Source organism: Synechococcus sp. RS9902 (genome assembly GCF_014279635.1).
In the GTDB taxonomy this organism is placed as follows: Bacteria; Cyanobacteriota; Cyanobacteriia; order PCC-6307; family Cyanobiaceae; genus Parasynechococcus.
Genome location: NZ_CP047949.1, coordinates 1,588,960 through 1,811,211 on the forward strand (window position 1 = coordinate 1,588,960; position 222,252 = coordinate 1,811,211).

Here is a 222,252-nt window from a genome sequence, read left to right on the forward strand (position 1 = left end):
AACCTTCAAAACGGCCTTTTCACGCAACTACGACCTCGCCTCCAGACGTTTCCAAACGGCAATCGATGAAATCGATAAGTCGATCGATCACCTCCAAAAAACCAAGGATGCCCTAATGGGTGCCGATCGAAACCTGCGGCTCGCCAATGACAAGGCACAGGATGTGACCGTTAAAAAGTTGACCCGACGCAATCCAACGATGGCGGCCAAGTTTGCTGACTTGAGTAACGCTCCTGACCAGAAATCGGCCTGAGCGATGCCCTCCAGTCCACGCAACCGCATTGGCGAGGTTTATGGGAAGCTCACCGTGGTGCGCGCATCCGAACGGCGAACCAAAGCAGGAAACGCCTTCTGGTGGTGCCGCTGCAGCTGCGGGGCTGAACGGGAAGTTCCCAGCGACAAGTTGTCTCTGAACACGGCCCGCCGCAAGCCCACCGTGAATGCCTGTGAAACCTGTGCCCGCGAATTACAGGTTGAAGGGGTGTATCGCAAAAACGATCGCGAAGAAAAACAACGTCGCCAGGCAGCGCTTGAAACCAGATCGCAGCTACGGGGTCAGGTGCCGGAACGCTGGCTTTCTCTACCGCTCACTGATGCCCACGCGCGCGAACTGGGACAAAAACTCTTCTTCCGCGGCACAACTTGCCTGCGTGGACACCTCGCGCCCTACCGCATCAACGGCGGTTGTCTGGCTTGCTCCGGTCAGACTCCATCCGCGGCAGATTCGCCATCAACCAAGCCCAGAGGCTCATAACTGCGGCACCAAAGGCCAACATCGCCAGGAGCTTGGCTTCCATTCAAAGGAAATCGAAATCGTCTTCCGAATCACCGGAAAATGCGTTCATCACGAGGGCAGAAAAGGGCACAAATACGGCCGCCATCACAAGTATTTCCACAGGCTTAAAAACGATTCATCAAACCTAATGGATTTGACTTTACAAAAAGTCATCAGCACTACCGTCCCGCTGGAGTGAGTTCAAATACTCATTTCTGATCCAGGCATAGGCATTTCACTCCGTTGTCAGCCCAGACGACCGAATCAGACTGAACTGAGTCGGACAACGACGATGCCAAAGGTGCTGAAGGCGGCCTCACAGACGATTCGCAATCTGCTCAAGCCGGCAACTCAACACAGCTTCTCCGAAGACCGGCTGCGCAACGACCGGCAGAGCTATATCGCGATGACGCGGGCACTGGTCGATGCCCAACTCAAATGGCGTGATGCGGAGCTCAGCTCACGCCTGTGGAAAGACGTGGCTGACCGTGGCATGGATCGCGGCCGCCTGCTTCACCTCATCTACAGGGTTGACGCTCATCACGATGATGTAGCCCTGCAGAACGCCGATACGGCCTATCTGCAGCTGGTTGATCCCAGCGATCCCTGAGGCAGAACTGCTTTAAAGCTCAAACAGAGTGCCCAGCAGCATGGCGGGATGGGTTGACTCCCCTGCCGTGCTGCGTTCGAGCTGAACGGCCATCACGCAGTGGGCCATAAATCGAACGGCCGAAAGAACAGCCAGACCAATGCACAGGGGGCAGTGCGTGAGGGTCAAGACAGGGGCCTGCCGGAGTGATGGACCCATCCCAAAGCAGAAGCCGGGACGCGCCACGATCTCTTCAACAAGCGTCATGCAAGAGACCCATCCCACCCCGGGCAGGTGGTGGGGGATGGGGTAGAGGGCGGCTGGTAATATTGTTGTTTATTGCTCTGTTTCGGGGAACGGATGAGTCAGGTCACAGTCGGCGAAAACGAAGGTATTGAATCCGCCTTGCGTCGCTTCAAGCGCTCCGTCGCCAAAGCCGGCATCTTTTCTGATCTGCGTCGGATCCGTCACCACGAGACCCCCGTTGAGAAATACAAGCGCAAGCTGAAGCAGCGTTCACGCAACCGTCGTCGCTGAGCTCGCACGACACGTCAGCTGCAAACGGGCCCTCGGGCCCGTTTTTTTGTGCCCATCCGTCGCCCTCTTCACGGTTCTCTTTTCACGGTGCGCTCTGGTTTTCGCCAGACTTCATAAATGCTTAAGAAGACCAAGACCAGCCAATGGTGTTGATCAATCCTCTTTGTCCGATCAGTGCGGCAAAAATCGCTGGCTTGAAGACCACCGTGGTCTTGCTGTTGGTGTTGTTGATGAAGTCGAAATTGCTGCGAATCAAGATGTCCCTCCTGGGATCTCTTCTTGGATTCGCCATGTTGGTGAGCTTCTTACTCACCACAGGCCTCCTCACTGTGATCACTGGCGGAGCCGTTGCTTACGCCGCCATGCAAAACCGGAGCAACTGAGCCATGCGCAATCGTCTTCCTTTCTTGAGCGGACTTGCATTGGCAACCCTCGGAGTTTCAGGTCTTGCCGGCGGTGGTTTGCTTTGGAATTTTCAGGGCCGCACCCTGGGGCTTGGCAGCACGGTTACGGCATTGGTTCTGCTGGGAATCAGCTTTGTTTTGCTTCGGCCTGAACCACGACTTTCACCCGTTGAAGTCCCTGAAGCCAGCCAGCCGCTCAAATTCAAGGCACCACAGGCATCCTTCCTCGGCCTGATGCTGGCAATCCTCGGCACCTTCGGCATGGCGGGTTCCGGGTTGATGTGGAACTTTCAGGGTTTGGCCTTTGGACTCACCGGCACCCTCACGGCCACCGTTGCTCTTTTGCTGAGTCTGGTTTTTCTGTGGCCCCTCGGCACCCCAAAGGCCAAAACGTCTCTCAAGACCGAGCCGGTGGAGACAATCGAAGCTGTTTCGGAGAGCGCAGCTCCCGCACAAACCACAGCAGAAGCCATTGCCGAATTGCTGGCAGCCGAGCAACAGCAGCGCCCAGAGCTGACCTTGGTGAATTTCGCTCCGTTGAACCTGCTGCCGGGACAAAGTGTTCCCACAAAGTCTCGTCGCGCAGGCAGTTCTCTTGGTCGTTATCGCTCAATGGCTAACGACCTGTTCAAGAGCTGAAGTCTCTCCAGAGATTGCGAATTTGTCGGTGCCAGGGGGTGATGTTGAGATTAGGGCGCTGAACATTCGACCCGGGTTCATCAACACTGAACCCTGCCTCTTCCATCTCCCGTCGCAGCCGACGGGTGATTGGTATGAGCGCGATTGAAAGCAGCAAGGCTGCGAGAAGCAGAAAGGGGAGCAACGACACCAGCCAAATGGTGGCAATCACGGTGATTGCACCCGCCATGACCATCTTCAGCCATCGCGGCAGGGTTCTGCTCTGTTGACCTGGAAGTTGCTTCATGGCTCAGGACAGTCCGTTCGCTCTCGAGAAAATCCGCTGGAGTTCACGTTGGAATGCTGTGGCACTGAGGGGTTCCCCCAAGCGCCTGCGTTGGTTGCGCCGAAGCACAGCTCCAATCCAACAAACCTGCAGAGCAATCAACAGCGAAGCAATGATCAGAACCGGAGATTCAAGATCATTCCACTGCATCTGAGTTCAGTAACTGGATTGGGGCAGGGTGAAGCCCGACTGCATATGACCAACATCAAGCATCACGTAGGTGAGCCAAACCAGCACTGCTGCAACACCAGCCCCTGCTGCAACCTTTGCCAGAGAACGGCCAATCATCTCGAGCAGGCTGACCTCTTTCATCGCGTTGATCCAACTTCGATGATTCTGACGCGTCTTTCACTTATACCGTCGCCAGCCATCAAAAAAGCCCCGCGATGACGGGGCTTTTGAATCTGATCACGCTGGTGTTCAGCGGCTGGCCACGGCTTCTTCCAGAACAGCGGCTTCGCCAACGGCGAAATCCGTGTTTTCCGCAGCGGAAAACTGCATGTCGGGCTCAAGGCGGCGGGCGATGAGCTCGTCAATCGAAAAGACGCCTGGTCCACAGGCGAGAACGGCCACGGCAGCCGCGAAATAAAGGCCAAGAAGCTCCAGCAGATAGATGTTGAAGCCCGCTGTGACGATGGCGTGATAAATGGCAACGGAGATGGTCCCGGCGACTGCCAAGGCTCCCATCCGCGTCAGCAAGCCAGTGATCAACAGCCAGCTGCCGATCACCTCCGAGAACGCTGCGACGTAGGAGAGAAGGATCGGGAAGGGCAGATGCAGAGGGCGAACAAATGCATCCGCAAAGTTCTCGATATTGGCGAGCTTTTCGTAACCGTGGTGAATCAGCAGCGCGCCGGTGAACACTCGAAGCAGGAGCAGACCGAGATCGCCAGCAATGGGGCGGGTCAGAATGGCGCGAATCACCACAGAACACATCGACTACACACAACTTAAGTAAGTTGCGTGTAGCAACGCGGCTTCGCGACAGGGTGGAGCAAGGAATGGGTACTTCTACTCAGTCGTCGTAGACCAGGCACTCGGGCTCATCGGGGTTCTGCTCGCAGAACAGCTCAAGGGGTGAGGGGTCATGGGGATCATCAGGAAATTCCTTCTTGTGATCCAACAGCCACTGCAGCTCCTCCGTGAGATGACGCACCTTGCCTTCGTTGTGCTCTGACAGGGCCTTAAGGAACTCTTCCTGGTCCTTCTTAATGTGCTCGTCAATCGTTTTCATGACTGAAACTGTCATCTGGCTGACATTCGGTTGTTAGCGAAGACCACCCCGATCGATCAGTCGGTAAATCTACCTTTGTGGCCGAAACCACACAACAGATCTGCTCCGAGCCCCATCACGTCCTGTGACACCACAGTGGCCATTGGACAATGGCCGCAGGAAAGTCGGGTTGGCTGATGTTAAGTGGATGCAATTTTCCGAACGCAGCGTTCTGACGGGGCTGCTTGTCTTCGCCGTAGGCATTGTGGTGGGAATCGGAATTGGCTCAGCCACTGCTGTTGCCGCCCTAACCCAAGGCGCACCTGACGTTCTGCAGAGTTGGTCGGGGGTGGTTGCCCTGCCGTAAAGGTTGACGGGACAGCCTTTCGCGCCTATCAGAAGCGCAGATCGGGTGAGTCGCGCGATGCTGTCAGATGAGCGGCAGATTTTTAGCCGTGACAAAAAGCCCCTGCGGCAATTTCTGAAACGGCTTCAACGCTTTTTGTTCGGATAATCAACGCGTTCCAACACTGATATTCCCTGCGCCAATCAACTGTTCAAGCCGTGCAGTGAGTTTCCGTTCGGTTCGATCAAATTGCTCCTGATGGCCGGCCACATAGGCAAGCTCTTCACTGGTGATCACCTGGTGGGTGACGGCATCAAGGTAGATCTGAACAAGGGACATCCACAGCGGCATCAACCGGCGGCCATCCTGGCAACACTGGAACGCAAACGGTGAATCGGGCCACGCGGAACTGAGCTATGGATCGAGAGACCATTCAGAGCCTGATCAAGCAATGCAGCTTGGGGCTGTTCGATCTGGCCTGTGCCGTCAGCGGACACCCAAGCTGGGATCTCAATCTGCCTGTGGGAGTGATCGATGCACGACGCTCCAAACCAAAGCTGATGGTGAGTGCCATCGGCACGATCAACTCAACCCTGAAGGCCTCATCCACCATTGCCCACCCGTTGATGGTGCGCCTGTTCGAACGGTTCGAAGACGTGGGTCTGGAACAGGCGCTGACGGAAATGAAACGTGGTGAGGATGGGGAGGCGTTCTGCGAGGTCTGGCAGGCCTACAGGGATGAACGCCGTTGTGGTGATGCCCCGATGTGGAGCATCGAAGACGCCACAGCCTTTGTGGTGCAGTCCCGCGAGGCTCACGCTGATCGTGAAGTGGCCTGCGTCGCCATTCTCCCGGGGGATCCCCACCGCATCGTCACCTTTTCAGTTCCCATCGCCTTCCTGACACGAGATTGAGTGTGTCCGAACTGCTGATGCAAATCGCCCTGCTGGGCATCGCCATTGGCGCCAATGCCCTCTCGGCTCTGGCGGGAGGGGGAGCAGGACTGGTGCAACTGCCCGCCCTCATCCTTCTGGGCCTTCCTTTCTCGATGGCATTGGCCACCCACAAGGTGGCCAGTGTTGCGCTGGGGCTGGGAGCGAGTGGGCGTCATTGGCGTGCCAGCAGTCTTGATCTGAAACGCTCGGCGCTGGTGTTGGCGGCCGGTCTTCCAGGTGTGTTTGTGGGAGCCAGCATGGTTCTTGCGCTGCCCGATCAAGTGGCCACAGCGAGCCTTGGGCTGCTGACCCTTGGGCTGGGGGTTTATTCGGCTCGGAAACCGAATCTGGGGACGACAGACCAGCCTTACCCGCTGACAGCCCGCACCGTTGGGCTTGGCAGTTGCGGGCTGTTCATCATTGGCGTTCTCAACGGTTCCCTCACCTCAGGCACGGGGTTGTTCGTCACCCTGTGGCTGGTGCGCTGGTTTGGGCTGAGCTACGCCAGAGCCGTTGCTCACACCCTGGTGCTGGTGGGCCTGGGGTGGAATGGCACCGGGGCGCTGGTGCTGGGTTTGAGCGGTGAAATCCGTTGGGACTGGCTTCCACCGCTGGTGCTGGGTTCGCTGATCGGAGGCTTCCTGGGGGCCCACTATTCCCTGGTGAAAGGAAGCCGCCTGGTCAAACAAGCGTTCGAGATCTTGGCGCTGCTCATGGGCGGATCACTCCTGATCCGCAGCCTCTGAATCGGCGTCTGCAAGGAAACGCCCCGAAAACCGCGTGGCCAACACCACTGTTGCGGCCCCGTAGGCGATGAACGTCACCGCCTGACCAGAGCTGGCCGTCTCGTAAACCTCACCTGTCAGCAGCATCCAGTCCATCAAGGACGCCACCGTTCCCCAGATCACCACCCAGACGGACACGTAGGCAACACCGCGGAAGGTCCGATTCACAAGGCCATGGTCGAGCGAGCCTGACGCTAAGGGAAGTCGCTCGAACGAGGAAGGCCTGCGGCTCCCGTAATGTCGCTGCTTGAACCGGTTGAGGGGATGCCGAAGAAACGCCGCAAGCTCAACAAAGAGATGGAAGCGGAGATGGCCGCCGCCAAGCGGAAGATTGAGCTGGTGGGCGCGCTGATCAACGACATCCGCGATGAAGACATCCAGGGTGAGTACCTCGGCGCCTTCACGCAAATCCGCAGCGCCGTGGTGAATCTGATCGCGAAGTACACAACGGACGGATTCTGCGAAGAAACCGAGGGCCTTCTGGCGCTCTACAAGGGCCTGATTCAGCAGTTTGAAGAGGAGTACGAGCTCTGAACAGGCACGAACGCAGCACAGCGTTTAGGTTCACTTGCCCTCGTGCCTTGCCATGGCTCTTCGAGAGACCAAACCACAGGTGTCGCCGCTGCGCCTCAAGATCACGGTGTTGATTGCCGGCTTCGGGCCCCTAGTCGCTATTGGCCTCTGGCTTCAGTCCAAGGGATTTTTCAACTGACGCCATGCATCGTTTCCTCGCCACGGCTGGACTCCTCAGCCTCGGTTTGGCTCCAGGCGTGAGCTGGGCCGAGACCATCAGCTTGACCCTGCGCAACGGCGACAGCCTGCACGGGGAATTGATCGAGCGAAATCCAGAGAACGGGACCACGGTGCTGAACCACCCCCAGCTGGGACGGCTGGAACTCACCGCAGAACAACTCAAACCAGCAACGAGCAAGCCCCTATGGACCAGCTCGCTCTCCGCCGGAGTGATCGGCAATGAGAAGGATGGCGACAACTCGCTATCGGTCAGCTTCACCGGCAAAACCCGCTACAAAGACGACCAGCAGAAGCTGTCATTGAGCGGCAGCTTCAACACCAGCAAATCGAAGGATTCAGGAGAGTCACTCTCCATCGATACGGAGAAGGGGTCTGCGGAGCTCCGCTACGACAAATCGATCGGTTCCAACCTCGATCTATTTGCTCTGAGCGGTTACCAATACAACGGGACAAACGATTCCGGGGTGAACACCGTTCTGGGGAACATCGGTGTGGCATTCCCGCTGTTGAAGTCAGAAACAACTGAACTCACCATGTCCATCGGTCCGTCGCTCCAGTGGAGCGGGGGTGGCATCAGCTGTACTAGCGACAGGTTTTGCGGCAACAGCTATGGCGGCGCAACGCTGACGGCTGATCTCAAGTGGAAACCCTGGCCCACGCTCCAGTTCGGGCTCCAAAACCAGTTCACATCGGTCTGGGCGAATGGGATTCAACCGGCCAACACCCTGACCGCTGAGGTGCGCTACTACCCCGCAAGAAACAGCAAGTTGTTCACAACATTGCGGGTGCAATCGATTTACCAAAGCATGAACACACCCGAGTTGAACAACACCATCACCGCTCAGGTGGGTGCCGACTTCTGATGACAACACCCATGCTTCACCCTCCACTGGACGCAGAACAGATCCGTGCCCTGTTCACCAAGCCCTACGGCACGCCAGGCCCCACAGCTGCGCAGTGGAAAGCCGTCTATGCCAACGACGTGCATTTCACCGATCCAACCCAGGAACGGCAGGGCATTGACGCCTACATCCTTGCCCAGGACGGTCTGATGCAGCGCTGTGATGACGTGTTCCTGGAAACGGAATCCGTGGTGGTGAACGCTGAAACAGCCTTTATTGAATGGCGCATGGGCCTCAAGATCAAAGGGATTGAGTTCATCTACCCCGGGGCGACCCGGCTCCGCTTCAATCCAGATGGAAAGATCGGGGACCACCGCGATTATTTCGATTTCGTCGGCCCCACGTTTGCTCCAGTGCCCGTGCTTGGTGGCCTGGTGAGGTTGCTTTACAAACGGTTCGTTGCCTGAACAACGGGCCCAGGGCCATTTGTTGATCGGTCCCCCGGGCAGCGGAAAGTCCACCCTCGCCGCGATCCTCGCTCCGTTGCTCCCTGCACGGGTAGTCGCCAATGACGCTCTGAGGGAACAGCTGTGGGGAGACGCGAATGTGCAAGGCCCTTGGTCTGAATTGGAACCCCATCTGCATGGCGCTATCGACCGCGCCATTGCTTATGGCGACAACGTGCTGGTGGATGCAACCCATGCGCAACTCAATTGGCGCCAAGGGTTGATGCAGCGAAACATGGGGGGCCGACACCTTCAATGGACCGGCTGGTGGTTGCAGACACCGTTGGATCAGTGCCTGGTCTGGAACCGCTGCCGCCAACGGTCCGTTCCAGAGGCCGTGATTCGTGCGATGCACATGAGGCTGAACGGTCCCCCCAACAGGCCCGACCTCAGCGAAGGATTCACAAGCTTGATCCGCCTCAATCCCGCCGGCTCACAGCTCAACAATCAGATCAAGCGGGCCCTCCAGACCATCCTGGATCCCTTGCCATGAAGAAAGGTGAGCAGGTCATGCACCCCCTTGGGAGTCCCATCAACGTGATCCCAACGGCACAAGTGTCATGACACTCGGCGAACTCTTTCTCGAAGCCATGTCCACCGGCGTGATCACCAACGGTGAGATGGCGTGGGTGACCGCCCGCCAGGATCAGTTCACACGAACTGAGGAGGCTGTCGCCCAACGGCTGGGCCGTTTGATCGACGAAGGCACGATTCAACTGGGATGTCGCATGCCCATGGCCTGATTGAAGCTCTAGTGATGGTGCTTGCGTCGCCGCGAATGACGACGCATCCGCTTCACCAAACGGCCGCTGACGGAGCGGCTTTCAGCACATTCGAGCTGATTCCAACGCCATCCCAGCCAGGACAGCACCACGACGATGGCAAGGGTGATCAACCAACCCACGGGGACAACGGCTTAAGAGAACAACGCAGGAACAAGGCTGCTGGAGCCCAGTTCTATTCCATCGTTAATGCAACAGGTGGCGATGCAGTTCAGGCAGGCCTGAACCGACTCAATGCGTTGTACAGCGGCCAACGCAGCACTATCGCTGCTTCCCTGCTCAGAAGTGAAGGGAGCAGGTTTCAGCGCTGACCGTCCTGGTCAAGGCTGAACTCAAGCAGCGCTGCCGTAAGCAAGGTCTTCATCGACTGAAGGGCCTCCTGCTCTCTGGGATCTGGCCCCCCGGGCCATTTCTCAAGGTGAAAGCTCACCGAGCGGTGGAGCAGGCGAACAGCTTCAAGGTCCAGATCGAACTGGAGGGTGGGGCGAGGCTCACTCATGACTCCATTCTCCCCAACACCACGTTGACAGCCAACACGAGCGCGAGTAGTACATAGTTACCAATAAGACGCGTATGGGCACCGTCAACGCTCCACCGCCAAGCGCATGGCCACCAATGGGATCAGGGCAACTCCGACCCAGCCGCTCCCTCATGGTGTGCCTCACCTGCCAGCACTTTCAGAACACCCTTGCTGAGGCGGGGGTCACCCAGCCAGCCTGCGCACACCACCAACAGCGCATCCCCCAGGGGGCACACCTCACATACCGCTGCCATCAATGGATGCAACGGCTTGAGAAGCAGATCGGCTGGTGCCCTGAAGGGGCCTGATGCGCCGCCCAGCCTTCACAGCGAAGACAGCAACAAAAAGCCCCCTCCGGGGAGGGGGCTTTCCGATTCAGTTGATCTGAATCGTTTTTGCTGTTCCAGATGGAACAGGTTGATTCCAGGTCAACCGATGGCAGGAGCCTGCAGAGCCACAGGAGTGGACTCAGCAGCAGCCAGGTCGAGGGGGAAGTTGTGAGCGTTGCGCTCGTGCTGCACTTCCATGCCGAGGTTGGCGCGGTTCAGCACATCAGCCCAGGTGTTCAGGACGCGGCCCTGACTATCCAGGATGGACTGGTTGAAGTTGAAGCCGTTCAGGTTGAAAGCCATGGTGCTGATGCCCATGGATGTGAACCAGATACCGACAACAGGCCAGGCGCCCAGGAAGAAGTGAAGGCTACGGCTGTTGTTGAAGGAGGCGTATTGGAAGATCAGGCGACCGAAGTAACCGTGGGCAGCCACGATGTTGTAGGTCTCTTCCTCTTGGCCGAACTTGTAGCCGTAGTTCTGGGACTCGGCCTCGGTGGTTTCACGCACCAGGGAGGAGGTCACCAGGGAGCCGTGCATGGCGGAGAACAAGCTGCCGCCGAAAACACCTGCGACGCCCAGCATGTGGAAGGGGTGCATCAGGATGTTGTGCTCGGCCTGGAACACCAACATGAAGTTGAAGGTGCCGGAAATGCCCAGGGGCATGCCGTCAGAGAAGGAACCCTGACCGAAGGGGTACACCAGGAAAACAGCCATCGCTGCAGACAGCGGAGCGCTGTAAGCGACGCAGATCCAGGGGCGCATGCCCAGGCGGTAGGAAAGTTCCCACTGACGACCCATGTAGGCGGAAATGCCGATCAGGAAGTGGAAGCAGACCAACTGATAGGGGCCGCCGTTGTACAGCCACTCATCGAGGGAAGCAGCTTCCCAGATGGGGTAAAAGTGCAGGCCAATGGCGTTTGAAGACGGAATAACAGCACCAGAGATGATGTTGTTGCCGTAGATCAGGGAGCCAGCGACGGGCTCGCGGATGCCATCGATGTCGACCGGGGGAGCGGCGATAAAGGCAATGGTGAAGCAAATGGTGGCCGCCAGGAGGCAGGGAATCATCAGCACGCCGAACCAACCCACATAGATGCGGTTGTTGGTGTCGGTCACCCACTGACAAAAGGCTTCCCAATTGCTCTGGCGTCCGCTGCGAATTGCGGTGGACATGGAAGAAAAGAAGACGGATGAACCTCTCCCTCAAAAAAAGGGACAGGTGGATCAAGTTTATGGATGGAACGTTCCGTTACATGGCAACTCAACAATCGGAATCAGCTCTCAAAAAAACTTCATTAAGCGCTTTACTAAGCATTCATGAAGTTGCATGAAGCAGCCAGTCGCGGGATTGCTGAACAAAGCCATTCCAGTTCACGCGTTCCTCCTCTGCAGCCCGAGACACCAACAACGGTGCCTGCTGCTTCAACGCCACAAGATCAAGCTCATCCACACCAGCATTGATCGCCAGCCAATCCGCCATCGAGCGCCCCACCACACGGGTGAGGTAAGCCGCACTGAGGGCCTGCATCGAACCGGCGATCAACCAGCTCCCCCCATCCAGCTTGGCCAGCCCAAGCAAGGTCTGTCCGGTCCACTCCACCACGCCCTGGGCGAGGGCCACCCGTGCCAGCTGCGCCGCCGCTTCCCTCAGCACATCCGGCTGCAGCGATGTTCCCCAGATCTCTCCCATCTCTTTGATCATCAAACCGTTCGCCACAGCAACGGCCAGAAGATCAAGGCTGGCGATGGGGGAGGCCATCACAGACCCAGCCACCACCCATTGGGTGCGCTGCTGGATCTGCAGAAAGCGTTCACGCCGAAGCGATTCGAGCTCACGCTGCCAACGGCGATGCAAGTCCGCCAAGAGTCGCGGACGCGTCTCCAGCGCAGCCTGGTTCAGCGAACGGCGCAGCGGTGCAAGGGCAGTGCGCAGCTGCATCGAAGACTCCTGAACCAGGATCCGCTCACGCCAGCGCTCGGGAAGATCGTCCCGAACAGCAGCGACAGCATCAGTGGATGCGTCATGCGCGTCGGTCGACACAAGCAGCCAGGCCGGCTGATCGTCCGGGACCTGCTGAAGCCAGAGCAGATCCGAGGCCAGCAGTGGCGCCTGCAGGCTGAACAGGATCAGATCCTGATTCAGCAGGCCGCTGGGCCAGCAACGGCTGCCGTCGTCGGTGGTCAGGGGATGGCAGAGCGACAGCGTCACCGGCGCAGGGCCAGCAAGAGAGCTGCTGAGGTCTGCTTCATTCGGTCCCTGAGAGCCCCCCAAGGCGACCATCGCCATGCGCACCGGACCACAGCGGTCCAGCACCCGTTTCAGTTCAGTGCGACGGGACAGATCGGCAGAGGGTTGCTGCTCAAAACGTGCGAATTGATCGAGCACCTCCTGGCACCGAGCGATCCAACCATCCAGAGAGACCGGCGCTGCAAACCGCGGCTGACTTGGCTTGCGGCCAAGCCAGATCACAACGCCACCGGCGGCCAGCAGACCCAGTCCCCCGCCGGGAACATGCATCACATCACTGATCAGCCACTGTCCAGCAAGCAGACCAGCTCCAGCCAGAGCCAACGGCCGCAGCAGCGACGACGGTGGCATCACCAGTTCTGGCCATGAAGCCGGGAGTTTCAACAGAACGGCTGTTGTAGCAGTGGCCCTTCTTAGCTCAACCCACCACCTGACACCAGAACTTCAGGCCAGAAACACGAGTTCTCCATAAGTTGGGAACAGGCCGGAGTCAGCCGTGACACACAGTCATCCCAATGCGATGGTCGACAACCGCCGGGGGGTGCGCAGGGTTCTGATGGTGGCCCTGGGCCTGAACATCAGCATGTCGCTGCTGAAGCTTCTGGTGGGGGCCATGAGTGGTTCCCTGGCAGTGATCGCCGATGGCATGCACAGCGCCACCGATGCGTTGTCCAGCCTCACGGGACTGGTCACCAACAAACTGTCCGATCCGCGCCCCGACAGGGATCACCCCTACGGCCACCGCAAATACGAGGCGGTGGGAGCCCTGGGCATCGCTGGTTTCATCCTGTTCACAGCCCTTGAGATCCTGCTGCGTTCAGGGGAGAGGCTGCTCGAGGGCCTGCCACCGATCCGGGTGACCAGCCAGGAGCTGGTGCTGCTCACGCTGGTGCTGGGGTTCAACCTCCTGCTGGCGGGATATGAGCTGCGGGAAGGTCGGCGACTGAATAGCAACCTGCTCAAAGCGGATGCTCAACATGCGGCGAGCGACGTTTGGACCACCGTGGTGGTGCTGGTGGGCATGGCGGGAGCGGTGTGGCTGCAGGTGAGCTGGCTCGACGTCGCACTGGCCATCCCCATGGCACTCCTGCTGATCCGTGTGTGCTGGCAGGTGCTGCGCGGAACCTTGCCATGGCTGGTGGACCACATGGCGGTGGCGCCAGAAGCCATCTATGCCGAAGCGATGGCCACCGCCGGCGTCTTGAACTGCCACGACATCGCCAGCCGGGGCGTTCTGGGCCAACAGGTGTTCATCGAAATGCATATGGTTGTCGACGCAGACGACCTCACCAAGGCACATCGGATCACCGAACAGGTGGAAGAGCGCTTGGACGAAAGTTTCGGGCCGGTGCGGTGCACCATCCATCTGGAACCCAAGGACTACGTGGAGGACGGGATCACCTACACCGGCGCCCATGGCTGAGGTCGACACCACAACCCATGCGCTCGCTGGGCTGACCAAGCGTCAGCAGCGTGGGTTGATTGAGGTGCTCGATGAAGTCCGTCGTGCGGAGGGCTGGTCGTGGCAACTGCCGGTGTTGCTGCGGGAGCGCTGCTGGCTGCGTCTGTCTCGAACTCCCCTGACGGAGCTGCATCGTTGGCTCCCTCCGGATGGGCGCGATGAAGCCCCGGAATTGATGCATTACCGGCGGTTGCTGCAGCAGGGGATGGATCCACTGTTGGCCCAACAGAGCTGCTGGCGGGAGTTCGGCATCGAGGACTGCCAAAGAGCACTGCAGGACTACTGGAACAGTCGTGACACAGCCATCCACGGTTGGACAGCCGAGCGGTACAGACAACTGGTGAGCAGCTATCGCGAACGGATTGAACGGGGGATCACGGTGGTTCCGATGCTGGTGCTGGCTCGGAAGAACAGCGTTGAATGCCACCAGCTGCTCTGGATCACCGAAAACACCCCGGTGATGCGTCACACTTGCGCCTGATTCCAGGCCATGGGCCATGAGTGATTCCTACAGCGATCCCCAACAACAGGCGGGACAGGGAGACGGCGGCCGAGATGGTCAGCGCAGTCGTGGCAACCGTGGTGGCGGCCGTGAAGGCGGAGGCTTCCGGATTCGTCTGAGTGACAACGAAATGCGCTCAGCACGGGCCCTGCAGGAGGCCTTCAATCTCCGCTCGACCGTGGCGGTGCTGGGTTTCGCAGTCCGCAGCCTTGGCCAGATGCTCGAGGACGGCCAACTCGACGCTCTGATCGAACAGCAGAAAAATCAGCCTGCCCGAGGTGGCCGGCGTGATGGTGGTGGTCGTGGCCGCCGCTTTGAGGATGAGCGTGGTGGCCGTGGGTCCCGTCCAAATCCCTTTGCCCGACCAGCCAAACCCCAGCCGGAGGCTGCAGCGGAACCGGTTGCCGAGCCGGAGGCCGAACCAGTGGTGGAGCCGGTGGTGGAATCAGAAGCAACCTCCACCGACGACACCAACACCGCAGCAACCGAGGCCTGATTGATGAGCCGGCCAAGGATTCTTTCCGGGGTGCAACCGACCGGAGCACTGCACCTCGGCAATTGGCTGGGTGCCATCCGCAATTGGGTTGATCTGCAGGAGACCCACGACACCTTTGTATGTGTTGTGGATCTCCATGCCATCACCGTTCCCCATGACCCCAGCCGCCTGGCTGAGGACACCCGTTCCACAGCAGCGCTCTACCTGGCCTGTGGCATGGACCCCAAACGCTGTTCGGTGTTTGTACAGAGCCAGGTGGCAGCCCACAGCGAACTGTGCTGGTTGCTGAATTGCGTCACGCCGCTCAACTGGCTGGAGCGGATGATTCAGTTCAAGGAGAAAGCGGTGAAGCAGGGGGACAACGTCTCCGTGGGCCTGCTGGACTATCCGGTGTTGATGGCCGCCGACATCCTTCTCTACGACGCTGACCTGGTGCCCGTCGGTGAGGACCAGAAGCAGCACCTGGAGCTGGCGCGCGACATCGCCCAGCAGCGCATCAATGCCCGTTTCGGCAGCAAGGACACGCCGGTGCTCAAAGTGCCCAAACCGCTGATCCTCAAGGAGGGGGCACGGGTGATGAGCCTGACGGATGGTCGCAGCAAGATGAGCAAGAGCGATCCCAACGAGGGGAGTCGCATCACGCTTTTGGACCCTCCAGAGCTGATCACCAAAAAGATCAAACGCGCCAAGACCGATCCAGAGCGTGGCCTCGAATTCGGCAACCCCGATCGACCGGAAACCGACAACCTGCTTGGGATCTACGCAATCCTGAGCGGCAAGGGGCGGGAGCAGGCCGCCACTGAATGCGCCGAGATGGGTTGGGGACAGTTCAAGCCGCTGCTGGCCGAAGCCACCGTGAGCGCGCTGGAGCCCATCCAGGCCCGCTACCGGGAGCTGATGCAGGACCCCTCAGAGCTCGATCAGGTGCTGAGAACAGGCCGTGAGAAGGCCGAAACCGTGGCCAACGCCACGCTTGAACGGGTTCGGGATGCCTTGGGTTTCGCCCGGCCAGCCTGATCAGCAACAAAGAGAAGCATTAGCTGATCTGATCAATGCGACGGCCATGGGCTCAAGCCATGGCCCCTGAGGCTTGGGGGAGACAACGTCAGCCGCAGACGCGAGTCTCGCAAGACTCTCAGTCTTCTCTCAGCTGCATATACACAGCGCAGACAACGCGTCAACCCCTCAGGCGCCGATCTCGCGTCCAGACCTCGTGGGCCAGCACTGTGATCGTCCACCCGATTGCTTTGCGTGCATCGCCTTTTTTCTGTGTTCAGCCCAGCCACACGTTGGAGCCGGCCTGTCGTCGGTGCAGCCCTGACCGCAGGATTGGTGCTGTCCGCAGGAGCCAAACAGCCGCTGAAGAACGCAAAGGCGCCCGCAGAACAGGTTGAGCAAAGCGCCACCAGCAGCCGCAACACCAGCAGCCGCGCCACCCTGTCCACCGGCAAGGAGGGTGGTCGTTACGAGCTGACACCTGAGCGTCGCGCCCTGCTCAACACCATTCGCTACGCCGAGGGCACCTGGAAAGACGGTGAAGACAAGGGCTACCGGATCATGTACGGCGGCGGGCAGTTTCAGGACCTCTCACGTCATCCCGAGCGGGTGATCGTGAAGCGCTACACCAGCGCCGCAGCGGGGGCCTATCAATTCCTGCCCAAGACCTGGAAGGGCGTGGCGAAGGAGCTCAAGCTGTCCAGCTTTGAGCCCAGGCACCAGGACCAAGCCGCTTTGCACCTTGTTGAGCGTCGCGGTGCTCTCAAGGAAATCGACCGGAAAGGGCTGACAAGAAACGCCATGGCGAAGCTGGCACCCGAATGGGCATCCTTCCCCACCTGGACCGGCCGCTCCGCCTACGGTCAACCGGTGAAGAGCCCTCAGGACCTGGCGAGCTTCTACAGCAGCAACCTGCGCCAGCTGCGCAATCAGCTCGGGGCCTGAGGCGAACGGTTCTACCCCAACCTCGCGGCCAGGGCCCACACCTCGGTGACCAAGCCATGCCACGGGTTCATCACCTCCATCGAGACCGCCATGGGCTGCGTTGATGCAGCCACAAGAGAGCGTGTTGCAGCAATGGCCTTCTTGCCCTCCTGCAGCCGCTCCTGCATGCGTTGGCGCTCCTGCAACGGCATCACTTCCTCCGGACAGGCCTGCAGAAGCTCCTCACCGCGCTGAAACCAATGCTCGAAGTCATCGAGCAGGGATGCCAGCAACTCATCCAGCAGTGCGCCAGCTTCCTGATTGGTTGACTCACCCACCTGGTGCCCTCGGGTCTCGCCCATAGGATGGCGGGCCCTGAACCTGAACCGGTGAGCAGCGCTGCAGCAACCACCCCAGCCCCTTCAGCACCGGTGGTTCTGCCCAAGACCAGCGAAAGCGATCAACTGCTGAAGATTCGGCACTCCATGAGCCATGTGATGGCCATGGCTGTGCAGCAGTTGTTTCCCAAGGCGCGCGTCACCATCGGCCCCTGGACGGAAACAGGTTTCTATTACGACTTCGAGAATCCCGATCCCTTCACCGAGGCCGACCTGAAGGCCATCAAGAAGGGGATGATCAAGATCATCAACAAGAAGCTGCCTCTCGAACGTGTCGAGGTGAGCCGCAACGAGGCCGAGGAAAAAATCAAAGCCCAGAACGAACCCTACAAGCTCGAGATTCTTGAAGGACTGCAGGAGCCGATCACCCTCTACACCCTTGGTGAGGACTGGTGGGACCTCTGTGCTGGCCCCCACGTGGATCACACTGGCCAACTCAATGCCAAGGCCTTCGAGCTGGAAAGCGTGGCAGGCGCTTACTGGCGAGGTGATGAAACCAAAGCGCAGCTGCAACGCATCTACGGCACGGCCTGGGAAACCCCGGAACAGCTGGCGGAACACAAACGTCGCAAGGAAGAAGCGCTTCGCCGCGACCATCGCCGCATCGGCAAAGACCTCGACCTCTTCTCGATCGAGGATGAGGCCGGGGCTGGTCTGGTGTTCTGGCACCCCCGCGGTGCCCGCATGCGCCTGTTGATCGAGGAGTTCTGGCGCCAGGCCCACTTCGAGGGCGGATACGAGCTCCTTTACACCCCCCATGTGGCGGACATCAGCCTCTGGAAGACCTCAGGCCACCTCGACTTCTACGCCGAGAGCATGTTCGGCCCGATGGAGGTGGACGAACGGGAGTATCAGCTCAAGCCGATGAACTGCCCGTTCCACGTGCTCACCTACGCCTGCAAACTGCGCAGCTACCGGGAACTGCCGATCCGCTGGGCGGAGCTTGGAACGGTGTATCGCTACGAGCGGCCCGGTGTGATGCACGGTCTGATGCGGGTGCGGGGCTTCACCCAGGACGATGCCCACGTGTTCTGCCTGCCGGAGCAGATCAGCGACGAGATCCTGAAGATCCTCGATCTCACCGAACGGATTCTCTCCGCGTTCGATTTCAGCAATTACGAGATCAACCTCTCCACCCGCCCCGAGAAGTCCATCGGCGATGACGCCGTCTGGGACCTGGCCACCAAGGGACTGATTGAAGCCCTGGAGCGCAAGGGTTGGGCCTACAAAATCGATGAGGGAGGCGGTGCGTTCTACGGCCCGAAAATCGACCTCAAGATCGAAGACGCCATCGGCCGGATGTGGCAGTGCTCCACGATCCAACTGGATTTCAATCTGCCGGAGCGGTTCGAGCTCGACTACATCGCCGCCGACGGCAGCAAGCAGCGACCGATCATGATCCACCGCGCCATCTTCGGTTCGCTGGAGCGGTTCTTCGGGATCATGACCGAGAACTACGCCGGCGATTACCCCTTCTGGCTGGCCCCCGAGCAGGTGCGTCTGCTGCCGGTCACCGACGAGGTGCAGCCCTACGCCGAACAGGTGTTGGAGCAACTCACCAAAGCTGGCGTTCGCGCCACAATCGACCGCAGCGGTGAGCGGCTCGGCAAGTTGATCCGCACCGGCGAACAGATGAAGATCCCCGTGCTGGCGGTCATCGGTGCCAAGGAAGCGGAGCAGAACGCCGTGAGCCTTCGCAGCCGACGGGACGGTGACCTCGGGGTCACAGCGGTGGCCGACCTTCTCAGTGCTGCCCAGATGGCCAACAGCGAGCGCGCCGCGGGCCTGGAGCTGAACCGATGACGGCTACCCCTGTGCAGCACCTGGCCGATCTCGCGCGGCTGCGGGGAGCGCCGGAGTTGGCCCCCCAGATCAGAAACGAGCTGCGAGGAGAACTCGATCAGGCGATGGCCCAGGCCAGCTGGTTCACCATCGGCGTCATGGCCCCGTCCAGGGAGCAGGCCCTCACAGCGCTGCGCAGCCTCGAGCAAAGCCAACAATGGGAGCCGCTGGAGCTCGTCGACAGCCCCGAGGAGCAGGGCCCTGTTTTCCTGAAAGCCAATCAGAAGGGGGGCACGATCCGCATTCGGATCGAGCACGGCCTTGGCGAAGGAATTCTGATCAGTGGCCACTGTGACGACGACACAACGCCAAGCACCACCTGGGGACCGCTTCCACTGGACTTCTTCTCCTGAGCTAACCACGCTGGTAGGAGTTGCCGCAGCCCTGGATGGCCACCAGCACACTCCTGGCGGGGGACATGGGAGGCACCAAGACTCTGCTTGCTCTCTACGGGAGTGAGGCGGGCCAGCTGCGCCTGCTGCATCAGGAACGCTTCCGCTCGGGAGAATGGCCATCCCTTGAGCCGATGCTCGAGGCCTTCCTCAACAATCGCCCCGCCGATCTCCCGTCTCCAGCGCATGCCTGCATCGCCGTTGCCGGTCCGGTGCGACACAGGGAGGCCAAGATCACCAACCTGCCCTGGCGGTTGCGGGAGGCCGACCTGGCGCGGGCTGCTGGCATGGAACAGCTCGAGCTGGTGAATGATTTCGGCGTGCTGATTTACGGGCTGCCCCATTTCGACAGCCATCAGCAGGTGATCCTTCAGAAGGGCCACCAAGACAAGGGCCCCCTGGCCATTCTTGGGGCAGGCACCGGTCTCGGCATGGCGCGAGGCCTGCAGAGCGAACAGGGACTGGTGGCCCTGGCGAGCGAAGGAGGGCACCGCGAATTTGCTCCGCGCAACGAAGCGGAATGGGAGCTGGCCTGCTGGCTCAAACAAGACCTCGGCGTCAGCCGCCTTTCGATCGAACGCATCGTGAGTGGCACCGGCCTGGGGCATGTGGCCCACTGGCTGCTTCAGAAACCCGATGCCGCCATGCACCCCCTGCGCAGCGTGGCTGAGGCTTGGCGGCGCAACAGTTCCAACGATCTTCCCGCTCAAGTGAGCGTTGCCGCTGAAGGGGGTGATCCCTTGATGCAACGCGCCCTACAGCTTTGGCTGGAGGCCTATGGCTCAGCGGCAGGCGATCTTGCCCTTCAGGAACTCTGCACAGGAGGCCTCTGGGTTGGCGGGGGCACCGCATCAAAACAATTGAAAGGACTGCAATCCGCCAGCTTTCTCAATGCGATGCGCGACAAGGGACGCTTCCGCGAACTGATCGAAGGGATGCAGGTCACAGCGGTGATCGATCCCGATGCCGGACTGTTCAGTGCAGCCTGTCGCGCCCGGATGCTGGCGGAGTCAGGTGGGACACTGGCCTGAGCAGAGGATCAGCGATGGCGCAGCCGCGCATCGGTCAGAAAGTGGTCGTGGACGTCCCGGCAACCACCGCCAATCTCGGCCCAGGATTTGACTGCCTCGGTGCAGCCCTTGATCTGAACAACCGCTTCGCGATGCGGCGGATCGAAGGGGGCGGTGAACGATTTGAGCTGATTATTGAGGGAACGGAAGGCAGTCACCTCCGGGGTGGGCCGGAGAACCTCGTTTACCGAGCGGCCCAACGGGTGTGGAAAGCGGCTGGGCTGGAACCCGTCGCCCTTGAGGCACGGGTGCGTCTTGCCGTGCCGCCGGCACGGGGGCTGGGCAGCAGTGCCACGGCGATCGTGGCGGGATTGATGGGAGCCAATGCCCTCGTCGGTGAGCCTCTCTCCAAGGAGAAGCTGCTGGAGCTGGCCATCGATATCGAAGGTCACCCGGACAACGTTGTGCCCTCCCTTCTGGGGGGCCTCTGCATGACCGCCAAGGCCGCCTCTCAGCGCTGGCGCGTGGTGCGTTGCGAATGGACGCCGAGCGTGAAAGCCGTCGTGGCGATTCCATCGATTCGCCTGAGCACAAGCGAAGCCCGCCGGGCCATGCCCAAGGCCATCCCCGTTGGCGACGCTGTGGTCAACCTGGGTGCTCTGACACTGCTGCTGCAAGGGCTGCGCACCGGCAATGGTGATCTGATCTCCGACGGCATGCACGATCGCTTGCACGAGCCTTACCGCTGGCGCCTGATCAAAGGCGGCGACCAGGTCAAACAGGCCGCCATGGACGCGGGAGCCTGGGGTTGCGCCATCAGCGGAGCTGGACCAAGCGTTCTGGCTCTGTGCGAGGAAGACAAAGGCCCAGCCGTCAGCCGAGCCATGGTCAAAGCCTGGGAAGCTGCCGGGGTCGCCAGCCGCGCACCGGTGCTGAATTTGCAGACCTCAGGCAGCCACTGGCAACCGGCCGACGATGAGTAGATCCACCTAAACAGGGCATCCAGCCCTGTTAGCTTTGTTAAAGATTGCGGACACGGAATGGATGCTGGGTTAGCAGAGCTTGCTGTCTCGGGCAGTCCCTTCCCTTGGTTGTCGCTGATTGTGCTGTTGCCGGCGGCAGCTGCTCTGGTGCTGCCACTGGTTCCGAGCAGCGAAGAGAAGCCATCCCCTGCGCCCAAGATCATCACCCTGGTCGTCCTTCTGGTCGATCTTCTTTTGATGATGGGGGTGTTTGCCACCCGCTTCGACCCCAGCACTGAAGGGCTGCAGCTGGTGGAGCGGGTGAGCTGGCTCCCAGCACTCGGCCTCGAATGGTCCCTTGGTGTGGATGGTCTTTCAGCACCTCTTGTGGTGCTCAGCGGCCTGGTCACGTTCCTGTCTGTGGCGGCCAGCTGGTCGGTTCAGCGCAAGTCACGGCTGTACTTCGCCCTGATGCTTGTTCAGGCCTCGGCCCAGGGCCTGGTGTTTCTGTCGCAGGACTTCCTGCTCTTCTTCCTGGCCTGGGAGCTGGAACTGGTTCCCGTCTACCTGCTGATTGCCATCTGGGGCGGACAGAACCGCCAGTACGCCGCCACCAAATTCATCCTTTACACGGCCCTGGCCTCTCTGCTGATCCTGATCAGCGGCCTGGCACTGGCCCTCTCCGGCGACACGTTCACCTTCAATATCACGGAACTGGCGGCCCGTTCTCCCGGTGACAGCTTCGGCCTGTTGTGTTACCTGGGTTTCTTGATTGGCTTCGGCGTGAAACTGCCGATGTTTCCTCTCCACACCTGGCTGCCCGATGCCCACGGTGAGGCCAACGCTCCGGTGTCGATGCTGCTGGCAGGGGTGCTCCTCAAGATGGGCGGCTACGCCCTGCTGCGCTTCAACGTGCAGATGCTTCCCGAAGCGCACGCCACCCTGGCGCCAGCCCTGGTGATCCTTGGAATCGTGAACATCGTTTACGGCGCCCTCAACGCCTTCGCCCAGGACAACGTGAAACGCAGGATTGCCTGCAGTTCCGTGAGCCACATGGGCTTTGTGCTGGTGGGGATCGGTGCCGTTGATGCCCTGGGAATCAGCGGAGCCATGCTCCAGATGGTGAGCCATGGCCTGATCGCAGCCGCGATGTTCTTCGTGACGGGCGTCTTCTACGAGCGAACCAAGACCCTCTCGATCCCCAACATGGGCGGACTGGCCAAGGCACTGCCCATCACGTTTGCCTTCTTCCTGGCCAGCTCCCTGGCGTCGCTGGCGCTGCCGGGCATGAGTGGCTTCATCAGTGAAATCACCGTGTTCCTTGGCATCACCAGCCAGGAAGCCTTCACGTCCGTGTTCCGATCGATCACCGTTCTGCTGGCCGCCATCGGACTGGTGCTCACACCGATTTATCTGCTCTCCATGTGCCGACGGGTGTTCTTCGGCCCCAGGATTCCGGCCCTGGCCAGTGTCGCTGACATGCGCCCCAGGGAGCTGGTGATTGGCCTGAGCCTGCTGGTGCCAACCCTGGTGATCGGCATCTGGCCCCGCATTGCCATGGACCTCTACGAAGCTTCCACCAACGCTCTGGCCCTGCAGTTCATTGCCAGCTGAGATGTCGACTGTTTCCCCCCTCCTGCGCGGCCAAGGGCTTCCCGAGTTCCGGGCCATTTCCCCTGAGCTCGTCAGCACAGACATCCCGGTTTTGCTCGCACAGCTAGATCGGGACTTCACTGCGCTCGAGCAGGCTCTTGAGACAGCCCTCGCCGGCCCCTCTAAGCTGTCCTGGGATCGGGTGATGCAACCGCTGCAGGCCATCGGCGAACGGCTGCGTTGGAGCTGGGGTGTGGTGTCACACCTCAATGGCGTCTGCAATTCCCCTGAGCTGCGCGATGCCCATGCCGCCCAGCAACCGGATGTTGTGCGTCTCAGCAACCGGCTTGGCCAAAGCAAGATTCTTCATCGGGCCTTGATGGCCCTCCAAAGCGATCCCTCCGAACCGCTCAACCCAACCCAGGAGCGGATCCTGAAATCCGAGCTGCTCTCGATGCAGCAGCGCGGTGTTGGCCTCAGTGGCGATGAGAAGGCAGCCTTCAACAGCACCAGTGAACGCCTGGCCGCTCTCTCCACCCAGTTCGGCAACCACGTGCTCGATGCCACGCAGCAGTGGACCCTGAAACTCAGCCAGCCCCATGAGGTGGAAGGCCTGCCGCAACGGGCCCTGGAGGCACTGGCCGCCGCAGCGCGTGAAGCAGGGGATGCTGATGCGTCTGCGGAGTCCGGCCCGTGGCTGCTGGGACTGGACATGCCCCGCTATCTGCCCTTCCTCACCCACGCCAACAACCGATCCCTGCGGGAGAAGGCCTATCGGGCCCATGTGGGGCGGGCCAGTGAAGGCGAACTCGACAACCGGGCACTGATCGAGGAGATCCTGACCCTGAGGCGTGAGCAAGCGTCCCGCCTGGGCTATGCCCATTGGGCTGACCTCAGCCTCAGCGCCAAAATGGCTGACGATGTTCCGGCGGTGGAAGCACTGCTGGAAGAACTGCGCGCTGCGGCATACCCAGCAGCTGAGCAAGAACTGCAGGATCTCCAAGCCATCGCCAGGGAGCACAAGGCCCCCGAAGCCGATGAGCTGGCCCCTTGGGACATCGCCTACTGGTCGGAGAAGTTGCGCCAATCCCGGTTCGATCTGGACCAAGAGGCGCTGCGTCCCTGGTTCCCGCTGCCGCAGGTGCTCGAAGGACTGTTCAGCCTTTGTACGCGTCTGTTCGACGTCGAGATCGTTGCCGCCGACGGCGAGGCACCGACCTGGAACGACGATGTGCGCTTCTTCCGGGTGAAGCGCTCCGATGGCACACCGATTGCCGGCTTCTACCTCGACCCTTACAGCAGGCCCGCCAGCAAACGCGGCGGAGCCTGGATGGATGAATGCCTGGGCCTGAGCAAGAAACCTGATGGCTCTGTGGTGCTGCCGGTGGCCTACCTGGTCTGCAACCAGACCCCACCTGTGGGCGACACGCCCAGCCTGATGAGCTTCGAGGAAGTGGAGACCCTCTTCCATGAATTCGGCCATGGGCTCCAGCACATGCTCACCACCGTTGAGGAACCGGAAGCCGCCGGCATCAGCAACGTGGAATGGGATGCCGTGGAACTCCCCAGCCAGTTCATGGAGAACTGGTGCCTTGATCACGCCACCTTGATGGGCATGGCGCGCCACTGGCAATCCGGTGAACCCCTGCCTGAATCGGAATTCAACAAGCTGCGCAGCAGCCGCACCTTCAATGCAGGCCTCGCCACCCTGCGGCAGGTTCACTTTGCCTTGAGTGACCTTCGTCTCCACAGCCAGTGGACCCCGGAACTTGGCGTCAGCCCAGACAGACTGCGCCGTGAGATCGCGGCCACCACCACGGTGATGGATCCCATCCCGGAGGATCAGTTCCTCTGTGCCTTCGGCCACATCTTCGCGGGGGGCTACTCCGCCGGGTACTACTCCTACAAGTGGGCTGAGGTGCTCAGCGCAGATGCCTTCTCCGCTTTTGAGGAGGTGGGTCTGGATCAGGAGGATCAGGTGCGTGCAACGGGAGCCCGCTTCCGCGACACCGTGCTCAGCCTCGGTGGCAGCCGATCTCCAGCAGAGGTGTTTGAAGCCTTCCGAGGCCGTCCTGCCAGCACCGAAGCCCTGATTCGCCATTCCGGCCTGGTGGCCGCGGCCTGAGCTCAGGCGCGCAAGCTGCTGCAGAGCCGTCGAATCGCGGCGGGGTGGCTGATCAGTTGCTGATGGGTCCAGACCGGAATTTCCTCACACCGGCCCAAGGGCAGAACGGCCCTCCAGCCGGGGCAGACCATCAGATCCCAGCGGCAAAAGAAACTGGAGCACTCGACCCCAGCCAGGGCATCGGGTTGGCGATTCAGCTCGCGCAGCAGGCGACTTCCCACTTTCATGTCTGCCGCACCGGCCAGGAGCGGACGGGGAATCATCTGTGCAGCCAGGGTGCCCTGCTGCGGGCTGCCCACACTGAGGAAGCGCCGGGTGCGCTGCACCCCCCCCAGTTCCTGCAGCCAGATCCTGCCGATCACGCCCCCCATCGAAAAACCCAGAAGATCAACCCTGGTGTCAGCACAAAAGCGCTGCTGGATGTGCTGATCCAGGCGAGAGGCCAGCTGCCGGAGGGGAATCCAACCCAGACCATGGGGCAGATGCGGCGCCAGCAGCGGGCGATCGGGCTGGTCCAACCCCTGAATCAATCGGTGAAACAGGCGGGGCGTGTCCCAGAGACCATGGACCAGCACCAACGGGATGCTCACAGGGCTGATCTGCCGCCATGGCGGGAGCGTTCCACGAACACGCGGCCGTTAAATCCTGGAACCGGTGCAGCACATTTGGTGAGCCGCAGCCAGACCGGGATGGGCCCGTACAACGTTTCCAGCCGATCCAGCATCTGCTCGCTGAAGTGCTCGATCGTGAGGCAACGAACCTGCCGGGACAAGCCTTGCAGGGCCTGAATGGCCACGCCGTAGTCCAGGCTCCGGCTCAGGTCGTCGGCTACGGCAGCAGCCTTCAGATCGAGTTGAACACTGAAATCAAGGCTGAACCATTGGCCATCCCGACGTTCGTGTTCCAACACCCCGACGTGGGCCCACAACCGCAGGTCCCTCACACCGATGCAATCCATCAGAGCGGCCGATCGATGTGGGTGAAGACGCGGCTGCCGTTGGCGTAGTCAGCAGCGATGTGGCCCTCGCCGCGCAACCGATAGCGGTAGGTCACCAACCCTTCCAGACCAACGGGTCCACGGGGCGGCAGGGTCTGGGTGCTGATGCCCACCTCAGCGCCGAATCCGTAACGGAACCCATCGGCGAAGCGGCTGGAGCAGTTGTGATAGACGCCTGCGCTATCCACCGCCGCAAGGAAACGATCAGCCGCCTGGGCATCCTCCGTCAGGATCACTTCGGTGTGACGCGAGCCATAGGAGCGGATGTGATCGGTGGCTGCCTCGAGATCGTCCACCAGCTTCACCGCCAGGATCAGATCCAGATACTCCGTGCTCCAGTCCTCCTCCGTGGCCGCTTCCGCCACACCAAGGGCCACACTCTCAGCATCGCCCCGCAGCTGCACCCCGGCAGCAGCGAAGGCCGGCAGCGCAGCGGCGAGGAAAGGCTGCGCAATCGAGCGGTGCACCAGCAAGGTCTCAATGGCGTTGCAGGCGGCGGGGTACTGGCTCTTGCTGTCCACCGCCACCCGAACGGCTTTGTCGACGTCGGCCGCCGCATCCACGTAAAGGTGGCACACCCCATCGGCATGGCCCAGCACCGGAATGCGGGTGTTGTCCTGGATGAAGCGCACCAGTTCGTTGCTTCCCCTGGGAATGATCAGGTCCACGAGGCCATCGAGACGCAACAAGGCCAGGCTTTCTTGACGGGTGGTGAGCAGAGCCAGGGCATCGGCAGACACCGGACTGGCCGCCAGGCCTGCCTGCAGGGCCTCCATCACAGCCTCATTGGTGCAGCGAGCCTCACTGCCCCCTTTCAACAGAGCACCGTTGCCCGAACGGATCGCCAGCGAGGCGATCTGCATCACCGCATCCGGCCTGGCTTCAAAGATCACACCGACCACCCCGAGCGGAACGGAGACCCGTTCCAGCACCAGGCCCTGATCCAGCTCTCGATGCAACTGACGACAACCCAGCGGGTCACTGAGGCTGGCCACCTTGCGGACGCCATCAATGGCCGCCGCCAACTTGGTGTCATCCAGCTTCAGCCGCGCCATCAAAGCCGGCGCCAACCCCTCGGCTGCAGAGCGTTGGAGGTCTTCACGGTTGGCCGCGAGGATGCTTTCCGCACGGTCGGTCAGCGCGTCCGCCATCGCCTGAAGCGCCTGAGCTCTCTGACCGTCATCGGTCTGCCCCAGATCAACAGCAGCACGGCGGACAGCCGCGGCACGCTGCAGCAACGCAGCAGAAGGCTCTGGAACGCTGGACATCAAGGCAATCAATCTGGAGCCATCATCCCGTTCAGCCGCTGCAGAGCGAGCCGCGCAGCCCCCAGGCGTCCAGCGCCGTTCCCCAGACAGGCGGCTTCGATCCGCAACCCCTCCCTTGAGACGGCCTGAACCCGCGACTCCACCTCGCGGCGCACCGCCGGCAGAAAGTGGCGGGCAGCACCGGCCAGGCCGCCACCCAGCAACACCAACTGCGGCGTGAACACGTACACCAGCGAAGCAACGCCACAGCCCAGGCGCTCGCCGTAACGGCTCCAAACCTCCAGGGCCTCCGGATCACCAGCATCGGCCTCTGCACTGAGCTCGCGGGGATCGCGATCACACAAGCGCCGCAGGCCGGTGATGCTGGCGAACTGCTCCAGGGAGCCACGGTTACCGCTGTTGCAGGCCGGACCATCGGGCTGAACCCCGATCAGACCGGGTTCCGCTGCAGCACCGTTGTGGCCCGTGAACAACTCACCCCTGAGAAGCACCCCCCCTCCCACACCGGTTCCGAGGGTCAGCAGCACCACATCATCAACACCACGGGCGGCGCCGAGCCAGGCCTCACCGACCACCGCACAGTTGCCGTCATTGGCGAGGGTGACCCGGCGGTTGAGCCTGGACTCCAGCCAATCCGCCAGCGGCACGTCCTCCCAGCCGGGCAGGTTGATGCAAACCCGGGCCACCCGAGCCGCCGCATCCATGGGACCAGGGAGGCCGATGCCGACCGCCTCAACCGCATGCTCAGGATCAATCTGTTCAATGGCTTCACACAGGGCCATCGTCACGGCGCCAGGTACGGCGGGCTGCGGTGTGGGGCATTGCGCCTCCACCAGCACCGTTCCATCAGCACGAATCCGGGCCAGCTTGATCGCCGTGCCCCCGAGATCCACTCCAATCACCTGCGCGGTAGGCATGGCTCAGAACCGGAAGAACACCTGCAACTGGCTCTGCCAGGTGCCATTGGCATCCATGGCCGCGGAGACTGACGTGGTCGGTGTCAGCCGATAGGAGACCGTTCCTTGTGGAGGAACGTCGGTTGTGTTCGGTGCCATCAGAACGGAAAGGTTGAACCGGTCGGTCAACGCCACACCAAACTCCGTCACCACTGTGAGTGTTGGTGAAACACGGCCGGAGGTGCGCTCCTTCTCTGATTTCACCTCGGGGTTGACGTAGGTGGGGAAGATCGCCACCTGAAGCCGTTGCCCCATGGCATCGGTCAACGTGCCCAGCACCGGTGAGAGCAGCGACTGACTCAGCATCGTGGCCAACGCGGCGCCACCGGTTCCACCCAGGGAAGCCAGAGTGTTGCCACCGATCAAACCCAACAGCTGTTGCTCGCTCATCGGTGGCGAGCTGCGCAGGACCAGGTTGTTGCTTTCACCCAGACGGTTGGCCGGGCCGCTGACCTGGACCATGACCTTCACCAGCCGCAGTTGACCACCGCCGACATAGGCACTGCCCGTTCCATTCGAAGCAAAGAGGTTTGCGCTGGTGATCTGATCGTTGGTGCCCGCACTCACGGTGTCGGCGACCCTGGCTTGCATGGCGATATCCACGTAGGGGACAAGCCCCAGCGAAGGCGTGAACACCGCTGCATTGGCCGCCTGTGGGTCCAAACGCAATGGCGCCAGAGGAGGAACCCAGATCCTGCCGGAATTGAGCTGGATCAAACCTCGTGCCTTGAGCGAGGGATCCAAGGGGCCGTTCAACGTGACGGCACCTCCCCCTTTGAAGCTGATCCAGGGGGGCATCAGCACCTCGATATCAGGGCCGAGGGCCAGCCGAAGGTTCTCAAAGCGGATGGCCGGCAGTTTCGGCATGAACCGTTGCAGCTGATCCGGAGCTTGGATGGATCGGTTGGGACCCATCAGGACCAAAGGTTCCTGGAAGTCCCACTCCTCCTCCAGAAGTGTGTTCAACGCCTGAGGACCGAGCTGCACCGCCGCTGAGGAGCCCTCCACCCCGGTGGGTACCAGGGCTTGAAGCCCGCCCCGCCGCAACCGTCCGAAGAAGCCGGACTGGGGCCGAAGCGTGCCCCGCGACAGGTCCAGATGTCCGGAGAGGACGGGTTGCACCAACGCTCCAGACACCTGCAGTTCGCCATCGGCCTGGAACTGCACGATCGGCTGTCGAATCTGAGCTTGGCTGAGTTGCAGGGTGAGCGGTGAAGACTCGCTCTGGGGGGTGAACAAGCCAAGGCTTCCTGAACCGCGCAACAAGCCGCCGCGGCCCACTTCAGCCTCCAGGCGTTGCACCAAGACGCGATCGAAATCGAACAGGATCGAGGCGTTGATCCGACTCAGCTCCTGTTCACCGATGCTGAGATCTCCATTGCTGACTACGACAAAGCCATTGGCTTGCGGTTGGTTCAACGGCCCGCGCAGCAACAGCCGCAGATTGGTGGTACCCCGCTTCACGGCCAGGGAATCCCCAGCCAGAAGCGTCAACACGCCAAGGGCATCCCCATGGCTTTCCAGCCTCAGGTTCAAATCCGAATCGGGGTTGAAGGGCACCGTGCCGGCCACGGTGACGGCTTCCTTGCTCTCGCCTCCCTTCAGGGCCAGGTTCAGGCGGATCAACTCACGCTCAACGACAACCGATCGCTGCTCCAACTGCAGGGGCTGGCCCGCCAAGCTGGCGGAGTCGACCAGCAGATCGGAAACCAGCAGGGGGGCCGTTCCGCTGAGGTTGTAGCGGCCGCGGATGCCAACACTGCCGCGGAGCTGCGGCGGCACAGGAGCCAACAACGCCAGCAGAGAGAGCGGAACCTGCAGCAGGGAGAGGTCACCGGATCCACCGAGCAACGGGCCGCGAAGCGTGGCGACCATCGGTTCAAGCTGGAGTGCCTTGGCCTGGTCATCCCCTTCAATCCAAAGGTGCGCCTTGGCGATCAGATCGGCCTTCAGGCGCTTTGGATCAGGACCGTCGATCGTTCCCGACAGATTGACCCGCCCCTCCAGACGCTCCAGCTCAGGGCCCTTGCGGGGGTGAGCCAGGGCATAGGCCTCAAGCGCCCGGCGCGATGCCGCCAGAGCTTGCAACTGACCATCAAGCGACCCACCAAAGGTGTTGATGAACAGGGTTCCGAGATCCTCGGCACGGCCGGGGGCCAGGCCCGGTTCGGGATCGCTCCCTCTCAACTGACGGGCAAGAAGCGTCAGCCAGGTGACATCCAGGCCTTCGGCCTCGATGCCGCTGTGCATCCAGCCACCTAGATCGCCACGGGCCTTCAGCCGAATGCTGCCCTGCAAGGGCGTCAGTGCTGCATCGGCCTGAAAACGGCCATCCCCGAGGGAACCCTCCAGCTCGAGGCTCTGCACGGCAACTCCCGCCATCGAGCCGTCCGCAATGACGGCAGACCCACGGATCGCGAGGGGGCCCATGGCAAGGCTCCCTGCACCCGAGAGCTGACCTGCCACCGCTTTGGGCTGGTTGACCGGCGGCACGATGAAACGAAGTCCATCGATGTTGAGGTCCGCTGCACGCCAGCGGTAGCGGCGTTGCTCTCCAGCCGGATCCAGCCCGTGCAAGCGCAACTGCCCCTCACCCCGGCGCAAGAGCACGGTCTTGGGCCAAGCATCGGCATCGAGTTCAGCCACGAGCGAGCCGGGCACGACAGGCTGCTGGGCCGCCATCGCCAGACGAGCACCACGGCCCAGTTCACCGTTGAGGCTGCCTTGCCAGCGTTCGGGAACCTGCAAGGCACCAACGCGGGGTTGATTCAGCGTCAGGCTGATGTCGGGCTGAAGCCCCGACAAAGGACCCTTCACGCGACCCCGCGCCGCCACCTGCCCGCCCAGCGGCGTACCGATCAAGGGGGTGAAACGGCTCAGGCTGAAAGGTTGGAGTTCAAAGCCGCTCTGAAGCTCACCGGTTTGCAACCGCCCCTGCGCCAGTTGCACAGGAAGGCGCGCTTCCGCCCGCAACAGCGGACTGGTGAAGTGATCCAGCACCAGGGCGGAGTCCTGCGAGGACCATCGGGTCTGAAACGACCACTCGTCAAGCAACGGGTTGGACGCCTGGCCAAGCTTCAGGCTCAGCTCCGGTGACGCCAACCCACCACTGAGGTCGACGCTTCCAAGGAGCGGAGCGGTTTGGCCCAGTCCGGCCTGCAGGGTCGGCAGCGCAGACCAGAAGCGGGGATCGATCTGCAGCTCCGTGCTGCGCAGATCCAATTGGGATCCAATCGTCCCGGCCAACCCGAAGCGCAGTCCCGGGGCACTGAGGCGGAGTCTGTCCACGGCAACAGACGGTTGCTGGTCTTTCAACCAGGGGGTGCGCCACAGAGCGTCCAGCGTCAGGGCTGTGTTGAGCCCTGTGACCTCAGGCAGCTGGATCTCACCATGGGCACTCCACCGGGGCTCCCCCCAGGGGCCCTGGATCCTGAGCTTCAAAGGGTCCTGGCTTGCAGAGCTGAGGTCTGTACGGCGAACGTCAGCCTGGAGATCAAAGCTCTGGTTCAAGGCAACGGACCCTGAGGCCCGAACCTCAAAGGCTCCCAAACGCAGTGTTGCGGGCTGCAGCTTGAGTTGATCGCCCTTGCAAGCGACCCTGAGGCGATTGCTCTTCAGCGCAGCGAGTTCGAGACGCTTGAGGCTGAGCCCACCTCGACACTTCAACGCCCCATCGGCCCAGCCGATCTGAACATCTCCCTCCAAGGTTCCAGAGGCATCCAGATCCTGAGCGGGGGCGATGACGGCCCCCAACGGTTTCAGGTTGAGCCGATCCAGCCGCGTACGAAGCCTGAAGCGAGGGCGATCCCAATGCCCTTGTGCATCGAGCCGCAGCACCCCTTCTGAGTCGAGCCAGCGAAGTTCCGATGCGGTACTGAAAAAAGCCTCCCCGAGCCGCACTGCGCCCCGACTACGGAGTTCAAGGGTCTGCTGCTGAGGACCGAAACGGAGCAATGCAGGATCGGCCAACCGGTACTGCACGCCAAGTCGCGGCAGAGTGCCGTCGCCGCTCAGGGGCCCAAAGGTCCAGTACCGACCAGCCTCATTGGCCTGCAACTGACCACGCAGCCTGTGCACCGTGATCTGCAGAACCGGCTGCAGACGCCGAAGACTCGCCAATGGAGCAAGGCCGACCTCCAGCCCCGCCAGGCTCAGCTCAGAACGATCCGCCGCCGACGGCAAGATTCGACTCGGCCCGATGGCGATCCCCAGGCCCAAGGGGCGAAGTCCTTCGTAAGGGCCAAGATCCACATCGTGGCCCAGAGGACCCGACAACGTGCGCTCCAAGCTGGGGCGCGCCCGGCTCAGGATGCCTTCGGCAGCGCGGTCAAGGGCGATCAAGCCTGCTGCTCCAGCCCCGACCAGAACAAAACTTCCCGCAACCAACCAGGTCCTGCGCCGCGTTTTCACCATCAGACGCGGCGGTCTCCCCGGAATCTCGCGCAATATAAGGAGACTGTTTTCAGTCCACCAGACCCCATGGCCTTCGATCAGCTGCTGCTTACTGCCGCTCCCTGGCTGGGTTGGTCTGGGCTTGGGCTTGGAGCACTCACGGCAGTTGCCTTCCTCACCAATTGGGGCATTCGGTTTCGACTGGTCGGCGTGAGCAGCTTCACCCTGCTACTGGCCGTGAGTTGCTGGGCATTCGGCGTGAGCTACACACCGCCAGTGGTGGTGGAAGGTGCGGTGCGGGCACCGATCGTGTTCGATAACGGCAACGACCTGGTGGTCGCCCAGGTTCCTGCCGACCTGGCCCCAACCACAGTTCAAGCCACTCTGGAGCAATTGGAGGGCAACCTGCGCGGCTCAGGTCGCTCCAGCAGCACCGTGCTGGTGCGGTTGCGGGGCATCCAGCCGGAGGGCGATGGGCTGGGACGCCCCGTCATCCTGGGCGAGGTGAGCAAGACCTTGCGTTGATGCCGAACTTCAACGACGCGATCAAGGAGCTCCCCCAGTCGTTTCGCAGGGAACAACAGGAACTGGATCGGGCCGGTATCAAGTGCTGGTCCAGCATTCGTGATCTAACGGATCTGCAACTGAGCCAACTCGCCCGCAGTGGCCAGGCTTCGGCCCGAAACCTCAAGCGGCTGCGGGGCATGGCCGATTTGGTCTGCCGCTTGGATTTGCCGCCCCAGGACGCCGCGCTGCTGATGCATGCGGGCATCGCCACGCCCACCGCTCTGGCGGCATGCACCCCTGAACGTCTCGTGCGCCAGACCGGAAGGCTGGAGCGAAGCCTTGGAACCAAACGGCCTGCCGTGGTGGATCTGCGGGTGGCCGACGATTGGATCCGCCGCGCCAGGCAAATGGCGAACTGACCCCAGCCACCCTGCCTTGGCATCCAAACCTGCGTATGAACCTGTTATGGGCTTGAAACTCCTACGCACAGCTTTGATCGCTCTGGCGCTCCTGGGCTCACCATTGCTCGTGGTTGCCGCTGACTCGGACTTGCTCAACAGCGTCAAACGCAATCCTGAAAAAGCAAAGGCCATGTGCCGTTCGTTCCGGCAAATGAACGCCAACGGCCGATCGCCATTCTCCAAGCCATACATCAACCAGGTCGCCGCCAGCGAGAAGCTGAGTTTTCAGGATGCGGAAATCCTCATGACCTACATCGTGGGGATGCATTGCGCCGATGTCCGCTGAGACCAGCGGAATTGTCTGCCAGTCTGCAGCGCTGAGGACGGCCGATGGCGTGGTGCTGCGTTCACGGTTGTGGCATCCAAGCGGCGAAGGCCCCTGGCCTGCCCTGCTGATGCGGCAGCCCTACGGGAGCCGCATCGCCTCAACCGTCACCTACGCCCACCCCAGTTGGTGGGCGTCCCATGGCTTCCTGGTGGTCGTTCAGGACGTCCGAGGACAAGGCGAGTCGGAGGGACGTTTCCGGGGGTTTGGTCAGGAAGCAGCCGACACCCCCGCCACCCATGCCTGGGTGCGGCAGCTGCCGGAATGCAATGGACGCCTGGGGGTCTACGGGTTTTCGTATCAGGGCCTGACCCAGCTCACCGCAGCGGAATCGGCCCCACCGCCGGAGTGCACAGCTCCGGCGATGACCGGCCTGGACGAACGACGCCATTGGAGTTGTGAAGGCGGTGCCCACTGGTGGCACCTCGGCCTGGGATGGGGGCTGCAGCTGGCGGCCCTCCAGGCCCAGCGACGCGGAGATGCAACGGCCTGGCTGGAGATCCGCCGAAGCCTTGAAGACAACCGCTATTTGCGGGACGGACCAACCCTGCTGGAGCGCCATGACCCCGAAGGCATGGCCTGGAGCTGGTTGAACAACGACCCCAGCAACGATCAGCAGTGGACGGTTCATCACGCCCCGGAGAGCTGGCTCCAGCGGCCGATGCTGTTGATCGGTGGATGGTGGGATCCGCATCTGGTGGGTCTGCTGGACCTCTGGCATCGCAGCCAAGCGGCCGGCGGGCAGCCCTCCCTGCACATCGGGCCGGCCTCCCATCTGCAGTGGTGGCCGGAAACCCAGCAGCTGATGCTTCAGTTCTTCCAACAACATCTGCAGGATCGCCCCCCGCAGGAACCTCAGCCCAGTCACCAGCTCTGGAACATCACCCAGCATCAGTGGAACGCGATCCCCGCACCCGCCACGGGCAGGTCAGCGTCATGGGGACTGCGGAGCCATGGACTGGCCTGCATCGACCCAAGTGAAGGCGCCCTTGTGGCGAATGGAGAAGGAGAAGGAAGCGTGGTCATCGTTCATGACCCCTGGCGACCGGTTCCGGCCATCGGGGGACACCTCGGAACAAACCCTGGCCCCGCTGAGCGCACGGCCGTGGATCAACGCAGCGACGTTGCGACATTCACCACCGCACCCCTGGTCGATGAGCTGCTGCTGTCAGGTCAACCGCACCTCCTATTGGACGCCGAAGCGGACCAGCCCGGGTTTGATCTCTGCATCAGCCTCTCGCGCCTGCCCGCGGAAACCAACAGCGTTGATCAACTGAGCACGGGAGTCGTACGGGTTCGCGGAGAGGAGGCGTTGCAGCCAGCCAGGCGCAGCGTGATCCTCCAGCCGCTGCACGCGAGCCTGGCTTGTGGCGATCGACTGAGGATCTCCGTTGCTGCAGCAGCGTGGCCCGCCATTGGCGTCAACCCTGGCCACGATGCCGTTGCCTGCGGAGCACCAAGCCCAGAGCATCGTGTGGTGACGCTGACACTGAAACTTGCTGGCTCCACCCTGCAGCTGAACCCCTTTGATTCCGGCAGACTGAAGCTCGACTGACGTTTGTGCTTTGAAGCTCTCCGCTGCCCTGCTGGCCATCGCTCTGTCGGCTCCCATGGGGTTGATCAGTCCCGCAGCAGCGGAGCAACTCACCAGAACCGAACTCACCCCAGCCCAGGCAACAACGGCGGCTGAACTCCTGCTGGAGGCGCTCAAAAATCGCCAGGGAGACGTCATGCATGACGCTCTCGCAGCCCCGGTTCAGACCAGCGTTGATATGAACACCGTCCAGGCACGCCTGAACCAACGCGCGGCCATTGATGCAACCCGCGTTGTCAGCGTGACCCCTGGCTACAACACAACAACCATCGATGCGGTGGTGACCACTGCATCCGGTGACGAAGGGGTGCTGATGGTGCTGGATGAGGACGGCAAACTGCTCGCCTGGAAGTGGAGCGACCGGATCCAGCCGATCGAGACAACGGCCCTCGACTTCACCCGCGACCTGGCAGCAGGACGCTGGATTGCCGCGCGATCCAAGATGTCCCTCCAACTCCAGGAGGAGCTGGCCCCGGGAGATCTGGAACGCAAATGGACCAAGCTCAGCCAGGTGTCAGGTGGGTTCCGCAAGGTCAAGGACGCTGTGATCGCCCATCAAGGCGGCGATCAGCAGCTCGTGCTGGTGGCTGTCGCCTTCGGCCAGGCCACCACCAACCTGTTCGTGATCTTTGACGCAAGCGGTCGGATCATCAACGTCGACATTTCCCGAGACTTCGTCTGATCAACAGCGGATCTGTTTCGTAAATCGGGCTTAACATCTCGCCCAATTCACAGATCTCCCATGGGTGTCGCCGCAGTCCTCGACTGGATGGTGCAGGACGGCGAACGGTTGGCGAATTGTCGCCATGACCACCCGTTTGCGGTGCTTGGTCCTCAACCCTCGGATCAGGGTTGGACCGTGCGGATCTGGATGCCGGAAGCCCAAACAATCACCCTGTTGCAGGCTGGCGACGAGATCGCCATGACAACGCCGAACCACCCCTGGGTGTTCGAGGCACAGCTCAACAGAGACCCCGGCTGCACTTACCGGGTCAGGGTTGAGCGGGGCGGGATCGTGCACGAACAACACGACCCCTGGGCCTTCCGCGGCGAATGGATGGGCGAAATGGATCGCCACCTGTTTGCTGAAGGCAACCATCACCACATCTGGCAAAAGATGGGTGCCCACCTCACCGAGCGTGACGGGGTTAGGGGTGTGATGTTCTGCCTGTGGGCGCCCAGCGCTCTCACGGTCTCCGTGATTGGAGATCTGAATTCATGGGATGGACGTCACCACCCCATGCAGCAGCGCGTCGGGGGCATCTGGGAACTGTTCATCCCCGGCCTCGAGGATGGACATCTCTACAAGTACGAAATCCGTACCCAAGAAGGCCACTGCTACCAAAAGGCTGATCCTTACGGCTTCCAGCACGAGGTTCGCCCGGACAACAGCTCCGTTGTGGCTCGCCTGGGCGGATACCAATGGTCCGATCAGGGCTGGATGCAGAAGCGCGACAGCAGCAACGCGCTCGATCAACCGATCTCGGTGTATGAAATGCACCTGGGCAGCTGGATCCACGCCTCAGCGGATGAGCCCTGGATTCAACCCGACGGCACCCCACGGACGCCCGTTCCTGCCGCGGAGATGAAACCCGGCGCTCGCCTGCTCACCTACGCCGAACTCGCCGATCGCCTGATTCCCTACGTCAAGGAGAGGGGCTTCACCCACATCGAGGTGATGCCGATCACCGAGCATCCCTTCGACGGCTCCTGGGGCTATCAGGTGACGGGTTGGTATGCCCCCACTAGCCGTTACGGAACGCCCGATGAATTCCGGGCCTTCGTGGATCGCTGTCACGCCGAAGGCATCGGCGTGATCATCGACTGGGTTCCGGGCCACTTCCCGAAGGATGCCCACGGCCTGGCCTTCTTTGATGGCACCCATCTCTATGAACACAGTGATCCCCGGATCGGAGAACACAAGGAATGGGGAACGCTGATCTTCAACTACAGCCGCAACGAGGTTCGTAATTTCCTCGTCGCCAACCTGGTGTTCTGGTTCGAGCAGTTCCACATCGATGGCATTCGCGTGGATGCCGTGGCCTCGATGCTCTATCGCGACTACCTGCGTCCCGACGGGGAATGGCTGCCCAATGAGAACGGTGGTCGGGAGAACACCGAAGCCGTTCGCTTCCTGCAGCAGGCCAACCATGTGCTGTTCCAGCACTTCCCAGGGGCCCTCTCGATCGCGGAGGAATCAACCACCTGGCCGATGGTGACGCAGCCTACGGACAGCGGCGGCCTCGGATTCAACCTCAAATGGAACATGGGTTGGATGCACGACATGCTCGATTACTTCGAGCTGGACCCGTGGTTCCGCCAGTTCCACCAGAACAACATCACGTTCTCGATCTGGTACACCTACACCGAGAACTTCATGCTGGCCCTGAGCCACGATGAAGTGGTGCACGGGAAGAGCCATCTCCTGCACAAGATGCCGGGAGATGACTGGCAGAAGTACGCCAACACCCGGGCGTTGCTCTCCTACATGTGGACGCACCCCGGCAAGAAGACAATCTTCATGGGGATGGAATTCGGCCAGCGGGCTGAATGGAATGTGTGGGGCGATCTCCAGTGGGATCTGCTCAACTACGAACCCCACAAGGGCATCCAGCGTTTGGTGGATGACCTCAACGTTCTCTACAAAGCAGAACCGGCTCTCTGGCGGGACGACTTCGACCAGTTCGGCTTCCAGTGGATCGATTGCAACGACAACCGCCACTCCGTGATCAGCTTCATGCGTCGGGAGAGTGCCAGCGGCACCTGGCTGGTGGTGGTGGCGAACTTCACGCCCCAAAGTCACTCCCACTACCGTGTGGGCGTTCCTCTCTCTGGGTTCTACGAGGAGATCTTCAACTCCGATGCAGCCAAGTACGGGGGAAGCAACCTCGGCAACATGGGCGGCAAACCAACGGACGAGTGGGGCATTCACGGTTACGAGAATTCCCTTGATCTCTGCCTGCCACCGCTAAGCCTGATGGTTTTCAAGCACGACCCGAAACGCACCCTGAACAGCAGCGAGCCGGACAACATCGTGTGACGAACGTGATGACAAAGAGGGTGTAAAGCTCTAGCCAAGGCCTCGATTCGGGTAGGTTTCCGGCTGACCTGACCGGGCTTGATGAGCGACTCTTTACCCCTGCTCCTGCGTGCTGCGCGCGGTGAATCGGTGGAGCGTCCTCCGGTGTGGATGATGCGCCAGGCCGGTCGCTACATGAAGATCTACCGGGACCTGCGGGACAAGTACCCCAGCTTCCGTGAGCGTTCCGAAAACCCTGATCTCTCCTATGAGATCTCGATGCAGCCGTTTCACGCCTTCAAGCCCGATGGCGTGATCCTGTTCTCCGACATCCTCACGCCCCTGCCGGGGATGGGAATCGATTTCGACATCATCGAGAGCAAAGGCCCCCAGATCGGCGTTCCAATCCGGAGCATGGCCCAAGTGGATGCCCTGCGCCCCCTCAACCCCTCCGAGTCGATGCCCTTTGTGGGTGAAGTGCTGGGTCGTCTGCGCCAAAGCGTCGGCAACGAAGCAGCTGTTCTCGGCTTCGTTGGTGCCCCTTGGACCCTGGCCGCCTACGTGGTGGAGGGCAAGAGCAGCAAGAACTACGCGGTGATCAAGGCCATGGCCTTCCGCGAGCCCAAGATCCTGCACAAGCTGCTCGACCACTTCGCTGAGTCGATCGCCAACTACCTGCGCTATCAGATTGATTCCGGCGCCCAGGTGGTGCAGATGTTTGATTCCTGGGCGGGCCAGTTGAGCCCAGCGGACTACGACACCTTCGCTGCGCCTTATCAGAAGAAGGTGGTGGATCTGGTCAAGCAGACACACCCCGACACCCCCTTCATCCTTTACATCTCCGGCAGCGCCGGCGTGATCGAGCGGATGGCCAACACCGGTGTTGACATCGTTTCGCTCGACTGGACGGTGGACATGGCCGAAGCCCTGGCACGTCTTCCGGAGCACGTTGGTGTTCAGGGCAACGTGGATCCCGGTCTGCTGTTTGGCACCCCAGAGGCGATTGAGGCCCGCATCGATGACTGCGTGCGCAAGGCCCGCGGCCGGAAGCACATCCTCAACCTCGGCCATGGAATTCTGCCGGGCACACCGGAAGAAAACGGTGAAGCCTTCTTCCGGGCCGGCAAGAGCGTGATGGACCGTCTCGGGGCTGTCGTTTGACCCGCATCCTGGTGACCGGCGCCAGCGGATGCGTCGGTCAGTACATCTCCCGCTGGCTTCTGGACCACTCGGATGCCGAGCTGCTGCTTTGGCTGAGGGATCCCGCCAAACTCACCGCTGTTCCAGCAGACCATCCCCGCATCCGCCTCTTGGTCGGGGACCTGCGGGACACCGACCGTTTTGCCCAAGAGCTGGCCTCGGTGAGCCGGGTGATTCACACCGCCACAGCCTGGGGTGACCCCGAGCGGGCCGAACAGGTGAATGTGGTGGCGGTGAAACGGATGCTGGCGCTTCTGGATCCCAGCAAGCTGGAGCAGGTCATTTATTTCTCAACGGCGAGCGTGCTCGATCGGCACCTGCGCCCCCTGCCGGAAGCTCTGGCCTACGGCACGGAATACATCCAAACCAAGGCTCGCTGCCTCAGGGATCTGGAGCAGCATCCCCTTGCCAGCAAAGTCGTCGCGGTGTTTCCCACCCTGGTGTTCGGCGGACGGGTCGATGGCACCAGCCCTTTCCCCACCAGTTATCTCACCGAAGGTTTGGCTGAAGCCAGCAAATGGCTCTGGCTGGCCCGTTGGCTTCGGGTGGATGCCAGCTTCCACTTCATCCATGCGGAAGACATCGCCCGCATCTGTGGCCTCCTGGCCACACGCCCCCACGAGCTGAACCGTGAGCCCGGTCAAGGCGCTCTGCGCCGGGTAGTGATGGGACAGCCGGCCATCTCGGTGAACGACACCGTAAAAACCCTCTGCCGCTGGCGCGGTGTGGCCCGAACGCCCGGCATTCCGCTCTGGCCATGGCTGATTGAGACCCTGATCCGCGTTCTGCCGATCGAAGTGAATGCCTGGGACCGATTCAGCATTCGACAGCGCCACTTCATCCATGACCCGGTGACGCAGCCGGAACGTTTCGGTGGCAGCAGCCATGCCCCTGACTTGGCAACAGTTCTTAGCGATTCCGGCCTGCCCAATCGCGGAACCCCCAGACCCGCGCGTAAGGTTTAGGTATCGACCTAGCACTTTCATGCGCTCCGTCATCCGCACCATTGCAGCCGCCTGCTGCGCCTTCCTGATGCTGATCGGCCTCAACGTCGGCAGTGCTCAAGCCGCCACTGTTGAAGTGAAGCTCGGCACAGACGGCGGCATGCTGGCTTTCGAGCCCGCCACCGTGAACATCAAGGCCGGCGACACTGTCAAGTTCGTCAACAACAAATTGGCTCCTCACAACGCTGTTTTCGACGGCCACGACGAGTACAGCCACTCTGATCTCGCCTTCAACCCCGGCGAATCCTGGGAAGAAACCTTCGCCACCGCAGGCACCTACGACTTCTACTGCGAGCCCCACCGCGGTGCTGGCATGGTCGGCAAAGTGATCGTTGAGTGATTCCTGGATTTCTGAGGAAATCTCCGAGAATTTCAAATTGAACTCAACCCCCGGGCTGTGTATCAATCGCAGCCCGGGGTTCTTTTTTTTGCCGGCAACGATGGATAGCTTGGGTCATTGAGGGGGGTTGCGATGGCACGCCTATCAGGCCTGATGCTGACGTTGCTGTTGATCGTTGGCGCAACAGGTCTGCTGTCTGCTCCGGTGATAGCGATGGACACGATCGAAAGCTCCGCCTTGGAGCGAGGTGAGCAGATTTTCAACAGCAACTGTGCGGCCTGTCACATGGGGGGCGGCAATGTGATCCGCGCCAACCGAACGCTGAAGATCAGCGACTTGAACGAGCATGTGGAGGCCTACTCCAGCTCCCCGCTGGAAGCCCTGGAACATGAGATCGAGGATGGGCTGAATGCCATGCCCAGCTATGCCGACAAACTGAGTGAGGAGGAGATCATGGCGGTTGCCACCTACGTTGAACAACGGGCCGAATTGGGCTGGTCCAGGCGATGAGTCGTGAAGCTCTTCGGGATTTTCTGCGGGCTGTGGAGCACCACCAGGGCTTGCGGCGTGATGTGGCCCAATGCCGTGATGACGATCAACTTTTGGCCCTGGCACGCTGCCACGGGTTCAATGTGATCCAGCAGGATCTGTGCGACGACGCCCGGGAATCAGCCATCACCCGCTGGTTCAAGACCAGCCGGATCCAGCGCTCGTTTCAATCAAATCCCGCCCAATCAAATCCCTCGCAATCAACACATCCACAACCAACACCCTCGCAATCACCAAAGACCTGATGGCCGTTGTCACCCTGCTCAGTGATTTCATCGACGGCACCAGCATGGCCCTGGCGGAAGACACCGACGCCGCCGATCTGAACGCCTTCATGACCGCCAATCAAGGCCGACTCTGGGCGAGCGTGCAGCAGCGCCGCCGGCAGCGACAGCAAACCATCGAGCGGCGAGGTCCGGGAACGGTGTACTTCGCTGCGGATGCCCCAGGGGCTGCGGCCGTGGAGCGCTACCTCGCCAGTGACACGGGCTCAGCTGAGGAAGCAGCAGCGCTGCAGGCCATGCGGAGCACTGGAGTGGAGATCTCCCCCCATGTGGGGGCAGACCGTGAACGCGATGTTCTGCTCAACGGCCGGTTGAAGGACCTAACGGCCCAGGCCAAGGCCAAAGCCAAGGGTTTTGGTTGAAGCCATGGGCGATGCAGCGATGACGCTTCCTGAGAACCCGCTTGGCCTGCAGAGTTTTGACGAGCTGGTGGAGTGGACCGTGTCCTACCTCCACTTCAAACACGCCCTGGAGGTGATTGCCTTCACCCCAGAGGTCGCAAGGTCGTATCTCGATCGCTTCAGCGCGTTCAGCAGCCGCTATGCCACAGAGATGAAAAAACAGGACATCCTGGAGGCCCGCCTCCCCAAAGAAATGCGGGAGAGCATTGAAGCTGAAAACGCTCACCGTGCTCTTTTACGGGAGCTGCTCAAGGGCTGATTAAGCCGCAGACTGGGCCTGATTGGCCGCCTGCAACACAGCCAGATGGAGATCTTCGTTGATTTCCCGAATGTCGTACTCATATCCCAGCCCCCTGAATGAGTTTTTCGGCATAGCACCAAAAATTCTGCATACAGAGAGGCCATGGCTCACCTCACTCAGCTCGGTATGCCGATCCTGCATCGTGGACTTTTCGGCCCACCAACTCCAACTGAGCTCATCAACATGAATTCGGTTTCAGGGGGGTGTGACATGTGCAGAACGAGCGCCCCCTTGTTTCCGCTTCTCAGGCTTTTCTCAGAAAGCTCTCAGCAGTTTTCAACCTGTGCCTCAGGTACTGCTCAATAGTTTTCCTCTGAGCCTTTGGCTCTGAGAGTCAGGGGGGCAACAACCTCTATGAGCTGCGGGTTGCTGTCCTCTTTTCCTTAGAGCAGATCGATCGGTCACCCCTTTGGTTCCACCCTGTTGACCAGTCGGGTCTGTGGATAGGTGTCAGATGATGCGTCGTGTCCTGTCGAAGCAGGGTTACGACAGAAGAGCTCCAGTTGATTTGCAGAGCAGGAGCAACGGAACCACCATCGCTTGGTCGACTTGCCGGTGGTTTCGTTCGCTAAAAAAAAGAGCCCCCCAGCTCTGATGAAGGGGCTCATGTTTAACGACTTGCTCAGGCTGGCAATTGATAGAAGAAGCGGCAACTCGGGTCAGCGAGCCCTCATCCAGGGGTGTTCAGGCCGCCGCTGCGCTGGGTTGATCAGAAGAAAAGCCTGGAGAGTTGGCTCCAGGGTCGTCTTCCTTTCATCCGAGGAAGCCTTGGCAGCTCAGTAACAAGGCCTCTCCTCGATGACCGACAGAAGTAACGGTGGATTCTGCCGATAAGGTCAATTAACTCCTCTTTGCTGCGCGCCAATACCCCTACTTGGGGACAATGCCTCACAGGCTCTGACAGGTCCTCGTTTGGTGGCTATCAATTGGACGTGACTTGTTAATCGAGCTTTCGTTTTGACTCGAAAGTCACGCGAGGGAATGGAGAGCACGCAACCAACCTGCTCTCTCCCCTTAACAATCCCTAAAGACTGGGTGTAACAACCCGAACTCCCCAGCATTGGTTGTTGCTGGGAATGTCCCGGCGGGTTGCAGAGCTGCATCCCTATTGGTAGTGCTGGGTTTAACGAGGGCCCAGCGCTTCCCTAATCAGACCCTGGGAACGACGTGGGTGACGAGGTCAGCGTTGACCCAGTCGATGACGGGTGCTGTGAGCTGGCCTAAGCGGGCTTGTAGCAGCCATCGCCACATCGGTTACGCCGCTTTGCCGCGATGATGTGAACTGTGCCGTTTAAAAGGCAGAGGATGACCAACAGCACTCCAAACCTCGTTGCCTGGCTGGTCGAATACAAAAAGTATTTAATGCTCGTCGCGGATGGTGCCATGAGGCTGCACTTCTAAAGCAAGAAATTGAGGAGGGTCTCAGTTGGGTTGAGCTGACATGGGCTGACCTTGAATTTGCAAATGATCCTGCTCTGCCGTCAGAGGTACGGATGTCAGCTAGACCCTCGGAACGATGTGAGTCACCAGGTCAGCATTGACCCAGTTGATGACGCCCGTATCGACATCAGCCACCTGGAACGGGGTGGGCAACTTCGGGTTTCTGGCGCCGCCATCGACCCAAATCACATCGGCCATCCGCCAAGCCCCATCCGTGTCAGTGACGATCACGGTCATTCCCGACTTGACATGCAGAAAGACCGGATCCGACGTGGGCGCTGCAACACCGCTCGAATGATCAACCGACATCCCTTCCAAGCAAGTACAAATGCACAAGCAGAGGAGTTGTGAAGAGTTCAACAACATCGCCTGAATAAAACCTGTGGCACAGGGGCCCCACCGAGTGGCTGATGGCGATGTTGATGGTGTGGGTCTGGCAGCTTTGCGGCCGCCACACGGGGATAGAGGCTTAACGGACTCTCCCCACCACTGAGGGGGATGGAGGACCGGAGGGGCCTCTCCCCCCGCAGCATTCACAACCGAAGATCAGCAATAGCCATAAAAAACCCAGCCATTTCTGACGGGGTGAATGTTCTGTCGGGGTTTTAATCGGATAAAAGACCTTCAGGCAAAGAACGAAGTTTTAGCAACAAGCCATCTAAGTACTGACATCCAATAGATAGAAAGTGACCAAGGCTACATCTCATACCTGAAAGTTGAGTGATAACAAAAAACATGCATCAGCTGTGGTTCGGCCTGCATTCGGTTACCCACCACACAGCTAGAAGCAGTGATTGCAAGACTCAACAGGCCTTCATTCATTTAAGGATGACAACTGAAATTCGTAACTGGGCTGTTGTCGCAGCTGCAATGGAAGCTCAGGGTGCAACCAACAGCGAAATGTACCGTCGAGCCAAAGCACTTGCAGAGGGCAATCCTGACCCCATGCCCACGAGTTACCCAGCTGCTCCTCTGAGCATTTCTGCAGCCTGAATTTCACTCACTGATGGGCAGCCTTGCAATAAAAGCAAGGCTGTAACTGCTTTTACTTACTTCCAATGACCAACCATCACCTGTCAGTAGAGCAAAGGTTTCAGCTGGAGGCAGCCTTCAGAGAGATCGATAGCTGCGAGGACATTGACAAGCTCCGTGCCCTTACGAAGCAGATCATTACGGCACAGGAAAATGAGAAGGCATTTGCTCGTGAAGCAATGCAGCAGATCCGCAAGGAGATGGAGGCAGCTGCCCAGCAGCGGTTTGGATTCAACTGGGGGCAGAAGTAAACGCCTGGATTGGCTTGAACAAGTCAGTGTTTACCGCCAGCTTCCTTGGTGGACCATGTAAAGACCCGCCATTGCTAAGGGGGTGGAGTGTGTGAGGTATATCGGGAGATGGATAGCGACAACCTCAGCACCCCCTGCTTTTCCATGCACTGATGAGTAGCTATTTGCTCCTGAATATCGACTCAATGCAGCCGTTAGTTCTGCCTCAGAGCACGACTGCCGTCTGTGTTGATCAACTGATTGCAATGATCGAAGGGCCCCAGCAGATCCTCTTGGCCGTGGCTGCATTGCAGAAGGGTTACGACCCTGTCCTGATTGAGAACGAAGGCGAGCTGTTCCAGTACTTCGAAGCTGAGAACAGCAGATTCCCTGAGAACTATTACTGCAACTGACGAGCTGCCTCTAGGACTGCAAGGTAGAGGTCCTCATCGATTTCCCGGATGTCGTACTCCGTGGGTTTCACCCCGTGGTGGTGCTCATGCACCACCATCCAACAGCTGCGTTCCAGCTCACCGCCAGCCGTTGCTGCGAGCGCCAGGCCCTGCTGCACGAGGGAGTCCACCAGCGGCTGATCAGGCATTGGCATCCAAGGGTTCGGCAAACTTTAAAAAGACACCCCGGTTTGCCGCTCCCTGGTGTGGGGACCGATCCAAAGGCTTCGGTTTGCCCCCACTGGAGACGGAACAAGCCCCATACGGTGAACCCAGTTTGAAACGCATCCGAGATGCAACCCACGGCTGAACAGTTCACCGAACAAGCCTGGGCAGCCATCGTCGCCGCCCAGCAACTGGCGCAGAGCGCCAGGCATCAGCAACTCGAGACAGAGCATCTGCTGCTTGCGCTGTTGCAGCAGAACGGGCTGGCTGGACGGATCCTCAGCAAAGCAGGGGTCGACGTTGGCACGTTCCAGGCGGCCGTGGACAGCCATCTCAGGCAGCAGCCCAGTCTTGGCTCTCCACCGGAATCGGTGTTTCTGGGACGCTCCCTGAACAGCTGTCTGGATCGCGCCGAAACAGCCCGCGATGGATTCAGTGACAGCTACATCGCCATCGAACATCTGTTGCTGGCCTTGGCCGACGATGGTCGCTGCGGCAGGCAGCTGCTCAGCCAAGCGGGCGTTGAAAACAGCAAACTCAACGAAGCCATCACAGCTGTACGAGGCAACCAGACGGTGACCGATCAGAACCCGGAAGGGACCTATGAATCTCTTGAAAAGTACGGACGGGACCTGACGGCCGCCGCCCGTGACGGAAAGCTGGACCCCGTGATCGGTCGCGACGAGGAGATCCGGCGCACCATCCAGATCCTCAGCCGACGCACCAAAAACAACCCGGTGCTGATCGGCGAACCAGGTGTGGGAAAGACCGCCATTGTTGAGGGACTGGCGCAGCGCATCGTGAATGGCGATGTGCCCCAGGCCTTGCAGAACCGTCAGCTCATCGCCCTCGACATGGGAGCCCTGATCGCCGGTGCGAAATACCGCGGTGAGTTCGAGGAACGGCTCAAGGCTGTGCTCAAGGAGGTCACCGCCTCGGAAGGCCAGATCGTGCTGTTCATCGATGAAATCCACACGGTGGTGGGCGCTGGAGCCACCGGTGGAGCAATGGATGCCAGCAATCTGCTCAAGCCGATGCTGGCCCGGGGGGAACTGCGCTGCATTGGCGCCACCACCCTCGACGAGCACCGCCAGCACATCGAAAAAGACCCTGCCCTGGAGCGACGCTTCCAGCAGGTGCTGGTGGATCAACCCAGCGTGGAAGACACGATTTCAATCCTGAGGGGCCTGAAGGAGCGCTATGAGGTGCACCACGGCGTCCGCATCGCCGACAGTGCCCTGGTGGCTGCTGCTGTGTTGAGCAGCCGCTACATCGCCGACCGCTTTCTGCCCGACAAGGCGATTGATCTGGTGGATGAATCCGCCGCTCGCCTGAAGATGGAGATCACCTCCAAACCGGAGGAGATCGATGAAATCGATCGCAAGATTCTGCAGCTGGAGATGGAGAAGCTCTCCCTCGGCCGTGAATCCGACAGTGCCAGCCAGGAGCGGCTGCAGAGGATCGAGCGGGAACTGGCGGACCTGGGCGAACAGCAAAGCTCCCTGAATGCCCAGTGGCAGCAGGAGAAAGGGGCGATCGATGAGCTGTCGTCGCTCAAGGAGGAGATCGAACGGGTGCAGCTGCAGGTGGAACAGGCCAAACGCAGCTACGACCTGAACAAAGCAGCGGAACTGGAATACGGCACCCTGGCCTCGCTGCAGAAGCAGTTGCTCGAACAGGAAGCCCAGATCGCCTCAGAGGAGCCTGGCGAGAAAGGCTTGCTGCGGGAGGAGGTGAGTGAAGACGACATCGCCGAGGTGATCGCCAAGTGGACCGGAATCCCTGTGGCGCGGCTGGTGCAGAGCGAAATGGAGAAGCTGCTGCAGCTGGAGGATGACCTGCATCAGCGGGTGATCGGCCAGCACCAGGCGGTCACCGCCGTCGCCGATGCGATTCAACGGTCCAGGGCGGGGCTGAGCGACCCGAACCGCCCCATCGCCAGCTTCCTGTTCCTCGGCCCCACGGGTGTGGGCAAGACGGAACTCTCCAAAGCCCTCGCCAACCGGCTGTTCGACAGCGATGACGCCATGGTTCGCATCGACATGTCGGAGTACATGGAGAAGCACACCGTGAGCCGTTTAATCGGGGCACCTCCCGGCTACGTCGGATACGAGGCCGGGGGCCAGCTCACCGAAGCGGTGCGTCGTCGGCCCTACGCCGTGATCCTGTTCGACGAGGTGGAAAAAGCCCACCCGGATGTGTTCAATGTGATGTTGCAGATCCTCGATGACGGCCGTGTCACCGATGGGCAGGGCCGCACGGTGGACTTCACCAACACCGTGCTGATTCTCACCAGCAACATCGGCAGCCAGTCGATCCTGGAGCTGGCCGGCGATCCCGAGCAGCATGGAGCGATGGAAAGCCGGGTGAATGAGGCTCTGCGGGCCCATTTCCGGCCGGAATTCCTCAATCGCCTCGACGATCAGATCATCTTTCACAGCCTCAGGCGGGAGGAACTGCGCCAGATCGTCACCCTCCAGGTGGAACGTCTGCGCCAGCGGCTGGCTGAGCGCAAGCTGGAGCTGAGCCTGAGCGATGGGGCCGCCGACTGGCTCGCCAATGCCGGATATGACCCCGTCTATGGGGCACGACCGCTGAAACGCGCTGTGCAACGGGAACTTGAGACACCCATTGCCAAGGCGATCCTGGCGGGTCTTTACTGCGAGGGGCAGGCGATCAGCGTGGAGCTGGAAGCGGACGCGTTAGCCCTGCGCTGAAAACCAGGCGGGAACAGCGCTGTAGGTGGCCGCATTGCGGCTGTTCTCCCGCGCCTCCACGCCGAAGCAACAGGTGCGACCGCCGTCCCGCTCCCGCAGCAGCTCATTGGCCCAGGTCCAGATCAAAGCCGCCGTTGCCTCCATGCCCACGTTCTCCATCACGCGGAGATCAATGGCCTGGAGGTCATGCAGCCGCTGCCATTCCGCCAGCAGTGGGTCGTCGGCATTGACCAGAAAAGTGTGATCGAACTGCTGCCTCAGGCGTTCTTCGAAGGGGCGAAGGCTGGAGAAATCAACAACAAACCCGCAGGCATCCAGCCCCGTTGCGGCGAACCAGAGGTTGAAACTGCGGCTGTACCCATGCACGAAGCGGCAATGGCCCTGGTGGCGCCACTGACGGTGACAGCAGGGATAGCCGCTGAAGGCTTTGCTGCAGCTGTAGGGGGTCGGAGAAACGAGCAAGGGGCGAAAACGCGGAATGGAGCACGCTGCGGGAAGATTCAGGCGTTGCCCGAATGTCCGAGGCCTGATGCAGCCCCTCAGTCCCGCCTTCATTGACCAACTCCGTTTTAACGAAGCGGGGCTGATTCCAGCTGTGGCCCAGGACTGGCTGGACGGGGCGGTGCTGATGGTGGCCTGGATGAACCGGGACGCCATCGAGGCCACCCTGCGCAGCGGTGAGGTGCATTACTGGAGCCGCTCACGCCAGGAGCTTTGGCACAAGGGAGCCACCAGCGGTCACATCCAAACGATGCGGGAGATCCGCTACGACTGTGATGCCGACGTGTTGCTGGTGATCGTGGAGCAGGCTGGGGATGTGGCCTGCCACACCGGCTCCCGCAGCTGTTTCTATGAAAACAGCGATGCACGAACCAAAGGTGGAGCCGAGGCTTTAGCGCCACCAACGGATGCCTGCACCGAACTGTTCCGAGTGATCGAAGGGCGACGCGAGCAGCCGGAGGAAGGCAGCTACACCAACAAGCTGCTGGCAGGGGGAGACAACAGCATCCTCAAAAAAATCGGCGAGGAGAGTGCTGAATTCGTGATGGCCTGCAAAGACGACAACGCCGCCGAGATCGCCGGCGAAGCGGCCGACATCATCTTCCACATGCAGGTGGCCCTGGCCCATCACGGCGTGAGCTGGCGACAGGTGCAGGAAGTGCTGGCCGCACGACGGGGTGCCCCGCGCCGGCACTAAGGCAGACAGGGGCTGTCGCTGCTGATCACCACTTCATCGCCAAGCTCCACGGTGTCCAACAACACCCCCATGGTGAGCTTTCCGGCATTGATGCAACCGCCAGTCACCGCCTTGCCGATCCGGGACTCGTCATTGGTGCCGTGAATGGCGAAGCTGTACCAGCGGAAGACGCCGTCGTAGGTGTTGAAACGGAAGGGCTGCTCTGTGGCAGGCACAGGAGCCAGGCTGATGTAACCGATGCCGTATTCCCCGGTTTCCCCATCACCTTTGAAGTCGATGGAGTTCATGTTGGTGAAGAGGCTCTCGCGCAGCTCCTCTTCTGATTTGCCGGATTGCTCCACCAGTGCCGGATCCATCTCGAAGCGGTCGTTGCTGAGGATGGCGTTGACCTGAAAGGTTCCAAGCGGAGTGACGCCCTCTTCAAAGGTGGTGCCTTCACAGGCAATGCCATGGCGACCATGGCCAACGGTGAAACGCAACGGCCCCTCAGCACGATCCAACACACCTTCGCTGGCGGCTGGATTGCTGCCGTCCAGCTGAATCCGAATCGGTGCTCGAACCTGTGGGTCCTGCTGGGGCAGGCTGTTGTTGGAACGACAACCCACCAGACTCAGCAGCAGACCAGCCAGCGCCAGAGAACGGATCAGGTGCATCGATCAACCACGACTGCCGGCAGCATGCCGCGCCCGCATGGTGACGTCACTCAAGTGATTCAGATTCGGCCGGTTCGATGGGCTTTCGAAGCGTTGAACCGAAACGGGTGGATTGCTGCATGACCCACGCCAGCGTGAGGCGATCCCGCTGCGATGGCACCAACACCGGACGCTCGCCTTGGCTGATCGCCAGAACATCAGTGGGAACAGGACTGTGGCCCCAAAGGCCAAAGGCGTGGCCCAGCTCATGCAGAGCGGTGGCCTGCAGTGCTTCCGCTCGCAGCCCTGGTGACACCATCACCTTCACCAGGGGTTCAAGCCTTCGGCGGCCCTGGCGCTGCACGTCCACAACCTGAAGCTGTGTGCGTCCGTTGCTGGCGCGCCACACCCCAGCCACCTGCCGGCGGGCCGGACGCTGCCGATGAATCAACACGTTGGCCTGGTCCGGATTGTCCACCAGCGTGAGCGGAACCAGTGCACGCCAGGTGGTCAGCGCCGATGACACCTGATCAAGCCAACGTTGGTCCCAGCGGTTGGCCGGCGTGGCGGCGGCGGGCTGAACCCAGACGCACCAGTGCTTCAACACGGGCGGACCCAGGGAGGTGGTGGCGATGGAGGAGGCATAGCCTGGCCTTTGACCTGGAGCCTGGCGTTTCAAAGCCACCTGCAGGGTTCGAACCTGCTGTTGTGGAGGACAGAGCTCGGGCTGCATCAGGCGGCGGGAAGACCCACACCGCGGGCCATCAGGGTCGCCATCAACGGAATGCTGGCGAAGCCGACCAGTTCAATGTTGATGATCCAGGCCAGACGCTTAGCGAGGGCTTCGCTCACTTTGGGCAGCTCACCCTTGCGCAGCGGAATCGCCCAGAGGATGTAGGTGATTGTGGGATACAGCGATAGGCCTCCCACGGAGAGGTACAGGCCAACCTTCCACCAGAACAAGGGATTCTGGGTGTAAAACTCGGCACCCTGGCCGAAGTGGATCACCCGCAGGATTCCACTGACCAGAAGTGCCAGGGCAGCGATGCCATAAACGATGTCGGTGATCACCATCGCCGTGGCCTCCTGGCGATTCGGATCAGCTTTGATCAGCTTCCGCTCCAGCACCAGGGCGCCGAAACAGAGCATGAAGCTGAGGTAGTGAACGTAGGCAACGCCAGCGTTCTTGGCGATGTCGGACGTGAGAGCGACGGCCAGGGGCATGGGCGTGGCGACGGAAGGTGCGGCGACCTTAGCCACCCAATTGAATTAACAATGAAAGATTCACTTCACCAACAGGAAGAAAGAGTGAAATAGCGCACAAAGTATTAATTCGGGAGTCTTTATTATGACCGCCAGAAAAAAACACTTTGGTTCTAGGTTCAATTCAGCCGTATCGTCATGATGACGAGTTCTCTGAGTGCTTTTCTCGGCGAAATTGGTCGCCATCAACTGCTCACTCCAGAGCAGGAACTCATGATGGGTAGAAAGGTTCAGGCGATGGTCGCCATCACAGAACGCTGTCATCTGGCTGGCGGGAGTGGCCCAGCCTGTGAGTACAGCGATGAAGAAAAAGGCGTGATTCGCCGCGGCGAACGGGCCAAGAATCAGATGATTACGTCCAATCTTCGTCTTGTCGTCAATCTGGCCAAGCGTTATCAGGGCAAGGGCCTGGATCTTCTCGATCTGATTCAAGAGGGAACCCTTGGCCTCACTCGAGCCGTCGAGAAATACGACCCCACCCGCGGCCATCGTTTCTCCACCTATGCCTACTGGTGGATTCGGCAGGGGCTGAATCGAGCGCTCTCCACCCAAAGCCGCACGATTCGCATTCCCGTGAATGTGAACGAAAAGCTCACCAAATTGCGGGCTGCCAAGGCACGCTTGATGCAGCGCAATGGCCTCAGCCCCAGCGGAGAGCAGCTGGCGGAGTTCATGGAGATCCCCATCGCTGAGGTGGAAGATCTGCTGGCCTGTGAACTGCGCAGCGTCACCGTGAGCCTCCAGGGGGTTGTGAAATCGAAATCGGATCCCTCCGAGCTGGTGGATGTGCTCCCAAGCGAGGAGCTACCGCCCCTGGAACGGGCCGAGATCGCTGAACGCACCGCGTCGGTCTGGTCTTTGCTGGCCAAAGCCAATCTCACCCCGAAAGAACACACCGTCGTGACCCTGCTCTTTGGGCTGGATGGCACCAACGAATGGCGCACCCTTGCCGAGGTGGCTCGCCACATGAACTGTTCACGGGAGTATTGCCGTCAGGTGGTGCAGCGGGCCCTGCGCAAACTGCGCAAGACGGGCATTCAAAGCGGACTCGTGGAATCCACACCCTGAAGATCGGCGAGCCCCGCTGGCGTCTTGCAAAGGAACTGGGGAAAGTGGATCAAACCGGTTCCCTCCGCATGACTGACCAGGCTGCGCGAACCACCGTTGAAGCCGACGTGCTTGAACGGGAGGTGATCGACGAAAACCTGCTGCGGCGCCTGTTGCAACGGGCCGGTAGAGGTCTTGCCGCCCCAGCCCTGGAAGCCCTGGAGTTGATGCTTGACCCCGGAACCCCCTCAGCCGCGCGGCTGACGATGCTCGCCGCCCTGAGTTATCTGCTGATGCCCGCCGACCTGATTCCAGACCTGCTGCCGGTGGCCGGTTTCAGTGATGATCTGGTGGCGCTTACGGCCATGGTGGGTCTGTGGAGCAATCACGTGACTCCGGCCATCCGGATGCGAGCTCGCCGCAAACTCGATCGCTGGTTTCCCCTGGCGCACTGAATCGCTGAACTGAACCGCTGAACCGAATCGCTGATCAATGTCTGGCTGGACCCCTGAATTTGAAGCGGATCTCACTCTGCTGCTGAAGGACTGGTTGAAGCAGCAAGGGCGCACCCAGGCCGACCTGCGTCGAAACCTGCGCGCTGTGTCGACCCGAATGCCCGCTCTGCTCGAGGTACTGGAGCGCGAACACACCATGCGTGGACTGGCTGGACTGGCTGATCGGCTCTGCAGCGTTGAAGCCGAATGGCATGGCCAGCCTTCAGGCGAACCTCCCGGTGTCGCAACGGCCGAAGACGATCCGTTCGGACAACTTGATCTGCTTTTGCAGGAAATTCGAGACGACTGCACCGATTAAAGGCCGACACGGGCAAAGTGGTGGCTCAGACATCGCCCCGATGACGCGAAATCACCTCCTCAGCGCCTCCGTTCTGTTGATGATGTCGGTGTTCGGCGTCTCCTCAGCCCAGGCACAAACTGAGGGGTGGCTGCGGGGACCGGGTAGCGCCACAGGCAAAGACAGCACGATTGAAGCCGATTGCATCGAGGCGGAGGACGGCTCCGTCACCTGCGACACCAAGGTGGTCAACCCGGCCAGCGACACCAAGGCTCGCCCCTACTACACCCCCTTCAACGATTGAACCCCGTGAGTGAACCCACGCGTTCCAAGAGAAGTTTCCTCGGTTTCGTTGATGCGGGTGAGCGCGAAGTCGCCCGACTGCTCACCCTGATCACGGCCGTGGTGATCAGCGCCGCCATCATCCAACTGATGGTTTCCTTGGGCTCCAAGTTGCTGACTGGGTCAGCGGCGACGTGGTTGGGAGATGACCTGATCAAGATCCTCGGCGATCTGCTCACCGTGTTGATCGCGCTGGAGGTGCTGCAAAACATCACCAGTTACCTGAGGCGCCACGTGGTGCAGATCGAACTGGTTCTGGTCACCGCACTGACGGCTGTGGCTCGAAAAGTGATCGTGCTGCCCTCCGGTGCTGAAAACAAACCCCAGCTGCTGGTGGGCCTCGGGATCGCAGTTGTCTCACTTTCAACCGCTTACTGGTTGGTGAAGCGTGCGAACGCCACGCCCTCCCGCAACCGCCTGGGCCGCGGAGGATCAGCCACCACGCTTGATTTCCAGGACTGAGGCTTAACGAACAAAAGGAAGGCCGCCCTTCCCGATGGAAAGACGGCCTAACTCGCTCGTTTGCGCATGGCAATCGACCTCACCTTCAGTGTCTGATGCCTTGGAAAATCTCCTCCAGCAATGGAACTGAGACAGGAAGGTCGAAGCGTCTGGCTTAAGGCACCCTGGGGCCATCGGGTCCAGGTGTGAAGCGGCTCTCCTGCGGGGCACCTACGAACGATGCAGAGGGGAGTCGACTGGCTTGACGCTCTTCGTTGTCGCGCCAGACGAATCGCTTACGGATGGGTGGAAACTGTTGGAGCAGGGGCCAGAAAGTCAGTCTGCTTCTGGGGTTTGCTCAGGTGGAGTGTCGGCCGTCATGGGCTCCTCCGATCTCGATGCACTCACTCTCGTCAGCGATGCGACCGACGGCAATCAGCTGTCGTGCTCATTGCCTTTTGGGGGCTGCACGACCCATCGTGGAAGTGGCGTGCCTCGCCGGGCTCAAGCAGCATCCCAGTGCAAGGCCAGCCACAGGGTTCCCGGATCGGGATCGGTGCGCTCCACCCGGTGGCGTTGATGGGGCGAAAGCAGCAGGTGATCTCCTGGACTGAGATCAACAATCCGATCGGGGTTCTGCAGCGCAACACAGGCACTCCCCCGCAACACAAGCGCCCATTCGTGATCGCACTGATCCATCCATTCATCACGGGGGGAGCTGAAGCCGTTCGATGCGATCAACAGCAGTCTCCATGTTTCAGCAGACGCCAACACCTGGGTTGATTCCGCACCCGGAGGAGGGCAGGGGGTCGCCAGCAGGTTGACCTCTCGTCCCGGCCGATGGTCACGCTCACCCCAGCGCCGACCGATGTCGAACCCCCAGGATCGGGCCAGCTGAACAACCTGGTTGTGGTCCGCACAAGCCGCCAGCTTTTCGCGGCTGCTGGAGTCGTTCTGCACACGCTCCGCAAGGGCCTGAAGTTGGGAGATCTTGTTGAGGAAACGGATCAGATCCTGTTCCGCCATGGGGACCACCGCACAGCTCCAACAGTGATCCTGACAACAGACCAATCAGGGGATCGACGCAAAAGTCAGAAGATCCTGACCTTCTATTTCATGCCGTCTGCAACCAAGGCACTCACCATCGGAGATCTGGAGGCTGGATTCTCGACCTACTGCCAAGCTCTGCGTCGCCTTGTGGCCGATGGACGCGACCTCAACGCCATTCGCCGGACGGTCTGCTGGGATTACCTCAACAGACTGCACACCTCGCTTCCGAAGGATTACCGCTCTCCCGATGAACTGATCCAGCGGTTCCAGAAGGAGGCATCGCCTGCTCAAGCAGACTGATCCAAGCCACATCATCCCTGTGCTGAGCCACCTCCTGCGCTGCTGCATTGGTGCGTTTCTTGTTCTGCTGCTGAGCCTTGGTTCAGCCGGTGCTTCGCTGGCTGCCGGGTCTGACGCCAGCCCCGGCGCCCTGTTGTTCGAACAGCACTGCGCGGGATGCCACATCAACGGTGGCAACATCATTCGCCGGGGAAAAAACCTGAAGCTGAAGACCCTCGAGCGTGAGCAGATCGCAACTGTGGACGCCATCGCAGCCATCGCCCGGGAAGGGCGAGGCCAGATGAGTGGTTACGCCGATGTTCTCGGGAGCGATGGAGATCAGCTCGTGGCTGAATGGGTGCTCATGCAGGCTCAGAACGCCTGGACCCAGGGATAAACCTCGAGCGCCGTCCAGATCCCCTGCTTCCAATAGATGTCGTCCTCAACCAGCCTGCGGACGACATCGATGCTGTCGGCCTCGAAGATCCCGAAAACATGGGTGCTTCCCTCGGTGGGTCCGAGCGTGACCAGCGTTCCCTGTTCTTTCAGACTTTGGAGACGAGCAAGGTGCTCTTCCCGATAGGGAGCACGCTTCTCAAGAGCATCGGCGCAGTAAATGCCCCACAAAACGAAACGTGCCATAGCGGAGGATGAAATAACAGCGAACTTTTCAGTGAAAAATGATGGCATAGCCACATGAACCATGGCTATGTTGTGAAGGTTGATATCTCTCGAAAGCGATGCTCACTGGGAGCGACCTTCTCAATAAAGTCAAAGACCTGGGTGACATCAGCAAGTCTGGCCTTGTTCGTGCCTGTGGCTATGTCTCCACGAAAAAAGATGGTGGTGAACGTCTGAATTTCACCGCTTTTTATGAAGCACTGCTGGAGGCCAAAGGCATCAGTCTTGGCGTGGGTGGAGTTGGCGGTGTGGGCCAAGGCGGCCGCAAACTCAGCTATGTGGCCACTGTGCAAGGCAACGGCAATCTTCTCATCGGCAAGGCCTATACAGCGCTGCTTGACCTGAAGCCTGGAGATGAATTTGAAATCAAACTGGGTCGTAAACAGATTCGCCTGACACCGGTGGGTGCCACCGACGAAGACGACGAGTGATTCAACATTAAAAAGCAGTGCAACCCCGGCCAATGCCGGGGTTTTTCATGGCTTGAGAGGGATGGCAGCCCCTAGGGCTGATCGGCAGCGGCACGCAACTCAGCGCAAAAACGACCAGCTTCCTGAGCAATGTCGCCGGGCGATGCTGCCGCCATCCGTTTCACAAGTGCACTGCCCACAATTGCTCCATCGGCACCCCAACCCCGAACCTGACGCACCTGCTCGGCACCGGAGATCCCAAAACCAACCGCAACAGGAACCGGTGAGGTTTGTTTGAGTTGCTGCACCAAACCTTCAACCCTGCTTTCCATCTGAGCTCGCTCACCGGTGACACCGGTGACACTCACCAGGTAGGTAAAACCTCGGCTGCATGTGGCAATCCGACCCATCCGATCTTGGGGAGTGGTGGGTGCAACCAAGAGCACCAAATCCAAGCCATGACGCTCTGCGATTGTCGACAGCCGCTCCGCTTCCTCAAGGGGTAGATCAGGGACCACCAAACCCGCAGCACCAGCCTCCGCTGCGGACTGGCAAAACGCCTCCATCCCCACATTGAGCAGTGGATTGGAATACGTGAACAGGATCACGGGAATCTGCAGCTGGCCTTTCAACGAGCGCAGCATGTCGAGAACGCCCTTTGGCGTGGTCCCGGCGGCAAGGGCCCGGGACGCAGCAGCCTGAATGACTGGCCCATCAGCGAGCGGGTCGCTGTAAGGCATTCCCAGTTCGACCATGTCAGCCCCTGCACGTTGCAGGCTGAGCAGCACATCAGCGGTGACAGAGAGATCCGGATCGCCGGCCATCAGGAATGGCATCAAGGCGAGGCGACCGTCCTGCTTCAGCTGCTCAAAGCGCTGGGCGATGGAAGAGGACTGCTGATTGGGCATCTCGGTCAACCGACCAGGAACAAACTTCGGAAGCCTATGAGTCGACGGGGGCATCGCCGTCGGTGGGAACCGAGGCATCCGCCCCAATCTTGCGCAACAGCGCCTGTTGCTCCTCCTCGGGGAGAGCATCAAAACAGGCTTGAAGCGCTTCAGCTTCCTGTTTGTCGTACACCTCGCGGTAGCGACGCCGCTGGTCCATGTAGGTCATCTGGCCGGTGACCACACGGAACAGGTAAGAGCTTGTCCACACCACCACAATCACAACCAGCAGGGCCTCTGCAGCAATCCCTGCCGAAAACCCCTCCAAGCCTGCAGCCTGAAAGCCGACTTGCCCAAGCCCGCCCAAAAGGAGGACTGCAAGTCCGATCAGAAGAACCTTGCCACGCGTCAATTCAGACGTCTCCTTGCCCGCTCAGCCGGAAATTGAGGAAGGGGGCGAACAGAATCATCCCCGGGAAAAACAGGAAGACCAAGCCATAGATCCCCAGACGCTCCAGCTTGCCCATGCGATGCCAACGCTGGTTCATCCACGCGTACAGGGCGAGGGGAACCACAACGAGATACAGGCCGCCCAGAACGGTGTAGGCCAACAGAACCAACAGAGTGTCCTGTGGGACTTGAGAAAGCAGGGACGAAAGGTCCAAGGCCTGAGGACATCTGGGGGAAATCTAAGATGTCTGGGCGGGGGCATGGCGGAATCGGTAGACGCACGCGACTTAAAATCGCTTGGGCCGAAAGGCCTGTGGGGGTTCAAGTCCCCCTGCCCCCACCACCTGAGCTCAAGACGGCAGCAACTCAGCCAGCTTGGTGCGGAAATCTCCCTTGGGCATGCCGCCCTTCAGTTCTCCCTCGATCGAAAAATCTCCATCGGGATCGTTCACCAGCAGGTAGGTGGGCCAGCCCATCCCCTCCTTGTTGGGGTACTGCTTGAGCAGGATCTTCCGGTATTTCCGATACATCTCGGTGTCCTGCAGCATCACGGAGATGAAGCTGCAGCCAAGTTCCTCGGCCACCTTGCCGTCGTAGTGACTCATGCGGTGACAGGTGCCGCAGTCTTCAGAGCTGAACTTGATCAGGTGCATCGGCAACGGCCCAGGACAGGATCTCTCCAGCATGGAAAGGAACCAGTCCATTCACAAGTTCCGGCACAAGTTGGTCACGACGTTGCAACGTGATGCGACGCGTGTTGGCTGGCCGGTTGTAGAAGGCCGGCCCATTCAGGCTGGTGAAGGCTTCGAGATGCATCAGAGCGCCCTCCTCATCAAAAACCTGGGCGTAACTCTCCAGGGCGAAGGGCGCATTGAAGATGCCGGCGCATCCGCAGGCACTTTCCTTGGATGCCCGTTCGTGCGGTGCCGTGTCGGTGCCGAGAAAGAAGCGTTGGTCACCGCTGGTGGCCGCCCGGCGCAGGGCCTGACGGTGACATTCCCGCTTGGCTACGGGGAGGCAATAAAAGTCACTCCGCAACCCGCCGGCGAACATCGCGTTGCGGTTGATGTGCAGATGGTGGGGGGTGATGGTGGCGGCGAGATGACGATCCGCTGAGCTGACGTACTGCACCGCTTGCTCGGTGGTGATGTGCTCGAACACAACCCTCAGCTCGGGATGGCGGTCCCGCAGTGGTGCCAGATGGCGTTCGATGAACACCGCCTCTCGGTCGAAGATATCGATTTCGCTGTCCGTGACTTCACCATGGATCAGCAAGGGCATACCGATCCGGGCCATCGTTTCCAGCACGGGATCGATCTGCAGCAGATCCGTCACCCCTGCGGCGGAATTGGTGGTGGCGTTGGCGGGATAAAGCTTGGCGGCAGCAAAAACGCCCTCTCGAAATCCAGTCTCCAACTCGGTAGGAGCGATCGAATCCGTGAGGTACGCCGTCATCAGGGGCGTGAACTCCAGATCAGCGGGGCACGCCGCCTGAATACGGTCGCGGTATGCCCGTGCAGCAGCCACCGTGGTCACCGGGGGACGCAGGTTGGGCATCACAATGGCCCGCTGAAAACGGCGGGCGGTATGGGCCACAACCTGGTTGAGCATCTCCCCGTCGCGGAGATGCACGTGCCAATCATCAGGGGCGATGATCGAGATCTGATCAGACATTCAGCTGCAAACCGTTCACGGCAAGGCGCAAGGCATCGAGGCGATCACCGGTGATGTGGCTTTGGGGGAGCCGATCCAACAGCTTCAGCTTCTGCAGGCGCTTCTCCGTGCTGCCCGTTGCACCGACCAGGAACACCTGACGACTCTCTTCAATCGCTTCCTTGACGGCATTCTCGAGAGCGATCGCAGCGGTGACCCCCAGGTGGGACACCTCGGAGAGGTCGAAGACCACCGCCTGACAATTACCGATGGCGTTGTGCTCACGCGAGATGGCCTTGGCCACGCCGAAGATCATCGGCCCGGCGAGCTGGAACAGGAGAACCTTGCCGGAGGCCTGATCCAGCAACACCTGCTCTTCATCGGTCAGCTCCACATCGTCATCGGCGGTGCTGATCGTTTTCACTTTTCTGGACTGCAATGCGCTCATCCGATCAATGGTGAGCACGTTGGCCACGAAAACTCCGATGCCCACTGCAGTGATGAGATCCACCAGCACCGTGAGCGCAATCACGCCATAGGTGATCACCGCAGCTTTCACCGAAAGGTGGTGGGCCCGTTGGAGGAAATCCCAATCAATGATGTCGATGCCCACCTTCAGGGCGATGCCCGCCAGCACAGCGAGGGGAATCGTGGACGCAAGGGGTGCGGCGGCCAGAACGACCACCATCAGAATCAGCGCCCGGACAATGCCCGACAGGGCTGAGCGTCCGCCGGCCTGAATGTTCACCACGGTGCCCATCGTGGCTCCCGCCCCAGGCAGTCCGCCAAAGACGCCCGACGCGATGTTGGCCAGTCCCTGACCCACCAATTCCTTGTTGGAGTTGTGCTCCGTGCGGGTGAGGCTGTCGGCCACCACGGAGGTGAGCAAGGCATCGATGCAGCCGAGCATGCCCAGCACTGCGGCATCCACGAACATCAAACGCAGCTGTCCGCCCGAAAAGGCGGGCACATGCAGGCTGGGGAGCTCAGCATTGAACGGAGGAATGGTCTTGAGACCGGCGTCGTGGAACAGGGTCATCGACAGCACCGTTCCCAGCACCAGCGCCAGAAGCTGCGGCGGGCAGAAACGCTTCACGCTGGCTGGGGTGAACCAAAGGATCGCAACAGTGATCAACGCCAGCGCCAGCTCCATCGGCTGAATTCCGGCAATCAAACCCGGCAGGTTGGACAGGGTTCCCATCACCCCGCCCGATGCGGTTTGCCCCAGGAAAGCGGGCAGCTGGAGAATCACCAAGATGGCTCCAATCCCCGACATGAAGCCAGAGATCACGGTGTATGGCATCTGGGTGACGTATCGACCCAGACGGAAGACGCCAAAAAGGATCTGAAACAGACCCGCCAGGATGACCACGGTGAAGGCCATGGCCATGGCCGTTTCCTTGTCCGGAGCTGTGGCGGTGAAGCTCAGGATCACCGACGTGAACACCACGGTCATGGGACCGGTGGGTTCGGAGATCAAGGTGGGCGTTCCGCCGAAGAGAGACGCCACCAAGCCGATGATCACGGCGCCCCAAAGCCCAGGGGCAGGGTCACCCGTTGCGGCGACCCCGAAGGCCAGGGCCATCGGCAGAGCAATCACCGCGGCGGTCACGCCACCAAAGGCGTCACCCCGGAGGTTGCTGGTGCTGATCCGGTTCAACAAGGTTTCTTATCTATTACCCAAGTGAGTGACCTTAGGTTGATTCGCTTCAAAGCACAATCCCCGTACAGCTGAGCTCGCCCCATGCCTGAATTTCTGCAGGCCTCGATCCAAGTGCTCCTGGGCATCGGACTGCTCTTCGGTGGCGGGGAACTGTTCGTTCAGGGGTCCGTCGCCATGGCGGTGATCTTCGGCATTCCCCAGCTCGTGATCGGCCTCACGGTGGTGTCGCTGGGCACCAGCGCCCCGGAACTGTTCGTGAGTCTGAGTTCGGTGCTGCAGGGAGCTGACGCCCTCGCCGTGAGCAATGTGGTGGGCAGCAACATCTTCAACGTGATGGTGGTGCTGGGCAGCAGCGCCCTCGTGCTGCCCCTGCGGGTTGAAAGCCGCCTGGTGAGGCGAGATGTGCCTCTGATGATTGCCATCTCGGCGGCGGTCTGGGGGATGGCCTCCGCAGGACGGGTGACCTGGCAAGCGGGCCTGGCCTTGCTGTTGGGGCTTGCGATCAACACCGTCTGGGAGATCCGCACCGCCCGTGAAGAACCGGACGACAGCGGCAGCGCTGAACCCGAGATCGAAGAGGACGCAGCGAGCGGCGGATGGACCCTGGCCGTCCTGCGACTGATCTCAGGCATCGGCATCCTCACCATCGGATCGCGGGTGCTGGTGAGCGGCGCCACCGCTGCCGCCATCTATTTAGGGGTGAGTGAAGCGGTGATCGGTCTGACGATCGTTTCCGCTGGAACGTCGATGCCGGAATTGATCACCTCCCTGGTGGCCGCCCTGCGCGGGCGCACCGATCTGGCGATCGGCAACGTGGTGGGCAGCTGCCTGTTGAACCTGCTGCTGGTGCTGGGCGGTGGCGCCTTGGCTGCCGCTGGCCGCGGCCTTGCTGTCAGTCCCGAGTTGATTCAGGACGATCTGCCCGTGATGTTGCTCACCAGCCTGGCTTGCCTGCCGATCTTCTGGACGCGCGGACGGATCAGCCGACTGGAGGGTGGACTGCTGGTTGGTTTGTACATCCTCTACATCGTTGACAACGTTCTTCCCAGAACAAGCCTCGCCAGTTGGTCAGATGAGTTCCGGCTGTTGATGCTCTGTTTTGTGCTGCCGGTGGTGATGATCGTGATCATGACCCAGGCGTTGGTGTTCTGGCGCACCAAGACTTAGCGGCATCGCGGCTGCAGCCCGTGATGAGACGAATGGAGTTGTAATTGCACATCCGGTGATGACCGTTTGATCCACCGTGGTCATCCTTTATGGGTGTCGATCGGCTTGCCGATGCTTGAGCTGCTTCCACCGCTCAACGACAAAAATCTTCCCTGGCTCGACGTCATCCATCCGATCGTCGTTCACTTCGTGATCGCCATGGCGCTGATCACGGTGGTGTTCGACGTGATTGGTGTTGTCAGCAGGAAAAAGAACCTGTTTGAAGTCAGCTTCTGGAACCTGATCGTCGCAACGGTGGCGATTTTTGTGGCGATCATCTTCGGCCAGGTGGAGGCCGGTCTGGCCAATCCCTACGGCGCCTCGCGGGACATCCTCAACATTCACAGCACCATCGGTTGGTCCCTGGCCGGCGTGCTGGCCCTGCTCACGGGCTGGCGCTACGTCGCCCGGCAGAAGGATCCGGCGAACCTGCCCAGGGGCTTTCTGGCCCTTGATGTGGTGCTGGCGGGGCTTGTGATTACGCAGGTGTATCTCGGCGACAAACTGGTCTGGGTTTACGGACTGCACACAGTCCCCGTGGTGGAAGCCATCCGTCAGGGGGTGGTGTCGTGACCCACTTCGCCGCGATCGCATCGCCGATCAACGACATCGCCGACTCCCTCGGCGCCAACAATCTTCCCTACGCGATTCCACTGCACCCCAACCTGGTGCACCTAACCATCGGCCTGTTTGCGATCGCCATCGCCTTCGACGTGGCCGGTGCGTTCTACCCGCTGGAGAAACGGGTGTTCCGCTACTTGGCTCTGCCGGTGACCCGTAGCGGCTTCCACGACGTGGGCTGGTACAACCTCGTTGCCTGCAGCGGCATCAGCTTTTTCACCGTGGCCGCGGGGTTCTACGAAATGCTGCTGGCAGTGCCGTTGCCAGGCATCCGCAGCATTCTCGGCCAGACCGCCATCGACACGATGCTCTGGCATGCCATCGGTGGCGTCGCGATCCTGCTGGTGATCGTGGCCATGACGATCTGGCGTGGTTACCAACGCTTTGTCTGGCGCAAGGACCTGGGCCGTCAAGTGAGCTGGCTGTATCTGCTCTGCGGCATCGGCATGCTGCTGGTGATGGGGCTGCACGGAAGCCTGGGCGCCTGGCTGGCCAGTGACTTCGGCGTGCACATCACCGCAGACCAGTTGCTGGCCGCTGGCGCCGATCTGCAGGAGGCCTTGCCATGACCAGCACAGCCCCCAAGAGCGGCCCGAACCTCGGCGCCATCGTGATCATTGGCATCGCGGTAGCCATCAATCTGGTGATCGCCAAGGCGATGGCGACATGGTCCTACAGCTGGTTCCCGCCGCAGGCCTCCAGCGCAGCGGCGTACGTCGACGATCTGTTCGCCCTGGAAACCGGCATCGGCTCCTTCATCTTCCTCGGCTGCACCGGCGTGATGGGCTGGGTGCTGCTGTTCAACCGGGCCGGCAAATACGACGAAAGCGACGGAGCACCGATTGAGGGCAACACCAAATTGGAGATCATCTGGACCGTGATCCCACTGCTGCTGGTGTTCGCCATCGCCTTCACATCCATGAAGGTGAACGACACCCTGAACGCCCTGGGGCCGAAGCAGAAGTACGCCATCGGTGCCGACACCAGCGCACTGCTCTCGGCCGATCCCATGGCGCAGGTGGGACCCATCCAGGTGATTGCGCGGCAATGGAGCTGGGAATTCAGATATCCCGATGGCGTTCGCAGTTCAGAACTGCACCTCCCCATCGATCAAAGGGTCAACCTTCAGCTGCAATCCGAGGACGTGATTCACAGCTTCTATGTGCCGGCCTTCCGGCTGAAGCAGGACATCGTTCCCGGCAGCCTGATCTCCTACAGCCTCACGCCCACCCGAGAGGGACGCTTCCGCCTGCGCGACGCCATGTTCAGTGGCGCCTACATGTCGGTGAATCAATCGAACGTGATCGTCGAATCGGAGCAGGCCTACTCCGATTGGCTGAAGCGTTCGGCCAAGCAAGCCCTGCAACCCGGCCTAGACCCCGGCCGCACGCTTTACGACCGCCGCATCGCCCGTGGTGACAAAGGCTGGGCCACGGTGCCACCGGCTCCCGCCCCGATGGTGAACGACCCCGGAGATCCCTCCATCCCGCACGACGCCTGAGCCATGACCACCACCAACTACGACCCACGCATCCTCAAGGCGCCGCACCCTGTCCCCGGTGCCCCGGACAACTGGAAGCGCTTCTTCAGCTTCAACACCGATGCCAAGGTGATCGGGATTCAGTACATCGCCACCTCGCTCTTCTTCCTGCTGGTGGGGGGATTGCTGGCGATGATCGTGCGCGGAGAACTGATCACACCGCCGGCGGATCTGGTGGATCCGAGTGTTTACAACGGCCTCTACACCATGCATGGAACAGTGATGCTGTTCCTGTTCCTATTCCCGATCCTCAACGGCTTCAACAACCTGTTGATCCCCACGATGATCGGTGCTCCGGACATGGCGTTCCCCAAGCTGAATGCGGCCGCCTTCTGGTTGGTGCCGCTGTTCGCGGTGGTGTTGATGGGGAGTTTCTTCGCCCCCGGGGGGCCGGCGTCATCGGGGTGGTGGTCCTACCCACCGATGAGCCTGCAGAACCCCCTGAACCACTTCATCAACGGCCAGTTTCTCTGGATTCTTGCGGTGGCTCTTTCCGGGATCTCCTCGATCATGGGCGCCGTCAATTTCGTGACGACGATCATCCGGATGCGGGCTCCCGGCATGGGCTTCTTCAAGATGCCGATCTTCGTGTGGACCGCCTGGGCCGCTCAGACCATCCAGCTTGTCGGCCTGCCCGCTCTGACCGGTGGTGCGGTGATGCTGCTGTTCGACCTCAGCTTCGGCACCAGCTTTTTCAGGCCTGAAGGGGGCGGTGATCCCGTGCTGTTTCAGCACTTCTTCTGGTTCTATTCGCACCCAGCCGTGTACGTGCTGGTGTTGCCAGTGTTCGGCATCTTCTCCGAGCTGTTCCCGGTTTATGCCCGCAAACCCCTGTTCGGCTATCGCTTTGTGGCGATCGCCTCCTTCGGCATCACCTTCCTCAGCCTGATCGTGTGGGTGCACCACATGTTCTATTCGGGCACACCGATGTGGATGCGCAATCTGTTCATGGCCACCACGATGCTGATCGCCGTTCCCACCGGCGTGAAAGTGTTCGCCTGGCTGGGAACCCTGTGGAAAGGCAATCTCCGCCTCAGCACCCCGATGCTGTTCTGCCTCGGTGGCCTGTTCAACTTCATCTTCGCCGGCATCACTGGCGTGATGCTGGCCACCGTACCCATCGACGTGCACGTGGGAAACACCTACTTCGTGGTGGCCCACTTCCACTACGTGATCTTCAACACGATCGGCTTCGGTGTGTTCGCCGGGATCTACCACTGGTTCCCCAAATTCACCGGCCGCATGTATTACGAGGGTCTTGGCAAGGTGCACTTCGCACTCACCTTCATCGGCGCCACCCTCAACTGGTTGCCCTTGCATTGGGCTGGGTTGCTGGGGATGCCGCGCCGGGTTGCCTCCTATGACCCGGAATTCGCCATCTGGAATGTGATCGCCAGTATCGGCGCCTTCATGCTCGGCGTCGCCTCGATCCCTTTCATTCTCAACATGGTGAGCTCCTGGGCCCGGGGGCCTCAGGCTCCCCCCAATCCCTGGCGGGCCATCGGCCTGGAGTGGCTGCTGCCCTCGCCACCACCGGCTGAAAACTTCGAGGACGACATCCCCACCGTGATCAGCGAGCCCTACGGCTACGGCCTGGGGCACCCCCTCGTTGAGGACGAGGAGTTCTACGTGCGCCGTTCCCAGGAGGCCTGAGCCGATGACCAGCGTCAATCCCGATCTGCAGCTGAATCACACCCCGGGCCATGTGAAGCACGACGGTCACAACATGACCGGTTTCGTGATCTTCCTCTGCTCCGAGAGCGTCATTTTTCTGGCCTTCTTTGCCGGCTACGCCGTGCTCAAGCTCACATCCCCCCAATGGCTACCGGATGGCGTCGAAAGGCTGGAGGTGCGCATGCCGCTGATCAACAGCGTTGTGCTGGTGAGCTCCAGCTTTGTGGCCTATTTCGCTGAGCGCTATCTGCACAAGGGCAACCTCTGGGGCTTCCGGGCGGTGTGGCTGCTCACCATGGTGATGGGCTCCTATTTCGTTTACGGCCAATACGTCGAATGGTCGGAACTCAGCTTCAGCCTCAGCAGCGGTGTGTTCGGCGGGATGTTCTATCTGCTCACCGGCTTTCATGGCCTTCACGTGATCACCGGCGTCCTGTTGATGGGCCTGATGTTGGCGCGTTCGTTTGTTCCCGGGAACTACGACAAAGGCGAGATGGGCGTTGCTGCGGTGAGCCTGTTCTGGCACTTCGTTGATGTGATCTGGATCCTTCTTTTCCTTCTGATCTACGTGTGGCAGTAATTCCATGATCATCGACGACAACCACTACGACGTGATCGTGATCGGCAGCGGCGCCGGAGGGGGAACCCTGGCGGGCGCCCTGAGCTGCAAGGGCAAGAGCGTGCTGGTGCTGGAACGCGGCGGAGCGATGGCCCTCGAAGACCAGAACGTCGCCGACGTGGATCTGTTCCGCAAGGATCGCTACCACCCCAAGGGCGAACGCTGGTTCGGCCCCGACGGCGATCCCTTTGCCCCGCAAACCACCTACGCCCGCGGTGGCAACACCAAGATCTGGGGCGCGGTGCTGGAACGAATGCGTGAAAAGGATTTTGAGGAGGTGGCCCTTCAAGACGGCATCTCACCGGCATGGCCCCTGGATTACGCCGAGCTGGAGCCCTACTACCAACAGGCCGAACAGCTGTATCGGGTGCATGGCAAGGCGGGGGTTGATCCCACCGAACCCAGGCGCAAGGGAGATTTCATGGCACCGCCCAAGCCCATCGAACCCTTCCTCGAACCCCTGCGCGGTGCCCTGCAGCGTCAGGGCTGTCAGCCCTACGACATCCCGATCAGTTGGTCGGAGGACGCTGACGATCCCAGTGGTGACGCCCAGTTGTTTGGGCTGCAGGTGGGTGAACCCAAACGGCTCAGCGTGCGTGACAACGCACGGGTGTTGCGTTTGCACGTGAATCCCAGTGGCCGCGCCATCCGGGCTGTGGAAGCAGACGTGAACGGCGATGCCTGGCTGTTCAGTGCGGATGTGGTGGTGCTCGCTGCGGGGGCAATCAACACCCCTGCAATCTTGATGCGCTCCGACAATGCCCACCATCCCAAGGGGATCAGCAACGGATCGGATCAGGTGGGGCGGAACCTGATGAATCTGCAGCTCACCTCGATCCTGCAGCTGGCCACGGAACGCAACAGCGGCCGCTACGGGCGTTCCCTGGCAATCAACGACTACTACTGGGGAGACAAGAACGTCAGTTTTCCCCTAGGCCACATTCAGGCCGCCGGCGGCGTGCTGCAGGACGCGCTGTTTGCCGAGTCACCACCGGTGCTCTCGCTGGTGACCAAGCTCATCCCCGACTTCGGATTGGAGCGCCTGGCCTCCCGCTCGGTCGCCTGGTGGGCCATGACCGAGGTGCGTCCGGATCCCCACAACAAGGTGTGGCTGAACAACGAGCAGATCCGGATCAACTACATCGCCAACAACCGCGAGGCCCACGACCGGCTGGTGTACCGCTGGATCGACACCCTTAAAGAGGTGGAGAACGACCCGATCACCAAGGTGGTGCTAAAGGCTCCCACCCATGCCCGGGGGGAAGCCCCCCTGAGCGTGGTGGGCTTCGGCTGCGGCACGTGCCGGATGGGACAAGACGCCGCCAGTTCCGTGGTGGACCCCCAGGGCAAGTGCCATGAGCTCGAGAACCTCTACATCGCCGACAGCAGCATTTTTCCCAGCTGCCCGAGCGTTGGCCCAGGCCTCACGGTGATTGCATTAGCGCTGCGGCTTGCCGATCACCTGAGCTAACGGGGCGCCGTCGACTACATCGTCACGAACTCCTCTGACACAGAGGGGTGCAGCGCCATGGTGCGATCGAAATCGGCCTTGGTGGCGCCCATCCCCACGGCAATCGCCGCCATCTGAATGATCTCCGCGGCATGCTCGCCCACCATGTGGCAGCCCAGCACCCGATCGGTGGCCTTCTCCACCACCAACTTGAGTAGACAACGGGGGCCGGAGGCGGGCAGGGCCCGCGCCATGGACCGGAAGCGGGCGCGATGCACAACAACACCATCCACGCCGTGGCGTTCGATGGCCTGTTCTTCCGAGAGGCCTACGGTCGCCAGCTCTGGATCGCTGAACACGGCACTGGCCACGAGGTCGTGGTTCACCTGCCGCTGACGCGACCCGAAGACGCTGTCGGCGAAGGCACGACCTTCATCAATGGCCACAGGCGTGAGGTTGACCCGATCGGTGACATCGCCGACGGCATGGATGTGGGGAACCGAGGTGCAGGAGTTGGCATCGACCGTGATGCGGCCGTGCTCGATCGCTACGCCGGCAGCATCCAACCCAAGATCCGCAAGCCAGGGGCGACGCCCGGTGGCCATCAACACACCCCCGCAAGCCAAAGACTCACCATTGCCCAGCCGCGCCGTCAGCGCCCCGGGCTCTCCCTCCACGGCCACCACCGTCTGCTCCAACAGCACCTCGATGCCCTGCTCACGCATGCCAACCAGCACGGCATCGGCCAGTTCGGCATCAAAACCGCGCAGCAAGCGCGGACCACGCACCACCTGGGTGACCGCAACACCAAGGCCCCGCAGGATGCAGGCGAACTCGCAGGCAATGAAGCCTGCGCCCACCACCACCACGGCTGAGGGGACATCCTCCAGCAGGAACATGTCGTTGCTGACCCAGGTGTGTTCAACCCCAGGAATCTCCGGCCGGGCCGGCCGGCCACCAACCGCCACCAGAAAGCGCGGGGCCGAGAGTTCCTCTCGCACGGGCCCACCGCGTTGATCGGAGATGCCGATGCGATCTGCTGCCGTGAAGCGTCCCCAACCGGAGATCAACTGAACACCGGCCTTCTCCAGAAATCCGAGATGGAGGGCATTGAGCCGATCCACCTCGGCACGCACCCGACGCAGGAGATCAGGCACATCCGAACGCACCCAACCGATCTCAAGGCCGTAGGCCGAGGCATCCGCCAGTTGATGGCGGGCCTGGGCGCCGTACACCAAAAGCTTTTTGGGAACACAGCCGCGGATCACGCAGGTGCCGCCAACGCGATCGCCCTCCACGATGGCGACGCGGGCTCCATGACGGGCCGCGCGTTTCGCAGCAGCCAGCCCACCGGAGCCTGCTCCGAGCACAACCAGATCCAAATCCAGACCAGCGCCCATAACAGAAGGGTGCTCGAGACGACGGGCGTCATCGTAAAGATGGCGTTATGGTCCGGGGAAGGTGGCCATAAAGGCCCAAGACGAGTCGGTCGTATTTCAACCGCGTCCTTAAACCATGAACCGTTCTTCCAAGCGCCGCAGGCAGCCGCCTGAACCTGAGCTGCGCCTCAAACGATCGCAACGCCGCGAGATCGTGATGATGATCACCAGCGACGACATGAAACTGCGGCTGAAGCAGTTGGCTGATCAGGGCCGCCAGCAGGACTGTCTGGCGCTGATGCATGAACTGGGCGACTGGCAGTCCTATGGACGGGCAACGCTTGCGCCAATCCTGCATGCCCCTTTCATCGGAATCAGCTGAACCCCTGAGCTGGTCGGACCTGGCCAGCCTGGCGATGCCGGAACCGAATCGGATTGAAGGGCCGACCAGTGCCCAGGCCACGTTGCGCCTGTTCGGACAGCCTGAATCCAACGTGATGGTCACGCTTTACCGCGACCACCACGCCTGGTGCCCCTACTGCCAAAAAATCTGGCTGTGGCTGGAGTTCAAGCGCATCCCCTACCGGATCCGCAAAGTCACCATGCGCTGCTACGGCCCGAAGGAGCCGTGGTTCCTGGTGAAAGTGCCCTCAGGGATGTTGCCGGCCCTGGAGCTCAACGGGCAGCTGATCACCGAAAGCGACGACATCCTGTTGGCCCTCGAACAGCAGTTCGGCCCCCTGGGCATGGCGATGACAGCGCCGGAAGCTCTGGAGCTGCGCCGTCTTGAACGGCTGCTGTTTCAGGCCTGGTGCATCTGGCTGTGTTCACCACGGCTGAGTTCTAGGCAACAGGTTCTGGCCCGAGAGCAGTTTCAAGACATCGCCCGGCGCTTCGAACGGGAGCTGAACCGGGAGGACGGACCGTGGCTGCGGGGCCCGGAGCCGCAGACCGTGGATCTGATTTTCGTTCCCTACGTGGAACGGATGAATGCCTCGCTGGCTTACTACAAGGGATACCGGCTGAGGGCTGAGCATCCAGCCATTGACCGCTGGTTCCGTGCCCTGGAGCAACTGGAGACCTACCGCGGCACCCAAAGCGACTTCCACACCCATGCCCATGACCTGCCGCCCCAGATGGGCGGCTGCTGGCCCGACGATGGAGCGGAAGCAAAGCGCCTGGCCGAACGGATCGACCGAGGTGATGGCCTCGGCGAGGACGAAGCCTGCTGGGATGTAGACCATCAAGCCGATCAGGCCGTCATCGCCCTGAGCCGGGTGCTGCGTCACCAGCAACGGCTGCGCGAGGTGAACCCCATGGGTGCTGCAGCCTTTGACCAGCCCCTGCGCTGTGCCCTCACCCGGTTGGTTCGCAACACCCCCTGCCCGCCTCCAGCGGGGAGTGCCGCCGGGCTGCGCTATCTGCGCGATCGCATTTCGGTGCCAAGGGATATGCCGCTCCCGGCTGCTCGACTGCTGCGTCAGGCCCTTGAAGCCACCGCCCAGCTGGATGGCCCTGAGCAGGCCAAGCCCTTGCCGGTGAGGGATCGCTTTGATCAGGATCCCCGACCCTTCTTAATTGGGTCATAGTGCGGGGGCGTCAACGCTGAGTCGTGCCCCTGCGGCTGCCCGCTTACCAACCGATCCCAGCCCCCGATCGGGGGACCGATCTGATTGAGGTGTCTGCGGCGAAGCTGCAGCCGACCCAGTGGTGTGTGGGACTGGCGGAGATCTGGTCACGCGAGAAAGATTTCGCCCAGGACACCCGTCAGCAACGTCTTGACTACCTGCGCGGCAAACCGGTCCCTTTGATCCGATCTGCCGATGGCGCCATGTGGATGCTGGACCGGCACCACCGGCTGCGAGGCCTGATCGGCATTGATCCAGTGGCAACCACCTGGGGTTACGTGGTGGAGGAGCTGCCAACAGCCGACCGAAACGCTGTGCTGGCCCATCTGCACAACCAGGGCTGGCTCTACCTCTACGACGGACGAGGCAACGGCCCCCTCCCGGCCGAGCAGCTGCCCACGAGCCTGCTGGGACTGGACGACGATCCCTACCGGAGCCTCGTGTGGAAGCTGAAGCAGGAGGGGTGGATCAAGCCTCAGCCCCTGATCCCGTATCACGAGTTTCGTTGGGGTGCCTGGCTGCGCAGCCGGCCCCTGCCCCCCTTCAGCTCCAGGCGCCTGGAGCCGGCACTCGCAGCAGCCCGCCAGCTGGTGTGCTCAGCCGCTGCACAGGACATGCCGGGCTGGAAAGGTGACAAGAAAGCCTGCCGCTGATCAGCGCTTCTTGCGGGAATCGATCTGCAGCAGATCCTTCACCTTCTGCACCTGACCGGCGAGCTGGGGGTCGGAGGCCAGTTTCTTCTCCACCTGCTCGATCGCGTACATCACCGTGGTGTGGTCTTTTCCGCCGAAGTTGTCGCCGATCCTCGGCAGGCTGAGGTCGGTGCCCTGGCGCATGAGGTACATCCCCACCTGACGGGCCTGGCTCACGGCGCGGCGACGGGTGCTGCTGCACATCTCCTCGGCCGTGACATCAAACACCTCAGACACCTTGTCGATCACCTGTTGCGGCGTGACCTCCACCCCCTGCCCCGTGGGGTCGAGCATCGGTGCCACGGATTCCACGGTCATCGGCAGCCCCGTGATGGAGGCGAAGGCCACAGCCCGGGTCAGGGCACCTTCCAACTCGCGGATGTTCGAGGTGAAGCGACCGGCGATGTACTGGATCAGATCACGGGGCAGCGACATGCGCTCCTGCTCCGCTTTCTTCTGAAGAATCGCCATGCGTGTCTCCAGGTCAGGCGACTGAATGTCTGCGATCAGGCCCATCTGGAACCGGGAGATCAGGCGCTGCTGCAACCGTGGAATCTGGCTGGGGGGACGATCACTGGCGATCACCACCTGACGGCCTGCCTCATGCAGGGCATTGAAGGTGTGGAAGAACTCCTCCTGGGTGTACTCCTTGCCCTCGATGAATTGAATGTCGTCCACCAGGATCAGATCGGCGGCGCGGTAGCGATCGCGGAAGGCCTGCATGCCGTCCTTGCGGATGGCCTGGATCAGGTCATTGGTGAAGGTTTCGGTGGAGACATAGGCCACCCGAGCCCCGGGGTCGATTTCCAACCGGTAATGACCAATGGCTTGCATCAGGTGGGTTTTGCCTAGGCCCACACCGCCGCAGATGAACAGGGGGTTGAACTCCCGGCCCGGTGCTTCAGCCACAGCCAAAGCCGCCGCATGGGCCATCCGGCTGTTGGGGCCGACCACAAAACGGCCGAACACGTAGCGGGGATTGAGCCCGGGCAGGTAGCGGCGTGGGGAGCCGTTCCGCGCTGGAGCCGATGCCGACTCCTGGGCCGCTGGAGGCGGCGCCGCATCTGCAGCGGCTGAGGCCTCATCGGTGGCATCCGGCAGCGGCAAGGCGGTTTCCGCCAGCACCGTCACCTGGACGGGCTGACCGCTGATGCTGCTGGCCATCTCGGCGATCGTGGGCAGCAGCTGCTCCCGCAGACGAACGCTGGCAAAGGGATTCGGGGCCAGAAGCTTCAGCTCTCCATTGGCAAAGCCGCTGCAACCCGTGGGGCGAATGAAGGTCTCGAAGGTGGGCTTGCTCAGCTTCGCCTGCAACCCATCCCGCACCTTGATCCAGAGCTCTTCGCCCGTCTGCGCCAAAACCGCCCATCGCCCGAGCGCTGAATCTACGCATGCCGATCCGCTCAGGCCGTCTTAAATGCATCAGCACACATCTCGTCGTGATGCCCAACGCCCTGCATTGGCTCGCCATCGCCCTGGCCGGGAGCGCACTCTCCGGTTGCAGCCTGGTGAGAGACCAGCTGGGTCTGACCCCCAAGCCAGCGATGACGGCGCCACCGGTGGTGCACGATCAGCCCCGCAGCGCGCCTCTGCAACCGGGGGACAACGTGATCGTCAAGGCGGTGGATCGCGTCGGTCCGGCGGTGGTGCGCATCGATGTGGTGAAGGAGATCTCCAACCCCTTCGGAGGGATTTTTGGGATGGGTCCCTCCAGCCAGCGGCAGCAGGGCCAGGGCTCCGGCTTCATCACCCGGGCCAGCGGCCTGATCTTCACCAATGAGCACGTGGTCCGTGGTGCCGATCAGGTGGCGGTAACCCTGCCGGACGGACGCAGTTTCAAGGGCAAGGTTCTCGGCACCGACCCCCTCACCGACGTGGCGATGGTGAAAGTGGTGGCCGACAACCTGCCGGTGGCGGCCCTGGGCAACTCCGACCAGCTCAAGCCGGGGGAATGGGCCATTGCCATCGGCAATCCCTTCGGCCTGAACAACACCGTGACGGCCGGCATCATCAGCGCCGTCGGCCGCCTCAATGCGATCGGTGACGGCCAGCGGGTTCCCTACATCCAGACCGATGCAGCGGTGAACCCCGGCAACAGCGGCGGCCCGTTGATCAATGCCGCCGGTCAGGTGATCGGCATCAATACAGCGATCCGCACGGCCCCAGGTGGCGGCTTGAGTTTTGCGGTTCCGATCAACCTGGCCAAGCGGATCGCGCAACAGATCGTCAGCACCGGCCAGGCATCCCATCCCTTCATCGGCGTGCAGCTGATGAACCTCACGCCGCAGCTGGCGCGGGAAATCAATGCCACCAACAGCGCCTGCACGGTGCCCGAGCTGAATGGCGTGTTGGTGAAGGAGGTGGTGAAAGGCACTCCGGCCGCTGCGGCCGGCATCCGCCAGTGCGATCTGATCCTCAAGGTGGAAAACAACCCCGTTCAAACCCCCACCGAAGTGCAACTCGCCGTGGACCGCGGCCAGGTGGGGGAACCGATGCAGCTCACCCTTCAACGCAATGGGAAAGAGCTGATCGTGCAGGTGCGCCCGCGGGAACTGCCCCGCAACAACTGAGATGGTGCAGATCGTTGTGATGGCCCGCTGGCCATCACCGGGCCGATGCAAACGCCGCTTGAGCCGCGATCTCAACCATGAGCTGGGCCTGGCCAACAGCAGCGAACGCGCCACAAGGATCCAACGGTGGCTCACGCAGCACACCGCTGCGGTGGTGCGGGGCCTCGCCGGGGCCATGGAGATCGAGATCGAGCCGGTGCTGGCGGTGAGCGGACTCGGCCCCCGTGCGGCCACTCGCTGGGGGCAACAGCTGGGGCTGAGGCAGGTGCGGCTGCAGGGGAGGGGGCAACTCGGCACCCGATTGCGACGGCAATTGATGCACGGCCATCGCCACAACAGGCCCTGCCTCGTGATCGGCACGGATCTGCCCGAACTCAATCCCGATGACTTGAGGCAGGCCGTTGAGCGGTTGGAGCAGCATGACCTGGTGCTGGGGCCAGCCTCCGATGGGGGCTACTGGCTGCTGGGGATCGGAGCATCCCTGATCCGCAGCCCGCAGCACTGGCCGCTGATCGGCATTCCCTGGGGCGGCCCCAGGGTGCTGGAGGCAACGCTGGAGGCGGCGCGCAGGCGGCAGCTCTCATCGGCCCTCGTGGCCCAACGGAATGATCTGGATCACTGGAGCGATCTGAGGCCATGGCAGGGCTGAGCGTTGTGATTCCAACCCTGGAGGAAGCCAGCAGGCTGCCGCTGCTACTGGCGGATCTGCAGCGATGGCCGGGGGAGTTGGAGGTGATCGTCTCGGATGGCGGAAGCAGGGATCACACCCGGGCGGTGGCTCAGCTGGCCGGCGCCACCGTGCTCGACAGCCCCAGCGTCGGGCGGGGTCCACAGCTGCGCTGGGGCGTTGGCCACAGTTCCCATGCCTGGGTGCTGGTGCTGCACGCCGACAGCCGCTTGCCGGACACCTGGCACCACAAGGTGGGAGCGATTCTGAACAGGCCGGAGGCGCACCTGAGCGCTTGGTGCTTCGACTTCAAGGTGGAGGCGCATGGGCGGCCGATGCTGTGGCTGCTGGAGCGGATGGTGAACCTGCGCAGCCGTTGGCTGCAACGCCCTTACGGCGATCAGGGCCTGTTGATTCAGCGCCAGCTGTATGAGCGCGTGGGCGGCTACCGGCCCCTGGCGCTGATGGAAGACCTGGACCTGGTGGAACGCCTGAGCCAGGTCGCTCCCCTCCGTTCATTGAACTGTGCCCTGCTCACCAGCGCAGAGCGCTGGCAGAAGCGAAGCGTGCTGGTGCAGGCCTGGCGCAATGCCCGGCTGCGCTGGCTTTGGCGGCAGGGGCGATCAACGGAGCAGCTGTTGCGGCTCTACCGGCGCTGAAGGATCCGATCAGTTGGCGTACCAGAAGGCACAGCGATGGCCCTGGGGCTCGAGATCCCAGCCCTGGCCCTGGTAGAAGCTGACGACGCCCGGATCGGCGAACAGGCTGACCCTCTCGGTTCCCATCTGATCAAGGGCCTCGAGGATGTAGGCCATCATCTGCTTGCCCAGACCATTGCCCTGGTACAGGGGATGCACGGCCACGTCCCAGACGGTGGCTTCGAAAACACCATCCCCGGTGCAGCGCGCAAATCCCACCAGACGGGGCACCCGTGGGTCGTGCCGCCAGAGGCCAACTTTGAGCAGGCTGTGGCTGAGGGCTTTGCGCACCCGGCGAATCGGCCGGCGGCTCCAGCCCACCGCTTCCAGCAACTGCTCGAGTTCCACCAGATCGAAGGGGTACTCCTGGCTGAACACCAAGGTGATCTGGTCATTGGCGCAGGGGCAGAGACGCGCCCCCTGGCCGTACTGCTCCAACAGAGGATCAGCAGGCATGGGCAGAGGAGCGATCACAGACGCGCCAACCCCCGCTCCTGCAGATCAGCCAGCTGGGCGTAGAGCCCGCCACGGGCCCTTAGCTCGCGATGGGTTCCCTGCTCGATCAGTTCACCGCGGCGCAGCACAAGAATGCGGTCCGAGGCTTCCACCGTGGCCAGGCGATGGGCAATGACGATTGCGGTGCGCTTTTGCAGCAGGCGATCGAGATCAGCCTGCAGCGTCGCTTCCGTTGAAGGGTCCATGAAGGCGGTGGCTTCATCCATCACCAACACCGTTGGCTTACGGATCGCCACCCGGGCCACCGCCAGCAGTTGGCGCTCTCCTGAAGAGAGGTTGCCGCCCCGCTCGCGCAGCTCCGTCTCCAGGCCGTTGGGAAGCTTGGCCAACAGCTCGTTGAGACCAAGCTCAGCACAGACCTGAGCCAGCTCTCGATCACTCACCGACGCATTGAGCCGAAGGTTGTCGGCCACATTGCCGCTGAATAGGAACGTGTCTTGAAGCACGACTCCCAGCTCACGCCGGAGATCCGCCATCGGGATCGTGCGGATGTCTCGTCCATCCAGAAGGATGCGTCCCTGCTGGGGTTCATACAGGCGGCAGAGCAGGCGGATGATCGTGCTTTTGCCCGACCCCGTGGGGCCCACCAGGGCGACATGTTCTCCGGGGGCGATGCGGAAGGAGAGGTTGCGGAGGATCGGATCGTCCGGCCGGTAGGCAAAGCTCACGTTCTCGAAGATCACCTCACCGCCACCGCCACTCACGTGGGGGAGAACCCCTTTGGCCTCAGCGATCTCGAGGGGCTCCTCCATCAACTCGCCGATGCGTTCGACCGCCGTGAGCCCACCCTGGATCTGGGTGAAACGCTCCGCCAGCTGACGCAGCGGATCGAACAGGCGTTGGGAGGCCAAGATGAAGGTGGTGAGGGTGCCCAGACCCATGGCGCCATTTGTCACCATCAAGCCGCCAAGGGCCAGCACTAGGGCAATGGCAGCCAGAGCCACCCATTCCAGGAAGGCTGAAATGCTGCTGTCGAAAAAGATCGTTCCGTTCACAGCGCTGCGGTAGTGGATGCCGGTGCGCAGGAAGCGGGCGCTGTTGACCGTTTCACGGCCATACATCTGAACCACCTCGAGGCCCTGGAGGTTCTCCTGGAAATCGGCATTGAGCTGGGAGAGCTCCTCACGCACGCGGTAGTTGGCCTTGCGGTAACGGCGCTGCAGCCAAAGCACGGCCAGGGTGACGGGAACCTGCGTGAACAACAGCAGCAGCCCCAGCCTCCACTCGATGAACAACATCGTTGAGGCCAGCACTAGCAGGCTCACCAGATCATTGAGCACCCCCACGGCACCACTACCGAACACCTCAGCCAGGGCATCCACATCGCTGGTGAGCCGTGTGAGCAACTTGCCCACCGGCATGCGGTCGTGAAACCGCAGGGACAGCGACAACGCATGTTCAAACAGGTCGTCGCGGATTCGAGCTGTGAGCCGCTGTCCGACGGCCAGGATGCTGAATTGCTGCACCCCCTGCAGGCCTAGCCGCAGCAGCACCGAGACGAAGTAGAGCCCGATGATCACGCGGATCGAAGCCGAGAGGCTCATCCCCGAAAGGAAGGGAAGACTGGGCTCTCCACGCAGGACGCTGACGGCCTGCCCGAGCAGAACGGGCTGCAGTGCTCCGGCAAAGGCCAAGGGCAGCAGCAGCAGCAGGGCCACCAGCAGCCGCCGGCGATCCCGCACGAGATAACGGCCCAAGCGACGGACCCGGCGCCAGTCGGCGACGGCTCCCATCAGCTGGAGCTCCCGACGGGTGTTGCTGCGCGGATCGCATCAACGATGGAGGCCAAGGGGCCGTGATCGAGGCGAACCGACAGGGGGTGCCCCACCAGTCGAGCTGTGGAGTGAAACAGGTCTTCGATGGCGATCAGGCCGTTCTCCCGCAGGGTGCGACCGGTGGCCACCAGGTCGACAATCGCTTCTGACATACCGGTGATTGGCCCCAGCTCCACGGAGCCATTGAGGTGAACCAACTCAACGGGAAGGTCGAGGGCATCGAAATATTCCCGGGCGCAGTGGGTGAATTTGCTGGCAACGCGGCAGTGGGCGGGCAGATCAGCGGCCCGGGTGTAACCACTGCTCTCCTGAACCGCCACAGCCATGCGGCAGCCGCCAAAGCCCAGGTCCACCAGTTGAGCAACGGGGAGTTGATGCTCTTTGAGCACGTCGTAGCCCACCACCCCCAGCTGAGCCTGGCCGTAGGCCACATAGGTAGGCACATCGCCGTTGCGAACCAGCAGGGCCCGGGCGCGCCCGCAGGGGGTGGGCACCATCAACTGGCGGTTGTTCTTGTCAAGAACAGCGGAGAAATCAAGACCAGCCGCCGCAAAGCGGGCCACCGAGTCTTTGAGCAGCGCTCCTTTGGCCAACGCGACGGTGATCATGGGTCCAGCGCTGACCGGTTAACCAGGCAGGACTTTAACGATGCATTCCTCACTTCATGCCCTGCCGGTGCTCCAGGACAACGTGATCTGGATCTGGGTGAGGGGCGCGGAGGCCGTGGTGATCGACCCCGCCGTGGCGCCGCCGGTGCGCAAGTGGCTGGACGAACGGCAGTTGAGCCTGGCCGCCGTGCTGCAGACCCATCACCACGCCGACCACATCGGCGGCACACCGGAGTTGCTGAAACGCTGGCCCCAGGCTGCGGTGATTGCCTCCGCGGAAGACCGGGAGCGGATTCCGTTTCAGACGATGCCGGTGCGGGATGGGGACCTGATCACTGTTCTTGGTCACGCGGTGGAGGTGCTGGATGTGGCGGCCCACACCCGGGCCCACATCGCCTTTTTCATCCCGAACCCGGAGGGCGGCAAGATAGAGCCCCTGTTGTTCTGCGGAGACACCCTGTTCAGCGGGGGCTGTGGCCGACTGTTTGAAGGCAGCGCTGAACAGATGCATCAGGCCCTGCAGAAGCTGGCGGAACTGCCCGAGGCCACAAGGGTTTGTTGTGCCCACGAGTACACCGAGGCCAACCTGCAATGGGCCGTGGAGCAACGCCCCAGCGACGCAGTTCTGGCTGAGCGCTACCGGGAAGTGCGGAGGCTCCGTGTCCAAGGAGAGCTCAGCCTGCCCAGCAGCATCGCCATGGAACGCCGCACCAACCTGTTCATGCAGGCCGGTTCAGCCGCGGAGTTGGCCGTGCTGCGCCAGCACAAGGACCAGTGGCGGCCGGCATGAGCGATGGCGAAGCAGGGGATCACCAACGGCGATGATCGTGGCGACTGCTGTTGAGAATCAGCCCATGAGCGCCAAGGCCATCACCACTCAAGACGCCCCTGCACCGGTTGGGCCTTACAACCAGGCAGTGCTGGCCGGCGAGTGGCTCTATTGCTCCGGGCAGATTCCACTGGATCCAGCCACCGGCGAGATGGTGGGGAACGGTGATGTGGCGGCGGAAACGCATCAGGTGCTGAAAAACCTCTGTGCTGTGCTGAAAGAAGCTGGCGCTACACCGGCTCAGGTGGTGCGTACCACGGTGTTCCTGGCGGACCTGGGCGATTTCGCAACCGTGAATGGCATCTATGCCGAGGTGTTCGGCGAGGGGGTCAGCCCAGCTCGCGCCTGCGTTCAGGTGGCAGCCCTCCCCAAGGGAGCACGGGTGGAAATCGACTGCGTCGCCTGGCTCGGCAGCTGAGCCTGGCCCGCGGGGGCATAGGTTGGAACTGGCTTCAGTGGTCCTATGCCTCAGGCAAAACTCACCATCGGTGAATTAGAGGCGGGATATCCGATGTATTGCAAGGCGCTGCGGCGTCTCCTCCAGCAGGGAAAAACCGTTCAAGACATCGAGCGCACCGTCTGCTGGGGGCATCTGGAAACGCTGAACCGCTGCCTGCCCACCCGCTACAAATCGCCCTCCTACCTGCTGGCCCTGATCCGCCGCGACCTGGAGAACCCAAAAGAGGATTGAAAGCGGTTGTCTCAGCGTTTTCCCAGCGTTCTCGTGGTCGACGCTTCAATTTGAACTGAAAAGAAGCGTTAAATCAGGCTAAGAATCAAGGGCCTGACATGACCCGCTGTATTTTTCGCAAGCCCAAAAGGCGACTCAAGCTGAGTCAGGGACTGGGTGTAGTCACGGTGATACTGGGAGCGGCCCTTTGCCTGGAACTGCAGAGCGAGCTGAATCCCAAGCCGTCGACAATGCAGGGGACACCCCTGCTGGGAGAACGCGGGACAATTCAGGGATGGAGATCGAACAGCTCGAGCAGATTGCCGCAGTGATCGTGACGGCTGGGCTGGTGGCCGGAAATTTCCTGATGTTCACCCCCTGGCGCAATGGGGAGGATCCCAGGCAGCGGCAACCGCAGAGCCTGATGCCCCAGAACGAGTCTGTTGTTTCAGATCGCGCGAACGCGTACGCAATGCAGGCATCCCAGCGATTGGATTCGTGATCTCCTTAGGGTGATCGGATGCACCCACTCGAGCTGTTCGATCGTTTTCGTCGCTGGTTTGGCTGGGTCGCACCAGGACGCCAGCTGTGGGAACGCAAGCCTGAGCAAGTGGCCCCGGATCGCTCGGATGACTGGCTCTTGGAGTCGCCGAGCCTGGACGAGGCCCGTTTGCTATTTCCTCAGCTGGATGAAGAGCGGGCCTTGCTTCGTTATCAACAACTCCGCCTGGAAATGCGGGAGCGTGACGGCCGCGGTTTTTGATCAGCCAGGCCAGGTGCCCCTGCCATAGGGGTCCCACCACGCCGTGGTAAACCCAAAAAAACAGTCATTGCCGAGGTGGTGGTGGTTAATCACAGAGCAAAACACCCAGTGGATTTCAGCCATCTCAATAGTCGTCGAGCACTCGTACTTCACGATTTCCAGCCGTGTCGAAAGCGTTTAAGACTTCAAACGCATCCACAATTTTCTAGTCTCTGTCGATTAAAAAAGTACTTAAATGATGGTACGGCGCATAGGATTAAAAGGTCGTCATACAAATGATTGACGCCAGCAATTAAGGTATTAGTTGGTTCACAAGAAACACAGGTTGCAATTTCTGCGATGTCGACTTCTCCAATTGGTTTGTAGTTGCTGTAATCAACTTTGAGCAATAACCAGCAAAGCCAGACTTTAAACCAGAGGCGGAGGTGCATCAAACGTTTAGCCCGAAGGCTCAGAATAGGCTGTCACTGCAAATTCATCTCATTTTTTGTTGTTACACAAAAATGAATAAATCCATACGAACTAAAGCGCCATTTACTGTCAAGAAGTTAAGCTGAATGCAGAAAGCAGGTGAAAGGCATGCACTAAAGCACTAAAACCCCTAAGTCGACATAGCCGGTGCTCAAGATGGCGTAACCGATGCAAGCAACAATACAGCTGAAAAAGCCAGGAAACAGCGAACCCATAGCGCTTTCAACTCTCGCATTTGTGCGACATATCGTTCCAAAGCTCACGCAGCAGGCACTGCTGACTAGCTCCTTTGAGGCAATGCTCATCGCTGCAATGCGGCTCTTGCAGAACAGCCTTAACCTCCAGGCAGATCATTTCACCCTGCACGTGAAGAAGCGATCAAATCACTAACTGAAATCCTATTGCTACGCCTCATTTGCAAATCAATATTGGCCGACATGCTTGCGACTTACTGACTGAATTCATACTGCAACATCTCGACGACTTCACTCCAGCCAACAGTAGAGCTATTATCAAAAAATCTGTGACGTTCCTCCAATGTCTTATGTCGAACAGATCATTAACGGCACATTCAAGATCAAGCGAAGAAACAAAAAACGCCGTATTCGAGGATATTGGGAAGGCTTTCGCGGATGGAGACTCGAAGGATACACTCACGACAAAGCCGATGCAGACACTGACGAAAAAATTACAGGCTTCTTTAGGATCAATCATTCAAGACGACTAAAAGTTTTCTTAGACGACGGCGACAGAAGCTTCAACAGAAAGAAAGATGAGTTACTATCAACTAATAAATTGAAGCCGAGAGATCACAAATGCTTTAATTCATCTAAGTCGGGGAGATTTGAAATCAACTACATCAGCTGGCATATTCCCATGGAATTTTGCGAACTTACAAAGTGCTATGGCGCTTATTACAGAACTTTGTTCAATCCAGAAAACGGCGATTGCTATATCTCTAGCACAATCGACTCAGAGAAGTCTACGATTCTTCGCGAATCCAGCCCAAATTAAGCGCAGACCAACAAAAATGAAACCGAACATCGAATAATTGAGAGTAAATTTTTCTGATTTTCTTCTATCCAATGGAACATACTCGTCAAGACAATTCCGTGAATGTTCGCATTCATCCAATATCCCGTACTGGCCCTATGCCATCTCACTGTCAAGAAAGTAGAAGCCCTTAGCATCACTCGTGACAGACAAATCAGTAGACTAGAGAATTCTTACAAAACTCCTGTATTTGTGCCCCGGTCAGGAAATCAATGAATTGATAAGCTTACAGGTGGTTACAGGTGGGGTACCACTGAGGAGAATCCTGATGTTGGATTCACCTTCGTAAGCGACACCAGCGATAAACCGAGAGGAGGATTCAGCAGGCACCGATCCAAGGGCTGGAACAATGCGGAGCGCCAGCTGATGCAGAAAGCGATGGATTCTATTGCTAGCACCGGATCGTGGCGACAAAACGATGACGAGGTTGAGATCTGGTTTTGCAACCTGGACTGCTACAACTCCGAGGGCAGCTAGCTACGCCTTTGCTTACACCCCGGGGAATGATCCCGCAAAAGAGTTGGTCGCCATCGATTGGTCTGCTTCTCAAAACAAGAATGGCAGCATCAAAACTCGATTGCGTCAGGAAGTTTTCACGGCGTAACCTTTCTGCACGAGCTTTGTAATGCGGTTGGACCAAAGAACCCACACGACGGAGGTATGAGTGGTAAGCCCCGCTTTCAAGTCCTTACAGGAAAGTTGGACGAGTTCAAGGATGCTGGCGAGTCAGGCAAATAGCCTAAACCTATACGCAACTAAATTATATCGATGAGGGGGCCCGAAATGGCTTGGTACCAAACCATAAAGAATGCCATGGCTTGCTGCTATCGCTGGGAGCTCTCGATATGGCTGCATTGCAGTGGATGATGGCATCAATGATCAAACGGCCACTGAGGATGACATCTATCGGTTGCCTCTGAAAAATCAGGAAGGAATTGGCTGGCAATGCATCTGTGATACAGGTGGGATCGACCGCATTGATGGTTGACGCGCTCAGGGACCTGTTTAGATAGATCTGCGAAACGCCACACTTGATTCATGTGAGTCTGCAAGTGGCTAATTGAGCCGGGTCGAGGGGGTGTATGGGCGATTAACCATTAACCACGACTGGAATGGCCAGGATTTTGTGTACGAGCAGGATTATGCGTGATCGAAAATGCAACATGAGAGAAAGGTGATGACCTGCTGATCGGAAATAACGTCCCAAATCGGTTGAAAGGCAAAAAAGGAGATGAAGTTCTTTATGCAAGTCACGGGTTAATGAACAAACACATCGGAGACAAGAAGCGTGACAAATTCTTGATCAATTCAGATCGAGGGCATTTGTCGTTGTCAAGGATTTTAATCATCAAAAAGATCGTCTGATGCTTGATATCACATCGACTCAGTCGTAATTCAAAGCTGTAAAATTCGTAGCAGGTTTCCGTGGAGCAGCAGCTTGTAGCGAAAGCATTAAACTCAATGAATAAAGATATGACTCAAGGAATGATGTTTAAAACTTTTGATTATTGCGACATGTAGCGTGCTCATTTAGTAGATATTTGAACAGCTTATTGTCCAAGGAAACTCGCAATCCAGGCCCATAGGATCAAGAAGCTCCCACCTTGGGCGGGGGTGGGGGAGGGGGATCTTCAGAAACCTAGATCAATTGGCATGGAAACGCCGCGGCAAGTCAAAACAGGCTGAATTACTGAACCTAGATGAATAAAGAGCATACAGATGAACAGCAGAAATTGAGCAAACAAGGACCCTGAAAATCAACTCTATTCTCCAATAATGTCCACAAGAAAGTTTGTGTCTGCAGCAAAAGCACCGATGCCGTCAAACTTGTACCTCGAACCTCTGTGATCCACGAGCAAGCAAGCATAAGTGGTCGGAATATACTCTAGTGTACAGTAAATCAATTCATCCGGATATTTAGCAGTAATCCACTCGCATCGATGCATGCTTTTCTTCAGACGAACCTGTCCATGGAAATTAGTTAAATAATCATCTTCAAGCTTGACCCTGCTTAGACCTTTGTAAATCATCTCCTTCTTGGAAATACTCCCATTTTTATTGAGATCCTGAAAGAGCTTGATTACATACGAACCATTTTTACGTTGTCTTAGTTTTAGAGTTGAGGCTTTCCCGCCATGAGGGACGATAGATTTGTTGAACTCAAATAAATCATCAACTCGTGCTGAAGTTGACTTAATACTTCTTGTCTTGCTTCCAGGAGCACCCTTACTTTTCATCTGACCATTCATATACATATCTACTCTGGCAGAAAATCCTATATCGTCAAAAACCCGAGGGGTCTGCGGTCTGCATCCCCCGGGCAGCATCTGCACCAGAGCAGGCAACGTCAAACGCAACAAGCAGATGGCCAAGAACCCAAAGAAGCCGCGATTGCCAGTAGCTGAGAGTTCAGGGCGAGTAATCCAGCGGCAAGCGGATGCCCTGTTCCATCTAAATTGTTCTTGCCTCGCGGCGGTAGCCCAGACGGCGGTGCTGTGTGGTGTCGACGGTGCGGCGCAACTCAGCAGGCGTTACCTTCAGCACGTCTGCTATCCAACGGCTAGGGCTGCGTCGGCGGAACCAGTCGTAGAGAGACGTTCCAGCCATCGTCACCAGCTGGTCGACAAGGTGGCCGACGACTCAGTGGTGCTTGCCAAGACTCTCAAGGAAGCGGTTTAGGCGTATCTCCGTGCCAACAAGGGCAAGTTTTTCAGCGCCGAACTACTAGCAACCAAGCTGGCGACCCAGAGCAAACGGTTCCTTTCCGCCAATGCAGACAGCGTGAGGAAGGTGCTGACGAAGCTTTATAGCCAAGCCAATCGCACCCAGGTGACCAGGCGTAAGCAGCCATTGGATGGACCTGGGCGCCGTAGCTTCGTGTGCTGCATTGAGTAGCCCTTGCTAACGAGCTTCTGGTGCCCAGTCCATTTCCTTTTGCCAGGTGGGTGGCCAGAGCGTGATCTTTTTCTTCAGGTGCTCAAATGAAATTACAAACATCGGCAATAATCTTTGCTTCATAAATAGTGGCCGGTTCATTCCAGTCATTCCATTTCGATCCAGCACCAGTAAAATTGAATAAACGCTCCGCACAAAGAACTGCAATAAAAAGAGGTTGTTTTTGAGGGTTTATGCCTGGAACTACAATTGAATTACCCATTTTCTGAGCACGTTCAAAATCAAGTGTTAAAGGGCCATATTTCCGAGTTTCAGCTATTGCAGGGACTGCAGTCCAAAGAGCTACTACTAGAAAAAGAATGCGATTCATGGCTCTACGTGATCAGAAAGGTCTTATACCCTGGTTATTTAGTATTCGTTGATGCACCTGCTACTAATTAAAAAGAGTCAGGAATTTCTTGCTCGCAGCTGATTTGCACCTCTGAGAGCGGCGAGATCACCTCTTTGAAGGCTGGTGGTTTCGCTTGCCTGGCCAGCTTCAAAAGCCCAACCCATCTCCTGCTGCCACGTCGGTGCCCAAAGCTTGCACCGCTTCTTTAGGTGCTGCCCCTGTTGCAACTGCTTCTGCCTGAGGTTGCAGCCCACCATCGTGCGGCAGTGCTGGTCGACGCCATAGACGAAGTGCTGACAAGTCATGCAGACCACGTCGCCTTTCCAGTTCTGCAGGTCGCGGTCATCGACGAAATCCCACTCCCCCATCGCCCTTTATTGCTAGTACATCTGTTCTAACAGCAATGTCCCAATGCCGTCGACTCACTCGCCACCGTCGCGCCTGAGTGGTGCAAAAACCGCCTCAGTGGTGCAAAAACGCAGCGCCGTCGTCAAACCACCATCGTTTTGCACCCGCTTTTGCACCAATAAGGGGTATCGGGCGGACTTAGCGCCGCGAATAAGCAATAAAAAAAACCCGGTCAAAGACTGGGCTTTCTATGAATGGAGCCAAGGAGACTCGAACTCCTGACCCCCTGCATGCCATGCAGCAGGCTTCAAAATTGAAAATCCCCGAAAACACTAGAGAAACCCGTTGCTGTCACTGGTCTCGCTTAGCTCAGTCGTCTCAGGCTTACGACCAGTCATGACTGTTCAGGAGCAAATCCCCCTAGACATTCCCCTAAACTAGGGGGGACATCTGACCACCTGCACAGCAAACAGGCGTTCATGCCGAAGACTGATTGGACAACCGACGTTCGTTCCGTGCTCCGGCGTGAGCATGGAAAGGGTTGGCTGATTGAACAGCAGTCCGGTCGCATCAAAATCTGCCGTGCTGTTCCTGGTCAGCGAAGACAGGCAATAACCACAAATCTGAATTGGGCACCCAGCTCAGCAACCAAGCTCACAACCCTGGTTGGCGAAATTCGCGACCGGATGGAGTCGTTGAAGCTTGGACTGGCGGAGTCGTACAAGCTCCTGGTCGATGTACCGGAAACTGCTGTTCAGGGACAGTTGGACTGGGTTGAGGTCGCCAGGCGTTATGAGCAGTGGCGACTGAGCGGAGTGCCCAAGCTATCCACTTACGACAGGAATGAGCGCCCCCACATCAACAACGCTGTGAAGCTGTTGTCGCTTCCAAAACGAGCGCCGCATGATGGCCGCTCTCTGATGACGAGTTACGCGCTCAAGTTTTTTGGCAACTGCCCTGCCGGTGGCGTTGGCCGTAAACGGCACTTGCTCTCGATCACGCGATTTCTGAATTTCGCGGTCAAGCGTTGCGGTGCAGCTCAACAGTGGTTGCCACCCGACAAGGAAGACATCGACGAGCTGAAGGGTGAGCGTGAGCTTGTTGTTAAACAGACAGTTCCTCTGATGCCAGAGCAGCTCCATTCGCTGCTGGTGTCCTTGGACAGCAAGCCAGAGGTGCGGTTAGCGGTTGCACTGGTCGGCCTGTACGGACTCCGACCCTCTGAACTGAAAACGCTGTCGTTCGATAACGGTGATCTCTTCGTTGCGCCGACCAAACGCAACAAGGCCACAGCAAAAACACCACGCAAACCGCGGTTGACCTTGCCATTGGACTTGGTTGAAATGCCTGGCGAGGGTGCCCGTTGCGTTGAATTATGGAGGTCGGGATTGGTCACCCTCCCCGCTGCCATCGTCAACGCCAAAGACTTCAAAGGGGCTGGCAACGGCTTTGCAACCTGTCTTGCTCGTCATGACTACTGGAATTCGCTGAAGGCCAGCACAAAGGGGCTGGTGCCGTATTCACTCCGCCACGGTTACGCGTGGAGAGGCTCCCGTTATTACGACCGCCCGGTTCCGTTGCGGGATCTCGCGTCTCTGATGGGGCATGACCCCAAAACCCATCACAAGCACTACGGCTCGTTCACCACGGACAATTACAAGAAGGAGTCAGTCTCACGCGCCGTTGGCACAATGAGTGGAATGAAAGTGGAGTCATGGGATTAGTCAAGGCTGCTCTTGCCACCTCCCTGCTCTTTCTGACTGCATGTAAACAGCAGGAAATGAAAGCTTTAACCGGCATCATTCAACTCAACTGCATCAATGATGGAATCGGAGACATGATTCATGCCAATGATCTGATAATTGATCTCGAGAAAGGGAGACTCCTGACTTACGACATTGAGTCTGACAGCCTGAAGGAACGCACTGTTGAGGTCGACAATGCGTTTAAAGACATGGAGACAACATGGACAATGAAAAGAGAAGAAGACATAATCACGATCACAGCGAAGAGCGTATTCCCCAAGAAATTCTTGGATAATCGAGCAAGGAAACGGGCAGCATGGCGCCGTGCTGGCAAAACAAGTTTTGAAAGCTTCGACGCCTTAACTGCAACGAGACAGAAAGAACAAATCTTCCAAAGATTCAAAATCAATATCAAATCTCTCTCGGCAAACATGTTCAAAAAAGAGGAGTTGGCGTCTGAAAATTCGCCGACATTCGAGACAGCGAAGGGGTTCTGCATTGTTAGGGAACCACCTACACAGCTCGTGAGTTCGAACCAATGAAGCCAGGCGCTCGTTCTCTATTCGTAGATAGCGCTTGCGCTGTGCAGAGCAGCTATCACAGCAGTCGTCTTCAATATGCCAACCGGCGCGGATTCTTGTCTCTACTTCTTCAATGTCGTGACAAAAACCATCGTTCATGAGAACTAGGAGGCCAACTGATCGTCGTAATCAGCAAGCTGCATTTCTAACTCCCTTATTTTACTTAAGAGAGTCCCAAACCGAAAGCGAGAGCCTTGGGGAGTGGGACTTATCAAATCACGAGCAAGCATCAATCGATGGATCTCGATCTCTTCTTCTAGAAAATCACGGTACGAACTTCCCACAATGCACCCCTAGTCGTATTGCACGTAATGCCGTGAGGGCCTACGAAGCTCTCGCATTTCCTTGTCCTGCTGAATCCTCTGCAATCGGTAATAGGCAGAGACACAGCGGGGGCACTCACAAGGAACACCACAATTTTCAAGCTGACGCATTGCTACGTCGGCTTGATAATTCTCAGACCAGGTGTAGGAAGTCACCGCAATTAGGGCGGAGGACGACAACACAGTGCCCGAATTTCAAAAATAGTGTGGTCCAAACAGGAAAATGTCCGGGACTCAACAACACAAACTGTGTACTGAGTTACACGTCTATCGGAGATCCCGCTTCCAATCGTTCGAGGTGCTGCTTCAACTCAGCCATCTGCTCTTGCTGCGATTGGTCGATCAGATGCGTTGCAACCGTCTGAAACACCAATGCCATCGCGTTAACTCGCGAATACGGCTTGTTCCGGCTGTTCATGGCTAGCGAGATCAATTCCTTCGCCAGCAGTTGTGTCGCATCAACCAGTTGAACAAAGTATTTTGCGCTCAAAAAGAATTGAAAATCAACGATTGCTCATACAGGCAATCATTCTAATTCTTTTAGCTGATGTCTGCGGCGCCGCGCATGCTGCAAGGCCAGTTTTTGTCATAGACGCCTAACGACAATTTTCTTTGAAATCGTGGCACAGCCATAGCCAATTATTATGTAATTATAAAGTTAGTCTCCAGACCTAGGCATGGCGACTCTGAGCAGAATTCTCGAAGACCAGTTCAGCCTCGGCGCAGCTGGAGCCCAGACCATCGCCCAGATCCTCGGCTCCCCTCCAGCCGGAGCTTCTGCCTACACCGGTGCAGCACTCACCGGCAATGCCGCCACCGCTTCTCAAGGCCGCTGGCAATACAGCCTCAATGGCGGACGCTCCTGGACTTCCCTCCCTACCGACCTCACCGTTGACGGTTCCGCAGCTCTCCTGTTCGCTGCCGACACCCTGATCCGCTTTGCACCCGCAGCCGATTTCAACGGCACTCCCGGTGCCCTCAACCTCAGGCCTCTCACCACCGCCCCCCTTCCCTGGATCAGCGCCGCTGCTCCCTACGGCAATCAGCAGGGGTTCATCGCCGCCTGGACCTCTCACTACCAGGACGGTTCCGGCGATGGGGTCTATGCCCAGCGCTTCTCTGCCGATGGCACTCCCATCGGATCGGAATTCCGCGTCAACTCCACCACCAACGAATACCAGCAAAATCCCGACATCACCGCCCTCGCCGACGGCGGCTTTGTCATCTCCTGGCAATCCGCCCAACAGGACGGTTCCGACTGGGGCGTCTACGGCCAGCTCTACAGCCCCGATGCCACTCCCTTGGGCGGTGAATTCCGCGTCAACACCGTCACCAACGACCAGCAAAGCCAACCGGTCGTTGCAGCACTCCCAGATGGTGGGTTCCTCGTCTCCTGGATGTCCCACAACCAGGACGGTGACTCCTGGGGCGTCTACGCCCAGCGCTACGACGCCTCTGGCGCCAAAACCGGAGACGAGACTCTCGTTAACACCACCACCAGCAATCAGCAGCACTCCCCAACCATCGCTGTTCTCGCCGATGGCAGTTATCTGATTGCCTATCAAGGCGTCCATCATTCCGGTGGCTCCGGCTGGGACATCTACGCCCAGCGTTTCTCCAGCTCCGGCACCAAGCTCGGTGGTGAAACCCGTCTCAATGACGCGGCACTCGCTTATTCCGACCAATACGAACCCGCCATTGCAGCCCTGGCCAATGGCGGCTACATCGCCACCTGGCAAGACAATCAGCGAGACGGGAACTCCTGGGGCATCTACGCCCGCTCCTTCTCCGCTGACGGAACCCCCGACGCAGCCGAGTTTCGCGTCAATACATATACCGACAGCAGCCAAAGAAACCCTGAAGTCGCAGCCCTTGCCGATGGCTCTTACGTCATCACCTGGACCTCTCACAACCAGGACGGTTCCGGCAATGGGGTCTATGCCCAGCGCTTCTCTGCCGATGGCTCCCCCATCGGATCGGAATTCCGCGTCAACTCCACCACCAACGACCACCAGCAACATCCCGACATCACAGCCCTCGCCGACGGCGGCTTTGTCATCTCCTGGCAATCCGACCAACAGGACGGTTCCGGCGATGGGGTCTATGCCCAGCGCTTCTCTGCCGATGGCACTCCCATCGGATCGGAATTCCGGCTGAATTCCCACACCTACAACTCGCAGCACCAGGTCAACATCGCCAGCTGGGGGCTCCCGCTACAAAACCTCACCGCACTCGGCCTCAACGATCTCGCTGATCCCATCGCCCTGACCCTTGAGGTCACACCCGTTAACGACCAACCAGCACTCACCGGCACCCCCACCCCCATCGCCGGTGCTGCGGCAGGTCAAACCGTCTCCTTCTCCGCTGCAGACCTCCTCTCCGGTTACACCGACATCGACGGTGATTCCCTCTCCATCACAGAGGTCTCCCTCGTTCACTCCACCGCCGGCACCCTCAACGGCAACCCCGATGACGGCTGGACCTTCTCACCAGCCGACAACTTCATCGGCACCGTTGAGCTCGCCTTCTCCATCTCTGACGGCACCACCACCGTTGCCGATCACACCTCCTTCTCCATTGGCTCAGGCTCAGGCGGCAACGGCAGCGACGACAACAACGTCCTGATCGGCACCTCAGAAGCCGACAACCTCTCAGGCCTCGCTGGCGATGACGTCCTCGATGGCATGGACGCTGACGACACTCTTGAGGGTGAATCGGGCTCGGATCAACTCCGCGGTGGCTCCGGCAACGACATCCTCCGCGGCGGTGATCACGACGACATCCTTCACGGCGGCAGCGGTCACGACCACCTCTCCGGTGATGCCGGCTCCGACCAGCTCTACGGCGCTCGCGGCAACGATCTCATCGACGCTGGCACCAGCGATGACATCGCCACAGGTGACGCAGGACGCGATGCCCTCAAGGGCGGCTCCGGTTCCGATCAACTCATCGGGGGAGAAGGTGACGACTTCCTCTACGGAGAACAAGGCGATGACCTCCTCCAAGGCAGCGCCGGCGATGACTGGATCATCGGCGGTCCAGGCAGCGACGACCAGCGCGGTGGTGATGGCAACGACACCTTCATTGCCGTTGGTACCACCGTCAGTGATGACATCTTTGACGGTGGTGACGGCAGCGACACCCTCATCACAGGAACTCAGTCCTGGTGGGAGCAAGGAGCCAATTACACCGATGCCTCGCTCCGCAGCATCGAGCGCCTCGAACTCCTCCCCACGCACAGCGCTGATCGCTTCAACTTCTGGAGTTGGAACATTGATGATTACTCACGACACGGCAGTCGCTTCTCCCTCGATCAGCTCAAGGCCTTCTCCTCGATCAGTGGCACGCAGGATGCCTCCTGGAGCAATGAGCTCTTCTCCTTCTCCATCCGTGAGCTTTCCTGGGAGTGGCCATCCACAAACTGGCGCTGGCTGCGGGTCGCCGGAGAAGGTTCTCTTGATCTCTCCGCCACCAACTGGGATCCCAACACCCTCTACCGCATCCGCACAGAAACCGGCCCGCAGACACTCCTCGGCACAACAAATCCAGACTGGTTCGCCAGCGGAGACGGCAACGACATCCTCCGCGGCCTCGGCGGCGACGACACCCTCCTTGGAGAAACCGGCAACGATCTCCTCGAGGGCGGTAGCGGCAACGATCGCCTCGAGGGCCATGCCGGCATCGACACCCTCCATGGCGGCGAGGGCGACGATGTCCTCATCGGTGGTGGCAGCAACGACGACGTCTACGGCCAAGGCGGCAACGACACCGTTGAACTCAACTGGGGACGCATTGAGATCAGTGGTGGTGGCGGCGCCGAGTACTGGTACGACGAAAGCACCACCATCAGCGGCACCTATGACGGTGGCTCCGGCTCCGACACACTCCGCATTCAGGCCAGGGACTGGCATGGGGACAACAGACGTGGTGATGGGCAAACCATTGACCTCCGCAGCGCCTCCATCACCAATTTCGAGCGCCTGGACATCGGCACCTCCGCCATCCTCCGCCTCACAGGCTCCCAATACAGCCAGTTCACGTCCGGCGTCAGCAAGGTCGCCGGCTATGAAGGCACCACCAACCTCGCCATTGATCTCACACCAGGCGAGGAGCTCCGCTTCTCACGCATCGCTGGCATCAACTCCGCCTCTGGTGCTCTCAACATCTCAGGCACCAACTCCGCCTTCTCGGACACCCTCGCCATCAACAGTGACACCACTGTTGATCTCAGTGACCCAGACACCGTCATCTCCGATGTTGAAACACTGGAGATTCAGCGCGGCACCGTAATCCTCACAGCCGATCAATGGAATTCATTTGACTCCATTCGGGCCAAAGGAGATCAAACAAAGGAAATCATCCTCACCGACTCCATCGGCATTGATCTCTCCAAATTCAGCCGCTCCGGAGACAGCAATACCACCATCAAGCTCCAGCTCTCTGTTGAGCAGATCAATACACAGGCTTTCGAAGACTTCTCCAATCTGTTCCGAGTTGGATCTGGCTCCGCCGATTTCACGGTTCAGATTGCTGGAGGTGGCCGGCTTGAGCTTGCGCGCAACAAGAGCCAATTTGACCTGCTCCTTGACGAGAACGCCACCTACGAACTGATTGGCTCCAATGCAGCTGAGGTGATTGCAGGTTCCAGGCAACCAGACACCATCCATGCAGGGGGTGGAGACGACACCATTGTCAGCTCTGCCGGTGCCGACCTGATCGACGGAGGCGATGGAACAGACACGCTCAACGCCGGTTCTTCAACGACTGATTTATCGGAGCAAACGTTTGAAAACATCGAGATCCTGAATATCAATGGATCACTGGTTCAGATTTCCGCAGAACAATTCAATTCCTTTGAACGCATCATTGGATCAGGGATTGTTCAACTCACCACTGGCGGCACGGTTTATTCCGATCGCAATCAAGGAAGCTTTGATCTAAAACTTGCCGATACACCAACCACCCTTGTCGGCACTCCAGACGATGACACCATCCGCCTGGACATCACCAAAGCCGGCACCGTCGCCATCGATGGCAGCACCGGCTTTGACGTTCTCGAACTCACAGGCAATGGTTCGGTTGATCTGTCTGTTCTTGACCTCAGCAACATCGAAGCGATCAACCTCGCTGGCGCCACACTTCGACTGAGCACTGAGCAATACAGCAACACCACCATCACGGGCCGTGGAGCGCTTCAGCTCTCCGACACCGTTCATCCTTCGCTAGCAGCTGCAGCAGAGGGCGCCCGACCCCTGGGTGCAGCTGGAGCCCAGACCATCGCCCAGATCCTCGGCTCCCCTCCAGCCGGAGCTTCTGCCTACACCGGTGCAGCACTCACCGGCAATGCCGCCACCGCTTCTCAAGGCCGCTGGCAATACAGCCTCAATGGCGGACGCTCCTGGACTTCCCTCCCTACCGACCTCACCGTTGACGGTTCCGCAGCTCTCCTGTTCGCTGCCGACACCCTGATCCGCTTTGCACCCGCAGCCGATTTCAACGGCACTCCCGGTGCCCTCAACCTCAGGCCTCTCACCACCGCCCCCCTTCCCTGGATCAGCGCCGCTGCTCCCTACGGCAATCAGCAGGGGTTCATCGCCGCCTGGACCTCTCACTACCAGGACGGTTCCGGCGATGGGGTCTATGCCCAGCGCTTCTCTGCCGATGGCACTCCCATCGGATCGGAATTCCGCGTCAACTCCACCACCAACGAATACCAGCAAAATCCCGACATCACCGCCCTCGCCGACGGCGGCTTTGTCATCTCCTGGCAATCCGCCCAACAGGACGGTTCCGACTGGGGCGTCTACGGCCAGCTCTACAGCCCCGATGCCACTCCCTTGGGCGGTGAATTCCGCGTCAACACCGTCACCAACGACCAGCAAAGCCAACCGGTCGTTGCAGCACTCCCAGATGGTGGGTTCCTCGTCTCCTGGATGTCCCACAACCAGGACGGTGACTCCTGGGGCGTCTACGCCCAGCGCTACGACGCCTCTGGCGCCAAAACCGGAGACGAGACTCTCGTTAACACCACCACCAGCAATCAGCAGCACTCCCCAACCATCGCTGTTCTCGCCGATGGCAGTTATCTGATTGCCTATCAAGGCGTCCATCATTCCGGTGGCTCCGGCTGGGACATCTACGCCCAGCGTTTCTCCAGCTCCGGCACCAAGCTCGGTGGTGAAACCCGTCTCAATGACGCGGCACTCGCTTATTCCGACCAATACGAACCCGCCATTGCAGCCCTGGCCAATGGCGGCTACATCGCCACCTGGCAAGACAATCAGCGAGACGGGAACTCCTGGGGCATCTACGCCCGCTCCTTCTCCGCTGACGGAACCCCCGACGCAGCCGAGTTTCGCGTCAATACATATACCGACAGCAGCCAAAGAAACCCTGAAGTCGCAGCCCTTGCCGATGGCTCTTACGTCATCACCTGGACCTCTCACAACCAGGACGGTTCCGGCAATGGGGTCTATGCCCAGCGCTTCTCTGCCGATGGCTCCCCCATCGGATCGGAATTCCGCGTCAACTCCACCACCAACGACCACCAGCAACATCCCGACATCACAGCCCTCGCCGACGGCGGCTTTGTCATCTCCTGGCAATCCGACCAACAGGACGGTTCCGGCGATGGGGTCTATGCCCAGCGCTTCTCTGCCGATGGCACTCCCATCGGATCGGAATTCCGGCTGAATTCCCACACCTACAACTCGCAGCACCAGGTCAACATCGCCAGCTGGGGGCTCCCGCTACAAAACCTCACCGCACTCGGCCTCAACGATCTCGCTGATCCCATCGCCCTGACCCTTGAGGTCACACCCGTTAACGACCAACCAGCACTCACCGGCACCCCCACCCCCATCGCCGGTGCTGCGGCAGGTCAAACCGTCTCCTTCTCCGCTGCAGACCTCCTCTCCGGTTACACCGACATCGACGGTGATTCCCTCTCCATCACAGAGGTCTCCCTCGTTCACTCCACCGCCGGCACCCTCAACGGCAACCCCGATGACGGCTGGACCTTCTCACCAGCCGACAACTTCATCGGCACCGTTGAGCTCGCCTTCTCCATCTCTGACGGCACCACCACCGTTGCCGATCACACCTCCTTCTCCATTGGCTCAGGCTCAGGCGGCAACGGCAGCGACGACAACAACGTCCTGATCGGCACCTCAGAAGCCGACAACCTCTCAGGCCTCGCTGGCGATGACGTCCTCGATGGCATGGACGCTGACGACACTCTTGAGGGTGAATCGGGCTCGGATCAACTCCGCGGTGGCTCCGGCAACGACATCCTCCGCGGCGGTGATCACGACGACATCCTTCACGGCGGCAGCGGTCACGACCACCTCTCCGGTGATGCCGGCTCCGACCAGCTCTACGGCGCTCGCGGCAACGATCTCATCGACGCTGGCACCAGCGATGACATCGCCACAGGTGACGCAGGACGCGATGCCCTCAAGGGCGGCTCCGGTTCCGATCAACTCATCGGGGGAGAAGGTGACGACTTCCTCTACGGAGAACAAGGCGATGACCTCCTCCAAGGCAGCGCCGGCGATGACTGGATCATCGGCGGTCCAGGCAGCGACGACCAGCGCGGTGGTGATGGCAACGACACCTTCATTGCCGTTGGTACCACCGTCAGTGATGACATCTTTGACGGTGGTGACGGCAGCGACACCCTCATCACAGGAACTCAGTCCTGGTGGGAGCAAGGAGCCAATTACACCGATGCCTCGCTCCGCAGCATCGAGCGCCTCGAACTCCTCCCCACGCACAGCGCTGATCGCTTCAACTTCTGGAGTTGGAACATTGATGATTACTCACGACACGGCAGTCGCTTCTCCCTCGATCAGCTCAAGGCCTTCTCCTCGATCAGTGGCACGCAGGATGCCTCCTGGAGCAATGAGCTCTTCTCCTTCTCCATCCGTGAGCTTTCCTGGGAGTGGCCATCCACAAACTGGCGCTGGCTGCGGGTCGCCGGAGAAGGTTCTCTTGATCTCTCCGCCACCAACTGGGATCCCAACACCCTCTACCGCATCCGCACAGAAACCGGCCCGCAGACACTCCTCGGCACAACAAATCCAGACTGGTTCGCCAGCGGAGACGGCAACGACATCCTCCGCGGCCTCGGCGGCGACGACACCCTCCTTGGAGAAACCGGCAACGATCTCCTCGAGGGCGGTAGCGGCAACGATCGCCTCGAGGGCCATGCCGGCATCGACACCCTCCATGGCGGCGAGGGCGACGATGTCCTCATCGGTGGTGGCAGCAACGACGACGTCTACGGCCAAGGCGGCAACGACACCGTTGAACTCAACTGGGGACGCATTGAGATCAGTGGTGGTGGCGGCGCCGAGTACTGGTACGACGAAAGCACCACCATCAGCGGCACCTATGACGGTGGCTCCGGCTCCGACACACTCCGCATTCAGGCCAGGGACTGGCATGGGGACAACAGACGTGGTGATGGGCAAACCATTGACCTCCGCAGCGCCTCCATCACCAATTTCGAGCGCCTGGACATCGGCACCTCCGCCATCCTCCGCCTCACAGGCTCCCAATACAGCCAGTTCACGTCCGGCGTCAGCAAGGTCGCCGGCTATGAAGGCACCACCAACCTCGCCATTGATCTCACACCAGGCGAGGAGCTCCGCTTCTCACGCATCGCTGGCATCAACTCCGCCTCTGGTGCTCTCAACATCTCAGGCACCAACTCCGCCTTCTCGGACACCCTCGCCATCAACAGTGACACCACTGTTGATCTCAGTGACCCAGACACCGTCATCTCCGATGTTGAAACACTGGAGATTCAGCGCGGCACCGTAATCCTCACAGCCGATCAATGGAATTCATTTGACTCCATTCGGGCCAAAGGAGATCAAACAAAGGAAATCATCCTCACCGACTCCATCGGCATTGATCTCTCCAAATTCAGCCGCTCCGGAGACAGCAATACCACCATCAAGCTCCAGCTCTCTGTTGAGCAGATCAATACATCCAGCTTTAAAGAGCTTGCTGATCGATTCAGCTTCAGCGACCAAAGCACACTGTCCGTTGCAGTGACAGGCGAAGGGACAATCAACTCTCAAGAGTGGCCCTTGGGTGTCAACTTCGATGTTGCCTCGGCAGACTTTGCACACCTTGCGGTTCAAGGCGACGAAAACGACAACCTCTTTGAGCTCAGGCTGCTGGGATCCTTCAATCTCGATGGTGGAGCCGGGGATGACACGCTCTTACTGGCAGCAAACTCCGATCTCAGCGCAGGTGAACTTCAAAGCATCGAAGCCCTTGACCTGAATGGCAATCAAGCAGTCCTCAGCAGTGCCCAATTCAATGCCCTCTCCAGGATCACGGGAAGCGGCGTGGTCCGCATCACTGACACAGGGCGCCTTTTCGTTGAGCACGTTGATCCCACAGGGAGCTTCCGCGTCATCCAGCCCAGTCAGGCGGGGGATGTGTTGCACGAGTTTGGCAGCAATGACCATGACATCCTCCACGGCGACAGCCTGACCAAAGGAAGCCATGACAGGCTTTATGGCCTCTCGGGAGATGACGATCTACTGGGAGGCCAAGGACACGACCAGCTCGCAGGTGGCCTTGGCAACGATTGGATTGATGGTGGTGGCGGTTTCAACACAGCTGTATTTACTGACAACCAAGCCAATTACCGAATTGATTTCAATGGACGCGAAATTCGCGTGGAGCACCTTGAAGGCGGAAGCGACGGAATCGACAGACTGATTGATATTCAAAAGCTCAGCTTTGCCGATTCAGATTTCAGCATCGACGACATCACCAATCAATACGACCCAAGCCTGGGTGCCAACAGTGAATTGGGCAAGCGCAATCGCGACACGATTGACTATGGCGAAGACGATGAATGGAGTAACAATCGTGACTGGGACAACTGGTCGTTTCCATTAATTGCCAACAGCAGGATCGAAATCACCAAGGTAGTGCACGAAGGATCCCCTTCTGGATCCAAAGTTTGGTTTGACGGTGATTTCTATATGAGTCAGCTGGACACCGTCAGGGAATTCAATGTGGAGTCCAGCCGCATCCACAACATCCGCACGCTTGGCACCCATGGTGTTGATTACGGGATCACCGCCCGAATGATCGATGACAAGCCCAACAACAGCAGCACGACAAGCGTGCTTGCGGATCCCAACAATTTACCGGCTGGCAGTGATCCATCCAAGGCCACCTCCATTGGTGGTTTCACTGGTGTCCAGGAATGGGGTACTGGAGGTGTTCCCCAATGGGATTCCAGTGATGAGGACTGGATTCGGGTCGATCTTGTTGGTGGAATCCAATACGAATTCAAAGCATTGGGCGCCTCGAGCCTCCCGGCAACAGGACTGGAAGACCCCTATCTGCAGCAATTAAGAGATCCCCAGTTGCTTCTGCTTGACGAGCAAGGTGAAACCATTGAAGAGGGTCAATTGGGCGGCCAAGGGCAAGACCCCACTCTGGTGTACCGAGCCCAGCGGACAGGTGCATATTTCCTCGCAGTGAGCAGCAGCAGCGGGCTTTACACCGGCGGCTACACCGTGACGCGCACCAGCCTCGATGAATACGGCGGTGATATCAACACCAATGGCGAGCTCAACCTCAACCTGCCGATCGAGGGGGTGATCAACACCGAAGGCGATCAAGACTGGTTCCGGATCTCGCTGGCGGCCGGTGAACGCCTGGTGCTCGAAGCCATGGGATCGAGCACCAACAACGGAACCCTGCGGGATCCCTGGCTTGGCGTTTACTCCTCTTCCGGCCAGTTGTTGGTGTCTGACAACAACGGCGGGCGTGGTCTTGATAGCCGCCTCTCTTGGGCTGCGCCCACCGCGGGCACCTACTACGTGGCAGCGGGCTCCCTGGGTAATCAAGGCCGTGGCTCCTATGTCATCCGTGCCAGGCGCAAAGAAGACGATGCTCCGGACCGCCTGAGCAGTGCCTTCAGCTACGCCATGGTGTCGCCTGGCCTCAGCGTGACCGGTGATCTTGAGGTGCGCAGCGACCATGACTGGTTCCAAACCGTGCTGCAGGCAGGTCGTACTTACCGCATCAGCCTCAGTGGCGAGCGCAGTTTCGACAGCGACTATGACCCTCTGCGAGACCCAGCCCTCACCCTGCGCAATGCCGCAGGTGTGGCCATCGACTTTGACGACGACAGTGGCGATGGCTTGAATGCGGAACTTTTCTTCACGCCAAGGAGCACAGGCCGTTTCTACCTCGAAGCCCAAGACGCCACGGACCGCTACGACGGCCACTACCGCCTCAGCATTGAAGAAGCAGTGGATGACTATGGCGACACGATTGATACTGCAGCTGTCCTTGACTTGGTGGAAGCCCAAGAGCTCACAGGTCGCCTGGATCACCGCGGAGATAAGGACCTCTTTGCCATCGCATTGGAAGGGGGCTTCACCTACCGCTTTGACCTGGCTGGTCTCAGCAGCGGTCAAGGCAGCCTCGCCGATCCACGTCTACGCCTACTGAGTGCTGATGGCGAACGGATCAGCGGTGATGACAACGCTGGTCTTGGTAACGACGCCAGTTTCTATTTCGCCAGCAACAGCGCTCAAACGCTTTATCTGGAAGCCAGTGCTGCAGCAGGTCAACTTGGCAGCTACAGCCTGATTCTGAATAAAACTGATCTTCCCGCTGATGATGTTGGCAACGACCCCAGCACCGATGCCGCCATCAGCGTGGGGGGCACACGCACCGGCACGCTCCTGACCCCAGGAGACAGCGACTGGTTCCGAATCACCCTGGAAGCCGGGCAGTACTACCGCTTCCGGTTAGACGGCATCGACAACGGTGGCGGCACCCTGGAAGATCCCTACCTTGAGCTGCGTGATCAAGGCGGAACTCTGCTGGTGAGCGCTGACCATGGCACGCTCGCACGCAATGCTGCCATTGGGTTTGAAGCGCCCAACTCAGGCACCTATTACGTGGTGGCCCGCGGCAGCGACGCAGCCCACACCGGCACTTACAGCCTTCAGGCGTTTGCACCGGATGAAGCCGGCGCAGGGTTTAACCAGGCCAAAGCCATTGCTGTGAACAGCACCCAGAAGGCTGCAATCCAATCCAGCGATGACCGCGACTGGTTCCGCTTCACAGCACAGGAAGGAGAGGTTTACACCCTCACCGTGACCAGTGATGCCCTCGATGCCGGCGGACTACCGATCGCCATCACCGAATTGTTTGACGAGACCGGCACCACGCTGGCCACCGCCGATGGCCGTTACACCGACGGCGCAGCGTCGTTGGCCTTCAAGGCAGAAGCCACAGGGAACTACGCGCTAGCCGTTCGGGGCTATCGGGGCAGAACCGGGAGCTACAGCATCAGCCTCGATGAAGGCAATCTCGCTGATGCAGCTGGAACGAGCCCTGGAACCAGCCTCGACCTGGAGATGGACAGCAGCATCCAAGGATTGCTGGAAGTCACAGGCGATCGCGATTGGTTCAGTGTGGTGGTGGAAGCCGGCCATACCTATCGCTTCCGCCTGAGCAGGGACTACGACGCCGTTGCTGCTCCACTGGCTGATCCGATGTTGACCCTGTTTGGCATCGAGAGTGATGGGGCCCAGGAATTGGCCTTTAACGACAACCGCGATAGCGGAGCGGGTATCTCCCTCGATAGTGAAATCACCTACCAGGCACTCGAGGATGGGGTGCTGTACCTCGAAGCTGCAGGCAGCCAAGACCTCTGGCAAGGGGCCTATCAACTGCAAGCCACCGATCTGGGGCTCCTGGATCAAGACGATCACCCCAACACAATTGCCGAAGACCCAACAGTGTTACTGAGTGGGCAGCCCCAGGGCGGTGTGATCGAACGAAACACTGATGTGGATCTCTTCCGCATCAATCTGGAAGCAGGCGTGGATTACCAGCTGCTGGTGCGCGGCGAAAGCAGCAATGGCGGCACCTTGATTGACCCCCAATTCCGCGTGCTTGATGCCGATGGGAAGGCTGTAGCAGCGGCGTTTGATGGAATCAGCAATCCAGATGCATCGCTGAGCATCAAAGTGCTAAACGATGCAACGTATTACCTGGAGGTGAGTGCAGCAGCGCTCGAGGGGAACCTTGGCTCTTACACCGCAGAACTACTGGAAGCCAACAGTGCCAATACAGACCCCAGCGACCTACCCGCCAATACGAGGACTGAGGAAAATCTCCAAACTGGTTATCCACTTGAAGGCAAAATCCACACTGCTGATGATGTGGACTGGATCCGCGTGGAGATGGAAGCGGGCAAGCTCTATGTGTTTGATGCCGCACCACGCATTGTCAACAGCTTCGGCGGTTGGAATCCAGCGATGGAGTTGATTGATGCCAATGGCATTCGCTTGAGCAGCGACCAAGATGCCGGCGAGGGGTTGGCAGCACGCATCGTGCATCAAGCCAGCAGTACTGGCACCTACTATCTCTCCGTACGCAGCCAGGATGGCAGCACAGGCATCTACGAACTGAGCCAAAAGGAGCTGATTAGCGGCAACAGTGATCCGCTCATGAGTAACCAGTGGCACCTCAACAACGCCAACGGGCTTGATCTAAACCTCAATGAAGCCTGGGAAGACTTCAGCGGATCGGGCATACGAGTTGGCGTGGTCGATGACGGCATCAATTATCAGCACCCAGACCTTATCAACAACCTTGACCTCATCCGCGACAAGGCAGAAAACTTTTTTGGCACTGTGTATGACGATGCCAACCTGCGGCTATGGCCCAAGCCCGAATCTGGCCATGGCACAGCAGTGGCAGGCCTGATTGCTGCTGAACGCTTTAACGAGGTGGGAATCTCTGGGGTGGCCTATGAGGCCAGCATTGCGGGCTACGAAGTGGATTGGAGCATCCATTCGATTGCCAGCATGTTGCGCCAGCAAATCAACAGCAGCATCGGTGGCATGGATGTCACCAACAACAGCTGGGGGTTCACGCGCCCCTTTGCTGATGATTTCGATAGTCCTCTGCTTGAGCCATTAGCAGAAACCCTCGAAACTGGCGTGAATGAAGGTCGCCTGCTCGATGGCGAGTATCTGGGCGTGAATTGGGTGTTTGCCTCTGGCAATTCCAGGAACCGAGGCGACAACACCAATTATCACAACTTCCAAAACAGCCGCTTTGTCACCACCGTCGCCGCCACCGACAGCGAAGGCAACACCTCGTCATTCTCCACCCCTGGCGCATCCATCTTGGTGAGTGCCTTCGGGGAAGAACTCTTCACCACCAGTCTCGACGGATTTACCTCGTTTGCCGGCACCTCCGGGGCTGCACCACTGGTATCAGGCGTCATCGCGCTCATGCTGGAGGCCAATCCAAACCTGGGTTATCGCGATGTTCAAACAATCCTGGCTTATAGCGCCAGACAGGAAACGAGCGAAGGCTTTAAAACCAATGGCGCCCTTGACTGGAACGGAGGCGGCCTCCATATCAGCCATGACCAAGGATTCGGCCTGGTGGATGCCCATGCCGCCGTGCGCCTGGCGGAAACCTGGGGCAGCACAGCACAAACAGCCGAAAACGAAGTGAGTTTGGCTCTGCGGCCAGATCACAGTGGTGAGATTCCAGATGACAGCGAACTGGATCTCAGTTTCTCCCTCCTGGTGGAACGTGACATCAACGTGGAATGGGCTGAAGTGGAGATCGATCTACGCCATCAGCGCATCAGCGATCTTGAAGTTGAACTGGTGTCCCCCAGCGGCACTGTGGCTCGGTTGATTGAACGACCAGGCGCCAGCAGTCACAACCCCCAGGCGATCACGGGCCCCTACAGCGGCAGCAGCGATCGCATCATCTTCACCACCAGCTCCAGCTTGTTCCGCGGGGAGTCTTCAGTAGGGAATTGGACTGTGCGCTTCCGTGATCGCATCAGCGGCGAAACAGGTGAGCTGCGCCAGTGGGGTCTGAAATTGCATGGCAGCCAAGCGAGCGCTGATGATGTGTTCATTTACACCGATGAATTTGCTGACTTACTGGATGAACGACGTTCAGTACTCCTCGATGGCCTGGAAGGTGATGATCCCCACGCAGCTGGCTACGACACCCTCAATGCAGCAGCGGTGAGCAGCGGCAGCTTGATCAACTTGACTCCAGGCACTACAAGCCAAATCGCCAAGCGGGTACTCAGCATCGATGCACACACCTGGATTGATGCTGCCATTGGTGGTGATGGAGACGATGTGATCTCAGGCAACCAACTTGCCAACGCTCTTCAAGGCGGCCGTGGCAATGACCGCTTCATTGCCAGCAGCGGCAATGACCACATTGATGGTGGCAGGGGCTTCGATCAACTGATCATCAACGCCAACCGAAGCGATTTTGAACTGCTTCAGATCGATGGGGCTTGGACTCTGACCGACCTAAAGGAAGAGAGCCAAGATCACTACGGACAAGACACCTTGAATAGCATCGAGCGAATCATATTCAATGACGGGAAATTCGACCTTAACCTTAATAATCGTGCACCAACTATTGTAGGGAGCCTGCCAGATCTTGGCTTCAGCGCCAATGTGATCTTCAGCCACATGCTCGATTCCAGTGTCTTTGAAGACCTGGATGTGAAGGAGGCCAATGGCGACACCCTCAGCTACAACTTGCAGCTTGCCGATGGGCGCGACCTTCCGGGCTGGCTCAAGTTCAATGCCGCATCGCTCGAGCTAATCGGTGAGCCCTATGACGCGATCAACGGCAACTACACCCTTGAACTCAGAGCCACTGACTCCTTTGGAGCCAGCACATCCGTGGAGTTTGCGCTCACCATTGCCGGCAACAGCAGCGATGAAACCGATCCAACAGCCCCTCCCAGTGTTGCCTGGGATCTCCTGATCTCTGAAGCAGATGACCCTGAACTGGGCTTCAGCGTGGGCGACAGCGTGGTGGTCAGCATTTCAGCCGCCGACATTGTTGACCCTGACAATCCACAATCAGTTTTCTCAGCCTATGCCGATCTTGAATACGATCACACGCTACTCCGCGCGGTATCGATTGAATACAGCAAAAACTTTGATTTGCTCCAATCCGGATCAATTGATAACAGCTCAGGCCTAATTAATGATCTTGGTGCGATGTCAAGCACCTTCGACCCCACTAGCAACACCATAATCGCGAATGTTGAGTTTGAGGCGCTAAGCCCTGGCAACGTAGAACTAGCACTTAAGCCATCAATTTCTCCTTTCTTTGATACCACAGTGTATGGACTTGATGGTGATCAACGCGCCTTCAGTCGCTACGAGAGTGATGTCCTCAGCTTGAGAGCGCCACTACCAGACATTGCCGTAAGTCAGCTCTTTGTGAGCAATGCGGTTGCACAACAGGGCCTAGTGGAACTCAACTATGAACTTAGCAACCATGGAAATTCAAACTCAACAGGGTTCTGGGCCAACCTTTATCTATCTGATGATGCAGAGCTCGACACCACAACCGATCCGTTGATATGGCGCCGGCACATGGAGCCTGATGCCATCACAGGTTTGAGCAGCACTGGGCTGATTAACACATCGGTGCAGCTCCCCCGCGATCTTCTTTATGCTCACGCTCTCGACGAAGATCCACTCTATCCGGAATTCGGCACAATCAGCAGCAGCGCAGATTGGCTATTCCTACAGGTGGAATCAGAATCTGCAGAAGGCGATTCTTTGGCATTGAATAATACCCGTAGTGACGCCATCACGTATTTCCCTTGGGACGTTGATGGCAATGGCAAAGTCACCATGAGCGACGCGATTGAAATGGTGAATCGAATCGGAGCTGCTAAGCCTTCGTCCGATGGATTCACGCTCATCCATGACCTCAACGGAGACCAATCAATTGACCAACTCGAAACCATGGCTGTAGCTCAACGCATTGGCCTAGTGATCAACAACAACATTCTTTGAAGCCCATCCTTGTCAAGACGCTGTGTCCACACTTTTCTCCGAAATACTTCTCAAGAACATTACCATTGAGGAAAGCGAGTCGGAACAAATTATAGAAGTCACAATTCGTGCATGGGAACGATTCTCAGACGGCAATAGTAAAACAGATTACTCTCTTTTTAGCTGGTACGCTGATCTTGAAATCAGTGGCATAGAAGCAGCTGTTGAAGATATCGTCCCGGGCCAGCGTTACGACTGGAGCAACAATCCAAACAACTACTTTCACGCCGACTTACAGGAAAATAGGCACATTATTGAAGGCCTAGGCTCAACTGCGAACACTTTTGCTCCAAGCAGCGACACCAGTTCGTTCACGATAGCAATTATCACAATAAAACTTCCCTATTCACCAAGCGCCGACAACCCACTCATCATTTCACTGAAACCCACATTAAAAACTGCAAGTAATGAAGGACTACCTCTCAAAACTGTTTCAGCACTAGAGGCCACAAGAGATCTAAGACTAGACGTCGGGCACACAACCATAACTGCCACAAGAATAACAAGCAATAATGAAGCACCAAGTGCACTGACGCTCTCAGCATCAGAGTTTGACGAGAACATTGCTGGTGGTAGTGCGGTTGCAACCTTAAGCAGTGCTGACGTCGATGCGGGTGAGTCCTTCACTTATGCACTGGTTGATGGAGAGGCTGATACCGATAACAGTGCATTTGTTGTTGAAGGTGATCAACTCAAGATTGTTGATTCACCAGATTTTGAAACCAAGTCATCTTATTCGATTCGACTGCAGACAACAGACTCAGGTGGTTTGACCTTTGAGCAGGCATTCACGATCTCTGTGAATGATCTCAATGAAGCACCAAGTGCATTGACGGTCTCAGCATCAGAGTTTGACGAGAACATTGCTGGTGGTAGTGCGGTTGCAACCTTAAGCAGTGCTGACGTCGATGCTGGTGAGTCCTTCACTTATGCACTGGTTGATGGAGAGGCTGATACCGATAACAGTACATTTATTGTTGAAGGTGATCAACTCAAGATTGTTGGTTCACCAGATTTTGAAACCAAGTCATCTTATTCGATTCGACTGCAGACAACAGACTCAGGTGGTTTGACCTTTGAGCAGGCATTCACGATCTCTGTGAATGATCTCAATGAAGCACCAAGTGCACTGACGCTCTCAGCATCAGAGTTTGACGAGAACATTGCTGGTGGTAGTGCGGTTGCAACCTTAAGCAGTGCTGACGTCGATGCTGGTGAGTCCTTCACTTATGCACTGGTTGATGGAGAGGCTGATACCGATAACAGTACATTTATTGTTGAAGGTGATCAACTCAAGATTGTTGGTTCACCAGATTTTGAAACCAAGTCATCTTATTCGATTCGACTGCAGACAACAGACTCAGGTGGTTTGACCTTTGAGCAGGCATTCACGATCTCTGTGAATGATCTCAATGAAGCACCAAGTGCACTGACGCTCTCAGCATCAGAGTTTGACGAGAACATTGCTGGTGGTAGTGCGGTTGCAACCTTAAGCAGTGCTGACGTCGATGCTGGTGAGTCCTTCACTTATGCACTGGTTGATGGAGAGGCTGATACCGATAACAGTACATTTATTGTTGAAGGTGATCAACTCAAGATTGTTGGTTCACCAGATTTTGAAACCAAGTCATCTTATTCGATTCGACTGCAGACAACAGACTCAGGTGGTTTGACCTTTGAGCAGGCATTCACGATCTCTGTGAATGATCTCAATGAAGCACCAAGTGCACTGACGCTCTCAGCATCAGAGTTTGACGAGAACATTGCTGGTGGTAGTGCGGTTGCAACCTTAAGCAGTGCTGACGTCGATGCTGGTGAGTCCTTCACTTATGCACTGGTTGATGGAGAGGCTGATACCGATAACAGTACATTTATTGTTGAAGGTGATCAACTCAAGATTGTTGGTTCACCAGATTTTGAAACCAAGTCATCTTATTCGATTCGACTGCAGACAACAGACTCAGGTGGTTTGACCTTTGAGCAGGCATTCACGATCTCTGTGAATGATCTCAATGAAGCACCAAGTGCACTGACGCTCTCAGCATCAGAGTTTGACGAGAACATTGCTGGTGGTAGTGCGGTTGCAACCTTAAGCAGTGCTGACGTCGATGCTGGTGAGTCCTTCACTTATGCACTGGTTGATGGAGAGGCTGATACCGATAACAGTACATTTATTGTTGAAGGTGATCAACTCAAGATTGTTGGTTCACCAGATTTTGAAACCAAGTCATCTTATTCGATTCGACTGCAGACGACAGACTCAGGTGGTTTGACCTTTGAGCAGGCATTCACGATCTCTGTGAATGATCTCAATGAAGCACCAAGTGCACTGACGCTCTCAGCATCAGAGTTTGACGAGAACATTGCTGGTGGTAGTGCGGTTGCAACCTTAAGCAGTGCTGACGTCGATGCTGGTGAGTCCTTCACTTATGCACTGGTTGATGGAGAGGCTGATACCGATAACAGTACATTTATTGTTGAAGGTGATCAACTCAAGATTGTTGGTTCACCAGATTTTGAAACCAAGTCATCTTATTCGATTCGACTGCAGACGACAGACTCAGGTGGTTTGACCTTTGAGCAGGCATTCACGATCTCTGTGAATGATCTCAATGAAGCACCAAGTGCACTGACGCTCTCAGCATCAGAGTTTGACGAGAACATTGCTGGTGGTAGTGCGGTTGCAACCTTAAGCAGTGCTGACGTCGATGCTGGTGAGTCCTTCACTTATGCACTGGTTGATGGAGAGGCTGATACCGATAACAGTACATTTATTGTTGAAGGTGATCAACTCAAGATTGTTGGTTCACCAGATTTTGAAACCAAGTCATCTTATTCGATTCGACTGCAGACGACAGACTCAGGTGGTTTGACCTTTGAGCAGGCATTCACGATCTCTGTGAATGATCTCAATGAAGCACCAAGTGCACTGACGCTCTCAGCATCAGAGTTTGACGAGAACATTGCTGGTGGTAGTGCGGTTGCAACCTTAAGCAGTGCTGACGTCGATGCTGGTGAGTCCTTCACTTATGCACTGGTTGATGGAGAGGCTGATACCGATAACAGTACATTTATTGTTGAAGGTGATCAACTCAAGATTGTTGGTTCACCAGATTTTGAAACCAAGTCATCTTATTCGATTCGACTGCAGACGACAGACTCAGGTGGTTTGACCTTTGAGCAGGCATTCACGATCTCTGTGAATGATCTCAATGAAGCACCAAGTGCACTGACGCTCTCAGCATCAGAGTTTGACGAGAACATTGCTGGTGGTAGTGCGGTTGCAACCTTAAGCAGTGCTGACGTCGATGCTGGTGAGTCCTTCACTTATGCACTGGTTGATGGAGAGGCTGATACCGATAACAGTACATTTATTGTTGAAGGTGATCAACTCAAGATTGTTGGTTCACCAGATTTTGAAACCAAGTCATCTTATTCGATTCGACTGCAGACAACAGACTCAGGTGGTTTGACCTTTGAGCAGGCATTCACGATCTCTGTGAATGATCTCAATGAAGCACCAAGTGCACTGACGCTCTCAGCATCAGAGTTTGACGAGAACATTGCTGGTGGTAGTGCGGTTGCAACCTTAAGCAGTGCTGACGTCGATGCTGGTGAGTCCTTCACTTATGCACTGGTTGATGGAGAGGCTGATACCGATAACAGTACATTTATTGTTGAAGGTGATCAACTCAAGATTGTTGGTTCACCAGATTTTGAAACCAAGTCATCTTATTCGATTCGACTGCAGACGACAGACTCAGGTGGTTTGACCTTTGAGCAGGCATTCACGATCTCTGTGAATGATCTCAATGAAGCACCAAGTGCACTGACGCTCTCAGCATCAGAGTTTGACGAGAACATTGCTGGTGGTAGTGCGGTTGCAACCTTAAGCAGTGCTGACGTCGATGCTGGTGAGTCCTTCACTTATGCACTGGTTGATGGAGAGGCTGATACCGATAACAGTACATTTATTGTTGAAGGTGATCAACTCAAGATTGTTGGTTCACCAGATTTTGAAACCAAGTCATCTTATTCGATTCGACTGCAGACGACAGACTCAGGTGGTTTGACCTTTGAGCAGGCATTCACGATCTCTGTGAATGATCTCAATGAAGCACCAAGTGCACTGACGCTCTCAGCATCAGAGTTTGACGAGAACATTGCTGGTGGTAGTGCGGTTGCAACCTTAAGCAGTGCTGACGTCGATGCTGGTGAGTCCTTCACTTATGCACTGGTTGATGGAGAGGCTGATACCGATAACAGTACATTTATTGTTGAAGGTGATCAACTCAAGATTGTTGGTTCACCAGATTTTGAAACCAAGTCATCTTATTCGATTCGACTGCAGACAACAGACTCAGGTGGTTTGACCTTTGAGCAGGCATTCACGATCTCTGTGAATGATCTCAATGAAGCACCAAGTGCACTGACGCTCTCAGCATCAGAGTTTGACGAGAACATTGCTGGTGGTAGTGCGGTTGCAACCTTAAGCAGTGCTGACGTCGATGCTGGTGAGTCCTTCACTTATGCACTGGTTGATGGAGAGGCTGATACCGATAACAGTACATTTATTGTTGAAGGTGATCAACTCAAGATTGTTGGTTCACCAGATTTTGAAACCAAGTCATCTTATTCGATTCGACTGCAGACGACAGACTCAGGTGGTTTGACCTTTGAGCAGGCATTCACGATCACTGTGAATGATCTCAATGAAGCACCAAGTGCACTGACGCTCTCAGCATCAGAGTTTGACGAGAACATTGCTGGTGGTAGTGCGGTTGCAACCTTAAGCAGTGCTGACGTCGATGCTGGTGAGTCCTTCACTTATGCACTGGTTGATGGAGAGGCTGATACCGATAACAGTGCATTTGTTGTTGAAGGTGATCAACTCAAGATTGTTGATTCACCAGATTTTGAAACCAAGTCATCTTATTCGATTCGACTGCAGACAACAGACTCAGGTGGTTTGACCTTTGAGAAGGCATTCATGATCTCTGTGAATGATCTCAATGAAGCACCAAGTGCACTGACGCTCTCAGCATCAGAGTTTGACGAGAACATTGCTGGTGGTAGTGCGGTTGCAACCTTAAGCACATCAGATCAAGACAATGGAGATAAGCACACCTATAAACTGATCCATGGAAAGGGAGACGCAGACAATAGTTTATTTGCGATCAAAAATAAAACAATCAAGATCATTGATCCCCCAGACTATGAAACTAAGTCCACTTATTCGATTCGTTTGAAGACCAAAGACTCGGGTGGCTTGACTTTAAAGAAGGCATTCACATTAAACGTAAATGATCTCTTGGAAGCGCCCATCATTCAATCAATAGATGATGTGTCTATCCAAAAGAAGATCACGACATTCAAGATCAAAGAACCAGTTTCTTTTGCAAATCAAGACATTGTTACGGCAATTATTGGCACTAAGAAGAAGGATAAGTTGACTGGAACTTCGGATGGAGAAATCCTTGCCGGCATGAAAGGCAAGGATGTCCTAAAGGGAGGAGACAGTGCTGATGGCTTCCTCTTCAATCAAGCAAAGGGATTTGGCAAGAAGAACGCAGATCAAATCAAGGACTTCGACTCTGAAAAAGGTGACTCAATCTTGCTAGACAATGATCTATTTGACCTTCGCCAGAAAATCAAACTCAATTCCTACGGCAGTAGAAAAAAAGTCAAGAAAGCAGCAAAGAGAAAAAACGACTTTGTGTATGACGAGAAGAAAGGGCTGCTTTACTTCAATGAGAATGGCAAACAAAAGGGATGGGGTGACGGTGGTCTGTTTGCCAAACTGCAAGGAGCTCCTGAGTTGAGCGCTGATGACTTCACAATTGTTTGAGATATAGGCAAATACTGATATGTTTTCGATTAATTCGTGGCGAAGCATGTCTTGCCGCTGTCCATATCTGAGCCAAAAGTTCAACTAGAATAAATTGACTATTCGTTTGTTTTCATTCAAATGTCAGAGAGATTCGTAAGCACGATCCAGCTCTGTGAAGAAATCGGCCTAAGCCGTGACACTGTGAACAAGCTCAGAGCTGATGGCGTCCTAATTCCTGGTCGTGACTACTACAGGGGCCATGGCAGAAGGTCGCCGATGTTTTGGTCGGTAGATTCAGTCGTTCAAGCCTTGCGCAGTCGTACGGCTCTGACTGAGTCGTAATGCTCGTATTGCTTGTGGCGACATCATTGGATCATCTGAACGATCCACATGCTGACGCATCATCATCACAATGGAACATATCTATGATGCGATTAATCACATCATAGGCAAATGGGTGCGTCTATTACTTTCAACGTCGACAAGTTGATTCGGAAGCTGGACATCATCCAGAAATCACATTTGCCGAAAGCGTCAGAACAAGCATTGAAAAGCTTGGGATTTGACCTGCGTGAGGTTTTGTAGAAGGAGATGCAAGAAACATACGGAAGTCTCTCGGCTTACACCCTGCGCAGCCCGTACTTCAAGCAAGACGGCATGACGCTGACGGTTAGCATCAGCGATAAGGCAAGAAGTGGCCTGAGCCCAAGCAATAAGAAACCCAGCCTTACGACGGGACTAAATATAAAATAATGACAGGTATTGAATGGTACTAGGTATCAGACGGATTTAAGAAATTAGTCAAGAGTTAAAGAAATAAAATTCTTACTATCGCATGCCATGATCCTTGATTTATCACGGGGGAAGTCGTCGTTAAGGTCAAAAATACAACCGGGATAGTCTGTATCATCGTGAATTCTCACGTCGCGGTTGTTTGGTCTTGATACCAGCGACTTGATGACAGGCAGTTGTTGAACTTCTTTGCGTTTGGCTGCTGTACTCGCACCACCAAAGCGAACTTTTAGATCAGCTGAAACTCTGGTATCAAAAGCCTCGTCGTAGGACACGTTGATACCTGCCGTTAGTCCTTGGGTGATGTCATAAGCCAGTCGACCACGCACTCCAGAGCCGTCAGCATCTTCCTGGTCACGGTGCTGGTAGTAATAACCAACCGAGGCATGAAGTGCTGGGCTGATGAAATAGCCAACATCCAGCCCATAGGTGTTCAGGGCTCCAGAGTCATAGTGACTATTCAGCCTTTGCTCAACGTCACCAACGGGGATTAGCCCATAGCCGTTGAATGTCCAACCATTGGAGACCGCCTCTGCATTCAGTGCAATCTGCTGGAACCCAACAGTCTTTTTATTGGTGACGCTGATGCCAGTGTCGGTATTGCCTGATTTCAGTGAACGGCTGTCATAGCCAGCGTTCAGCCCATACATCCAACTGCGGTCGCCATTCAGCCAGCGGTAACCCAGGCGGGTGGAGGTGGAGAAGCCTCCTGCAACATCGGTGTTGATGATGCTGCTGTAGCTATCTCGGTCGCCGAAGTGGGCGTTGACCAAGGCATCGACAAACCAAACGCTGTTCTCACCAACCGACAGCGGAAGGAACCCGCCAATACCTGCCTGATTGGGTGTGCCTGCACCTTGCAGTGCGCCTTGGAAGCCAATGGTGGGTTTAACGACGTCCTTGAGGCTGATGCTCATCACATCACCAAGGTCTTCTGCAGTGCCGTCCTCAGCCTTGGTTGGAAGGGGAGCAATGGCGATAGCTGAAGCCAGCAATCCAACTGAGATGCGGCGAGCATCGGACAGGTTCGATTTCACGAATGCTGCCGTCGGAGCCATGAGACGTCATCCAGCGACGTAATGCTGTGAAGCGACTGCATTGAGTGTTCCCCGCTCTGCTCAGGCAATAAAAACCCCGCCTTACGAGAGGGGTCAGCGCATTTAAATCAGCTTCCTCCCTGGGAATTTTGCTGCTGCGCACCACCCATGCCCAGCAGCGTTGCCAGGGCTGCATCATCCAGCTCGATATCGCTGAATGCACCGGCATCGTCCATTTCTTCAAGTGCAATACCGAGTTCTTTTTTATCGAACTTGTAACCCTCTTTCTTGCCTACTTTGATAATGCTCTTCAGTCCTTTTTTGCCATCAATCAATGTTTTGCCATAAAGCTTGGAGACCTTAGTGTCAGACAATTCGTCCTGCAGTGCCGTGATCTGATCCTTGATGTCGTCACCTGTGATGGCATCACCCTTATGAGCTGAAAGCCCCTCAAAGTTCTCAGCATTTAATTCCGGTTTTCCTTTGAAATTGGCGAGCAACCCACTCTTCTTCTTCTTGCCCCAACCCTTCTTCTCACCGTTGGCATTGAAATACAGCTTGCCTTTGCTTTCGTCGTAGACCACATCCGCATCGCTCTTCATGAGCTGCTTCAGTTCCTTCTTGCTGTGAGCAATGGCAAACGTTCCGCCATTGATGTTCTTGACGCTGTAGCTGGCATCAGGGTCAAAGTCTTTGACCTTGGAAACCTTCTTGGCGTTGAACTTAGGCATGGGGTGCAACAGCCGAAAGGTAACTACCGTTTTAGCCCGCTTTTGGCGCCCATCCCACTTCCTTTTGCCAGGTGGATCGTTTTCTATCTGCCATGAGAGTTCCCCCCCCCTCGCCAGACTCCGCCCCATGGCGAATAAGGACCGCAGCAACCATGAACCACCACCAAAGCCCGGTGGTGAGGGCTGGCTTTACAGCTGCATCTCTAAGTTTCCTGATCAGCGTGCCTTCTCCACAGAGTCCATGGCCGCTTGGCTTGAGGAATGGCCTCCTGTTGAAGTGTGATCTGCTGTGCTGTCTCGGCTTTCTGCTGGGCTTGCTGTTCGAGTTCCGCAGAGAGAAACAGGCCTGAAATGAAGATCATCAGGATGCTCAGGACTGCTGCGAACAGATACATCGTTGACCGAGCGATGGCTTGTTCCTGCTCCTTGCTCAGATCATCCATGGCTTGGCCCAAATCTGGTCAAGGTGTATCAGTAAGAACTCTTTGTTGCGATTACAGAGGGTGTTGTTTTGTGTGCGCACCTTCAGCTGGGCGCCACCAAGGCCACAAGTGCCGATGACCGAGCGGCGGATGCTCAGACACAACGCCATTGCGGCCTGGGACAAGATGCTGCGAACCGGGTGGCAACGGTGCCGGCCCCCAGTGCGTTGAGGGTGCTTCTTCCCCTGCTCGTAATGCAGGTGGTCAAGGTGATCTCAGGCTGATCTGCGGTGCTGGGCTGAGGGCATTTCCCCTCGTTTTTGACGGTCCGATGGCACCTGTGCCGACCAACGCGCTGGACCATGGCCGGAATTTCCCCTCAATTTTCCCCTTTTCAGCGACGGCCGAAATTAAGATGCGTTGTAGTGCAATGGATTCGGGGCAAATGATTCATTGCATGGCATGCAGGGGGTCATGAGTTCGAGTCTCCTTGGCTCCATTCTTCAAAACCCTTCCACCGCAAGGGATCTCGGGAAGCCGAAAGGCTCCTTTTTGTTGCCCGGAAAGTGGCTTAGAACAAAAGTTAGAACAAAATCCAGGCCCAGACAGGGCTTTGTTCTGCGGACGCCAAGCCCCGCCAGCGTTTTCTCGGCTCTCTCCAGTCTTCTGCGGGGTCAGCCCCATCCCGATTGAGGCGACCGGGCAATGGTCTCAACCGGCAGTTTTGTTTTAAATCGGCCCGGATCTAGAACAAAATCCGCCTTCACCGCACCGGGGGCCTGCAGCGCACCCAGCCTGCTGTCGTCCAACGAGAGAGGCAGCGTTGCAACCTCGTTGCTGCTCATTTGGTCGCTGCCATCGCGTCATCTGAAAGGAGCACAGTCCACGACAGGGGCGATGTTGTCTTCGGAGGGTTCCTGCAGCCTCCATCCAATGGTTTCTCCAATGACCATTGGGCGCTGATCACTGCACTGACTCCCTGAGGCGATGCGGGGAGTCAGATCAGCGTTAATTCACAAGCCATTGACCTCGCTGCACCACCAGGAATAGTACAGATGAACCAAGAAGGGAGTATGTCGGTGGATCATGCAAGCGGCGTTTCGGCACCCGGTTCAGATCCGGTGTTCCTGCATGTCCGGCCGGGCATGACGGTGATCGTGGAAGACGACAAGGACTGGCGGATGGCCGACGTGATCTGGGTCGACGGTGGCGCCCGCAACCCGAAGGTGCCCACCCTGTTTCAGGTGGCTGATGTCGATACCGGCGTCATCAACTGGATCAACGCTGACGTTTTGACTCACATCGTTCCGAGGGTCTGAACCGCTGAACGTGTAGGGGGACACCTCAGAGACGTACGGTCCTGGGTTCTACTCGCGAAGGACTGCTCAGTCGGCATGAAGACCTCACCCCCTACCGCTTCAGGCATCGTTATGCCTTCGAACTGGACCGCCGGGGGATCAATGACCGCTCGGGTTCGACCCATATCGACAGCACCTGTTAGACGTTTGCCCGCCACCACGACGACACGGACCGTGAAAAAGCCGGGTGCAGCTATCCCCTCGCAACCCGGCTGACGCATTCACCTTTATGTAGCTGTAGCTGGACTTAGCCCGTCCCGTAGAACCTCGGTTATGGCTCATTGTTCAGCTGAATACATGAGCTGACTGGCGCATTGACTCAGGGGGCGCCGTGGGGCTCGTCTGTGCAGGCCTGAGCATCCCCCGGATGAGGGCTCTCTGACACAACTTCACGCCTCTCCTTTTCACTTGGCAACATGGCTGGTCGGATCGAGACGGAGCCCTTGCTCGACGAGAGCCTGGGCTCTTTTTCTTCGGCGAACGAAACCACCGGCCAGAAAGCCGACGGATGGTGGTTCCGCAGCTCCGGCTCGGTGCAAATCAACTGGAGCTCCTCTGTCGTAACCCTGCTTCGACAGGGCGTGACGCATCACCTGCTACCTGCTGGTTGAGGGAGACGCGGGCGAGGGAACCCGCTGGCTTTCATCTCCCCATGACGTGGCAGTGGTGCTCGCGTCGTGGCCATCATTAAGCAGCACTTAATCGTTCTCAATGAGCTGTAATGCCTAGTAGGTGTGCAGGGGGTTACATATCGGCATCTGATGCAGCACGGTTGATTCGAGGGCAGTGGTGCCTTCATGCGTCGCGCATGGAAGGGGATTGCTGAGGGGCCTACCCCTTTTTTATCTGCGACTTAGTCCTTTCCACGGCAGCCCGTTGAAGTCTTGAACATGGACGTGGGGCGATAGGGATACCGCCCCGCCTTCTTCTTGAGGTCAAGCGAAACCACCGGCAAGTCGACCGAGCAATTGATGGTCTCGCTACCCCAATGGTGCGACCGTCCCTGGGGTACTTCAGGAATAACGCTGGCGAAGAAGCTCGTGACGTATCAGCGATTACTGGAAAGCACTCTGACCTGCATCGCTGAACTGGTAGCTCTCTCTGCGTAGGTCTTCTTCAAGCTTTTGCAGTTTTGCGGTTAAGGCGGCAACTTTCGTGCTGTGACCAATGGATGAGAAGTAGGCAAGCCGAAAAGCCTCCCACCGAAGACCGAACTCCAGCCTCTCTATTGGAGTTTTGACTGCTCGCATCTCACTCCCTATCAACAGAAGAAAAAACTAAAAAGGTGGCATCGGTCGATGCAGGGAATGTGTCTGCGAATGTTTAGTGATTACCGCCCTGCAGTCTTATCTCGAGAGCAAGGCGAGACGAAAGATACCTCTGTGCGGAATAATGGAAGAATCCTTAAACGAGGAGCCATGGCTATTGCTGTTGGCCCGTCCTGCCCGCTTCACCTCGGTGTTCTCGATAGTCCTGATTACTGGACTGACGAAGCTCTCGTTTCGGCCGTTAGGCCTCTTTCGGCGCACGAGCTACATCAGCTCGCTCTTGGCTCTGAACGAGAAAGGCGTCATCAGCAAGGCAATGACCTGAAGCGCTGAGGCTTCACGTCTATGCACAATTTATGGTGCTATGCCGTAAAACCCATTCTGTGAAAGGGATGTAAGTACGACATCCGAGAAATTGACGAGGATCTCTATCTGGCTGTGTTGCAGGCGGCCAAGCAGGCTCAGTCCGCCGTTTGATCAGCCGTTGAGCAGCTCCCGTAGAAGCGCGCGGTGAGCGTTTTCGGCTTCGATGCTCTCCCGCATCTCTTTGGGGAGGCGGGCTTCAAGGATGTCCTGTTTTTTCATCTCCGTGGAATAGCGGCTGCTGAACGCGCTGAAGCGATCGAGATACGACCTTGCGGCTTCTGGGGTCTGTTTCACGGAAGAAAACCTCGCATTGGAACCAGTGGGTTTTGGCAGTTACATCGATGCCCCTACAACCACACGCCTCGATCACATCAATATCTGAATGCTGCTCGATGTAAGTCTTGAATCCTTCGTTTGTCGGTGTAAACGGGTAAGACCTCGCATTTGCCGGAGGGCAGAGCGCCAGGGCGAGGAATGGGAGGAGTAGGCGTTTCATTGTTCAATCAACTTGATTCCGGATGGGTTGAAGCCTTTGAGGCGTTCAGACCAATCGACAGCTGTTAGTTCCCCTTCTGCGCATGCAGGCGGCAGGAAACCGAGAAACCCAGTGTTGACGGGATTTCAGCTGAAACAATTAGACACTCTGGGAAAAGCATCTGGGAAAAATGGGAAGTCACCCGTGCTGGGAAAACCAACCTGGGGAATTTACGCGTTTTCCCCGCCTTCACCGCACCGGCGGTCGGCAGCGCACCCAGTCCCGTTTCAGCATCGTCGTCCAGGCCTCGATCGCGTTGTGCCGGAGCATCGGCCGCTCGGTCATCGGCACTGGTGGCCGGGGCGGGATCCAGCTGTAAGTGCTCACTGCCACCCATTCGGCATGAGCGCTTGCTGAGTCTGGTTTGAACTGACAAAGCAGCTGCTGTTCAGGACTCACGAGCCAACCCTCACCGCCTGGTTTCACTGGCGGGGGATTGGTGGCGCGGTCCTTGTTCGGCATCGCCGGAGTCTGGCGATCGGGGAACACACACGGCAGATAGAAAACGATCCACCTAGCAAAAGGAAGTGGGCTGGGCTCCTGAAGCTGGTTAAAACAGATCTATTGCGAACTAGAACCATTCAAACCATGACTGAGACAACTGTTCTGGACTTCAAGCTCAGCAACACGTTTGAGGAATATCGCGCACATATGAATGCTCCTGAGCAGCAAGCGATGTTTGCCGAGATGGGAGTCAAGACCTTCTTTATTGGCGTCTGCAAGGACGACCCCAAAAGAGCGACAGTGATATTCCAGGGACCCGAGGACGTCCTCTACAACATTTTCACGAACCCAGAGACCAAGCCGATTGTCGAAGCCTCTGGTCATGTCTACGAAGGCACCGTGATCACTCGTTGGCTTGCATAAGACACTCCACTCGCCTGTGTCATTGCCATGATGTTGCCTCAGTTGGGGGAAGCCGTCGGCCAGGTTTCGTTGTTCGAGGGCTTTTTTCTAGGCAAGCGAAGCCACCCTTTCGCTAGGTGACCTCGCCGCTCCCAAATGCAAATCAATGGGGGCTATCCGTTTTTAGCTATTGAATATCGGTAGCAATTGCATCAACCAATACATATGCCCTGCAATATACCTGGATTTAATAAATTGGCTCCATGAAACGCTTTCTATTCGTCGCGGCAAGCCTCCTGCTTGCGCTTACTGCGGAAGCTGAGGTGCGGGGGTATGGAGAGCTAACTCTTGATTTCAAGCGAGCAAAAAAGACGGACCAGTCAATCGTAATTCCAGCTGAAAATGGTCAAAAACAAAAACTATATGTCGCAGTTGTATGCGAAGGCAGAGTTTTTAACTCTACCGATGACGAAATGATATGGGGCGAATGGAGGGAACCTAATAACATTTTTGAATCTAGAATTGTAGCTGATGTATGTAATTTTATTTGAAATAAGCTAAATTACTCTGTCGCAAGCCGGGGTTTTAGCGTCCCAGGCAAGCAGAAAGCGAATAAGAGTAAATACCCATCAAATTTTGTGATAAGTTGCTAAGTTTTACACGCTCTCTGTTTCGGATTGTTGAGGCTTTTAATGGCCGCTCCGGCAACTTCCTCATGGACCTAAACACCATTCTATTTGCAGTTGTGATGGTCGGTGTCGCAGGTTTCATTATTTTTGAGGCTGTGAAGTCAATATCAGAGGAATTTAATTTTAAAATTCCCTCGATTGGATTTCCCAAGTTAGCTCTTCCCAAGTTCTCTTCAGCGAAAGCGGACGTCTCTACTCCAAAGAGATCCTTCCGCCACAATTTTTGACATTGAATTTGCGTATCTAAGTCAGCCTTGAGAAGGCTATAGATGCGCAATACGCTTTGCCCCGTCGCAAGGCGGAGTTTTTATTGCCTGATCAGAGCGGGGAACACTCACGGCAGTCACAACTGACCCATGACCCGCGACACCCGCATTGTCCTGTTCCTGATGGGTGAACCGGTGACAGCACAACGAGCCAATGACCCTGATGCCCTCAGAGGCTTGCTGTACGAGGGCATTCAGGAGCTTGGAGCAACAAAAGTCGAGCAGTTGCTATTGGACTGGCTCCACTCATTCCTGTCCTTGGATGAGGGGACAGACAGGGGAGCTGGCGATTGCAGCTGAATATTTCCAATCGTTCATATCAGTAAAATATTTTCCATTAGCTCAACCTTTGACTAATGTGTAGAGAAAATCAAATCATGAAAAATCTTTTGATGTTGTTTGCTATACAGAAGTCGTCCGTAAAGTGCATGAAAAGATTTCCATGAAATCCGTCATGCAAGATACTGGCTTCCTGAAACGACTAAAGCACGCTAGGAACAAGCGGGAATACTTACTTTACGTACCTCCAAGTTATTCTCATGGGAAGGAGTCGCCAGTCGTTTTAAATTTTCATGGATTTGGATCAGCTGCCTCAGATTACATGCACTACTCTGACTGGAGAAATCTATCAGACGAGAATGGGTTTTTATTGATATATCCCCAAGGCTTGGACCTTGAAAAAGGAGGATCTCACTGGAATCCTGATCCTATATCAAGTAATAACAAAAGCAGCTCAGATGACTTAGGCTTCGTAGATAAAATAATCAAAAAAATATCAAAAAAATATTCGCTTGATACTTCTCGTGTTTACGCAACCGGCTTTTCAAATGGAGCCGGAATGGCTTATGGATTGGCACGATATCGCTCCGATTTAATGGCAGGGGTCGCGCCTGTATCTGGACTTTCAAGTTATCAACAGTTATCAACACACTCAGAAGTTTATCCCGTGGGCTTAATCAGTTTCAACGGGAGTGAAGATTGGATCCGTCCAGTGGCTGGCATAGAAGGATATCTCGCATCGGTCGCAGAGGTTTCCAGCTACTGGTCAAAGATAAATGATTCAGGCGAAAGTGAATCTCAAATTTTCAAGCAAAGATCCGGTGAAGATGTTGAGAAATCGTCTTATATCCGAGACAATGGATCGACAACCATTGATCAGTACATTATTAAAAGAGGTGGTCACGAGTGGTTTGACTTAAATATTGAGAATAAAAATCTTAATCAACTTGCATGGGATTTTCTTTCGAGACTCAGCAAAAGAGACGGAAAACTGGAGATAACTAAAGGCTCTTACTACGATGTTTTCGTACCGAAAACCTATAGGCGCAAAGCAATCGATAAAATTATTAATTTTAAAGCTTACAATGATAAGCTCAGGATTGATATCAGTAATTTTGGGATTGAGAAAAATGCTACCTTTGTAAGCGGCAAAAATAAGGCAAAAGTTAAAAACAAACTTGCCGAAAAGAATTTCAACTTCCTTTATGACCAAAAGAAAGGCAGCCTTTATTTCAACGAAAATCGCTCGGAAAAAGGTTTCGGCAATGGTGGTATTGTCGCAATACTCAGAGGTGCTCCTGTCTTGACCACAGAAAACATTGATTTTATTTAGAAGATTATTTGAGAGCGTTGATATATGGTTTCGAGTGCCAATAGACGCACAAGGCCCGCAAGGGAAAAGCAGGGGGCGTTGTGATTGCCGCTATCCATCTCCCGACAAATTCTTTACGATAAATCAACCGACCTGTATCAAAAGAACCAAAATCAGCTTTTCAGCAGCAACCTATACCTTCTCTATGTAAATGCCTGAAGTTTAAAATCAGAAATCACCTCTAAATTTTGATGCCATCTCTTCTGCAGTTATGGCATTTGATCCCGCCGGCAAAGCTCGCATCGTCTCCTCAGAAGAGCTGTCGGCATGGTTCAGCGGTCGACTGGAGAGCCTGACCAGGGATGAGCGGTGGCTGGACGCCAGAGCGCTCGCTCAGGAGTTCTTTCTTAAAGGGCAATCAGACGCCTGAAGCTGCCAGCTGAGGGATGCATGTTGTCCGAAGAAAAAAGGTGGCTTCGGTAGACCACTCAATGGGCAAGCGCATGTTGAACCTGCAGACCCAGGGGGTTCTGCACCTGGGAGTCGAGGACCACTTGGCCTCCTCCCTAACAACGGGGGAATCGAGGGCCGCAAGGACTCTTCCCCACATCATTTAGGCAAAGGTGGTCGGGCAACGGGGCTAGCGGTCCCAGCGACGCCTCAGCTGCGGAATCACTAGAAAATCCATCACCGCAAAGCTGATCAGGCAGGGCACAAATCCCCTCTCCACAACACCGCACACCAGCCGCCGCGGATCCAACACACAGACCCCCAACTGAGCAGCCCAAAAAATTGCCACCTTTACGGCAAACGAAATCAGAGAAAACCGTCTTTCTGCTGCACTGAGGCGAAACACAGCCAGCACTCAGCACGCCGGTCCCACAATCGACCGATTCGCTTCAAAAAGCAATGAGCACGACAGCTGATTGCCGAGTGCTCCACGGCTGCCGAGAGTGTGTGCATCGAGATCGGAGGAGCCCATGACGGCCGACACTCCACCTGAGCAAACAGCAGAAGCAGCCTGACTTTCTGGCCCCTGCTCCAACTTTTCAACCCAAACGTGAGCACTTCGTCTGTGACGACACTGCTGTGCGTCTGATCAGTCGACACTCCTCTGCGCCGTCCGTCTAGGTGCCCTGCAGGAGTCCCGCTTCACATCTGGTCCAAATGGCCCCAGGGTTGCCACAAGCCAGACGCTTCGACCTTTCTCTTTCAGTCCCATTGCCAAGGTGATCCCCAAAGGCAACACGTACTGACTAGGTCGACTGCAATGCATAAACGAGCGAGCTAGGCCGTCTCTCCCATCTGGGAGGGGCGGCCTCCCTCTTTTGCGGAGATTTAGGCATTAAGCCTTAGCCATCGGCCATAGAAAAAACAGCAGACTCATACGGCCTGCAGAGGCTGAATGAAAGGACTCCACACGAACGTTGCTTACTTCGATGGCACTGTCGCGATTGCAGTCCTTGTAATGACTTTTGTTGTTAAGGCAACGGCTTAACGAGGCATTGCTCCAGCTGATCAACGTCCTTCTGCAGGGCATCGACTCTCTGCTGCAGCTGTTGCTCGCGGGCGTGCTCAGCCTCATCCATCTGCTGGCGGCCGTCGTTCATCATTTCGGTGTAAGTCAGCGCCCTGGGCTTGATCGGTTTGTTCGCTTGAGATGGATCTGCAGGGTGAGTCATCAGAGCCCTTCCCAGCGGTCAAGCGTCCGGCGACGAAGCCAACGCCGCCAGCAATGACAGCAGCCTGCATCTGCCACATCAGACGCCGATGCCGCCATGCCGTCCTGTTGAGCCATATCCCGGTCCCTACCGCAAGTATCAGAAGGATGATCAGGCCAGCCTGCCCAGGGCTTGTCTTGGCTTTTGAAGCGACTGGTTTGATCGGCTCAGCCATCAGTTCTGTACCGCCAGGGCTTCCAGCTCATCTGGCTGCAGGTTGAGAAGCTGCTGATGCAGGGCAATCAGTGTCAAGCCCCGGCGCACACCCTCAGCTGCGCAGGTGCCAATCGCCTTGCGAACCGTAGCATCCAGCCCGGCGTCGGAGAGATGAGTGAAATGGGTTTCCAGCTCTCGGTTGACCTCGATCATTGCGCTGATCACCGGCTCAACTGAGTGCATCGAGAGCCTGCTGCGGATTCCAATATTGGCCCGAAATCGACTGCAGACAATGGCCAAAATCGAAAAATCTGAACGAGTAAGCGCAGCCCAGGCGGCTGCTCGCCCTGGATTTAGAGCTGCTTAATCAGGGCTGATCACATTGGCTCTAATCCAGGCTCTAAGCGACCAACTTCCACCCCCTAAAACTCAGTTACTGCAACGGTTTTAGGCGCAAGGAACTACTGCTTACTAAGCAATTCGAGGCCAATCAGAGCGCTGCCTGATCACCGCACGGGAGGCCGGCACCGGACCCAGCCTGTTTTTTGCTGTAGGCAACAAAATGCCGAGGTTGGTATCGATTCACGCTGAATCGAATGGTGTCACTGGCTTATTCGAGGTTCGTTCCGTTCTGGAGGGCTCCGGGGCGGGACGCGGACCCATGTCAGCGGCAACTGCTGGGTCCGTCTGTCATAACGAAAATGATTGGTCCTCAGCGCACAGGCGGGGGGCAGCGCATCCAGCCCCTCTTCTGCATCGTCTGCCAGGCCTCGATGGCGTTGTGGCGAAGGATCCGCCGCTGGGTCATCGGGACGGGTGCAGGAGCAGGACCGACGGATGCAGCTGCAGGAGGTCAGCTGATGACTCCCGCCGACGAACCACCGGCGCCAAAAGGAGCGCAGGGATGTTCAGCGGGTTGCTGCGAATCCGTTTTGGCGGAGATACATCAACCCTCGATGCTTCTGCGAAGGAATGGCATCGGCACCCATGAAAGCGGCTTCCAGACGCAATAAGGCGGCCTCTTTTTTGGCGGCGGTCTTATTCACTGGTGCAAATGCTGAACCGTTCCAATACAACGTGGTCATCACAGCTCCTGCAGAGTCCAAGCCCCCGTTCCATGGCTTGGATTGAGCTGCGCCCCGCAGAAGTGAGGTGAACGTTTGGTAGCGGACGCTACACGTACTTAATAGACCTCCTGGCGGTCCCTGCGCAACTCTGGCCAGGGATTGCACACAAGGAGAGAAATGCAGCGACAGCAGTAGTCAGCAATTGGTGCCAGATCACACATCAATTGCCGGCAAACCAAGGCGTGTCACCCAGTTGAACGACACAGGCCAACAAAGGGTGTCCACAATCCGGAGACCCTTCTCACGGCTTCCCAGGGAAACCCCTGAAAAACAGGGCATAGGCCAGCGCAATCAACGGGGGATGGGCCTCACAAAGGAAAACCATCCGGGGCACACAGGATTGGCCCATCAGGCTCCTGGCTCGTATGCATATCCAGCGTGTCGACCATCGCCTTCGTCAGTGCAGACGAGCAGCGTTCATCGACCACATAACGCTTATCGTGCAACGACCTGATCGCCAGAAAAATGGCGTGACCCAAGGCCTGCGTCCGGTCAGTCGGTTGAAAAGTCATTCACAAAAAATCAGTGCCACAAACCCTGAACCACAACCTGCTTACGCTCAACTCGTTTGACACCACCCAGCCAGCTCACCCGGGGTAGGGAACCTGTTGGGGTCGTCAACCTGCTGCTGACCCTGGGGGTGGGGTTGACTCTCTTTGCTGGGGGTCCTCTCGGGGAGGAGGGCGGAGGCCGCGATCTGCCCTGCGATCTCTTTACCGGGGGATGGGGTCGACCGTCTCAACAGGGTCTTTCCCCTCGCTTTTCCCCTTCGACCATCACCAGCAGCATCACGAACTCAGGCACTGCAATGCAGTTCAGTGATTTGACCCCCTGCACACCCTGCAGAGGATCACTCAATTCGGCGACCCCTCCCCACCTACCACCGATATGTGAGGGAGTTCAGCGGCCCAAATACCAACCACCCCAACTCAACCTCTCCTCTCAAGAGGCGACCTGAGGGCCAACGCCGACCAATTTGCACTGTGCAGCCACAGCCGCCACAACTGCACAGGGTTGCTTCTGGCTGAAGCCCATTGCCACGGCACCTTCGAGTTGATGCAGTTTCCTGGCCAGATACTCTTCCCGCTCTGTTTGTCGCATTGATTCGAGCACCGCGACATTGGCCTTGGTGATGTACTTGCGGACGCCCCTATCACCAAGACCCCAGTTCTTGACACCTAGTTGAACGATCTCGAAAGAAGTCTTTCCAGAGAGCTGCCATTCAATTACTTGTGACACGCGGCGTTCTGATTCGAACTTTATAGCCCGTCCTTCTTTTTCTTTAGCGGCCACGATTTAGTTCCGCGAATGTTGTTTCAAGTGTAATCACAAGTTTCTCCGTGGTTCCAACATTGTCCTGATAAATACCGAGAGACACCTAAGCGGCTCTGCGTTGTTGCTCCAGGAGTACTTCGACCTCTTCGTTCGTAAGTTGTCGCCCGGTCATTGCGTACAGCTTGTTGGCGATTTGGTTGGGTTGTGCATCGGGATGATCGCGAACGATGGACCACAACGTCCCTGATTGGCCGTTAAGCGTGGGCACGACAACTTCCACACTTTTCCCGTTTTCTGAGGGAGTCTGATTGGCACCCCCCACACACACACCCGGTAGGTCTGGGCTCAAAGTGTGTAAGTCACCTCCACAGTCAGCGACACTATGGAGGTCGTGTGTAGGCAAAGACTCCAGTCTATGACTGTCTTCTTTCACTACTTCCATACTCTTAACTATTACACCTATAAGGTGTGAGTCTCTACGAACAACCCCTGGCTGGTTTTGGCCAGAAGTGTGGAGGTGCTGAGCGCCCTCAGGACGCATCTCCAGCGGAATGAAGAACTTGGGCTGAGCACCTTGCTTGACCTTGCCCTGCGCCCAAGTCGGATCCTGTTTTCCCGCACGTCAAAGCAGGCATGACCGTGATCGTCACCGACACAGAAGGTGCCTGGCGGATGGCTGATGTGATCTGGGTCGATGGCGGTGCCAGGAACCCCAAGGTCCCCACGCTGTTTCAGGTGGCGGATGTCGATACCGGCGTCATCAACTGGATCAATGCCGACCTGGTGACCCACATAGTTCCCAAGGTCTAGGGCCACCGCCAGAAGCGGGGTTAGGCAGCGCAGGTCTCGATATGGAGACAGCGGGTCAGCCAGGCAAAAACCATCTGACAATCACTATCTGCTTCAAATGAACGTGGCGCGCTTTCTGCTCAGGGACGGGAACAAGGTTGGGGCTGAGGTCTCACCAGAAGGGCTTGAGGTCTTCAGCTACGAAGACCAGAAGGGACAAGTGATCCACGCTTTGGCAACGGTCAAAGCGGAACAGGAGTTCCTTAAGCAGGTCCCCTCGAAGCTTCTGCCCTTGTACGTCCGCATGGATCAAGCCCTGGCAAAGACTGTTGGTCGGAGCTGACGGTCTGAACCTCGTATCAAATGAGTCGCTCAGGTTCTGAGAACGCCGTTAGATTCATCGGCATGAAACACCTGAACACGGCTGACATCACTGCTTCGTACGGCGTCCTACGCGTCCGCGCCGCTGTTGTTATCGCCGCGATCATGGCTGTGCTGGTTTTCGTTGGCGGCGCCAACGCTCACCACAACGGTGAGGCCGAGGCTCCTCAGAAGACTGAAATCGAAGCCTGAACTGGAAAGCTAGTAACTGGCTTTTTCGGACATGTCCGGTCGCCAATCGAAGACATGATCCCAAAGGTGATTTTGAGATCACAGGCGCACGGGACAGGACACATCAAAGGTGTAGGTACTTGCGTCAGATCTATGTACTGCGTTGAACGGGACAATGGCCCCGATCAGTGGGCCAGAGAAACTTGCTTTCAAACTGAATTCAAGGCGTTCGTTCATGCCCGGACAAAATCGCTGGCAACAGGGAATACCTATCGAGTTCTGTTCAGCAGCCCCTCCATTACAGGAGAGGTGCTGAGAGTCTCGAAAGGCAAGGCACTCTTAGATGCCGATGAACTAGTGGGATAGGGGTTCAGACGTCGATCACGTTGGGAGTTCTACATATCACTGCCATTCTTGGCGCAGCATTGTTACCAACCATGAGATTGATCGTTTGGCCGTTGTCAGCTGCGCTGGTCTCCCTAATAACCTCCGCGCCTGTTTCGGCAGCATGGATGGTGCTGGTCGTTGGATACACGTCCCCAACAACCATCAAAAAGGAGTTCAGCACCATGGAATCGTGTGAAGCAGCAGCTGAACACATCCTTCGCGTACGAACGCCTAAGGACCCAACGACCGCAGTCTCAGGTGCCTGGAAGTACAACTACAACATCGGACGTGATTCTGAACCCGCAATGTCGATGCTGTGTGTGCCTTCAGATGAGGATATGAAGGCCGTTCAAGAAGGGCTGACTCAAAAGGAGTGGTTCAGGGACTTGAACGAATGAGAAAGCTCCTGCTCCTCGTTCTGGTCTTGAAGCATAAGAGAAATCGGAACCCCCGATGCTTACGGCAGTCGAAGTAGGACTAGCCTTAAGTCCGGGCAACTGATCCAACGCAAAAGCTAAATAAGGCGTATCGTCAGAGTCCCACACTTTATTGGGTCCAATGGCATCAATAAGCCGTTTTTCGTGCTTTTTGCTGTTTCCAACTTTTAAATACTTGAAGTAGCCATTTTTGCCAGCATGTTCAGCAGCAATAAGCACATTCTCGTTACCCGACTTCTTATTGTATCTGTACTCTGAGAAAGAGTTGAGTACCTTTCCTCTTTTGTCAAAATTTATCCCCCCTATCCACTTGAATCCGGTTACAGGATCTTTTCCGGAGTAGAAATACACATCTTTTTCTCTCTGCACGGAAATGCGTTTTATGCCAGCTCGTCGAGCATATTTAAAAATTAGTTTGTCTGCTCGCTTGAGCCTCTTTTCATACAGAAAAGAATTGTTTTAATAACTTTATCATGCAGGCAAAGAAAGCTGTTGCGTAGTCAAAGTTCGGCACGGGCGTCATCAACTGGGTCAACGCCGACTTGGTGACCCACATCGTTCCGCGCTGCTGAACGCAAATGGAAGCGGGCTAGGTGCCAGAAGCGGGTTAGTGATGCTGAGTAAGCAGAACATCTGTAAGGCCCTGCTGATCCAACGAGCCAAAACGCCATTCAGTTGCCAAGATCAACTTAGTCAACACGAGCCCTTTTTAATAGAGCTGCGGGGGACTCATTTTTTGGGTAGGCAAGCAACTGTCCTCGTAGGGATGGCCTCACCATTCTCAGAAGTGTAAATCAACGGCTAGCAATTCACCTGTGGCACTGTTACTCAATGACCTGACGCATCACTTGCTACTGGTCTGAACAGGAAAGCGCAACAGCAACTGAAGCGGATCCAGTAGGGACTGTTCAGGTCGCCGCTGCAGGCCAAAGCTGACCACCTTTGGCTTGCATCAAATTCAGGTTGAAGAATGTTATCAAATCTGTAGGCAATAATTCAAGCACTTGCTACTAGAAAATATGACGCGTAAGCATTAAGCCTCACGCCTAAAGCGACTTTTTGTGCCTAGGAGAGGTATAAAACAAGAGGGGAAACAAAAACTAGTCACTCAACGAACGCAGGATGGAAATGAGATGATTATCAACTTATTGCAATATATAGTTTTTCCTGCTAAGACTTAGAAAGTGCCATGAGGATCGCCGGCTTAAGCTTTTTTAAAGCATCTCCACAGCGCTTTTTAATCGTAACCACTTCTGACTGAACGCACCAATAGTTATGGCATTTCCTCGACTAGTCAAAAATATCGATGGTCAGGAAGGTGACTCCTTCCCGAGCAGCCTAACGGCGGCTGGTAACAATCTATTCTTCGCTGTAGACAGCGGAGGCGTCGGACGGGAGATCTGGAAGTCCGATGGCACAGAGGCAGGTACAATTTTGGTAGCAGATATCAACAAAGCTACCTATTATGGAGACTATTATGGTACTCAAAGCTCCAACCCAAAGCATTTAACTGCGATTGGAGACACTTTGTTTTTCTCCGCAGATGATGGGTTCAATGGAGAAGAGTTATGGAAAACAGACGGAACATCTGCAGGAACTGTACTCGTAGCAGATATCTCTCCAGGATTCGGAAACTACGGATATCCAAGTAGCTCCAATCCAAAGCATTTAACAGCGGTTGGAGACACTTTGTTTTTCTCCGCAGATGATGGGTTCAGTGGAGAAGAGTTATGGAAAACAGACGGAACATCTGCAGGAACCTTACTAGTAGCAGATGTCTTCACAGGATTCGACACCGGTGGCTATCCAAAGGATTCCGAACCTAGATACTTGACTGCAGTAGGCGACACGCTATTTTTCGCCGCGAACGGCGGGAGTGGCCATGAACTCTGGAAATCCGATGGAACGGAAGCAGGTACCGTTCGCGTTGCGGATGCGGACCCGAGGTATTTAACTGCAGTTGGCGACACTTTATATTTCATTGCAGATACCAATACTTTAGAAGGATTGTGGAAGTCAGACGGTACACCCGAAGGAACCATCCTCGTAAAAGACATCTTCCCAAGAAACCTGACCGCAGTAGGTGACACGCTATTTTTCGCCGCGAACGGCGACGGCGGCCAAGAACTGTGGAGATCAGATGGTACATCTGAAGGAACCTTTCAAGTTGCCGACATCAACAAAAACGTCGGGCAATTTGACTTTGATGCTCGCGGTTCCAACCCAAGGCATTTAACCGCAGTTGGAGATATCTTATTCTTCGCAGCGGACAACGGTGATGGCGAAGCACTATGGAAATCAGACGGCAGTAAAGCTGGAACTGTCCTCGTTGCGAATATCAAACCCGGAATCGACGACGAATACTACCCGAGCAATAATTACCTCACCGGAGTTGGCAATACCCTATTTTTTGTGGCAGACGACTACAAGAGTGGAGAAGAGCTTTGGCAATCAGATGGGACACCAGCAGGCACTGTGCTCATTTCCGATATCAATCGAGGTAATGCCGATTCCAACCCTGGAGAACTCACCTTAGTTGATGACACTCTGTTCTTCTATGCAACAGACGGGAAGAGTGGAGAAGAGCTTTGGGCGCTCGAAGTTGATCCAGAACCTTCGACTACTTCACTGGCACTGACCACGTCTTCGGTCAGCAAAACCGAAGGGGAAAGCGGTTTCAAACGATTCAAATTTACTGTCGATCGTGCGGGAGATCTATCATCATCTAGCGAGGTTGCATGGACAGTTTCTGGTATGGGGAAAAATGCTGCCAGTGCAGATGACTTCGCCAAGGGCATCCTTCCATCCGGTACTGTGCTCTTTGGCTCTGGTCAAGGAACACGCACCATCACCTTCCGTGTCAAAGGGGATCGGTTGGAAGAACTCAACGAGAAATTCAAAATTACACTTTCAAACTCAAAAAACGCCACAATTACTACTGCTTCTGCCAAAGGCATTATCAAAAATGACGACCATATCGGTACTGCCCGTAGTGAGACCATCATAGGCGGTCGACCTGCAGACTTTATCAACGGTCTTGGTGGTAAGGACATACTTACGGGCGGCGGAGGTATCGATCGCTTCGCTTTCCGGTATGGGCAATCGCGTATCAAAAATCCAGATCACATCACCGATTTCTTTTTTGAAAAGGAAGCAATTTCTCTTGTAAATCGAAAAGGTAAATTGCTTCACGTTCCGAGAACTCTCAACCATGCTGCTTACAACAGCACTGCTGAGACATTTAAGGACTTAGCTGATGCAGTCTTCGCTGACACTAATCCTCTTATAAAAGGCAATCAACCTCTAGCCCCTAAATCTGCTGCTCTTGTGTATTCCTCCAACCCCGCCATAGAAGGCACCTACCTCTTGATCAACGACGGCAAAGCTTCCCTTAACGTCAAGAAAGACCTATTAATTAACATCACCGGCTATAACGGTATTATGCCAAGTGTCGGCAATGTTCCTGTGGACAAGATTTTCGGCTGAATAAATGAAAGCTGGAAAAGCTTCCACGACTGCTTCAGGGGTAGACGCTCAACGGCCAAAACTTGCCGTTTCTTATGAGCACAACAAGTCTTTTCCTGCTCTTTTAGAGCGGTTGGATCTTTCTGTCCTGTTATCTACTTACCAAGCCGGGCGTGTCGTGAGTGTGGGAAGCCATAATGGAAAACTTCAGCTTGGCTTCTCACACTTTGACCAAGCCATGGGCCTTTGCCGCACTCCCAGTGGCATTGCTGTCGGCTGCCGGTATGTCGTCTGGACTTTGCCCGCCAGCCGTGAGATCGCACCATCTATAAAACCAGAAGGTGCGTACGACATAGCGTTTTTGGCACGCTCTTGCCACCAAAGTGGACCGGTGAGGGGCCATGACCTGGCCTGGGGCAATGGCCGCCTCTGGTTGGTGAATACACTCTTCAATGGACTGGTAACGGTCGAGGGCAACTGGAGCTTTGTGCCCCAATGGCAGCCGCCTTTCATCAGCGGCTGGGCCGCAGGTGATCGTTGCCATCTCAACGGGTTGGCACTCAAAGAAGACGGCAGTGCCCCGGCTTTCGTTACCGCTCTGGGCGAGACAGATACTGAGCATGGTTGGAGGGAAAACAAAGCCAACGGGGGTTGCTTGATCCATGTACCCAGCGGTGAGGTGGTGCTGCGAGGACTCTCCATGCCTCACTCACCCAGGCTTTACCAAGACCAGCTCTACGTGCTCGACTCCGGCCATGGAGCCCTGTTGCGCGTCGATCCCAAATCCGGGGAGCACAACACAGTTGCCCATCTGCCTGGATTTACGCGTGGACTGGATTTTTTTGCTGGTTATGCCTTTGTTGGTCTCTCTCAGATTCGCGAAACAGCAGTCTTTGGAGGACTCCCCATCGGAGAAAGGCATCAGGAATTGAAGTGCGGATTAGCCGTTGTGAATCTGAGCAATGGTTCTATCGATGGCCTTCTATGGTTCCAAAGTGGCATAGAAGAAACATTCGCCGTCGCTGTATTACCCGGTTGGCACAACCCAGCTGTAATCGGCCCAGATACAAGTACTGATGCCAGTCAGACGATATGGCTTGTTCCACAAATGTAGCTTGTTGACTTCTCTCAAAAACGAACCAATACATCAGCTACAGATGATTAATTGTATGCAAGGCTGATCTTCCTGGGCTGTTGATTGGTGCATATTGAACGTCATGGTAAGAACTACGAGAATTACAAAGTCGAATAAGTCCCAACAACAGTGGCTTCATCAGCCCTGTCCTCAGCGGCTTTGGCCTGATCTACTGGATCAACGCTGACCTCGTGACTCACATTTGCCCGAGGGTCTGAAACTACGGGAAATCCCGTTGATTAGAAGTCGATCACGTTGGGCGTTCCACCAACGGCACCGAGCTCAGCTGGAATCCCAGCCGACTTCAGCCGCTCCCGTTCCAGCCTCAGGTAGCGCTTCCGCTGTGCTGAGCACATAGGCCCTGGCTCAGGCAGGTCAACGAGCCAACCAGCGACAAGCCGGTTGTAATGACGAATTTGCGCCAGGAAAATAGTCGCAAGCGTTATTACCGAAGGACAACCATCCCCGACGGCTCAAACGAAAAAATCCGACCAATCAAGGAGATTCAATCAACTATATAAATTCCATTGGAGGTGCCTTCATTGCCATTTATTCCAGTGAAGCTTACAAGGGTTCCTATGAATTTTCTACCCGCAGGAAGACTTCCAAAATAATTCGCGCTGAGCTTATGGATTGATCAATTTTTCTATATTCAATATCTATAATGACTCGGCCTGACTGAATTGGAATCGCACAATTATTCCCCGTAAGAATGGTTATCGCACATTTTCTCTTTTAAATACTGTAATTAAAATCAAGAACATTATCGGCAGCTACGCGGCTTGAGGCGTTAACAATGATGCTTTTTGTTGGCCTATCAAATTCAACCAAGCAATTATTTCCAGACTCTCCGCACCACGCCTCAAAGCGACTGATTTGATTGGAAATGTTATTTCCAGTATCCGCATCACCAAAATCAGCACTTACTGGCATTGAGAGGCAACAAGCCATCAATACCATCGCAAGCTTTTTCATCTTTGATGCAGGGCTCTCGCCATTTTGAACCAAACAGCCGCAACACGCATTACGGACTGCCTCCTGATCCGAGAGGCCACACCAAGACCAAGTCCTTAGACAGTGACAGTCTTGCTGTCCTCTAGTGATTGCAGTGTGTGCCGGATCTCTTGCAGCTGCCGCCGCTGCTCAGCCTCCAAGACGTTCTCACGCAGAATCTTGAAGCTCTCGCTGAAGGCCTGCGTTCTGGCGTAGGCCTTCACATTGGGATCCAGCGCGATCTGGATAAGTTCATCAGCCAGCCTTGGTGCAGCTGAAGTCAACAAATTGTTGGCGACGTTGAGGTTTTCACGTACCAACGTTTCGATGACCTCTTCAGCCCTGCGGTCTCGATACCACTTGCGAAGGCATGGTGCCTTGATGCCAACAGCTGCAGCCGCATCAGCCCAAGTGGAACCATTGGCGCAAAGCATCAGCGCCTTGATGATGTGCGGAGGAATTGGGTCGTAGCGGTTGATTTCGTGGTTACTCATTACGCTCCAGGATAAAAACAAAGTGCTTCGTTTTGATGTCTGCCTAACTGCTTCTTGATCGCACGATTGCGACGTGACATGACGATCCAATCGTCCATTGTCAGGTTCCAAGCCATCAGCAAAAACTTCTTTCTTAAATACTACCCAGTGTTTTATCTTGCGGCTGTGCTACATTAAGCCTGTCGAAAATTGGTGCTGTTTCAGAAGGCTCCCTGGAGGCTGCCGGTAATATCAAAAATCCGAACCTTACCCCCCTGAGCAATCAGCAAAGTCAATGATAGCAAGTGTCATCTAAGAAGCGAATTGCATAAGAAATAGTCAGCAAAGATGCGTCATGCCTTGTGATCCCAAGGAATGAACACCGCGTAAAATGGGGATAAGACGCGGTGGCAGACCAGCACTGCGTTCTTGGCTAATCAAAACCAAAAAAATGAAGTCCAATCGACACGGGCAGTCGCGTGTGTTGAGCACCGACGAGCTCGATTTATTGATTTCAAAGCTGCATGAGCAGCATCACCAGATCGTTGCCGAGATTTGTCGCCGTACTGGCTGCCGAATTGGCGAGGCAACGCAGCTCACCTGGGGCATGGTTTCAGAATCTGCCGTTAAGTTCCAGCGAGGAATCACTGAAGGGAAGCTGGCTAGTCGGTCAGTGCCGGTTACGCCGCAGCTATGGGAAGCCCTGCGCTCTTGGAGAGCTACATGGGTGGTGCGGCAGGGTCGTGAACCTGTGGCTGATGACTACCTCGTGCCAGGCAGATTTGTAGGTTCTTGCCTGAGTACGCGCAGCTTTATGGATGCCCTTGAAAGGGCCGCCGCTGAATCGGGACTAGAAGGTGTCTCAAGCCACAGTTTTAGGCGTTCGGCTCTAACTAGTGCTCACAATGCTGGAGTGCCTTTGAGGGTGCTTATGGCGCTATCTGGGCATAAATCGATGTCAGCGCTCCAGCGGTACTTAGAAGTAACTCCTCAGCAGCGTGAGGAAGCTGCTGCGACTTTTTCCTAATAGGTCACTTATTCCAGAAGTTCGTCTTTAGTGATGCTTCCATGGCGCAGCAGTGCAAAGATTGTACCTGCATTGCCCCTGCATATTCGTAATTCTTTGTCCAAGAACGTGATATCCAGCCATGCAGGGAAGCTTTGCTCAACTTCGCGTAATAACTTGAGTTGGCCAATTCCTGGTAATGAGGGGCCAAGCCAGCCTCCCTTACGGAATTTGACCTTGACTCGTCTCTCATTGATTACTTCCAGATCGGCCAGGAGGCTGATTGCTCCGATTGCTCCAAATGGTCCACGCAGTCGGAGTAAATTGCACCCTCTTTTCTGAGCAGGGTCCAAAACCTGAAGATTCTCCAGCCATGGTGCTTGACGCAACCAAGGCTGGCTTGAACTACTCCAACGCAAGTCCCATACACCCTCAAGAAGCACAGAATCGCGGCTCAAATCAGCTGGGTGTGATTGTTCAAGTGCTGATACTCGTTCAGCGATGCTGGGGGTCATTGGGAGTGCGCTGAAGTATCGAAACCAGATCCTTGCGAGCGTCCGACATGAACACATCAGCGTTGAAGCTGATTCTGTCGGAACTAGCTCTATTCCGACGTGGCCTCATCGCGAGAGGACTTCAGCTGAGCGGACAAAGTTTGCCGACAGGTTTGCCTCTGTCGTCGGCTGGCCTATCGCCATCGACTCGAACAACGATCCAAGGTTGGAACGTTTCCACACCCTCCGGTGGCTCTGGTACTTCCTCACCGCGAAAGATTCCGGTAACACACCAGAGCGGCGGCATTGATCGAGCCAGTCGGATTTGCTGCGCGCGCTGCAGCATTCGTTGAAGCTCTCGACTGTGATCCACGGGGGGGGGGTGAGGCATCTATTTCGTTCTACCGGCGGCCAAGCACCAGAGCAGAGGCTTTTTCCCTGCAGAGAACGCGGCTTCGAGAAGGCGAATTTTTGAGGCTGCCACCCTCTTGCCACGGGGTTGCCACCTAAAACGCCACCCGAAGATCCCAGTCGTACCAGTGCATCTCAGGGGATAGAGATCCAGATTTGGGGGGTCCCCAGTGTGTCTCACGCTCCAGGAGTAAGCACCCTTCACCCACAACGTTCCAGCCTGAAATGTATGTGGGGGGTATTCATTTTTGGATCTTCTCTCTCCCAAATACCTGTCCCTCACTGGGATTAGGGGGTGGCACGTCTAACGAACCACCCGGATTGACTTGCCGCCATCAATCACTTGGACCAACCCGCGGCTTTGCAGCATCACCGCCATTTGCTTGAGCTCAGCAATGGTTGGGCGCCCCTTACTGCTCCAGCTTTTGCGAATTGCACTCAGGGCAACACCTTTTCCTGGTGCGTTGCCTTGCCTCTTCCGAGCTTTTTCCAGCAGCTTGTCGGCGAGCTCAAGCATTGGATTGCTGGCACGTTCGTGAATCTCAACCGCTCTGGTCTTGCCCGCCATCACCAAGTTGGCCGCAAGCTGAAGTGATCGCTCGGATACAACAGTCGCCGGGTTGATGAGGCCACGTTCAACAAGCTCCTCCTGATCAGTGGCAACGCGGATGAAGTGGATAGCCGCCGCCACACGCAGAACTTGCCCCGGTCCCTTAGCCCAAAGTGCTTCAATTTCATCACTACGGGCCTGGAGCGATAGGTCCTCCAGCTGGTCAAACAAGCTAGTGAATAGCTGTTCAGCACCGGCTGAAAGCACGTAGGCATGGTTCCCGTCTTGGAGGGCAGCCAGATAAAGCTCACCCAAGCAACCCGACAGCTTCTCTGTAAGGGAATCACTCTCCACCAGGCTTTTGCGTGATCGAGGCATTTGGACGAACAGCGGTCTGGAATTGAATCCGTTGGCGTTGCCCGCCTCCAGCTGCTCCAGAAACACCTTTGGCTGGATACCGCCGATAACGCCCAACTTGCCGGATCTCACCTCGCGGGATTTCTTGGCATCGGCAAAGACGTCGTTGCTGTATGTGCCGTCGTAGCTCGACAGATAAAACTCAACGTCTCCAACACCAGCACCACCCTCATCCAGCATCTGTTTCAGCCAGTCGTTCAGCTCATCACGGACCAGCAGCCCTGGAACGTCTTCGCCATGGATCGCAAAATCTGAACGGATCCCTTGGGTCGAGGGCGCGGTGTAAATCAAATTGCGCTTTCGAAAAGCCGGTAGATCTTCACCGTCAGCAGCAGCGGTCTTGCGTCCTTGCTGCTCACGTTCGTTCCAGCCATCAATGAACGCGATGGGCTTGGCCATTGGGCGATTGATCAAAGCCCGAAGCAGGGGCGACTTACCCACGCCACTACTGCCTATGAGAAACACCCACACCGTGGGGATTTCCTCCATCGAAAGACCACGAATACGCACCTGTGGCGGCAACATCGCAGCGACGCCGGCCATCACCGTCATCACGATGGCTTCATCGCTGAACTTCAAGCCTTCCCGCAGAACACGGAACATCGGCAACCAATCGGCTGGCACGTAATCCGCCAATCGGATCTGGGGTGGCTCGCCACGAAGCAGCAGATCATCCAGTGCATCAGCAATGTCTTGTTGACGTTCCAGCGACTCTCGATATTGCTCTGCAAACTTTGTGAGGCAAAAGCTGTTTGTCCTCGTGCCGTATTGGTTGATCAGTAACTACACATCACCTGCATCTGCATCTGCACCTTGCTGTATTACCTCTTTGATCTTGGTGTGGGCATCGTCTTTGTAAGTTTGAAGTGACTCTATTGCTGTGCGCTCACCTGGAACGAAGCCAAGACGTGCCAATTCCACTCTGGCGAGAAACTCATCGAAGCACTCCGCATAACTTCGTCGATTAAACGGCTTGATGATGTTGGCCCAGTCGGCTTCTGAACAGTTGCTGGGGCGTTCCCATTTTTCCTTCGGCATCAGCCATTGGTCGGCTTCGTGATGCTTGCCCTTAGCATGCAGTGCAGCGGCCTTCTGTTCATAGAAGCACCGCATGCGTGCTGCATGAATTACACCCTTAGGGTCAAGATGGCTCTCTAAATCACCATGAAGAGGGCTCAACTCACAATGTCGAGCACGTCGGCTTACTGGATCCAGCAGGTCGTACTGCATCCATAAGTCTGTTGCATCGACGAATAAATCACCTTCCTTAGAGAAGCGTTGATAGTTCTAAAATCCGGCCTTCAGGATTGCAGTGACTTGGGAAACCCATTCGTCCGTGTTAATGGATGGCGTCTTGAGGATCTCTGGTTCGTATTCCTCATTGCGGTTCTTGGCTTCCACTACGTTCGATATCCAGTCTCCAAGGGGATGAAGCGGCACATCACCTTCATCAAGTTCCCACCATTGCTCATAAAGCCGACGTGCTTCTTCCCAATTGGCATCGTTCCAGCCAATGGTCTCTGCGAGCTGTTTAAGCCGTGCAATCTCGGCATAGATTCGAGAGACATCTTCAGATGAAGACGACTGTTGAGTTGGAGCGTTTGCCACAGTAAAATGCGGGGGTAGAGGACTACAAAGCTGCGGAGCTTTACGTTCAAAGAGAGGGTCACTGTTGGAAGCAGTGGCCCTTCTTTTATGAGCAGTGTTCGGAGAAACCCTGTGCTGTTGCCCACTGCTCCAGGGCAAAGCGAAGAACCGTCGACTCACTAACACCCTCAACGAGTGCTGTGGTCTTCACGAACGACACAATCGGCTCAGGAAACCGCGCGTGTAGCACAGCATTCATCGGACCATTGTGTTTCTCGTGCCTAGCGAATGTCTGTATCGACATCTTTTGCGCGACAGAAGAATCTGTTACACAAATTGTATCCAGAAGAGTTGAAATGGACATCAACGGCATTTGATTTCACTCCACACTTCCCAGGCTTTAAGCATCAACTCCGTTTGGTTTGCGACAAGCCATCTCCGCATCCTGGGACTTAAATTTGACGGTCCATCTGAGACTTTGAAGTCAATACCATCTTCAAAGCCTGCTTTTCTGGCTTCATCGAAAATGACGCCATCTGCGCGTTCCTGAGGCGTAGTCATTTGCTTTGCACTCCTTGGCGAGCGCAGACACCACGCCGGTGGAACGCTTCACGCACCAGCTCAACGTTCCAGGTGATCGCACTGTTCAGCGTTGGGCCGTACGCCCAATGAACAGTGGCGTCAAGAAAGCCACCACATATGTCGCGTTGTGCTCGTAGGTGCTTCGGCGAGCAACCCAAGGCTTCTGCTGCTTTCGGTGTTGGCAACCAAGTAGTCGCCGTAGCGGGGGTGGACATGGAGGTGACTCCTATAGGAGCCCACTCAGTCGAGACCTTACTAACGGCCTATGGGTAAGGCGTTTCGCGTCTTCTGGGTCCTTCTGGTGATCGTGTACAAGAATCTTCTACAGGAAACGCGACGGACTGGCACCCCCTGGATCACGCAGAGACGCCCCATGGTGAGCGCCCAACGAAGGCAAAACGAACGCACCAACAGAAAAGCGCCCTAAATCCCTAGGGCGAAAACTGACACCAGCCATGGTGTCCCAGTGGGCAGGGAACAAAACGCCCTAGAAAACGCCCTAAACAGACTTGAGACTGGGTGGCGCGACAAACCCCAGACACAAGAAAACCCAGTCAAAGACTGGGCTTCAAAGAATGGAGCCAAGGAGACTCGAACTCCTGACCCCCTGCATGCCATGCAGGTGCTCTACCAGCTGAGCTATGGCCCCATGTCGACGTGGTGGCTTCAGAACCGCCGTCGTCGTAAGTCAGCTTACACCGCGGGAGCCTCATACCTGCCGCCACACGGCAACCAAGCGACCCTGCACCTCCACCTGTTCGGCGGGGAGCTCAATCGGTTGATAGGCCGGGTTGGCAGCTTCCAGCACCACCGTCGCCCCTTGGCGATGGAAATGCTTGAGCGTGGTGCCGCTGCCGGCCACCAGAGCACTCACCACCGTGCCGTTGCGCAGCCTCTGCGGATCCTGCACCGGCTCCATCAACACCACATCACCATCGGCGATGTGGGAGTCGACCATCGAGTCACCATTCACCGTCAGGGCAAACAGACCGCGGGTCTCGAGCACCGGCGCCAGATCGAGATGCTCCTGCACATCATCAAAAGCCGTCACCAGGCCACCGGCGGCAACGGCGCCCAGCACAGGAATCCCGGCGGCACCCACCATGTCGCCCAAGAGCTGCAAGGTCCGCGCCTGACCTTCTTGCCAGGTGATCCATCCCTTCTGCTGAAGATGGCGCAACCGGCTCTGGATCGGCGCAGGAGAGCGCAGTCCCATTGCCTGCATCATTTGGCGAATCGAGGGGCTGTGGCGATGGGTGCCGATGTAGTCCGCTAGCCAGTCGTACAGCTCTTGCTGTGCAGTGGTGAGGGGCTCCTGTGGGACACGGGTCACCGCAAAAAAGGTTCGGGCAATACATTTGTACCGTTCCTTGTCGTATGCCGCAAGCACAGGCTCAGTTCAAACCAGCTTCCACACCGCAGCCTCGGGAATGCTCGGCGCCAGGTTCAGGTCTTTGGGCTCCTTGAACACCACACGCCATTCCGGAACCCGGCAAGAGACGTAGCCGGGATGCTCAATCAACAGCCCCGACTGCTGGGTTGTGCTGGCCACCCAGCCCGACATCCAGTGCCCCTCCTCCGAGAGGCCACCTTTGAACCAAACCCAGCAACGTTCCTTACGCATCGCGATGCTCTTCAGCGGTTTTTGTAGGTCTCAAGCTGCTGCGGACAGGCCGCCATCAGATATCCCATCAACTGTCCGGTGATACGGGACTTTTCCTGATCGGTTGGTGCGTTAGGAACATCCTCGTAACGCATCGAGGTGTCGCGCTCAAACATGGTTTTGAGCTCAGGATCCGGCAAGGCGTAAAAAGCATCCACGCCCATTTCACAGATTTTCTCGGCCGTCCATCGGGCAATGGTGCTCTGCTGTTGTTTGTCGGTGGCCTGATCCGCTGACGCTGCCACCGCATGGGCGGTGACGATCAACGGCACCAACCAGCGGTGGATCATCGTCACAGACCACCCATCAACACCGCCAACAGAGCCTGCTGCGCATGCAGGCGGTTTTCCGCCTGATCAAAGATGCGGCTCGCCGTGCCCTCCATCACCTCGGCGCTGATCTCCTCACCGCGGTGGGCTGGCAGGCAGTGCAAAACGATCGCATCGGCTGCCGCCTGCGCCATCAGGGCTTGATCCACGCAGAATCCCGCAAAGGCCTGCTCCCGCTGCGCCTGTTCGGCCTCTTGGCCCATGGAGGCCCAAACGTCGGTGTAAACGGCCTGGGCACCCGCCACCGCCTCACGGGGGTCAGTCACCACCTCAATCGAGGCACCGTGCTGTGCCAGGGATTGGGCCTGCTCAAGCACACCCGGCAAGGGCTCGAAGCCCTCGGGGCAACCGATCCGCACATTCACCCCCAGCAATGCGCCGCAAAGCATCAGGGAATGGGCCACGTTGTTGCCGTCGCCCACATAGGCCAGGGTCTGACCAGGAAGGGCGCCATGGGCTTCCTGCATGGTGAGGAAGTCGGCTAGGGCCTGACAGGGATGCTCCAGATCGGTGAGGGCATTGATCACCGGCACCGAGGCCCAGTGGGCGTAGTCCACCAGTTCCTGCTGAGCAAAGGTGCGAATCGCCAGCACATCGCAGTAACGGCTCAGAACCCGGGCCGTGTCTTCCAGCGGCTCGCCGCGGCCGAGCTGGGTGACGGAAGGATTGAGATCCACCGTCTGGCCGCCGAGGCGGGCCATGGCCACCTGAAAACTCACACGGGTTCGGGTGGAGGCCTTGCTGAAGATCAGGCCCAGCACACGGTTGCCGAGATCGATCCGACGATCGCCGCTCTTCAGTTGTGCAGCCAGATCCAGCAACGCTGCTGTTTCTGCTGCGGAACAATCCGCTGAGGAAAGGAAGTCACGTCTGCACAGCGGAGAGAGGACAGCAGCAACGCCCGCAGAAGCGGTAGCCATCGCGACGGTTCAAAGGACTGTTATCGGGGATGAAGCCCGCTGCCGTCAAGCGGTCACACCGGACGGCAGCACACTCGCCTCGAGCATCTGCTTGAGGTCATCCCCCTCGATCACCTCTTTTTCGAGGATCTTCTGGGCGATCGTCTCGAGCAGAGCCATGTTCTCCCGCAGGATCGCGAGGGCGTCGTCGTGGGCCTGGTCCACCAGCCCGCGAACTTCCTTATCAATGGCCTGAGCCGTGGCATCACTCACCGAGCGGCGGGGGTTGTTGCCTCCACCAAGGAAACGGCCACCGCCCTGCTTGTCGTAGGCCAAGGGCCCCAGGGTGTCGCTCATGCCATAGGTGCCCACCATCTGCTCAGCCAGATCGGTGGCCCGCTGCAGATCGTTGGCAGCACCCGTGGTGATCTTGCCGAAGACGATCTCCTCAGCCGAGCGACCACCCAGAAGCGTGGCGATCTGGCCCTGGAGTTCCTCCTTGGAATTGAGGAAGCGCTCTTCGGTGGGCAGCTGCAGGGTGTAGCCCAGGGCGCTCATGCCACGGGGCACGATCGAGATCTTGGCCACCTTGCTGCCGCCAGGCATGAGATGGCCCACGATCGCGTGGCCCACCTCGTGATACGCCACCACCTTCTTTTCATCGTCCTGCAGGACGCGGCTCTTCTTCTCGAGACCAGCCACAACCCGCTCGATCGCTTCACCGAGGTCCTGCTGCTCAACGCTGGTGCGCTGTGCACGCGCTGCGAGCAGAGCAGCTTCATTCACCAGGTTGGCTAGATCAGCGCCGGCAAAACCACTGGTGGCCTGGGCGACGCTGTCGAGGTCAACACCTGCAGCCAGCTTCACCTTCTTGGCGTAGATCTCGAGGATGGTCTTGCGGCCGGAGAGGTCTGGACGGTCCACCAGCACTTGCCGGTCGAAACGGCCGGGACGCAGCAGGGCTGCATCGAGCACTTCGGGCTGGTTGGTAGCCGCTAGAACGATCACCGGTTTGTCCTGGGCGGTAAAGCCATCCATCTCGGTGAGCAGCTGGTTGAGGGTCTGCTCCCGTTCGTCGTTGCCGCCGACTACGCCCATCGAACCCGAACGGCTCTTGCCGATGGCGTCGAGTTCGTCGATGAAGATGATGCAGGGCGCTTTTTTCTTGGCCTCCTCGAACAGGTCGCGCACCCGGGCGGCACCAGCGCCGACGAAGAGCTCCACGAACTCCGAGCCGGAAATGATGAAGAAGGGCACCTCGGCTTCGCCGGCCACGGCCTTGGACAGCAGGGTCTTACCGGTGCCTGGGGGGCCGACCAGCAGCACACCCTTGGGAATCCGTGCGCCGATCTCGGCATAGCGCTCAGGGCGCTTGAGGAAGTCGACGATCTCCGTGAGTTCCTGCTTCGCCTCATCCACGCCCGCCACGTCGGCGAAGGTGATCCGCGACTCCTCATCGGGCACGTACACCTTGGCCTTGCTCTTGGTGAAGCTCAACGCCCCCTGAGCACCACCGCCCATCGAGCGGCGAGCAAAGAACTGCAGCACCAAGATGAAGATCAGGGGCGGCACCACCCAGCTGAGGATGGTGGTGAAAATGTTCGGCTTCTTCGGGGGAGCCGCCGCGAACTCAACGCCCTTGGTCTCGAGGCGTTGGGGCAGATCCATGTCGAAGATTGGCGTGGTGGCCAGCACAGGAGGCGTGCCTTCCTCGGGATCACTCAGCTCGTAGCGGATCTGGTCTTGCGTGATGAAGGCCCGCTTCACCGCACCGTCATTCACCTGGTCGATGAACAGGGAGTAGGGCACCCGCGGCACCTGCTGCATGCCGTTGCTGGGAAGGAAGCTGCTGGCCAGCAGCAACACCCCGAAGCCAATCAGCACCAAGTTGATGATCCCGAAGCGACGGTTCGGCTGGTTGTCGTCCTGGCGGATCGGCATTGATGGCCTGTGAGTTCCGACACGCTACGAGGGATCTCTGGCAATCAACGGGTGTAAGAACCGAACGGCGCCTAGCTTCTGCCCATGTGTGGTCGCTACTGCCTCGACACGCCTCGCGCGGAATTGCAGCAGCTGCTGGGCAGCTGGTTGCGGCCGGAGGACAGCGCCTGGCTGGAGCATTACGCCCCCCGCGAGCTGATCCGCCCCCACGAACCGGTGCTGGCTGTGCGGCGTGAGCACGGTGAAGACCGTCTCTCCCACATGCTCTGGGGCCTCCTGCCGGGCTGGGTCAAGGACCCGCTGGAGGCGCCGCGACCAATCAATGCCCGCGCCGAAACCATCGCGGAGAAAGCCTCCTTTCGCGGGCCATGGCGTCATCACCGCTGCCTTCTGCCCAGCACCGGTTTTTTTGAAAAAGGGCATCTGATCCAGCGCAAAGACCGGCAGCTGTTCTGGCTGGCCGGTGTCTGGGACCGCTGGATTGGCCCCGATGGCAGTGAAGTGGAGACCTGCTGCGTGATCACGACGCAGCCCAACAGCCTGGTGGCCACATTGCACGATCGGATGCCGGTGATCATTCCCGAGGGGTTGGAGAGCATCTGGCTGGAACCGGGTGATGGAGCCCACCGACGTGCCCTCGAGCCGATGCTCACGCCAGCGCCAGCGGAGCCATGGGACTGCCGAGCACGCAAGCCTGCTGCCCCCGCCAACAAGCACCGGCAGCTCTCCTTGCTCGATTGAGCGAGACTTGACAGCCTTCGCTGGCTGCCGACCCTGGGGGCAGCGACAGTGTCCAAGGTGCTGGTGGGACTGGTTCAACGGCTCCAGCGGCGTGATGACACGCAGCTGAAGCTGCTGCTGCTCTGCACTGTGATTGCCACCGTGGGTTTCGCCTTCCCCCGCCTGGTCTGGGCGACCTACATCGGCTACACCCTCGTTGCCTTGCTGCTCACCCAGGTGATGGTGGGGAGCAGCAACGCTCCGAACTGGAGTGATGCGCTGTATCGGGGTCTGGGGCTGATGGCGGTGGTGACCATGTGGCTCTGGCTGCTCACGCCCCTGGAGCTGATCTACAGCGGCATGCCACTGGCCCTGAGCTGGAGCGTGCTGGTGGGCTGGAGCGTGATCCGCCTGGTGACCCGCTTCGCCAACACCAGACGGGTCACCGAGGCCCTGCTGATGGGTGCCACGGCCGGGTACCTGCACATCGGACTCGCCGCCGGCCTGGTGATGAGTGCGCTGGAAACCATCCAGCCGGGCAGCTTTCAACCCCTTGAGATGGCCAACGTCGGCGATTCGAGCGTCCTGGCCAGCGCCCGCCTGTTTTCGACAATCAACTACTACGCCTTCGTCTGCCTCACCACCGTCGGCTTCGGGGACATCAGCCCGATGCTCCCCCTGTCACGGATGGTGAGTGTGGCCACCAGCGTTGCCGGACCGCTCTACCTCGCTGCCGTGATGGGGGTGCTAATCGGCCGCTTCGCCAGCAGCCTCGACCGGCAATCAAGAGACCAGTAAGCACCAGCAGAAATGCAGCCATAGCAATAGTTTTCAGAAACTCAGCGTGACGCTTGAGTTGACTTGAAACACCAAAAAGGTTGCTCTGTGCGCACGCCTGTGCGCACAATGGCGTCAGATCTGAAGCGGCCGATCATGCCCACCAAGACCCCCGCATGGGTCGCCGCGATGCGCCAAGGCCTGAGGGGCCAGAACGGCGAGGGGTGGATGGTGCGGGACATCCGGGGGCGAATTCAGCTGACCTGCCGATTTGATGACGGGCAGCGCAGCAGCGCGGTGACGGAGCTGCCCTGGTCAGGTGCAAGCCAGGCCGACCTTCTGGCTCTGGCGGCACGGATCAAGCCGATGGTGGCCGCCGGCAAGACGGTGAAGGAATCAGTCGCTCTCCTCTCCAGCACCCCCACCGGTGCCGATGGCGCCACCGATTGGCCCGAGGTGGCCGAGGCGTTCCGGAAACACAAGCTGAACTCCGGGCAGGTCTCCGAGCGGACCTGGCGGCGCAATTACAGCCGGCACGTCAACCGCGCCGTGGCGTTGCTCACCACCAAGCCGAAGCCCACCAGTGGCCCCGGCCTGCTGAAGGCCATGGTCGAGACCCACTTCCCCGAGGGGAAGGGTTCAGGCCTGACCGATCGCCGGACCTGCATCCAATACCTGGCCCAGATGCTGCGCTTCGCGGTGGATGACTGCGGCGCCGACCAGCGGTGGCTGCCGCCGGCCGACCTGAAGCTGCTGATCGGCATGAGGGCGAAGAAGAAGGCCCTGACCACTCCGATCAAGGACGACCAGATCACTCGCCTGCTCGAGGGCACCACCGACCCGCGCTGGCGAACGGCCATCGGCCTGGTGGCCTGCTTCGGGCTGCGACCCGTGGAGCTCCACCTGCTCAGCGTCAACGGGCAGCTGCTGCACTGCGACTACCGAAAGCGGACGGGCCAATGCCCAGAGGGCACCCCACCGCGGGACATCGTGGGGCTGGATCCGATCGGCCAGGAGGGGCTGTCAGCCAACCTGCTGGCGGTGCTGGCCGAGCAGGGGGATGAGGCGCTGCCCACCGGCTGCCGCGGGCCCCGCGCCGGCGATGCGTTTTATCTGCACTGCAACCGCAGCGAGGTGTTCGCGCAGCTAAAGGAGGAGACAGCCTCCACACCGCGAACCGATGGCAGCGGGGACAAGCTGGTGCCCTATTCGCTCAGGCACGGCTACGCCCTGCGGGCCCATGAGGTCTACGGAATCACCCCGCGTCGAGCCGCTGCGCTGATGGGCCACAGCCTCGAGACGCACAGCTCGACTTATGGCGCCTGGACCGATCGGGAGATGGTGGAGAGCACCCTGGCCGATGTTCAGGCCCAGGTAGAACGACGGCGACTGGAGGCACTGGTGCGATGACCCAACAGAAATACCAGCTGCTTTAGATGCCATGAAAAACCTCGGCAATGCTGGCCTGATGACGTTGCTGGTCCTGGCAATAGGTGTTGGTATTTGGCTCAACAACACGGCATGGCGCCACCGACGCCTGATGTGGCAGATGCAAGCTGCCGTCATCGCTGGCGGTGTTGGCTTCGTCGCTGGACGCCTGACCGCTGGCAATGGCTCTGATGAATAACCAATCAACCCCCTCCCCCAAAGAAGGTCCGAGGAAGCCCAGGGCCCTGACCTACACCGAGATGATGAACTGCGGCCGTCAGCAGATGGACGAGGCCGAACACAACCGCGAGGTCGAGCTTCAGCGGCGGACAGAGGAACTCGAAACGAAGGTTGAGCACCTGGGAAAATCACTCGAGGAGTGACATCAGCCGGCAAACAGGAGCGAGGTTTTTGGGGAAGTTATCAATCAGGGGCTGGATCTTTCCGAGCTCGCGAACACTGCTGATAGCGGCTTGATGCCACTTGTTGCACCATTCGTAGCGTTTGTGGTTAACATGAACCTGTCAACGAATGATGGCTCCGGCCAGATTTCGCCTCAAGTACTTCTGTCACTTGCAGGTTCGTACTGAGTCAACTTCCTTCGGCCTTCAGTGAAGGTGTCCCCTGTGGGTTCGGAAAGCGACTTCACCTTTTCGTGAAAAGGGTGCCATCCAGTGGATGGTCAGGCTGATGAGAAGACGATCTCAGTTCACCGTCTTGGCGACGCTATGAAACGAGACCGTTTTGCTCAGAAAAAGACACGGACACGCCGCATCGACGGTGTGGATGTTCATGCTGCCAAAGGTCAACCGCTGGAGTTCGATCTCGAGGTCATCGAGAGTGCACGAAAGCAGTTTCCGGATTGGGATGGCGCACGCCTGAAGAGTTTCTTCAACGGAATCGGAGGGCGCCATCAGCAAATAGCCAAGTTTGTGCGGACCAAGGCGAATCAATAACCCTTAACTATGCCAATCACAGACGGGGTTCTAAGAACTCCCGATGCGGTGCAGGCACTCGGCAGATCGAAGTCGCAACTCTTGCGATTGATCGATTCCGGGCACCTGACGCCTGGGGTCCATTTCTTCCGCGGACCCTTCAGAAATAGTCCGATCACTTGGGACATCGGTGCATGCCAGCAGCGTTTCGCTGACCTGGCTCGGATGCCCGTGCCATCGCAATCAGGAGAGCCAGCGGAACTGGATTCCCTGCTCGAGGCAATCAAAAACGAGACCCCTATTCAGCAATGAAGTCCACCCAAATGACACGCTGGCGGCGGCGGGTTCCGCAGCGCCCCTGGCCATCCCATGTGGAGCAGACCCGGCTCCGCCGATCACCATCAGACAGCAGCCATCTGACTGCTGGCAGACCATGCCTCTGGCGTTCAGCTGATCGCTGGCGCAAGGGGATCCTGCTGAGCCTGAGCGATGCCGGCGCGCAGGTGGTGGGCCGCCACTACGGCGGGCAGATCCGCAGCGTGCTGATCACCGACAACCGCAACGTGATGCAGCCCACAGGAGGTGCGGCATGACCCTTCCCCAAACCCTCGATGCGGGCGACGGCAAGACCTTCGATCGCGACTTAGCCCTCAAGGCCACGTCCCACATCCTGATCGCGATGAAGCTGCTGCTGGAGGTGCCCACCCTCCGGGACGAATTTCTTCTGGACCTGGCTGACGTGCACGTCAGCGAAATGCTCGGCAGTGATCACTGGTTGGAAATCGCTCATGAGCTGGTGAATGCCGTGCTCGAGCAGGAGGGGAGCGATGGCAAAGCCTGAAGTCCCAACCGGGCCCATCCAGCTGGACGGCAAGCCGGACCCCGTGAGCATCAGGTCCATCAAAGGGGCCATTGCTTCGCTCAGAAAAGTGGACCTGGACAAGGTTCAAAAACTGATTGAGCAAAAGGAGTGGGAACGAGCGATCAACGCTCTAAACGCCATTTCCGCCAAAGCCAAAAAGGTGCAAAGCGCAGCCGGCCGCATGGCCAGTCGCGCAGCCAAACAGCACTGGAGTCCATTACTGAAGGACAACGCTGATGGCTGAACGTTCTCTTCGCACCAGGCTCAAAGACTCCAGCGGATCCGGCCGCAATTACGCCGAGGCCTTGCATTGGGGCATCCGATGGGAGGGCATCCGCAGCGCTTGGTTCAGTCGATGTGGCCGCTGGGCTGATGCCAATGAGGCCTTGGCCCGCCAGCACCGCCTCGAGCGGGAATACGCCGACGAGATGGGGGTGCCGATCCATGGCCATTGAATCCATCGACAACGTGCTCGAGCAGCTGGTGCTGTCTGGTGCCGTGAAGGTCGATATGGATCAACCCGATCCGTCAGGCAAGCCTGGGCGCTGCTGCCCCAATGGCAGTTGGCACGCCTACAGCGATGCTTCTGGTTGTGACCATTACGAACACCTGACGGCCGTGGAGAAACAGCGGCTCCAGATGCTTTCAATCAACCCAGACGGCCCTGGGCAGATTCACCTGATGTTCGATCCGAGCACCAGGCGGATTCAAGCCACGGAGATCTCAGAACTTGAATCTGGATACCCGTTGCTCACGCTGTTTTTCTGGCCTGGGTTGGAAACAGCTCACAGCGTCTACAGGCAAACCATTGCCCGGTGGCAGCAGGCCATTGCTGACGGCTGGTTCGAGGGGGTCGTGTGATGTCGGTCGAGCAATGGGGGGCACCCCCGCCGGCGGAGCCGGCAGCAGGAGGCAGTGAGCTCACTGGCGACGAGGCCAAGGCTCTGAAGAAGAAGCGGGCCCTGGACGACAAGCGCCTGGCTGGCATCACCATCGTGCGCACCGTCGAAGAACTGCCGGAGGGGTTTCAGCACTGGGGTGGCTACGCCGAGAAGTTGGTCCCCAGTCATCTGATCCCCTGGACCTGCGCAAGCGGCCGGACAGTGATCCAGCTGCAGCCAGAAACGCCCCCAATCAACAAAGAGGGGCGGCCCATGAAATACCTGTTCCCCAAAGGCTGCGGCGGCGTGGTCGGCGTTATCGCCGGCAGCGAGAAGACCGTGCTGGATCCATCAGTGCCATTGCTGGTGGTGGAGGGCACCTTCCAGGGCAGAGCTGTAGCAGCGGCGCTCGAGGGCAGCGAGAGCAGCTTCGCCGTTGTGCAGATCAGTGGCTGCAATGGCTGGATGACCGGGGGCGAGCCCTCACCGGAATTTGGCCAGATTCCGATGCGCGGTCGGGAGGTGTTCTTCCTCCCGGATGCAGACGTGAGCACCAATCGCGACGTTTATGACGCTGCCAAATACCTGCGAGAAAACCTGCTAGGTGAATTCCTCGCGAGGGATGTCCGGATCATCCACCTACCCGGCCGCGGCAATGACGGAGCCGACGATCTGCTGAGTCGCCATGACGCCGATCACAACCTCGAGATGGTCCTGCAGTGGATCGAGCTGGCGCGCGGGCCAGAGGGAAAGCTGGGCAAGGCACCACGAAAGCGCCGGCGTAACTCAGGCTTCTTCAACGCTGAGGGCAACTTCCAGCCGGCCACGTTCTGGGAGCACCTGCAGAGCCACCACCGTCTGGCTCTCAACGGCGACAAGTCAATCGCCGTCTACGAGGGTGGCGTCTACCTGAACAGTGACTCCCGCCGCTGGAACAACGCGGTGGAGCAGGCCCTGGGCAACAACTATGTGCCGCAGTACCTGAACACCGTCACCGACCTGGCGCTCACCAGCCTGAAGACCAGCGGCCGCGAAGTGCCGCAGTTTCTCAGCGAGCCCCTGCTCAACGTGAAGAACGGACTGGTGGACCTCCGCACCGGTGAGCTGCGTGACCACACCCATGAAGTGGTGACGTTGCAGCAGCTGCCAGTTGAGTGGGATCCGAAAGCCTCCTGCCCCACCTGGGAGTGGCTCATCAACAGCGCGCTGCCGGGTCAGATCGAGCGGCTGGAGGACGTGATCTCCCAGTGCATCGACTGGAGCCAAGCACCGGTGAAAATCCTGATCCTCTACGGCGAGGCCAGGGCCGGCAAAGGTCTGATCCTCCGAGTGATCTTGTGGCTGCTGGGCAGCAACAGCTGCAGCGCCGTCACCCTCCACCAGCTCGCGGAAAACCGCTTCATGGCGGCGGAGCTGTTTGGCAAGCGAGCCAATGTCGCCGGCGAGCTGAAGCCAGAGGAGGTGAAGGACATCTCCCTGGTGAAGATGCTCACCGGTGAGGATCCGGTCCAGGCAGACAAGAAATACGGCCAGACCTTCAGTTTTTTCAATTACGCGTTTCTGGCCTTCAGCTGCAACAAGCTGCCGCCAATCAACGAGACCACCAAGGCATTCAGCTCACGGGTCTCACCTTTCCGCTTCACCGTCGGCCATAACGGCAAAGAGGATCGATCTCTGGGGGACAAGCTCAAAGCGGAGCTGCCCGGGATCTTGGTCCGCCTGGTTACGGCCTGGCAGCGCCGGCAGGCGCGGGGCAACTTCATGCCCACCGACAAAGCCACTGCCGACCACTTCAACGAGAACATCGACCATGTGACTCGTTTCATCCGCGAGCGCACCGTGCCGGTGGATCAGCTGCGCGATGGAATCAAGCGCGCCGAACTGTTCCTCGAGTTTCAGCGGTGGTGTGAGGAGGAGAACCTCACGATGGTGGCCCGAGGAAGCCGGAACACCTTCTTCGAGAAGGTGAGGAACAACGGTGGCATCGAGGGCAAAGACGCGAAAGGCATTAACCGTTGGCGTTATCGGTTAAGGCGGCCAGAAGATAAGGATCCGAGCGAAACGGCAACTCCAGAAGGACCGAACGGCAGTTCAGTTTCAGAAACTGCCGTTGCCAAACCCGCCACTGCAACAGGCGAAGTGAGGGGAAAACGGCAACAACGGCAAAAGCCAGTAAAAAAGTTAGAGATCGTTTCCGGCGCCTTAAACAACCAACCCTCTTCAGAAAACCGCTATGGCCAGGGTTGTCCAGAACTGCCGTTAGTGCCGTTCCTTTCGGGGATCACTCCGGCGAGCCCCGAGCCATACAAAGGCGAACCGCCCACCGGCATCGATTACATCTGCCGGGCCTCCGATCTGCCTGATCCCGATGGGATGGCCCTATCGCTCGGATTCGATCTGGAGACCTTCAACCGCCGCACTGACCTCTGGCGGCACAAGGCCAGCCTGAGCCCATCACTGGGCGGTGAGATCCGCCTGGCTCAGCTCACTGGGACTGACAGCAAAACCACGCTGGTCATCGATGTGGCCGTCATCGGCCAGCCGGCCATTGATTGGCTTCGCACGTTGGTTCGTAATCCCAACCGAACCCTGGTGGGCCACAACCTGCTGTTTGAAGCCACCTTCCTGATTGCTGCCGGCATCCGACCGCTCTGCAAGTGGTGGGACACGATGCTGGCCTGCCAGATCATTGGCGACCTGCCCAGCAACAGCCTCGCCGCGGCCTCGGCTCACTACCTGAAGCGGGAGCTGGACAAGACCGAACAGACCAGTGATTGGGGCAATGGCCTTACCGCCAGTCAGCTCCGATATGCCGCTCTCGATGCCGTTGTGGTGCTGCCGCTTGGCCGTGAGCTCCACAAGCAGCTGCATGAAACCAAGCAGGTGGAAGTCCACCGGGTGGATTGCTCAATGATCAGCGCCTGCGCCGATGGGCAGGTCAGAGGCCTTGCCGTAGACGTTCCCGCTGCCATCGCCTCCCAGAAGCGAGCCACCACTGAACGCAAGGCATTGGCGGATGAACTGCACCAGGCCCTCAACCTCGAGAACTACCGCAATCCGCTGAAGCTCAAAGAGGCCTTGGCCCAGCACCTCGGCGAGGAGATCGAAGACACCAAAGATCGGACGCTGAAGAAGTTCAGGCCTGATCCAGTCATCGAGCAGCTGCTCCAGCTGAAAACCCTCGATCAGGAACTCAAAGAGGTGAAGTGGCTGCTCGAGGAAGCCGAGCTCACTGATGGTCGCGTCAGGCCTTGTTACCGGCTCATTGGTGCCAGCACCGGCCGCATGTCCACCAGCGCGCTGATTCGAGACACCAACAGCCACGTTCCCTCTGACACCGAACGGTTCAAGACCGGTAAACGCAAAGGTGAACCCAAGCCCGTGAAGCTCGGCCAGTGCGGTTTCAACTTCCAAGGCATTACCGGTGATCGGAAGTTGGCCCTGGGTACTGGCAACCCCGACACCGTGCTGATGGATCTCGACTGGTCATCAATTGAGATCCGCCTCCAGGCCAGCCCTGAGCTCTACAACGACGACGGCCAGCGCAGGATCCTGCTCGATGGCATCGACCCGCACGCCTACATCGCATCGCAGGCCTGCGGCAGGGAGATCACCAAGGCCGATCCCGAACGCTCCACCATCGGGAAGATGGCCAACTTCTCCCTGGCTTACGGCTGTGGCGTGGCCGGCCTTCGCACCCTGCTCTCCCGTGCTCGAGGCACCCGCGTCACCGAAGCCGAAGCCCGCAAGGTTTACGAGGCCTGGCATCAGTTCCACCCGCAGATCAGCCGGCAGATGCGGCAGTTCGACAGCGGCACCACCCTCGAAGTGCGCAGCCTGCTTGGCCGGCGCATGACCTACCGCGACCACACCGCAGGAGCTGATGGCATCCGCCCCATGAGGCCTCTGGGTCGCACCAATGGCATCAACTTCCCCATCCAAGGCTCAGGCCGTGACCTGCTCGCCGCTGCTCTTGGTGACCTCTGGCCCGCGTTAGATGCGTTCCCCGGTGTTCACATCGTTGGCCTGATCCATGACGAGATCCTGCTGGAGGTTCCCAGGGATTTAGTGGATCAAGTCAGAGAGATCGCATTGGCCTCCATGACCTCCCAGAAGCTGCAAAAGCAATATCTGGGGGACATTCCCCTCGAAGCTGATTGCAACGTCGCTGAGACGTGGGGAGAGGCTCATTGACGGGGTCTCACTTAGCCCATGATTTTGCTGAGCAAGGACCACCCGTAAAGCGCCCCCCACAGATGTCGAACTTGTGGGGCGACCCATCTGGATCAACTTGGTACAGAACTTCGTCATGTGGAGTGAACCTCACGACCATCTGGGTCGCATATCCACCGATGTATTCGGAGTAACCGTATTGCCAACCACTCTCAGATTCCAAGTGGTTGCCTGCAACTGAGCTTGAGCATTGCCTGGCAAGCTCTTGAACTTCACATTAGCCCTTGTAGCAAATTTGCATGAGCCCCACTGCAGGGCCAGGAAGAAGCCATTGAAGCGACTTCATAAGGCAAAAAACTGCACTACAAATCGACTATCAAGCGTTACGAGAGAACTGTCATCCCCCAAAAGAGGGAGATCCATAATGGAGCTATGGGAAAGAAGAGCGACAAAGCAGAAATTGATCGGCGGATTCATGCCGTCGTAAAACTGTTGTCGTCCGCCAAAACAAACAGCTACATCCTGCGCTTCTGCACGGAGGAATGGGGGGTACAGAAGCGACAAGCCGAGACTTACTTGCAACGCGCTAGGGAGATCATCAAGGCTGACTACTCAGTCGAACGATCCGACTTCCTTGGCACGCGTCTAGCGCTGCTGGATGAAATCATCGAAGCCAGCATCCGCTGCAAGCAACACAGTAATGCAGTTGGGGCTCTGAAGCTTCAGGCGCAGCTAACCAGACTGCTTGAGGGCAGCTAATACCAACAAAAATACATATTGTGATGGGATTAACCAAACCTAAAAATTTGAAACGACGTTGTAATTCACCAACGCCACCGCCAACCAACAGCTGCTGAAGGACTTCCGAAGCATCGACCTCTCACTGAAAGCAAGTGCCTCAAAGCAGAAGGCAGCCAGCCAAGCCGGAGATGACGCTGACAGCGTGCTGCTTAGCAAGACCCTGGTTCTGACGGAAACACTGCCTAAGCTGAGCCGCAGCGGAGTCAAATTGATGTTCGAAAAAGTCGGCGACAAGGTGAGCGCCGGCGTCAGCAAAAAACCGACCAACTGTTGACGAGGGAAGCAGCCGGCAGAAAACTGAGCAAATCCTGACAACTCGCGGTAAGCGCGATCGATGAAGCGCAGCTTCATAAATTGCCAGGCGGACAAAATGTCTTCCCAACTTCGGAGATCCGCCCAGTGAGCTCATAACGAACGCCGGCCATACAACCAATCAGATAACCCAAGCACAATCATTATTTAAACTTGAATTAAAGAAACGAATCCAAAACCTCCTAGATTGATTTTTATTTGGAAGCCTTGAAGAGACTTAACCTTCTGGCATCAAGCGCAGCAGCAGCTTCTATACTTATTACTCAATCTCAATGGGCGAACGCAAACATCAACATCGAATCAATATCGGATTATTCTGCAACACTTGATCTTGAGCAAGCCAAACAACTACTTCAGCAAGTCACCAGTGTCAATCAATTCAATGATGTGTATCCAACAGACTGGGCATACCAAGCATTGATAAATCTAGTCAAAAATTACGGTTGCATAGCAGGTTATCCGAATGAAAACTTTAGAGGATACTTGCCTATAACTCGCTATGAGGCAGCAGCTCTTCTCTCATCATGCCTTGACCGCGTCTCAGTTGTAACAGACGACGTTCAAAGACTCGTTGATGAATTCAAATCGGAACTCGACTTTGTTGCAGGGAGCATCATGCTCCTGGAGAACCGGGTTGGCACCCTAGAGGCATCTCAGTTCTCAACAACAACCAAGCTGAAAGGCCAGGCAACTTTCGTAGCGGGTTCAACCAAGGCCTATGGCACACAAAACGGGTCCGACAACTATTGGGATTACGATAAATACCATCAAATCGTCACAATTAATGGTCGAGAATCACCTTTAGGAGCCACTCGGAACAGTCGTTCCTGGCAATTGACACGCAGAGCCTGGAGCAAAGTTCATAACAAAGATGGAAGCCTTAGAGAAGAGAACGGGAAGATTGGACGAGAAATTATTCAAGGTACAGAACTTGAAAAGCACTACAAGGATATAGGTTCCAGAAAATTCCGCAGCCGAAAAAATTGGAATAAAGATGGCACTGCAGGCGGTACTCGTGCTTACAACAACAGATACGGAGCCGCAACATTCAATTACGATGTAAGACTAGGATTCAACACAAGCTTTACGGGCAAAGACCTTCTTCTAACGAGACTTAGAGCTGGCAATTTTGATAACAACGCCTTCAATGGTTCGGCGCTTTCTTTAACAAAGCTGGATGTCTCCGAATCTACCTACGACCAAGTCGCCATCGACCGACTTTATTACCGCTTCCCCTACAGGAATGACGAACTGATTGATTACAGCCTGACCTTTGTTGTTGGTCCACAGGGAAGGAACACAGAAGCCCTTGGGATGTGGCCCTCGGTTTACAACTTGGGTGCATCCAAGGTGCTGGACTGGACCGCACTGGCTGGCACAGCCAATGTCTACAACAAGGCAACCGGAGCTATCGCAGGAGTTATCTACAAAAAAAAGACAGAAGAGAAGGGTGATCCTGCTTTCTCTGCCACGCTCAACTATGTCGCCGAAAATGGCGGAATCAGTGATTCCACAGTTGGGGGGCTCTTCACGAATAACTCTGGAGGCAACCTCTTGACTCAAATTGCCTACGGTGGTGACCAATTTGGCATAGCCCTTGGATACCGATATGGCCAATGCGGAACGGACCAACGTCAAGGAACGAGTTTCACGGCCGATTTCGAACACAATAATTCTTGCTGGTCAAAAGTGTGGAACTACGTAGATGAAGATCTCTATCAAGGATCTTTCGTGGACGAGCGCACAAACCGCAGCACTCACAATTTCGCCCTGAATGCATACTGGGCACCAGAAGGAACAGGCTGGATTCCGTCTATTTCTGCAGGCATAGGACAAACAAATATTCAAGGCAAAGGATTTTTCACACAATCCCCTGTTCAAACACGATCTTGGTTTGTAGGGTTGAAGTGGGATAATGTATTTAGTCAAGGCGCCGACATTGGATTGGCATTTGGCCAACCAAATTTCGCAACTGAGCTAAATGACAACAGCTTGACCCCACAAGACTACAATTATCTCTTTGAGTTATACGCAGCGTTCCCCATAACAGACAACATAACAATTACACCATCAGCTTTCTATCTTACTCGTCCAATGGGTGAATACACAAACAATCTTTTTGAAACCCAAGGTAAAGGTGCAAAGTTCGGCGTACTTGGCGGCGTCATCCAAAGCACGTTCAAGTTCTAAACGACTAGCCTTGCTGTTGAGACAAAATACTTTTAAGGTTCAACAGGGGCTCATCACATATTGCTTAAATTCGATGACCATTAGGAATGACTTTGTGTTGGGATATTTAAAGCAAACATTTTCTACTTAGGCAATATAAATCCAATCGAAGATAGCGCAGGCGAGTTAAACCATTTCCAATTAACGCTAAAGAAGGACTGCGATGATGTCACGACTCATGGCTACTAATCAAGTTCCCGAAAGAAAAATGGTCAGACTTGAGAGGCGCCAACATTCTTGGCAGAGAAAAAACAAGCCCCACTATAAAAAATGCAATGTTTAAAAATTACTTACACCAAGGCAGAACTTGCAGTAAGCTATCTCCAAGAAGAGAAATGCACCAAACGTAGACCACATAAACCAACAAGAACAGCCGCATCACTCCTTGGTTGCTTAAACTGACAATTTATTAGTCAGGAATTCTGTGCCATGTAACAGTGCAGAGCAATACCCCAGGGAAGATCCAGCAAGGTATATCGAGAAGGAGTGCACAAATAAACATTTTAGAAACATCAGCCCTTCAATTTCAAGAAGAAAGATCGCTATTAGAATAAGAATTGAGATAGATTCTTTATTTCAAGAGAATAAGACTAGAGAGGTTAAAGCTGGGGTCAAACAAGAAATCAAAGCAATAAAAAACCCCCTAAGAAAGGGGGCTTAAGAGAGTGCACAAAGCAATTGCTCAATAGAAATCAAAGATCATTTATATGAATTTGGTAGGTGTCAATAGTCTGAGAAACCTCATTTGTTACAAACATATGGCCTTTATTCTTGTTTTCGTTGACAAAGAGCAAGCCCTCGGGGGACAAGGAGTTAGGACTTTGAAGAGTAGTCACGTGCTTAACACGATCATCATTCTTAGCAGCACTTAGATCGACAACTTCAAAAATAGGAACGATGGTACCGTATTCATTTTCTTGATCAGCGTTGTTGTAACACCGCTCAAGTGCTACAGCAATGAAATCACGCTTATTCTTGCCCTTACCAAGCCTAAAGAACTCTACAGTTTCAGGCTCTGTGCCCTTATCGTCACTGCGACCATCGGGATAATAGCCAAGCTCGTTAGCAATTTCTTCCGTGAGGTTGCCGGAGTCGTAAATCACTTTGCCCTTTCGGTTATGTATGGAGAATCCACGTCCGCCAAAACCAGTAATCTTCCCTGTGATGGGATCGTTTTGATCAACCAAAGTCTTTAGGCGACCTTCAGCAATAATTTGAGAGTCGTATTTATTTGCATCACCGTCATCCACAAGCTTACCGGCGCGGCGCTCATCTGACCAAAATTCGTCATCGTCACTGACACCATATTTTTTAGTAATGAAGAACTCATCACCTTCTTCCGCCTCAAAATTGCCCAAGTTACCTATGCCTGATTGATCATAGACGTAAATAGTGCTTTTTTGATCAAGTGGATCAGTAAACGAATCTACTTCATTACCACTAAAATTTGTTCCATAAGAGAAAGTTCCATCTTTTTCGGCTTCAAAATTAACTTCATCTGGTCTCACCCGACCATCTCCCTCATTGGGAGAGATAAAGAAAAGTTTGTTCTTGCCTTTGTATTTCGTCTTAAATGTATCAATCCCGTCTGGCATCCGAGCACTAACAAGATTGCTCTTTACACTGGGATCGTATCCATTATCCTTATCAGAAGTATCAATTGGAATACCTGACCAGTCTTTATAGCCCAAGCCAAACACCCCTTTAATTTTGCCTTTCTTGAAATCAACCTCAGCCAACGCATTATTCTCTTGCAAAGCAACAAGAGCAGTTTTGTTATCTACAATTCCAACATATTCAGGCTCAATATCTCTTATAGCGATGTTATCAGAGCCTGCAACACCTTCAGGGTTGTAGAGTCGAACTCCACGCTCCAAGTAGTAAGTGTCAGGTTTGTCAAAATACAATGTTTTGACTTTAGACTTCGAAAGATTTTTGTTATTAATTTTAACGATTGAAACGCTGCCCTTAGGATTTTGATCAATCTCATCAGAGCCATAAAACATTAACGGCTCGCCTTCATCTGCGGTTACCAAAGTTTTTCCATCTTTACTGAAAGTAAGCTGATCAGGCTGATAACCAACCTCAACAGATCCTTTGCTGACCAATCCTTTCTTTGAATTATATTTAAAAAACTGAACCGTCCCTTTCCGGGTTTCCTTGTCAAAAACAGATGCAGCAATTAAACCTTTAGAACTCACACGTACGTCGGTAACATCCCCTGCCAGATAATATTCGGCAGAAACTGTTCCCTTGCCGTAACCTCTAGAATAATCAATGGCAACAACTTGACCTCCTTTGTCATCGGTATATTCGCCAGTGATGACATAAGCAATCTTAGCTTTTGGGTCCCAATCAACCTTTTCAGCACCACCGGGGTTGATCGACTGCAGCGGTGAAATAATTTTGTCGCTGATCATTTGAAGCTGAATGCTCACATCAAATAATGAATCAGTAGGCCCAGAAAAAGGGTTAGCCACTGATTAAGGTCTAGAAAAGATATCTTAAAAATGCCGTCATCTCACCTTAATGATTAATAAGTGGATAACATTTGGCAAAGGCTGGATAATCGCCACGGAAGGTTAAATCTTTTTGGTCTGATTTTATTGCATTTATAATCTTAGGGTTCATTGGTTGCATCGCTTCTGAATGTGAGGATGTCTCGCCGGCGCTATTGGGTCAGATGGGTACGCAACGCCGAACAGCGGTTGAAAATGTGTGGCTGATGGTCCCGTCTTGGTGTTGCTGAGTACATCGATCGTTGATTTTTATCGATAATTTTTTATTCATCGTTGGCCTGCCATTTGCAGGTGCAGTTCGATCCGGCGTCATGCAACGGGGACCCGGACACTGTGGAGACGTTCATGTCACCTCTCGACCTCGTCAAGCGCGCAACCCTTCGCAAGCAACGCCTCACTGACGCTCAGCTTGCCCATTTGCGTGCCACCGCTTATCGCGGTGTCGACACCTCAGCCCACCTCTCTCCGACCATTGCCCGTGGTTCTGCGACCTGCACGTATCCGGGTGTTGCCTACAAGAGCTGAACCGGTGCAACACATCGGCAAGTGCCCCGTTGAGGGGCGTTTTTTGGATGAACACCGTGGTTGCCCAGCCCATTTCCTTTGGCATGCCAGCCCTGTGACGCTGGGTTCCAATTGGCCGGCTCAGGCCCCCGGCCGGCCGCCCCGTCCCGGTGTGGTCGCCATCCATCGAGCCAGTGGCGAACCCCTTCTGGCGGGTTGAGCCGGCTTGGTGAGCATGCACCGTTTCAGGCCTTGATCATGCAGGTTCTCTGCACTCAATCCGTTTGAGCTCTTGCTCAGAATCCCAGGTGCTCCACAGCACATGCAGGTGATCAAGTCGCTGCAACGCTGAGCTGCATTGAGTGAGGCGTGCAGGTGCCGTTGTTGACGTCCCGTCGCGTCCTCATCGCGGCTGGTTTGTTCGCCGTGATCTGCCTGGGCCTGCAGGCCTGGCGTTCCTGGGTCCTGTTGGCCAGCTACGACCAGGGCATTTTTCAGCAGGTGCTTTGGAACAGCCTGCATGGCCATTGGTTCGAGAGCACCCTCTCCTCGCAACTCTCCACCAACGTGGAGCATGCCGGACAGCTGCCTTCGGTGGATTACGAACGGCTTGGCCAGCACTTCACACCAACCCTGTTGCTTGTTGCGCCATTGCTGGGGCTGCTCGGGGGAGCCGCCCTCCCGTTGGCTCAGGTTGGCCTCATCACTGCTGCGGGTCTTGTGCTGCATCGCCTCGCCAGTGGTTGTTTGCCGGAACGCACCGCCAACTGGATCGCCTACGGCTATTTCGGTGGCAACGCCTTGATCGGTCCCACCCTCGGCAACTTCACGGATCTCTGTCAGCTGCCTCTGGTCGTCTTCGTGCTGGTGCTGGGCCTGGTGGAACGGCGCACCGGGCTGATCCTGGTGGCCGCCGGCCTGATGCCCCTGATCAGAGAGGACACGGGGGTGCTTCTGGTGGCGGTTGGCTTCTGGTTGTTGGTACGCCATCGCCAACGCTGGCCCCTGGCTTTGGCATTGATCAGCTGGGGAGGGGGATGGGTGTTGCTGTGCACCAACGTTCTGATGCCGCTGTTCTCAGACGACAACGCAAAGCGCTTCATGGTGGAGAACTTCGGTCAATACCTCAGCGATGGGAACAGTGGAGGCGGCAGCAGCCTTGCGGTTCTCCAACGGATGTTGTCTCAGCCATTCCTGCTGCTTCAGCAATTGGTGGATCCCCCCGGAGGGACCTTCCGCTACCTCCTTGGCCATAGCCTGCCGTTTCTGTTCCTACCCCTGATCAGCCTCGATGCCTGGCTGCTGGCGGGCCCAAGTCTGTTGGGTCTGTTCCTGGCCCAGGGCGCGAACAATCCCCTCGCGATCACCATTCGCTACACCCTGCTAGTGGTGCCTGGCTTCGCCCTTGGCACCCTGTTCTGGTGGCAGCGGCGCCCCCACTTACAGCTGGGGCCTCGCCTCAGGCTGGCTTGGGGCGCAGCCATCAGCCTCTCTCTGCTGCTCACGTTGACCAGCAATCCCCACCGCAGCCTTTCGTTTCTTGTTCCTGCCAGCGTGCAGCCATGGGTGCACAGCAGCCCGGCTGAACAATGGAGCCATGGTGCAGCGGCTCGGCGTGCCTTGGCTGTGATTCCTCCGCAGGCCAGCGTTGCGGCGAACACATCACTGGTGCCTTTGCTTGCCCGCCGCGAGGTGTTGGTGCGCTTCCCTTTCAACACCGACTATCTGGACCGCAAGGGTCGGCCTCAAAGCGTGGACTGGGTTGCTGTGGACCTCGATTTGCTTCAGCGTTACGGCCGGGCGTTCGCAGGAGATTGGCGCCAGCTCCGCAACAGCAATCGCTGGATTGAAGAGCATCGCCAGGCTTATCGCGTTCAATCCCTTGAGGATGGCGTTGTGGTGCTCCAGAAGGAAGGCCCGATTCACGCCTCACTGGAATTGGCTCTGGACCAGACCTTGCAGCAACCGCTTCCAGCCAATCCGCGCCGGCGGCGCTCCTGAACCACGGCTCCGCCTCAAAAGGGGGTGAATGCCAAGCCGATTGAGTTCCACTTCACTGTCAAAAGTTCGTATGCATTCGATCAATGCACTGCGACGCGATGGTTTCTCACTCCTAAAAAACCCAGAAATGTGATTCTAAGAATTCATACCCGGTTGTTGACGTTAACCAAGCGGCCTCAGTGGGTTTGGATCTTGGTATTCACAGGTTTCAGAGATGCCTCACTGGCGGCTTGAGCATTGTTCCGTTGTCACGCTTTGTTCGGCGAATGCCCGTTCCGATGCCAGTTTCCAAGGGTTAGGAACAACCAGCGCAAAGATCAAAATAGCCCAAGGAAACAGGCCTATGGGTTTTTCAGTCATCGATATTCAGGCACCATTCAACATTGTTGGTCAGGTGGTTTAAGTGAAAATTGTGTGTTTCTTTAGAGGCTATTAAGCCATGCTGAGCGTGTATTCCAAATCACATCCTTTCGTGAGAGGAACCTGCTGGAGGTAGGGTTCTTCCATCAAGAATTCTTGATGAATTGATGGGTCTGTTCGAGCGATACCTTTCCGTTTGGATTGGCCTGGCGATCGTGGTTGGGGTTGGCCTCGGTGCTTGGTTCCCTGATGCGGCGGCAAGCATTGCGGCCCTGGAGGCAGCAGGGATCAATCTGCCGATCGCGGTGCTGATTTGGGGAATGATCTTCCCGATGATGCTGGCGGTCGACTTCTCCTCCATCGGAGCGATTCGCCAGCAACCGCGGGGGCTGTTGGTGACAGCCGTCGTGAACTGGCTGATCAAGCCCTTCACCATGACAGCGCTTGCCTGGCTGTTCATCCGTGGCGTGTTTTCCGCCTGGATTCCGGCTGCCATCGGACAGGAGTATGTGGCCGGGATGATTCTTCTTGGCGTCGCTCCCTGCACGGCAATGGTGTTCGTGTGGAGTCGTCTCAGCGATGGCGATCCCAACTACACCCTGGTGCAGGTCGCGTTGAACGACCTGATCATGGTCTTCGCCTTTGCCCCGATTGCGGCTCTCCTGCTGGGGGTTTCGGATGTGTTGGTGCCTTGGGACACGATGCTCACGGCAGTGGGTCTGTTTGTCGTGGTCCCCCTGGTGGCCGGATGGTTCACGCGGCTGAGCCTGCGCAGTGTTCGCCGGATTGAGCGGCTGGAGACGCGGCTCAAGCCCCTGGCGATTGGCGCGTTGATCGCCACCGTGTTGCTGCTGTTCATGGTGCAGGCCCAGGCGATTTTGGCCAATCCGCTGGCCATCGTTTTGATTGCCATCCCTTTAATCCTCCAGACCTATCTGATCTTCTGGATCACAGCGTTCTGGATGCGCTCAGCAGGGCAGCCACGATCGATTGCGGCACCCGGGGCCATGATCGGCGCGTCCAACTTTTTTGAGTTGGCAGTTGCGGTGGCCATCAGCCTGTTCGGTTTGAACTCCGGGGCTGCCTTGGCCACGGTTGTTGGCGTGCTGGTGGAGGTTCCGGTGATGCTGTCGCTGGTGGCGATGGCCAACAGGAACCGACGCCTGTTCCCCGCCTGAGAGGGGCAGCACGATGCCCGCTCCACTGCAGGTGTTTGTTCAGTTCTTCGTGTTGGGGCTGACCTCCTTCGGTGGCCCCGTGGCGCACCTCGGTTATTTCCACGAGCGTTTTGTGCAGCGGGAGCGTTGGATCACCGCTGAGGCCTATGCCGATCTGGTTGGGCTCTGTCAGTTGTTGCCGGGGCCTTCGAGTTCCCAGGTGGGCATGGGCCTGGGGCTGATTCGGGCCGGTTGGCTTGGTGGTGTGGCGGCCTGGGCAGGGTTCACCTTGCCTTCGGCTGTGTTGATGGTGCTGGCGGCGTCGCTGCTCTCAGCCCATCCCAGTTGGATCGATGGGGGCTGGGTGCATGGCTTGATGGTGGCGGCTGTTGCCGTTGTGGCCCAGGCCGTTCTGGGCCTGCAGCGAAGGCTGGCTCCCGATCGGCAGCGGGCCAGCCTGATGGTGAGTGCTGCTGTGCTGGTGCTGTTGGTGCCTCGCGTCTGGGCCCAGCTGTTGGCCCTGTTGTTTGGCGGATTGGTGGGTTGGTGTGTGCTGATCCCATCTGAGCTGGAGCCATCGGCATCGGAACGTCTCGTGGTTCCGCTGCGGCGTTCGGTGGCGGTGGTTTTGCTTGGGTTGGCTGTGCTGCTGTTCGTGGCTCTGCCCTGGCTTTCTGATGTCGCCAGACCGCTGCTGGTGCAGCAGCTCAGTGGATTTCTTCGCACCGGTGCCTTGGTCTTCGGCGGTGGTCATGTGGTGCTCCCCTTGCTGGAGCAAGCCTTGGTGCCCAACGGTTGGATCGACCTGCAGCATTTTCTGGCGGGGTATGGCGCAGCCCAGGCGGTGCCGGGGCCGATGTTCAGTTTCGCGGCTTTTCTTGGTTTTGATCTGCAGCCTGGACTTCAGGGCATCGCCGGTTCTGTGATGGCGCTCGTTGCCCTGTTTTTTCCCTCGTTCTTGTTGGTTGGTGGGCTCTTGCCCTTCTGGAGCGACCTGGGCCGATTGGCTCCGATGCGTCGAGCCCTGCTGGGCATCAACGCATCAGTGGTGGGCATCCTGCTGGCGGCGTTGTTTCAACCCGTCTGGCAGACAGGCATCCGCGGAGGCGCTGAGTTCAGCTTGGCGTTGGTGGCGTTTGTGCTGTTGGTGAGTTGGCGGCAACCGGCGTGGCGGGTGGTGCTGTTCTGCGCCGGAGTGAGTGGTTTATTTCAGCTTGCTTGCCAGTAGACGATGCGAGCCCTCCACGCAAAGAATGTGCGAATACTTTTTAACGGCGAATTCCTTGGCCGTGTTGGGAGTTGTACCCAGTGCTGGCCATGTGATCACGCATGCGAATGCACACAACAACAAAGCCAAGGCTGCTTTGCTGCATCTGCTGCTGAAGCTTGTTCAGTGACGCTTATCCGCTCCGTTATTCGTCCACGTCATCTTCTCTACCGACCAGTCCCAATCGTGCCAAGGGGGTGGCTCACATATCCCTAATTCGAGGGATATTTCCAGATCAAACTGACTGCTGCCGCAGCTCGCGGATGCCTATCAACTGGGGAGATGGTCTCGAGCTGGACCGGGTTGTAGCCGTGATCCGTGAGAGCGACCTGGGGAGGCCACCATCGCGATGGGCCGATGGCTGCTCTATCTGCACCGGGATCTTGTGCGAGAAACCTGGCGCATGCGCACGGAAGAGCCACCGATACCCCAGCCATGCGCACAAATCTGCGCAAACTTACCGGCAGTTTGCTTGCAATAACAAGGGAACAAGGCCGCTTCGCCAGCAGCCTCGATCGGCAAAGCCGGGAGCGCTGAGCTCAGCTGCCGCTGCGCCAACGCAGCAACCAGTCGCTGCCCATGGGCTCGCTCTGATGCCAATGCCCTTGCAGCACCTGATCCATGGCGCTGAAGTTCAGATCTCCAAGGGGAGTGCGGGCCGCCATGCCCCCCATCAACTTCGGAGCCACCACCGCTGCGATCTCCTGCACGCAGCCCTGCCGGATCGCAGCGGCCGCCAGCTCAGGGCCGCATTCCCAAAGCACCTGGTTGCACCCCCGTTCCGCCAGGGCCTCCATCAGCTGCTGCGGTTCACAGGCCGAAAGCCGAAGGTCCTCAGGCCCGGATGGCAAACGCCGGAGGTCGGCATCGGGGCCATGGGCCACGAGGGTCGGTGCCACCGCGGTGTCCCAGAGCTGGGCCTGATCCGGCAGATCCAAACTGCGGCTCAACACCACCCGCAGCGGCTCCGGTGAACGCCGGCCCCTGCTGGTGAGCAGCGGATCATCGCCGCGAACCGTGCCGCCCCCAACCACCACGGCATCCATGCCACTGCGCAGCTGATGCACCCAGTCGCGGGCGGGCGGGCCGCTGATCCATTGGCTGGCGCCATTGGGCAAAGCAGTGCGGCCATCGAGGCTCATGGCCCACTTCAGGATTCCGAGGGGGCGGCCAGTGCGAACGCGGTGCAGAAAGGCTCGGTTCTGCTGGCGGGCCTCCTCGCGCAGCACACCACTGATCACATCCAGCCCCGCCTGCCTCAGCTGACGGATGCCGCCCCCATCGACCCGGGGATCGGGATCCTCCAGGGCGATCACAACGCGGCGAATTCCCGCGCGCAGCACCGCCTCACTGCAGGGGGGCGTGCGGCCGTGGTGGCAGCAGGGTTCAAGGGTGACCACGAGAGTTCCGCCCCGGGCCGCATCCCCGGCCTGCCGCAATGCACCCACCTCAGCATGGGCATCTCCGGCCCGGGCATGAAAGCCTTCACCCACGAGGCGGCCTTGGCGATCAAGAACCAGGGCCCCCACGAGAGGGTTGGGGCTGGTGTGACCTTCAGCAAGGGCGGCCAGGGCCAGGGCCCGCCGCATCCAGAGCTCCCACATCAGCTGAGGGGCAGCTCCTGCAGGGAGCGCCATTCACCAACGACGTAGGGAGGGATCGGCAACTCGGTGAAGACACCCGGCAACGCCAGACGCAGCGGTCGGTTGTTGCTGAGATCGTCCAGCAGAGGATCGAGGGCAAATTCAGCCGCTGCGTCGCGGCCATCGGTGGCCAGCACTGGGTTGGCCAGGGTGATGTCGTCCAGCTGCCATTCGCGCCGACCCGCCAACACCTGGAGGCTCACCGGATGATCGAGCCGCAGTTTCCCGGGATAGCCCACCACGCGCAGCACCACCGACTGGCCCGGAGGGCCTTCGCGGTAGGCCACCGCCTGCCAGCTGTCGTAATCGAGGTCCCTGAGGCTCTCCAGCGAACGGACCATGGCGACGCCATCCTCGTTTTCGTGCTGATGACCCTGGGCCCATGCCAGACCTGGCGTGAGCAGCAGCAGCCCCAGAGCAGCCAACAAACAGCAGAACAAACGGCGCATGAGCAGGAGGTGAGTCAGCGAATTCTCACAACAATCCTGGCTTTAAGGCGATTTCCGCAAACAATCAGCCAATGAAGGTCGCTTTTCATTCGTCACCTGGGTTCAGCAACAGCCTGCAGGCGATGGGCTTTGAGATGGATGTCGGCCAATTGAGCCGGGGCCGGCTCAAAGGGAGCTTCCGGCAGGTGGTTCACGGCAGCTGCCGGTTTTATCCATCCAGACCAATCAAGACCTGCTTCTTCAGGGCAACCGACGCCCTGGGGTGTTGCCCCTCAGCTTGAACACCACCGATCAGCTGCCGGTGGTTCGAGGGAAGGAAACACAACCCTGCTCACTGCATGGTTTTCATGCCGGCCTGAGCGACGCTTTTGTTCAGCTTCCGGCAGGGGCCCACATCCAGGTTGTCCTCGTCTCCCAAACACGATTTGAACAGCTCGCCACCGCCACCGGTGATCCCCAGACGCTCGAGGTGATCCACAGGTCCAACTCCGCCAACATCCACCCCCAGCGTTTTGCAGAGATCAGCAGCTTGATCCAGGCCCAGCTGATGGGAGGGGGCCAGGAGGATCTGGTGGAAGTGGCGGCGCTGGAGACGTTGTCACCCCATCAGCTGCAGGGAACAGCCAGTGGTGAACTGGGTGTGGAGGCAGGACTGATGAAGGATTTGGTGGCTTGGGGGTTCAAGAACACCGGCCAAGCGATCACGCTCAACGATCTCAGCGCCACTATCTTCGCCTCGCGTTCTTCGATCGTTCACCACTGCCGCCAGAGCTTCGGCACCGGCCCCATGGCGTTGCTGAAACAGATCCGGCTCAGCCAGGTGCATCACGCCCTCAGCTCCCCGGAGGTGCAGCAGGCGATTGGCGGCAGCACCGTGCACGAGATTGCCTGCCATTACGGCTTCCAGAGCCGCAATCACTTCGCCAGGGATTACCGCAACCAGTTCGGTGAATCCCCCAGCGCCACGCTTCAACGGGCATCCGCTCCGGGGATGAGCGTCCAATCAGTCTCCGTGGCCCAGAGCCCCCAGATGGCCATGGCCCTGAGGTAGTGGCAAGCCCGGTAGGTGTTCACCGCGGTGATCGCCTCAGGGGTGCGGAACTGCAGACCACCGGAATACACCTGCTCGACAACCGCTGAGCAGATCGCTTGCGCCGTCTGCTTGTCTCCCATCAGGCGGTAGTAGCTGGCGATCCCGAAGTTGATCCCCGTCCACACCTCGAGCGGGTGGGTGCCATTGGGATCCAAAGGCGTGCCATCGCGACGAAGACCATTGGCCACACCGAGGGATCCACCATCGAAAGCCTCGAAGCAGGCCTCCTTCACCGCCTTCAAGGTGCTGCGGCTGTTGTTGTCACTCACCACCGGCGGCAGGCCCAGGAGCCGTGCATAGAAATCGCCGCAGAGCTGATCGGCCATCACCACCGGCGTGCCGCTTTCGGCATCAATGTCGTAGTACTCGCCGTTCCAGAGCAGCTTGTCGAAATTGCCTCGGGATTGCTCCAGCCAACCGCTGAATTCCCTTTGCTCAGCGGAGGTATCGAGCCCAGTGCTGAGTTGCAGCGTCTGGGCCATGGCCAGGGCAGCCTCAAGCGCAGCAATCCAGAGGGCACCGCAGTAGGCACTCACCCCTTTGAGGGGCCAGTCGTCGAAGGTCTGATCCGGAGCACCGCCGTTATCGGGCAGGCCGTCGTTGTTCACATCAAACGTTTTGAGGTAGCGCAGCGCCTCCACGGCCGCCGGCCAGCAATCGGCGAGGAAGCGGATGTCTTCACCACTGGGGGCGAGCTTGAACGTGCGCCACACCTGCAGCACAAAGTCGCTGCCGAGGTCTTTCCAGAGGTTGCAGTCTTGATAAGCGGTGTAGTTGGTCGCATCCCAGGGGATCTCGTTGGGAGCCCCCAGGTCGTGGGGGGTGGCTCCTTTCACCTTGCGGTCAGCTTCCACCCGGCCCTTGCCCTGGGTGAAGTACCAACCGATTGGGCGCTGGGTGGCATCTGCGGCCGGAATCGCCCGGGCAAAGCTGCGCAGCACGGCCTTGTCGAGTTCCGGCCAGAGCTGCAGCAGGGCCAGGGATCCGTAGAGACGAACGTCAAGACTTTCGTACCAGGCGTAGTCGAGGCACTCGAGAACGCCGAAACGACCGTAGGGATCCTCCGGTGATGCCGCACTCCAGAGACTGCCGCCTCTGCAGAGGTCGTAGAGCTCATTGAACAGAGCCATCCGCAGCGGTTCCGGCAGGTCCTGGCGTTGCAGCACCGGCTGCTGCCAGGCCTCGATCTGCTGTCGCCAACTGCGCCAGTCACGCAGCGCTTCAGCGGCAATGGCAACCGCCTGGTTGGCATCCGCAGCGAAGAAATCGGTGTAGCGGCGCAGCGCCTGGCTGCCGGTGGCAAAAGCCGTCACAGGCAGATCCCAGCTGATCACCAGCGGAATCTCAATGCTCTGCCCGGGGGCCAGCTGACACTGCACCGCCAGCGCAGCACTGAGGGGATCGTCGGATCCACTGCGTCGGTCGTTGTTGCTTTCAGGGATGGAGCCATCAGCACTGAAGCTGTCCCACAGCTCACGCCCATCACCGCTGGGATTCCAGCGACTGCAGCGCTGGATCGTGACCCCGGGCTGCTCGGCTGTGGCAATGCACCACTGGCCCTCACCTTCGGCAACGGGGTTGGAGACTTTGCCCTCCAGCACCACTCCCTTGAGGGAGCCATCGTCAATGCAACGGTTGCGCTGGCCGGTGGTGCTGCCGATGGCCGGGGCGTAGTTGTGCTCCGGGCTTCCGTCATCGCGGAAGTGAATCTCCGCCGAGGCATCGGTGTTGGTGAACCAGCCGGTGGTGTTGCGCCAACTCAGCAGCAACGACAAATCAAGAGGCTGATCCGTGGGATTGCGCAGCGTCCAGACGAACACCGCCACCGGGTAGCTGGTGCGCTGGTAATCACCCGGCAGGATCGGGCTGAAGGCCTCACAACGCACCTCGGCGTCATAAACGCCCTCATAGCTGGTCCAGCTGAGGGGGTAACGGGCGGAATAGGTGCCGGTGCTGCGATCCGGCGTGCTGGCCGGGTACCACTCCCAGGCCTTCAGCGGCTGGCCAGCCTCCGGCCGCGAGGCATCCTGATCCGGCTGAACCGCCAGGGCGTGGGCACGCTTGCCGCGGCCATTCCCTTCAAACAGAGCGAACTGGCAATCGGGCAGCACCCCAAACCAGTGCTCGCCGCCATCGAGGTGCCAGAGGTTGATGTTGCCGTCGGGCGCCCGCCCGAAGCAGCCAGCTCCGAAGCCCCCCAGCGGCATGCCATGGTTGGGGCCGTCGTCGAGGTTGCTGGCATAGCGAACCGTGTAGGGCTTGTCCCAGCCCAGGCCAAAGGGTCGGCTCCAGGAGGCCTCCGGTGGCTGCCAGCCCTTGGCTTGCTTGCCGCGACCCAGCAGGGAGTTCAGAGCGGACCAACCGAACGAAGCCATGCAGGGGCCGAGAGTCGCCCCAGATTGCCAGGTTTGACGCGATCAGCCAGCCGTTGCGATCAGCCTGCAGACATCAGCCCGCAGACATCAACCTGCAGACAGTGGTGAGGGATTGTCTTCGGCATCCAGCAGGGCATCCAAGGTGACCGCCGTGCGGACCAAGGCTTGATAGCGATGCAGGCTGCGGCGGTTCTGATCCAGCCAACGGCCAGGGGCCGTCCCCTCCAGGTCGGGCTGATCGGGATCGAGCAAGGGCAGATCGTCCTGCTGAGCAATCAAGGCAATCACAAGCTCGTGCAAGCGTTGGCGACGATCTTGGGCTGGGGTCATGCCTCCTCCATCAGGTCGTTCAGGCGCTGTTCCGCCGCCAAGGGCAGGGTCACCGGATCAGCGGTGTAGCTGCGGGCTTGGGCAATCCGAGCCGACAGCGGGGCCTGCGCCACTGGCCAGCTGCTGAGCCCGAGTTCGTCATAGATCCGTTTCAGCGCAGCGAGGGGGTGGCGGATCAACTCCTCATAAGGCAATTCAACCAACTGCCCCGCAGGAATCCGGTGCCGAGACGCCTCAAAGTCCTCAAGCAGCTTGCGATGGGCAGCCACCGTTTCCTCCACCTGGGTGACGGCATCGGGCAGGGGCTGAAGCTCCACTAGTGAACCCAACCGCTGCTTCACCTGAACCAGCGAGCGGATCGAATCCTGCCGATCACGCCGCAGGAGCACAAAGCGCGCCCTGGGGAAGTGGCGCAGCACCAACTCCACCCGGGCGGAATGAGCGCTGTTCTTGATCAGCAGTCCCGCCTTCCCATACCCGTCATGGAGCCAGGTGAGCTTGGTGAAGTGCAGCCACTGCCGCTCGAAGGCAGCGGAGGAACCCAGAACATTGCGCCGGAAAAACCAGGAGTAGGCCAGGGGGAAGGCCATGCCCGCCATGTTGGTGTCGATGCTGAGTCGGGCCAGACCGAGCTCATCCTCCTGGGGGTCATTCGGACCCCAGGGCACCGCGTCGATCGGCCGCTTCCGCGTCATCCACGCTTGGAGTGCCCAGCGAATCTAGGGTTTGAGCAGCAAGGCCACCTGCGGCGCCGTGGTGAGCGAATTGCGCGCCGTGGCCAGCGTGGGGTCACAGGCCAGCAACTGATGCAGATAGATGGTGCCACTGCGCCAGTGACCAATCACCACAATCGGATCGTCCGGCAGTTCAGCCTTCCGCAAGCGGCGAGCCCACAGCCACGACTGCAGCCAAGCCAGGGGCTCCACCAGCAGGCCACTGAGTCCCATCACCAGGCCCACCCTCCAGCAGGAGAGGGCCGGGCGACGCAGCTGCAAGCCTCGAAGCAGCACCGCAGGACGCAGGAAGCCCCCAGCCACCAAGCGATCCACCAGCAGATCACCCCCTGCCATGGCCCCACAAACCCTCACACCAGAATGACGGGATGATCGATGTGATCGGCACCGACGCCGGGGCGCCCGCCTCGTTGCCCGCTCCACAGCAGACGCTACTGCGGACGGCCACCGTGATTGCAGCACCGCAGCGGTTGCAAGCTGCTCTGCAGGACTGGCTGGGGGACGCCAAGCCCGAGCTGATCAGCAGCGATGACCCGCGGGCTCTGGTGGACAGCCTGCAATCCAGGCCTGCGGAAAAGCCCGTAGTGGTGCTGGCCAGCGGCGATCCGCTCTGGTTCGGCCTGGGGCGCATCCTTTGCGACCGCATCGGGGCAGAGCGGCTGCGGTTTCATCCCGCCCCCACATCGCTGCAGCTGGCCTTCTCCCGCATCGGGCGCCCCTGGCAGGACGCCGACTGGGTGAGCCTGCACGGACGGGACCCCGAAATCCTGGCCAGCACCCTGCAGAAGCGACCCGCAGCCCTGGCGGTGCTGACGGATCCGAACCAGGGGGGCGCCATCACCGTGCAGCAGATATTGCGCAGCAGCGGGCTGGAGGCCAGCACGGACCTGTGGCTCTGCGAAAACCTCGGCCACCCCGATGAACGGGTGCAGCTGATCGCCCCAGGCACCGCACTACCAATAGATCTGCAGCCGCTGCTGATTGCACTGCTGATCGCCCGAGAACCGGCCGCACCGGATCCGCATCAGCTGCCGTTGTTCGGGCTCGATGACGGGCTCTACCTGCAGCACAGCGATCACCCCGGATTGATGACCAAGCGGGAGGTGCGCATCCAACTGCTGGCCGAACTCGCCTTGCCGCCACAGGGCGTGCTCTGGGATCTGGGGGCCGGCACCGGCAGCGTTGGTCTCGAGGCGCTGCGCTTGCGCCCAGGGCTGCAACTGCTGGCGGTGGAACGCCGCGCCGGTGGCGCGCAACTGATCCAACGCAATGCACAACGGCTCGGCGTCAGCCCTGCGGCGGTGCTGGAGGCCGACGCCACCACGGTGCTGAACGGCGAGCTCCCAAGCCAGCTCAGCCAGCCCGACCGGGTTCTGCTCGGGGGCGGGGGCGCCCAACGGGAGCGCTTGCTGCAGGAGGTGCTGACGCGACTGCGATCTGGAGGTGTTGTGGTGATCCCCCTGGCGAGCATCGAGGCCTTGGCCAGCGTTCGGCCGCTGCTCGAGGACGTTGGATTGGCCGTGCGCGTGCAGCAACTGCAGGCCTGGCGGGGACAACCGCTGGGGGATGGCACCCGCCTGGCTCCGATGAACCCCACCTTGATCGTGACGGGAACGAAGCCGGCTCAAGCCGGCTTCACGGGGAAGACTTGAGCGGGGTGATCCGAACCGGATCGCCGATGCCAATGCCAAGCCGCTGCGCCTCACCGGCACCGATCTCAATCACCGCATCAACGAAATCGGCCCGTCCATTGCCATCGGCATCGGCGGCGTAGGAGCGGCAGGGCAGGGCAGCACAGGTGGGAACGGCAGGCACCAGATCGAGCACCCGCCCATCGCGCACAAAGATCATGTCCAGTGGCGCAAGGGTGTTGAACATCCAGAAGCGCTGCGGCTGGGGGGTGGCAAAGGGAAACCACATCCCGCGCAAGGGCGGCAGAGCCGGCCTCTGCATCAAGCCCAGCCGCTGCTGCTCCGGACTGCGGGCCACCTCGAGATCAATGCAACGCTGCTGGGCCACGCACCAGCGGGCCTCAACCGGCAGCCATTGCGGCGGTGACTCAGGGGGCAGAGCATCCATGGCCGCTCAAGCCTCCGGCAACACCTGCCCGAGGCAATAGCCCCGGCCGCGCACGGTGTGCAGCAAACGGCGTTCTCCACCGGCCTCCAGCTTCTGGCGGAGATAGCGCACGTACACCTCCACAACATTGCTGCTGGAACGCTCCCCCTGCCACACCTCCTGAAGCAGCAGCTCGCGGCTCAACACCTGGCCGCGCCGCCGCAAGAGCACCTGCAACAGCATGAATTCCCGGGCCGTCAACGCCACCACACGGTCTCCCCGCCGCACCGTTCGGTTGGCGGGATCGACACTGAGATCGTCCAGCTCAAGCAGCGCCGGTCGCTGCCCCGAGCGCTGTTGAATCGTGCGATGCAGGCGCAGACGCAACAACAGATCGCTGGGCCCGATCTCCGAGAGCCAGAAATCATCGGCACCGCTTCCCAGACAGGCGGCGCGAGCCTCAACGCTGTCGCGTTCCAGATCCAACAGGATCGGCATGGCCCCGAAACGGCTGCGCAGGTCTTGAATCAATGCGGCCTGATCGGCCGCCAGCACAGCGGCCACTGGAGATTCACCCGGTTCAGGGGCATGGGCCGAGGGCCCGGCACTGAGCCAGTCGAGGGTGGCGTAGCCCGATGCAGCCAGACGGGGCGCCAGCGACACCGCCGAAGGGCCTGCCAACAGCAACAGGGGATCAGCGTTCATTCCCGCTCGGGCTTGGCGATGTGGGGCAGGCCCCAACCCAATTTGTTGCGCAGCACCTGGAAGAACTCATGGTCGGCGAGGCGCACAAAGCGCACCGGGTGATCGCTGCGGCGGATCAGCACCCGATCTTCCGGCCAGACGTAGCAACCGGCACTGCCGTCCACCACCATCATCAGCCGCTCCGGCGTGGCTGGAAAAATCGTGACGGGTTCACGGTCGCTGAACACCAGGGCGCGGGAGGCCAGGGAATGGGGCGCGATCGGGGTGAGTTGCAGCACCGGACAATCCGGCGTGATCACCGGCCCACCGGAGCTGAGGGCGTAGGCCGTCGAACCCGTCGGCGTGGAGAGGATCACACCATCAGCGGCAATATCCACCGGGGCGTGGCGGCCGATGGCGATCTCGAAGTGGCACATGCTCGTGAGCGGCTCACGGTGCAGGGCCATCTCGTTGAGAGACAGCGCCTCCCAGCGGCGCTGATCACCCCGCATCACGCTCACCACGAGGTTGCTGCGTTCCTCGATCGTCCATTGCTGGGTGAGCACCACATCGAGGGCGCGATCCAGATCATCGAGATAGGCCTCGGCCAGAAATCCCAGGTGGCCCGTGTTGATCGTAAGAATCGGAATCCCCACTGGGGCGGTCTGCCGCGCGGCGGAAAGCACCGTGCCGTCACCCCCCAGCACGATGGCCAACACCATCGATTGATCGAAGCCCTTGGGCACACAGGCGCTGTAGCCGCGCAGGCGCAGGTGCTGATCGGGGTTGGCAAAGCCCACCATGCCCCCGGAACTGCTGGCCCGCTCCACGGCATGGCCGGCAGCCTCCAGGCGCTGCTGAATCGTGTCCGCCGTCTGCACCGCCAGCGGCTTGCCGTCATTGACGATCAGTCCGATCCGGGGCACTGATCCACGACGGGTAGAGGTCAGCCTCAGCCTATGGGACGCGCGAGAACAGAACGCCGCTCAGTAACGAAGGTTCCCGATCAGAACTGCTCGAGGAAGCGCAGATCGCTGGTGTACAGCCGGCGGATGTCGTCAATGCCATGGCGCACCATGCAGAAGCGCTCCACCCCAAGGCCCGCGGCAAAACCGCTGTACCGCTCCGGATCGAGGCCCAGCCCTTCCAGCACGGCGGGATCCACCATGCCGCAGCCCATCACCTCCAGCCAGCGGCCGCGCCACTGCACATCCACCTCGGCGGAGGGCTCGGTGAAGGGGAAATAACTGGCCCGGAAACGCACTGGCAGGTCCCCGAAGAAGGCCTTAAGGAAGGCCATCACCGTGCCGCGCAGGTGGCTGAAATCGAGCCCTTCATCAATGGCCAGCACCTCCACCTGGTGGAACACCGGCGAGTGGGTGGCATCAACGGCATCGCGGCGATACACCCGTCCGGGAGCCACGATCCGCACCGGCGGCGGGTTCTCTTCGAGGTGACGGATCTGCACTGGGGAGGTGTGGGTCCGCATCAGCAGATCACCACCGAGATAAAAGGTGTCCTGCATGTCCCGGGCTGGATGGTCCTCGGGGATGTTCAGCGCAGTGAAGTTGTAGTGGTCCCGTTCCACCTCAGGCCCCTCGGCCACGCTGTAGCCGAGGCCCAGGAACAGATCGACGATCTCTTCAGTTGTGGTGATAAGGGGATGGCGATGCCCCATCGGCACCCCGGAAGCCGGGGCGGTGACATCGAGGCTTTCCCTGGCGATGCGCTCCGCCATGGCCGCCTGCTTCACGGCCTGGAGCCGCTCTCCCAACAGCGACTGCACCTGCGTTTTCAGCACGTTGGCGCGCTGACCCACCAGGGGACGCTCCTCACCGGGCAACTTCCCCATCGCCCCGAGCACACCGGAGATGCGGCCCTTCTTGCCCAGCAGCCCGACCCGCAGTTGCTCCAGCGCAGCGGCATCGGCCGCCTCGGCGATCTCCGCCGCGGCCTGCTGCTCGAGGGCATCGAGTTGATCGGTGAGCTGCTGCAGGGTGACAGGTGCGCTCACAGGGATGGAACAGACAGCTGCCGACTGTAAGCAGCCGTGCCGCTTAGGTTCACCTCAGTGCGTATGACCCCATGGCCCCGCTGCGGATCCTGATCAGCAATGACGATGGGGTCTTCGCTGACGGCATCCGAACCCTGGCCGCCGCAGCGGCAGCCCGCGGCCATGAGGTGACGGTGGTCTGCCCGGATCAGGAACGGTCGGCCACAGGCCATGGCCTCACCCTGCAGACCCCCATCCGCGCCGAGCGGGCCGATGAACTGTTCGCCCCAGGGGTCACCGCCTGGGCCTGCAGTGGCACCCCCGCCGACTGCATGAAGCTGGCCCTGTTCGAACTGGTGAAGGAGAAGCCAGACCTGGTGCTCTCCGGCATCAATCACGGCCCCAACCTGGGAACAGATGTGTTCTGCTCCGGCACCGTTGCCGCAGCGATGGAAGGCACCCTTGAGGGCATTCGTTCCCTGGCGGTGAGCAGCGCCTGCTTCCAGTGGCGTCAGTTCCAGGCGGCCGCCGATCTTGCCCTTGAGGTGAGTGAACAGGCCATCGCCGACCAGTGGCCCGACAACCTGCTGCTCAACCTCAACATCCCCCCCTGTGCCCGGGAGGAGATGGGAGCACTGCGCTGGACCCGTCTCTCGATCCGGCGCTACGACGAGCAATTCAGCCGTCGGGAAGACCCCCGTGGCCGGGCCTACTACTGGCTGGCCGGAGAAGCCGTGCAGGATCTCGAATCAGCCGGAGAAGGCCCAAGGGATTGGCCCAGTGATGTGGCTCAGATCCACGCCAATTCCCCCTCACTCACACCGATCCAGCCCGACCTGTTCTGGCGGGGCCCCCTCAGCGGACTGCCACAGCTCAAGCTCAAGGATCAACTGGTGCGGTAAACCCGCTGCAGCAACCAAAGGGAGAACAACACCCCGATCAGGTGGGCGAACAGCACCTGGGTGTTGCTGAGCACAGACAGCATTTCCAGGGAGGTGATCGCCAGGTTGTCGGCCATGCCGCGGCCGCCGATGGCAATTCCGGGAGTCTGCATTGAGGCCTGCACGAACAGGCTGCCAGCGAGGGCCTGATAGCCAATGGTGGCGAAGGTGAGACCCAGAAGATCCGCCAACAGCCCCCGTTTGATCAGCCGCGCCACCTCGCCCCGACTGGGACGGGCCGCGCTGTCGATGGCCCGACCGGTCCGAACGATCAGCCAGCCCTGCCAGAGGCTGAACAGCAGCACGAGGAAGGCCAGGGATGTGAGCGAAAGACCAGGCCCCAGACCCAAGGCACGTTCGGAATTGCGGGCCAGGCTGCCGCCGATGTTGTTGAACAGCAGAACGCCCACCACAACGATGCCGAGGACCACCTGGATCCAGAACCGGATCCATCCCATCCGACGCACGCCGAACGACAACTTCTGGAAATCGAGGCGGTCTGGCATGCCCTGGTGCTCGGTCGTTCAAACTTGCCACCAAAGCGCCCCTTCTGCACCTCTTTGATTCCGCTCTGCTCTCCAGAGGAAGCCCGTCGGCCCACTGCCCTGGCGCTGGGGAGTTTCGATGGCCTGCATGCCGGCCATCGCCGCGTGATCGCCGAGGCCATCCAGGACAGCCCGGACGATGCCGTTGCCTCGGTGGTGAGCTTCTGGCCGCATCCCCGTGAGGTGCTGTTCGGGGAGGCACGCCTGAGGCTGGATCTACCCAGCGAAAAACTCGCTCTGCTGGAACCGCTGGGGATCCAGCAGCTCGTGCTGGTGCCCTTCACCCGCGAGTTGGCTCAGCTGAGTGCGGAGGACTTCGTCACCAGCATGCTGCTGAACACACTTCAGGCCCGGCGCATTGCCGTGGGCACCAACTTCCGCTTCGGTCATCAGCGGCGCGGTGACGCCGAAATGCTGGAACGGCTGGCGGCTCGCAGCGGCGTTGAGGTGAAGGTGGTGCCGATCGTTGAAGACCAAGAGGGCCGGATGAGCAGCAGCCGCATCCGCGCGGCCCTCGACCAGGCCGACCTCACCACCGCCAAAGCCTTGCTGGGCCGGGCCTACCGCTTTCAGGGACGGGTGGTGCGGGGCCGAGGCCTGGGGCGTGAACTGGGCTGGCCCACCGCCAATCTCCAGGTGGATGGCCGTAAGGCCTTGCCAGGGCTTGGCGTCTACGCCGCCTGGGCCCAACTGGATGGGGATGGCGATCGGCTACCAGCCGTGATGAACCTCGGGCCCCAACCCACGATCGATCCCACGTCCCCTTCAGCCGTGGAGGTGCACCTTCTGGATCAGAGCCTGGAACTGGAAGGCCGGCAGCTGGGCGTCGAGCCGGTGCAGCGCTTGCGCGGCCAGACCAAATTCAGCGGCCTCGAGGAGCTCAGCAGCCAGATCGGCCGCGACGCAGCCCAGGCCCGCGCGATCCTTCAGACCGGTTCTCAGGCCGCGGTCGGATAGGCATTCACCAGCCCCCACACGATGAATACGCCGATGCCGCCGAGAAGGACGATTCCCCAGACCAGAACGTGCATGGTGCTCTCAGAACCACCGTTCTCCATGACCGACGCCGAAACCGTTCCCCACAGGGTGCCATGAATCCAACCCCAAGCGATGCATCCCTGGATCCACGGGTGGCACGCCTGATCGACGCCAACCTCGACCGTGCCCGGGAAGGCCTGAGGGTGGTTGAGGACTGGTGCCGCTTCGGGCTGGAGCAACAAGATCTGGTGGTGCGCCTCAAGGACTGGCGTCAACGTCTGGGGCGACTGCATCACGCCAGCTACAAGCAGGCCCGCTCCACCAGCACCGACACCGGCGCCGGACTGGAGCATCCGGCCCAACTCGATCGCCACAGCCCCGATCACGTGGTGGCGGCCAACTGCGCCCGGGTGCAGGAGGCGTTGCGGGTGCTGGAGGAGTACGGCCGCACCATCGATCCTGCGCTGGCCGCTGAAGCCGCAGCGATCCGCTACGGGCTTTACGACCTGGAGGTGACCTGCCTCAACGCCACCCTGGGAGCACGGCGACGCAACAAGCTCAAGGACGCTCGCCTCTGCCTGATCACAACCCCCTGCGATGACCTGAGCGATCGGGTGGAGGCCGCCCTGCGGAACGGCGTGGGGATGGTGCAGTACCGCTGCAAAGCGGGGAACGACCGCGAACGCCTACAGGAGGCTCTGCAACTCAGGCACCTTTGCGACCGCTTCGGGGCGCTGTTGTTCATCAACGACCGTGTGGACCTGGCCTTGGCGGTGGATGCGGATGGGGTGCACCTGGGCCAGGACGACATGCCCAGCGAGGTGGCCCGCGATCTGTTGGGCGTTGATCGTCTGCTGGGCCGCAGCACCCACAGCATCGATCAGGTTCATCAGGCTCAGCAGGAGCCAATCGACTATCTCGGCTTCGGCCCGATCCATTGCACTTCCGTCAAACCCGAGCGGAAGCCTGTTGGTGTGGAGCTCCTGGCGCAGGCCACTGCGATCAGCCAACGCCCCGTCTTCGCCATCGGTGGAATCACCTCGGCCAACCTGCCGGCACTGCTCAAGGCAGGTGGCCAGCGCGCGGCCGTGATCGGCGCGATCATGCACGCAGATGACAGCGGTCTGGCCTCGCGGCAACTGCTCCAGCAGCTGGACCACGCCACGTTCTGAGCCATGCCTCTCACCCTTATGGTCAACGGTGAAACCCGCGTGCTGGATCCAGCACCGGATCCCGCCAGCCTGGCGGCGGTTGTTGCCTTGCTGGCCAACAACCCCCAGCTGGTGGTGGCCGAGCACAACGGTGTGATCGCACCCCGCAGCCGCTGGGACAGCATCGTGGTGAAGGATGACGACACCCTTGAGATCGTCACCATCGTTGGTGGTGGTTCCTAGAGTCGCTCCATCAATGCTGTGGGCGCTGCTGTGGCCACTCCCCGACTGTTGACACGATCCCGACGACTGCTCGCATCACTGCTGTTGCCGCTGGTGATTGCGGGGCTGTTCCTGTTCCAGGCACAGCCGGCTGATGCCGCCCGCGGTGGGCGCATGGGAGGGGGCAGTTTCCGCGCTCCTTCGATGCCTCGATCCGGTGGGAGTTACCGCGGTGGCGGCTACGGCGGTGGCTACCGCGGCGGCGGGATGGGCTTCCCCTTCCTCATCCCCATCTTCGGCTTCGGTGGTGGGGGACTGTTTGGTCTGCTTATCCTGATGGCGGTCGCAGGCGTGCTTGTGAACGCTCTTCGTGGCGTTGGCAATGCCCCCTCGATCGGTGGTGCTGCTGCAGCGCCGGCCATGCCGCGCAACGTGAACATGATTCAGGTGCAGGTGGGCCTGCTGGCCAGTGCCAAATCCCTGCAGGAGGATCTGCGCTCCTTGGCCGCCTCTTCAGACACCAGCAGTTCCGCCGGTCTGCAAAGGCTGCTGCAGGAGACAACCCTGGCCCTGCTGCGCCAACCGGACCTCTGGGTTTACGCCAATGCCGAGAGCGGCAGTGTTCCCTTCAGTTCGGCTGAATCGACGTTCAATCGCCTCTCGATGAACGAGCGCAGCAAGCTGGACGCTGAGCTCACCAGCAACGTCGGTGGTCAGCGGACCACGGACACGAGCAACAGCTCTGGAGACGCGGATGCCACCAACGAATTCATCGTTGTGACCTTGCTGGTGGCCTCCACGGCATCGGCCAAGCTCGCCGGAGCCGACACCGGAGAAGATCTGCGCCAGACCCTTCGCATTCTTGGTTCCACAGCCTCCAGTGAACTCATGGCCCTGGAAGTGATCTGGCAACCGGAAGGCCGCGGAGATGTGCTGAGCGCCAACGACCTGGTGACGGCCTACCCCAACCTCCAACATCTCTGAGAGGCCTGAGCCTTTATGGCTCATCTATAGGTTTTCTGAGTATTTCTCCCCAGTGATCAGACCTAATTTGACCTGATCAGATTGCGCACCTCCAGCGTTGGCTCCCGACCCCCGCTCCATGCAATGGCAACAGGACGGTGAGCTGGCGCGCGCTGATCTTGATTCTCTTGTGCATGCGCTTCAGCAGGTGGAGTGCGATCAGAACAGTGCTGAACTGCAACGTCTCGGCCAGATCGATCCTTCCGCTGCGGCTTGAACCCTCAGCTTGAAGCTTCCGGGGCACAGCCCCTGAGCATCCGTAGTGCAGCCATGGCTGCGCCGTAGCCGTTGTCGATATTCACCACCGTCAGGCCTGGAGCACAGCTGGCGAGCATTCCTTCCAACGCGGTTCGTCCCCCTGCGCTGATTCCGTAGCCAACCGAAACCGGAACGCCGATCACGGGTTGCGGCACCAGACCAGCCAGGACCGTCGGCAACGCACCCTCCATTCCCGCGCAGGCGATCAGGATCCGCGCCGTGGCCAGACGGGGCAGTTGATCCAGCAAGCGGTGCAATCCAGCCACCCCCACATCCATCACAGGATCCACGCCGATGCCATGGCAACGCAGGGCCAAGCTGACCTCCTCCACCACCGTGCGATCACTGCTGCCTCCGCTGAGCACCGCCACCGAAGCCGGTGACGCAGGCACAGGAGGCAGTGCACCCAGGGTGAGGCAGCGAGCGTTGGGATGCAGCTCCACCGCCGGCAACGCCTCACACACCCGTGCCGCCTTTTCAGGATCCACCCGGGTCACCAGACCCAGTTCTCCTGCTGCGGCAAAGCTTTCAAGGATGGCGATGATCTGATCGGCTGTCTTGTGTTCCCCCCACACGGCCTCGACCATGCCCAAGCGCTGACGGCGCCGCAGATCGAGGCGAGCATCCGGCGTGGTCACTGCGGCAACAGTTCCCCTTCGAACACCAGCGGGAATGGGTTGCCCTGGCGCTGTCCTGTTTGCTCGCGGGCCAAGGTCTCGAAGCGCTCCTGAACCGTCTGCACCTCGGCCATGGAGATCGATTTCCATGCCTTACGACTGCTCCAACGAATCAGCAGCGTTCCCTCTTCGGTGGCCGGATCCCAGAACAGATCACGGCCCAGAAAACCCGGCTGTTGCTTCAGCCAAGGCTCCCAGCTGCCGCGTTCCGCCGCCATCCACTGCTCACGGCTCTCCCGGGGGACCTGCAGCCGCAGGTGCTCCACCACAGCCACCACGTCACCACGTGTCGGGTCGGACTCTGCCCGCACCTCTGTCTCCGAAAGCCCGCCCAACAACAGAACCAACGCCAAACAAGGTGCGATGACCCTAAGCAGAACAGACCTGAGGCGATGCACGGTTCAGCTCCGCTGCAGCAGGGCCACAACCTGGCAACTGATGCCCTCTTCCCGTCCCTCCGGACCCAAGCCTTCATTGGTGGTGGCCTTCACACCGACGGCATCGGGGGCGATGCCGATCGCAGACGCCATTCGGCTGCTCATCTCGGTGATATGCGGCTTGAGTTTGGGGCGCTCAGCGATCACCACCGCATCGATGTTCACCACCGACCAGCCGCGCTCCTTCACCAGCTTCACCACCTGATCCAGCAGCTTCAAGCTGTCGGCCCCTTTCCATTGGGGATCGGTGGGGGGGAAATACTTGCCGATGTCACCGAGGGCGAGGGCCCCGAGCAGCGCATCCATCACCGCATGCACCAGCACATCGGCATCGCTGTGGCCATCCAGGCCAAGACCATCGGGATGGTCCAGGGTCACACCCCCGAGGATGAGGGCCCGTCCGGGCACCAGCCGATGGATGTCGTATCCGTTGCCGATGCGCAGCTCCATGCCGGGATCTGAAGGGGCATTCATTGTCGCGGTCTGCCAGCGGGCAAACAGATCGGGCCGCCGCTCGCGGGTGCGCTGCTCCCGCTGCTCCTGGCGCCACCGGGCGATGGCACCGTGGTCGCCACTGCGCAGCACATCCGGAACGGTCATACCGCGGAAGTCGGCGGGGCGGGTGTAGTGCGGGTGTTCCAGGAGGAGTGCAGTGTGGCTTTCCTCCACCAGGGAATCGGCGGTCCCCACCGTGCCGGGCAGCAGGCGCACCACACCATTGATCACCGTCATCGCCGGCAGCTCACCACCGGTGAGGACGAAATCACCCATCGACACCTCCTCATCGGCCAGGCCGCGAATCCGCTCGTCGAAGCCCTCGTAGTGACCGCATAGGAAAACCAGTTGATCGTGGTCACTGGACCAACGCTGCAGATCCGCCTGCTGCAGGGGACGCCCCTGCGGTGACATCAACAGCACCCGGCTGCGGGGACTGCGGGGAATCGCCTCCATCGCGGCATACACCGGCTCGGGCTTGAGCACCATGCCGGCACCGCCCCCATAGGGCTCGTCGTCCACCTTGCGATGGCGATCCGTGGCGAAGTCCCTCGGGTTATGCAGATGCAACTCGGCAATGCCCGCGTTGAAGGCACGACCGATCACCCCCAGCTCCAGCAGAGGAGCAAACGCCTGCGGCGCCAGGCTCACCACATCAAGGCGATAGGGCGCCATGCCGCCTCAGGCCGCGGGTTTGGACACCCTGCGGATGTCCGTGCAGAAACTGCCCTGCACCGGTGTTCCCTGGGCATCCACCGCCATGGTGCTGCGCAGGCGCAGGTTGACCCGCGTGAACCAGATCCGCTCCTGAACCTGCACGCCGTCAGCCCGGCTGAGGTTCAGCTCCATGCTGCCGTCAGGCCAGAACCTCCAGTTGCCTGGGGAATCACCATCGAGGATCAGCTGTCCATCAGCGGCGAAAGTGAGGGTGCTGCTGGTTCCACCAGGGGCCTGCACCTGCAGTTGGCCGAGAGCCCCCTGCTCGCTCACGCAGCGAACGGTGAGTTCACCCCGTTCACTGCTGTGCCACTCGTCATCACCACCGGCAGCCAGCTCAAAGCAACTGCGCAGGCTCATCCACTCCCCGTCGCAGAGGCTCAGAAAGGAGCCAGGGTCTTCCGGGGGAAAGGCTTGTTCACTCATGCACCCATCCTCTCAGCCGGATCACCAGGTAATGGGGAGGAAGGGATAAGGGCGGTTCCAGCCGTAGAGCGCCAACCGCTGCTGCCCCTGGGCGGCGGCACCGCGGCGGTGAAAGCCGAACACATCCGCCAGCACCAGGGTGTTGGCAGGGCAGGTGAGGGCAACAGGCCTGGGCAGACCCAGTTCAGCCAGGGACTCTTCCTGGATCCGGAACGATCCAGACACATCCGGCTGCCGCCGGTGTTCGGCAGCTGCAGTGGCTGTGGCCTGCTCCCACCGCAGGCGAGACGGATCCAGGCGATGGCTGCCCGGCACGTATTCGAAGGGACCGCCCTGACGTTGCACCGGCCGCAGAAAGAACCAGAACTTCAGAGCACGGAAGAACGTGTCGCGATGCAGCACTTTCTGCAGATCCGGCGTGCGGGTCTCCTCGCCATGCACGGTGAGGTAGATGTCCAGCTTGCGCGGATTCATCGGCAAGCCGATGACCTGGCGCGATCCCGCACTGAGCCGCTGGTCATGGTACAAGGCAGCCGCTCGAGGCATCTGCTCGGGGTCGATGTGGAGAAAGCGGTTGAGGGTTCCTCCATCGAAACGGTCAAACCCCCCGGGGAAGGGTTGTTTTGGGCGAAAGCCAGGACGGCTGTTGTCCGGTGCTGGATGCAGACGTGAGGCGCGAGCCACCACGGCCTCCACCTCATCGCGCAAGGCCTCAAACTCCGGCTGCGGCAGAAAGTTCTCGAGCACCACAAAGCCATCCCGCTCCAGACTGGCGAGCTGAGCTGGTCGCAGCAGGCGCCTCCAGAGGCACAGCGTCTCCGCCAGCTGAACCCGGCGTCGATGCAGCTGCCAGCGTCGGTTCAGATCCGGGTGACCGACCCAGGGATCCCGAAAGCTCTTGGTGCGCGTCAGCAGCGAAAGCATGGGCGCGACATTACGCGCTGATGCCGGAGAGCGGTAGGTTATTGATCGCCTGTGTAACCCAGCTCAGCCAAGCGGGCCGGTTTGCTGCGCCAATCAGGCACCACTTTGACGAACAGCTCTAGATACACCGGGCCATCAATCAGCACCTGCATCTGCAGCCGCGCCCCCTGGCCGATCGTCTTGAGCATCGCCCCGCCTTTGCCGATCAGGATCCCCTTCTGACTCTTCCGTTCCACCAGAACCGTGGCCAGGACGGCCGTTCGACCCGCACCCTTGCCCTTGGCCGGCAACTCCTCAACGCGATCAATGGTGACGGCAACGCTGTGGGGCACCTCCTCCCGCGTGTGCAGAAGCACCTGCTCGCGAATGAGTTCCCCCAGCAGCACCCGCTCCGGTTGATCACTCACCATCTCAGGCGGATACAGCTGTGGCCCCAAGGGCAACTGAGCCGCCATCGCTGCTGTGAGCTCTGCGCAGCCGTCGCCTGACAGGGCGCTGCAGCGGTGCACCGGCCAATTCGTCTCCTGCAGCAGGGCGGCGTAGGCCTCTTCCGCTTCAGAGCGGTGCTCCTCCGCCAGCTTGTCCCACTTGTTCAGGGCCACCAGCACCGGCAGGGACTGCTGCTGCAGCAGATTCACGATGAAGGCATCACCGCGCCCCGGGCGCTCGCAGCCCTCCAACAGCAACACCACCAGGTCCACTTCACCGATGGCGCTGCGGGCACTCTTCACCAGCCGTTCCCCCAGCAAGTGGTGGGGTTTGTGGATGCCAGGCGTATCCACCAGAACCATCTGGGCCACCTCCGTGGTGAGGATGGCCCGCAGGCGGTTGCGGGTGGTCTGGGCCACGGGCGATGTGATGGCCACTTTCTCCCCCACCAGCTGATTCACCAGCGTGGATTTGCCCACGTTCGGGCGACCGATCAGTGCGATGAAGCCAGAGCGGTAATCCTCTGGCAGGGGAGTTGCATGCATCCTCTAAGTCTGCGCCGCCATTGGATCGACCCGTTGAATCGACCCATAGCCTTAGGGCAGGAATTGAACAGGTCCATGGCGGATCAGCAGCCCACCTTCCAGCAGGCCATGGAGATCACAGCGGCCTGGCTGCAGCAGTGGGACAACGAGGAGATCAGCGATGAGGTGCTGGCCGACCGCATCGGTGAAATGGTGGCCAGCCGCGATGGTGCCCGGGGATTTTTCGTGGTGAGCCTGGCGGGCGAAAGCGTGCTGATGGACCGTTTGCCCGATGCTGTCGTGGGGCAACTGCGGGGCGCCGGGGCTGGCGTTGTGGATCTGAGCGTCCGCAATCTGGCCATGAGCACCGCCATGGCCGTGCATCACCGGCGCACAGGAGATGAGGCCCAGCAGGCCGGCTCGGAGCGGGTCAGCAGCCGTTGCATCGAACTGCTCAGACTGCTGGAACCAGCGGAGGTGAAGGAGCGCCTGGAGCAACTGCTGGCCGCAGCCCTCGACAACCGCGGTGAAGACGTCACCTTCCTGGAGAAATGGGGGTACGACGCCGAGCAGAAACAAGCCATCGGAGACAGCGTCTATGCCGTGGCTGAGGGCTGAGCCGGGAGATCAGGCCATGTCCTCCAATTCCTTGCCACTGGTTTCGCGCACGAAGAACAGCACCAGAAAGAAGGAGATCGCAGCCGCGGTGGCATAGAGCCCGTAGGCCAGTGCAGGCCCTGATGCCTCCAGCAAGGGGGGAAAGGTTCGGGCGATGAACCAGTTCGCGATCCAGTTCACCATCGCGCAAAGGCCCAGAGCCACAGCGCGGATGCGGTTGTTGAACATCTCCCCGAGCATCACCCACATCACCGGTCCCCAGGAGAAACCGAAGGCGAAGACAAACAGATTGGCCGCCAACAAGGCCACAACGGCGGCCATGCCGACGAGCTGAGGGGCACCGTTCACCACGGCAGCACCGGCAAAGACCCAGCTCATCGAGCCCAGGGTGAGGCTCATGACAACCGAACCGATCAGCAGCAGCGGTTTGCGGCCGATGCGATCGATGAACAGGATCGCCACGAAGGTGGTCACCACGTTGGTGATCGAGGTGATCACCGTGACGATCAGGCTGTCGGTGGTGCTGAAGCCCACCGCCTGCCAGAGAACACTAGAGTAGTAAAAAATGACGTTGATGCCGACGAACTGCTGGAAGATCGCCAGCATCACGCCGGTCCAGACCACCGGTACGAGCAGATTCCTCCGATCAAGAAGGTCCGTCCAGCGGCCGTGATCGGTGTTCTCCAGGCTGTGCTGGATCCGGGCAATCACCTGATGAGCCGGCTCATGAAGGGTGCGCTCAATCACCAGACGGGCCTGCTCGGGCAACCCTTTCTGCACGAGGTAGCGGGGACTTTCCGGAATCCCCAGCACCAACACCCCGTAGAGCGTTGCAGGCAACACCTCCGACAACAACATCCAACGCCATGCCGCCTTGGGGACCCACGGCTGACACGGGATTGCGATCCGGGGTGAACAGCACAATCGCGTAGTCGAACAGCAGGGCCAGAAAAATCCCCACCACGATCGCCAGCTGCTGCAGCGATTCCAGACGGCCGCTCTGGTCGGCGGGGGACACCTCTGCGATGTAGGCCGGTGCCAAGACGCTGGCGAAGCCAACCCCCAAGCCTCCAATCACCCGCCAGACGATCAGGCTGGTGAGGCTCTGCGCCAAGGCGGAGCCGATGGCACTGGCCAGGAACAACACGGCGGCCACCACCATGCTGTGACGACGGCCGATCCTGTCGGACAACCAGCCTGCGGCCAGGGCACCGATGGCCGAGCCGATCAAGGCCGATGCCACCGCACGCCCCAGGTCGCCCGACGACACCTTAAACACCTCACCAATGGCGCCAACAGCACCATTGATCACCGCGGTGTCGTAACCGAACAGAAAACCGCCCAGGGCCGCGGAGATGGCGATCTGAAGGATGAAGCGCAGCCGCCGCCGTTGCCGCTTCAGCTCAGGGGCCGAGACCGAAGGATCCACAGCTGCACAGGAGGACTACCCACAATGCAGCGATCCAAACCATGGCTGTCAGCTGCTGCGCAAGGAATCAAAACCGTATCGCCAGGCACAAAAAAGCCCCGGACAAGCCGGGGCCAGGGCTGATTCGATTGCGTTGTCATCGTCAGTCGCGACGATCAGCCGTGACGGTCAGTCGCGCCGACCACCACCGTTGAGCACGATGATCAGGCGCAGGATGAAGATGAACAGGTTGATGTAGGTGAGGTACATGCTCAAGGCACCTGCCAGGTATTGGTCATCCCGGTAGGCGCGAGGCATCGTGTAGAAGTCGACAAAGGCGGCACCCACGAAGAGCACGGTGCCGAAGCCGGCGATCATCAGCTCAAAGCTGGTGCCATGGAACATGGCAGGAGCAAAGAGGCCACCGATGAACTGGACGAGCATCGCCAGGATCAGGCCAACCAAGCCGAGACTCACCACGCCTGAGAGCGCCTGACCAACGGAATCGCTCATGCGGCGGCCGACGATCGAAGCGATCACGAAGGTGATGCCGGTGGCCAGTGCGGCGGTGCCGACCGCGCCCACACCAGCAACCGCTCCCGCCAAAGCCACGAGACCGCTCAGGGTGAACCCTGTGATCAGGCTGTAGATCGACAGCAGCGGCAAGGCTGTGGCGTTGTTGCCCTTCAAGGCGACGTTCTGCGCCACAAAGAACAGCACAAAGTTGCCGATCAAAGCCACCCAGAACAGGGGCATGAACAGCGGTGTGGCCATCATCGAGAGACCACCAATCACCCCGATTGAGGTGAGCACCATGCCGCCGCCGACGTAGGGCAGCGCTTTATTGACGACGTTGGGGCCGACGAGTGCGCTCGATTGCGCCTCGCGGATCGCCTCCTGGAAATTGCTGCTTGCAGGCATGTCGACCAGGTCACCAAAGACTCATCACATCCTGCCAGCGGTGACAAGGGATTGGGGTGTGGATCTCCCTATCGACGTTGAACTTTGGGCGTTTTGCGTTCGTCCCGGCGGGCATAGGCCTCCACCACCCGCTGCACGAGGGGATGGCGCACCACATCCGCAGCGGTGAGGCGGCAGACCGCAACCCCTTCAACGCCCTCCAACACCTCGGACGCCTCCACCAAACCGCTCTGCACCGTGACAGGAAGATCCACCTGGGTGATGTCTCCAGTCACGACCATGCGTGAACGCTCTCCCAGGCGGGTGAGCACCATGCGCATCTGAGCCGGCGTGGTGTTCTGCGCCTCATCCAGGATCACAAAGGCGTCGCTCAGTGTGCGGCCCCGCATGTAAGCCAGGGGAGCGACCTCGATCACGCCCTTCTCCAAGAGCACAGTGGTCTTCTCGGCGCCGAGCAGGGAATGCAAAGCGTCGTAGAGCGGACGCAAATAGGGGTCCACCTTCTGCTGCAGGTCGCCCGGCAGGAAGCCCAGACGCTCCCCGGCTTCAACAGCCGGCCGGGTGAGAATCAAACGCTCCACCTTGCGTTCGGTGAGCATTCGAACCGCGAGAACTGTGGCAAGAAAGGTTTTGCCGGTGCCGGCAGGACCGAGGGCAAAGGTGAGATCGTGGCGCTCCATGGCGTCCACGTATTTCTTCTGGCGCAGGGTGCGCGGGCGGAGCAGGTTGCCCTTCTGGCTCTTCGCCAACACCTGTTCACCCATGGCGGCGTGATCGTCGCCGCGGCCGGTGTTGAGAGCTCCCAGCGCCGACTGGAGGTCCACCGGTGACACCGACTGGCCGTCCTGCCAGATCGGGCGCACCAATTCCACAACCGAAGCAGCCCTTTCAATCTGCGTTGGCCGCCCGGTGATCACCAGTTGAAGACCCCGCAACACCATGGAAGCTCCTGTCAGAGCTTCAAGGCGATGCAGGGTTGTTTCCGCTTCACCGGCGAGGGCCAGTGCAGCATCGGGATCGGGCAAGTCGAGAACGAAACGGCCGCGTTCGCCGTCGTCAGACACCGGAATGATCAGCCCTCGGTGGATTCGGATTCTGCGGAATCAGAAGCTTCAGCTTCTGCAGCCTTCTCTGCAGCCTTGGCCTCGGCAGCCTCTTTGGCGGCTTGCTTGGCATCAGCTTCACGCTTGGCCGCTTGCTTGGCTTTGCCCACGGTCTCTGCAGGACGCACGGTCTTTTCCAGAAGACCGCCGCGCTCGAGCAGCGTGCGAACCACATCGGTGGGTTGGGCACCCTGACCCAGACGCTCACGGATGGCCTCGGTGTCGAGGCGCGTTTCCTTCGTCCGCGGGTTGTAGAAGCCCAGCTCCTGCAGGGGACGACCGTCCCGACGTGAGGTGCTGTTGCAGGCCACGAGGCGGAAGCTCGCTTCCCGCTTCTTGCCAAACCGCTTCAGGCGGAGCTTGATCATCGTGGCCCTGGAATGAAGGAAAAGAGGTGGTCCGGCGACGCCGAAAGGCCCGCCAAACAACCACCATACCGTTCCGCCCTCACAGATCCCCAAAGCCCTTCTTCTTCTTGGCGGGTCGCTGCCGCTTCGGTGGTCCTCCGCGACCGGGACGGCCTCCACCTCCGGGCATGCCACCCATACCAGGCATTCCTGGCATGCCGCCCATGCCCGGCATGCCACCCATTCCGGGCATCCCAGGCATTCCCCCCATCCCGGGCATTCCGCCCATGCCGGGGATGTTGCCCTGGCTCATCTGCTGCATGAAGCCGCGCATTTTCTGGAAGTCGGCCAGCACCTTGTCCACATCTGCGGCCTGATGGCCGCTGCCGCTGGCAATCCGGCGACGCCTTGAGGGTTGACTCGCCAGGAGGTCGGGATTTTCCCGCTCCTGCTGGGTCATCGAACCGATCATGGCCTCGATGCGCTTGAGCTGCTGCTCACCCTGCTTGAGCATGCCGTCATCGATCTTGTTCATACCCGGGATCATTTTCATCAGCCCCCCCAGCGAGCCCATGCGCTTGATCAAGCGCATCTGCTTCACGAAGTCCGAGAAATCAAACGTCGCCTCCTGCAGCTTCTTCTGCATCTTTTCGACGTCGGCGAGTTCGACCTCCTTCTGGGCCTTCTCCACCAGCGTCAGCACATCACCCATGCCGAGGATGCGACTGGCCATCCGTTCGGGATGGAACGGCTGCAGGGCCTCAACCTTCTCTCCGGTGCCGATGAACTTGATCGGCTGACCGCTCACCTTGCGGATCGAAAGGGCGGCACCACCGCGGGAATCACCATCAAGCTTGGTGAGCACCGCTCCGGTGATGCCCACCTGGTCGTGGAAGGCTCGGGTGAGTTCGGCCGCTTCCTGACCGATCATCGAATCCACCACCAGCAGCACCTCATCGGGCTGCACAGCGGTGCGGATCCGCACCATCTCCTCCATCATCTCGGTGTCGATCTGGAGGCGACCGGCGGTGTCGACCAAGAGCGTGTCGAAGCCTTCCTCTTTCGCTTTGGCCAGACCAGCGGCTGCAATGTCTTCCGGTTTGGCCTCAGCACCGAGGCTGAACACCTCCACATCGATCTGAGAACCGAGCGTTTTCAACTGCTCGATGGCGGCTGGTCGGTAAACGTCGGCGCCCACCATCAGGGCTCGTCGACCCTGATCCTTGAGGTGGAGGCCCAACTTGGCCGTTGCGGTGGTTTTACCGGCACCCTGAAGACCGGCCATCAACACGACGGTGGGAGCTTCAGCCGCCTTGGCCAGAGGAGCGTTATCGCCCCCCATGACCTCCACGAGCTGTTCATGGACCACCTGGATGAACTTCTGATCCGGGCTGACCCCGCGCACCACCTCCGCACCAACGGCTTTATCGCGGACCTCAGCCACGAACTCCTTCACCACCGGCAGGCTGACGTCGGCTTCCAGCAAGGCCCGACGGACGTCCTTCAGGGCTCCATCGACGTTGGTTTCGCTGATGCTGTCTTGGCCACGCAGCCCCTTGACCGCATCCTCAAAACGGGCTGAAAGCTCGTCGAACATCGGCGTTACGCCCCTGGATCAATGGGGTGATCGTAAAAAGCGACGGTCAAGCAACCCAGGCAAGCAACTCAGGAGCCCGGGATGTAGTCGTGCAAACGCCATTGGGTTCCATCTCTGCCGAGCACGTAGGTGACGATGAAATCAGTCGGTGCCGTCTCATCAATCACGGTGCCGTCAGCAGCCTGAAGGCGATCGCTGTAGGCCACCTGGGCCAGCAGTTCGATCCTCTGAGGGCTGCGATCGACCACCTCGATAGTGGTGATGGAGGCATCAATCGACTTGGATCGCTCTGCAGCCTGATCAGCTTCCCGCTCCTGCTCTACGCGCTTCACCAGGGGCTCCCTCGCCACGACGGAAAGATCAGCCGGCTCACCGGAGAGCATCAACGCCTTGGCATCAAGCCATCCCTGGAGCAAGGCCTGAAGCTCGGCTTCCGTGGGGGCATCACTCACCAGTGGCTCAGAAGGTGCTGAAGGCTCAAGGTCGGGCTTCAGGCTTGCGATGGGCTCGTCATCCACAGGAGACAAAGCAGCATCGAGCTCCTGCGTCTCGTCAACCTCGTCACCTTCCTCCTCCTCAAAGGAGCGTGAAGCGGTTTCCGGCAACAGCGGCGCAGGATCCCAGTTGCGTCGAACCAGGCCAAAACCCGCAACGGTGATCCCGACCAGTGCAACAGCGGCAGCAGCGGGGCGAAACCAACTTTGCTGCCAAAAACGTTGCTGCCAGAACGGCGTGGCATCCGCGTCTTCGGCGTCAACGTCCTGGTCTGATTCAGCCGCTTCGCTCGAGGCACTAAGGGATGCATCGCCCGCCATTGCCCAGGCCAGGCTGATTTCTTCGGCACCAATCTGGCGCGACGCCTTGCGATCGAGACGATCGACAAAACCCTGCACGTCACGATCAGCGAACCAGGCATCTAAGTCAGCACCGGAGGCATCGACGTCGCGATATCCCGGCAAGACATCGCGTTCAAGCCAGGCCCGGCAGTACTCGCATTGCGCGGCCAGACGATCACCTGGGTGGTTCAAAAACCAAGCCTGCAGATCCGTATCCCGCAGGACGGCGAAATGCCGATCCGCATCCTTGACGTTGCCCAACAGCAGATCCAGGCAGCCAAGCAGCGGCATGGGATCGAGGTCTGCATTGGCAAGCGTCTGCAGCCGGTCGCGAGCCTGCTCGAGGAACTCAGGCTTGCGCCGCGAGAACCCCGCTGCGGTGAGCGCCAGAACCGTGAGGAAACCGGCATCGGCGGCACCCCCCTCAAACCAGCGGCTGAACAGATCGATCTGCTCCTGAACGGTGAGGAAACGGCGGATCTGATGGAAGAACGATTCAAAATCCTCCTGACTGAGGCTGCCGGGCTGATCACCATCAGCATCGGCAGCCTCCAGACCACCACGGGCCACGACCAGCTCATCCAACAGCGTTAAACCCCGTTGATGGGAGTCCTGATCGCCAAGATCACGGCTGAGCAAATCCAGAATTCTGAAAGGAGTCAGCCCTTGCAAGGCGTCTTCCAGCTGACGCTGCTGATCGGGCAGCTTGCCCATCCGCTGTTGCAGCTCAATGCCGTCAATCAAAAGTTGGGCCGCCGACTCATAGCGCCGTTGGTCCTGTTCCTCCACGGCCGCATCGCGGCAGGCCAGGGCAGCCAGGAGCGTCAGGTCCGCTTCACGACCACTGCCGAGGGCCGGGGCCTGGGGGGGTTGGAGCCCCTGCCGCGCCAACTGAAAGGCCTCGAGAGCGCCATGGGCCTCCCAAAGCAGCATCAGACCCGCCACCTCACTGCTGGTGGGAAGGTCCAAGCCCACCGTGCCATTGGGATGGGATTCACTGAGGCGCAACAGGGCTGCTTCGTACTCGGCCCTATCGGCGGGATCGGTCAACAGATCAGCTGAGCGGCGCAGCAGATCAGCCCGTTGGAGCAGAACCTCGTGGGTGAAGCCTTGATCCGGAGGACTGTCACAGCGGGTTTCCAAGCGGCGCAGAATCGCCTCTGGCCCTGCCGATGGACTGACGCCCAGAAGTCGGAAATGATCGATGGGCAGATCCAACAGCACCGCTGCGAGGAGACGCGGATCTTAGTCAGTGTCAGGGGTTTTGCCCATCGCTCATCGCTTGGCCCTTAAAGTTGAGCGCAATCCCCTAGGTGGACATGGGTCAGGACCTCGCTGTCGATTCCGCTCCGATTGGCACTGCGACTGCTGGTCCCCATGCCGAACGGCTCTCCAAATTGGTGACGGCACAACGGGCCACCGTGGACCGTGAGACCGGTCTGGAGCTGTACCGGGACATGACCCTGGGCCGGCGCTTCGAGGACAAATGCGCCGAGATGTACTACCGGGGCAAGATGTTTGGCTTCGTGCACCTCTACAACGGTCAGGAAGCGGTGAGCACCGGTGTGATCGGTGCGATGAAGCGTCAGCACGACTGGTTCTGCAGCACCTACCGCGACCATGTACATGCCTTGAGTGCCGGAGTGCCCGCCCGCGAAGTGATGAGCGAACTCTTCGGCAAGGAGACCGGTTGCAGCAAGGGTCGTGGCGGCTCAATGCACCTGTTCTCCAAGGAGCATCACCTTCTTGGCGGCTTTGCCTTCATCGCTGAGGGCATTCCCGTGGCACTCGGATCTGCCTTCACAAGCCGCTACAAGCGCGACGCCCTCGGTGATGCCTCCAGCAACGCCGTGACAGCAGCGTTCTTCGGCGATGGAACCTGCAACAACGGTCAGTTCTTCGAGTGCATGAACATGGCGCAGCTGTGGAAGCTGCCGATCATTTTCGTGGTCGAGAACAACAAGTGGGCCATTGGCATGGCCCACGACCGGGCCACCAGTGACCCGGAGATCTGGCGCAAGGCCAGCTCCTTCGGCATGGCCGGAGAAGAAGTGGATGGCATGGACGTTCTGGCGGTGCGGGCAGCGGCCCAACGCGCCGTGGAACGGGCCAGGGCGGGTGAAGGTCCGACCTTGCTGGAGTGCCTCACCTATCGCTTCCGCGGTCATTCCCTTGCCGACCCGGACGAACTGCGGGCGGAGGAAGAAAAGCAGTTCTGGGCCAAGCGTGATCCCCTCAAAGCCCTCGAGCGGGACCTGACCCAAGCGGGTCTGGTGAACAGCGAAGAGCTGCGCGCCATCGAAAAGGAGATCGACGGCATCGTTCAGGACTGCGTTGACTTCGCCCTCTCAGCACCCGAGCCAGATCCCGCAGAACTCACGCGCTACATCTGGGCTGAAGACTGATTCAACCGAACGGGATCCGTTAAAACCAACGTCTCCCGAGGCGGCTCAGATGCCGCTTGGGAGACGGCGGGTGAGGTTGCGCAGCTTGCGCAGCGCCTTAAGTTCAACCTGACGCACCCGCTCGCGAGACACCTCCATCAGGCGTCCGATTTCAGCCAGGGTGTGACGCTCGTTGCCCTCAAGCCCGAAGCGCATGCGCAGAACGTGCTGCTCCTGTTCGCTGAGGTGACTCAACCAGCGGCCCAGCTGCTCGTGATGAATCCGCTGTTCCACGATCTCGAGCGGTTCATCGAGGGATGAATCAGCGATCAGATCCCCAAGGAAGCTGCGCCCCTCCTCACCGTTGACGGGAGCATCCAGGCTGCTGGTGGTGAGCGCCTGACGCAGCAGCGAATCCAGCTCATCCAAGGGGATGTCCATGGCTTCGGCAATCTCCACACGGCTGGGCATGGCGCCGAGCTTGTGGGCAAGATCAAGACTCACCTTGCGGATCGTGGTGAGCCGCTCACTGAGATGAACAGGAAGCCGGATCGTGCGCGACTGGCAGGCAATTGCGCGGGTCATGCTCTGGCGAATCCACCAGAAGGCATAGGTGGAGAACTTGTACCCCCGGGTGGGATCGAACTTCTCGACAGCACGCTCCAGGCCGAGGGAGCCCTCCTGAATCAGGTCGAGCAATTCCAGACCTTTGCCTTGATATTTCTTGGCAACGCTGACCACAAGACGAAGGTTGGCCTTCATCATCCGCTCTTTGGCGCGGCGACCGATCCTCAGGAGACGGCGCTGTGCCGTGGTGAGTTCTCCATCCTCGAACTCACGGGAACCGTCTTCGGTGAGGGCCATCATGGCCTGCACCTGATTGCCCAACTCGATTTCTTCAGCTGGGGTGAGGAGTGGAATTCTGCCGATGGTGGCGAGATACCAACTGACGGGATCGCTGCTGCGCCGGCGTTGCGTCTCCAGCGGTTTGGAAGCTGTGGACACCTTGGGTGCTGCGGAAGTGAATTGACTTTCCTACGAACAGAAAGAATCTCGAAGTGTTTTCAGCAACCCTTCAGATTCAGAACAGCAAATCGCAACATTTCAGATTTGCGAAAGATTTAAAACCAAGAAAAGCTCTTTTGGGACCTGCCAGCCGAGGCAATCCAAACGACTCATTTGTTCAGACTTCGTTGAACATCGTTGTTTTCTTTTTCTGACACTGTGCTGTATTGATTTTCAGATAATCCGCAATCGCAGAAGCATCGCTTGAGCGAGCACGAACTGCCGCCAAACCATGCAAAGCCGCAGCGGCAGTGAAGCTTTCCAGCCCAGGCTGCTGCTCTGCCGCCACCGCCTGGGCGCCCCAACCGGTGGCAAAACCGGCCAGCACGTCACCCAGGCCGGTGCGGGCCACCCGAGGAGTCGTGCCGGTCAGCACCACGGCTGCACCTGATGGATCCGCCAGCACCGAATGCGCCCCCTTCAGCAAAATGCAGCAACCGCTGCAGCGAGCTGCGGACATCGCCCTTTCCAGCGCGTCACCCGCACCACAGTCTGGAAACAACCGCGCAAACTCGGCCGCATGGGGCGTGAGCCAGGTGGGCCCCCGCCGCTTCAACAACCAACGCCACCCCTTCGGACTGGCCGCCAGACCATTGATGCCATCGGCATCGAGCACCAGCAAACCGGCGACGCTGAGCATCTGCTCCGACCGCTGGTTCCACCAATGGCTGGACTCCCCCAGACCGGGACCCACCAAAACCGCATCCAGCCGCTCTGGAATCACCCCGTCCTCCAGTTGCATCACCTCCGGCAACACCTGCCACAAGCCGGATTGCAGACGGGGCGGCACAACGGCCTGAACACAGCCGCAGCCACTGGCCATGGCCCCCCGCAGCGCCAGATGTGCTGCGCCGGGATAACGATCACTGCCCGCCACCACCAGGCAGCGGCCCCGTTCGTACTTCATCGCCGTGGGCGGCAGCGGCGGTAACGGGGCCGAGCAGGCCTCTGTCACTGGCAGGCGGCGCGGCAAGACCGCAGCGGCGTTGTCCATCACCGAAGGCGGCAAGCCCAGATCGATCCGCACCAGCGCACCCACCCAGTGACGGGCCGGGTCCAGACACAACCCGCGCTTGATCCAGCCAACGCTGAGGGTGACCGAGGCACAGGCTGCCTGCTCGCCCAGCACGATTCCTTGGTCGGAACAAAGGCCTGACGGCAGATCCAGACTGATCAACAACCCAGGCTGCAGCTGCTGCCGACGCCGGAACAAATCCGCCAAGAACTCAGGCAGGGGCCGACTCTGGCCGAGCCCGAACACCGCATCCAGCCACAGTGCGGCTCCGCCGGGGTCGGGCTCGTCAGCCAGGCGCTGCAGACCAAGCCACTCGCCATGGCGCAGATGTTCAGCGGTGAGGGGCTTGCGAATCGGCAGGGGACACCACAACGACACCTCAACGCCAGCCAGGTGCAACTCCCGAGCCACCACCAGACCATCGCCACCGTTGTGACCGGGCCCCACCAGGACAACTACGCCATGGCGCAGCAGATCCAGGCGCGCCAGCAGCCAAGCCGCCATGGCCAGCCCCACCTTCTCCATCAAGGCCGCAACGGGCATGCCGCTGTCGAACAACCTCTGTTCGAAGGCGGCCATGGACGCGGCATCCACAAGCAGGTGATCAGAATCAGCGGGAGGCCACACCAGTTGCTGTTGCCGGGACCTCACTATGGAGAGAACTCCCTGCGCCGCCCATGGCCGTTGGATCCACCACAACCCGCGCTGGAGAGGCTGCTCTTGAGCGCCTGCGGCAATGGCCCGGGGAGCACCGCGTGGCCGTTGGTCTCTCTGGAGGCGTCGACAGTTCCCTGACGGCGGCACTGCTGGTGGAGGCGGGCTGGCAGGTGGAAGGCCTGACCCTCTGGCTGATGAGCGGGAAAGGGGCCTGTTGCGCCGAGGGGCTGGTGGATGCAGCCGGCATCTGTGAGCAGCTCGGCATTCCCCATCACGTGGTGGACACACGGGAGACGTTCCAGCAGGAGATCGTGCAACGGCTGGTGGATGGTTATCGCGATGGGATCACGCCACTGCCCTGCTCCCAGTGCAATCGATCGGTGAAATTCGGACCGATGCTTGATTGGGCCTTGCAAGAGCGCAAGCTGCCCCGCATCGCCACCGGCCACTACGCCCGGATCCGCCATGGCGGCGATCAAGGGCGCCATCAGCTGTTGCGGGGCCTCGATACCCGCAAGGACCAGAGCTATTTCCTCTACGACCTGCCCCAGGAGGTTCTGGGGCGCATCGTTTTTCCCTTGGGGGAACTGACCAAACCCGATACAAGGCTCGAAGCCGCCCGCCACGGTCTGCGCACCGCAGAAAAACCGGAAAGCCAGGATCTTTGCCTGGCTGACCACCACGGATCGATGCGGGCGTTCCTGGATGCCTATCTGCCCCCGCGGCAGGGGGAAATCGTGCTTTCGGACGGAACTGTTGTGGGCGAGCACGACGGCATCGAACACTTCACCATCGGCCAACGCAAAGGGCTCGGTGTGGCCTGGCGCGAACCGCTTCACGTCATCCGCCTTGATGCTGCGATGAATCGAGTGGTCGTCGCACCACGGGCCGAAGCCGGCCGAGACAGCTGCGTGGTGGGTGCGGTGAACTGGGTGTCGATTGACCCGATCGAGGCGCCACGAACCGTTGAGGTGCAAGTGCGCTACCGCAGTACGCCGGTGCGTGCGGAGCTTTCACCCCTCCCGACCACCGAGGCCGATCAGCAGCGGGAGCGGCCCCACCGATGCCGCCTCAGCTTTGAGGAGGAGCAGTTCTCGATTACGCCAGGCCAGGCGGCGGTTTTCTACGACGGCGACACCGTTCTGGGTGGGGGGCTGATCCAACGGGAATAGGGCGTGACGCGCTGGCGCACCTGAACGAGGGCCTCAGCGACGCCTGAAGCCTCAGGCGCAAGCAACCACTGCACCGACCCATTGGCCGAAATCAGCGCCGTGGGGCCCGTGTTGCCGACGCTGAGCAGATCCCGTCCTGTCTCGATCGCCCGTAACTGCGCCAGGGCCAGGAACTGCTTCTGCAGCTGCAGCGGGTAGGGGTCGAGATTGGCAATGGCCAGGAGCCAGGTGGCGCCATCGGCAGCAGCGCGCGCCAGAGCCACACCATCGGCGATCTCGTAGCAGATCGCAACGGCCGCAGGGGGTTCAACCACCGCCATCGTTCTCGGGGCCGGACCGGGGGTCAACCCACCGACCGCAGACAGTCCTGCCGTCAGCCCGGCGGGCAGGGGCGGGATCCATTCCCCGATCGGCACCAGACGGTGCTTGTCAGCCAAGGGAACAGGAAACCAGTCGGGCGGCTCGTACAGCAACAGAGAACTGCGTTGCTGACCCCGCACCCAACGAAATCCGCCACTGACCAGAGGAATGGCTGGAGCCTCTACCGGCAGCTGAAAACGCGCCGGCAGCGCTCCTTCCGGAGCCACCACAGCAGCCGGACTGGTGGGCTCCAGCTGACGCATCGCCTCCACCAGAGCTTGGGGAAGCGCCTGTTGACGCTCCAGATCGAACTTTTCTCGCGTGGGAACAGCGGGTTGCCAGACCCCCAGAGCAACGGAACCGACCGGCGGCGGCGGCGCCAACAACAGCCAGCTGCCCAAGCCATGGGCCAGCAGCACACTGGCCAATCCGAGCAAGCCCCAGCGACGCCAGGCTGCGGGTTGCTCGAACAGCGCCAGCAGGCAGCAGCCCCAGCACAACTGCAGCCAGGTCAGCCCTCCGGAACCGAACCAGCGGGCCAATCCCGCCAGGGGGCGGTCCCAGGGAAGGGTGGTGCCGCCGACGCCGATCCAGAACAACGGCGACCCCGACAGCACCAGTTCTGCCAGGGCCCAGATCCCGGCCAGCAGCATCAGCCGCACTGGACGTGGCCAACGGCGAGGCAGACGCCGCGACAGAACAGACCATCCGGCCAGGAGCAGAGCGGCAAGGCTCCCGCAGGCCAACCAGAGGGCCAGTGCCACAGGCAGGCTAAGCCAGGCGGGAACGCCCATCCAGGTGAGTGGATGCAGGGCCAGCAACCAACGGTGGCTGATCAAAACGGCCAGCACTCCCCAGCCCGCCGACCAGCGGGGACGCTCAACCACGGACCAGAGCAGGGCCAGGGCGGGGACCATCAGCAGGGGTCCGCCGAGGGATGGAGCCACACCAGCCAGAACGCCGCCCAACAGGGCCCGCGATCCGGCCTGCAGTTGGTGATTGCCCATGGTCAGAAGTCCCGGCCAAAGGCATCCTGGATCGGACACGCCCACCTGTCGCCATGGATGCCGCGAATCCTCTTCAGCAACTGCTGCTCCGCGGCCTGGGCACCACCACCCTCGTTGCTGAGCGTCTGCGCGGCGTCACCCAAAACTGGGTGAGCAGTGGCCGGCTGGATCCGAACGAAGCGTCCGCATTGGTGGACGACGTGCTCAAGGCCCTGCGCGGGGAAACCCCCGAACTGGAACAGCAGATGGGGCGCAACCTGGAACGCAACCGCGACAACCTTCTCCAGGACTTCGGCGTTCCAAGCCAGAAGGAAGTGGATGAGCTGCGCGGCCGCATTGATCGCCTCGAGCAACAGCTGCGGCAGATGAACCGGCCTGAATGAACGCCGACGCCGCGGACCGGGGGTCAGAATCAGCGCAACAGAAGCCTTTCCGTGCGCGACATCATCATCAGCACAACGGTCTGTGTGGCCTGCCTGCTCCTGGCCCTGGTCAGCCAGATCGTGGCCCCCTCCACCGTTTCCGCAGCACCGGCGCAGCCTGCTGCCGTTCGCAGCGAGGCTTCGAAACCCCAGAAGGCGTTGAGCTTCGAACTCGACCCTGACGACCCCAACCCGACTCTTTTCGCCATGGCCAACGATTCCGCTCCCGCCGACGCCTCAGCCCTCGGCGGCCCCCTCGATGCACCAGACACCACCATCACCGCCAGTGGTCTGAAAATCATCGAGCTGGAGGTGGGCAGCGGCGACGAGGCCACCCCCGGCCAAACGGTGGTGGTGCACTACCGCGGCACCCTGGAAGATGGGCAGCAGTTCGATGCCAGCTACGACCGGGGAACCCCTTTCAGCTTCCCCCTCGGGGCTGGCCGGGTGATCAAGGGCTGGGATGAAGGCGTCGCCGGCATGAAAGTGGGCGGCAAGCGCAAGCTGGTGATCCCTTCCGACCTCGCCTACGGAACCCGTGGCGCCGGTGGTGTGATTCCCCCCAACGCAACCTTGATCTTCGAGGTGGAACTGCTCGACGTGAAGAAGTAAGCGGAAGCTAGGCTCATCTCAAGCCAATTCCGCTCTGAACCGATGCTGCGCTCGGCCCTTTCCGCCCTTGCATGTGCCCTCCCTGCCCCCGTGGCAGAAGCCCACTGCGACGGTCCTTGTGGCGTGTACGACCCGGCTTCCGCTCGCGTGGCAGCCGAAGCCGTGCTTTCGATGACCAAAAAGCTGAAGACGATGGAAGCTCCCGCAGCTGGTGACGCCTCTGCCCTGGCTGCTTACAACAACACCTTCGGCCGCTACGTGGCCATCAAGGAAGAGGAAGCACAGAAGACCAAAAAGGAGCTGTTGATCCTCTGGACCGACTACTTCAAGCCCGATCACCTGGCCACCTTCCCCGACCTGCACGACACCTTCTGGAAAGCAGCCAAGCTCTGCAGCGCCTGCAAGGTGAACATCGATCAGGCCAAGGCTGAGGAACTGATGGCCGCCGTTGAAAAAATCCACGGCATGTTCTGGCAGTCCAAGGGCCGTTCCGACGCCTGGGTCACCGCATCCTGAGTTCAAACAGAACCAATCCCCCCATCGCAGCAGCAGGTCTTCGCGACCTGTTGCTGCTTTTTTGTGGGCGACGTCTGCTGCTGCGCATCGAAGGACGATCGATGCAACCCACCCTTGAACCGGGAGACCGGGTTTTGGTCAGACGGCTTGGACAGAAGGCCGCACCCAGCCTGGGATCCGTGGTCGTGACCTGGCATCCCCAGCGAAGCGAGCTGCGCCTGATCAAGCGCCTCAGCCGAGTGGACAGCACAGGGCTTTGGTTGCTGGGAGACAACCCCGCTGAAAGCACCGACAGTCGCCAACTCGGAGCGGTGCCAGCCAACCTGTTGATTGGTGAGGTGGTGGGCCGTCTCCCGCTCGGGGAATCAGAACAGAGCCGGTGAGGTCTTCTGCAGCCAGATGGCCCCGGTGATGATTGAGAGAGCACCCGTACCGCCCACGAGGAAGGGCATCAGACGGGCACCGCTGCGGAGGGTGAGAAACGAGACCACCGACACAACGGCCACCATGGCGCCGATGGATCCAAGCAAGTAGGCCACGAGGTAGCCCACAGCGGCATGGGGAGGCAGGGCCAAAGCAGGGATCACAGCCAGCAGGTGACTGGCCCCCGCCAGTCCATGCAACAAGCCCAGGCCCGAGGAGGCATGGACGTGGCGACGGTGGTTGCTGGCGCCGCGCACATGCAGGTGAAGATGACGATGCTCTGCGGCACCGTCGTGGCGGTGCTCATGGGTGTGCAGTTCCAGCCCGAACGCCGTGCGCACGGCAAGGGCACCCACCACCAGCAGGGCCACACCTACCAAAAATTCCGCCCAAGACGACATGGCCTCCACGTGGGCCAGGTCTTTCAGACCAATGGCGATCAACGCCAGAACCACAACTCCGGTGGAATGACCAGCACCCCAAGCCAGGGCATGTCGAAAGGCGGCCCATGGCTTGCTCAGGGAGAAGGGCGCCATTGCCACCAGGTGATCAGCACCACCCACCACATGAACGGCCCCGGCTGCAACACCGGTCAAAAGGCTAATCAGCACAAAGAACCGCCTGAATGTCGCAATTCTACATCAGCAGTGAAAGAGGAACGGCCTTAACCGGGCTGGATCAACTGCACCAAACCAGCTTCAACATCCGGCTGGCGCATCAGGGCTTCCCCCACCAGCACAGCTCCCGCACCGGCGGCTTGCACGCGGTCGAGATCGGCCCGGCTGAACAGACCCGATTCACTCACCAGCAGCACCCCCTGTTGGTTCAACCGGTCATTGAAGTCGACCAGCAGCCGTTCGGTCGTGGCCAGATCCGTCTCGAAGCTGGTGAGATCACGGTTGTTGATTCCAATCAGGGGGAAGCCACCAATGTTCAGCACACGGTCCATTTCGGTGGCGTCGTGAACCTCCACCAACACGGTGAGGCCCAGAGCCGCCGCAGCCTTGTTGAGATAACGAAGATCCTGATCCGAAAGGATGGCAGCAATCAGCAGCACCGCGTCAGCTCCGGCCGCCCTGGCCTGGAACAGCTGATAGGGGCTCAGCACAAACTCCTTGCAGAGCAGAGGCAGGTCTACGGCCTGACGCACCTGCACCAGGACATCAAAGCCGCCCTGGAAGAAGGTTTTGTCGGTGAGCACCGAGAGGCAACTTGCACCGCCAGAGGCATAGGCCTTGGCGATCGCCACCGGATCGAAATCCTCACGGATCACCCCTTTGCTAGGGCTCGCTTTTTTCACCTCAGCGATCACCGCAGGTTTCGTGGCGGCCGCCTGAAGCGCCTCCAGGAAATCCTTGGTGGAGGGAAGCTTGGCAATCTGCTGCTTCAGGTTGTCGAGGGGAACCTTGTCGCGGGCGGCATCGATCTCACGATCTTTTTCCCAGACAATCTTCTCGAGGATGTGACGCGGTTCCTCGTCGTCGTGGGGCACCGCATATTCGAGATGGGCCACCCGCACCTTGGGGTTGGGGGGACGACGGCGGATCTCCATGGAAGAGGGAAAAGACTGGAACGAAAAAAGCGGGACGGGATCAGGCGGCCAGCTGGGCGGCAGCTTGCTTGTAAGCGACCTCCACCACCTCGCTGAGGGTCGGGTGGGTGTGCACTTCGGTGGCGAGCTGACGCACGCTCTGGCGCCGGGCAACGGCATTGGCCACCTCCTGGATCAGGTCGGCGGCGTGAAGTCCATAGATGTGGGCGCCAAGCACTTCACCACTGGTTTTGTTGAACAGCAACTTCATCAGGCCATCGCTATCCAGCTCAGCCAGAGCTTTGGAATTGGCCTTGAAGTAGCTGCGAACGGAACCGAGCTGGAAGCCATCCTTCTCCGCCAAAGCTTTGGCATCCGCCTCGGTCAGGCCAACAGAGCTGATCTCGGGATGGGTGAAGGTGGCTGCCGGAATGCTGCGGTAATCGATCTCGCGCCCATGGCCAAGGATGTTGTCCACCGCAACGGTGCCTTGGGCAGCAGCCGTGTGGGCCAGCATCAGCTTGCCGGTCACATCGCCGACGGCCCAGAGATGGGGAACAGGTTGGTCGTTGACCAGAACGCGCATGGCATCGTCGATCGGGACGAAGCCACGATTCGTCTCCACATTGAGTGACTCGAGGTTGAGGCCCTTGCTGCTGGGAACACGCCCGGTGGCCACCAGAACGGCATCCACCTCAAGGGTCTCCACCAGTTCACGGCTGTTGAAATCAGCCAGTTCGATCTGCACGGGACAGCCCGGGGTGACCTTGCGGGCCAGCAGACCGGAACGCGCATCGATATCGCGACCATCAATCAGATGACGCCCAGCGATCTTGGCGATGTCGGGATCAAAAGTGGGCATCACCTTGTCCATGGCCTCGATCATCGTCACCTCGCAACCGAGGGCGGTGTACACATCAGCGAATTCAAGGCCGATGTAACCGCTGCCGATGATGGCGATCCAACGGGGCAGCCATTCCAGGTTGATGGCTTCGTCGCTGGTGAACACCGTGCGGCCATCGGTTTCGATGCCTGGCGGCACAAAGGGATCAGACCCCGTGGCGATGATCACGTCCTTGGCGGTCAGCACCCTGTCCACCCCGCTGGGCTCCCGCAGCCCCACCTTCTGGCTGCCCTCTAGACGGCCGTGGCCTCGGAGGATCGTCACCCCTGCCCGCTCAAGGGTTTTGGTGAGGTTGGTGCGAATGGTCTGAACCAGCTGATTGGCGTGATAAGCGATCTTCTGCCGCTCGAACCGCACAGGAGCAGCATGAATTCCAAAGCTCGCGAGGTGCTTGTCGTCCGCCAGTTCCCGCACTTTTCCACTGGCAGCCAGCAGCGCCTTGGAGGGAACACAGCCCCTGTTCACACAGGTGCCACCCATATCTCGGGATTCAACGATCGCCGTCTTCAGGCCGTGTTCGGCGGCATGTTTGGCAGCGTCGAAGCCGCCGTAGCCGGCTCCAATAACAATGACGTCGAAGTCGAAGCTGGCGTCGCTCACCCGAACTGCTGCGATGTGGCGGTCATTGTCGCTCTTCGCCGCTCCAGAAGGAGAGGAACAGCGGCAGACGCCACATTCAGGGATTCCACCCGTGCGCTGTGGGGGAGCGTGACGGCATGGGTGCAGCAAGCCTGCAGGTCAGGATGCAGACCTGCCCCCTCGGTTCCCAGCACCAGCGCCGTCGGCAGCGTCCAGTCGAGATCCCAATAGGGAACAGGGGGGTCAGCCTTGGTCGCATCGGGCACAAGGGTGGCCACCACCTTCACACCCAAGGCCACCAGCTGCTTCAGTTCCTGCTGAAGCTGTGAAATCGCCATCGCTTCGCTCGGGCCAAAGCGTTGATGCGGCAGCTGAAGCAGAGCACCGGCCGAGGCCCGCAACACCTTCGTGCCGAGGGGATCAACACCAGCTCCCATCCAGACCGCATTGACATCAGCCGCGAGGGCTGTGCGCAGCAATGTGCCCAGATTTCCAGGATCCTGAATCCGATCCAGCACAAGGAGAAAATCCAGCTCTGGAGGGACAGTGGGCAGTCGATCCAGGGGGCTCAGGCAGGCAACACCATCGGGTGTGACTGTTGTGAGCGCAGCCCGCAACACCTCATCGGTGACGATCCGCCATCGCGCCTGAGAACAACGTGCAGCCAGGGCAGAATGACCTTGCAACCAGGCTTCGGTCGCGATGATTTCCTTGGGCGCGTTGCCCTGCCTGAGAACTTCCTGCAACAGGTGGGTGCCCTCAAGAAGCAACAGCCCCTCGGCCTCTCGCCCCGCACGGGTGGCCAGGGTTCGCAGCCGTTTGACCAGGGGATTGCGTCGGCTGCTGATCAGGGGAGAGGAGGAATCCAGGGAACGACTCAGAACGCTGCGTGTTTGCGCACCTTCAGGCCTTTGTGAACGCTCAGATTTTCGCCATCCAACTCAAGGCCGTTGATGGCTGCGATCTCACCCTTGATTCCCTCCGCCGCAAGGTTTTCGATCATCTTCTTGATCACTTGATCCTCAACGGTGGTGTGATCGATGGAATCAGGAGTGAGCAGCTCAAGGAACTTCCCAACCTTGGAAGCAACAACTTCCGAAGCGTTGGAGATCTTGAGAACGATCATGGTTGTCGAGAGCTGATACCCGACAAAGTTAGTGCGGATGGGGAGACTTGAACTCCCACGATGTTGCCACCACTAGTACCTGAAACTAGCGCGTCTACCAATTCCGCCACATCCGCTGGCGTGTCGTGTTCGACCGGATGAACATAAGGCATCGCCGATCCGTGGCTGCCCCGGCCCCGCAACAAACTGTCCAGTTTGGACGCCGGCCGTCTAGACGGTCTCAAAGACTATTGCCAAAATCCGGACATAGGGGATCAGCTCATCGATGATGGCCGTTGCAGAAGCGTCTCAGGAGAGTCTCAAGCAACGCCTCAATGTCAGCGGCGGACACGCCTTGAAGGGAACGCTTCGCGTCAGCGGCGCGAAGAACTCCGCCCTGGTGCTGATGACAGCCAGCCTCCTGAGTGAGGAGACCATTGAGCTGACCAACATTCCCTCTCTCACAGACATCGATGGCATGAGCGCCATCCTTGAAGCTTTGGGGGTTCAGGTCGACAGGCAGTCGGACTGCATTCGCCTCACCGCCGCCGAGCTCAATGGCTCGGCCCCTCCCTACGAGCTGGTCAACAGCCTTCGCGCCAGTTTTTTCAGTATTGGCCCCCTGCTCGGACGCCTGGGACACGCGCGGGTCCCCCTTCCAGGGGGATGCCGCATCGGGGCTCGTCCCGTTGTTGAACACATCCGCGGCCTGAAAGCCCTCGGCGCCGTCGTCAATGTGGAGCACGGGATTGTCACGGCCTCAGTGCCCGGCAGCAAAAAACGCCTGACAGGCGCTCAGATCGTGCTCGACTGCCCCAGCGTTGGCGCCACCGAAACCATTCTGATGGCAGCGGTGCTGGCCGATGGGGTCTCCACCATCGAAAACGCTGCTCAGGAACCTGAAGTGCAGGACCTGGCCAACCTGCTCAACAGCATGGGCGCCCAGGTGAGCGGCGCTGGCGGCCCGGTGATCACCGTTCAAGGGGTGGAGCGGCTCCGTGGTTGCACCAACTATCAGGTGATCCCGGATCGCATCGAAGCCGGAACGTTCCTGATGGCGGCCGCCATCACGCGCTCACCACTGGTGGTGGAGCCCGTGATTCCCGAGCATCTCAGCGCTGTGATCCAAAAGCTTCGCGATTGCGGCTGCTCCATCGAGATCAAGGGGAGAGCCGTGACGATCACCCCCGGCGATATAACGGCCGTGGACATCACCACCCAACCGTTTCCTGGGTTTCCAACCGATCTTCAGGCACCGTTCATGGCCCTGATGTGCACCGCGAAGGGCACCAGCGTGATCAGCGAGAAGATCTACGAAAACCGGCTGCAACATGTGGCCGAGCTGCAGCGCATGGGGGCATCGATTCGGCTCAAGGGCAGCACAGCCATCGTTGAAGGCGTGGCTCAGCTGAGCGCGGCGCCCGTCACCGGCACCGACCTCCGTGCAGCCGCTGCCATGGTGCTGGCTGGCCTCTCCGCCAAAGGAATCACCGAAGTGGCTGGTCTGAAGCACCTTGATCGGGGCTACGACGACCTCGAAGCCAAGCTCAGCGCTGCCGGCGCTGAGGTGAAGCGCAACATCCTCTGAAAAGGGGCCCTTCAATCAATACAATCCCTGTGCGGGAGCCTGGCGGAATTGGTAGACGCAGCTGACTCAAAATCAGCCGGCCACTGGTCTTGGGGGTTCAAGTCCCCCGGCTCCCATCCCTCCGCCGTCATGAACACCTACGGCCGCTTCCCTTTGGCCCTGGCAAAGGGGAAGGGCTGCTGGGTCAAGGACACCCAAGGGCGGCGCTACCTGGATGCTGTTGCTGGCATTGCCACCTGCACCCTGGGCCACAGCGACAGGGCCATGCAGCGGGCTCTGCGCAAGCAGCTGGGACGGCTCCAACATGTGTCCAACCTTTATCGGATTCCGGAACAGGAAGAGCTGGCCAGCTGGCTGGTGCGCAACAGCTGTGCCGACAGCGTCTTCTTCTGCAATTCCGGCGCCGAAGCCAATGAAGCCGCGATCAAGCTGGCGCGCAAACACGGCCATCAACGGCGCGGCATAGAACAGCCGGTGATCCTCACGGCAGCAGCCAGCTTCCATGGCCGCACGCTCGCGACGGTCACCGCCACCGGTCAACCCAAGTACCACAAGGGTTTTGAGCCCATGGTGACCGGGTTTGATTATTTCCCCTACAACGATCTGAAGGCCCTCGAAGCCCTGATCAACCGCTACGAACAGTCCGGTCCCTCAATCGCGGCCGTTCTGGTTGAACCCCTGCAAGGAGAGGGTGGCGTCAACCCTGGAGACCGCACTTTCTTCTCACGCCTGCGCGAGATCTGCACGGAACGAAACATCCTACTGATTCTTGATGAGGTGCAGGTGGGCATGGGGCGGAGTGGCCGCCTCTGGGGTTATGAGCAACTGGGCATCACCCCTGACGCCTTCACCCTGGCCAAGGGCCTGGGCGGTGGTCACGCCATTGGTGCTCTGCTGGTGAACGCGTCAGCTGATGTGTTTGAACCCGGCGACCATGCCAGCACCTTCGGTGGGAATCCCTTTGCCTGCCGGGCGGGATTGACGGTGGCCACCGAAATCGAACGACGAGATCTGCTGACCAACGTCGCAGCCCGAGGCGAACAACTGCGCGACGGGCTCCAGGAGCTTGTGAACTGTTTCCCCGAGCACCTGCAAGGCGTGCGGGGCTGGGGACTGCTGCAGGGCATCGTGATCCGGGAGGGCAGCAGTTGGACGGCCCCCGCACTGGCGAAATCCGCCATCGACCACGGTCTGCTGCTGGTGGCGGCCGGCCCCTCGGTGCTGCGCATGGTGCCCCCACTGACCATCAACAAGCGCGAGGTGCGCGAGCTGCTGCGCCGTCTGGCGGCAACCCTCTCCAGCCTCAGCTGAGTGGACGATCTGTCTGATCTGATCCCACGCTTCGACCTGCGTGGCATGGATCTGCAGTTGGATCGCATGGATGCGGCCCTGCACGAACTCAACCATCCCTGTCGGACGATTCCCGCGATTCAGGTGCTGGGCACCAACGGGAAGGGATCCATCGTCAGCTTTCTGGAATCAGCCCTCTGTGCCGCCGGCCTCCGCTGCGGGGTCACCACCTCCCCTCACCTGGTGAGCTGGTGTGAACGCATCCGGATCAAGGGGACCCCCATTGCGATTGAAACCCTGCGCAGCCGGTTGCAGGCGCTCCAGCCGCTGAGCGAACGGCATCGGCTCACCCCGTTTGAACTGCTGGTGACCGCCGCCCTGCTGGAGTTCCACCGGCATGCCTGCGACCTGCTGGTGCTGGAAGTGGGGCTGGGGGGACGGCTTGATGCCACCACGGCCCATCCCTGCCGTCCTGTGGTGGCTGTCGCCAGCATTGGGATGGACCACTGCGAGCACCTGGGACACAGCCTCACCGCCATCGCAACCGAAAAAGCGGCAGCGATCCCGCCTCAGGCCACCGTGATCAGTGGCGCCCAAGCCCCTGAAGTGCAGGAAGTCCTGGAAACAACCTGCCGCACTCAGCAGGCCACCCTCCACTGGGTGAAGCCGCTGAATTCAAGCTGGCAACTGGGCTTGCCCGGCGCCATTCAGCGCAGCAACGCCGCTGTGGCCCTCGGTGCTTTGCAAGCCCTCTCGGGCCTGGGCTGGTCGTTACCTGAGGCGGTGATTCAGGAGGGCTTCGCCACCGCCCACTGGCCCGGTCGCCTGCAAACCGTGCATTGGGGCGTCCACACGCTTCGCCTCGATGGAGCCCACAATCCACCGGCCGCAGTGCAGCTGGCCGAAGAACGCAGCCAGTGGAGTGGTGCCTGCAACGGTGTTGTTTGGATCCTGGGGATTCAAGCCCATAAGGACGCTGTCGCCATGCTCCAGACGCTGCTGCAGCCCCAGGACCAGGCCTGGATCATTCCGGTGCCGAGCCACAGGAGCTGGAGTCGTTCGGCCCTCCTCCAGGCACTGCCCCAGCTCGAGCACCAGCTGCAGGAGGCCGACGGCCTCGAAAGTGTGCTGCACCAGCTCAGCAGAAATGGATGGCCGACACCGATGCCGATTGTTGCCGGATCGCTGTATCTGATCGGTGACCTGTTCGCTCGCGGCGTTGTAACGGCAGAGTGAGCACAGCTTGGGCGTGAACTGTGCTGCGAATCTCCCGGTTGCTGGGCCTTCTCCTGCCCCTCCTGCTCATGGCAACGCCGGCCCCGGCCTTGGACACCTCAGCTGGGGTGGGACTGCAGGATCGTGCCCTGTTCCAGGAGAAGGTGGACTACACGCTCACCAACCAGAGCAACGGCGACTTCGAGGGGCAGAACCTGGCCAACACATCCTTCGCCGGAGCCGTGGGCCGCGGAGCAAACTTCCGGGGCGCCAACCTGCATGGCGCGATCCTCACCCAAGGGGCCTTTGCCGAAGCTGATTTCCAGGGAGCTGACCTCTCCGACGCCCTGATGGATCGCGCCGACTTCGTCGCCACCGATCTACGCAATGCCGTGCTGACGGGGATCATTGCGTCAGGCAGCAGCTTCAGCAACGCTCAGATCGAGGGGGCCGATTTCACGGATGCCCTGCTCGATCGTGATGATCAACGCCGGCTGTGCAGCGAGGCCGATGGCATCAACCCCAGCACCGGAGTTTCCACCTTCGACAGCTTGGGCTGCTGATCCTCAGGAGCGCTCCTGCCAACCTCGAAGCTTGCCGGGATTGAGCAGGCCCTCGGGATCAAAGCGCTGCTTGGCCGCCACCTGATCGGCATCGATAACGCCAAGGCCGCCGTCTTCCACCGTGATCACGTGGGGGTTGAACAACACGGCACCCGCGGCCCTGCAGTCGTCCATCAACCGGTTCAGCTGATCTGCCCCCTGCCAACGCACCAGCGGCAGAGCCGCCAGCCGAGGACAGCCCTGCTGACGCACAAGCTCGAGATGCCAGAGCAGGGCATCACCCCAGCGCTGCTTCAAGGCCGCCATCGCTGGGGCCTCCGGTTGCGGCAACAACATCTGCAGGTAGGTCCATCCCGGCTCTGAAGCCCGCACATGCAGGGTGGTGTGGTTCCAGCTCAGCTCGCGCAAGCCCTTGCCCCCGGAGAGATCCTCAGGGCCGAGATCCCGCAGGATGGCGCCAGCTGACTGCGCCATCTGTTGCAGGCTGTTGAGCCCATCGGGGGCAACGAGCAACAGCAGCCGGTGCGCCGAGACGGCAGGACCACCCCAGCTGGGCATCCGGGGCAACAGCGGCTGTTCCAGCAGGCTCGCCAAATGGAGATCCAAGGCCGAGGCAGCGATCCGTTGCATCAGCTCAATCGCCTGCTCCCAGTGCTCGCAGTCCACGCTCACCTGGTGCCAGTTGACCGCTGGAGCTGTGGCCAGGCTGAGGGCCGTGATGATGCCGTTGGTGCCATAGGCGTGATTCAAAGCCTCCGCATCCATCTCGCCGAGTTGATGGCGCCGGGCATCGGGGCGTAGCGGCACGATCTCCAACCCGAGCAGATGACCTGGATCCCGCAGGAAGCCCCAGCGCAGGGAACCGATGCCCCCAGAGCCCCCTGCCACAAAGCCGCCAATGGTGGCGCTGCGCCAGGTGCTGGGCATCAAGCGCAGCTGGCGTCCATGGCGGCGCAACTCCTGATCCAGATCGCGCATCACACAGCCCGGTTCCACGGTCACCACCCCGGTGATCGGATCAATCGAGCGGATCTGCTGCAGGGCCGTGGTGAGCATCACCACGCCGCCTTGCAGAGGCACACACTGGCCGTAGTTCCCTGTCCCAGAGCCGCGCAGGGTTAAGGGAACCTGGTGCTCGGCGCAGGCCGAAGCCAGCCGTTCAACGGCATCCACCGTGCGCGGACGCACCACCAACTCAGCACGGCAGGCCTCCAGCCGCGGCGTCAGCACGGGGGAGTACTCAAAGGCGTCCCGGGAATGGCGCTGCAGCTCCCCCGGTTCATCCAACAACTCCAGTTCCGGATCAACGCTGAGGGCTTGCCGCAGGGCAATCAAGGCTTCGGCGCGACCCATGGCGTGGCGGAACACTGGTCAGGGTCTAGCGCCTGGTGACGACTGCCAGTGGCCGTCCACGAGAACCTGACGCTGCGGAGCAGAACGGATCAGGTCCGACCATCCCTGGCCCTCCATGCTGATCAGATCGGCAGGGGCGCCGGCCCGCAGCACCCCATCCCATTCCAGTTGAAGAATGGCCGGCGGTGCCGTGGTGAAAGGGGCCAGGCCCAGACGCTGCCAGGGCAACAACTGAGTCAACGGCATCGATGCGGCCAGCAGGGCCAAGGGGTCGAAGTCGCCTCCCGGGAACCAGGGGTCGGCCACGTTGTCACCCGCCACCGCCACCGGAACACCGGAACGTTGCAACTGACGGATCGGGGCCTGCGGACGCTGAAGGGGGGTGGCATCGTCCGTCCGTGCGAGCAACCAGGCATTGGTCAGGGGCAGGGCAATCACACTGAGCTGCGCTGCTGCCATGCGCTCTGCCAACCGCGCCAGAGATGACGCCGGCAGAAGGGAAAGACTGCTGGCATGGCTACAGGTGACGGGAACCTGCACCGGCACGCGCAGCAGGGCCTTCAACAGCTGAACCATGCCCTGCGCCGCACCGTGATCCGCCTCATCGATGTGCAGATCGACGCCGCAGTTGTGGCGATCAGCCAGGCGCAACAACACCTCCAACTGCTCCGTGACCACTGCCGATCCACAAGGAGGTGTCAGAACACCACCAAGGCAGCCGCCACTGGCGGCCACACGACGCGCCAGAGCATCCGCTTCAGCTGAACACCAGAATTCCAAGGGCACCAGCGCCACCAGCTGCAAGTCGATGCGGCGGCGCCAGCGCTGCTGCAGGGTGAGCAAGGCATCCCAGCTGGGCTCAGCACCAGGGCCACCACTGTCCACATGGCTGCGCATGGCCCGCAGCCCATGGGCGAATGCTCTCTCCATGGCGCGTTCTCCGCGTTGAAGCACGCAGGCCACGGTTCGGGAGCTGTGCTCCCGCAGGTTGGCCTCCAGGGCACCCCCGTAGCTGCCGCTGAGGTTGGGATGCTCCTGCCAGGTGTAGGCCTTGTCCAGATGGACATGGCAGTCGACCAAGCGCGGCAACACCATTCGAGACGGTGGCACGCGTTCGGCAGCCAGGGGCTGGGGCTCCCGCAGACGCCCCTGCTCCCAGGCCAGACGCACGGGCGTCAGCCCTTGCTTCTCAACCTCCGGCAAGGGCGTTGAAGGGGCGAAATCCAGCAGTCCCAGGGGCGCCCAGGCCTCAAGGACGCCACTCCCCGGCTTGGACTCAAGCGACGGGACGTCCATCACCGCTCAGCACCGTTGCTGGCATCGGTGCTGAGGACCACGAAACGACCAGCCACACCAAGGCTGAGCACTTCAAAACCAGGCAGGCGCAGACCGGGCAGCATCTCTTTCCTTTCCATCCGGGTGGAATACAGACTGGCCACCAACAAGTTTCGACGGGTGGTGAACTGACCCGCCAACGCCGCCAGTGCATCCCGCTGGGAGGCAATTAGCTCAGGGCAATTGCGAATCCAGAGACGCAGCACCATCGGCAGGGTCGGCTCGTCGCACAGTTCCTTGGTGCCCAACTGGACCAGCTGATCACCGGCGTGAGCTTGGTAGTCCTCCAACGACGGGTTGGACATCACCAGCGAGAGCACCCCGACCGCTGCAATCCCCCCCGCCAACATCGCCAAAGCAGACCGACCTTGCGGACGCGATGAAGGGGACACCAGGCAGGCTGCAGCTCGTGTTGGTAGATTCTCATGGACGCGGCGGGCGTCGCCAAGTGGTTAAGGCAGCGGCTTGTGGCGCCGCTATTCGGGGGTTCGAATCCCCTCGCTCGCCCTCTCAACAACTCAACAAAGCCCTGAGTAGCGGTTCTGCTCCCCAGCGGATCGGATCCGTGCAGGGCAGACCCAGCGTCTGGCGGATGAGCTCCACCTCGTCTCGAGCCTGAGCCTCATCAAGGCGGGCGGTGTTGAGGGCGACAGCGGCCACCTTGGCTGGCTCAGCAGCCCCATCAGGCCGCGCCCAGCTCGCCAGGGATTCTGTGGTGGCCACCAAGGCCTCAAGGCTTGGAAGCGGGATCTGAGGCAGTCGATCGATGGCCTGCTGTGCTGCCCGATGCACGAGCAACAGGGCCGTCGGCTGCGTGCCCCGCAACAGGGGCAACGTGGCCGTGGAGGCCGGATGGCAGAGCGATCCCTGACCCTCCACCAGCACAAGACCCTGCTCCGGCAGAGCCGCCGCCGCGCGAAGCACCGCCGCCTCCACCGCACCGGCGGCGTAATCGACGCGCACAGCATCCAGGGCGACCCCTTCTCCGCTGATCAGAATTCCGGCCTGCCCTGTGCCCACAAAGCGCGCGGGGATCCCGGAGCGCTGGGCTGCCTCCAGGAGAGACAGGCATGCGCTCATCTTGCCGACAGCCATATCGGTGCCAATCGCCAGAAGGCGCCGGCAGGGAAGCTCTGCGGCGCGTGCCTGGCCAACGTTGAGGCCTTCCGGCTCCCGGCGCAGATCCCAGATCCAACGGTCGCGCCAGCAGGCGTCTGCCAGTTCGGGATCATCGGCCAGGCGGGTGTGGAGTCCGCTGGCGAGATGAAGGCCTGCGCGCAACGCCGCAAAGGCGTCGTGGCGAACAGGATCAGGCAGTCGCCCCCCCGAAGGAGCCAGGCCCACCACAGCAACCTCAGGCGCGTAGGGCAGAGCAGCAGACAAGTCCGCCACCACCGGCACATCACGCTCGATGCCGGTGACGCGTTGCAGAGACTGGCCCGCATGGTCGGGATCGATCACCGCGACGATCGGTCCAGCACGGTGTCGGAGCATGGCCAGACCGGTCTTGCCGGTGAGGCTGGCCAAACCGCCGTGTTGGAGCAGCACCAACCGCATCTCCCGAAATCCCGACGGCGCTTGAATCACGCTCATCACGCTGCTGTGCCTCCTGCCTGGCGGATCCCCAATCCAGCCATCGCCGAAGGCCGCAGACGATCGTCCTGCAACTCAAGGCCAACAAAGGGGTCATCCACCAAGTTGAGATGGCTGTCGAGATCCGGCCAACGAATCAGAGGCAAGATCTGGGCCGCTGCACCGTTCAACAAAGAACTGTCGGAGTAGCAACCCACCATCAGGTCCAGCCCCTTCTTCTGCGCCACTTGGGCCATTAACAAGGCCTGACTGAGCCCCCCGGTCTTGAGCAGCTTGAGATTCACGCCATCCACCACTGGGGCCAGGCGCAGCAGATCCTCCAGATCCCAGCAACTTTCATCCGCCACCAAAGCCATCGGACAGTGCGGGTGCAGCGCCGCGAATCCCGCTGTGTCCTGCGTGGGATCCAGGTCTGGAGCCAGAGGCTGCTCCAGCAGCACCACCTGGTGTGCGGCCAGGGGCTCCAGCATTTGCCTGGCCTGATTCACGGTCCATCCGCCATTGGCATCCACCTGCAGTTCGATGGCCACACCCTGCCGCTGGGATCGATCCGTGATGGCCTGAGCCACCGCCCCCAACAGGTTGAGGTCGTGGTCCAAGCCGTCGGGGCTGCCCAGCTTGAGCTTCACCCGCGTCGCCGGCAGCTGCGTCCACCAGCGTTCGAGACGATCCAACACGGCATCCACTGAAGCCAGTCCCAGGGTGACGCTGGTGGCCACACCCTCGGCTGAGTCCAATCCCCAGAGCCGCCACAGCGGATGGCCGAGCCGTTGCCCATGCCAGTCCCACAAGGCCAAGTCGATGGCACAACGGGCCGGGGGACTCAGGGATGCAAGCAGGGGCTCAAACCGTTGCGGACGGTGGGGATCCAGAGCTTCCAGTTGCGGCAAAAGTCCCAGCAGTTCCTGTTCCACAGCCTCAAGGGCAAAGGCTCGGTGGCCGGTCTCAAATCCCCCGGTCTCGCCTCGGCCCACCAGCCCATCACGTTCCAACCTGAGCTCCAACCGCACCACGGCAGCGGTGGTGCCCCGGCTGATCGTGAGGGGCACGGCCTTGGTGAGCGAAAACCGTGTGAGGGCCCAGCCCATCGCCATCCGGCTGTCAATCTCCAAACTGACACAACACCGCTGTGACTCACACTGAGAAGGCTTGAGCCAGAGATTTGGTCGCCTCCGCCCCCCTCGCCACTGACGCCACCGCCAACCCCCAGCGCGGCAGCTACTGGATCACCACGTTCGGCTGCCAGATGAACAAGGCGGACTCCGAACGGATGGCGGGAATCCTGGAGGCCATGGGCTATCGGGAAGCGTCAGCCGAACTGGATGCCGATCTGGTGCTCTACAACACCTGCACCATCCGGGACAACGCCGAGCAGAAGGTTTACAGCTACCTCGGCAGACAGGCCCAGAGGAAACGCAGCAACCCCAACCTCACCCTGGTGGTGGCGGGCTGCGTTGCTCAGCAGGAGGGCGAGTCCCTGCTCCGGCGGGTGCCGGAGCTGGATCTGGTGATGGGACCACAACACGCCAATCGGCTTGAAACCCTTCTGCTGCAGGTGGACAGCGGTCAGCAGGTGGTCGCCACCGAAGACCACCACATCCTTGAAGACATCACCACGGCCCGCCGGGACAGCAGCATCTGTGGCTGGGTGAACGTGATCTACGGCTGCAACGAACGTTGCACCTACTGCGTGGTGCCCTCCGTGCGCGGCAAGGAACAATCACGGCTGCCCCAGGCGATCAAGCTGGAAATGGAGGGTCTTGCCGCCCAGGGCTACAAGGAAATCACTCTGCTCGGCCAGAACATTGATGCCTATGGACGGGATCTGCCGGGCATCACGCCGGAGGGTCGCCGCCAACACACCCTCACGGATCTGCTCCATCACGTCCACGACGTGGAGGGCATTGAACGGATCCGTTTTGCCACCAGCCATCCGCGCTACTTCACCGAGCGGCTGATCGATGCCTGTGCCGACCTGCCCAAGCTCTGCGAACACTTCCACATTCCGTTTCAGAGCGGGGACAACGACGTGTTGCAGGCCATGGCCCGGGGCTACACCGTTGAGCGCTACCGGAGGATCATCGACCGCATCCGTGAGCGCATGCCCGATGCCTCCCTCAGTGCCGATGTGATCGTTGCCTTCCCCGGAGAGACGGATGCGCAGTACCGCCGCACCCTCGATCTGATCGAGGAGATTGGCTTCGATCAGGTGAACACAGCGGCCTATTCACCCCGGCCCAATACCCCTGCAGCCCATTGGGACAACCAGCTGCCGGAGGAGGTGAAGGTGGAACGCCTGCGCGAAATCAATGCCCTGGTGGAACGCTGCGCCCGCATGGCCAATGCCCGCTACGAGGGGCGCACGGAAGAAGTGCTGGCGGAGGGCATCAACCCCAAGGACCCATCGCAGCTGATGGGGCGTACCCGCACCAATCGCCTGACCTTCTTCAGCTCCACCGGAGCGGATGGTCGTGCCTACGAAGCGGGCGATCTCGTGCCGGTGCGCATCGATGCGGTGCGCTCCTTTTCACTCAGCGGCAGCCCCCTGCCCCACTGAGCACAACGCTGATACCTTTGGCGCTCCCACCGCTCAGGGGTCGCCGCATTCATGCCGTCCAGTCCCATCACGGTCGGGCTCGTCTTTGGAGGCCGCTCTGGAGAGCACGAAGTGTCGATCCGATCTGCGGCGACCGTCGTCCGAGGCCTGCGCAGCGGGCAGAACCGAGAGCGATACACGGTGCAGCCGATCTACATCGACCGTGATGGTCGCTGGTGGGGAACAGATCTGTCCGAGGCAACCCTGGCCTCCGAAACCGCACCGGAGCTCAACCCACCTCTGCCCCCATCAGGATTCCAGGGGTTCCCGGAGGGATGTGATGCGGTCGACCTCTGGTACCCGGTGCTGCATGGTCCCAATGGAGAAGACGGCACCATTCAGGGGTTGTTCCAGCTGACCGGCAAACCGTTCGTTGGTGCCGGCGTGCTCGGCTCAGCCGTCAGCATGGACAAGCAGGCGATGAAATCTGCTTTCGCCAGCGCCGGCCTATCCCAGGTGCCCTATGTGGCCCTTCACGCGTCCGAACTCGAGAACGCGATCAGCAGATCGGCCCTCATGGATTGGATTGAACGCGAACTGAACTACCCCTGCTTTGTGAAGCCCGCCAATCTCGGCTCCTCGGTGGGCATCAGCAAGGTGCGTTCCCGCCAAGAACTGGAAGCAGGCCTCAATCAGGCTGCAGCGCTCGATCCAAGGCTGGTGGTGGAGCAGGGCGTCAACGCCCGAGAGGTGGAATGCGCCGTCCTGGGGGGACGCATGCTCGAAGCGTCGGTGATCGGTGAGGTTCGTTTTGATGCGGACTGGTACGACTACGAGACGAAATACACCGCAGGGCGCAGCACCACGTTGATTCCCGCTCCTCTGCCGGATGAAGTGGCTGACCGCATCCGCGCCCAGGCCCTGCAGGCCTGCGCTGCCGTGGGCGTCAACGGCATGGGTCGGGTGGATTTCTTCTACGACGACGCCAACGATCAGCTCTGGATCAACGAAATCAACACCCTGCCTGGTTTCACGGCCCAGAGCATGTTCCCGATGCTCTGGGCAGCCAGCGGCGTAACACTCGAACAGTTGGTGCACAAACTGATCCAAACCGCAGGAGAATGAACGCAGCGTCCTTCGCCTAACCCATGAGCCACGGACTGCTCTGGTTTCCTCTGCTGCTGGCCTTTGTGCTGCTGGCTTCGCTCGGATGGCTGGAACGGCGGCGCCAAAACCTGTTTCGCACCTGGGCCGAAGGCTCCGAACTCGCCAAGCTCGATGGTTGTGGTGGTGCCCGTCTGAAAGACGGTGAACTGCACTGGAGCAGCTTCGAGGCGGGAAGTTTTCAGGATCAGGGCTCGTTTGACGTCTGCAAACTCGAGCTTGTGGAGCTGATGTCGCTGGCGTCCGGTGATGCGCCCCTCACCGACGAATCCCAGGGGCGTTGTCGGCTGCGCCTCATCGGGAAAGATCTGCAGATGGATGTGCCGTTCTCTGATGCCGACCGCGCGCGCAGCTGGGGTGAGCAGCTGATGGCACGGGCCCGATGCGACCTGTGAGCCGGGTCTCGACCAACAACAAATCCTCCCAAAGGCCGGTCTCCGCGCAGGTGGCTCGGCGCCGGGACTTGCGCCGACAGCGCCGCCAGACCCTGTTGCTTCAGCTCTGGCGCTTTGTGGCCTTGCTGCTGCTCAGTGGCGGATTCAGCTGGATCTTGCTGCGCCACGGCTGGACGCTGCGGAGCCCTGAGGCAGTGATCCTGACCGGTGGTGCTGCCCTTGAGAGCAATCAGGTGATCGAGGCGGCCAGGCTGCGCTTTCCCTCACCCCTGCTGGAGGTGAGTCCAAGGGAATTGGAACAACAACTGGTCGGGGTCTTACCGGTTCACAGCGCTCACGTGCAGCGCCGGATGTTCCCCGCTCGCCTCGTCATCAGCCTGAAGCCGGAGATTCCCATCGCACGCGCTGAGCGTCGGGGACCCGCTGGACGGGAACGGGGGCTGCTCAACGCCGCAGGTGAATGGATTCCCCTGAGCGACGCCATAGCAGATCCGCTCACGGAGATCATGGTGCGCGGCTGGAATAGCCCGCAACGCGGTCAGGTTGCTGCGCTGCTGCAACAACGGAATCGCTTCGCCGGGATGCTGAAAGCCATCGTGCTTGATCCCGACGGCAACATCAGTCTGATCACCACCGAGCTGGGCCGGATTGATCTCGGTGGCGAACCGGCCCTCCTGAATGCCCAGATCGAAACGATCCTCCATCTGAACCGGACGTTGCCAAATCACCTGCGCGGGGCAAAGCAAAGCAGCCTCGATCTCAGCAATCCCGACCGACCGGAACTGCAACTACCGACACCACCAGCCCCAAAAGATCTCAAGACGCAATCCTGAGACCACCGCATTGAAAATCTGGAGACCACAACCTCAGCGCCTGGTTTGTGATCTGTTGAAGCCGAGACCAGGCTTCAGAGACATAATGCGTCTCAACCAAACGGTTCTGCCTCGACGATGGAGATGGTGAGCGGCTCAGGGTCTTTCACGGCAGCTGGTATCCAGCCCAGCCAGTCCGCCCGCATCGAGGTCATCGGCGTTGGAGGTGGCGGCAGCAATGCCGTGAACCGCATGATCCTCAGCGACCTTGAAGGGGTTGGATACCGCGTTCTCAACACCGATGCCCAGGCCCTGATCCAGTCGCAGGCACAGCAACGGCTGCAGTTGGGGCAGACCCTGACCCGCGGACTGGGTGCCGGCGGCAACCCCACTATCGGCCAGAAGGCAGCTGAAGAATCCCGCACGGATCTGCACGATGCACTGCAGGGCTCAGATCTGGTGTTCATTGCCGCTGGCATGGGCGGTGGAACGGGGACTGGTGCAGCACCAGTGGTTGCCGAAGTGGCACGGGAAGTCGGAGCACTCACCGTCGGCATCGTCACCAAGCCGTTCAGCTTCGAGGGCCGTCGTCGCATGCGTCAGGCCGACGAAGGCATCGCTCGGTTGGCGGAACACGTGGACACCCTGATCGTGATCCCCAACGACCGCCTGCGTGATGCCATCGGCGGAGCTCCCCTTCAGGAAGCCTTCCGGAGTGCGGACGACGTCCTGCGCATGGGCGTCAAAGGCATCAGCGACATCATCACCTGCCCGGGCCTGGTGAACGTTGACTTTGCTGACGTTCGCTCCGTGATGACCGAAGCAGGCACAGCACTGCTGGGCATTGGCATCGGTTCCGGTCGCTCAAGAGCCGTGGAAGCAGCCCAAGCCGCGATTGCAAGCCCGCTGCTCGAAACCGAGCGCATCGATGGCGCCAAGGGCTGTGTGATCAACATCAGCGGTGGTAAGGACATGACCCTGGAGGACATGACCACTGCTTCCGAGGTGATTTACGACGTTGTCGATCCCGAAGCCAACATCATCGTGGGCGCTGTGGTGGATGAGGCCCTCGAAGGGGAGATCCACGTGACGGTGATCGCTACAGGCTTCGAGAACAAGCAGCCGTACCGCAGCGAGCGCAGCCGCTCCATGCCCGGAATACTGAATCGTGGGGAGCCCGAAGAGAACGGCGCCCGCATTCCTGAATTCCTGCGTCGCCGTCAGCAACAGGACAACGGCAACTTGTGAGATCCCTGTCAGACCCCGCGGTCTGACAGCTCTTTTGAATGTGGTGACCCGGAACCCACGCCTGCCCTGAGCATCCCGTGTGGCTGCTCCCTTCCGGTCCTGACCAGATTTGGGCGTCAGAGCCGCATGGGCCCGAATCCGCC

Annotated in this window: 239 protein-coding genes, 5 tRNA genes, 1 other RNA gene and 1 pseudogene (1 of these 246 only partly in view); 137 read left to right on the forward strand and 109 right to left on the reverse strand. The window is 59.1% G+C overall.

What is annotated here, in order from left to right:
- The 3 genes from SynRS9902_RS08790 to SynRS9902_RS08800 form a co-directional block, all read left to right on the forward strand.
- On the forward strand, positions 1-253 hold the end of the coding sequence (locus SynRS9902_RS08790) for a DUF2130 domain-containing protein (protein ID WP_186508849.1). The gene continues 1,124 nt to the left of window position 1, outside the view; the window shows 253 of its 1,377 coding nt (coding positions 1,125-1,377); the start codon falls outside the window, past its left edge; its stop codon occupies positions 251-253.
- A gap of 3 nt (positions 254-256) precedes the next feature.
- Positions 257-754 carry an early protein (E6) gene (locus SynRS9902_RS08795; RefSeq protein ID WP_186508850.1) on the forward strand — a complete coding sequence of 166 codons (498 nt, stop codon included), beginning with the start codon at positions 257-259 and terminating at the stop codon, positions 752-754.
- 313 nt (positions 755-1,067) lie between these two features.
- Positions 1,068-1,385, forward strand: a complete 318-nt coding sequence (locus SynRS9902_RS08800) for a hypothetical protein (RefSeq protein ID WP_186508851.1) — start codon at positions 1,068-1,070, stop codon at positions 1,383-1,385.
- Between the two features lie 12 nt (positions 1,386-1,397).
- Here the strand turns inward: SynRS9902_RS08800 and SynRS9902_RS08805 are convergent, their stop codons facing one another.
- On the reverse strand, positions 1,398-1,631 hold the full coding sequence (locus SynRS9902_RS08805) for a hypothetical protein (protein ID WP_006851686.1): 234 nt from the start codon (positions 1,629-1,631) through the stop codon (positions 1,398-1,400).
- Between the two features lie 93 nt (positions 1,632-1,724).
- On the opposite strand from SynRS9902_RS08805, the gene rpsU reads away from it, so the two are divergent.
- From rpsU to SynRS9902_RS08820, 3 genes are all read left to right on the forward strand, one after another.
- Positions 1,725-1,901, forward strand: coding sequence for a 30S ribosomal protein S21 (gene rpsU / locus SynRS9902_RS08810; protein ID WP_009790002.1), 177 nt, complete (start codon positions 1,725-1,727; stop codon positions 1,899-1,901).
- A gap of 143 nt (positions 1,902-2,044) precedes the next feature.
- Positions 2,045-2,284 carry a hypothetical protein gene (locus SynRS9902_RS13680; RefSeq protein ID WP_255446081.1) on the forward strand — a complete coding sequence of 80 codons (240 nt, stop codon included), beginning with the start codon at positions 2,045-2,047 and terminating at the stop codon, positions 2,282-2,284.
- Positions 2,285-2,308: 24 nt separating this feature from the next.
- The gene (locus SynRS9902_RS08820) at positions 2,309-2,944 is read left to right on the forward strand and encodes a hypothetical protein (RefSeq protein ID WP_255446082.1); all 636 of its coding nucleotides are present in this window, start codon (positions 2,309-2,311) and stop codon (positions 2,942-2,944) included.
- On the opposite strand, the gene SynRS9902_RS08825 is transcribed toward SynRS9902_RS08820, so the two are convergent.
- From SynRS9902_RS08825 to SynRS9902_RS08840, 4 genes are all read right to left on the reverse strand, one after another.
- On the reverse strand, positions 2,934-3,230 hold the full coding sequence (locus SynRS9902_RS08825; RefSeq protein ID WP_255446083.1) for a hypothetical protein: 297 nt from the start codon (positions 3,228-3,230) through the stop codon (positions 2,934-2,936). The two genes, SynRS9902_RS08820 and SynRS9902_RS08825, sit on opposite strands and share 11 nt — an antisense overlap.
- A gap of 195 nt (positions 3,231-3,425) precedes the next feature.
- On the reverse strand, positions 3,426-3,581 hold the full coding sequence (locus SynRS9902_RS08830; RefSeq protein ID WP_186508854.1) for a hypothetical protein: 156 nt from the start codon (positions 3,579-3,581) through the stop codon (positions 3,426-3,428).
- A 108-nt stretch (positions 3,582-3,689) separates the two neighbouring features.
- Positions 3,690-4,193: a DoxX family protein gene (locus tag SynRS9902_RS08835; protein WP_370586291.1), complete on the reverse strand. Its 504-nt coding sequence runs from the start codon at positions 4,191-4,193 to the stop codon at positions 3,690-3,692.
- A 91-nt stretch (positions 4,194-4,284) separates the two neighbouring features.
- Positions 4,285-4,503, reverse strand: coding sequence for a CP12 domain-containing protein (locus SynRS9902_RS08840; RefSeq protein ID WP_186508856.1), 219 nt, complete (start codon positions 4,501-4,503; stop codon positions 4,285-4,287).
- Positions 4,504-4,690: 187 nt separating this feature from the next.
- Between SynRS9902_RS08840 and SynRS9902_RS08845 the strand changes: the two genes are divergently transcribed.
- A complete protein-coding gene (locus tag SynRS9902_RS08845) occupies positions 4,691-4,849 on the forward strand; it encodes a hypothetical protein (protein WP_186508857.1) in 159 nt (52 codons plus the stop codon).
- A gap of 147 nt (positions 4,850-4,996) precedes the next feature.
- Here the strand turns inward: SynRS9902_RS08845 and SynRS9902_RS08850 are convergent, their stop codons facing one another.
- On the reverse strand, positions 4,997-5,179 hold the full coding sequence (locus SynRS9902_RS08850; RefSeq protein WP_115009249.1) for a hypothetical protein: 183 nt from the start codon (positions 5,177-5,179) through the stop codon (positions 4,997-4,999).
- 65 nt (positions 5,180-5,244) lie between these two features.
- On the opposite strand from SynRS9902_RS08850, the gene SynRS9902_RS08855 reads away from it, so the two are divergent.
- Positions 5,245-5,742 carry a hypothetical protein gene (locus SynRS9902_RS08855; protein WP_186508858.1) on the forward strand — a complete coding sequence of 166 codons (498 nt, stop codon included), beginning with the start codon at positions 5,245-5,247 and terminating at the stop codon, positions 5,740-5,742.
- A gap of 17 nt (positions 5,743-5,759) precedes the next feature.
- Positions 5,760-6,509 carry a sulfite exporter TauE/SafE family protein gene (locus SynRS9902_RS08860; protein ID WP_186510592.1) on the forward strand — a complete coding sequence of 250 codons (750 nt, stop codon included), beginning with the start codon at positions 5,760-5,762 and terminating at the stop codon, positions 6,507-6,509.
- Here the strand turns inward: SynRS9902_RS08860 and SynRS9902_RS08865 are convergent.
- Positions 6,486-6,716, reverse strand: coding sequence for a hypothetical protein (locus tag SynRS9902_RS08865; RefSeq protein WP_115008869.1), 231 nt, complete (start codon positions 6,714-6,716; stop codon positions 6,486-6,488). The two genes, SynRS9902_RS08860 and SynRS9902_RS08865, sit on opposite strands and share 24 nt — an antisense overlap.
- A 96-nt stretch (positions 6,717-6,812) precedes the next feature.
- Here SynRS9902_RS08865 and SynRS9902_RS08870 point away from each other — a divergent pair, with 96 nt between their 5' ends.
- The 7 genes from SynRS9902_RS08870 to SynRS9902_RS08895 all read left to right on the forward strand — a co-directional run bounded on the left by SynRS9902_RS08870 (position 6,813) and on the right by SynRS9902_RS08895 (position 9,742).
- Positions 6,813-7,082, forward strand: a complete 270-nt coding sequence (locus SynRS9902_RS08870) for a hypothetical protein (protein WP_041434610.1) — start codon at positions 6,813-6,815, stop codon at positions 7,080-7,082.
- Positions 7,083-7,134: 52 nt separating this feature from the next.
- Positions 7,135-7,260 (forward strand): hypothetical protein, encoded by a 126-nt coding sequence (locus tag SynRS9902_RS13685; protein ID WP_006850359.1) that lies wholly within the window; start codon positions 7,135-7,137, stop codon positions 7,258-7,260.
- A 4-nt stretch (positions 7,261-7,264) separates the two neighbouring features.
- A complete protein-coding gene (locus tag SynRS9902_RS08875) occupies positions 7,265-8,164 on the forward strand; it encodes a DUF481 domain-containing protein (RefSeq protein WP_186508859.1) in 900 nt (299 codons plus the stop codon).
- A gap of 11 nt (positions 8,165-8,175) precedes the next feature.
- Positions 8,176-8,610 (forward strand): nuclear transport factor 2 family protein, encoded by a 435-nt coding sequence (locus SynRS9902_RS08880; RefSeq protein ID WP_186508860.1) that lies wholly within the window; start codon positions 8,176-8,178, stop codon positions 8,608-8,610.
- Positions 8,603-9,142 carry an ATP-binding protein gene (locus SynRS9902_RS08885; protein ID WP_186508861.1) on the forward strand — a complete coding sequence of 180 codons (540 nt, stop codon included), beginning with the start codon at positions 8,603-8,605 and terminating at the stop codon, positions 9,140-9,142. The genes SynRS9902_RS08880 and SynRS9902_RS08885 overlap by 8 nt, the downstream gene beginning before the upstream one ends.
- Before the next feature lie 67 nt (positions 9,143-9,209).
- Complete coding sequence (locus SynRS9902_RS08890; RefSeq protein ID WP_041434599.1) at positions 9,210-9,392, forward strand: hypothetical protein; 183 nt, start codon at positions 9,210-9,212, stop codon at positions 9,390-9,392.
- Positions 9,393-9,427: 35 nt separating this feature from the next.
- Positions 9,428-9,742 carry a hypothetical protein gene (locus tag SynRS9902_RS08895; protein WP_186508862.1) on the forward strand — a complete coding sequence of 105 codons (315 nt, stop codon included), beginning with the start codon at positions 9,428-9,430 and terminating at the stop codon, positions 9,740-9,742.
- On the opposite strand, the gene SynRS9902_RS08900 is transcribed toward SynRS9902_RS08895, so the two are convergent.
- The 4 genes from SynRS9902_RS08900 to SynRS9902_RS08915 all read right to left on the reverse strand — a co-directional run bounded on the left by SynRS9902_RS08900 (position 9,733) and on the right by SynRS9902_RS08915 (position 12,915).
- Positions 9,733-9,930, reverse strand: coding sequence for a hypothetical protein (locus tag SynRS9902_RS08900; protein WP_006851951.1), 198 nt, complete (start codon positions 9,928-9,930; stop codon positions 9,733-9,735). The two genes, SynRS9902_RS08895 and SynRS9902_RS08900, sit on opposite strands and share 10 nt — an antisense overlap.
- 122 nt (positions 9,931-10,052) lie before the next feature.
- Positions 10,053-10,205 carry a hypothetical protein gene (locus SynRS9902_RS08905; protein WP_186508863.1) on the reverse strand — a complete coding sequence of 51 codons (153 nt, stop codon included), beginning with the start codon at positions 10,203-10,205 and terminating at the stop codon, positions 10,053-10,055.
- Between the two features lie 174 nt (positions 10,206-10,379).
- Positions 10,380-11,456 (reverse strand): photosystem II q(b) protein, encoded by a 1,077-nt coding sequence (gene psbA, locus SynRS9902_RS08910; RefSeq protein ID WP_006850794.1) that lies wholly within the window; start codon positions 11,454-11,456, stop codon positions 10,380-10,382.
- Between the two features lie 142 nt (positions 11,457-11,598).
- Entirely contained in the window at positions 11,599-12,915 is a 1,317-nt protein-coding gene (locus tag SynRS9902_RS08915; protein ID WP_370586292.1) for a YcjF family protein, read from the reverse strand.
- A 136-nt stretch (positions 12,916-13,051) separates the two neighbouring features.
- Between SynRS9902_RS08915 and SynRS9902_RS08920 the strand changes: the two genes are divergently transcribed.
- The 5 genes from SynRS9902_RS08920 (at position 13,052) to SynRS9902_RS08940 (ending at position 16,932) form a co-directional block, all read left to right on the forward strand.
- The gene (locus SynRS9902_RS08920; RefSeq protein ID WP_115082094.1) at positions 13,052-13,954 is read left to right on the forward strand and encodes a cation diffusion facilitator family transporter; all 903 of its coding nucleotides are present in this window, start codon (positions 13,052-13,054) and stop codon (positions 13,952-13,954) included.
- Complete coding sequence (locus SynRS9902_RS08925; protein WP_186508864.1) at positions 13,947-14,474, forward strand: hypothetical protein; 528 nt, start codon at positions 13,947-13,949, stop codon at positions 14,472-14,474. The genes SynRS9902_RS08920 and SynRS9902_RS08925 overlap by 8 nt, the downstream gene beginning before the upstream one ends.
- A gap of 16 nt (positions 14,475-14,490) precedes the next feature.
- Entirely contained in the window at positions 14,491-14,991 is a 501-nt protein-coding gene (locus SynRS9902_RS08930) for a hypothetical protein (protein WP_186508865.1), read from the forward strand.
- A gap of 3 nt (positions 14,992-14,994) precedes the next feature.
- Complete coding sequence (trpS, locus tag SynRS9902_RS08935; protein ID WP_186508866.1) at positions 14,995-16,008, forward strand: tryptophan--tRNA ligase; 1,014 nt, start codon at positions 14,995-14,997, stop codon at positions 16,006-16,008.
- Positions 16,009-16,260: 252 nt separating this feature from the next.
- Positions 16,261-16,932 (forward strand): glycoside hydrolase family 104 protein, encoded by a 672-nt coding sequence (locus SynRS9902_RS08940; RefSeq protein WP_186508867.1) that lies wholly within the window; start codon positions 16,261-16,263, stop codon positions 16,930-16,932.
- 11 nt (positions 16,933-16,943) lie between these two features.
- On the opposite strand, the gene SynRS9902_RS08945 is transcribed toward SynRS9902_RS08940, so the two are convergent.
- The gene (locus SynRS9902_RS08945; protein WP_186508868.1) at positions 16,944-17,273 is read right to left on the reverse strand and encodes a DUF2605 family protein; all 330 of its coding nucleotides are present in this window, start codon (positions 17,271-17,273) and stop codon (positions 16,944-16,946) included.
- 3 nt (positions 17,274-17,276) lie between these two features.
- On the opposite strand from SynRS9902_RS08945, the gene thrS reads away from it, so the two are divergent.
- From thrS to SynRS9902_RS08975, 6 genes are read left to right on the forward strand one after another with little or no spacing between them, the layout of a single operon-like run.
- The gene (gene thrS, locus SynRS9902_RS08950; protein WP_186508869.1) at positions 17,277-19,112 is read left to right on the forward strand and encodes a threonine--tRNA ligase; all 1,836 of its coding nucleotides are present in this window, start codon (positions 17,277-17,279) and stop codon (positions 19,110-19,112) included.
- On the forward strand, positions 19,109-19,504 hold the full coding sequence (locus SynRS9902_RS08955; RefSeq protein ID WP_186508870.1) for a DUF1824 family protein: 396 nt from the start codon (positions 19,109-19,111) through the stop codon (positions 19,502-19,504). The genes thrS and SynRS9902_RS08955 overlap by 4 nt, the downstream gene beginning before the upstream one ends.
- A gap of 35 nt (positions 19,505-19,539) precedes the next feature.
- Positions 19,540-20,574: a glucokinase gene (glk, locus tag SynRS9902_RS08960; RefSeq protein ID WP_186508871.1), complete on the forward strand. Its 1,035-nt coding sequence runs from the start codon at positions 19,540-19,542 to the stop codon at positions 20,572-20,574.
- 14 nt (positions 20,575-20,588) lie between these two features.
- Positions 20,589-21,536: a homoserine kinase gene (thrB, locus tag SynRS9902_RS08965; protein ID WP_114988315.1), complete on the forward strand. Its 948-nt coding sequence runs from the start codon at positions 20,589-20,591 to the stop codon at positions 21,534-21,536.
- 57 nt (positions 21,537-21,593) lie between these two features.
- Positions 21,594-23,129, forward strand: a complete 1,536-nt coding sequence (locus SynRS9902_RS08970) for an NAD(P)H-quinone oxidoreductase subunit 4 (protein ID WP_186508872.1) — start codon at positions 21,594-21,596, stop codon at positions 23,127-23,129.
- A 1-nt stretch (position 23,130) separates the two neighbouring features.
- The gene (locus SynRS9902_RS08975; RefSeq protein WP_186508873.1) at positions 23,131-25,233 is read left to right on the forward strand and encodes a M3 family metallopeptidase; all 2,103 of its coding nucleotides are present in this window, start codon (positions 23,131-23,133) and stop codon (positions 25,231-25,233) included.
- A 2-nt stretch (positions 25,234-25,235) separates the two neighbouring features.
- Here SynRS9902_RS08975 and SynRS9902_RS08980 read toward each other — a convergent pair whose 3' ends face one another.
- From SynRS9902_RS08980 to SynRS9902_RS09000, 5 genes are read right to left on the reverse strand one after another with little or no spacing between them, the layout of a single operon-like run.
- Entirely contained in the window at positions 25,236-25,823 is a 588-nt protein-coding gene (locus SynRS9902_RS08980; protein WP_186508874.1) for a triacylglycerol lipase, read from the reverse strand.
- Positions 25,820-26,191: a dihydroneopterin aldolase gene (locus tag SynRS9902_RS08985; protein WP_114988319.1), complete on the reverse strand. Its 372-nt coding sequence runs from the start codon at positions 26,189-26,191 to the stop codon at positions 25,820-25,822. Before SynRS9902_RS08985 ends, SynRS9902_RS08980 begins: the two co-directional genes overlap by 4 nt.
- On the reverse strand, positions 26,191-27,498 hold the full coding sequence (locus SynRS9902_RS08990; protein WP_186508875.1) for a glutamate-5-semialdehyde dehydrogenase: 1,308 nt from the start codon (positions 27,496-27,498) through the stop codon (positions 26,191-26,193). The genes SynRS9902_RS08985 and SynRS9902_RS08990 overlap by 1 nt, the downstream gene beginning before the upstream one ends.
- A gap of 8 nt (positions 27,499-27,506) precedes the next feature.
- Positions 27,507-28,415, reverse strand: coding sequence for an ROK family protein (locus SynRS9902_RS08995; RefSeq protein WP_186508876.1), 909 nt, complete (start codon positions 28,413-28,415; stop codon positions 27,507-27,509).
- A 3-nt stretch (positions 28,416-28,418) separates the two neighbouring features.
- Positions 28,419-32,867, reverse strand: coding sequence for a translocation/assembly module TamB domain-containing protein (locus SynRS9902_RS09000; protein ID WP_255446084.1), 4,449 nt, complete (start codon positions 32,865-32,867; stop codon positions 28,419-28,421).
- Positions 32,868-32,933: 66 nt separating this feature from the next.
- On the opposite strand from SynRS9902_RS09000, the gene SynRS9902_RS09005 reads away from it, so the two are divergent.
- From SynRS9902_RS09005 to SynRS9902_RS09065, 13 genes are all read left to right on the forward strand, one after another.
- On the forward strand, positions 32,934-33,371 hold the full coding sequence (locus SynRS9902_RS09005; RefSeq protein ID WP_186508877.1) for a Ycf51 family protein: 438 nt from the start codon (positions 32,934-32,936) through the stop codon (positions 33,369-33,371).
- A complete protein-coding gene (locus SynRS9902_RS09010) occupies positions 33,371-33,772 on the forward strand; it encodes a DUF4332 domain-containing protein (RefSeq protein WP_186508878.1) in 402 nt (133 codons plus the stop codon). The genes SynRS9902_RS09005 and SynRS9902_RS09010 overlap by 1 nt, the downstream gene beginning before the upstream one ends.
- Positions 33,773-33,788: 16 nt before the next feature.
- Positions 33,789-34,100: a hypothetical protein gene (locus SynRS9902_RS13690; protein WP_255441943.1), complete on the forward strand. Its 312-nt coding sequence runs from the start codon at positions 33,789-33,791 to the stop codon at positions 34,098-34,100.
- Positions 34,090-35,694 carry a CocE/NonD family hydrolase gene (locus SynRS9902_RS09020; protein WP_186508879.1) on the forward strand — a complete coding sequence of 535 codons (1,605 nt, stop codon included), beginning with the start codon at positions 34,090-34,092 and terminating at the stop codon, positions 35,692-35,694. Before SynRS9902_RS13690 ends, SynRS9902_RS09020 begins: the two co-directional genes overlap by 11 nt.
- 10 nt (positions 35,695-35,704) lie before the next feature.
- Positions 35,705-36,415, forward strand: a complete 711-nt coding sequence (locus tag SynRS9902_RS09025) for a DUF3887 domain-containing protein (RefSeq protein ID WP_186508880.1) — start codon at positions 35,705-35,707, stop codon at positions 36,413-36,415.
- A gap of 60 nt (positions 36,416-36,475) precedes the next feature.
- Positions 36,476-38,773 carry a 1,4-alpha-glucan branching protein GlgB gene (glgB, locus tag SynRS9902_RS09030; protein WP_186508881.1) on the forward strand — a complete coding sequence of 766 codons (2,298 nt, stop codon included), beginning with the start codon at positions 36,476-36,478 and terminating at the stop codon, positions 38,771-38,773.
- 81 nt (positions 38,774-38,854) lie between these two features.
- On the forward strand, positions 38,855-39,913 hold the full coding sequence (hemE, locus tag SynRS9902_RS09035; protein ID WP_186508882.1) for a uroporphyrinogen decarboxylase: 1,059 nt from the start codon (positions 38,855-38,857) through the stop codon (positions 39,911-39,913).
- Positions 39,910-40,917 (forward strand): NAD(P)-dependent oxidoreductase, encoded by a 1,008-nt coding sequence (locus tag SynRS9902_RS09040; protein WP_186508883.1) that lies wholly within the window; start codon positions 39,910-39,912, stop codon positions 40,915-40,917. Before hemE ends, SynRS9902_RS09040 begins: the two co-directional genes overlap by 4 nt.
- A 19-nt stretch (positions 40,918-40,936) precedes the next feature.
- Positions 40,937-41,296 carry a plastocyanin gene (gene petE / locus SynRS9902_RS09045; protein ID WP_186494979.1) on the forward strand — a complete coding sequence of 120 codons (360 nt, stop codon included), beginning with the start codon at positions 40,937-40,939 and terminating at the stop codon, positions 41,294-41,296.
- Between the two features lie 132 nt (positions 41,297-41,428).
- The gene (locus SynRS9902_RS09050; RefSeq protein WP_186508884.1) at positions 41,429-41,806 is read left to right on the forward strand and encodes a c-type cytochrome; all 378 of its coding nucleotides are present in this window, start codon (positions 41,429-41,431) and stop codon (positions 41,804-41,806) included.
- Positions 41,803-42,090 carry a Nif11-like leader peptide family natural product precursor gene (locus tag SynRS9902_RS09055; RefSeq protein ID WP_186508885.1) on the forward strand — a complete coding sequence of 96 codons (288 nt, stop codon included), beginning with the start codon at positions 41,803-41,805 and terminating at the stop codon, positions 42,088-42,090. The genes SynRS9902_RS09050 and SynRS9902_RS09055 overlap by 4 nt, the downstream gene beginning before the upstream one ends.
- Positions 42,090-42,491, forward strand: a complete 402-nt coding sequence (locus SynRS9902_RS09060) for a hypothetical protein (protein ID WP_186508886.1) — start codon at positions 42,090-42,092, stop codon at positions 42,489-42,491. The genes SynRS9902_RS09055 and SynRS9902_RS09060 overlap by 1 nt, the downstream gene beginning before the upstream one ends.
- 4 nt (positions 42,492-42,495) lie before the next feature.
- Complete coding sequence (locus SynRS9902_RS09065; RefSeq protein ID WP_186508887.1) at positions 42,496-42,789, forward strand: hypothetical protein; 294 nt, start codon at positions 42,496-42,498, stop codon at positions 42,787-42,789.
- A 1,542-nt stretch (positions 42,790-44,331) separates the two neighbouring features.
- Here the strand turns inward: SynRS9902_RS09065 and SynRS9902_RS09070 are convergent.
- Positions 44,332-44,580 (reverse strand): DUF3104 domain-containing protein, encoded by a 249-nt coding sequence (locus tag SynRS9902_RS09070; RefSeq protein ID WP_186508888.1) that lies wholly within the window; start codon positions 44,578-44,580, stop codon positions 44,332-44,334.
- A 426-nt stretch (positions 44,581-45,006) separates the two neighbouring features.
- Here SynRS9902_RS09070 and SynRS9902_RS09075 point away from each other — a divergent pair, with 426 nt between their 5' ends.
- From SynRS9902_RS09075 to SynRS9902_RS09085, 3 genes are all read left to right on the forward strand, one after another.
- Positions 45,007-45,264: a hypothetical protein gene (locus SynRS9902_RS09075; RefSeq protein ID WP_186510680.1), complete on the forward strand. Its 258-nt coding sequence runs from the start codon at positions 45,007-45,009 to the stop codon at positions 45,262-45,264.
- A 65-nt stretch (positions 45,265-45,329) separates the two neighbouring features.
- Complete coding sequence (locus tag SynRS9902_RS09080) at positions 45,330-45,554, forward strand: hypothetical protein (protein WP_186508889.1); 225 nt, start codon at positions 45,330-45,332, stop codon at positions 45,552-45,554.
- Positions 45,555-45,706: 152 nt separating this feature from the next.
- Positions 45,707-45,946 (forward strand): hypothetical protein, encoded by a 240-nt coding sequence (locus SynRS9902_RS09085; protein ID WP_186508890.1) that lies wholly within the window; start codon positions 45,707-45,709, stop codon positions 45,944-45,946.
- On the opposite strand, the gene SynRS9902_RS09090 is transcribed toward SynRS9902_RS09085, so the two are convergent.
- Positions 45,934-46,134 carry a hypothetical protein gene (locus SynRS9902_RS09090; protein WP_186494970.1) on the reverse strand — a complete coding sequence of 67 codons (201 nt, stop codon included), beginning with the start codon at positions 46,132-46,134 and terminating at the stop codon, positions 45,934-45,936. The two genes, SynRS9902_RS09085 and SynRS9902_RS09090, sit on opposite strands and share 13 nt — an antisense overlap.
- Before the next feature lie 144 nt (positions 46,135-46,278).
- On the opposite strand from SynRS9902_RS09090, the gene clpB reads away from it, so the two are divergent.
- Positions 46,279-48,867: an ATP-dependent chaperone ClpB gene (gene clpB, locus SynRS9902_RS09095; protein ID WP_186508891.1), complete on the forward strand. Its 2,589-nt coding sequence runs from the start codon at positions 46,279-46,281 to the stop codon at positions 48,865-48,867.
- Here the strand turns inward: clpB and SynRS9902_RS09100 are convergent.
- Complete coding sequence (locus SynRS9902_RS09100) at positions 48,853-49,329, reverse strand: 6-carboxytetrahydropterin synthase (protein ID WP_186508892.1); 477 nt, start codon at positions 49,327-49,329, stop codon at positions 48,853-48,855. The genes clpB and SynRS9902_RS09100 overlap by 15 nt on opposite strands.
- 67 nt (positions 49,330-49,396) lie before the next feature.
- Here SynRS9902_RS09100 and hisIE point away from each other — a divergent pair, with 67 nt between their 5' ends.
- Positions 49,397-50,065: a bifunctional phosphoribosyl-AMP cyclohydrolase/phosphoribosyl-ATP diphosphatase HisIE gene (hisIE, locus tag SynRS9902_RS09105; protein ID WP_186508893.1), complete on the forward strand. Its 669-nt coding sequence runs from the start codon at positions 49,397-49,399 to the stop codon at positions 50,063-50,065.
- On the opposite strand, the gene SynRS9902_RS09110 is transcribed toward hisIE, so the two are convergent.
- From SynRS9902_RS09110 to SynRS9902_RS09120, 3 genes are read right to left on the reverse strand one after another with little or no spacing between them, the layout of a single operon-like run.
- The gene (locus SynRS9902_RS09110; RefSeq protein WP_115082065.1) at positions 50,062-50,718 is read right to left on the reverse strand and encodes a L,D-transpeptidase; all 657 of its coding nucleotides are present in this window, start codon (positions 50,716-50,718) and stop codon (positions 50,062-50,064) included. The genes hisIE and SynRS9902_RS09110 overlap by 4 nt on opposite strands.
- A gap of 46 nt (positions 50,719-50,764) precedes the next feature.
- Positions 50,765-51,430, reverse strand: coding sequence for a peptidase (locus SynRS9902_RS09115; RefSeq protein ID WP_186508894.1), 666 nt, complete (start codon positions 51,428-51,430; stop codon positions 50,765-50,767).
- Complete coding sequence (locus SynRS9902_RS09120) at positions 51,430-51,921, reverse strand: DUF2214 family protein (protein ID WP_011363983.1); 492 nt, start codon at positions 51,919-51,921, stop codon at positions 51,430-51,432. Before SynRS9902_RS09120 ends, SynRS9902_RS09115 begins: the two co-directional genes overlap by 1 nt.
- Before the next feature lie 180 nt (positions 51,922-52,101).
- Here SynRS9902_RS09120 and SynRS9902_RS09125 point away from each other — a divergent pair, with 180 nt between their 5' ends.
- The 5 genes from SynRS9902_RS09125 (at position 52,102) to SynRS9902_RS09145 (ending at position 54,603) form a co-directional block, all read left to right on the forward strand.
- Positions 52,102-53,028 carry a sigma-70 family RNA polymerase sigma factor gene (locus SynRS9902_RS09125; RefSeq protein ID WP_186510595.1) on the forward strand — a complete coding sequence of 309 codons (927 nt, stop codon included), beginning with the start codon at positions 52,102-52,104 and terminating at the stop codon, positions 53,026-53,028.
- A gap of 68 nt (positions 53,029-53,096) precedes the next feature.
- Entirely contained in the window at positions 53,097-53,462 is a 366-nt protein-coding gene (locus SynRS9902_RS09130; protein WP_115008832.1) for a YkvA family protein, read from the forward strand.
- 37 nt (positions 53,463-53,499) lie between these two features.
- On the forward strand, positions 53,500-53,820 hold the full coding sequence (locus tag SynRS9902_RS09135; protein ID WP_186508895.1) for a hypothetical protein: 321 nt from the start codon (positions 53,500-53,502) through the stop codon (positions 53,818-53,820).
- 40 nt (positions 53,821-53,860) lie between these two features.
- The gene (locus tag SynRS9902_RS09140) at positions 53,861-54,103 is read left to right on the forward strand and encodes a hypothetical protein (RefSeq protein ID WP_255446085.1); all 243 of its coding nucleotides are present in this window, start codon (positions 53,861-53,863) and stop codon (positions 54,101-54,103) included.
- 5 nt (positions 54,104-54,108) lie between these two features.
- Complete coding sequence (locus SynRS9902_RS09145) at positions 54,109-54,603, forward strand: phosphate-starvation-inducible PsiE family protein (protein WP_186508896.1); 495 nt, start codon at positions 54,109-54,111, stop codon at positions 54,601-54,603.
- Positions 54,604-55,086: 483 nt separating this feature from the next.
- Here the strand turns inward: SynRS9902_RS09145 and SynRS9902_RS09150 are convergent, their stop codons facing one another.
- Positions 55,087-55,608 carry a Nif11 domain/cupin domain-containing protein gene (locus SynRS9902_RS09150; protein WP_186508897.1) on the reverse strand — a complete coding sequence of 174 codons (522 nt, stop codon included), beginning with the start codon at positions 55,606-55,608 and terminating at the stop codon, positions 55,087-55,089.
- A gap of 90 nt (positions 55,609-55,698) precedes the next feature.
- Between SynRS9902_RS09150 and SynRS9902_RS09155 the strand changes: the two genes are divergently transcribed.
- The gene (locus SynRS9902_RS09155) at positions 55,699-55,932 is read left to right on the forward strand and encodes a DUF3136 domain-containing protein (protein WP_114988622.1); all 234 of its coding nucleotides are present in this window, start codon (positions 55,699-55,701) and stop codon (positions 55,930-55,932) included.
- 19 nt (positions 55,933-55,951) lie between these two features.
- Positions 55,952-56,308: a c-type cytochrome gene (locus SynRS9902_RS09160; RefSeq protein ID WP_186508898.1), complete on the forward strand. Its 357-nt coding sequence runs from the start codon at positions 55,952-55,954 to the stop codon at positions 56,306-56,308.
- Here the strand turns inward: SynRS9902_RS09160 and SynRS9902_RS09165 are convergent.
- Entirely contained in the window at positions 56,284-56,553 is a 270-nt protein-coding gene (locus tag SynRS9902_RS09165) for a YciI family protein (protein ID WP_186508899.1), read from the reverse strand. The two genes, SynRS9902_RS09160 and SynRS9902_RS09165, sit on opposite strands and share 25 nt — an antisense overlap.
- A 98-nt stretch (positions 56,554-56,651) precedes the next feature.
- Here SynRS9902_RS09165 and SynRS9902_RS09170 point away from each other — a divergent pair, with 98 nt between their 5' ends.
- Entirely contained in the window at positions 56,652-57,023 is a 372-nt protein-coding gene (locus SynRS9902_RS09170; protein WP_186508900.1) for an AbrB family transcriptional regulator, read from the forward strand.
- Positions 57,024-57,094: 71 nt separating this feature from the next.
- On the opposite strand, the gene trpA is transcribed toward SynRS9902_RS09170, so the two are convergent.
- The 3 genes from trpA to SynRS9902_RS09185 are packed head-to-tail and all read right to left on the reverse strand — an operon-like array spanning position 57,095 to position 58,554.
- The gene (trpA, locus tag SynRS9902_RS09175) at positions 57,095-57,910 is read right to left on the reverse strand and encodes a tryptophan synthase subunit alpha (protein ID WP_115008826.1); all 816 of its coding nucleotides are present in this window, start codon (positions 57,908-57,910) and stop codon (positions 57,095-57,097) included.
- 34 nt (positions 57,911-57,944) lie between these two features.
- Positions 57,945-58,301 (reverse strand): DUF3007 family protein, encoded by a 357-nt coding sequence (locus SynRS9902_RS09180; RefSeq protein WP_186508901.1) that lies wholly within the window; start codon positions 58,299-58,301, stop codon positions 57,945-57,947.
- 1 nt (position 58,302) lies between these two features.
- Positions 58,303-58,554, reverse strand: a complete 252-nt coding sequence (locus SynRS9902_RS09185; RefSeq protein WP_115008824.1) for an NAD(P)H-quinone oxidoreductase subunit L — start codon at positions 58,552-58,554, stop codon at positions 58,303-58,305.
- Between the two features lie 39 nt (positions 58,555-58,593).
- On the opposite strand from SynRS9902_RS09185, the gene SynRS9902_RS09190 reads away from it, so the two are divergent.
- Positions 58,594-58,682 (forward strand) — tRNA-Leu (locus SynRS9902_RS09190).
- 7 nt (positions 58,683-58,689) lie between these two features.
- Here SynRS9902_RS09190 and SynRS9902_RS09195 read toward each other — a convergent pair.
- The 3 genes from SynRS9902_RS09195 to SynRS9902_RS09205 are packed head-to-tail and all read right to left on the reverse strand — an operon-like array spanning position 58,690 to position 61,655.
- Entirely contained in the window at positions 58,690-58,992 is a 303-nt protein-coding gene (locus SynRS9902_RS09195; RefSeq protein WP_025362365.1) for a thioredoxin family protein, read from the reverse strand.
- The gene (gene pyrC / locus SynRS9902_RS09200; protein WP_186508902.1) at positions 58,967-60,013 is read right to left on the reverse strand and encodes a dihydroorotase; all 1,047 of its coding nucleotides are present in this window, start codon (positions 60,011-60,013) and stop codon (positions 58,967-58,969) included. The genes SynRS9902_RS09195 and pyrC overlap by 26 nt, the downstream gene beginning before the upstream one ends.
- A complete protein-coding gene (locus tag SynRS9902_RS09205) occupies positions 60,006-61,655 on the reverse strand; it encodes a SulP family inorganic anion transporter (RefSeq protein WP_186508903.1) in 1,650 nt (549 codons plus the stop codon). Before SynRS9902_RS09205 ends, pyrC begins: the two co-directional genes overlap by 8 nt.
- Positions 61,656-61,736: 81 nt before the next feature.
- Between SynRS9902_RS09205 and SynRS9902_RS09210 the strand changes: the two genes are divergently transcribed.
- From SynRS9902_RS09210 to SynRS9902_RS09240, 7 genes are all read left to right on the forward strand, one after another.
- The gene (locus tag SynRS9902_RS09210) at positions 61,737-62,822 is read left to right on the forward strand and encodes a calcium/sodium antiporter (RefSeq protein WP_186508904.1); all 1,086 of its coding nucleotides are present in this window, start codon (positions 61,737-61,739) and stop codon (positions 62,820-62,822) included.
- A gap of 111 nt (positions 62,823-62,933) precedes the next feature.
- A complete protein-coding gene (locus SynRS9902_RS09215; RefSeq protein ID WP_115082463.1) occupies positions 62,934-63,434 on the forward strand; it encodes a DUF2231 domain-containing protein in 501 nt (166 codons plus the stop codon).
- The gene (locus SynRS9902_RS09220; RefSeq protein WP_115082052.1) at positions 63,431-64,051 is read left to right on the forward strand and encodes a DUF2231 domain-containing protein; all 621 of its coding nucleotides are present in this window, start codon (positions 63,431-63,433) and stop codon (positions 64,049-64,051) included. The genes SynRS9902_RS09215 and SynRS9902_RS09220 overlap by 4 nt, the downstream gene beginning before the upstream one ends.
- Positions 64,048-64,983: a cytochrome c oxidase subunit II gene (locus SynRS9902_RS09225; protein WP_186508905.1), complete on the forward strand. Its 936-nt coding sequence runs from the start codon at positions 64,048-64,050 to the stop codon at positions 64,981-64,983. Before SynRS9902_RS09220 ends, SynRS9902_RS09225 begins: the two co-directional genes overlap by 4 nt.
- 3 nt (positions 64,984-64,986) lie before the next feature.
- On the forward strand, positions 64,987-66,675 hold the full coding sequence (locus SynRS9902_RS09230; protein ID WP_186508906.1) for a cbb3-type cytochrome c oxidase subunit I: 1,689 nt from the start codon (positions 64,987-64,989) through the stop codon (positions 66,673-66,675).
- 4 nt (positions 66,676-66,679) lie between these two features.
- Complete coding sequence (locus tag SynRS9902_RS09235; RefSeq protein WP_186508907.1) at positions 66,680-67,276, forward strand: heme-copper oxidase subunit III; 597 nt, start codon at positions 66,680-66,682, stop codon at positions 67,274-67,276.
- 4 nt (positions 67,277-67,280) lie between these two features.
- Complete coding sequence (locus SynRS9902_RS09240) at positions 67,281-68,786, forward strand: GMC oxidoreductase (protein ID WP_186508908.1); 1,506 nt, start codon at positions 67,281-67,283, stop codon at positions 68,784-68,786.
- 14 nt (positions 68,787-68,800) lie between these two features.
- Here SynRS9902_RS09240 and gorA read toward each other — a convergent pair whose 3' ends face one another.
- Positions 68,801-70,165, reverse strand: coding sequence for a glutathione-disulfide reductase (gene gorA / locus SynRS9902_RS09245; protein ID WP_186508909.1), 1,365 nt, complete (start codon positions 70,163-70,165; stop codon positions 68,801-68,803).
- Positions 70,166-70,280: 115 nt separating this feature from the next.
- Here gorA and SynRS9902_RS09250 point away from each other — a divergent pair, with 115 nt between their 5' ends.
- The 3 genes from SynRS9902_RS09250 to SynRS9902_RS09260 are packed head-to-tail and all read left to right on the forward strand — an operon-like array spanning position 70,281 to position 72,425.
- Positions 70,281-70,526 (forward strand): hypothetical protein, encoded by a 246-nt coding sequence (locus SynRS9902_RS09250; protein ID WP_041434546.1) that lies wholly within the window; start codon positions 70,281-70,283, stop codon positions 70,524-70,526.
- Positions 70,501-71,733: a glutathione S-transferase family protein gene (locus SynRS9902_RS09255; RefSeq protein WP_186508910.1), complete on the forward strand. Its 1,233-nt coding sequence runs from the start codon at positions 70,501-70,503 to the stop codon at positions 71,731-71,733. The genes SynRS9902_RS09250 and SynRS9902_RS09255 overlap by 26 nt, the downstream gene beginning before the upstream one ends.
- A gap of 23 nt (positions 71,734-71,756) precedes the next feature.
- A complete protein-coding gene (locus SynRS9902_RS09260) occupies positions 71,757-72,425 on the forward strand; it encodes a ParB-like protein (protein ID WP_186508911.1) in 669 nt (222 codons plus the stop codon).
- On the opposite strand, the gene dnaA is transcribed toward SynRS9902_RS09260, so the two are convergent.
- A complete protein-coding gene (dnaA, locus tag SynRS9902_RS09265) occupies positions 72,426-73,823 on the reverse strand; it encodes a chromosomal replication initiator protein DnaA (RefSeq protein WP_115160728.1) in 1,398 nt (465 codons plus the stop codon).
- A gap of 83 nt (positions 73,824-73,906) precedes the next feature.
- Here dnaA and SynRS9902_RS09270 point away from each other — a divergent pair, with 83 nt between their 5' ends.
- The 3 genes from SynRS9902_RS09270 to SynRS9902_RS09280 are packed head-to-tail and all read left to right on the forward strand — an operon-like array spanning position 73,907 to position 76,360.
- A complete protein-coding gene (locus SynRS9902_RS09270; RefSeq protein ID WP_255446086.1) occupies positions 73,907-75,034 on the forward strand; it encodes a trypsin-like peptidase domain-containing protein in 1,128 nt (375 codons plus the stop codon).
- 1 nt (position 75,035) lies between these two features.
- Complete coding sequence (locus SynRS9902_RS09275; RefSeq protein ID WP_255446087.1) at positions 75,036-75,683, forward strand: TIGR04282 family arsenosugar biosynthesis glycosyltransferase; 648 nt, start codon at positions 75,036-75,038, stop codon at positions 75,681-75,683.
- Positions 75,671-76,360 (forward strand): TIGR04283 family arsenosugar biosynthesis glycosyltransferase, encoded by a 690-nt coding sequence (locus SynRS9902_RS09280; protein ID WP_186508913.1) that lies wholly within the window; start codon positions 75,671-75,673, stop codon positions 76,358-76,360. The genes SynRS9902_RS09275 and SynRS9902_RS09280 overlap by 13 nt, the downstream gene beginning before the upstream one ends.
- 9 nt (positions 76,361-76,369) lie before the next feature.
- Here the strand turns inward: SynRS9902_RS09280 and SynRS9902_RS09285 are convergent, their stop codons facing one another.
- Genes SynRS9902_RS09285 through hisG form a run of 3 tightly spaced genes read right to left on the reverse strand, consistent with a single transcriptional unit; the run spans position 76,370 to position 79,298 of the window.
- The gene (locus SynRS9902_RS09285; RefSeq protein WP_115009240.1) at positions 76,370-76,855 is read right to left on the reverse strand and encodes a GNAT family N-acetyltransferase; all 486 of its coding nucleotides are present in this window, start codon (positions 76,853-76,855) and stop codon (positions 76,370-76,372) included.
- A 14-nt stretch (positions 76,856-76,869) separates the two neighbouring features.
- Positions 76,870-78,648, reverse strand: a complete 1,779-nt coding sequence (locus SynRS9902_RS09290) for an ABC transporter ATP-binding protein (protein ID WP_186508914.1) — start codon at positions 78,646-78,648, stop codon at positions 76,870-76,872.
- Complete coding sequence (gene hisG / locus SynRS9902_RS09295) at positions 78,648-79,298, reverse strand: ATP phosphoribosyltransferase (protein ID WP_186495659.1); 651 nt, start codon at positions 79,296-79,298, stop codon at positions 78,648-78,650. The genes SynRS9902_RS09290 and hisG overlap by 1 nt, the downstream gene beginning before the upstream one ends.
- Before the next feature lie 40 nt (positions 79,299-79,338).
- Here hisG and gloB point away from each other — a divergent pair, with 40 nt between their 5' ends.
- From gloB to SynRS9902_RS13695, 6 genes are all read left to right on the forward strand, one after another.
- Positions 79,339-80,088 carry a hydroxyacylglutathione hydrolase gene (gloB, locus tag SynRS9902_RS09300; RefSeq protein WP_186508915.1) on the forward strand — a complete coding sequence of 250 codons (750 nt, stop codon included), beginning with the start codon at positions 79,339-79,341 and terminating at the stop codon, positions 80,086-80,088.
- A 64-nt stretch (positions 80,089-80,152) separates the two neighbouring features.
- Complete coding sequence (locus SynRS9902_RS09305; RefSeq protein WP_114988626.1) at positions 80,153-80,545, forward strand: RidA family protein; 393 nt, start codon at positions 80,153-80,155, stop codon at positions 80,543-80,545.
- A gap of 45 nt (positions 80,546-80,590) precedes the next feature.
- Positions 80,591-80,818, forward strand: coding sequence for a DUF3136 domain-containing protein (locus SynRS9902_RS09310; RefSeq protein ID WP_006850228.1), 228 nt, complete (start codon positions 80,591-80,593; stop codon positions 80,816-80,818).
- 187 nt (positions 80,819-81,005) lie between these two features.
- A complete protein-coding gene (locus SynRS9902_RS09315; protein WP_255446088.1) occupies positions 81,006-81,299 on the forward strand; it encodes a hypothetical protein in 294 nt (97 codons plus the stop codon).
- An 18-nt stretch (positions 81,300-81,317) separates the two neighbouring features.
- A complete protein-coding gene (locus SynRS9902_RS09320) occupies positions 81,318-81,560 on the forward strand; it encodes a hypothetical protein (RefSeq protein ID WP_186508916.1) in 243 nt (80 codons plus the stop codon).
- A 2,383-nt stretch (positions 81,561-83,943) separates the two neighbouring features.
- Positions 83,944-84,072 (forward strand): hypothetical protein, encoded by a 129-nt coding sequence (locus tag SynRS9902_RS13695; protein ID WP_255446089.1) that lies wholly within the window; start codon positions 83,944-83,946, stop codon positions 84,070-84,072.
- 775 nt (positions 84,073-84,847) lie between these two features.
- Here SynRS9902_RS13695 and SynRS9902_RS09325 read toward each other — a convergent pair.
- The 4 genes from SynRS9902_RS09325 to SynRS9902_RS09340 form a co-directional block, all read right to left on the reverse strand.
- Positions 84,848-85,456, reverse strand: a complete 609-nt coding sequence (locus SynRS9902_RS09325) for a hypothetical protein (protein WP_186508917.1) — start codon at positions 85,454-85,456, stop codon at positions 84,848-84,850.
- Positions 85,457-85,535: 79 nt separating this feature from the next.
- A complete protein-coding gene (locus SynRS9902_RS09330) occupies positions 85,536-85,691 on the reverse strand; it encodes a hypothetical protein (protein ID WP_186508918.1) in 156 nt (51 codons plus the stop codon).
- A 370-nt stretch (positions 85,692-86,061) separates the two neighbouring features.
- Positions 86,062-86,349 carry a hypothetical protein gene (locus tag SynRS9902_RS09335; RefSeq protein WP_186508919.1) on the reverse strand — a complete coding sequence of 96 codons (288 nt, stop codon included), beginning with the start codon at positions 86,347-86,349 and terminating at the stop codon, positions 86,062-86,064.
- 77 nt (positions 86,350-86,426) lie between these two features.
- Positions 86,427-86,738: a hypothetical protein gene (locus tag SynRS9902_RS09340; protein WP_370586293.1), complete on the reverse strand. Its 312-nt coding sequence runs from the start codon at positions 86,736-86,738 to the stop codon at positions 86,427-86,429.
- A gap of 675 nt (positions 86,739-87,413) precedes the next feature.
- Here SynRS9902_RS09340 and SynRS9902_RS09345 point away from each other — a divergent pair.
- Both SynRS9902_RS09345 and SynRS9902_RS09350 read left to right on the forward strand, forming a co-directional pair.
- Positions 87,414-88,442: a site-specific integrase gene (locus tag SynRS9902_RS09345; protein WP_186508920.1), complete on the forward strand. Its 1,029-nt coding sequence runs from the start codon at positions 87,414-87,416 to the stop codon at positions 88,440-88,442.
- Complete coding sequence (locus SynRS9902_RS09350; protein WP_186508921.1) at positions 88,433-89,005, forward strand: hypothetical protein; 573 nt, start codon at positions 88,433-88,435, stop codon at positions 89,003-89,005. The genes SynRS9902_RS09345 and SynRS9902_RS09350 overlap by 10 nt, the downstream gene beginning before the upstream one ends.
- A gap of 621 nt (positions 89,006-89,626) precedes the next feature.
- On the opposite strand, the gene SynRS9902_RS09355 is transcribed toward SynRS9902_RS09350, so the two are convergent.
- Positions 89,627-89,857, reverse strand: a complete 231-nt coding sequence (locus tag SynRS9902_RS09355; protein WP_186508922.1) for a hypothetical protein — start codon at positions 89,855-89,857, stop codon at positions 89,627-89,629.
- A gap of 187 nt (positions 89,858-90,044) precedes the next feature.
- Here SynRS9902_RS09355 and SynRS9902_RS13775 point away from each other — a divergent pair, with 187 nt between their 5' ends.
- The gene (locus SynRS9902_RS13775; RefSeq protein ID WP_186508923.1) at positions 90,045-106,244 is read left to right on the forward strand and encodes a S8 family serine peptidase; all 16,200 of its coding nucleotides are present in this window, start codon (positions 90,045-90,047) and stop codon (positions 106,242-106,244) included.
- A gap of 22 nt (positions 106,245-106,266) precedes the next feature.
- Positions 106,267-112,131, forward strand: a complete 5,865-nt coding sequence (locus SynRS9902_RS09365) for a cadherin repeat domain-containing protein (RefSeq protein WP_186508924.1) — start codon at positions 106,267-106,269, stop codon at positions 112,129-112,131.
- 779 nt (positions 112,132-112,910) lie between these two features.
- Here SynRS9902_RS09365 and SynRS9902_RS09370 read toward each other — a convergent pair.
- From SynRS9902_RS09370 to SynRS9902_RS09380, 3 genes are all read right to left on the reverse strand, one after another.
- Positions 112,911-113,963 (reverse strand): inverse autotransporter beta domain-containing protein, encoded by a 1,053-nt coding sequence (locus SynRS9902_RS09370; protein ID WP_255446090.1) that lies wholly within the window; start codon positions 113,961-113,963, stop codon positions 112,911-112,913.
- A gap of 107 nt (positions 113,964-114,070) precedes the next feature.
- A complete protein-coding gene (locus SynRS9902_RS09375) occupies positions 114,071-114,673 on the reverse strand; it encodes a hypothetical protein (RefSeq protein ID WP_186508925.1) in 603 nt (200 codons plus the stop codon).
- A 203-nt stretch (positions 114,674-114,876) separates the two neighbouring features.
- The gene (locus SynRS9902_RS09380; RefSeq protein ID WP_186510681.1) at positions 114,877-115,116 is read right to left on the reverse strand and encodes a hypothetical protein; all 240 of its coding nucleotides are present in this window, start codon (positions 115,114-115,116) and stop codon (positions 114,877-114,879) included.
- Positions 115,117-115,245: 129 nt separating this feature from the next.
- On the opposite strand from SynRS9902_RS09380, the gene SynRS9902_RS13855 reads away from it, so the two are divergent.
- Positions 115,246-115,326, forward strand: coding sequence for a DUF1651 domain-containing protein (locus SynRS9902_RS13855; RefSeq protein ID WP_370586342.1), 81 nt, complete (start codon positions 115,246-115,248; stop codon positions 115,324-115,326).
- 443 nt (positions 115,327-115,769) lie between these two features.
- Here the strand turns inward: SynRS9902_RS13855 and SynRS9902_RS09390 are convergent, their stop codons facing one another.
- The gene (locus SynRS9902_RS09390; protein ID WP_186508927.1) at positions 115,770-115,940 is read right to left on the reverse strand and encodes a hypothetical protein; all 171 of its coding nucleotides are present in this window, start codon (positions 115,938-115,940) and stop codon (positions 115,770-115,772) included.
- A gap of 228 nt (positions 115,941-116,168) precedes the next feature.
- Here SynRS9902_RS09390 and SynRS9902_RS09395 point away from each other — a divergent pair, with 228 nt between their 5' ends.
- Both SynRS9902_RS09395 and SynRS9902_RS09400 read left to right on the forward strand, forming a co-directional pair.
- Entirely contained in the window at positions 116,169-116,414 is a 246-nt protein-coding gene (locus SynRS9902_RS09395; protein WP_186508928.1) for a DUF3104 domain-containing protein, read from the forward strand.
- 455 nt (positions 116,415-116,869) lie between these two features.
- Positions 116,870-117,064, forward strand: coding sequence for a hypothetical protein (locus SynRS9902_RS09400; protein ID WP_222929455.1), 195 nt, complete (start codon positions 116,870-116,872; stop codon positions 117,062-117,064).
- A 1,134-nt stretch (positions 117,065-118,198) separates the two neighbouring features.
- Here the strand turns inward: SynRS9902_RS09400 and SynRS9902_RS09410 are convergent.
- Both SynRS9902_RS09410 and SynRS9902_RS09415 read right to left on the reverse strand, forming a co-directional pair.
- Positions 118,199-118,381 (reverse strand): hypothetical protein, encoded by a 183-nt coding sequence (locus tag SynRS9902_RS09410; RefSeq protein ID WP_186510682.1) that lies wholly within the window; start codon positions 118,379-118,381, stop codon positions 118,199-118,201.
- 430 nt (positions 118,382-118,811) lie between these two features.
- A complete protein-coding gene (locus SynRS9902_RS09415) occupies positions 118,812-119,084 on the reverse strand; it encodes a DUF1651 domain-containing protein (RefSeq protein WP_186508931.1) in 273 nt (90 codons plus the stop codon).
- 126 nt (positions 119,085-119,210) lie between these two features.
- Here SynRS9902_RS09415 and SynRS9902_RS09420 point away from each other — a divergent pair, with 126 nt between their 5' ends.
- The 5 genes from SynRS9902_RS09420 (at position 119,211) to SynRS9902_RS09440 (ending at position 122,444) form a co-directional block, all read left to right on the forward strand.
- Positions 119,211-119,489, forward strand: coding sequence for a DUF3764 family protein (locus SynRS9902_RS09420; RefSeq protein WP_186508932.1), 279 nt, complete (start codon positions 119,211-119,213; stop codon positions 119,487-119,489).
- 242 nt (positions 119,490-119,731) lie between these two features.
- The gene (locus tag SynRS9902_RS09425; protein WP_186508933.1) at positions 119,732-120,019 is read left to right on the forward strand and encodes a hypothetical protein; all 288 of its coding nucleotides are present in this window, start codon (positions 119,732-119,734) and stop codon (positions 120,017-120,019) included.
- A gap of 494 nt (positions 120,020-120,513) precedes the next feature.
- Positions 120,514-120,723, forward strand: a complete 210-nt coding sequence (locus SynRS9902_RS09430; RefSeq protein WP_186508934.1) for a hypothetical protein — start codon at positions 120,514-120,516, stop codon at positions 120,721-120,723.
- A 142-nt stretch (positions 120,724-120,865) separates the two neighbouring features.
- On the forward strand, positions 120,866-122,035 hold the full coding sequence (locus SynRS9902_RS09435) for a PHB depolymerase family esterase (protein ID WP_186508935.1): 1,170 nt from the start codon (positions 120,866-120,868) through the stop codon (positions 122,033-122,035).
- A gap of 250 nt (positions 122,036-122,285) precedes the next feature.
- Positions 122,286-122,444 (forward strand): hypothetical protein, encoded by a 159-nt coding sequence (locus SynRS9902_RS09440; protein ID WP_186508936.1) that lies wholly within the window; start codon positions 122,286-122,288, stop codon positions 122,442-122,444.
- Between the two features lie 210 nt (positions 122,445-122,654).
- On the opposite strand, the gene SynRS9902_RS09445 is transcribed toward SynRS9902_RS09440, so the two are convergent.
- The 7 genes from SynRS9902_RS09445 to SynRS9902_RS09475 all read right to left on the reverse strand — a co-directional run bounded on the left by SynRS9902_RS09445 (position 122,655) and on the right by SynRS9902_RS09475 (position 126,311).
- A complete protein-coding gene (locus tag SynRS9902_RS09445; RefSeq protein ID WP_255446091.1) occupies positions 122,655-122,813 on the reverse strand; it encodes a hypothetical protein in 159 nt (52 codons plus the stop codon).
- A gap of 682 nt (positions 122,814-123,495) precedes the next feature.
- Positions 123,496-123,696, reverse strand: a complete 201-nt coding sequence (locus tag SynRS9902_RS09450) for a hypothetical protein (protein ID WP_186508938.1) — start codon at positions 123,694-123,696, stop codon at positions 123,496-123,498.
- Positions 123,697-123,909: 213 nt separating this feature from the next.
- The gene (locus SynRS9902_RS09455; RefSeq protein WP_186508939.1) at positions 123,910-124,134 is read right to left on the reverse strand and encodes a hypothetical protein; all 225 of its coding nucleotides are present in this window, start codon (positions 124,132-124,134) and stop codon (positions 123,910-123,912) included.
- Positions 124,135-124,603: 469 nt separating this feature from the next.
- Positions 124,604-124,699 carry a DUF1651 domain-containing protein gene (locus SynRS9902_RS09460; RefSeq protein WP_186508940.1) on the reverse strand — a complete coding sequence of 32 codons (96 nt, stop codon included), beginning with the start codon at positions 124,697-124,699 and terminating at the stop codon, positions 124,604-124,606.
- A 100-nt stretch (positions 124,700-124,799) separates the two neighbouring features.
- Positions 124,800-124,976, reverse strand: a complete 177-nt coding sequence (locus SynRS9902_RS09465) for a hypothetical protein (RefSeq protein ID WP_156782960.1) — start codon at positions 124,974-124,976, stop codon at positions 124,800-124,802.
- A gap of 350 nt (positions 124,977-125,326) precedes the next feature.
- Positions 125,327-125,530 (reverse strand): hypothetical protein, encoded by a 204-nt coding sequence (locus tag SynRS9902_RS09470; RefSeq protein ID WP_222929456.1) that lies wholly within the window; start codon positions 125,528-125,530, stop codon positions 125,327-125,329.
- Between the two features lie 430 nt (positions 125,531-125,960).
- The gene (locus SynRS9902_RS09475) at positions 125,961-126,311 is read right to left on the reverse strand and encodes a hypothetical protein (RefSeq protein ID WP_186508942.1); all 351 of its coding nucleotides are present in this window, start codon (positions 126,309-126,311) and stop codon (positions 125,961-125,963) included.
- 573 nt (positions 126,312-126,884) lie between these two features.
- On the opposite strand from SynRS9902_RS09475, the pseudogene SynRS9902_RS09480 reads away from it, so the two are divergent.
- The 3 genes and pseudogenes from SynRS9902_RS09480 to SynRS9902_RS09485 form a co-directional block, all read left to right on the forward strand.
- Positions 126,885-127,103, forward strand: a pseudogene (locus tag SynRS9902_RS09480) (DUF3104 domain-containing protein); the annotation flags it as partial.
- A 97-nt stretch (positions 127,104-127,200) separates the two neighbouring features.
- Positions 127,201-127,425: a hypothetical protein gene (locus SynRS9902_RS13535; protein ID WP_222929457.1), complete on the forward strand. Its 225-nt coding sequence runs from the start codon at positions 127,201-127,203 to the stop codon at positions 127,423-127,425.
- Between the two features lie 62 nt (positions 127,426-127,487).
- Entirely contained in the window at positions 127,488-127,655 is a 168-nt protein-coding gene (locus SynRS9902_RS09485) for a hypothetical protein (RefSeq protein WP_255446092.1), read from the forward strand.
- 349 nt (positions 127,656-128,004) lie between these two features.
- Here the strand turns inward: SynRS9902_RS09485 and SynRS9902_RS09490 are convergent, their stop codons facing one another.
- Together SynRS9902_RS09490 and SynRS9902_RS09495 are read right to left on the reverse strand one after the other, a co-directional pair.
- Complete coding sequence (locus tag SynRS9902_RS09490) at positions 128,005-128,205, reverse strand: hypothetical protein (RefSeq protein WP_186508945.1); 201 nt, start codon at positions 128,203-128,205, stop codon at positions 128,005-128,007.
- 142 nt (positions 128,206-128,347) lie between these two features.
- Positions 128,348-128,827, reverse strand: a complete 480-nt coding sequence (locus SynRS9902_RS09495) for a hypothetical protein (RefSeq protein WP_186508946.1) — start codon at positions 128,825-128,827, stop codon at positions 128,348-128,350.
- Between the two features lie 906 nt (positions 128,828-129,733).
- Here SynRS9902_RS09495 and SynRS9902_RS09505 point away from each other — a divergent pair.
- Together SynRS9902_RS09505 and SynRS9902_RS09510 are read left to right on the forward strand one after the other, a co-directional pair.
- A complete protein-coding gene (locus tag SynRS9902_RS09505; protein ID WP_186508947.1) occupies positions 129,734-131,944 on the forward strand; it encodes an ELWxxDGT repeat protein in 2,211 nt (736 codons plus the stop codon).
- 4 nt (positions 131,945-131,948) lie between these two features.
- Complete coding sequence (locus SynRS9902_RS09510) at positions 131,949-133,037, forward strand: TIGR03032 family protein (RefSeq protein WP_186508948.1); 1,089 nt, start codon at positions 131,949-131,951, stop codon at positions 133,035-133,037.
- 756 nt (positions 133,038-133,793) lie between these two features.
- Here SynRS9902_RS09510 and SynRS9902_RS09515 read toward each other — a convergent pair.
- Positions 133,794-134,033, reverse strand: coding sequence for a hypothetical protein (locus tag SynRS9902_RS09515; RefSeq protein WP_186508949.1), 240 nt, complete (start codon positions 134,031-134,033; stop codon positions 133,794-133,796).
- Positions 134,034-134,128: 95 nt separating this feature from the next.
- Positions 134,129-134,656, reverse strand: coding sequence for a hypothetical protein (locus tag SynRS9902_RS09520; protein WP_255446093.1), 528 nt, complete (start codon positions 134,654-134,656; stop codon positions 134,129-134,131).
- Between the two features lie 349 nt (positions 134,657-135,005).
- On the opposite strand from SynRS9902_RS09520, the gene SynRS9902_RS09525 reads away from it, so the two are divergent.
- Positions 135,006-135,551 carry a tyrosine-type recombinase/integrase gene (locus SynRS9902_RS09525; protein WP_255446094.1) on the forward strand — a complete coding sequence of 182 codons (546 nt, stop codon included), beginning with the start codon at positions 135,006-135,008 and terminating at the stop codon, positions 135,549-135,551.
- Positions 135,552-135,559: 8 nt separating this feature from the next.
- Here the strand turns inward: SynRS9902_RS09525 and SynRS9902_RS09530 are convergent, their stop codons facing one another.
- From SynRS9902_RS09530 to ftsH, 10 genes are all read right to left on the reverse strand, one after another.
- Positions 135,560-136,045, reverse strand: coding sequence for a PAP/fibrillin family protein (locus tag SynRS9902_RS09530; protein ID WP_370586294.1), 486 nt, complete (start codon positions 136,043-136,045; stop codon positions 135,560-135,562).
- 694 nt (positions 136,046-136,739) lie between these two features.
- Positions 136,740-138,038: a DUF3987 domain-containing protein gene (locus tag SynRS9902_RS09535; RefSeq protein ID WP_186508952.1), complete on the reverse strand. Its 1,299-nt coding sequence runs from the start codon at positions 138,036-138,038 to the stop codon at positions 136,740-136,742.
- A gap of 147 nt (positions 138,039-138,185) precedes the next feature.
- Entirely contained in the window at positions 138,186-138,632 is a 447-nt protein-coding gene (locus tag SynRS9902_RS09540; protein WP_186508953.1) for a hypothetical protein, read from the reverse strand.
- Positions 138,633-138,689: 57 nt separating this feature from the next.
- Complete coding sequence (locus SynRS9902_RS09545) at positions 138,690-139,010, reverse strand: hypothetical protein (RefSeq protein ID WP_186508954.1); 321 nt, start codon at positions 139,008-139,010, stop codon at positions 138,690-138,692.
- Between the two features lie 1,137 nt (positions 139,011-140,147).
- A tRNA-Ala gene (locus SynRS9902_RS09550) sits at positions 140,148-140,220 on the reverse strand.
- A 60-nt stretch (positions 140,221-140,280) separates the two neighbouring features.
- Positions 140,281-140,904 carry a transcriptional repressor LexA gene (gene lexA, locus SynRS9902_RS09555; protein WP_186508955.1) on the reverse strand — a complete coding sequence of 208 codons (624 nt, stop codon included), beginning with the start codon at positions 140,902-140,904 and terminating at the stop codon, positions 140,281-140,283.
- Positions 140,905-140,970: 66 nt separating this feature from the next.
- Positions 140,971-141,195 (reverse strand): hypothetical protein, encoded by a 225-nt coding sequence (locus SynRS9902_RS09560; protein ID WP_186508956.1) that lies wholly within the window; start codon positions 141,193-141,195, stop codon positions 140,971-140,973.
- 11 nt (positions 141,196-141,206) lie between these two features.
- A complete protein-coding gene (locus SynRS9902_RS09565) occupies positions 141,207-141,524 on the reverse strand; it encodes a hypothetical protein (RefSeq protein WP_255446277.1) in 318 nt (105 codons plus the stop codon).
- 2 nt (positions 141,525-141,526) lie between these two features.
- Positions 141,527-142,483 carry an ornithine carbamoyltransferase gene (argF, locus tag SynRS9902_RS09570; protein ID WP_186508957.1) on the reverse strand — a complete coding sequence of 319 codons (957 nt, stop codon included), beginning with the start codon at positions 142,481-142,483 and terminating at the stop codon, positions 141,527-141,529.
- Positions 142,484-142,528: 45 nt separating this feature from the next.
- The gene (gene ftsH / locus SynRS9902_RS09575; protein ID WP_006851758.1) at positions 142,529-144,403 is read right to left on the reverse strand and encodes an ATP-dependent zinc metalloprotease FtsH; all 1,875 of its coding nucleotides are present in this window, start codon (positions 144,401-144,403) and stop codon (positions 142,529-142,531) included.
- An 84-nt stretch (positions 144,404-144,487) separates the two neighbouring features.
- Between ftsH and SynRS9902_RS09580 the strand changes: the two genes are divergently transcribed.
- The 15 genes from SynRS9902_RS09580 (at position 144,488) to SynRS9902_RS09650 (ending at position 157,482) form a co-directional block, all read left to right on the forward strand.
- Complete coding sequence (locus SynRS9902_RS09580) at positions 144,488-145,144, forward strand: SOS response-associated peptidase (protein ID WP_186508958.1); 657 nt, start codon at positions 144,488-144,490, stop codon at positions 145,142-145,144.
- 48 nt (positions 145,145-145,192) lie between these two features.
- Positions 145,193-145,921, forward strand: a complete 729-nt coding sequence (locus tag SynRS9902_RS09585; RefSeq protein WP_186508959.1) for a potassium channel family protein — start codon at positions 145,193-145,195, stop codon at positions 145,919-145,921.
- 108 nt (positions 145,922-146,029) lie between these two features.
- The gene (locus SynRS9902_RS09590; protein ID WP_186508960.1) at positions 146,030-147,310 is read left to right on the forward strand and encodes a hypothetical protein; all 1,281 of its coding nucleotides are present in this window, start codon (positions 146,030-146,032) and stop codon (positions 147,308-147,310) included.
- Positions 147,311-147,368: 58 nt separating this feature from the next.
- Entirely contained in the window at positions 147,369-147,527 is a 159-nt protein-coding gene (locus SynRS9902_RS09595; RefSeq protein WP_186508961.1) for a hypothetical protein, read from the forward strand.
- Complete coding sequence (locus tag SynRS9902_RS09600) at positions 147,520-147,711, forward strand: hypothetical protein (protein WP_186508962.1); 192 nt, start codon at positions 147,520-147,522, stop codon at positions 147,709-147,711. The genes SynRS9902_RS09595 and SynRS9902_RS09600 overlap by 8 nt, the downstream gene beginning before the upstream one ends.
- A gap of 345 nt (positions 147,712-148,056) precedes the next feature.
- Complete coding sequence (locus SynRS9902_RS09605) at positions 148,057-148,284, forward strand: hypothetical protein (RefSeq protein ID WP_115023635.1); 228 nt, start codon at positions 148,057-148,059, stop codon at positions 148,282-148,284.
- A gap of 287 nt (positions 148,285-148,571) precedes the next feature.
- Positions 148,572-148,856: a hypothetical protein gene (locus SynRS9902_RS09610; RefSeq protein ID WP_186508963.1), complete on the forward strand. Its 285-nt coding sequence runs from the start codon at positions 148,572-148,574 to the stop codon at positions 148,854-148,856.
- Positions 148,853-149,104, forward strand: coding sequence for a hypothetical protein (locus SynRS9902_RS09615; protein ID WP_186508964.1), 252 nt, complete (start codon positions 148,853-148,855; stop codon positions 149,102-149,104). Before SynRS9902_RS09610 ends, SynRS9902_RS09615 begins: the two co-directional genes overlap by 4 nt.
- Positions 149,091-149,369 (forward strand): hypothetical protein, encoded by a 279-nt coding sequence (locus tag SynRS9902_RS09620; protein WP_186508965.1) that lies wholly within the window; start codon positions 149,091-149,093, stop codon positions 149,367-149,369. The genes SynRS9902_RS09615 and SynRS9902_RS09620 overlap by 14 nt, the downstream gene beginning before the upstream one ends.
- Entirely contained in the window at positions 149,362-149,580 is a 219-nt protein-coding gene (locus tag SynRS9902_RS09625; RefSeq protein WP_186508966.1) for a hypothetical protein, read from the forward strand. Before SynRS9902_RS09620 ends, SynRS9902_RS09625 begins: the two co-directional genes overlap by 8 nt.
- On the forward strand, positions 149,570-149,986 hold the full coding sequence (locus SynRS9902_RS09630) for a hypothetical protein (protein WP_186508967.1): 417 nt from the start codon (positions 149,570-149,572) through the stop codon (positions 149,984-149,986). The genes SynRS9902_RS09625 and SynRS9902_RS09630 overlap by 11 nt, the downstream gene beginning before the upstream one ends.
- Complete coding sequence (locus tag SynRS9902_RS09635) at positions 149,986-154,200, forward strand: phage/plasmid primase, P4 family (protein ID WP_186508968.1); 4,215 nt, start codon at positions 149,986-149,988, stop codon at positions 154,198-154,200. The genes SynRS9902_RS09630 and SynRS9902_RS09635 overlap by 1 nt, the downstream gene beginning before the upstream one ends.
- A gap of 411 nt (positions 154,201-154,611) precedes the next feature.
- Positions 154,612-154,938 carry a hypothetical protein gene (locus SynRS9902_RS09640; RefSeq protein ID WP_186508969.1) on the forward strand — a complete coding sequence of 109 codons (327 nt, stop codon included), beginning with the start codon at positions 154,612-154,614 and terminating at the stop codon, positions 154,936-154,938.
- A 184-nt stretch (positions 154,939-155,122) separates the two neighbouring features.
- Entirely contained in the window at positions 155,123-155,254 is a 132-nt protein-coding gene (locus SynRS9902_RS13860) for a hypothetical protein (RefSeq protein ID WP_370586295.1), read from the forward strand.
- A gap of 236 nt (positions 155,255-155,490) precedes the next feature.
- Positions 155,491-157,482, forward strand: a complete 1,992-nt coding sequence (locus SynRS9902_RS09650) for an iron uptake porin (protein ID WP_222929458.1) — start codon at positions 155,491-155,493, stop codon at positions 157,480-157,482.
- Positions 157,483-158,213: 731 nt separating this feature from the next.
- On the opposite strand, the gene SynRS9902_RS09655 is transcribed toward SynRS9902_RS09650, so the two are convergent.
- A complete protein-coding gene (locus SynRS9902_RS09655; protein ID WP_222929459.1) occupies positions 158,214-159,959 on the reverse strand; it encodes a hypothetical protein in 1,746 nt (581 codons plus the stop codon).
- Between the two features lie 426 nt (positions 159,960-160,385).
- Here SynRS9902_RS09655 and SynRS9902_RS09660 point away from each other — a divergent pair, with 426 nt between their 5' ends.
- The 3 genes from SynRS9902_RS09660 to SynRS9902_RS09670 all read left to right on the forward strand — a co-directional run bounded on the left by SynRS9902_RS09660 (position 160,386) and on the right by SynRS9902_RS09670 (position 162,545).
- Entirely contained in the window at positions 160,386-160,565 is a 180-nt protein-coding gene (locus SynRS9902_RS09660; RefSeq protein WP_255446095.1) for a hypothetical protein, read from the forward strand.
- 4 nt (positions 160,566-160,569) lie between these two features.
- Positions 160,570-160,764, forward strand: a complete 195-nt coding sequence (locus SynRS9902_RS09665) for a hypothetical protein (protein WP_186508974.1) — start codon at positions 160,570-160,572, stop codon at positions 160,762-160,764.
- Between the two features lie 155 nt (positions 160,765-160,919).
- On the forward strand, positions 160,920-162,545 hold the full coding sequence (locus SynRS9902_RS09670; protein WP_255446096.1) for a DUF2079 domain-containing protein: 1,626 nt from the start codon (positions 160,920-160,922) through the stop codon (positions 162,543-162,545).
- 219 nt (positions 162,546-162,764) lie between these two features.
- On the opposite strand, the gene SynRS9902_RS13540 is transcribed toward SynRS9902_RS09670, so the two are convergent.
- The gene (locus tag SynRS9902_RS13540; protein ID WP_222929460.1) at positions 162,765-162,905 is read right to left on the reverse strand and encodes a hypothetical protein; all 141 of its coding nucleotides are present in this window, start codon (positions 162,903-162,905) and stop codon (positions 162,765-162,767) included.
- Between the two features lie 167 nt (positions 162,906-163,072).
- On the opposite strand from SynRS9902_RS13540, the gene arsB reads away from it, so the two are divergent.
- Both arsB and chrA read left to right on the forward strand, forming a co-directional pair.
- Entirely contained in the window at positions 163,073-164,083 is a 1,011-nt protein-coding gene (arsB, locus tag SynRS9902_RS09675; protein ID WP_186508976.1) for an ACR3 family arsenite efflux transporter, read from the forward strand.
- Positions 164,084-164,096: 13 nt separating this feature from the next.
- Positions 164,097-165,290 (forward strand): chromate efflux transporter, encoded by a 1,194-nt coding sequence (gene chrA, locus SynRS9902_RS09680; RefSeq protein WP_186508977.1) that lies wholly within the window; start codon positions 164,097-164,099, stop codon positions 165,288-165,290.
- Positions 165,291-165,868: 578 nt separating this feature from the next.
- Here the strand turns inward: chrA and ribD are convergent.
- Positions 165,869-166,933 carry a bifunctional diaminohydroxyphosphoribosylaminopyrimidine deaminase/5-amino-6-(5-phosphoribosylamino)uracil reductase RibD gene (gene ribD / locus SynRS9902_RS09685; RefSeq protein ID WP_186510601.1) on the reverse strand — a complete coding sequence of 355 codons (1,065 nt, stop codon included), beginning with the start codon at positions 166,931-166,933 and terminating at the stop codon, positions 165,869-165,871.
- A complete protein-coding gene (locus SynRS9902_RS09690) occupies positions 166,933-167,421 on the reverse strand; it encodes a DUF3122 domain-containing protein (protein ID WP_186508978.1) in 489 nt (162 codons plus the stop codon). Before SynRS9902_RS09690 ends, ribD begins: the two co-directional genes overlap by 1 nt.
- Before the next feature lie 265 nt (positions 167,422-167,686).
- Between SynRS9902_RS09690 and SynRS9902_RS09695 the strand changes: the two genes are divergently transcribed.
- The gene (locus SynRS9902_RS09695) at positions 167,687-168,472 is read left to right on the forward strand and encodes an AraC family transcriptional regulator (protein WP_186508979.1); all 786 of its coding nucleotides are present in this window, start codon (positions 167,687-167,689) and stop codon (positions 168,470-168,472) included.
- Here SynRS9902_RS09695 and SynRS9902_RS09700 read toward each other — a convergent pair.
- From SynRS9902_RS09700 to SynRS9902_RS13720, 4 genes are all read right to left on the reverse strand, one after another.
- Positions 168,391-170,889, reverse strand: a complete 2,499-nt coding sequence (locus tag SynRS9902_RS09700; RefSeq protein ID WP_186508980.1) for a GH116 family glycosyl hydrolase — start codon at positions 170,887-170,889, stop codon at positions 168,391-168,393. The genes SynRS9902_RS09695 and SynRS9902_RS09700 overlap by 82 nt on opposite strands.
- Positions 170,890-170,976: 87 nt before the next feature.
- The gene (locus SynRS9902_RS09705) at positions 170,977-171,219 is read right to left on the reverse strand and encodes a hypothetical protein (RefSeq protein ID WP_186508981.1); all 243 of its coding nucleotides are present in this window, start codon (positions 171,217-171,219) and stop codon (positions 170,977-170,979) included.
- Positions 171,216-171,914, reverse strand: coding sequence for a sulfotransferase (locus SynRS9902_RS09710; protein WP_255446097.1), 699 nt, complete (start codon positions 171,912-171,914; stop codon positions 171,216-171,218). Before SynRS9902_RS09710 ends, SynRS9902_RS09705 begins: the two co-directional genes overlap by 4 nt.
- Positions 171,915-171,938: 24 nt before the next feature.
- Complete coding sequence (locus SynRS9902_RS13720) at positions 171,939-172,289, reverse strand: sulfotransferase (RefSeq protein WP_255446098.1); 351 nt, start codon at positions 172,287-172,289, stop codon at positions 171,939-171,941.
- A 32-nt stretch (positions 172,290-172,321) separates the two neighbouring features.
- Between SynRS9902_RS13720 and cbiE the strand changes: the two genes are divergently transcribed.
- Positions 172,322-173,605: a precorrin-6y C5,15-methyltransferase (decarboxylating) subunit CbiE gene (gene cbiE, locus SynRS9902_RS09715; protein WP_186508982.1), complete on the forward strand. Its 1,284-nt coding sequence runs from the start codon at positions 172,322-172,324 to the stop codon at positions 173,603-173,605.
- Here the strand turns inward: cbiE and SynRS9902_RS09720 are convergent.
- The 4 genes from SynRS9902_RS09720 to pheS form a co-directional block, all read right to left on the reverse strand.
- Positions 173,589-174,032 (reverse strand): DUF192 domain-containing protein, encoded by a 444-nt coding sequence (locus SynRS9902_RS09720; protein WP_186508983.1) that lies wholly within the window; start codon positions 174,030-174,032, stop codon positions 173,589-173,591. The two genes, cbiE and SynRS9902_RS09720, sit on opposite strands and share 17 nt — an antisense overlap.
- Before the next feature lie 6 nt (positions 174,033-174,038).
- The gene (locus SynRS9902_RS09725) at positions 174,039-174,716 is read right to left on the reverse strand and encodes a winged helix-turn-helix domain-containing protein (protein ID WP_115008774.1); all 678 of its coding nucleotides are present in this window, start codon (positions 174,714-174,716) and stop codon (positions 174,039-174,041) included.
- A complete protein-coding gene (locus SynRS9902_RS09730) occupies positions 174,713-175,621 on the reverse strand; it encodes an NAD(+) kinase (protein ID WP_006851915.1) in 909 nt (302 codons plus the stop codon). The genes SynRS9902_RS09725 and SynRS9902_RS09730 overlap by 4 nt, the downstream gene beginning before the upstream one ends.
- An 80-nt stretch (positions 175,622-175,701) precedes the next feature.
- Complete coding sequence (gene pheS / locus SynRS9902_RS09735) at positions 175,702-176,709, reverse strand: phenylalanine--tRNA ligase subunit alpha (RefSeq protein ID WP_115081995.1); 1,008 nt, start codon at positions 176,707-176,709, stop codon at positions 175,702-175,704.
- Between the two features lie 71 nt (positions 176,710-176,780).
- Between pheS and surE the strand changes: the two genes are divergently transcribed.
- Positions 176,781-177,590 (forward strand): 5'/3'-nucleotidase SurE, encoded by an 810-nt coding sequence (gene surE, locus SynRS9902_RS09740; protein WP_115081994.1) that lies wholly within the window; start codon positions 176,781-176,783, stop codon positions 177,588-177,590.
- On the opposite strand, the gene SynRS9902_RS09745 is transcribed toward surE, so the two are convergent.
- Positions 177,575-178,135 (reverse strand): DUF3611 family protein, encoded by a 561-nt coding sequence (locus tag SynRS9902_RS09745; RefSeq protein ID WP_186508984.1) that lies wholly within the window; start codon positions 178,133-178,135, stop codon positions 177,575-177,577. The genes surE and SynRS9902_RS09745 overlap by 16 nt on opposite strands.
- A 54-nt stretch (positions 178,136-178,189) precedes the next feature.
- Here SynRS9902_RS09745 and SynRS9902_RS09750 point away from each other — a divergent pair, with 54 nt between their 5' ends.
- From SynRS9902_RS09750 to SynRS9902_RS09770, 5 genes are all read left to right on the forward strand, one after another.
- Positions 178,190-179,131 carry a bifunctional riboflavin kinase/FAD synthetase gene (locus tag SynRS9902_RS09750; RefSeq protein ID WP_186510602.1) on the forward strand — a complete coding sequence of 314 codons (942 nt, stop codon included), beginning with the start codon at positions 178,190-178,192 and terminating at the stop codon, positions 179,129-179,131.
- A 134-nt stretch (positions 179,132-179,265) separates the two neighbouring features.
- Entirely contained in the window at positions 179,266-180,324 is a 1,059-nt protein-coding gene (locus SynRS9902_RS09755; RefSeq protein ID WP_186508985.1) for a thiamine phosphate synthase, read from the forward strand.
- Positions 180,325-180,327: 3 nt separating this feature from the next.
- A complete protein-coding gene (gene thiS, locus SynRS9902_RS09760; protein ID WP_114988409.1) occupies positions 180,328-180,546 on the forward strand; it encodes a sulfur carrier protein ThiS in 219 nt (72 codons plus the stop codon).
- 18 nt (positions 180,547-180,564) lie between these two features.
- Positions 180,565-181,509, forward strand: a complete 945-nt coding sequence (locus tag SynRS9902_RS09765) for a DUF1517 domain-containing protein (RefSeq protein ID WP_186508986.1) — start codon at positions 180,565-180,567, stop codon at positions 181,507-181,509.
- A 97-nt stretch (positions 181,510-181,606) separates the two neighbouring features.
- A complete protein-coding gene (locus SynRS9902_RS09770; protein ID WP_186510683.1) occupies positions 181,607-181,765 on the forward strand; it encodes a hypothetical protein in 159 nt (52 codons plus the stop codon).
- A gap of 4 nt (positions 181,766-181,769) precedes the next feature.
- Here SynRS9902_RS09770 and larB read toward each other — a convergent pair whose 3' ends face one another.
- From larB to era, 6 genes are all read right to left on the reverse strand, one after another.
- Complete coding sequence (gene larB, locus SynRS9902_RS09775) at positions 181,770-182,444, reverse strand: nickel pincer cofactor biosynthesis protein LarB (RefSeq protein WP_186508987.1); 675 nt, start codon at positions 182,442-182,444, stop codon at positions 181,770-181,772.
- On the reverse strand, positions 182,441-182,794 hold the full coding sequence (locus tag SynRS9902_RS09780) for a TIGR03792 family protein (RefSeq protein ID WP_370586296.1): 354 nt from the start codon (positions 182,792-182,794) through the stop codon (positions 182,441-182,443). Before SynRS9902_RS09780 ends, larB begins: the two co-directional genes overlap by 4 nt.
- 90 nt (positions 182,795-182,884) lie before the next feature.
- The gene (trmD, locus tag SynRS9902_RS09785; protein ID WP_186508989.1) at positions 182,885-184,090 is read right to left on the reverse strand and encodes a tRNA (guanosine(37)-N1)-methyltransferase TrmD; all 1,206 of its coding nucleotides are present in this window, start codon (positions 184,088-184,090) and stop codon (positions 182,885-182,887) included.
- 6 nt (positions 184,091-184,096) lie between these two features.
- The gene (locus tag SynRS9902_RS09790; protein ID WP_186508990.1) at positions 184,097-184,558 is read right to left on the reverse strand and encodes a phycobiliprotein lyase; all 462 of its coding nucleotides are present in this window, start codon (positions 184,556-184,558) and stop codon (positions 184,097-184,099) included.
- Between the two features lie 21 nt (positions 184,559-184,579).
- Complete coding sequence (locus tag SynRS9902_RS09795; RefSeq protein ID WP_186508991.1) at positions 184,580-185,482, reverse strand: phytanoyl-CoA dioxygenase family protein; 903 nt, start codon at positions 185,480-185,482, stop codon at positions 184,580-184,582.
- Positions 185,483-185,520: 38 nt separating this feature from the next.
- Positions 185,521-186,456, reverse strand: coding sequence for a GTPase Era (era, locus tag SynRS9902_RS09800; protein ID WP_115081983.1), 936 nt, complete (start codon positions 186,454-186,456; stop codon positions 185,521-185,523).
- A gap of 75 nt (positions 186,457-186,531) precedes the next feature.
- Here era and SynRS9902_RS09805 point away from each other — a divergent pair, with 75 nt between their 5' ends.
- Positions 186,532-187,053, forward strand: coding sequence for a hypothetical protein (locus SynRS9902_RS09805; protein WP_186508992.1), 522 nt, complete (start codon positions 186,532-186,534; stop codon positions 187,051-187,053).
- Between the two features lie 9 nt (positions 187,054-187,062).
- Here the strand turns inward: SynRS9902_RS09805 and SynRS9902_RS13725 are convergent, their stop codons facing one another.
- The 7 genes from SynRS9902_RS13725 to SynRS9902_RS09835 all read right to left on the reverse strand — a co-directional run bounded on the left by SynRS9902_RS13725 (position 187,063) and on the right by SynRS9902_RS09835 (position 194,483).
- Complete coding sequence (locus SynRS9902_RS13725) at positions 187,063-187,893, reverse strand: MFS transporter (RefSeq protein ID WP_255446100.1); 831 nt, start codon at positions 187,891-187,893, stop codon at positions 187,063-187,065.
- On the reverse strand, positions 187,793-188,482 hold the full coding sequence (locus SynRS9902_RS13730; protein WP_255446101.1) for an MFS transporter: 690 nt from the start codon (positions 188,480-188,482) through the stop codon (positions 187,793-187,795). The genes SynRS9902_RS13725 and SynRS9902_RS13730 overlap by 101 nt, the downstream gene beginning before the upstream one ends.
- Before the next feature lie 168 nt (positions 188,483-188,650).
- Entirely contained in the window at positions 188,651-189,382 is a 732-nt protein-coding gene (locus SynRS9902_RS09815) for a Bax inhibitor-1 family protein (RefSeq protein ID WP_186508993.1), read from the reverse strand.
- Positions 189,383-189,450: 68 nt separating this feature from the next.
- Positions 189,451-190,446, reverse strand: coding sequence for a PhoH family protein (locus tag SynRS9902_RS09820; protein WP_186508994.1), 996 nt, complete (start codon positions 190,444-190,446; stop codon positions 189,451-189,453).
- Between the two features lie 8 nt (positions 190,447-190,454).
- The gene (gene rpsP / locus SynRS9902_RS09825; RefSeq protein ID WP_186508995.1) at positions 190,455-190,853 is read right to left on the reverse strand and encodes a 30S ribosomal protein S16; all 399 of its coding nucleotides are present in this window, start codon (positions 190,851-190,853) and stop codon (positions 190,455-190,457) included.
- A 79-nt stretch (positions 190,854-190,932) separates the two neighbouring features.
- Positions 190,933-192,429, reverse strand: coding sequence for a signal recognition particle protein (gene ffh, locus SynRS9902_RS09830; protein ID WP_186508996.1), 1,497 nt, complete (start codon positions 192,427-192,429; stop codon positions 190,933-190,935).
- A 68-nt stretch (positions 192,430-192,497) separates the two neighbouring features.
- Positions 192,498-194,483, reverse strand: a complete 1,986-nt coding sequence (locus SynRS9902_RS09835) for an IMS domain-containing protein (protein WP_186510603.1) — start codon at positions 194,481-194,483, stop codon at positions 192,498-192,500.
- A 101-nt stretch (positions 194,484-194,584) separates the two neighbouring features.
- Between SynRS9902_RS09835 and pdhA the strand changes: the two genes are divergently transcribed.
- Positions 194,585-195,670: a pyruvate dehydrogenase (acetyl-transferring) E1 component subunit alpha gene (pdhA, locus tag SynRS9902_RS09840; protein WP_186508997.1), complete on the forward strand. Its 1,086-nt coding sequence runs from the start codon at positions 194,585-194,587 to the stop codon at positions 195,668-195,670.
- A 45-nt stretch (positions 195,671-195,715) separates the two neighbouring features.
- On the opposite strand, the gene SynRS9902_RS09845 is transcribed toward pdhA, so the two are convergent.
- Together SynRS9902_RS09845 and SynRS9902_RS09850 are read right to left on the reverse strand one after the other, a co-directional pair.
- The gene (locus SynRS9902_RS09845) at positions 195,716-196,654 is read right to left on the reverse strand and encodes an RpoD/SigA family RNA polymerase sigma factor (protein WP_114988423.1); all 939 of its coding nucleotides are present in this window, start codon (positions 196,652-196,654) and stop codon (positions 195,716-195,718) included.
- A gap of 178 nt (positions 196,655-196,832) precedes the next feature.
- Positions 196,833-198,356, reverse strand: coding sequence for an NAD(P)H-hydrate dehydratase (locus tag SynRS9902_RS09850; protein WP_186510604.1), 1,524 nt, complete (start codon positions 198,354-198,356; stop codon positions 196,833-196,835).
- 50 nt (positions 198,357-198,406) lie between these two features.
- Between SynRS9902_RS09850 and mnmA the strand changes: the two genes are divergently transcribed.
- Positions 198,407-199,558 (forward strand): tRNA 2-thiouridine(34) synthase MnmA, encoded by a 1,152-nt coding sequence (gene mnmA / locus SynRS9902_RS09855; protein ID WP_186508998.1) that lies wholly within the window; start codon positions 198,407-198,409, stop codon positions 199,556-199,558.
- Here mnmA and SynRS9902_RS09860 read toward each other — a convergent pair.
- On the reverse strand, positions 199,510-200,925 hold the full coding sequence (locus SynRS9902_RS09860; RefSeq protein ID WP_186508999.1) for an apolipoprotein N-acyltransferase: 1,416 nt from the start codon (positions 200,923-200,925) through the stop codon (positions 199,510-199,512). The two genes, mnmA and SynRS9902_RS09860, sit on opposite strands and share 49 nt — an antisense overlap.
- A gap of 53 nt (positions 200,926-200,978) precedes the next feature.
- Between SynRS9902_RS09860 and SynRS9902_RS09865 the strand changes: the two genes are divergently transcribed.
- From SynRS9902_RS09865 to sodX, 4 genes are read left to right on the forward strand one after another with little or no spacing between them, the layout of a single operon-like run.
- Positions 200,979-201,308: a phasin family protein gene (locus SynRS9902_RS09865; protein WP_006850663.1), complete on the forward strand. Its 330-nt coding sequence runs from the start codon at positions 200,979-200,981 to the stop codon at positions 201,306-201,308.
- 51 nt (positions 201,309-201,359) lie between these two features.
- Positions 201,360-201,959: an FKBP-type peptidyl-prolyl cis-trans isomerase gene (locus SynRS9902_RS09870; RefSeq protein WP_186509000.1), complete on the forward strand. Its 600-nt coding sequence runs from the start codon at positions 201,360-201,362 to the stop codon at positions 201,957-201,959.
- Between the two features lie 42 nt (positions 201,960-202,001).
- Positions 202,002-202,475: a superoxide dismutase, Ni gene (gene sodN, locus SynRS9902_RS09875; protein ID WP_186509001.1), complete on the forward strand. Its 474-nt coding sequence runs from the start codon at positions 202,002-202,004 to the stop codon at positions 202,473-202,475.
- Between the two features lie 50 nt (positions 202,476-202,525).
- On the forward strand, positions 202,526-202,858 hold the full coding sequence (sodX, locus tag SynRS9902_RS09880) for a nickel-type superoxide dismutase maturation protease (protein WP_115161430.1): 333 nt from the start codon (positions 202,526-202,528) through the stop codon (positions 202,856-202,858).
- On the opposite strand, the gene SynRS9902_RS09885 is transcribed toward sodX, so the two are convergent.
- The 6 genes from SynRS9902_RS09885 to SynRS9902_RS09910 all read right to left on the reverse strand — a co-directional run bounded on the left by SynRS9902_RS09885 (position 202,841) and on the right by SynRS9902_RS09910 (position 207,154).
- Entirely contained in the window at positions 202,841-203,509 is a 669-nt protein-coding gene (locus tag SynRS9902_RS09885) for a hydantoin utilization protein A (protein WP_186509002.1), read from the reverse strand. The genes sodX and SynRS9902_RS09885 overlap by 18 nt on opposite strands.
- Positions 203,510-203,562: 53 nt before the next feature.
- Positions 203,563-204,450 (reverse strand): indole-3-glycerol phosphate synthase TrpC, encoded by an 888-nt coding sequence (trpC, locus tag SynRS9902_RS09890; RefSeq protein WP_186509003.1) that lies wholly within the window; start codon positions 204,448-204,450, stop codon positions 203,563-203,565.
- Between the two features lie 40 nt (positions 204,451-204,490).
- Positions 204,491-205,933, reverse strand: a complete 1,443-nt coding sequence (lpdA, locus tag SynRS9902_RS09895; protein WP_186509004.1) for a dihydrolipoyl dehydrogenase — start codon at positions 205,931-205,933, stop codon at positions 204,491-204,493.
- Positions 205,930-206,763, reverse strand: coding sequence for an RNA methyltransferase (locus tag SynRS9902_RS09900; protein ID WP_186510605.1), 834 nt, complete (start codon positions 206,761-206,763; stop codon positions 205,930-205,932). The genes lpdA and SynRS9902_RS09900 overlap by 4 nt, the downstream gene beginning before the upstream one ends.
- Positions 206,764-206,789: 26 nt before the next feature.
- Positions 206,790-207,038: a hypothetical protein gene (locus SynRS9902_RS09905; RefSeq protein ID WP_186509005.1), complete on the reverse strand. Its 249-nt coding sequence runs from the start codon at positions 207,036-207,038 to the stop codon at positions 206,790-206,792.
- A gap of 32 nt (positions 207,039-207,070) precedes the next feature.
- Positions 207,071-207,154: transfer RNA gene (locus SynRS9902_RS09910), tRNA-Leu, on the reverse strand.
- Between the two features lie 149 nt (positions 207,155-207,303).
- On the opposite strand from SynRS9902_RS09910, the gene murA reads away from it, so the two are divergent.
- The 5 genes from murA (at position 207,304) to SynRS9902_RS09935 (ending at position 211,673) form a co-directional block, all read left to right on the forward strand.
- The gene (gene murA / locus SynRS9902_RS09915; RefSeq protein ID WP_186509006.1) at positions 207,304-208,605 is read left to right on the forward strand and encodes a UDP-N-acetylglucosamine 1-carboxyvinyltransferase; all 1,302 of its coding nucleotides are present in this window, start codon (positions 207,304-207,306) and stop codon (positions 208,603-208,605) included.
- A gap of 33 nt (positions 208,606-208,638) precedes the next feature.
- Positions 208,639-208,721 (forward strand) — tRNA-Leu (locus SynRS9902_RS09920).
- A 13-nt stretch (positions 208,722-208,734) separates the two neighbouring features.
- A complete protein-coding gene (locus tag SynRS9902_RS09925; RefSeq protein WP_186509007.1) occupies positions 208,735-209,916 on the forward strand; it encodes an aspartate aminotransferase family protein in 1,182 nt (393 codons plus the stop codon).
- Entirely contained in the window at positions 209,917-211,131 is a 1,215-nt protein-coding gene (locus SynRS9902_RS09930; protein ID WP_186509008.1) for a folylpolyglutamate synthase/dihydrofolate synthase family protein, read from the forward strand. It begins immediately after the preceding gene.
- 68 nt (positions 211,132-211,199) lie between these two features.
- On the forward strand, positions 211,200-211,673 hold the full coding sequence (locus tag SynRS9902_RS09935) for a pentapeptide repeat-containing protein (RefSeq protein ID WP_244278601.1): 474 nt from the start codon (positions 211,200-211,202) through the stop codon (positions 211,671-211,673).
- A gap of 3 nt (positions 211,674-211,676) precedes the next feature.
- On the opposite strand, the gene SynRS9902_RS09940 is transcribed toward SynRS9902_RS09935, so the two are convergent.
- From SynRS9902_RS09940 to SynRS9902_RS09950, 3 genes are read right to left on the reverse strand one after another with little or no spacing between them, the layout of a single operon-like run.
- Positions 211,677-213,026 carry an FAD-binding oxidoreductase gene (locus SynRS9902_RS09940; RefSeq protein WP_186509009.1) on the reverse strand — a complete coding sequence of 450 codons (1,350 nt, stop codon included), beginning with the start codon at positions 213,024-213,026 and terminating at the stop codon, positions 211,677-211,679.
- 18 nt (positions 213,027-213,044) lie between these two features.
- A complete protein-coding gene (locus SynRS9902_RS09945) occupies positions 213,045-214,322 on the reverse strand; it encodes an amidohydrolase family protein (RefSeq protein WP_186509010.1) in 1,278 nt (425 codons plus the stop codon).
- On the reverse strand, positions 214,322-214,711 hold the full coding sequence (locus SynRS9902_RS09950; protein ID WP_186510606.1) for a DUF4359 domain-containing protein: 390 nt from the start codon (positions 214,709-214,711) through the stop codon (positions 214,322-214,324). Before SynRS9902_RS09950 ends, SynRS9902_RS09945 begins: the two co-directional genes overlap by 1 nt.
- Before the next feature lie 84 nt (positions 214,712-214,795).
- On the opposite strand from SynRS9902_RS09950, the gene SynRS9902_RS09955 reads away from it, so the two are divergent.
- Positions 214,796-214,868, forward strand: a tRNA-His gene (locus SynRS9902_RS09955).
- A gap of 3 nt (positions 214,869-214,871) precedes the next feature.
- Here the strand turns inward: SynRS9902_RS09955 and SynRS9902_RS09960 are convergent.
- On the reverse strand, positions 214,872-215,954 hold the full coding sequence (locus tag SynRS9902_RS09960; RefSeq protein WP_186509011.1) for a DUF1611 domain-containing protein: 1,083 nt from the start codon (positions 215,952-215,954) through the stop codon (positions 214,872-214,874).
- Positions 215,954-217,042 (reverse strand): dipeptide epimerase, encoded by a 1,089-nt coding sequence (locus SynRS9902_RS09965; protein WP_186510607.1) that lies wholly within the window; start codon positions 217,040-217,042, stop codon positions 215,954-215,956. Before SynRS9902_RS09965 ends, SynRS9902_RS09960 begins: the two co-directional genes overlap by 1 nt.
- A gap of 74 nt (positions 217,043-217,116) precedes the next feature.
- On the opposite strand from SynRS9902_RS09965, the gene miaB reads away from it, so the two are divergent.
- The 5 genes from miaB to ftsZ all read left to right on the forward strand — a co-directional run bounded on the left by miaB (position 217,117) and on the right by ftsZ (position 222,109).
- The gene (gene miaB, locus SynRS9902_RS09970) at positions 217,117-218,511 is read left to right on the forward strand and encodes a tRNA (N6-isopentenyl adenosine(37)-C2)-methylthiotransferase MiaB (RefSeq protein ID WP_186509012.1); all 1,395 of its coding nucleotides are present in this window, start codon (positions 217,117-217,119) and stop codon (positions 218,509-218,511) included.
- A 51-nt stretch (positions 218,512-218,562) separates the two neighbouring features.
- Positions 218,563-219,615 (forward strand): D-alanine--D-alanine ligase family protein, encoded by a 1,053-nt coding sequence (locus tag SynRS9902_RS09975; RefSeq protein WP_186509013.1) that lies wholly within the window; start codon positions 218,563-218,565, stop codon positions 219,613-219,615.
- 23 nt (positions 219,616-219,638) lie between these two features.
- Positions 219,639-220,049, forward strand: a complete 411-nt coding sequence (locus SynRS9902_RS09980; protein ID WP_114988446.1) for a hypothetical protein — start codon at positions 219,639-219,641, stop codon at positions 220,047-220,049.
- Positions 220,037-220,882 carry a cell division protein FtsQ/DivIB gene (locus tag SynRS9902_RS09985; protein ID WP_255446104.1) on the forward strand — a complete coding sequence of 282 codons (846 nt, stop codon included), beginning with the start codon at positions 220,037-220,039 and terminating at the stop codon, positions 220,880-220,882. Before SynRS9902_RS09980 ends, SynRS9902_RS09985 begins: the two co-directional genes overlap by 13 nt.
- A gap of 117 nt (positions 220,883-220,999) precedes the next feature.
- Positions 221,000-222,109 carry a cell division protein FtsZ gene (gene ftsZ / locus SynRS9902_RS09990; RefSeq protein WP_186509014.1) on the forward strand — a complete coding sequence of 370 codons (1,110 nt, stop codon included), beginning with the start codon at positions 221,000-221,002 and terminating at the stop codon, positions 222,107-222,109.
- A 41-nt stretch (positions 222,110-222,150) separates the two neighbouring features.
- Here the strand turns inward: ftsZ and ffs are convergent.
- An RNA gene (gene ffs / locus SynRS9902_RS09995) (signal recognition particle sRNA small type) lies at positions 222,151-222,248 on the reverse strand.
- Positions 222,249-222,252: the final 4 nt, after the last annotated feature.

Bases quoted from the DNA above. Each gene is read 5' to 3' on its own strand.
- SynRS9902_RS08795 (WP_186508850.1), top strand. From the start codon at position 257: ATGCCCTCCAGTCCACGCAACCGCATTGGCGAGGTTTATGGGAAGCTC.
- SynRS9902_RS08800 (WP_186508851.1), top strand. From the start codon at position 1,068: ATGCCAAAGGTGCTGAAGGCGGCCTCACAGACGATTCGCAATCTGCTC.
- SynRS9902_RS08805 (WP_006851686.1), bottom strand. From the start codon at position 1,631: ATGACGCTTGTTGAAGAGATCGTGGCGCGTCCCGGCTTCTGCTTTGGG.
- rpsU (WP_009790002.1), top strand. From the start codon at position 1,725: ATGAGTCAGGTCACAGTCGGCGAAAACGAAGGTATTGAATCCGCCTTG.
- SynRS9902_RS13680 (WP_255446081.1), top strand. From the start codon at position 2,045: ATGGTGTTGATCAATCCTCTTTGTCCGATCAGTGCGGCAAAAATCGCT.
- SynRS9902_RS08825 (WP_255446083.1), bottom strand. From the start codon at position 3,230: ATGAAGCAACTTCCAGGTCAACAGAGCAGAACCCTGCCGCGATGGCTG.
- SynRS9902_RS08830 (WP_186508854.1), bottom strand. From the start codon at position 3,581: ATGAAAGAGGTCAGCCTGCTCGAGATGATTGGCCGTTCTCTGGCAAAG.
- SynRS9902_RS08840 (WP_186508856.1), bottom strand. From the start codon at position 4,503: ATGAAAACGATTGACGAGCACATTAAGAAGGACCAGGAAGAGTTCCTT.
- SynRS9902_RS08845 (WP_186508857.1), top strand. From the start codon at position 4,691: ATGCAATTTTCCGAACGCAGCGTTCTGACGGGGCTGCTTGTCTTCGCC.
- SynRS9902_RS08850 (WP_115009249.1), bottom strand. From the start codon at position 5,179: ATGCCGCTGTGGATGTCCCTTGTTCAGATCTACCTTGATGCCGTCACC.
- SynRS9902_RS08855 (WP_186508858.1), top strand. From the start codon at position 5,245: ATGGATCGAGAGACCATTCAGAGCCTGATCAAGCAATGCAGCTTGGGG.
- SynRS9902_RS08860 (WP_186510592.1), top strand. From the start codon at position 5,760: ATGCAAATCGCCCTGCTGGGCATCGCCATTGGCGCCAATGCCCTCTCG.
- SynRS9902_RS08870 (WP_041434610.1), top strand. From the start codon at position 6,813: ATGCCGAAGAAACGCCGCAAGCTCAACAAAGAGATGGAAGCGGAGATG.
- SynRS9902_RS13685 (WP_006850359.1), top strand. From the start codon at position 7,135: ATGGCTCTTCGAGAGACCAAACCACAGGTGTCGCCGCTGCGCCTCAAG.
- SynRS9902_RS08875 (WP_186508859.1), top strand. From the start codon at position 7,265: ATGCATCGTTTCCTCGCCACGGCTGGACTCCTCAGCCTCGGTTTGGCT.
- SynRS9902_RS08880 (WP_186508860.1), top strand. From the start codon at position 8,176: ATGCTTCACCCTCCACTGGACGCAGAACAGATCCGTGCCCTGTTCACC.
- SynRS9902_RS08890 (WP_041434599.1), top strand. From the start codon at position 9,210: ATGACACTCGGCGAACTCTTTCTCGAAGCCATGTCCACCGGCGTGATC.
- SynRS9902_RS08895 (WP_186508862.1), top strand. From the start codon at position 9,428: ATGACGACGCATCCGCTTCACCAAACGGCCGCTGACGGAGCGGCTTTC.
- SynRS9902_RS08900 (WP_006851951.1), bottom strand. From the start codon at position 9,930: ATGAGTGAGCCTCGCCCCACCCTCCAGTTCGATCTGGACCTTGAAGCT.
- SynRS9902_RS08905 (WP_186508863.1), bottom strand. From the start codon at position 10,205: ATGGCAGCGGTATGTGAGGTGTGCCCCCTGGGGGATGCGCTGTTGGTG.
- psbA (WP_006850794.1), bottom strand. From the start codon at position 11,456: ATGTCCACCGCAATTCGCAGCGGACGCCAGAGCAATTGGGAAGCCTTT.
- SynRS9902_RS08920 (WP_115082094.1), top strand. From the start codon at position 13,052: ATGGTCGACAACCGCCGGGGGGTGCGCAGGGTTCTGATGGTGGCCCTG.
- SynRS9902_RS08925 (WP_186508864.1), top strand. From the start codon at position 13,947: ATGGCTGAGGTCGACACCACAACCCATGCGCTCGCTGGGCTGACCAAG.
- SynRS9902_RS08930 (WP_186508865.1), top strand. From the start codon at position 14,491: ATGAGTGATTCCTACAGCGATCCCCAACAACAGGCGGGACAGGGAGAC.
- trpS (WP_186508866.1), top strand. From the start codon at position 14,995: ATGAGCCGGCCAAGGATTCTTTCCGGGGTGCAACCGACCGGAGCACTG.
- SynRS9902_RS08945 (WP_186508868.1), bottom strand. From the start codon at position 17,273: ATGGGCGAGACCCGAGGGCACCAGGTGGGTGAGTCAACCAATCAGGAA.
- thrS (WP_186508869.1), top strand. From the start codon at position 17,277: ATGGCGGGCCCTGAACCTGAACCGGTGAGCAGCGCTGCAGCAACCACC.
- SynRS9902_RS08955 (WP_186508870.1), top strand. From the start codon at position 19,109: ATGACGGCTACCCCTGTGCAGCACCTGGCCGATCTCGCGCGGCTGCGG.
- glk (WP_186508871.1), top strand. From the start codon at position 19,540: ATGGCCACCAGCACACTCCTGGCGGGGGACATGGGAGGCACCAAGACT.
- thrB (WP_114988315.1), top strand. From the start codon at position 20,589: ATGGCGCAGCCGCGCATCGGTCAGAAAGTGGTCGTGGACGTCCCGGCA.
- SynRS9902_RS08970 (WP_186508872.1), top strand. From the start codon at position 21,594: ATGGATGCTGGGTTAGCAGAGCTTGCTGTCTCGGGCAGTCCCTTCCCT.
- SynRS9902_RS08975 (WP_186508873.1), top strand. From the start codon at position 23,131: ATGTCGACTGTTTCCCCCCTCCTGCGCGGCCAAGGGCTTCCCGAGTTC.
- SynRS9902_RS08985 (WP_114988319.1), bottom strand. From the start codon at position 26,191: ATGGATTGCATCGGTGTGAGGGACCTGCGGTTGTGGGCCCACGTCGGG.
- SynRS9902_RS08990 (WP_186508875.1), bottom strand. From the start codon at position 27,498: ATGTCCAGCGTTCCAGAGCCTTCTGCTGCGTTGCTGCAGCGTGCCGCG.
- SynRS9902_RS08995 (WP_186508876.1), bottom strand. From the start codon at position 28,415: ATGCCTACCGCGCAGGTGATTGGAGTGGATCTCGGGGGCACGGCGATC.
- SynRS9902_RS09000 (WP_255446084.1), bottom strand. From the start codon at position 32,867: ATGGTGAAAACGCGGCGCAGGACCTGGTTGGTTGCGGGAAGTTTTGTT.
- SynRS9902_RS09005 (WP_186508877.1), top strand. From the start codon at position 32,934: ATGGCCTTCGATCAGCTGCTGCTTACTGCCGCTCCCTGGCTGGGTTGG.
- SynRS9902_RS09010 (WP_186508878.1), top strand. From the start codon at position 33,371: ATGCCGAACTTCAACGACGCGATCAAGGAGCTCCCCCAGTCGTTTCGC.
- SynRS9902_RS09020 (WP_186508879.1), top strand. From the start codon at position 34,090: ATGTCCGCTGAGACCAGCGGAATTGTCTGCCAGTCTGCAGCGCTGAGG.
- glgB (WP_186508881.1), top strand. From the start codon at position 36,476: ATGGGTGTCGCCGCAGTCCTCGACTGGATGGTGCAGGACGGCGAACGG.
- hemE (WP_186508882.1), top strand. From the start codon at position 38,855: ATGAGCGACTCTTTACCCCTGCTCCTGCGTGCTGCGCGCGGTGAATCG.
- petE (WP_186494979.1), top strand. From the start codon at position 40,937: ATGCGCTCCGTCATCCGCACCATTGCAGCCGCCTGCTGCGCCTTCCTG.
- SynRS9902_RS09050 (WP_186508884.1), top strand. From the start codon at position 41,429: ATGGCACGCCTATCAGGCCTGATGCTGACGTTGCTGTTGATCGTTGGC.
- SynRS9902_RS09055 (WP_186508885.1), top strand. From the start codon at position 41,803: ATGAGTCGTGAAGCTCTTCGGGATTTTCTGCGGGCTGTGGAGCACCAC.
- SynRS9902_RS09060 (WP_186508886.1), top strand. From the start codon at position 42,090: ATGGCCGTTGTCACCCTGCTCAGTGATTTCATCGACGGCACCAGCATG.
- SynRS9902_RS09065 (WP_186508887.1), top strand. From the start codon at position 42,496: ATGGGCGATGCAGCGATGACGCTTCCTGAGAACCCGCTTGGCCTGCAG.
- SynRS9902_RS09070 (WP_186508888.1), bottom strand. From the start codon at position 44,580: ATGTCGGTTGATCATTCGAGCGGTGTTGCAGCGCCCACGTCGGATCCG.
- SynRS9902_RS09075 (WP_186510680.1), top strand. From the start codon at position 45,007: ATGCATCAGCTGTGGTTCGGCCTGCATTCGGTTACCCACCACACAGCT.
- SynRS9902_RS09080 (WP_186508889.1), top strand. From the start codon at position 45,330: ATGACCAACCATCACCTGTCAGTAGAGCAAAGGTTTCAGCTGGAGGCA.
- SynRS9902_RS09085 (WP_186508890.1), top strand. From the start codon at position 45,707: ATGAGTAGCTATTTGCTCCTGAATATCGACTCAATGCAGCCGTTAGTT.
- SynRS9902_RS09090 (WP_186494970.1), bottom strand. From the start codon at position 46,134: ATGCCTGATCAGCCGCTGGTGGACTCCCTCGTGCAGCAGGGCCTGGCG.
- clpB (WP_186508891.1), top strand. From the start codon at position 46,279: ATGCAACCCACGGCTGAACAGTTCACCGAACAAGCCTGGGCAGCCATC.
- hisIE (WP_186508893.1), top strand. From the start codon at position 49,397: ATGCAGCCCCTCAGTCCCGCCTTCATTGACCAACTCCGTTTTAACGAA.
- SynRS9902_RS09110 (WP_115082065.1), bottom strand. From the start codon at position 50,718: ATGCACCTGATCCGTTCTCTGGCGCTGGCTGGTCTGCTGCTGAGTCTG.
- SynRS9902_RS09115 (WP_186508894.1), bottom strand. From the start codon at position 51,430: ATGCAGCCCGAGCTCTGTCCTCCACAACAGCAGGTTCGAACCCTGCAG.
- SynRS9902_RS09120 (WP_011363983.1), bottom strand. From the start codon at position 51,921: ATGCCCCTGGCCGTCGCTCTCACGTCCGACATCGCCAAGAACGCTGGC.
- SynRS9902_RS09125 (WP_186510595.1), top strand. From the start codon at position 52,102: ATGACGAGTTCTCTGAGTGCTTTTCTCGGCGAAATTGGTCGCCATCAA.
- SynRS9902_RS09130 (WP_115008832.1), top strand. From the start codon at position 53,097: ATGACTGACCAGGCTGCGCGAACCACCGTTGAAGCCGACGTGCTTGAA.
- SynRS9902_RS09135 (WP_186508895.1), top strand. From the start codon at position 53,500: ATGTCTGGCTGGACCCCTGAATTTGAAGCGGATCTCACTCTGCTGCTG.
- SynRS9902_RS09140 (WP_255446085.1), top strand. From the start codon at position 53,861: ATGACGCGAAATCACCTCCTCAGCGCCTCCGTTCTGTTGATGATGTCG.
- SynRS9902_RS09150 (WP_186508897.1), bottom strand. From the start codon at position 55,608: ATGGCGGAACAGGATCTGATCCGTTTCCTCAACAAGATCTCCCAACTT.
- SynRS9902_RS09155 (WP_114988622.1), top strand. From the start codon at position 55,699: ATGCCGTCTGCAACCAAGGCACTCACCATCGGAGATCTGGAGGCTGGA.
- SynRS9902_RS09165 (WP_186508899.1), bottom strand. From the start codon at position 56,553: ATGGCACGTTTCGTTTTGTGGGGCATTTACTGCGCCGATGCTCTTGAG.
- SynRS9902_RS09170 (WP_186508900.1), top strand. From the start codon at position 56,652: ATGCTCACTGGGAGCGACCTTCTCAATAAAGTCAAAGACCTGGGTGAC.
- trpA (WP_115008826.1), bottom strand. From the start codon at position 57,910: ATGCCCAATCAGCAGTCCTCTTCCATCGCCCAGCGCTTTGAGCAGCTG.
- SynRS9902_RS09195 (WP_025362365.1), bottom strand. From the start codon at position 58,992: ATGCACCTGATCAAGTTCAGCTCTGAAGACTGCGGCACCTGTCACCGC.
- pyrC (WP_186508902.1), bottom strand. From the start codon at position 60,013: ATGTCTGATCAGATCTCGATCATCGCCCCTGATGATTGGCACGTGCAT.
- SynRS9902_RS09210 (WP_186508904.1), top strand. From the start codon at position 61,737: ATGCCTGAATTTCTGCAGGCCTCGATCCAAGTGCTCCTGGGCATCGGA.
- SynRS9902_RS09215 (WP_115082463.1), top strand. From the start codon at position 62,934: ATGCTTGAGCTGCTTCCACCGCTCAACGACAAAAATCTTCCCTGGCTC.
- SynRS9902_RS09225 (WP_186508905.1), top strand. From the start codon at position 64,048: ATGACCAGCACAGCCCCCAAGAGCGGCCCGAACCTCGGCGCCATCGTG.
- SynRS9902_RS09230 (WP_186508906.1), top strand. From the start codon at position 64,987: ATGACCACCACCAACTACGACCCACGCATCCTCAAGGCGCCGCACCCT.
- SynRS9902_RS09235 (WP_186508907.1), top strand. From the start codon at position 66,680: ATGACCAGCGTCAATCCCGATCTGCAGCTGAATCACACCCCGGGCCAT.
- SynRS9902_RS09240 (WP_186508908.1), top strand. From the start codon at position 67,281: ATGATCATCGACGACAACCACTACGACGTGATCGTGATCGGCAGCGGC.
- gorA (WP_186508909.1), bottom strand. From the start codon at position 70,165: ATGGGCGCTGGTCTGGATTTGGATCTGGTTGTGCTCGGAGCAGGCTCC.
- SynRS9902_RS09250 (WP_041434546.1), top strand. From the start codon at position 70,281: ATGAACCGTTCTTCCAAGCGCCGCAGGCAGCCGCCTGAACCTGAGCTG.
- SynRS9902_RS09255 (WP_186508910.1), top strand. From the start codon at position 70,501: ATGCCCCTTTCATCGGAATCAGCTGAACCCCTGAGCTGGTCGGACCTG.
- SynRS9902_RS09270 (WP_255446086.1), top strand. From the start codon at position 73,907: ATGCCCAACGCCCTGCATTGGCTCGCCATCGCCCTGGCCGGGAGCGCA.
- SynRS9902_RS09275 (WP_255446087.1), top strand. From the start codon at position 75,036: ATGGTGCAGATCGTTGTGATGGCCCGCTGGCCATCACCGGGCCGATGC.
- SynRS9902_RS09280 (WP_186508913.1), top strand. From the start codon at position 75,671: ATGGCAGGGCTGAGCGTTGTGATTCCAACCCTGGAGGAAGCCAGCAGG.
- SynRS9902_RS09285 (WP_115009240.1), bottom strand. From the start codon at position 76,855: ATGCCTGCTGATCCTCTGTTGGAGCAGTACGGCCAGGGGGCGCGTCTC.
- SynRS9902_RS09290 (WP_186508914.1), bottom strand. From the start codon at position 78,648: ATGGGAGCCGTCGCCGACTGGCGCCGGGTCCGTCGCTTGGGCCGTTAT.
- hisG (WP_186495659.1), bottom strand. From the start codon at position 79,298: ATGATCACCGTCGCGTTGGCCAAAGGAGCGCTGCTCAAAGACTCGGTG.
- gloB (WP_186508915.1), top strand. From the start codon at position 79,339: ATGCATTCCTCACTTCATGCCCTGCCGGTGCTCCAGGACAACGTGATC.
- SynRS9902_RS09305 (WP_114988626.1), top strand. From the start codon at position 80,153: ATGAGCGCCAAGGCCATCACCACTCAAGACGCCCCTGCACCGGTTGGG.
- SynRS9902_RS09310 (WP_006850228.1), top strand. From the start codon at position 80,591: ATGCCTCAGGCAAAACTCACCATCGGTGAATTAGAGGCGGGATATCCG.
- SynRS9902_RS09320 (WP_186508916.1), top strand. From the start codon at position 81,318: ATGCACCCACTCGAGCTGTTCGATCGTTTTCGTCGCTGGTTTGGCTGG.
- SynRS9902_RS09330 (WP_186508918.1), bottom strand. From the start codon at position 85,691: ATGGCTGGAACGTCTCTCTACGACTGGTTCCGCCGACGCAGCCCTAGC.
- SynRS9902_RS09335 (WP_186508919.1), bottom strand. From the start codon at position 86,349: ATGAATCGCATTCTTTTTCTAGTAGTAGCTCTTTGGACTGCAGTCCCT.
- SynRS9902_RS09340 (WP_370586293.1), bottom strand. From the start codon at position 86,738: ATGGGGGAGTGGGATTTCGTCGATGACCGCGACCTGCAGAACTGGAAA.
- SynRS9902_RS09350 (WP_186508921.1), top strand. From the start codon at position 88,433: ATGGGATTAGTCAAGGCTGCTCTTGCCACCTCCCTGCTCTTTCTGACT.
- SynRS9902_RS13775 (WP_186508923.1), top strand. From the start codon at position 90,045: ATGGCGACTCTGAGCAGAATTCTCGAAGACCAGTTCAGCCTCGGCGCA.
- SynRS9902_RS09370 (WP_255446090.1), bottom strand. From the start codon at position 113,963: ATGGCTCCGACGGCAGCATTCGTGAAATCGAACCTGTCCGATGCTCGC.
- SynRS9902_RS09375 (WP_186508925.1), bottom strand. From the start codon at position 114,673: ATGCCTAAGTTCAACGCCAAGAAGGTTTCCAAGGTCAAAGACTTTGAC.
- SynRS9902_RS09380 (WP_186510681.1), bottom strand. From the start codon at position 115,116: ATGGATGATCTGAGCAAGGAGCAGGAACAAGCCATCGCTCGGTCAACG.
- SynRS9902_RS13855 (WP_370586342.1), top strand. From the start codon at position 115,246: ATGCTCAGACACAACGCCATTGCGGCCTGGGACAAGATGCTGCGAACC.
- SynRS9902_RS09390 (WP_186508927.1), bottom strand. From the start codon at position 115,940: ATGAGCAGCAACGAGGTTGCAACGCTGCCTCTCTCGTTGGACGACAGC.
- SynRS9902_RS09395 (WP_186508928.1), top strand. From the start codon at position 116,169: ATGTCGGTGGATCATGCAAGCGGCGTTTCGGCACCCGGTTCAGATCCG.
- SynRS9902_RS09400 (WP_222929455.1), top strand. From the start codon at position 116,870: ATGGCTGGTCGGATCGAGACGGAGCCCTTGCTCGACGAGAGCCTGGGC.
- SynRS9902_RS09415 (WP_186508931.1), bottom strand. From the start codon at position 119,084: ATGCCGAACAAGGACCGCGCCACCAATCCCCCGCCAGTGAAACCAGGC.
- SynRS9902_RS09420 (WP_186508932.1), top strand. From the start codon at position 119,211: ATGACTGAGACAACTGTTCTGGACTTCAAGCTCAGCAACACGTTTGAG.
- SynRS9902_RS09425 (WP_186508933.1), top strand. From the start codon at position 119,732: ATGAAACGCTTTCTATTCGTCGCGGCAAGCCTCCTGCTTGCGCTTACT.
- SynRS9902_RS09430 (WP_186508934.1), top strand. From the start codon at position 120,514: ATGACCCGCGACACCCGCATTGTCCTGTTCCTGATGGGTGAACCGGTG.
- SynRS9902_RS09435 (WP_186508935.1), top strand. From the start codon at position 120,866: ATGAAATCCGTCATGCAAGATACTGGCTTCCTGAAACGACTAAAGCAC.
- SynRS9902_RS09440 (WP_186508936.1), top strand. From the start codon at position 122,286: ATGGCATTTGATCCCGCCGGCAAAGCTCGCATCGTCTCCTCAGAAGAG.
- SynRS9902_RS09450 (WP_186508938.1), bottom strand. From the start codon at position 123,696: ATGACTCACCCTGCAGATCCATCTCAAGCGAACAAACCGATCAAGCCC.
- SynRS9902_RS09455 (WP_186508939.1), bottom strand. From the start codon at position 124,134: ATGCACTCAGTTGAGCCGGTGATCAGCGCAATGATCGAGGTCAACCGA.
- SynRS9902_RS09460 (WP_186508940.1), bottom strand. From the start codon at position 124,699: ATGACCCAGCGGCGGATCCTTCGCCACAACGCCATCGAGGCCTGGCAG.
- SynRS9902_RS09465 (WP_156782960.1), bottom strand. From the start codon at position 124,976: ATGACCACGTTGTATTGGAACGGTTCAGCATTTGCACCAGTGAATAAG.
- SynRS9902_RS09470 (WP_222929456.1), bottom strand. From the start codon at position 125,530: ATGACTTTTCAACCGACTGACCGGACGCAGGCCTTGGGTCACGCCATT.
- SynRS9902_RS13535 (WP_222929457.1), top strand. From the start codon at position 127,201: ATGAACGTGGCGCGCTTTCTGCTCAGGGACGGGAACAAGGTTGGGGCT.
- SynRS9902_RS09485 (WP_255446092.1), top strand. From the start codon at position 127,488: ATGAAACACCTGAACACGGCTGACATCACTGCTTCGTACGGCGTCCTA.
- SynRS9902_RS09490 (WP_186508945.1), bottom strand. From the start codon at position 128,205: ATGGTGCTGAACTCCTTTTTGATGGTTGTTGGGGACGTGTATCCAACG.
- SynRS9902_RS09505 (WP_186508947.1), top strand. From the start codon at position 129,734: ATGGCATTTCCTCGACTAGTCAAAAATATCGATGGTCAGGAAGGTGAC.
- SynRS9902_RS09510 (WP_186508948.1), top strand. From the start codon at position 131,949: ATGAAAGCTGGAAAAGCTTCCACGACTGCTTCAGGGGTAGACGCTCAA.
- SynRS9902_RS09515 (WP_186508949.1), bottom strand. From the start codon at position 134,033: ATGAAAAAGCTTGCGATGGTATTGATGGCTTGTTGCCTCTCAATGCCA.
- SynRS9902_RS09530 (WP_370586294.1), bottom strand. From the start codon at position 136,045: ATGACCCCCAGCATCGCTGAACGAGTATCAGCACTTGAACAATCACAC.
- SynRS9902_RS09540 (WP_186508953.1), bottom strand. From the start codon at position 138,632: ATGCAGTACGACCTGCTGGATCCAGTAAGCCGACGTGCTCGACATTGT.
- SynRS9902_RS09560 (WP_186508956.1), bottom strand. From the start codon at position 141,195: ATGCGTAAGGAACGTTGCTGGGTTTGGTTCAAAGGTGGCCTCTCGGAG.
- SynRS9902_RS09565 (WP_255446277.1), bottom strand. From the start codon at position 141,524: ATGATCCACCGCTGGTTGGTGCCGTTGATCGTCACCGCCCATGCGGTG.
- argF (WP_186508957.1), bottom strand. From the start codon at position 142,483: ATGGCTACCGCTTCTGCGGGCGTTGCTGCTGTCCTCTCTCCGCTGTGC.
- ftsH (WP_006851758.1), bottom strand. From the start codon at position 144,403: ATGCCGATCCGCCAGGACGACAACCAGCCGAACCGTCGCTTCGGGATC.
- SynRS9902_RS09580 (WP_186508958.1), top strand. From the start codon at position 144,488: ATGTGTGGTCGCTACTGCCTCGACACGCCTCGCGCGGAATTGCAGCAG.
- SynRS9902_RS09590 (WP_186508960.1), top strand. From the start codon at position 146,030: ATGGCGTCAGATCTGAAGCGGCCGATCATGCCCACCAAGACCCCCGCA.
- SynRS9902_RS09595 (WP_186508961.1), top strand. From the start codon at position 147,369: ATGACGTTGCTGGTCCTGGCAATAGGTGTTGGTATTTGGCTCAACAAC.
- SynRS9902_RS09600 (WP_186508962.1), top strand. From the start codon at position 147,520: ATGAATAACCAATCAACCCCCTCCCCCAAAGAAGGTCCGAGGAAGCCC.
- SynRS9902_RS09605 (WP_115023635.1), top strand. From the start codon at position 148,057: ATGAAACGAGACCGTTTTGCTCAGAAAAAGACACGGACACGCCGCATC.
- SynRS9902_RS09610 (WP_186508963.1), top strand. From the start codon at position 148,572: ATGAAGTCCACCCAAATGACACGCTGGCGGCGGCGGGTTCCGCAGCGC.
- SynRS9902_RS09615 (WP_186508964.1), top strand. From the start codon at position 148,853: ATGACCCTTCCCCAAACCCTCGATGCGGGCGACGGCAAGACCTTCGAT.
- SynRS9902_RS09620 (WP_186508965.1), top strand. From the start codon at position 149,091: ATGGCAAAGCCTGAAGTCCCAACCGGGCCCATCCAGCTGGACGGCAAG.
- SynRS9902_RS09625 (WP_186508966.1), top strand. From the start codon at position 149,362: ATGGCTGAACGTTCTCTTCGCACCAGGCTCAAAGACTCCAGCGGATCC.
- SynRS9902_RS09630 (WP_186508967.1), top strand. From the start codon at position 149,570: ATGGCCATTGAATCCATCGACAACGTGCTCGAGCAGCTGGTGCTGTCT.
- SynRS9902_RS09635 (WP_186508968.1), top strand. From the start codon at position 149,986: ATGTCGGTCGAGCAATGGGGGGCACCCCCGCCGGCGGAGCCGGCAGCA.
- SynRS9902_RS09640 (WP_186508969.1), top strand. From the start codon at position 154,612: ATGGGAAAGAAGAGCGACAAAGCAGAAATTGATCGGCGGATTCATGCC.
- SynRS9902_RS09660 (WP_255446095.1), top strand. From the start codon at position 160,386: ATGTCACCTCTCGACCTCGTCAAGCGCGCAACCCTTCGCAAGCAACGC.
- SynRS9902_RS13540 (WP_222929460.1), bottom strand. From the start codon at position 162,905: ATGACTGAAAAACCCATAGGCCTGTTTCCTTGGGCTATTTTGATCTTT.
- arsB (WP_186508976.1), top strand. From the start codon at position 163,073: ATGGGTCTGTTCGAGCGATACCTTTCCGTTTGGATTGGCCTGGCGATC.
- chrA (WP_186508977.1), top strand. From the start codon at position 164,097: ATGCCCGCTCCACTGCAGGTGTTTGTTCAGTTCTTCGTGTTGGGGCTG.
- ribD (WP_186510601.1), bottom strand. From the start codon at position 166,933: ATGTGGGAGCTCTGGATGCGGCGGGCCCTGGCCCTGGCCGCCCTTGCT.
- SynRS9902_RS09690 (WP_186508978.1), bottom strand. From the start codon at position 167,421: ATGCGCCGTTTGTTCTGCTGTTTGTTGGCTGCTCTGGGGCTGCTGCTG.
- SynRS9902_RS09700 (WP_186508980.1), bottom strand. From the start codon at position 170,889: ATGGCTTCGTTCGGTTGGTCCGCTCTGAACTCCCTGCTGGGTCGCGGC.
- SynRS9902_RS09705 (WP_186508981.1), bottom strand. From the start codon at position 171,219: ATGACCCCAGCCCAAGATCGTCGCCAACGCTTGCACGAGCTTGTGATT.
- SynRS9902_RS09710 (WP_255446097.1), bottom strand. From the start codon at position 171,914: ATGACGCGGAAGCGGCCGATCGACGCGGTGCCCTGGGGTCCGAATGAC.
- SynRS9902_RS13720 (WP_255446098.1), bottom strand. From the start codon at position 172,289: ATGGCAGGGGGTGATCTGCTGGTGGATCGCTTGGTGGCTGGGGGCTTC.
- cbiE (WP_186508982.1), top strand. From the start codon at position 172,322: ATGATCGATGTGATCGGCACCGACGCCGGGGCGCCCGCCTCGTTGCCC.
- SynRS9902_RS09720 (WP_186508983.1), bottom strand. From the start codon at position 174,032: ATGGATGCTCTGCCCCCTGAGTCACCGCCGCAATGGCTGCCGGTTGAG.
- SynRS9902_RS09725 (WP_115008774.1), bottom strand. From the start codon at position 174,716: ATGAACGCTGATCCCCTGTTGCTGTTGGCAGGCCCTTCGGCGGTGTCG.
- surE (WP_115081994.1), top strand. From the start codon at position 176,781: ATGGCCCCGCTGCGGATCCTGATCAGCAATGACGATGGGGTCTTCGCT.
- SynRS9902_RS09745 (WP_186508984.1), bottom strand. From the start codon at position 178,135: ATGCCAGACCGCCTCGATTTCCAGAAGTTGTCGTTCGGCGTGCGTCGG.
- SynRS9902_RS09755 (WP_186508985.1), top strand. From the start codon at position 179,266: ATGAATCCAACCCCAAGCGATGCATCCCTGGATCCACGGGTGGCACGC.
- thiS (WP_114988409.1), top strand. From the start codon at position 180,328: ATGCCTCTCACCCTTATGGTCAACGGTGAAACCCGCGTGCTGGATCCA.
- trmD (WP_186508989.1), bottom strand. From the start codon at position 184,090: ATGGCGCCCTATCGCCTTGATGTGGTGAGCCTGGCGCCGCAGGCGTTT.
- SynRS9902_RS09790 (WP_186508990.1), bottom strand. From the start codon at position 184,558: ATGAGTGAACAAGCCTTTCCCCCGGAAGACCCTGGCTCCTTTCTGAGC.
- SynRS9902_RS09795 (WP_186508991.1), bottom strand. From the start codon at position 185,482: ATGCTTTCGCTGCTGACGCGCACCAAGAGCTTTCGGGATCCCTGGGTC.
- era (WP_115081983.1), bottom strand. From the start codon at position 186,456: ATGCATGCAACTCCCCTGCCAGAGGATTACCGCTCTGGCTTCATCGCA.
- SynRS9902_RS09805 (WP_186508992.1), top strand. From the start codon at position 186,532: ATGGCGGATCAGCAGCCCACCTTCCAGCAGGCCATGGAGATCACAGCG.
- SynRS9902_RS09815 (WP_186508993.1), bottom strand. From the start codon at position 189,382: ATGCCTGCAAGCAGCAATTTCCAGGAGGCGATCCGCGAGGCGCAATCG.
- rpsP (WP_186508995.1), bottom strand. From the start codon at position 190,853: ATGATCAAGCTCCGCCTGAAGCGGTTTGGCAAGAAGCGGGAAGCGAGC.
- ffh (WP_186508996.1), bottom strand. From the start codon at position 192,429: ATGTTCGACGAGCTTTCAGCCCGTTTTGAGGATGCGGTCAAGGGGCTG.
- pdhA (WP_186508997.1), top strand. From the start codon at position 194,585: ATGGGTCAGGACCTCGCTGTCGATTCCGCTCCGATTGGCACTGCGACT.
- mnmA (WP_186508998.1), top strand. From the start codon at position 198,407: ATGGCCGTTGGATCCACCACAACCCGCGCTGGAGAGGCTGCTCTTGAG.
- SynRS9902_RS09860 (WP_186508999.1), bottom strand. From the start codon at position 200,925: ATGGGCAATCACCAACTGCAGGCCGGATCGCGGGCCCTGTTGGGCGGC.
- SynRS9902_RS09865 (WP_006850663.1), top strand. From the start codon at position 200,979: ATGGATGCCGCGAATCCTCTTCAGCAACTGCTGCTCCGCGGCCTGGGC.
- sodN (WP_186509001.1), top strand. From the start codon at position 202,002: ATGCTGCGCTCGGCCCTTTCCGCCCTTGCATGTGCCCTCCCTGCCCCC.
- trpC (WP_186509003.1), bottom strand. From the start codon at position 204,450: ATGGAGATCCGCCGTCGTCCCCCCAACCCCAAGGTGCGGGTGGCCCAT.
- SynRS9902_RS09905 (WP_186509005.1), bottom strand. From the start codon at position 207,038: ATGATCGTTCTCAAGATCTCCAACGCTTCGGAAGTTGTTGCTTCCAAG.
- murA (WP_186509006.1), top strand. From the start codon at position 207,304: ATGATGGCCGTTGCAGAAGCGTCTCAGGAGAGTCTCAAGCAACGCCTC.
- SynRS9902_RS09925 (WP_186509007.1), top strand. From the start codon at position 208,735: ATGAACACCTACGGCCGCTTCCCTTTGGCCCTGGCAAAGGGGAAGGGC.
- SynRS9902_RS09935 (WP_244278601.1), top strand. From the start codon at position 211,200: ATGGCAACGCCGGCCCCGGCCTTGGACACCTCAGCTGGGGTGGGACTG.
- SynRS9902_RS09940 (WP_186509009.1), bottom strand. From the start codon at position 213,026: ATGGGTCGCGCCGAAGCCTTGATTGCCCTGCGGCAAGCCCTCAGCGTT.
- SynRS9902_RS09945 (WP_186509010.1), bottom strand. From the start codon at position 214,322: ATGGACGTCCCGTCGCTTGAGTCCAAGCCGGGGAGTGGCGTCCTTGAG.
- SynRS9902_RS09950 (WP_186510606.1), bottom strand. From the start codon at position 214,711: ATGTTGGCGGGGGGGATTGCAGCGGTCGGGGTGCTCTCGCTGGTGATG.
- SynRS9902_RS09960 (WP_186509011.1), bottom strand. From the start codon at position 215,954: ATGAGCGTGATTCAAGCGCCGTCGGGATTTCGGGAGATGCGGTTGGTG.
- SynRS9902_RS09965 (WP_186510607.1), bottom strand. From the start codon at position 217,042: ATGGGCTGGGCCCTCACACGGTTTTCGCTCACCAAGGCCGTGCCCCTC.
- SynRS9902_RS09975 (WP_186509013.1), top strand. From the start codon at position 218,563: ATGCCGTCCAGTCCCATCACGGTCGGGCTCGTCTTTGGAGGCCGCTCT.
- SynRS9902_RS09980 (WP_114988446.1), top strand. From the start codon at position 219,639: ATGAGCCACGGACTGCTCTGGTTTCCTCTGCTGCTGGCCTTTGTGCTG.
- SynRS9902_RS09985 (WP_255446104.1), top strand. From the start codon at position 220,037: ATGCGACCTGTGAGCCGGGTCTCGACCAACAACAAATCCTCCCAAAGG.
- ftsZ (WP_186509014.1), top strand. From the start codon at position 221,000: ATGGAGATGGTGAGCGGCTCAGGGTCTTTCACGGCAGCTGGTATCCAG.